218 protein-coding genes, 4 tRNA genes, 1 pseudogene and 1 other annotated feature (2 of these 224 cut by a window edge) are annotated in these 230,686 nt (G+C 45.5%); of the genes and pseudogenes, 37 read left to right on the forward strand and 186 right to left on the reverse strand.

What is annotated here, in order from left to right; all coding sequences use genetic code 11:
* From MHH89_RS13975 to MHH89_RS14005, 7 genes are all read right to left on the reverse strand, one after another.
* Positions 1 to 1,764, reverse strand: the 5' portion of a protein-coding gene (locus MHH89_RS13975) for an S-layer homology domain-containing protein (protein WP_312150423.1). Its footprint begins 378 nt before the window's first position; only the first 1,764 of its 2,142 coding nucleotides appear in the window; it begins with the start codon at positions 1,762 to 1,764; the stop codon falls past the left edge of the window.
* Between the two features lie 167 nt (positions 1,765 to 1,931).
* Complete coding sequence (locus MHH89_RS13980; RefSeq protein WP_340397070.1) at positions 1,932 to 3,737, reverse strand: DUF4838 domain-containing protein; 1,806 nt, start codon at positions 3,735 to 3,737, stop codon at positions 1,932 to 1,934.
* A gap of 26 nt (positions 3,738 to 3,763) precedes the next feature.
* Complete coding sequence (locus MHH89_RS13985) at positions 3,764 to 4,924, reverse strand: N-acetylglucosamine-6-phosphate deacetylase (protein ID WP_076310141.1); 1,161 nt, start codon at positions 4,922 to 4,924, stop codon at positions 3,764 to 3,766.
* Positions 4,921 to 5,700 carry a glucosamine-6-phosphate deaminase gene (locus MHH89_RS13990; protein ID WP_076279229.1) on the reverse strand — a complete coding sequence of 260 codons (780 nt, stop codon included), beginning with the start codon at positions 5,698 to 5,700 and terminating at the stop codon, positions 4,921 to 4,923. The genes MHH89_RS13985 and MHH89_RS13990 overlap by 4 nt, the downstream gene beginning before the upstream one ends.
* Positions 5,701 to 5,746: 46 nt before the next feature.
* Positions 5,747 to 7,309 carry an extracellular solute-binding protein gene (locus tag MHH89_RS13995; protein ID WP_076279230.1) on the reverse strand — a complete coding sequence of 521 codons (1,563 nt, stop codon included), beginning with the start codon at positions 7,307 to 7,309 and terminating at the stop codon, positions 5,747 to 5,749.
* A 43-nt stretch (positions 7,310 to 7,352) separates the two neighbouring features.
* Complete coding sequence (locus tag MHH89_RS14000) at positions 7,353 to 8,222, reverse strand: carbohydrate ABC transporter permease (RefSeq protein WP_076147925.1); 870 nt, start codon at positions 8,220 to 8,222, stop codon at positions 7,353 to 7,355.
* A gap of 15 nt (positions 8,223 to 8,237) precedes the next feature.
* Entirely contained in the window at positions 8,238 to 9,218 is a 981-nt protein-coding gene (locus tag MHH89_RS14005; protein WP_081386549.1) for an ABC transporter permease, read from the reverse strand.
* A 263-nt stretch (positions 9,219 to 9,481) separates the two neighbouring features.
* Here MHH89_RS14005 and MHH89_RS14010 point away from each other — a divergent pair, with 263 nt between their 5' ends.
* Positions 9,482 to 11,764, forward strand: a complete 2,283-nt coding sequence (locus MHH89_RS14010) for a helix-turn-helix domain-containing protein (protein WP_312150431.1) — start codon at positions 9,482 to 9,484, stop codon at positions 11,762 to 11,764.
* 77 nt (positions 11,765 to 11,841) lie between these two features.
* On the opposite strand, the gene MHH89_RS14015 is transcribed toward MHH89_RS14010, so the two are convergent.
* The 5 genes from MHH89_RS14015 to MHH89_RS14035 form a co-directional block, all read right to left on the reverse strand.
* On the reverse strand, positions 11,842 to 13,845 hold the full coding sequence (locus MHH89_RS14015) for a beta-galactosidase (RefSeq protein ID WP_312150432.1): 2,004 nt from the start codon (positions 13,843 to 13,845) through the stop codon (positions 11,842 to 11,844).
* A 26-nt stretch (positions 13,846 to 13,871) separates the two neighbouring features.
* A complete protein-coding gene (locus MHH89_RS14020) occupies positions 13,872 to 15,296 on the reverse strand; it encodes a family 43 glycosylhydrolase (RefSeq protein WP_312150434.1) in 1,425 nt (474 codons plus the stop codon).
* An 86-nt stretch (positions 15,297 to 15,382) separates the two neighbouring features.
* Positions 15,383 to 17,056, reverse strand: coding sequence for a hypothetical protein (locus tag MHH89_RS14025; RefSeq protein WP_076147914.1), 1,674 nt, complete (start codon positions 17,054 to 17,056; stop codon positions 15,383 to 15,385).
* Positions 17,057 to 17,097: 41 nt separating this feature from the next.
* Positions 17,098 to 17,967 carry a carbohydrate ABC transporter permease gene (locus MHH89_RS14030; protein ID WP_081383383.1) on the reverse strand — a complete coding sequence of 290 codons (870 nt, stop codon included), beginning with the start codon at positions 17,965 to 17,967 and terminating at the stop codon, positions 17,098 to 17,100.
* 42 nt (positions 17,968 to 18,009) lie between these two features.
* Entirely contained in the window at positions 18,010 to 18,966 is a 957-nt protein-coding gene (locus MHH89_RS14035; RefSeq protein WP_081382600.1) for an ABC transporter permease, read from the reverse strand.
* Between the two features lie 228 nt (positions 18,967 to 19,194).
* On the opposite strand from MHH89_RS14035, the gene MHH89_RS14040 reads away from it, so the two are divergent.
* The 3 genes from MHH89_RS14040 to MHH89_RS14050 all read left to right on the forward strand — a co-directional run bounded on the left by MHH89_RS14040 (position 19,195) and on the right by MHH89_RS14050 (position 23,215).
* Positions 19,195 to 20,925, forward strand: coding sequence for a sensor histidine kinase (locus MHH89_RS14040; protein ID WP_076219545.1), 1,731 nt, complete (start codon positions 19,195 to 19,197; stop codon positions 20,923 to 20,925).
* On the forward strand, positions 20,906 to 22,261 hold the full coding sequence (locus MHH89_RS14045; protein ID WP_076310145.1) for a response regulator transcription factor: 1,356 nt from the start codon (positions 20,906 to 20,908) through the stop codon (positions 22,259 to 22,261). The genes MHH89_RS14040 and MHH89_RS14045 overlap by 20 nt, the downstream gene beginning before the upstream one ends.
* Positions 22,262 to 22,336: 75 nt before the next feature.
* Positions 22,337 to 23,215, forward strand: a complete 879-nt coding sequence (locus tag MHH89_RS14050; RefSeq protein WP_076130289.1) for a helix-turn-helix transcriptional regulator — start codon at positions 22,337 to 22,339, stop codon at positions 23,213 to 23,215.
* 1,397 nt (positions 23,216 to 24,612) lie between these two features.
* On the opposite strand, the gene MHH89_RS14055 is transcribed toward MHH89_RS14050, so the two are convergent.
* Together MHH89_RS14055 and MHH89_RS14060 are read right to left on the reverse strand one after the other, a co-directional pair.
* The gene (locus MHH89_RS14055) at positions 24,613 to 26,802 is read right to left on the reverse strand and encodes an alpha-galactosidase (protein WP_076194794.1); all 2,190 of its coding nucleotides are present in this window, start codon (positions 26,800 to 26,802) and stop codon (positions 24,613 to 24,615) included.
* Positions 26,803 to 27,037: 235 nt separating this feature from the next.
* The gene (locus tag MHH89_RS14060; protein ID WP_256717514.1) at positions 27,038 to 27,292 is read right to left on the reverse strand and encodes a glycoside hydrolase family 2 protein; all 255 of its coding nucleotides are present in this window, start codon (positions 27,290 to 27,292) and stop codon (positions 27,038 to 27,040) included.
* 89 nt (positions 27,293 to 27,381) lie between these two features.
* On the opposite strand from MHH89_RS14060, the gene MHH89_RS14065 reads away from it, so the two are divergent.
* Positions 27,382 to 28,224 (forward strand): DNA-binding protein, encoded by an 843-nt coding sequence (locus tag MHH89_RS14065; RefSeq protein WP_143759934.1) that lies wholly within the window; start codon positions 27,382 to 27,384, stop codon positions 28,222 to 28,224.
* Positions 28,225 to 28,895: 671 nt separating this feature from the next.
* Here the strand turns inward: MHH89_RS14065 and MHH89_RS14070 are convergent.
* The 14 genes from MHH89_RS14070 to uxuA all read right to left on the reverse strand — a co-directional run bounded on the left by MHH89_RS14070 (position 28,896) and on the right by uxuA (position 57,594).
* Complete coding sequence (locus MHH89_RS14070) at positions 28,896 to 29,066, reverse strand: hypothetical protein (RefSeq protein WP_341087371.1); 171 nt, start codon at positions 29,064 to 29,066, stop codon at positions 28,896 to 28,898.
* 375 nt (positions 29,067 to 29,441) lie between these two features.
* Positions 29,442 to 31,487 (reverse strand): carbohydrate-binding protein, encoded by a 2,046-nt coding sequence (locus MHH89_RS14075; RefSeq protein WP_076304600.1) that lies wholly within the window; start codon positions 31,485 to 31,487, stop codon positions 29,442 to 29,444.
* Positions 31,488 to 31,687: 200 nt separating this feature from the next.
* Positions 31,688 to 32,671, reverse strand: coding sequence for a glycoside hydrolase family 43 protein (locus MHH89_RS14080; RefSeq protein WP_076310148.1), 984 nt, complete (start codon positions 32,669 to 32,671; stop codon positions 31,688 to 31,690).
* Between the two features lie 46 nt (positions 32,672 to 32,717).
* Complete coding sequence (locus MHH89_RS14085; RefSeq protein ID WP_076310149.1) at positions 32,718 to 34,277, reverse strand: glycoside hydrolase family 43 protein; 1,560 nt, start codon at positions 34,275 to 34,277, stop codon at positions 32,718 to 32,720.
* 30 nt (positions 34,278 to 34,307) lie between these two features.
* Positions 34,308 to 35,147: a carbohydrate ABC transporter permease gene (locus MHH89_RS14090; protein ID WP_076128910.1), complete on the reverse strand. Its 840-nt coding sequence runs from the start codon at positions 35,145 to 35,147 to the stop codon at positions 34,308 to 34,310.
* Positions 35,140 to 36,084 carry a carbohydrate ABC transporter permease gene (locus MHH89_RS14095; protein ID WP_076128908.1) on the reverse strand — a complete coding sequence of 315 codons (945 nt, stop codon included), beginning with the start codon at positions 36,082 to 36,084 and terminating at the stop codon, positions 35,140 to 35,142. Before MHH89_RS14095 ends, MHH89_RS14090 begins: the two co-directional genes overlap by 8 nt.
* Before the next feature lie 164 nt (positions 36,085 to 36,248).
* The gene (locus MHH89_RS14100; protein WP_341087374.1) at positions 36,249 to 37,520 is read right to left on the reverse strand and encodes a response regulator; all 1,272 of its coding nucleotides are present in this window, start codon (positions 37,518 to 37,520) and stop codon (positions 36,249 to 36,251) included.
* Positions 37,513 to 39,315 (reverse strand): cache domain-containing sensor histidine kinase, encoded by a 1,803-nt coding sequence (locus tag MHH89_RS14105; protein WP_076279246.1) that lies wholly within the window; start codon positions 39,313 to 39,315, stop codon positions 37,513 to 37,515. Before MHH89_RS14105 ends, MHH89_RS14100 begins: the two co-directional genes overlap by 8 nt.
* Before the next feature lie 152 nt (positions 39,316 to 39,467).
* On the reverse strand, positions 39,468 to 46,205 hold the full coding sequence (locus MHH89_RS14110; RefSeq protein ID WP_341087376.1) for a pectinesterase family protein: 6,738 nt from the start codon (positions 46,203 to 46,205) through the stop codon (positions 39,468 to 39,470).
* A 38-nt stretch (positions 46,206 to 46,243) separates the two neighbouring features.
* Positions 46,244 to 47,992, reverse strand: coding sequence for an S-layer homology domain-containing protein (locus tag MHH89_RS14115; protein WP_341087378.1), 1,749 nt, complete (start codon positions 47,990 to 47,992; stop codon positions 46,244 to 46,246).
* 81 nt (positions 47,993 to 48,073) lie between these two features.
* Positions 48,074 to 53,155, reverse strand: coding sequence for a pectinesterase family protein (locus MHH89_RS14120; protein ID WP_341087379.1), 5,082 nt, complete (start codon positions 53,153 to 53,155; stop codon positions 48,074 to 48,076).
* Positions 53,156 to 53,305: 150 nt separating this feature from the next.
* Positions 53,306 to 54,685, reverse strand: a complete 1,380-nt coding sequence (locus tag MHH89_RS14125; RefSeq protein ID WP_341087380.1) for an ABC transporter substrate-binding protein — start codon at positions 54,683 to 54,685, stop codon at positions 53,306 to 53,308.
* A 221-nt stretch (positions 54,686 to 54,906) separates the two neighbouring features.
* Complete coding sequence (locus tag MHH89_RS14130) at positions 54,907 to 56,517, reverse strand: mannitol dehydrogenase family protein (protein WP_340920087.1); 1,611 nt, start codon at positions 56,515 to 56,517, stop codon at positions 54,907 to 54,909.
* Entirely contained in the window at positions 56,518 to 57,594 is a 1,077-nt protein-coding gene (gene uxuA, locus MHH89_RS14135; RefSeq protein ID WP_076191830.1) for a mannonate dehydratase, read from the reverse strand.
* 219 nt (positions 57,595 to 57,813) lie between these two features.
* Between uxuA and MHH89_RS14140 the strand changes: the two genes are divergently transcribed.
* Entirely contained in the window at positions 57,814 to 58,467 is a 654-nt protein-coding gene (locus MHH89_RS14140; RefSeq protein ID WP_076128891.1) for a GntR family transcriptional regulator, read from the forward strand.
* A gap of 103 nt (positions 58,468 to 58,570) precedes the next feature.
* Here MHH89_RS14140 and MHH89_RS14145 read toward each other — a convergent pair whose 3' ends face one another.
* From MHH89_RS14145 to MHH89_RS14225, 17 genes are all read right to left on the reverse strand, one after another.
* Positions 58,571 to 59,275 (reverse strand): glycosyltransferase family 2 protein, encoded by a 705-nt coding sequence (locus MHH89_RS14145; protein WP_076276787.1) that lies wholly within the window; start codon positions 59,273 to 59,275, stop codon positions 58,571 to 58,573.
* Positions 59,276 to 59,297: 22 nt separating this feature from the next.
* A complete protein-coding gene (locus MHH89_RS14150) occupies positions 59,298 to 61,520 on the reverse strand; it encodes an MMPL family transporter (protein WP_076279253.1) in 2,223 nt (740 codons plus the stop codon).
* A 163-nt stretch (positions 61,521 to 61,683) separates the two neighbouring features.
* A complete protein-coding gene (locus MHH89_RS14155) occupies positions 61,684 to 62,337 on the reverse strand; it encodes a response regulator (protein WP_076279254.1) in 654 nt (217 codons plus the stop codon).
* Positions 62,334 to 63,530, reverse strand: coding sequence for a sensor histidine kinase (locus MHH89_RS14160; RefSeq protein WP_076279255.1), 1,197 nt, complete (start codon positions 63,528 to 63,530; stop codon positions 62,334 to 62,336). The genes MHH89_RS14155 and MHH89_RS14160 overlap by 4 nt, the downstream gene beginning before the upstream one ends.
* Positions 63,531 to 63,760: 230 nt before the next feature.
* Positions 63,761 to 65,221, reverse strand: a complete 1,461-nt coding sequence (locus tag MHH89_RS14165; protein WP_076279256.1) for a glycoside hydrolase family 1 protein — start codon at positions 65,219 to 65,221, stop codon at positions 63,761 to 63,763.
* A gap of 18 nt (positions 65,222 to 65,239) precedes the next feature.
* On the reverse strand, positions 65,240 to 66,538 hold the full coding sequence (locus MHH89_RS14170) for a PTS sugar transporter subunit IIC (RefSeq protein ID WP_076148309.1): 1,299 nt from the start codon (positions 66,536 to 66,538) through the stop codon (positions 65,240 to 65,242).
* 3 nt (positions 66,539 to 66,541) lie between these two features.
* Complete coding sequence (locus MHH89_RS14175; protein ID WP_036683292.1) at positions 66,542 to 66,847, reverse strand: PTS sugar transporter subunit IIB; 306 nt, start codon at positions 66,845 to 66,847, stop codon at positions 66,542 to 66,544.
* 1 nt (position 66,848) lies between these two features.
* A complete protein-coding gene (locus tag MHH89_RS14180) occupies positions 66,849 to 67,187 on the reverse strand; it encodes a PTS lactose/cellobiose transporter subunit IIA (protein ID WP_038572728.1) in 339 nt (112 codons plus the stop codon).
* 29 nt (positions 67,188 to 67,216) lie between these two features.
* Positions 67,217 to 69,139 carry a BglG family transcription antiterminator gene (locus tag MHH89_RS14185; protein WP_341087385.1) on the reverse strand — a complete coding sequence of 641 codons (1,923 nt, stop codon included), beginning with the start codon at positions 69,137 to 69,139 and terminating at the stop codon, positions 67,217 to 67,219.
* Positions 69,140 to 69,466: 327 nt separating this feature from the next.
* Positions 69,467 to 69,925, reverse strand: a complete 459-nt coding sequence (locus MHH89_RS14190) for a TIGR00366 family protein (protein ID WP_248549335.1) — start codon at positions 69,923 to 69,925, stop codon at positions 69,467 to 69,469.
* A gap of 88 nt (positions 69,926 to 70,013) precedes the next feature.
* Positions 70,014 to 71,972, reverse strand: coding sequence for a carbohydrate-binding protein (locus MHH89_RS14195; RefSeq protein ID WP_076279257.1), 1,959 nt, complete (start codon positions 71,970 to 71,972; stop codon positions 70,014 to 70,016).
* A 381-nt stretch (positions 71,973 to 72,353) separates the two neighbouring features.
* Entirely contained in the window at positions 72,354 to 73,364 is a 1,011-nt protein-coding gene (locus tag MHH89_RS14200; protein ID WP_139330107.1) for a glycoside hydrolase family 130 protein, read from the reverse strand.
* A gap of 56 nt (positions 73,365 to 73,420) precedes the next feature.
* Positions 73,421 to 74,257 carry a carbohydrate ABC transporter permease gene (locus tag MHH89_RS14205; RefSeq protein WP_036683306.1) on the reverse strand — a complete coding sequence of 279 codons (837 nt, stop codon included), beginning with the start codon at positions 74,255 to 74,257 and terminating at the stop codon, positions 73,421 to 73,423.
* Between the two features lie 14 nt (positions 74,258 to 74,271).
* Positions 74,272 to 75,174: a carbohydrate ABC transporter permease gene (locus MHH89_RS14210; RefSeq protein WP_036683309.1), complete on the reverse strand. Its 903-nt coding sequence runs from the start codon at positions 75,172 to 75,174 to the stop codon at positions 74,272 to 74,274.
* 104 nt (positions 75,175 to 75,278) lie between these two features.
* Positions 75,279 to 76,661, reverse strand: a complete 1,383-nt coding sequence (locus MHH89_RS14215) for an ABC transporter substrate-binding protein (RefSeq protein ID WP_036683312.1) — start codon at positions 76,659 to 76,661, stop codon at positions 75,279 to 75,281.
* Positions 76,662 to 76,833: 172 nt separating this feature from the next.
* Positions 76,834 to 78,465, reverse strand: coding sequence for a response regulator (locus tag MHH89_RS14220; RefSeq protein ID WP_341087387.1), 1,632 nt, complete (start codon positions 78,463 to 78,465; stop codon positions 76,834 to 76,836).
* 3 nt (positions 78,466 to 78,468) lie between these two features.
* Complete coding sequence (locus MHH89_RS14225) at positions 78,469 to 80,277, reverse strand: cache domain-containing sensor histidine kinase (protein ID WP_076187403.1); 1,809 nt, start codon at positions 80,275 to 80,277, stop codon at positions 78,469 to 78,471.
* A gap of 200 nt (positions 80,278 to 80,477) precedes the next feature.
* Here MHH89_RS14225 and MHH89_RS14230 point away from each other — a divergent pair, with 200 nt between their 5' ends.
* Positions 80,478 to 80,687 (forward strand): hypothetical protein, encoded by a 210-nt coding sequence (locus MHH89_RS14230; RefSeq protein ID WP_076281300.1) that lies wholly within the window; start codon positions 80,478 to 80,480, stop codon positions 80,685 to 80,687.
* Between the two features lie 218 nt (positions 80,688 to 80,905).
* Here the strand turns inward: MHH89_RS14230 and MHH89_RS14235 are convergent, their stop codons facing one another.
* The 7 genes from MHH89_RS14235 to MHH89_RS14265 all read right to left on the reverse strand — a co-directional run bounded on the left by MHH89_RS14235 (position 80,906) and on the right by MHH89_RS14265 (position 84,914).
* Positions 80,906 to 81,196: a helix-turn-helix domain-containing protein gene (locus tag MHH89_RS14235; RefSeq protein ID WP_076281299.1), complete on the reverse strand. Its 291-nt coding sequence runs from the start codon at positions 81,194 to 81,196 to the stop codon at positions 80,906 to 80,908.
* 205 nt (positions 81,197 to 81,401) lie between these two features.
* Positions 81,402 to 81,662, reverse strand: coding sequence for a hypothetical protein (locus MHH89_RS14240; RefSeq protein WP_256717515.1), 261 nt, complete (start codon positions 81,660 to 81,662; stop codon positions 81,402 to 81,404).
* A complete protein-coding gene (locus MHH89_RS14245; protein ID WP_076281298.1) occupies positions 81,656 to 82,078 on the reverse strand; it encodes a hypothetical protein in 423 nt (140 codons plus the stop codon). The genes MHH89_RS14240 and MHH89_RS14245 overlap by 7 nt, the downstream gene beginning before the upstream one ends.
* 62 nt (positions 82,079 to 82,140) lie before the next feature.
* Complete coding sequence (locus tag MHH89_RS14250; protein ID WP_051491284.1) at positions 82,141 to 82,437, reverse strand: hypothetical protein; 297 nt, start codon at positions 82,435 to 82,437, stop codon at positions 82,141 to 82,143.
* Positions 82,438 to 82,747: 310 nt separating this feature from the next.
* Complete coding sequence (locus tag MHH89_RS14255) at positions 82,748 to 83,242, reverse strand: RNA polymerase sigma factor (protein ID WP_076281296.1); 495 nt, start codon at positions 83,240 to 83,242, stop codon at positions 82,748 to 82,750.
* A 177-nt stretch (positions 83,243 to 83,419) separates the two neighbouring features.
* Positions 83,420 to 84,544, reverse strand: coding sequence for a M56 family metallopeptidase (locus MHH89_RS14260; protein ID WP_051491285.1), 1,125 nt, complete (start codon positions 84,542 to 84,544; stop codon positions 83,420 to 83,422).
* A gap of 1 nt (position 84,545) precedes the next feature.
* On the reverse strand, positions 84,546 to 84,914 hold the full coding sequence (locus tag MHH89_RS14265; protein ID WP_036683325.1) for a BlaI/MecI/CopY family transcriptional regulator: 369 nt from the start codon (positions 84,912 to 84,914) through the stop codon (positions 84,546 to 84,548).
* 303 nt (positions 84,915 to 85,217) lie between these two features.
* Between MHH89_RS14265 and MHH89_RS14270 the strand changes: the two genes are divergently transcribed.
* Positions 85,218 to 85,886, forward strand: coding sequence for a hypothetical protein (locus MHH89_RS14270; RefSeq protein WP_036683328.1), 669 nt, complete (start codon positions 85,218 to 85,220; stop codon positions 85,884 to 85,886).
* 262 nt (positions 85,887 to 86,148) lie between these two features.
* Here MHH89_RS14270 and MHH89_RS14275 read toward each other — a convergent pair whose 3' ends face one another.
* The 4 genes from MHH89_RS14275 to MHH89_RS14290 form a co-directional block, all read right to left on the reverse strand.
* Positions 86,149 to 87,741, reverse strand: a complete 1,593-nt coding sequence (locus MHH89_RS14275; protein WP_341087390.1) for a sensor domain-containing diguanylate cyclase — start codon at positions 87,739 to 87,741, stop codon at positions 86,149 to 86,151.
* 270 nt (positions 87,742 to 88,011) lie between these two features.
* Positions 88,012 to 88,097 (reverse strand) — tRNA-Leu (locus MHH89_RS14280).
* A 159-nt stretch (positions 88,098 to 88,256) separates the two neighbouring features.
* Positions 88,257 to 88,733: a WGxxGxxG-CTERM domain-containing protein gene (locus tag MHH89_RS14285; RefSeq protein WP_052097266.1), complete on the reverse strand. Its 477-nt coding sequence runs from the start codon at positions 88,731 to 88,733 to the stop codon at positions 88,257 to 88,259.
* A gap of 75 nt (positions 88,734 to 88,808) precedes the next feature.
* Positions 88,809 to 89,495: a M15 family metallopeptidase gene (locus tag MHH89_RS14290; RefSeq protein WP_076220018.1), complete on the reverse strand. Its 687-nt coding sequence runs from the start codon at positions 89,493 to 89,495 to the stop codon at positions 88,809 to 88,811.
* Positions 89,496 to 89,612: 117 nt separating this feature from the next.
* On the opposite strand from MHH89_RS14290, the gene MHH89_RS14295 reads away from it, so the two are divergent.
* Positions 89,613 to 89,777: a hypothetical protein gene (locus MHH89_RS14295; RefSeq protein ID WP_169744799.1), complete on the forward strand. Its 165-nt coding sequence runs from the start codon at positions 89,613 to 89,615 to the stop codon at positions 89,775 to 89,777.
* Here the strand turns inward: MHH89_RS14295 and MHH89_RS14300 are convergent.
* Entirely contained in the window at positions 89,774 to 90,109 is a 336-nt protein-coding gene (locus MHH89_RS14300; RefSeq protein ID WP_076185234.1) for a YolD-like family protein, read from the reverse strand. The two genes, MHH89_RS14295 and MHH89_RS14300, sit on opposite strands and share 4 nt — an antisense overlap.
* 213 nt (positions 90,110 to 90,322) lie before the next feature.
* Positions 90,323 to 90,883, reverse strand: coding sequence for a hypothetical protein (locus MHH89_RS14305; protein ID WP_076128860.1), 561 nt, complete (start codon positions 90,881 to 90,883; stop codon positions 90,323 to 90,325).
* Between the two features lie 117 nt (positions 90,884 to 91,000).
* On the opposite strand from MHH89_RS14305, the gene MHH89_RS14310 reads away from it, so the two are divergent.
* Positions 91,001 to 91,492: a PH domain-containing protein gene (locus tag MHH89_RS14310; RefSeq protein ID WP_076279278.1), complete on the forward strand. Its 492-nt coding sequence runs from the start codon at positions 91,001 to 91,003 to the stop codon at positions 91,490 to 91,492.
* A 73-nt stretch (positions 91,493 to 91,565) separates the two neighbouring features.
* Here MHH89_RS14310 and MHH89_RS14315 read toward each other — a convergent pair whose 3' ends face one another.
* Entirely contained in the window at positions 91,566 to 93,041 is a 1,476-nt protein-coding gene (locus MHH89_RS14315; protein WP_076308210.1) for a glycosyl hydrolase, read from the reverse strand.
* Positions 93,042 to 93,215: 174 nt separating this feature from the next.
* Entirely contained in the window at positions 93,216 to 93,632 is a 417-nt protein-coding gene (locus MHH89_RS14320; protein ID WP_076103796.1) for a cytidine deaminase, read from the reverse strand.
* A gap of 100 nt (positions 93,633 to 93,732) precedes the next feature.
* Between MHH89_RS14320 and MHH89_RS14325 the strand changes: the two genes are divergently transcribed.
* Positions 93,733 to 94,170 (forward strand): NucA/NucB deoxyribonuclease domain-containing protein, encoded by a 438-nt coding sequence (locus MHH89_RS14325; RefSeq protein ID WP_076128851.1) that lies wholly within the window; start codon positions 93,733 to 93,735, stop codon positions 94,168 to 94,170.
* Positions 94,171 to 94,251: 81 nt separating this feature from the next.
* On the opposite strand, the gene MHH89_RS14330 is transcribed toward MHH89_RS14325, so the two are convergent.
* Complete coding sequence (locus tag MHH89_RS14330) at positions 94,252 to 94,401, reverse strand: hypothetical protein (protein ID WP_155288175.1); 150 nt, start codon at positions 94,399 to 94,401, stop codon at positions 94,252 to 94,254.
* Between the two features lie 149 nt (positions 94,402 to 94,550).
* Here MHH89_RS14330 and MHH89_RS14335 point away from each other — a divergent pair, with 149 nt between their 5' ends.
* The 9 genes and pseudogenes from MHH89_RS14335 to MHH89_RS14375 all read left to right on the forward strand — a co-directional run bounded on the left by MHH89_RS14335 (position 94,551) and on the right by MHH89_RS14375 (position 99,702).
* Positions 94,551 to 94,727 (forward strand): YjfB family protein, encoded by a 177-nt coding sequence (locus MHH89_RS14335; RefSeq protein ID WP_076098563.1) that lies wholly within the window; start codon positions 94,551 to 94,553, stop codon positions 94,725 to 94,727.
* 163 nt (positions 94,728 to 94,890) lie between these two features.
* Positions 94,891 to 95,442 (forward strand): ImmA/IrrE family metallo-endopeptidase, encoded by a 552-nt coding sequence (locus MHH89_RS14340; RefSeq protein ID WP_036683410.1) that lies wholly within the window; start codon positions 94,891 to 94,893, stop codon positions 95,440 to 95,442.
* A 66-nt stretch (positions 95,443 to 95,508) separates the two neighbouring features.
* A complete protein-coding gene (locus tag MHH89_RS14345) occupies positions 95,509 to 95,670 on the forward strand; it encodes a hypothetical protein (protein ID WP_155288176.1) in 162 nt (53 codons plus the stop codon).
* 361 nt (positions 95,671 to 96,031) lie between these two features.
* On the forward strand, positions 96,032 to 96,367 hold the full coding sequence (locus MHH89_RS14350; protein ID WP_076279280.1) for a DUF3139 domain-containing protein: 336 nt from the start codon (positions 96,032 to 96,034) through the stop codon (positions 96,365 to 96,367).
* 114 nt (positions 96,368 to 96,481) lie between these two features.
* A pseudogene (locus MHH89_RS14355) lies at positions 96,482 to 96,601 on the forward strand (phosphomethylpyrimidine synthase ThiC); the annotation flags it as partial.
* A gap of 217 nt (positions 96,602 to 96,818) precedes the next feature.
* Positions 96,819 to 97,136, forward strand: coding sequence for a transposase (locus MHH89_RS14360; protein WP_248547695.1), 318 nt, complete (start codon positions 96,819 to 96,821; stop codon positions 97,134 to 97,136).
* Positions 97,137 to 97,147: 11 nt separating this feature from the next.
* A complete protein-coding gene (locus MHH89_RS14365; RefSeq protein ID WP_340398193.1) occupies positions 97,148 to 98,011 on the forward strand; it encodes an IS3 family transposase in 864 nt (287 codons plus the stop codon).
* A 210-nt stretch (positions 98,012 to 98,221) separates the two neighbouring features.
* On the forward strand, positions 98,222 to 98,716 hold the full coding sequence (locus MHH89_RS14370; RefSeq protein ID WP_076220021.1) for an RNA polymerase sigma factor: 495 nt from the start codon (positions 98,222 to 98,224) through the stop codon (positions 98,714 to 98,716).
* Positions 98,713 to 99,702: a hypothetical protein gene (locus MHH89_RS14375; RefSeq protein ID WP_081388277.1), complete on the forward strand. Its 990-nt coding sequence runs from the start codon at positions 98,713 to 98,715 to the stop codon at positions 99,700 to 99,702. The genes MHH89_RS14370 and MHH89_RS14375 overlap by 4 nt, the downstream gene beginning before the upstream one ends.
* An 840-nt stretch (positions 99,703 to 100,542) precedes the next feature.
* On the opposite strand, the gene MHH89_RS14380 is transcribed toward MHH89_RS14375, so the two are convergent.
* Positions 100,543 to 101,046 (reverse strand): hypothetical protein, encoded by a 504-nt coding sequence (locus tag MHH89_RS14380; RefSeq protein WP_076185238.1) that lies wholly within the window; start codon positions 101,044 to 101,046, stop codon positions 100,543 to 100,545.
* A gap of 409 nt (positions 101,047 to 101,455) precedes the next feature.
* On the opposite strand from MHH89_RS14380, the gene MHH89_RS14385 reads away from it, so the two are divergent.
* Both MHH89_RS14385 and MHH89_RS14390 read left to right on the forward strand, forming a co-directional pair.
* Positions 101,456 to 101,821, forward strand: coding sequence for a hypothetical protein (locus MHH89_RS14385; RefSeq protein WP_076128842.1), 366 nt, complete (start codon positions 101,456 to 101,458; stop codon positions 101,819 to 101,821).
* Between the two features lie 33 nt (positions 101,822 to 101,854).
* Positions 101,855 to 103,072 (forward strand): sialidase family protein, encoded by a 1,218-nt coding sequence (locus MHH89_RS14390; RefSeq protein ID WP_076128840.1) that lies wholly within the window; start codon positions 101,855 to 101,857, stop codon positions 103,070 to 103,072.
* Positions 103,073 to 103,509: 437 nt separating this feature from the next.
* Here the strand turns inward: MHH89_RS14390 and MHH89_RS14395 are convergent.
* A tRNA-Met gene (locus MHH89_RS14395) sits at positions 103,510 to 103,575 on the reverse strand.
* A gap of 194 nt (positions 103,576 to 103,769) precedes the next feature.
* On the opposite strand from MHH89_RS14395, the gene MHH89_RS14400 reads away from it, so the two are divergent.
* Both MHH89_RS14400 and MHH89_RS14405 read left to right on the forward strand, forming a co-directional pair.
* Positions 103,770 to 104,822, forward strand: coding sequence for an MBL fold metallo-hydrolase (locus MHH89_RS14400; RefSeq protein ID WP_340033456.1), 1,053 nt, complete (start codon positions 103,770 to 103,772; stop codon positions 104,820 to 104,822).
* Positions 104,823 to 105,038 (forward strand): DUF3006 domain-containing protein, encoded by a 216-nt coding sequence (locus MHH89_RS14405; protein ID WP_076220886.1) that lies wholly within the window; start codon positions 104,823 to 104,825, stop codon positions 105,036 to 105,038.
* A 203-nt stretch (positions 105,039 to 105,241) separates the two neighbouring features.
* On the opposite strand, the gene MHH89_RS14410 is transcribed toward MHH89_RS14405, so the two are convergent.
* Positions 105,242 to 106,279: a hypothetical protein gene (locus MHH89_RS14410; RefSeq protein WP_340033457.1), complete on the reverse strand. Its 1,038-nt coding sequence runs from the start codon at positions 106,277 to 106,279 to the stop codon at positions 105,242 to 105,244.
* A 783-nt stretch (positions 106,280 to 107,062) separates the two neighbouring features.
* Here MHH89_RS14410 and MHH89_RS14415 point away from each other — a divergent pair.
* Positions 107,063 to 108,193: a thermonuclease family protein gene (locus MHH89_RS14415; RefSeq protein WP_076219548.1), complete on the forward strand. Its 1,131-nt coding sequence runs from the start codon at positions 107,063 to 107,065 to the stop codon at positions 108,191 to 108,193.
* A 61-nt stretch (positions 108,194 to 108,254) separates the two neighbouring features.
* On the opposite strand, the gene MHH89_RS14420 is transcribed toward MHH89_RS14415, so the two are convergent.
* On the reverse strand, positions 108,255 to 108,542 hold the full coding sequence (locus tag MHH89_RS14420; RefSeq protein WP_076219549.1) for a hypothetical protein: 288 nt from the start codon (positions 108,540 to 108,542) through the stop codon (positions 108,255 to 108,257).
* A 524-nt stretch (positions 108,543 to 109,066) separates the two neighbouring features.
* Between MHH89_RS14420 and MHH89_RS14425 the strand changes: the two genes are divergently transcribed.
* Both MHH89_RS14425 and MHH89_RS14430 read left to right on the forward strand, forming a co-directional pair.
* On the forward strand, positions 109,067 to 109,612 hold the full coding sequence (locus tag MHH89_RS14425) for a hypothetical protein (RefSeq protein ID WP_076219551.1): 546 nt from the start codon (positions 109,067 to 109,069) through the stop codon (positions 109,610 to 109,612).
* 77 nt (positions 109,613 to 109,689) lie between these two features.
* Positions 109,690 to 110,406 carry a hypothetical protein gene (locus tag MHH89_RS14430; protein ID WP_076219552.1) on the forward strand — a complete coding sequence of 239 codons (717 nt, stop codon included), beginning with the start codon at positions 109,690 to 109,692 and terminating at the stop codon, positions 110,404 to 110,406.
* Between the two features lie 325 nt (positions 110,407 to 110,731).
* Here MHH89_RS14430 and MHH89_RS14435 read toward each other — a convergent pair whose 3' ends face one another.
* The 39 genes from MHH89_RS14435 to MHH89_RS14625 form a co-directional block, all read right to left on the reverse strand.
* The gene (locus MHH89_RS14435; RefSeq protein ID WP_076219553.1) at positions 110,732 to 111,469 is read right to left on the reverse strand and encodes an N-acetylmuramoyl-L-alanine amidase; all 738 of its coding nucleotides are present in this window, start codon (positions 111,467 to 111,469) and stop codon (positions 110,732 to 110,734) included.
* Positions 111,466 to 111,741 (reverse strand): phage holin family protein, encoded by a 276-nt coding sequence (locus MHH89_RS14440; protein ID WP_076219554.1) that lies wholly within the window; start codon positions 111,739 to 111,741, stop codon positions 111,466 to 111,468. The genes MHH89_RS14435 and MHH89_RS14440 overlap by 4 nt, the downstream gene beginning before the upstream one ends.
* A 15-nt stretch (positions 111,742 to 111,756) precedes the next feature.
* Positions 111,757 to 112,035, reverse strand: a complete 279-nt coding sequence (locus MHH89_RS14445) for a hypothetical protein (protein WP_076219555.1) — start codon at positions 112,033 to 112,035, stop codon at positions 111,757 to 111,759.
* 117 nt (positions 112,036 to 112,152) lie between these two features.
* The gene (locus MHH89_RS14450) at positions 112,153 to 112,755 is read right to left on the reverse strand and encodes a hypothetical protein (protein WP_076219556.1); all 603 of its coding nucleotides are present in this window, start codon (positions 112,753 to 112,755) and stop codon (positions 112,153 to 112,155) included.
* Positions 112,756 to 112,760: 5 nt separating this feature from the next.
* Positions 112,761 to 116,171 carry a pyocin knob domain-containing protein gene (locus tag MHH89_RS14455; protein WP_179087529.1) on the reverse strand — a complete coding sequence of 1,137 codons (3,411 nt, stop codon included), beginning with the start codon at positions 116,169 to 116,171 and terminating at the stop codon, positions 112,761 to 112,763.
* The gene (locus MHH89_RS14460; protein ID WP_076219557.1) at positions 116,161 to 116,484 is read right to left on the reverse strand and encodes a hypothetical protein; all 324 of its coding nucleotides are present in this window, start codon (positions 116,482 to 116,484) and stop codon (positions 116,161 to 116,163) included. Before MHH89_RS14460 ends, MHH89_RS14455 begins: the two co-directional genes overlap by 11 nt.
* Positions 116,484 to 117,029 (reverse strand): DUF2313 domain-containing protein, encoded by a 546-nt coding sequence (locus MHH89_RS14465; RefSeq protein ID WP_076219558.1) that lies wholly within the window; start codon positions 117,027 to 117,029, stop codon positions 116,484 to 116,486. The genes MHH89_RS14460 and MHH89_RS14465 overlap by 1 nt, the downstream gene beginning before the upstream one ends.
* Positions 117,026 to 117,856, reverse strand: coding sequence for a baseplate J/gp47 family protein (locus MHH89_RS14470; RefSeq protein WP_076219559.1), 831 nt, complete (start codon positions 117,854 to 117,856; stop codon positions 117,026 to 117,028). The genes MHH89_RS14465 and MHH89_RS14470 overlap by 4 nt, the downstream gene beginning before the upstream one ends.
* Positions 117,853 to 118,290, reverse strand: a complete 438-nt coding sequence (locus MHH89_RS14475) for a contractile injection system sheath initiator (protein WP_256715244.1) — start codon at positions 118,288 to 118,290, stop codon at positions 117,853 to 117,855. The genes MHH89_RS14470 and MHH89_RS14475 overlap by 4 nt, the downstream gene beginning before the upstream one ends.
* Entirely contained in the window at positions 118,280 to 118,621 is a 342-nt protein-coding gene (locus MHH89_RS14480; protein WP_076138588.1) for a hypothetical protein, read from the reverse strand. Before MHH89_RS14480 ends, MHH89_RS14475 begins: the two co-directional genes overlap by 11 nt.
* 2 nt (positions 118,622 to 118,623) lie before the next feature.
* Positions 118,624 to 119,604: an XkdQ/YqbQ family protein gene (locus MHH89_RS14485; protein ID WP_076219560.1), complete on the reverse strand. Its 981-nt coding sequence runs from the start codon at positions 119,602 to 119,604 to the stop codon at positions 118,624 to 118,626.
* 14 nt (positions 119,605 to 119,618) lie between these two features.
* The gene (locus tag MHH89_RS14490) at positions 119,619 to 120,269 is read right to left on the reverse strand and encodes a hypothetical protein (RefSeq protein WP_076219561.1); all 651 of its coding nucleotides are present in this window, start codon (positions 120,267 to 120,269) and stop codon (positions 119,619 to 119,621) included.
* A gap of 2 nt (positions 120,270 to 120,271) precedes the next feature.
* Positions 120,272 to 124,465 (reverse strand): hypothetical protein, encoded by a 4,194-nt coding sequence (locus MHH89_RS14495; protein WP_340033458.1) that lies wholly within the window; start codon positions 124,463 to 124,465, stop codon positions 120,272 to 120,274.
* A 179-nt stretch (positions 124,466 to 124,644) separates the two neighbouring features.
* Entirely contained in the window at positions 124,645 to 125,055 is a 411-nt protein-coding gene (locus MHH89_RS14500; protein WP_340033459.1) for a hypothetical protein, read from the reverse strand.
* A 73-nt stretch (positions 125,056 to 125,128) separates the two neighbouring features.
* Complete coding sequence (locus tag MHH89_RS14505; RefSeq protein WP_341087398.1) at positions 125,129 to 126,595, reverse strand: hypothetical protein; 1,467 nt, start codon at positions 126,593 to 126,595, stop codon at positions 125,129 to 125,131.
* A gap of 117 nt (positions 126,596 to 126,712) precedes the next feature.
* Positions 126,713 to 127,156: a phage tail tube protein gene (locus MHH89_RS14510; RefSeq protein WP_341087400.1), complete on the reverse strand. Its 444-nt coding sequence runs from the start codon at positions 127,154 to 127,156 to the stop codon at positions 126,713 to 126,715.
* A gap of 3 nt (positions 127,157 to 127,159) precedes the next feature.
* Positions 127,160 to 128,512 carry a phage tail sheath subtilisin-like domain-containing protein gene (locus MHH89_RS14515; protein ID WP_341087401.1) on the reverse strand — a complete coding sequence of 451 codons (1,353 nt, stop codon included), beginning with the start codon at positions 128,510 to 128,512 and terminating at the stop codon, positions 127,160 to 127,162.
* Positions 128,493 to 128,738: a hypothetical protein gene (locus MHH89_RS14520; protein WP_341087403.1), complete on the reverse strand. Its 246-nt coding sequence runs from the start codon at positions 128,736 to 128,738 to the stop codon at positions 128,493 to 128,495. Before MHH89_RS14520 ends, MHH89_RS14515 begins: the two co-directional genes overlap by 20 nt.
* Positions 128,739 to 128,794: 56 nt before the next feature.
* A complete protein-coding gene (locus MHH89_RS14525) occupies positions 128,795 to 129,136 on the reverse strand; it encodes a hypothetical protein (protein WP_341087404.1) in 342 nt (113 codons plus the stop codon).
* 112 nt (positions 129,137 to 129,248) lie between these two features.
* Entirely contained in the window at positions 129,249 to 129,731 is a 483-nt protein-coding gene (locus tag MHH89_RS14530) for a hypothetical protein (RefSeq protein ID WP_341087405.1), read from the reverse strand.
* On the reverse strand, positions 129,728 to 130,216 hold the full coding sequence (locus MHH89_RS14535) for an HK97 gp10 family phage protein (protein ID WP_256717573.1): 489 nt from the start codon (positions 130,214 to 130,216) through the stop codon (positions 129,728 to 129,730). Before MHH89_RS14535 ends, MHH89_RS14530 begins: the two co-directional genes overlap by 4 nt.
* Entirely contained in the window at positions 130,209 to 130,523 is a 315-nt protein-coding gene (locus MHH89_RS14540) for a hypothetical protein (RefSeq protein WP_256721934.1), read from the reverse strand. The genes MHH89_RS14535 and MHH89_RS14540 overlap by 8 nt, the downstream gene beginning before the upstream one ends.
* Positions 130,524 to 130,531: 8 nt before the next feature.
* Complete coding sequence (locus tag MHH89_RS14545) at positions 130,532 to 130,918, reverse strand: hypothetical protein (protein ID WP_341087406.1); 387 nt, start codon at positions 130,916 to 130,918, stop codon at positions 130,532 to 130,534.
* Entirely contained in the window at positions 130,896 to 131,201 is a 306-nt protein-coding gene (locus MHH89_RS14550; protein ID WP_341087407.1) for a Rho termination factor N-terminal domain-containing protein, read from the reverse strand. The genes MHH89_RS14545 and MHH89_RS14550 overlap by 23 nt, the downstream gene beginning before the upstream one ends.
* Positions 131,201 to 132,148, reverse strand: coding sequence for a major capsid protein (locus tag MHH89_RS14555; RefSeq protein ID WP_341087409.1), 948 nt, complete (start codon positions 132,146 to 132,148; stop codon positions 131,201 to 131,203). Before MHH89_RS14555 ends, MHH89_RS14550 begins: the two co-directional genes overlap by 1 nt.
* A gap of 20 nt (positions 132,149 to 132,168) precedes the next feature.
* Positions 132,169 to 133,395, reverse strand: a complete 1,227-nt coding sequence (locus MHH89_RS14560) for an XkdF-like putative serine protease domain-containing protein (protein ID WP_341087410.1) — start codon at positions 133,393 to 133,395, stop codon at positions 132,169 to 132,171.
* Between the two features lie 368 nt (positions 133,396 to 133,763).
* Positions 133,764 to 134,594, reverse strand: a complete 831-nt coding sequence (locus MHH89_RS14565) for a phage minor head protein (protein WP_341087411.1) — start codon at positions 134,592 to 134,594, stop codon at positions 133,764 to 133,766.
* Complete coding sequence (locus tag MHH89_RS14570; protein ID WP_341087413.1) at positions 134,587 to 136,065, reverse strand: phage portal protein; 1,479 nt, start codon at positions 136,063 to 136,065, stop codon at positions 134,587 to 134,589. The genes MHH89_RS14565 and MHH89_RS14570 overlap by 8 nt, the downstream gene beginning before the upstream one ends.
* Positions 136,066 to 136,068: 3 nt before the next feature.
* Positions 136,069 to 137,385, reverse strand: a complete 1,317-nt coding sequence (locus tag MHH89_RS14575; RefSeq protein WP_341087416.1) for a PBSX family phage terminase large subunit — start codon at positions 137,383 to 137,385, stop codon at positions 136,069 to 136,071.
* On the reverse strand, positions 137,372 to 138,277 hold the full coding sequence (locus MHH89_RS14580; protein ID WP_341087419.1) for a phage terminase small subunit-related protein: 906 nt from the start codon (positions 138,275 to 138,277) through the stop codon (positions 137,372 to 137,374). Before MHH89_RS14580 ends, MHH89_RS14575 begins: the two co-directional genes overlap by 14 nt.
* Before the next feature lie 65 nt (positions 138,278 to 138,342).
* On the reverse strand, positions 138,343 to 139,347 hold the full coding sequence (locus MHH89_RS14585) for an HNH endonuclease (RefSeq protein ID WP_256717572.1): 1,005 nt from the start codon (positions 139,345 to 139,347) through the stop codon (positions 138,343 to 138,345).
* Between the two features lie 10 nt (positions 139,348 to 139,357).
* Entirely contained in the window at positions 139,358 to 139,687 is a 330-nt protein-coding gene (locus MHH89_RS14590; protein ID WP_341087422.1) for a nucleotide pyrophosphohydrolase, read from the reverse strand.
* A gap of 101 nt (positions 139,688 to 139,788) precedes the next feature.
* Positions 139,789 to 139,998 (reverse strand): hypothetical protein, encoded by a 210-nt coding sequence (locus tag MHH89_RS14595; RefSeq protein ID WP_341087424.1) that lies wholly within the window; start codon positions 139,996 to 139,998, stop codon positions 139,789 to 139,791.
* A 240-nt stretch (positions 139,999 to 140,238) separates the two neighbouring features.
* Complete coding sequence (locus MHH89_RS14600; RefSeq protein ID WP_341087425.1) at positions 140,239 to 141,468, reverse strand: hypothetical protein; 1,230 nt, start codon at positions 141,466 to 141,468, stop codon at positions 140,239 to 140,241.
* A 48-nt stretch (positions 141,469 to 141,516) separates the two neighbouring features.
* The gene (locus MHH89_RS14605) at positions 141,517 to 142,584 is read right to left on the reverse strand and encodes a DNA cytosine methyltransferase (protein ID WP_341087426.1); all 1,068 of its coding nucleotides are present in this window, start codon (positions 142,582 to 142,584) and stop codon (positions 141,517 to 141,519) included.
* Positions 142,581 to 143,117, reverse strand: coding sequence for a transcriptional regulator (locus MHH89_RS14610; protein ID WP_341087428.1), 537 nt, complete (start codon positions 143,115 to 143,117; stop codon positions 142,581 to 142,583). Before MHH89_RS14610 ends, MHH89_RS14605 begins: the two co-directional genes overlap by 4 nt.
* Before the next feature lie 48 nt (positions 143,118 to 143,165).
* Complete coding sequence (locus MHH89_RS14615) at positions 143,166 to 143,876, reverse strand: hypothetical protein (protein WP_341087430.1); 711 nt, start codon at positions 143,874 to 143,876, stop codon at positions 143,166 to 143,168.
* Positions 143,877 to 144,150: 274 nt separating this feature from the next.
* Positions 144,151 to 144,723, reverse strand: a complete 573-nt coding sequence (locus tag MHH89_RS14620; protein WP_341087433.1) for a hypothetical protein — start codon at positions 144,721 to 144,723, stop codon at positions 144,151 to 144,153.
* A gap of 442 nt (positions 144,724 to 145,165) precedes the next feature.
* Positions 145,166 to 145,777 (reverse strand): restriction endonuclease, encoded by a 612-nt coding sequence (locus MHH89_RS14625; protein WP_341087434.1) that lies wholly within the window; start codon positions 145,775 to 145,777, stop codon positions 145,166 to 145,168.
* Between the two features lie 109 nt (positions 145,778 to 145,886).
* Here MHH89_RS14625 and MHH89_RS14630 point away from each other — a divergent pair, with 109 nt between their 5' ends.
* Entirely contained in the window at positions 145,887 to 146,225 is a 339-nt protein-coding gene (locus tag MHH89_RS14630; RefSeq protein WP_341087436.1) for a hypothetical protein, read from the forward strand.
* 246 nt (positions 146,226 to 146,471) lie between these two features.
* On the forward strand, positions 146,472 to 147,536 hold the full coding sequence (locus tag MHH89_RS14635) for a GTP pyrophosphokinase (RefSeq protein WP_341087438.1): 1,065 nt from the start codon (positions 146,472 to 146,474) through the stop codon (positions 147,534 to 147,536).
* Between the two features lie 80 nt (positions 147,537 to 147,616).
* On the opposite strand, the gene MHH89_RS14640 is transcribed toward MHH89_RS14635, so the two are convergent.
* From MHH89_RS14640 to MHH89_RS14765, 27 genes are all read right to left on the reverse strand, one after another.
* A complete protein-coding gene (locus MHH89_RS14640; RefSeq protein ID WP_341087440.1) occupies positions 147,617 to 148,093 on the reverse strand; it encodes a hypothetical protein in 477 nt (158 codons plus the stop codon).
* Between the two features lie 138 nt (positions 148,094 to 148,231).
* Positions 148,232 to 148,822: an HNH endonuclease signature motif containing protein gene (locus MHH89_RS14645; RefSeq protein WP_341087442.1), complete on the reverse strand. Its 591-nt coding sequence runs from the start codon at positions 148,820 to 148,822 to the stop codon at positions 148,232 to 148,234.
* Positions 148,823 to 148,825: 3 nt separating this feature from the next.
* A complete protein-coding gene (locus MHH89_RS14650; protein ID WP_042188703.1) occupies positions 148,826 to 149,056 on the reverse strand; it encodes a hypothetical protein in 231 nt (76 codons plus the stop codon).
* 2 nt (positions 149,057 to 149,058) lie between these two features.
* Complete coding sequence (locus MHH89_RS14655) at positions 149,059 to 149,241, reverse strand: IDEAL domain-containing protein (protein WP_341087444.1); 183 nt, start codon at positions 149,239 to 149,241, stop codon at positions 149,059 to 149,061.
* A 32-nt stretch (positions 149,242 to 149,273) separates the two neighbouring features.
* The gene (locus MHH89_RS14660) at positions 149,274 to 150,101 is read right to left on the reverse strand and encodes a hypothetical protein (protein WP_341087446.1); all 828 of its coding nucleotides are present in this window, start codon (positions 150,099 to 150,101) and stop codon (positions 149,274 to 149,276) included.
* 24 nt (positions 150,102 to 150,125) lie between these two features.
* The gene (locus MHH89_RS14665) at positions 150,126 to 150,536 is read right to left on the reverse strand and encodes a RusA family crossover junction endodeoxyribonuclease (RefSeq protein ID WP_340033494.1); all 411 of its coding nucleotides are present in this window, start codon (positions 150,534 to 150,536) and stop codon (positions 150,126 to 150,128) included.
* Positions 150,487 to 150,684 (reverse strand): hypothetical protein, encoded by a 198-nt coding sequence (locus tag MHH89_RS14670; RefSeq protein WP_341087448.1) that lies wholly within the window; start codon positions 150,682 to 150,684, stop codon positions 150,487 to 150,489. Before MHH89_RS14670 ends, MHH89_RS14665 begins: the two co-directional genes overlap by 50 nt.
* Positions 150,665 to 150,868 (reverse strand): hypothetical protein, encoded by a 204-nt coding sequence (locus MHH89_RS14675; protein WP_341087450.1) that lies wholly within the window; start codon positions 150,866 to 150,868, stop codon positions 150,665 to 150,667. Before MHH89_RS14675 ends, MHH89_RS14670 begins: the two co-directional genes overlap by 20 nt.
* A complete protein-coding gene (locus tag MHH89_RS31345) occupies positions 150,868 to 151,047 on the reverse strand; it encodes a DUF6906 family protein (protein WP_445739128.1) in 180 nt (59 codons plus the stop codon). The genes MHH89_RS14675 and MHH89_RS31345 overlap by 1 nt, the downstream gene beginning before the upstream one ends.
* Positions 150,977 to 151,273 (reverse strand): hypothetical protein, encoded by a 297-nt coding sequence (locus MHH89_RS14680; protein WP_341087453.1) that lies wholly within the window; start codon positions 151,271 to 151,273, stop codon positions 150,977 to 150,979. Before MHH89_RS14680 ends, MHH89_RS31345 begins: the two co-directional genes overlap by 71 nt.
* A gap of 10 nt (positions 151,274 to 151,283) precedes the next feature.
* Positions 151,284 to 152,702, reverse strand: coding sequence for a replicative DNA helicase (gene dnaB / locus MHH89_RS14685; RefSeq protein ID WP_341087454.1), 1,419 nt, complete (start codon positions 152,700 to 152,702; stop codon positions 151,284 to 151,286).
* Positions 152,695 to 153,039, reverse strand: coding sequence for a hypothetical protein (locus MHH89_RS14690; protein ID WP_341087455.1), 345 nt, complete (start codon positions 153,037 to 153,039; stop codon positions 152,695 to 152,697). The genes dnaB and MHH89_RS14690 overlap by 8 nt, the downstream gene beginning before the upstream one ends.
* Positions 153,026 to 154,006, reverse strand: coding sequence for a hypothetical protein (locus tag MHH89_RS14695; protein ID WP_341087457.1), 981 nt, complete (start codon positions 154,004 to 154,006; stop codon positions 153,026 to 153,028). The genes MHH89_RS14690 and MHH89_RS14695 overlap by 14 nt, the downstream gene beginning before the upstream one ends.
* A 27-nt stretch (positions 154,007 to 154,033) precedes the next feature.
* Positions 154,034 to 154,213 (reverse strand): hypothetical protein, encoded by a 180-nt coding sequence (locus MHH89_RS14700; protein WP_341087458.1) that lies wholly within the window; start codon positions 154,211 to 154,213, stop codon positions 154,034 to 154,036.
* Positions 154,210 to 154,917 (reverse strand): MBL fold metallo-hydrolase, encoded by a 708-nt coding sequence (locus tag MHH89_RS14705; protein ID WP_340033501.1) that lies wholly within the window; start codon positions 154,915 to 154,917, stop codon positions 154,210 to 154,212. Before MHH89_RS14705 ends, MHH89_RS14700 begins: the two co-directional genes overlap by 4 nt.
* Positions 154,917 to 155,867 (reverse strand): recombinase RecT, encoded by a 951-nt coding sequence (locus MHH89_RS14710; RefSeq protein ID WP_340033502.1) that lies wholly within the window; start codon positions 155,865 to 155,867, stop codon positions 154,917 to 154,919. Before MHH89_RS14710 ends, MHH89_RS14705 begins: the two co-directional genes overlap by 1 nt.
* Positions 155,864 to 156,055 (reverse strand): hypothetical protein, encoded by a 192-nt coding sequence (locus tag MHH89_RS14715; RefSeq protein ID WP_340033504.1) that lies wholly within the window; start codon positions 156,053 to 156,055, stop codon positions 155,864 to 155,866. Before MHH89_RS14715 ends, MHH89_RS14710 begins: the two co-directional genes overlap by 4 nt.
* Entirely contained in the window at positions 156,055 to 158,043 is a 1,989-nt protein-coding gene (locus tag MHH89_RS14720; RefSeq protein ID WP_340033506.1) for a hypothetical protein, read from the reverse strand. Before MHH89_RS14720 ends, MHH89_RS14715 begins: the two co-directional genes overlap by 1 nt.
* A complete protein-coding gene (locus tag MHH89_RS14725; protein WP_076302483.1) occupies positions 158,040 to 158,300 on the reverse strand; it encodes a hypothetical protein in 261 nt (86 codons plus the stop codon). The genes MHH89_RS14720 and MHH89_RS14725 overlap by 4 nt, the downstream gene beginning before the upstream one ends.
* A gap of 99 nt (positions 158,301 to 158,399) precedes the next feature.
* A complete protein-coding gene (locus tag MHH89_RS14730) occupies positions 158,400 to 158,636 on the reverse strand; it encodes a hypothetical protein (RefSeq protein ID WP_076302482.1) in 237 nt (78 codons plus the stop codon).
* 117 nt (positions 158,637 to 158,753) lie between these two features.
* Positions 158,754 to 159,008, reverse strand: coding sequence for an AbrB/MazE/SpoVT family DNA-binding domain-containing protein (locus MHH89_RS14735; RefSeq protein WP_076302481.1), 255 nt, complete (start codon positions 159,006 to 159,008; stop codon positions 158,754 to 158,756).
* 1 nt (position 159,009) lies between these two features.
* Positions 159,010 to 159,282, reverse strand: a complete 273-nt coding sequence (locus MHH89_RS14740; RefSeq protein ID WP_076302480.1) for a hypothetical protein — start codon at positions 159,280 to 159,282, stop codon at positions 159,010 to 159,012.
* Positions 159,279 to 159,551 (reverse strand): hypothetical protein, encoded by a 273-nt coding sequence (locus tag MHH89_RS14745; RefSeq protein WP_076220922.1) that lies wholly within the window; start codon positions 159,549 to 159,551, stop codon positions 159,279 to 159,281. The genes MHH89_RS14740 and MHH89_RS14745 overlap by 4 nt, the downstream gene beginning before the upstream one ends.
* Before the next feature lie 9 nt (positions 159,552 to 159,560).
* Complete coding sequence (locus MHH89_RS14750) at positions 159,561 to 160,076, reverse strand: XRE family transcriptional regulator (protein ID WP_340033507.1); 516 nt, start codon at positions 160,074 to 160,076, stop codon at positions 159,561 to 159,563.
* 128 nt (positions 160,077 to 160,204) lie between these two features.
* Complete coding sequence (locus MHH89_RS14755) at positions 160,205 to 160,507, reverse strand: hypothetical protein (RefSeq protein WP_076220921.1); 303 nt, start codon at positions 160,505 to 160,507, stop codon at positions 160,205 to 160,207.
* A gap of 12 nt (positions 160,508 to 160,519) precedes the next feature.
* Positions 160,520 to 160,660, reverse strand: a complete 141-nt coding sequence (locus MHH89_RS14760) for a hypothetical protein (RefSeq protein WP_156417429.1) — start codon at positions 160,658 to 160,660, stop codon at positions 160,520 to 160,522.
* Positions 160,661 to 160,912, reverse strand: coding sequence for a helix-turn-helix domain-containing protein (locus MHH89_RS14765; protein ID WP_340033508.1), 252 nt, complete (start codon positions 160,910 to 160,912; stop codon positions 160,661 to 160,663).
* 166 nt (positions 160,913 to 161,078) lie between these two features.
* On the opposite strand from MHH89_RS14765, the gene MHH89_RS14770 reads away from it, so the two are divergent.
* The 4 genes from MHH89_RS14770 to MHH89_RS14785 all read left to right on the forward strand — a co-directional run bounded on the left by MHH89_RS14770 (position 161,079) and on the right by MHH89_RS14785 (position 163,964).
* Positions 161,079 to 161,432, forward strand: coding sequence for a helix-turn-helix domain-containing protein (locus MHH89_RS14770; protein WP_094878893.1), 354 nt, complete (start codon positions 161,079 to 161,081; stop codon positions 161,430 to 161,432).
* A 40-nt stretch (positions 161,433 to 161,472) separates the two neighbouring features.
* Complete coding sequence (locus tag MHH89_RS14775) at positions 161,473 to 161,814, forward strand: hypothetical protein (protein WP_341087464.1); 342 nt, start codon at positions 161,473 to 161,475, stop codon at positions 161,812 to 161,814.
* Positions 161,815 to 161,901: 87 nt separating this feature from the next.
* Positions 161,902 to 162,783: an ImmA/IrrE family metallo-endopeptidase gene (locus tag MHH89_RS14780; protein WP_340033510.1), complete on the forward strand. Its 882-nt coding sequence runs from the start codon at positions 161,902 to 161,904 to the stop codon at positions 162,781 to 162,783.
* A 20-nt stretch (positions 162,784 to 162,803) separates the two neighbouring features.
* Positions 162,804 to 163,964, forward strand: coding sequence for a site-specific integrase (locus tag MHH89_RS14785; protein WP_340033511.1), 1,161 nt, complete (start codon positions 162,804 to 162,806; stop codon positions 163,962 to 163,964).
* Between the two features lie 119 nt (positions 163,965 to 164,083).
* Here the strand turns inward: MHH89_RS14785 and MHH89_RS14790 are convergent.
* From MHH89_RS14790 to lspA, 14 genes are all read right to left on the reverse strand, one after another.
* Positions 164,084 to 164,157 (reverse strand) — tRNA-Ile (locus MHH89_RS14790).
* A gap of 44 nt (positions 164,158 to 164,201) precedes the next feature.
* Positions 164,202 to 164,278 (reverse strand) — tRNA-Met (locus MHH89_RS14795).
* 82 nt (positions 164,279 to 164,360) lie between these two features.
* Positions 164,361 to 164,525, reverse strand: a complete 165-nt coding sequence (locus MHH89_RS14800) for a hypothetical protein (RefSeq protein WP_167347621.1) — start codon at positions 164,523 to 164,525, stop codon at positions 164,361 to 164,363.
* Between the two features lie 112 nt (positions 164,526 to 164,637).
* The gene (locus MHH89_RS14805; protein WP_341087466.1) at positions 164,638 to 166,125 is read right to left on the reverse strand and encodes an ABC transporter substrate-binding protein; all 1,488 of its coding nucleotides are present in this window, start codon (positions 166,123 to 166,125) and stop codon (positions 164,638 to 164,640) included.
* 1,289 nt (positions 166,126 to 167,414) lie between these two features.
* Positions 167,415 to 168,053 (reverse strand): orotate phosphoribosyltransferase, encoded by a 639-nt coding sequence (gene pyrE / locus MHH89_RS14810; RefSeq protein WP_076128834.1) that lies wholly within the window; start codon positions 168,051 to 168,053, stop codon positions 167,415 to 167,417.
* The gene (gene pyrF / locus MHH89_RS14815; protein ID WP_076146022.1) at positions 168,050 to 168,796 is read right to left on the reverse strand and encodes an orotidine-5'-phosphate decarboxylase; all 747 of its coding nucleotides are present in this window, start codon (positions 168,794 to 168,796) and stop codon (positions 168,050 to 168,052) included. Before pyrF ends, pyrE begins: the two co-directional genes overlap by 4 nt.
* Positions 168,797 to 168,907: 111 nt before the next feature.
* Positions 168,908 to 172,135, reverse strand: a complete 3,228-nt coding sequence (gene carB / locus MHH89_RS14820) for a carbamoyl-phosphate synthase large subunit (RefSeq protein WP_076185242.1) — start codon at positions 172,133 to 172,135, stop codon at positions 168,908 to 168,910.
* Between the two features lies 1 nt (position 172,136).
* Positions 172,137 to 173,318: a glutamine-hydrolyzing carbamoyl-phosphate synthase small subunit gene (gene carA, locus MHH89_RS14825; RefSeq protein ID WP_051491286.1), complete on the reverse strand. Its 1,182-nt coding sequence runs from the start codon at positions 173,316 to 173,318 to the stop codon at positions 172,137 to 172,139.
* A 115-nt stretch (positions 173,319 to 173,433) separates the two neighbouring features.
* A complete protein-coding gene (locus MHH89_RS14830) occupies positions 173,434 to 174,717 on the reverse strand; it encodes a dihydroorotase (protein ID WP_076276759.1) in 1,284 nt (427 codons plus the stop codon).
* Between the two features lie 109 nt (positions 174,718 to 174,826).
* A complete protein-coding gene (locus tag MHH89_RS14835) occupies positions 174,827 to 175,732 on the reverse strand; it encodes an aspartate carbamoyltransferase catalytic subunit (RefSeq protein WP_341087467.1) in 906 nt (301 codons plus the stop codon).
* Between the two features lie 4 nt (positions 175,733 to 175,736).
* Positions 175,737 to 176,300, reverse strand: a complete 564-nt coding sequence (pyrR, locus tag MHH89_RS14840; protein WP_036683379.1) for a bifunctional pyr operon transcriptional regulator/uracil phosphoribosyltransferase PyrR — start codon at positions 176,298 to 176,300, stop codon at positions 175,737 to 175,739.
* A 1,005-nt stretch (positions 176,301 to 177,305) separates the two neighbouring features.
* The gene (locus tag MHH89_RS14845) at positions 177,306 to 178,559 is read right to left on the reverse strand and encodes an LL-diaminopimelate aminotransferase (protein ID WP_076098555.1); all 1,254 of its coding nucleotides are present in this window, start codon (positions 178,557 to 178,559) and stop codon (positions 177,306 to 177,308) included.
* A 205-nt stretch (positions 178,560 to 178,764) separates the two neighbouring features.
* Complete coding sequence (locus tag MHH89_RS14850; RefSeq protein WP_076098554.1) at positions 178,765 to 179,736, reverse strand: RluA family pseudouridine synthase; 972 nt, start codon at positions 179,734 to 179,736, stop codon at positions 178,765 to 178,767.
* Positions 179,729 to 180,241 carry a signal peptidase II gene (gene lspA / locus MHH89_RS14855; RefSeq protein ID WP_036683603.1) on the reverse strand — a complete coding sequence of 171 codons (513 nt, stop codon included), beginning with the start codon at positions 180,239 to 180,241 and terminating at the stop codon, positions 179,729 to 179,731. The genes MHH89_RS14850 and lspA overlap by 8 nt, the downstream gene beginning before the upstream one ends.
* A 246-nt stretch (positions 180,242 to 180,487) precedes the next feature.
* Here lspA and MHH89_RS14860 point away from each other — a divergent pair, with 246 nt between their 5' ends.
* Complete coding sequence (locus tag MHH89_RS14860; RefSeq protein WP_076098553.1) at positions 180,488 to 181,210, forward strand: TraR/DksA C4-type zinc finger protein; 723 nt, start codon at positions 180,488 to 180,490, stop codon at positions 181,208 to 181,210.
* 92 nt (positions 181,211 to 181,302) lie between these two features.
* Here MHH89_RS14860 and MHH89_RS14865 read toward each other — a convergent pair whose 3' ends face one another.
* The 37 genes from MHH89_RS14865 to MHH89_RS15045 form a co-directional block, all read right to left on the reverse strand.
* Positions 181,303 to 181,593, reverse strand: a complete 291-nt coding sequence (locus tag MHH89_RS14865) for a DUF5665 domain-containing protein (RefSeq protein WP_282579970.1) — start codon at positions 181,591 to 181,593, stop codon at positions 181,303 to 181,305.
* A gap of 335 nt (positions 181,594 to 181,928) precedes the next feature.
* The gene (gene ileS / locus MHH89_RS14870) at positions 181,929 to 185,021 is read right to left on the reverse strand and encodes an isoleucine--tRNA ligase (RefSeq protein ID WP_341087469.1); all 3,093 of its coding nucleotides are present in this window, start codon (positions 185,019 to 185,021) and stop codon (positions 181,929 to 181,931) included.
* A gap of 1,095 nt (positions 185,022 to 186,116) precedes the next feature.
* Positions 186,117 to 186,391, reverse strand: a binding site (T-box leader).
* A 184-nt stretch (positions 186,392 to 186,575) separates the two neighbouring features.
* Positions 186,576 to 187,088: a DivIVA domain-containing protein gene (locus tag MHH89_RS14875; RefSeq protein WP_051491297.1), complete on the reverse strand. Its 513-nt coding sequence runs from the start codon at positions 187,086 to 187,088 to the stop codon at positions 186,576 to 186,578.
* A gap of 227 nt (positions 187,089 to 187,315) precedes the next feature.
* A complete protein-coding gene (locus tag MHH89_RS14880) occupies positions 187,316 to 188,098 on the reverse strand; it encodes a YlmH family RNA-binding protein (protein ID WP_036683613.1) in 783 nt (260 codons plus the stop codon).
* Between the two features lie 9 nt (positions 188,099 to 188,107).
* Complete coding sequence (locus MHH89_RS14885; protein WP_036683616.1) at positions 188,108 to 188,374, reverse strand: YggT family protein; 267 nt, start codon at positions 188,372 to 188,374, stop codon at positions 188,108 to 188,110.
* 7 nt (positions 188,375 to 188,381) lie between these two features.
* Positions 188,382 to 188,822, reverse strand: coding sequence for a cell division protein SepF (locus MHH89_RS14890; protein ID WP_036683619.1), 441 nt, complete (start codon positions 188,820 to 188,822; stop codon positions 188,382 to 188,384).
* 11 nt (positions 188,823 to 188,833) lie between these two features.
* Positions 188,834 to 189,520: a YggS family pyridoxal phosphate-dependent enzyme gene (locus tag MHH89_RS14895; protein ID WP_036683622.1), complete on the reverse strand. Its 687-nt coding sequence runs from the start codon at positions 189,518 to 189,520 to the stop codon at positions 188,834 to 188,836.
* Positions 189,521 to 189,523: 3 nt separating this feature from the next.
* Positions 189,524 to 190,381 (reverse strand): peptidoglycan editing factor PgeF, encoded by an 858-nt coding sequence (gene pgeF, locus MHH89_RS14900; protein ID WP_076310179.1) that lies wholly within the window; start codon positions 190,379 to 190,381, stop codon positions 189,524 to 189,526.
* A 104-nt stretch (positions 190,382 to 190,485) separates the two neighbouring features.
* Entirely contained in the window at positions 190,486 to 190,830 is a 345-nt protein-coding gene (locus MHH89_RS14905; RefSeq protein WP_036683628.1) for a YlmC/YmxH family sporulation protein, read from the reverse strand.
* Between the two features lie 130 nt (positions 190,831 to 190,960).
* Complete coding sequence (sigG, locus tag MHH89_RS14910) at positions 190,961 to 191,743, reverse strand: RNA polymerase sporulation sigma factor SigG (RefSeq protein ID WP_036683631.1); 783 nt, start codon at positions 191,741 to 191,743, stop codon at positions 190,961 to 190,963.
* 78 nt (positions 191,744 to 191,821) lie between these two features.
* Entirely contained in the window at positions 191,822 to 192,544 is a 723-nt protein-coding gene (sigE, locus tag MHH89_RS14915; protein ID WP_036683937.1) for an RNA polymerase sporulation sigma factor SigE, read from the reverse strand.
* 92 nt (positions 192,545 to 192,636) lie between these two features.
* Positions 192,637 to 193,584, reverse strand: a complete 948-nt coding sequence (gene spoIIGA, locus MHH89_RS14920; protein ID WP_076129086.1) for a sigma-E processing peptidase SpoIIGA — start codon at positions 193,582 to 193,584, stop codon at positions 192,637 to 192,639.
* Positions 193,585 to 193,853: 269 nt separating this feature from the next.
* A complete protein-coding gene (gene ftsZ, locus MHH89_RS14925) occupies positions 193,854 to 194,975 on the reverse strand; it encodes a cell division protein FtsZ (protein ID WP_076129065.1) in 1,122 nt (373 codons plus the stop codon).
* A 61-nt stretch (positions 194,976 to 195,036) separates the two neighbouring features.
* Positions 195,037 to 196,299, reverse strand: a complete 1,263-nt coding sequence (ftsA, locus tag MHH89_RS14930) for a cell division protein FtsA (RefSeq protein WP_076136520.1) — start codon at positions 196,297 to 196,299, stop codon at positions 195,037 to 195,039.
* 343 nt (positions 196,300 to 196,642) lie between these two features.
* Positions 196,643 to 197,398 (reverse strand): cell division protein FtsQ/DivIB, encoded by a 756-nt coding sequence (locus tag MHH89_RS14935; protein ID WP_076192056.1) that lies wholly within the window; start codon positions 197,396 to 197,398, stop codon positions 196,643 to 196,645.
* A 65-nt stretch (positions 197,399 to 197,463) separates the two neighbouring features.
* Positions 197,464 to 198,747 (reverse strand): UDP-N-acetylglucosamine 1-carboxyvinyltransferase, encoded by a 1,284-nt coding sequence (gene murA, locus MHH89_RS14940; RefSeq protein ID WP_036683642.1) that lies wholly within the window; start codon positions 198,745 to 198,747, stop codon positions 197,464 to 197,466.
* Between the two features lie 205 nt (positions 198,748 to 198,952).
* Positions 198,953 to 200,065, reverse strand: coding sequence for an undecaprenyldiphospho-muramoylpentapeptide beta-N-acetylglucosaminyltransferase (gene murG, locus MHH89_RS14945; RefSeq protein ID WP_076136524.1), 1,113 nt, complete (start codon positions 200,063 to 200,065; stop codon positions 198,953 to 198,955).
* 5 nt (positions 200,066 to 200,070) lie between these two features.
* Positions 200,071 to 201,168: a stage V sporulation protein E gene (spoVE, locus tag MHH89_RS14950; RefSeq protein WP_036683647.1), complete on the reverse strand. Its 1,098-nt coding sequence runs from the start codon at positions 201,166 to 201,168 to the stop codon at positions 200,071 to 200,073.
* Between the two features lie 49 nt (positions 201,169 to 201,217).
* Positions 201,218 to 202,639, reverse strand: coding sequence for a UDP-N-acetylmuramoyl-L-alanine--D-glutamate ligase (murD, locus tag MHH89_RS14955; RefSeq protein WP_340033516.1), 1,422 nt, complete (start codon positions 202,637 to 202,639; stop codon positions 201,218 to 201,220).
* 3 nt (positions 202,640 to 202,642) lie between these two features.
* Entirely contained in the window at positions 202,643 to 203,608 is a 966-nt protein-coding gene (gene mraY / locus MHH89_RS14960; protein WP_036683653.1) for a phospho-N-acetylmuramoyl-pentapeptide-transferase, read from the reverse strand.
* 21 nt (positions 203,609 to 203,629) lie between these two features.
* Positions 203,630 to 205,036, reverse strand: a complete 1,407-nt coding sequence (locus MHH89_RS14965; RefSeq protein ID WP_341087474.1) for a UDP-N-acetylmuramoyl-tripeptide--D-alanyl-D-alanine ligase — start codon at positions 205,034 to 205,036, stop codon at positions 203,630 to 203,632.
* The gene (locus tag MHH89_RS14970) at positions 205,033 to 206,520 is read right to left on the reverse strand and encodes a UDP-N-acetylmuramoyl-L-alanyl-D-glutamate--2,6-diaminopimelate ligase (protein ID WP_038572864.1); all 1,488 of its coding nucleotides are present in this window, start codon (positions 206,518 to 206,520) and stop codon (positions 205,033 to 205,035) included. Before MHH89_RS14970 ends, MHH89_RS14965 begins: the two co-directional genes overlap by 4 nt.
* A gap of 55 nt (positions 206,521 to 206,575) precedes the next feature.
* The gene (locus MHH89_RS14975; RefSeq protein ID WP_076136530.1) at positions 206,576 to 208,501 is read right to left on the reverse strand and encodes a stage V sporulation protein D; all 1,926 of its coding nucleotides are present in this window, start codon (positions 208,499 to 208,501) and stop codon (positions 206,576 to 206,578) included.
* Between the two features lie 79 nt (positions 208,502 to 208,580).
* Positions 208,581 to 210,815, reverse strand: a complete 2,235-nt coding sequence (locus tag MHH89_RS14980) for a penicillin-binding transpeptidase domain-containing protein (protein WP_076217859.1) — start codon at positions 210,813 to 210,815, stop codon at positions 208,581 to 208,583.
* Positions 210,816 to 210,861: 46 nt separating this feature from the next.
* Complete coding sequence (locus MHH89_RS14985; protein ID WP_036683668.1) at positions 210,862 to 211,254, reverse strand: septum formation initiator family protein; 393 nt, start codon at positions 211,252 to 211,254, stop codon at positions 210,862 to 210,864.
* Positions 211,255 to 211,277: 23 nt separating this feature from the next.
* Positions 211,278 to 212,231, reverse strand: a complete 954-nt coding sequence (rsmH, locus tag MHH89_RS14990; RefSeq protein WP_036683671.1) for a 16S rRNA (cytosine(1402)-N(4))-methyltransferase RsmH — start codon at positions 212,229 to 212,231, stop codon at positions 211,278 to 211,280.
* A 36-nt stretch (positions 212,232 to 212,267) separates the two neighbouring features.
* Positions 212,268 to 212,705: a division/cell wall cluster transcriptional repressor MraZ gene (gene mraZ / locus MHH89_RS14995; protein WP_036683674.1), complete on the reverse strand. Its 438-nt coding sequence runs from the start codon at positions 212,703 to 212,705 to the stop codon at positions 212,268 to 212,270.
* A gap of 263 nt (positions 212,706 to 212,968) precedes the next feature.
* The gene (locus MHH89_RS15000) at positions 212,969 to 214,240 is read right to left on the reverse strand and encodes an adenosylhomocysteinase (RefSeq protein ID WP_341088811.1); all 1,272 of its coding nucleotides are present in this window, start codon (positions 214,238 to 214,240) and stop codon (positions 212,969 to 212,971) included.
* Positions 214,241 to 214,406: 166 nt separating this feature from the next.
* Positions 214,407 to 216,038, reverse strand: a complete 1,632-nt coding sequence (bshC, locus tag MHH89_RS15005) for a bacillithiol biosynthesis cysteine-adding enzyme BshC (protein WP_076129044.1) — start codon at positions 216,036 to 216,038, stop codon at positions 214,407 to 214,409.
* Between the two features lie 230 nt (positions 216,039 to 216,268).
* On the reverse strand, positions 216,269 to 217,189 hold the full coding sequence (locus MHH89_RS15010; RefSeq protein ID WP_036683682.1) for an ABC transporter ATP-binding protein: 921 nt from the start codon (positions 217,187 to 217,189) through the stop codon (positions 216,269 to 216,271).
* Positions 217,186 to 218,181 carry an ABC transporter ATP-binding protein gene (locus tag MHH89_RS15015; protein ID WP_036683686.1) on the reverse strand — a complete coding sequence of 332 codons (996 nt, stop codon included), beginning with the start codon at positions 218,179 to 218,181 and terminating at the stop codon, positions 217,186 to 217,188. The genes MHH89_RS15010 and MHH89_RS15015 overlap by 4 nt, the downstream gene beginning before the upstream one ends.
* A gap of 11 nt (positions 218,182 to 218,192) precedes the next feature.
* Positions 218,193 to 219,128 (reverse strand): ABC transporter permease, encoded by a 936-nt coding sequence (locus MHH89_RS15020; protein ID WP_036683689.1) that lies wholly within the window; start codon positions 219,126 to 219,128, stop codon positions 218,193 to 218,195.
* 3 nt (positions 219,129 to 219,131) lie between these two features.
* The gene (locus MHH89_RS15025) at positions 219,132 to 220,064 is read right to left on the reverse strand and encodes an ABC transporter permease (RefSeq protein ID WP_036683691.1); all 933 of its coding nucleotides are present in this window, start codon (positions 220,062 to 220,064) and stop codon (positions 219,132 to 219,134) included.
* A gap of 221 nt (positions 220,065 to 220,285) precedes the next feature.
* The gene (locus MHH89_RS15030) at positions 220,286 to 221,995 is read right to left on the reverse strand and encodes a peptide ABC transporter substrate-binding protein (RefSeq protein ID WP_076129042.1); all 1,710 of its coding nucleotides are present in this window, start codon (positions 221,993 to 221,995) and stop codon (positions 220,286 to 220,288) included.
* A gap of 150 nt (positions 221,996 to 222,145) precedes the next feature.
* The gene (locus MHH89_RS15035) at positions 222,146 to 222,532 is read right to left on the reverse strand and encodes a DUF3397 domain-containing protein (RefSeq protein ID WP_076129040.1); all 387 of its coding nucleotides are present in this window, start codon (positions 222,530 to 222,532) and stop codon (positions 222,146 to 222,148) included.
* A gap of 21 nt (positions 222,533 to 222,553) precedes the next feature.
* Entirely contained in the window at positions 222,554 to 223,516 is a 963-nt protein-coding gene (locus MHH89_RS15040; RefSeq protein WP_341087477.1) for a ketopantoate reductase family protein, read from the reverse strand.
* Positions 223,517 to 223,623: 107 nt separating this feature from the next.
* The gene (locus tag MHH89_RS15045; protein WP_036683702.1) at positions 223,624 to 224,274 is read right to left on the reverse strand and encodes an RsfA family transcriptional regulator; all 651 of its coding nucleotides are present in this window, start codon (positions 224,272 to 224,274) and stop codon (positions 223,624 to 223,626) included.
* A gap of 345 nt (positions 224,275 to 224,619) precedes the next feature.
* On the opposite strand from MHH89_RS15045, the gene MHH89_RS15050 reads away from it, so the two are divergent.
* Together MHH89_RS15050 and MHH89_RS15055 are read left to right on the forward strand one after the other, a co-directional pair.
* Positions 224,620 to 224,856, forward strand: a complete 237-nt coding sequence (locus tag MHH89_RS15050) for a DUF2626 family protein (protein ID WP_036683705.1) — start codon at positions 224,620 to 224,622, stop codon at positions 224,854 to 224,856.
* Between the two features lie 140 nt (positions 224,857 to 224,996).
* The gene (locus MHH89_RS15055; RefSeq protein ID WP_254857085.1) at positions 224,997 to 226,124 is read left to right on the forward strand and encodes a coiled-coil domain-containing protein; all 1,128 of its coding nucleotides are present in this window, start codon (positions 224,997 to 224,999) and stop codon (positions 226,122 to 226,124) included.
* On the opposite strand, the gene MHH89_RS15060 is transcribed toward MHH89_RS15055, so the two are convergent.
* Both MHH89_RS15060 and MHH89_RS15065 read right to left on the reverse strand, forming a co-directional pair.
* Positions 226,116 to 227,342 carry an extracellular solute-binding protein gene (locus tag MHH89_RS15060; RefSeq protein WP_076192073.1) on the reverse strand — a complete coding sequence of 409 codons (1,227 nt, stop codon included), beginning with the start codon at positions 227,340 to 227,342 and terminating at the stop codon, positions 226,116 to 226,118. The genes MHH89_RS15055 and MHH89_RS15060 overlap by 9 nt on opposite strands.
* Positions 227,343 to 227,722: 380 nt before the next feature.
* Complete coding sequence (locus tag MHH89_RS15065; RefSeq protein ID WP_036683710.1) at positions 227,723 to 229,054, reverse strand: PhoH family protein; 1,332 nt, start codon at positions 229,052 to 229,054, stop codon at positions 227,723 to 227,725.
* Between the two features lie 107 nt (positions 229,055 to 229,161).
* Between MHH89_RS15065 and MHH89_RS15070 the strand changes: the two genes are divergently transcribed.
* Positions 229,162 to 229,737, forward strand: a complete 576-nt coding sequence (locus MHH89_RS15070) for a YhcN/YlaJ family sporulation lipoprotein (RefSeq protein WP_076129034.1) — start codon at positions 229,162 to 229,164, stop codon at positions 229,735 to 229,737.
* Between the two features lie 55 nt (positions 229,738 to 229,792).
* Here the strand turns inward: MHH89_RS15070 and MHH89_RS15075 are convergent, their stop codons facing one another.
* Together MHH89_RS15075 and MHH89_RS15080 are read right to left on the reverse strand one after the other, a co-directional pair.
* Positions 229,793 to 230,245: a pyridoxamine 5'-phosphate oxidase family protein gene (locus MHH89_RS15075; RefSeq protein WP_076129033.1), complete on the reverse strand. Its 453-nt coding sequence runs from the start codon at positions 230,243 to 230,245 to the stop codon at positions 229,793 to 229,795.
* A 101-nt stretch (positions 230,246 to 230,346) separates the two neighbouring features.
* Positions 230,347 to 230,686, reverse strand: partial view of an LCP family protein gene (locus tag MHH89_RS15080; RefSeq protein ID WP_076129031.1) — the final stretch only. Its footprint extends 761 nt past the window's final position; the window shows 340 of its 1,101 coding nt (coding positions 762-1,101); its start codon lies beyond the right edge, outside the window — the gene reads right to left on this strand; it ends in the stop codon at positions 230,347 to 230,349.

Consider the following 230,686-nt stretch of genomic DNA (forward strand, 5'->3'; position numbering starts at 1 on the left):
AGCGGGGAACTCATGCAATAGCCGCAGCAGCAGGGTCAGAAATTCAGCCCGGGTCAGCTTCTGCTTAGGAGCCAGCACATTTCCGCTGGCACTTACGCCCTGAATATATCCGCTGCCGAGCGCTGTTGCGATATCCAAACGTGCCCAAGCTGCGACTTTATTGGCATCCGTAAAGCTGGCCAATTCCGGGGAAGAGACATGCAGCGCAAACGTCCGTTTGGAAAGTGCTGGAGCGGCATCTTTACGGTATTTGGTGACTTGCACAGGATAGACACCGGGCTTCATGCCGGCAAATGACACCTTTCCCATGCTGTCAGCCACTACGCTTTTTCCTTGAAGTGTCACAGTAGCGCCGAAAGCCGGAAGACCGCCCAGCTGACCGTTTGACTTGGTGATATGGAGGGAAAACGGCATATTGGCGCTTGCGTATCCACCCATTTCCTGGCCGTTTTTATCTTTCCATTTCACTTCCATCCGGTCAAGCAGTTCTGTATCGTCCGCGTAGTAAACAAGCAGCTGATCCCCATTGCCTATCATCAGTCTGTACGGGCTATTCTCAGGATACATCCATGCACTGCCCCCGCTGAATACAGCAATCTTCCATTCTCCGCGTCCATTGTATCGCCCGTTCTGAATCCCCTCGATAGCTGTGAAGGCCGGTTTAGCTGCATCCGCATTCAGCTTATACGCCAGACCCTTCGCCTGTAAAAAAGCTGCCGCTGCCTTCACAGCATCTCCGCCAACAATATGCCCCCCGGCAACGGTGCCACCGGGTCCTTCGACCTGAATCGTTGCCCGGTCAAGTCCAGCATGATGCAGTCCGCTATACAGCTTGCCAGCCTGCTTGGACAGCAGCTTATAGGAAGTCAGGGCAAGATAGGCTTGCACAGTTGCGGGACTATCGTTCCCTCCGCCTGCTGTCTGTGTAAAGCCGCCACCCGGAAGCTTCCGCGCCAGCAAATGGTCCAGCAGCGAGGCTCCGCCTTCCTTGGTGAAATCTGCTGCATCGACCCCCTGCGAGGATAAAGCAACAATCACCTGCGCTGTCGTCGCAGTTTTACCATCGAACCCTCCGTCTAGCTGCTGCTTGCTCTTAAGCCACTGCAAAGCCTTCTCGATCGGCTGCGCTGTTTGTTCTGAACTCACTTCCGAAGCAAGTGCGGTTAGTACCCAGGCAGTAGCTACCAGATCTCCTTGCTTCTGCCCGGCCAGCGGCCAACTACCATCCGCTAGCTGCATATCAAGCAACTGATAAAACAGCAAATCGGGGTAACGGTTTGTCCGCTCCAATGAATTTGAAATGGAATTCTTCGAGGTAATATAGGCGGTTGCTACCGCTGCTGCCCCTTCCGAATCAATTCCGGCATGATTCATCAGGAATGGATAAAGATCAATACCAGCGATGTTGTTGATGTTGCCCCCCGCAGCACTGTAAGCCAGCGCTGTTCGAGTTAGCTCTGCCACCTTGGTGAACTTGCCCCGCTGTTCCAGAATCTTATCGGCAGTCTGCTCCAGATATCCCTTGGGCAGACTGCGCCCATTCTTGAAGAAACCTACGGCTGCTTCGTCCGGGAATGGCTGTATCGTCAGCAGCACATTCTGTGCCCCTTCCAAGGCACTCTGCATCTCCGCTGTGAATACCGCGGTTGTCTTTTGTGCCGGAGACGGCTCCGCCATTACCCTGCCACTCAGCAATACAAGCAAAATACATAATGCGGTAAGTGTAACCTTCCTTATAGTCCGGTTTATGGGTGTAGCTCTCATATTCATTCTCCTCCAATGTAGTTTGCTAGAACTTTATAAGTTAGACGCAGCGAACTGGGATTTTGTTCCTGAATATGTTGTAATATGTAGCTTCATCCAGCTATGAATTAAAAAAAGACCGCACAGCTACCCGCTTACACGATAGCCGTACGATCTTTTCAAAACTCTTATTCAACCTGAGCAAACCCCAGCTCACGGTATAATGTCCGCTCCAGATAATCGTGAAGATAGAAGCGGGATTTCACAAAATGCTCCGCCATATCGGATGGCTGGTAACGCTCCAAAGCCGCTTTCATGCGAGGCAAAACGTTCTCACGTCCGCGGCGATTTCGCATGTAATTGTTCAGCAGCGAGTGCCTTTCCGCTTCGTCTCCCGGATAGAGCTCCCAGCGGTAGACATATTTGTGGATCGCCCGCGAACGGTCCGTCGCCGCTTCAAAATCATGCATAATGGCAATCAGCTCTGCTTCATCCTTATGATCCTTCACCTTGTCCAACAGCTTCCAGATAACATCATAATAATCTTCCAGCTGATAATTCCCGAGCTGTGCGTGACCTGTTCTAGGATCGATGCCATGGAACTGCTCCATGAATCGATCGATAAATGTTGCTGAGTCCGCTTTGCGGTTCCAGGCCAAATCGGCGTGCAGCAGCATCGGATACCACGTTGTCTCAAAGATACCATAAGGAACACCAAGGCTGAACGGCCCTGTCCAGTTCGTGGCGACGATGCACCCGAGGTCCAGCTTATCCGCTGTCTCCGCCCATTGGAGCAGATTATCCGTCCGGTTCAATAGTACCGGATAATTCTGATGTTCAGCCCAGTCAAAGCTGCGAACCGCCGGGGCTCCCATAACCTCGATGCCTAGTGACCTGAATTTATCCGTAAGAGAAGAAACCTCAGCTTCAATATTACGTCCGTTGTATATCCAGATCATCGCCGCACTCCGCTTATCCAGCTTTGCCAGTTCCTCCGGCGGGCATTTGTCCAGCATGTCATGCCAGAAAATCGCTTTTTTACCACGGCTGGCTGTATATTCAATCAAAGTGTTCAAAAAAGCGATAAACGCCCGCTCCCGTACCCCTCCGAACAACGTTTTACAGCGTTCGCATTCACATAAGCTGTATACCTCGTCACAGCCGAGGTGGATGTAGCGGGAATCCGGATGGGCATCCATCATCTCCTGTAACAGATCGGTAATCAGCTCGAAGGATTCCGGATGCGACGGGCAGATCTCCCCGAGGGATAACTCCGTTTCGCGCAAGTGCCGCCAAGCGTCGTGGCGGAGTACATACTCCAGATGCCCGAAACTCTGCTGCAGCGGAATGATCTCAATAAAATATTCATGGGCTGTACGTTTCAGTTCCTCTAGCTGTGTGAGGCTTAACGAATGCTGAGGATGCACGAATTCCGGGTACTTCTGGAACGGGAATTTATCTTCGTATTCAATCAGAACTGCATTCGTTTTATACCGGGCAAAATCCGCCAAATACGATAGCAGCAGCTCTGGCTTGGAAAATGTCTGGCGAAGATCAAAGTTCATCGCCCGCAAGGTAGTGTCAGGCCAGTCCGTGATAGACACAGCAGGAACTTCCCCTACTGACTTACGCAGTTGTAGTAACGTTTGTAGCCCGTAAAACAGGCCCGGCGCATCCAGTGCACGGATTACCACCCGGCGCTCCGACACCTCCAGCCTGTACCCTTCCGCCCGGCCGTTAAGCAATTTCAGATCCACTTCATCTGGCTGTGCTCCTTTCGTTTCTGGCTGCGAGAGACTCTGAAGAATAAGTGAATATCCTTTTCCCGAGATAACCTGTGTACATTCCAGCTCCGGAAACGAGCGGCGGCAATGAACCACCAGTCTCGGATCATGCTGCTCCATGTAGAGGCTCAGGCTTACATCCTCGCTGAATTGAAAAGCTTCGCCCTCTTTCACTTGGATCTGCTTCGGTTGCGGTATCAAGCTCTGCATCGTTCTCCTCCTAATCTTTGCTGTAATTAATTACTGCAAGCCTTGCTATGACCCTTTTTCCAGCATTCCAGCACGGTAAGTGTCCTGTCGTCATAGCAGAAGCTCACGAGATCGGCAGGTGCTCCAGCCCTAAGCCCTGCCGCCTGCTCCAGCCCCAGCAAAGTAGCCGGATGAGCAGAAGCACAATCCCAGGCTTCATCCAGCCGGGCTAATCCAGCCTCCGCAAGATAGGCCACCTGATCTGGAAGCATCATGGCGGAACCTGCAAGCAGCTGCTGATTGCCAGCCAGATGCAGCCGCCCTTCTGCTGTTAATACAACTTCCCCACCAATGTGCAGGTGATAAGTTCCCGGCGGCATTCCGCTCAGTGATACAGCATCGCTGACCAAGATGGTGCGGCTGCGCTTCATCCGTAGGATTACTTTCAACAGAGCGGGTGGTAAATGTTGGCCATCTGCAATCATACAGCCGTATAGTTCATCCGCCGCCAGCTGCTCCCACAAATAGTTGGGATGACGGGGCAGCGTCAGATGTGTGCCATTGCCGAGATGCGTAGACATCACCGCTCCTGCGGCAACCGCCTCCCTAATCTGCTCGGGGGAAGCTGCTGTATGCCCTATGGAAACAAGGATGCCTGATTCACTGCACCGGGCGATAAATGCAGCGGCGTTTGGCCATTCCGGGGAGACGGTGAGGATACGGATAAGCCCTTCAGCCGCTTCTTGCCAGCGGCATAACATATCCCAATCCGGCGGGCCAATATGTTCCCTTGGATGGGCGCCGCGTGGACCCTCTTCTGGTGACAGAAAGGGACCTTCCAAATGAATTCCTACAATCCCCCCAGCATCTTCCGGATACAGCGAAGCGGCTTCCGCAATGGCGGAGACCGCTTGAGCCAGCGCTTCTTTGCCATTAGTAATCAGAGTTGGACAATAGCTGGTTACCCCGTTTCCTAGCAAAAGTCCGGATAGTTCCAATACCGTGGAAGGCTGTAAAGGCAGCGTGTTGAGATCCAGCCCCCAGCCCCCGTTCACTTGCAGATCCACCAACCCGGGTGCCAGCCAGGGCCAATCGGCCCTGGCTGGACTCTCCGCAAGTTCGGTGACCGAAGTGATTCGCCCCTGCTCGACACTTACCTCAACCGGCCGCCCAGTTTTATAGTGCTTTCCCTTAATTGGCGCGTTCATAGGCCGAAGGCAGCCCGATCCGTGAACATCGTGATCTCCGGATGGGTGCGCAGAATAGTAGCTGGACATGCCGTGCTGATCGAATCATGAAGTGCCGCGTGTAAAGCCTTGCGTTTGGACACTCCCGGTACAATTCCGTACAGGTGACGGCCAGCCAGCAAGGCTGGTACCGTAAGCGTCAGCGCATGGGTTGGCACCTCGTCCAGCGAGGTAAAACAACCGTCATTCACCTGCTGGCGGCGGCAGGCTTCCTCCAGTTCGACCGCTTTGACCAGCTGCGGGTCGGTAAAATTAGCGACTGGCGGATCATTAAACGCGATATGCCCGTTTTCCCCGATCCCGAGGCAAACGATATCAATAGGCGCCTCGCTCAACAAAGCCGAATATCTCTGGCATTCCTGCACCACATCAGCGGCGAGACCATCCAGCAGTTCTACCCGGCCAGGGTTAACCCGACTGTATAGACGATCTGTCAAAAAACGGCCGAACCGCTGGGGAGCCGAAGCCGCAAGGCCGATGTATTCATCCATATGAAAAGCATTGACCCGGGACCAATCCATCCCCTGCTCCCGAACCAGCCCCTCGTACAGTTCATTTTGCGAAGGTGCGGCAGCAAACACAATTCGGACCTGACGCGCAGAATCTTGAAGCAAAGCTCTAATTTTCTGCGCGACCTGCGATGCCGCCGCAGCGCCCATCAGGTTACGATCTTCGTAAACCTGAACGGACATCTGCTCTACTCTGTGTGTCTCTAAAGGCTTAATGATGTCATTCATCCCGCTCATCCTTTCCGGGCAACTATTGTCCTTGGCACCAGACAGATTAATTCCCGTTTAACTGAATGTTCTGAACACGGTCGTAAGCTTCCCTATAAGTAGCCAGCAGCTTATCCACGCCGAGATTGTTCATCTCCTCCACATATTTGTCCCAGTCGGCCAGCTTTCGGGAGCCGGTAACAAACTTGGCAAAGCTTTCATCGCGGTGTTTTTGGATCGCCTGGCCGGTAATTGCAATAATTTCATTCTCTTTCTCCGTAAATGCAGGCCGTGGCTGCATCATGGACGGATCATATTTCGTCGCTTCTTCAAAGGCATACTTCAAATTGTCTGAGAACAACGACAGATGTGCACCAAAGTCGATCCAGGTGTACGTTCCGCTAGTCTGAAGTCCTGTCTGTTTCCGCATTTCGATCACATCGTTGTACTCTGGTTTGAACTTGATCGTGTCGCCTTCCTTCACATATGTCTCACCCTCCACGCCCCAGCTGCTGAGCGTACGTCCCTCTTCGGAATAGAAAAAGTCCATATAACTCATCACATCATCGATGTTCTTCGAGGTTGAAGCCACGGTTAGGCCACCTTCCATATAATGAAAATACGGGTTCAGTTGCTTGCCGCCGGCAATGCCCGCTGGAGGAGCCATGAACTGCATGTTGAACTCCGGATTTTCCTGCTGCATCGCATTGTTAAAAAAATCGATCCGGCTGATGTAATCAATGGTCACAAACGATTTGCCCGTGGACACCATGTCCTGCCATTGCTTAGTTTGCAGAGATAGAAAGTCGGGCGGAATCAGCCCTTCGTCATAAAATATTTTCCACATACCAACCATTTCCTTGTAACTATCTTCCGTGGGTCCAAAAAGCCACTCTTTTTTATCAAAATCATAATAAGCCCCTTCACCCGTCCCGTAATTCACTGTCATATTGGCATTCATTTCATCGGGAATTTGTCCGTAGCGGATCGAAAGCGGATAGCTGTCCGGATATTTCGCCTTCAAGGTTTTTAGAGCTGTATGCAGCTCCTCATATGTGGCTGGTGCCTGGATTCCTTCTTTGTCAAAAATGTCTTTACGGTATAACCAGATCATGCGGTTCGTCTCGCCAAAGCCCTGATTCGGGAACATATACATTTTGCCATCAGCAGACAGTGCAGCCTTCGCTTCCTGTGGATACTGCTTTACCCAGGCGGTCAGATTCGGCATTTTGTCCATATACTCCATCAAATCCACCAACGCACCCTGTTGCCCGAATTTATTCGATTCTTTGCGGTTAGGCATATACATCAGATCCGGCATTGCCTTCGAGGCAATCGCCAGGTTCAAGCTCTCTTCAAGCTTTCCGGAAGGGGTCTGTACCTCGAGTGTGACACCGGTTTTCTCCTTCAGCCAGCTCCAAATAGGCCAGCTTTTCGAATAAGGGAACGTAGCATTGTTGTCTAAGAGCGCAGTGAAGGTTTTTTCCGTTTTGGACGAATCAGCAGGTGAAGCGGTACTGCTGCCCTGAGTATTACTCTGCGGCGAGGTGTCATTGCCCCCTCCGCTGCAGCCAGTTACTACGGTTGCTGCAATCATCAGTGGCAGCAGTACAGATTTCCATTTATTCATTACGATCTCTCCCTTATGCTGAATTTTTGACGGTTCCACCCGCCTATCCCTTAACCGCGCCAATCATGGCCCCCTTAACGAAATACTTCTGTACAAATGGATACACAATCAGAATCGGAAGCGTCGAGACCATAATCGTCGCGTACTTCAGCGATTCTTCTATCACCATGTTGTCACCTCCAATGCTAGTAACATCTCCCGAGCTAGCACTGCCAGCCAGCACCAGATTGCGCAACAGAACTTGCAGCGGGAACAAATCCGGTGAGCGCAGGTAGAGCAGCGGGTAAATAAAGTTATTCCACATGCCAACCGCGTAAAAGAGCGCTATGGTGGCGAAGGAAGCTTTGGAAAGCGGAACAATAATACGAATAAATATGCCGATATCATTCAGTCCGTCGATGCGGCCTGACTCCTCCAGCTCTTTAGGAATGCCGGAGAAAAAGGTCCGCATCAGAATCAGATTCCAAGTGCTAACCGCACCCGGCAGCACCATGCCCCAAACGGTATCGACCATATCCAGGGAGCGAACCACGAGGAACGTGGGAATCATTCCTCCGCTGAAAAACATCGTCACCACAATCAACAGGGTGAAGCTCTTGCGCAGCGCCATATCACTGCGTGAAAGTGCATAGGCACCCGTGGAGGTGACCACCAGCGAGATAAGGGTACCAAGCACGGTGTAAATGAGTGTATTTTTGTAAGCCACCCAGATTTGCGAATCTCCGAGTACAAGCTTATACATATTCAGGTTAAATCCCTTAGGCCAAAAAGAAACGGTATTCTTCATGACATGCACATCACTACTGAGAGAGACAGCGAGCATATGCAGGAACGGATAAAGCGTGACCACCACAACCACGAGAAGGATAAAAGTGCTCACGACATTAAACCAGGATAAACGGGGTGATCTCATCACCACACCTCTTTTCTACCATAAACTTGTCTCGCTTACACGACGGCTGATGTAATTTGCTGTATAGATGAAGATCAAGCTAATCACGCCCATAAAAAGATCAATAGAAGCGCCATAGCTGAAGTTCCCCTGCACCATACCCACCCTATAGACATAAGTACTGATAATATCCGCTGTGTCGTAGATCGCCGGGTTCTGCATCAGGAACACCTTCTCGAAGCCAATCTCGAGCACTTTACCGATATTAAGAATCAAGGTGATCACGATGGCGGGTGAAATGCCGGGCAAGGTGACATGCCATATTTTACGCATGCGGCTGGCTCCGTCCATATCAGCAGCTTCATACAGCTGCGGGTCGATAGCGGTCAACGCGGCCAAGTAGATAATAGTCTCCCAGCCGATATGCTGCCAGATCTCCGACAGGACATAAATACCGCGGAACAATCCAGGTTCATTCATGAAATTGATCGGTCCAATCCCTATGGCACCAAGCAGATTATTAATCAGCCCTCCGGTTGGGGATAAAAACATGATCACCATACTGGCTACAATGACATTTGAGATAAAATGTGGAAGATAGCTGACGGTCTGCACAACTCGTTTGAAAGCAGCCTTGCGCACCTCATTAAGCAGAATCGCCAGTAGAATAGGTGCCGGGAAGCCAAAAAACAGCTTATATAAACCAAGCAGAAAAGTGTTTTTCATCAGCGGCCAAAAATCGGGATTCTCTATAAACATCCTGTAATATTTGAGTCCCACCCAATCACTGGCCCAAATCCCTTTAAAAAGATTGTAATCCTTGAAAGTGATAACTAATCCAAACATCGGTGCATAGCGGAAGATCAAATAATACAACAGGCACGGCAGGAACAGCAGCCAGAGCGCCTTGTTTTTATTCCAAGTTCGAAGGATTCCCGCTTTGTGGCGTTGAGGTCGTTGGGGTCGCCGGTGCACTTTCTTTCGCATTTTGTCCTGCACTACGCTAGCTTGAGCCATATGCATGTCTCCTCTTGTTAAAATGATCATAAATCATATAGATGTCAGATTACTTCCCCCTTTTTCCTGGGATTTGTCTCCGAATTATAGCTGCATTTCTTTGGAAAGCGCTATCTACATGTTATATAACATTTCGCCTTAACTGCGGATTTCCATAGAATAGCGTACAAATCAGCAAAATTGCATATTGTTGGTGTTAGCTTTTTGCCGCTATGATAGAATTAATCCAATTCATTTACGGGTGCATCCAAAGGGGGATACATATGAAGGGATCCGTTACAGGCAAATTTGCGCTGAATGCCCTGTTCGTTAAGCTGATGCTAAGCTTCCTCAGTGTCATCTTGATTTTGGCATCATTTAATCTGTTCTCCCATCTGTATTTAAGCGGCAAAATCTATAAGGAGATGATCCGGCAAAATGAGCTAGGCCTCGCACAAACGGTCGAAGGCTACGAAAATCATTTCCGGTTGACTCAGAACATGATTCTTGCCCTCACCCAATCCGATTCATGGACTGCCAATCTGGGCATTCTAAGCCACCTCAAAGAGAACCGACGATATGATATCCCGGCAGAAGTGATATCGGATCTCTCAACGCTGTATGCTAATCCTTTTCTGCATATCGAAAATTTCATTCTTTATTTTAAAAAGGAAAATTATGTACTGGAGAGGGAGGGCCTAAGCAGCGCCGCAGATATGTTCGGTAAATACTACTTCAGTGCAGAATACCCTCCGGAGTACTGGAGCCGGCAAACGATGGACAAACAATTTTTAAAAGTCATGCCCGCCGTAACCTTTACCGAGAAAACCATACATTCCACCCGTACGCTCGGAAGGTTAATGCCAGTGCTGGTCAAAGCGATTCCTTATGAGGAAGTGTACGGCATTGTCATGCTGAATCCACAGCTGATGCAGGCCGCCTACGGAGATGCCGGCAATACCCCGTTCTATATCCTGGATGCGCAGAAGAATCTATTGTTCTCTACATCAGAGGGTAAACTGCAAACAAGCCAGCTTCCGGAAAGTGGCAATGCCCATGAGCGGGTCGGAGACCAATATTACTTCTATGAAAAAGGTAAACAGACTGGATTCACCTATATCCGAGTGACCCAGGTGGCGGCTATTGCTGCGGAAATGCGGGGGATGCAGCTATTGCTGGCTGTATTGCTCTCTGCCGCAGTACTGATCAGTGTTCTCTCATCCCTAATCTTCAGCCACCGGCTTAACCAACCGCTCCAGCGCCTGATTGCCGCCTTGGACCGTAAGGCAGGCAGCCGGCCTGAAAAATTGAGCAGCGTGAAGGAATTCGCCATTATCGGCGACCGCCTGAGCTCCATTTTGGAGAGTAACCGCTTCATCCAGACCGATCTTGATCATAAGAACTCACTGGTGCGCCAATATGCCTATACTCATAAAGTGAAAAATATCCCGCTGAGTAAAAGCCTCGCGGAGCTTGAAGATGTAAGGCAATCCGAACAGCCCTATGCCTCCATTCTGTTCAAGGTCAGCTTCAAAACCTTACCGGACGAATTGGAGAAACACACACTGATGTTATGGAAGCTGGTTCAAAACTTGATCACTGGTGGTGAAAGCGAAAGCGTCGCACTCCAGCCGGAACATGATCAGCTCATGCTGCTCCTGTTCAATCCCGGACCGCAGAGCAGTTTTCTGCAGGCTCTTGATACCCTTAAGGAGCTGCTGGATTCGGAGACATCCTTATATCTGACTATTGCTGTAAGTCCGGTATATTCAGGCGAAACCTCATTTACCGATGCCTACAATAATCTATCGATGTTGTTAAATGAGCGTAGATTGAACGGGGAAACACAAATTATCGTAGAACCTAGAGCCTCATCCGCCAAATCCTTTCATTTAAAGGTGACACACGGAGAGGAGCTGCACAATCTGCTGCAGTCTGCCAATGAGGAGGCTGTATTCGCTTGGTTGGATCGTCAGCTGGAGCAGCTGCAGCACAAGGACGCGGCGGCGGCGGATTTTCGGGCATTTGCCTTGGGAGCAGTGGAACAGACGAGCAAAACGGTGACGAGGCTGAATCTGCCCCAAGCGGAGCGTCTCTTACCACCCCCACTAGAGCCATTTAACGCTTTCCACTCAATGGATCAATACAAGGAATGGCTGCGTGATCTGGTTCGTCCTGTGCTCGTGGTCATCAGTAGCCGCTCGGAGTCGCGCGACCCCATTATCAGCTTTGTGCTGGATTACTTAGACAAACATTACGGCGAGGACATCAACCTCAACCTAGTAGCAGACAAGTTAAATTTAACTCCAGGTTACCTGTCCAGCATTTTTAAAGAGAAAACAAACATCAACTTCAGTGAATATCTGAACAATCTGCGGATTGAGCGGGCCAAAGAGCTGCTAATGAATCTGGAACTGCGGATTCAGGATATCGCGCTTCAGGTCGGTTATCAGAACGTAAATTCCTTCATCCGTATGTTCAAACGTTGTGCCGGAATAACTCCGGGCGAATACCGCAAGCGCTATTCCCGTGATGATTCACTCCCCTCCTCCGGCCTTGGCTTGTAAAGAGGCTACATTGCAGAGGAGAGGACAAAAAAGGCCCCCCCATTGGCTGGGGGCCTTTTTGTTGTAAAGATTTGCAATCAGAATCCCGTTTTCGGAATCTCCATTGGCACAATATTATAGGGCGCTGTCATACCCGTCCGCACCTGATACATCTGGTCATGGGCCTTTCTCGCTGCTTGCACGAAAGGTTCATATGGACGGTTGCAGACATCCACTACACCGATTTGATAGTTTTCTCCGTCATAACGTCCGAGCACAGGCTGATCATTCCATTGAAAATAATGAACTCCGATGAGCTGCGGGATAGCTGCCCCCTGCTCCACATAATAACGGTAAGCCTCACCGCGCTCCTTCTGGGTTGCCACCGCACGGATCCCATAAGCCAACATGCCGCCTTCAGCCGCACCAAAATGATATTCTCCAATCATGACTGGTTTGTTCAGTCGTCCGCTGATCTGGGCGATCTGTTCCTTGTCAGGACTGAACTGATAGCAGTTCATAGAGAATACATCAAACCATTCGCAGCCCTCCAGCACCTCATCACTGCCAACCCAGGCATAACGCATTCCCAAATTCAGATGATTCGGATCCGTCTGCTTGCAAAGACGGGCTGGCACTTCTACATACCGTCGAATCATGATCCGGTTAAACTGGTTATAATCCACTTCTCGGGCAGAAGTGAGATTATCCCCGGTTACATTCACATTCGATACATCGTATAAATCCTCGAATTCTTCAAAAACGCTATCCCACGCCATGTTTAATCGTTCCACTGTTTTGTACTTTTCTGCAAGCCAGCGAATGAATTCCTTCTTACTGGCATAACGGACCGGAGATTTCAGCATCTGCCCGGTCAAATTCAACCCATCCACGAATGCCCAATGCGGCTCATTACGCATGAAATAACCGACCATTCTCTGGTCTTCCCTTAATGGAAGAAGCTGCTCCGCAAAGCTCCCGGCATTCCGCTCATACTCCGGGCTAAACACATCGGGGAAATCCCGGAAAATAGTCTGCTCCGTCATAGGAAAGTCCACTAGAGGATAAACATACGGAAGCTGGGATTCGTTGATAAATCTATCATTAGACCAGTTACCGATGGTGTTGAATCCCCATTGTTGTAAGCGAAAATCCGTCATAGCCACCCAGTTAGAGCGCCACTCCGCCCCAAAAGCAGTGATCAGATTAGCAATCTCGAAGCTGAATTCCTCGCCATCCTGTGACCAAGCTTCTTGATAGATTCCTTCCCGCTCCGGCAATGAGGGTATCAAGTGTTCCATGCCAGTTACATGCATAGAACAAGCTGGACCCACACAGTCCATCCCCGTACTGAACAGGGCATAACCCTCTGGATCAACGAACCACCAGCGGCTGCCGTCAAACTCCGTGCGGAAATATCCAGTTGCCGCGAATCTCAGCGCCTTCCAACCTCCGTACCTGCTGAGGTCACCTCCATTGTGATCAGCTTGTGCCGCAAGTTGCCGCTCTGTGCGCAGCCGATCCGTCAACGCTTCTGCATCAACCGTTTTCCCTGGCCAACCCCTTCCCTTTAATTGGCCCAGATCATCTATATATGGTTGCTGTTCATACTCAAAGACGGGCTCAGTTAGACTTAGAGCCAAGCCACTAATTTGCACAGCTCTACTTGTTGTTGAAGGGAGAGTAGCGATAGAGAATCGGGTGATATGCTTGCGATCGATGCCTGCATCTCCCCTCAGTACTGTCTGCATCACACCCGGATAACGGGGAAGGAACAGCTTCTCACCATTTAAATGAATCAAGGGTAAACAAATTTCGGTGCGCACACCAGGTAAAATTCCTACATGATAAGTAATGACGCGATGATCCCGATCATAAAAACTGAATAACAGTACCAGAACGTCATGGCTTTCATGGTAAACCTTTGCATTAACGAAACCATAATCGCACCAAGCGGCGGATTCCAGATGCCCTGGCTGAAGCTCAAATCCACCACCTTCTGGTGTAGTGATGAACAAAAACGCCTCAGAGGAAGTCGCAGTAAGTTGTGTATGGGGGTCACTTTTAAACCATTCCATAGGGAAGGAGACAGATAAACTCATCGGTATACCTCTTTTCTCTAAACTGTTTACCTTACTGAAATCAGTTGAAAAAGCTGCGGGTCTGCACCTAGACGGGGATCATGGCAGCGTGTGGATTCAAGAAACACACAACCCCAGCCCCCACGCTGTTCTCCTGCTACGGTAAGAACTCTTCCGTCATTGCTCCCAATAGTCAGTGAACCTGCTTCTGTCTCTGTAAGTAACCATATAAACTGATCTTCGTTGTCACGAATAGGCTCCAGCAGCAAGGAATTCAACGGGCCAATAGATAAGGCCTTTTCACTGTTTCGAATTCTCGCCCTACCCTTCTCCCCGTATTCAACCGTCCATCTCTGCTGCTGATCTTCATACGAAAGCGTCCGGACTTCGACGTTCAGGGTCTCCTCATGTTCAATGGATTGATTTCCCGCCGCCAGATAAAGCCCCATTCCTAAGCTTTTCAATCTGAACAGACCACTACCAGAGCCGCATTCCACAGCTACGATTCCCTTCCTTAGGTCAATCACCGTTCGCTCTGCCCAGTCAAGCTTCATTTCCCGGTCAGAAGGAAAGCCGAGCGGCAGAAATACATAGGAAGAGGCATAATAATCCGCAGGGTCCCAGCGATCCCCAACATACAGGTAAGAGCACTGGTCATTGTCTGTTCCTACAATAGGAACTATAAAAGCAGGCTGGCTGTCGTATGTAGTGATGTCGCCCAAAGGCAGCAAGGGTGACCAACGACCAAATAATTCCTCGGACCAGGCATAGGTTCCTTGGTTAGGCAACCAGCCCGTACAGGCGGACGAGATGAGGAAGTATACACCCTGACGTTTCATTAATGCAGGTGCTTCACGCGCTTGTCCGGGCCACAAGGTCTTGACCTGTTCTTCTATGCTGAGGTAATCAGGTGACAGACGATACATAATAAGATCAGCATTTTCCCTTGCCGCGGAGATAAAATAAGCCGTTCCATCGTCATCCTGGAACAAGGTGCAGTCCCGAGACATGTTACCTATCGGATTAAAGCTGCCCCGGTAAACATAATCCCCATCTACCGTCCCGCAATCAGCGATCGCGCAGCGCGCATCAGAGTAGTCGCGTCCATTTTCCCAATGCATCCACATAACAAATCTCCCTGTAAGTTTGTTGTAGAGTACTTTTGGGCGCTCAATTACCGCACCCGTTGGGCGCCCCTCCCTGTCCAAGGGTTCAAGCTCTAATGTGGTGCGATGATAAATTGGCTGTACCGGTGAATCGAGTGTGAGCACATCATTGCGCCATTCCCAATTCACTAGATCCACAGATCGGTAGCAGCTTACTCTCCGCCGATCCATCCGGTTCTCACCAAACCAGTAATAATATCCATCCGTATAGAGCATATGTCCACCATGTGCATGTACAGGATTTCCGCTCATATCCAGTAGTGGAGCGCTATTTAGTAGGGTGACTGTATTCGCGTTTTCGTCCATGATTATCCTCCAGAGGATCAGATTTTTAGACAAAAAAGCAGGTCCGGCCAAGGATGACCTTAACTGAACCTGCTGTTCTTGCGAACTTATTTCAATCCCATCTGAGACATCACATCCACCTTGCTAGCATTGTTATACCATTCGTTGATTTCTTCGGAAATTTTCGTACCGCCTTTGTCATGCCATTGCTTCACGAAGTCATCGTACGCAGTTAGCGGCTCTTTACTGTAAATAATTTTGGTGAAGGTTTCCTTTTCCATCGTATTCAGTTGCTCCCAAGTTGTCTGCATGGTCTTGGTAGGTGGACCGTTAAATGCATTTGGAAGCAGTGACTCTCTATTCTCATAGGAAATCACATATCCCTCTTTGGCTGTTTCATCATTTGATGCCGATCTGATCAAGACCCCATTCTCAGCTTTTGCACCTTTGGAAAGATCATAAAAAGATTTACCTGGACCATCAACACTAGGTGTATTTTTGGTAAAAGCCATTTTCCCTACACCTTGAGCGGCATCCAAAGGCGTATTGAATTTTTTGGAATCGAATACCACTTCATCGCCTACGATGTCATAATCATATCCCTGAGCATAACCATATTTGAAATCTCCGGTACCAAATGCTGCATCGTAAAGCTTGTCATAATACAAGAAGAAAGCTTCCATATTGTTAAAGTCTTTATTAAACATAAAGACACCATCGTTCTGTTGACCGGATTGGTAGGTTCGATCCCCACTTACACCGTTAATTGTTGGGTAAGCTTTGATTTTAGCCCCTTTTACGTTAGTTTCCACATCTTTAACACTGCCGTACAGCCAAGGACGGCCAATAATAATCCCTGCTTTACCTTCAGTGAAATCCGCCAGTGCATCCCATGCACCCTGTGTAGCCAGCTCCTTATTTAAATACCCTTTGGAGTACCAATCGCGAAGTTTAGCTAACGCATCCTTTGTCCCATCAGCGACGGAACCGTAAGTGAGTTTACCATTGTCGTTATACCATTGGCCGGGGAGACTCTTCCCTGTATAAGCACTAAAAATCATTACAGAGTCGCTTACCCAGCCCGTGTTGTAAGAATCTTTTCCCGAGAAATCAAATCCATAAGTATCATTTTTTCCGTTACCGTCCGGGTCATCATTCGTAAAAGCAGCGATTACCTGTTCAAATTCATCTATATTTGTTGGCGCTTTTAAATTTAATTTATCTAACCAATCTTGACGGATAAGCATGACTTCACCTTCAGTGAGATTGGGCGAAATCGCCATCCCATAAACCTTGCCGTCCTGGATAACCGGGTTGAACGTTGTTGGATATTGTTTATATATTTCTTTCAGACGCTCAGGCATATATTTGTTAATGTCTTCCGCAATATCTTTTACAAGTCCAGATTGAATCAGATCATTTTCTAATGAGGTATCATACACTGGCAAAACATCCGGAAGCTTTTCGGAACCAGTGAGCGCTAAACGAAGTTTCGTATTATATTGGGAGGCATCACCGCCCAAAAGAGTAGTTTGGATGTTAATCCCTAGATTCTCGACACCCCAGCGGGTCAACACATTATCATTTAAGCTCTCCCCGTTGATATATTTACCGGCATTCTCATCTTGTTGCTTGGCGATGTTAATAGTAATAGGAGGATCGTATTTGCCGTCTTTGAGAACCGCTTCTGCCGCAGTAGATTCTTTACCGTTTGAGCCGCAGCCCGCTAGCAATCCTGCCATCAATACAGTAGTCGTTATTAAGGCCCCTGTTTTTTTCATCAATAAGCTCCTTTGAATTAAAGTTTTATATGTTGGTCACGTTATTCTTTTACAGCACCCAGAACGATGCCTTTGACAAAATACTTCTGTAGAAAAGGGTACACAAGGATAATGGGCAGTGTGCTAATAAAAATTTGCGCAGCTTTGATACTCTGTTCTGACAACGCGGCTGCTTCTGATTGACTAAGTGCCATACTCTGCGCTGAACCTTGCACCACTACAGTCTGTAAGAATGAAGCTAACGGATAGTCCGTTGTATTCGACATATACAAAATCCCATCAAACCATGCGTTCCAGCTCCCCACCATGATAAACAATCCAACGGTTGCCAGACCGGGAAGGGAAAGCGGAAGATAGATTTTCCGGAAAATGACGAAGAACGAAGCCCCATCGATAAATGCCGCCTCTTCAAGCGCCTTAGGGATTGTTTTAAAGAAATTCATAATCAGAATCAAATTATAAGCTCCGAAGGCACCGGGAAGCACGAGCGACCAGATCGTGTCCTTGAGCCCAAGTTTCGTAACCAATATATAAGAAGGAATCAATCCACCGGAAAACAACATCGTGAATATAAAAATCCACATTAAAGCATTACGCCCACGGAAATCTTTGGACAAGGCATACCCCGCCGTTGTAATAATGAACATGCTGATTAACGTCCCCAGTACCGTCCGGACCACTGAGATTCTCATGGAGCCTGTAAAATTCGTGTTTTTAAAAGTTTTCACATAGGCTTCGATATTAAAGTCCACCGGCCAAAAGGATACCAAATTCCCATTTACCGCTGTCTTACTACTAAATGATTGTGCTAGCAAATGAAGCATAGGCAATAAACACGATAAGGCTACTAGAATCAGGAGGATATGATTGAAAATCGAAAATATCCTATATCCCTTGGATTTATAATACACTCCCATTCCTCCTAACAGTTTTGTAAGCTTAACAACTTCGACTTAAAATATTTTATAGTTAGCTACCTTGTAAGCAATTCGATAGGAAATTACGATTAATATGAAGCTGATGCCGGATTTAAACAATCCAACAGCGGTACCAAAACCGTATTGTCCATTCAATAAGGATGACCGGTAAACATAAGTATCGATGATATCTCCCGTACTATATACGAGTGGATTGTATAAATTAAAGATTTGGTCAAATCCTGCATCCAGGATATTCCCAAGGCTTAACGTTGCAATTACGATGATCATTGGCATCATACTCGGTAAGGTAACATGGCGTATTTGTTGGCGGCGTGAAGCGCCGTCGATCTCAGCTGCCTCATAATAAGAAGGGTCGATCCCTGTAATCACCGCTAAGTAGACAATCATGCCAAATCCGAAGTTTTTCCATAAATCACTGATGATGATCGTCGGTCTAAACAGCGTAGGATCGCCCAAAAAGAAAATCGGTTTCAGTCCGAGGAAATTCGTAAGAAAATGATTTATGCCCCCATCCAGACCTAAGATATCAATCATGATTCCGGCAACGGTTACCCAAGAGAGAAAATGCGGTAAATAGACCAAGGTTTGAATACTCTTTTTAATCCCCATGTTTCTAATCTCGCTTAGCAGAATCGCCATAAAGATAGGAACAATAATTCCGACTATAATTTTGATTACAGCAATAATAAGGGTGTTGATAATGGATTGTGTTGCCTCTTTATATTGGAAGATTCTTGCGAAGTTATCCCAACCAATCCAAGTTGAACCTGTAATTCCAAGCCAGGGCTTGTAATCCTGAAAGGCCATCACTAATCCGACCATAGGACCGTAGGCAAAAATTAGAACGAATACCAAAGCTGGGATACATAAAACATACAATGGCCAATTTTTTTTGATTTCCTTTTTCCAAGGATTCTTTCTGCTTTTTTTAACGTTGGCTTTCTCACTCCATTTGAGCTGGGTATTCATTATCTGTGCTATTGTGCTTACCCCCTTTTACATTCTTGGCTGATAATTTCTTTCTGGTTTAATGTTAACAAAAGCGCTTTCATTCGAAAATGTCTCAAATTAAATATCATAACCACTCGCTAAACATCTTTATAAACGCTTTCATTTAGCGAGAGCTCTTCTCTTTTTCTTTTGGAATATATGGCTTATGATGAATTCACACGAGTCCTAGCGACAGGAGTAATGCTTATGATTAAAAAAGTAAATATGAAACGATTCATATATTTTTTCGTTTTTTTCCTTTTACTTACCTTAAGTTTGTTTTTCGTAATGAACTCCCTAGGTTCCAAAACCATTCAAGAGAGCTTGGTTAACTCCTCCAAAAATCAGCTAGCCTATACGGAAAGCATTCTGGATGGCATCATCTCTGAGGCAAGTTTGTATGGCATCCAATATACAGCCGACACCTCCGTACGTTTCTATCAAAGCAAAATACAAGAGATGAACAATTACGATGCCCAGATGAAAAAAAACGATATCTATGACCGCATATCAGCACCACTTCTCTCCAGTCAGGCGATTGAATCTATCGGTATCTACTGGAAATCGGATGGCACTTTTATTTTTACGGGTCATGATTCGCTTGCCAAACAGCCCTTTCAGAAGGTCACGCAGCGAGGCTGGCAGATTGTTAATAACAATTTGTATTATTTTTCAATCTATCCTTATATTCATGAACCTAAGAATCCTGCCAATATTCAGTACATCGTGGGCGTTAAGCTGAAAAAGGAGTATTTAACAAGTCTTTTAGAAAAAGCAGTGAGTGGCGGCGAGAGCTCCAATGCCTTTTTACTTGTGAACAAGAGTTTAATGATTAGCAATAAAGCGGTGGATATTCGAATCGAGGAAAAAGCCAAGGAGACGATAACACCCAATGCACATGAAATTTTAAAGTTTGACTATCATATCAACGATGACGATTATTATGTTTTATCGAAGTATATTGAGCCGATTGATACGTATCTTGTTACCTATACGCGAATGAGTGATTTTTTGAATCCGCTTAACCGGAATAAACAGGTGTTTTTTGTCAGCATCTTAATGATCTTGATCATTGGTCTTATCGTGATTTTTATGTTCTATCGAAACTATTATCGTAATGTATATCTGCTCGACAAGAAATTCTACCAAGTGGAACAAGGGAATTACAGCACCAGAATTAGTGAGAACCCGGACAATCAATTTTATAGTCTATTTAAAAGCTTTAACCACATGGTCGCCAAAATACAGGCTTTATTCGCTTCATTAAAAATAGAAACCGAGCTGCGCAGAAACGCCGAAGTGAAACAGCTACAGGCTCAGATCAATCCACATTTTCTTTACAATAATCTGTTTTTCATTATGGCTGTGGCAAAAACTTCACCGGAAGCCGTAATGCAGATGAGCAAGCATTTAGCAGAGTACTATCGTTATTTAACAAAAATGAATTCAGATAATGTTACGTTGGCTTCTGAATTGCAGCTTGCCGATCATTTTTTATCCATCATGTCACTTTCCAAAAAAATAAATTATGAAATCAACCTGCCTCCTGAACTGGGAGAGCATCTGATTATGCCACTGATTATCCAGCCTATGGTCGAGAACGCAATCCAGCATGGGATTGAAGAACAGCAAGGGGCTTATCGCGTTACTATAGATGTAAAAGAACTTGATACTGGAGCATTAATTATTGTTGCCGATGACGGTAAGGGGCTTACTGCTGAGGAAATACACCAGCTAATGGCCAGACTTGAGAATGAATCCCCACCTGAAGGATCAAGAGGAATTGGTCTTTGGAACATTCATCATCGCCTCAAAAATGCGTATGGTGAATTAAGCGGACTGCGGTTCTTCATCAATGACTGGGGTGGTTTATCCGTGCTGGCATTCATAGATTTCTCGCTGGATGAAGGAGGACAATATGCGATTATTGATAGTTGATGACGGACATTACATCGTTGAATATTTAAAACACCTGCTGGATTGGAGCAAATTTGGAATTGAGCATATTGAGACGACAACAAATTCGATTGAAGCCAAGGAGCTATTGAATCAGAATCATATAGATATCCTTATTACAGATATTCGTATGCCCGAGGTATCCGGCATTGATTTGCTGCATCATGTTCATGAGAAAAAGCTCAATACCAAGGTAATTTTCCTTTCCGGTTATTCTCAATTTGATTATGCACAACAAGCCATTCGTTTGGGTGCACTCGATTATTTACTCAAGCCGGTTGATAAAGAGGATATGGAAAAAGCCATGCGTCAAGTTATTAAGAGTATCGCTGAGAAACCCCCAAAAACCCCAGTGGCAGAGAAAAAGATAGATGGGCTAGGTTACTTGCTTTCTGTTATTAGCGAACCTTCCCCACTACGTTATGATCACAGCACACTCGATACTGCTTTACGGAATGAGCACTTTTGCTTTTTTCACGTCTCAGGGGCTAGAGGGAAAGATGAAATGATGTTAAAAGATCATAATGGTGGACGGGACTTTATTTGGATCGCTCCATCAGCCATTACTGGAATTATTCCAGAATCCAATACCGAAACTGTGGCAAGCAGCGTCGATTCCATTTCTTTTTCCGAGCCGTTTGAATTTTCTCAAAAGCATGCTGTTCGGCATATTTTTTATCATTTCTTTTTTAATGAAAATATTGGGGCCAGAGACTTTACTATGCTGAGTGCCTCTAGTGCTCTCCCTAAATTAGAGCTTGGAGAATGGGAACAAACCAGAAAAAACATTTTAAAAAACTTTGCCAAGCTCACTGTCAAAAAACAAAAGCTCCTCTACCTGCTCGAATTCATTAATTTGCTGTATTCCACAACCGATAAAATCCAATCAGCTGAGGTCGCAGACTGGATTTTCAATCAATTATCAGAGCCAAATACGGCTCTTCAATCCATCTTGCAGAGCCTCACCCAATTAGATAGAAGCGCTAAATTTTCCAATCAAAACATTGTTCATACCATTCAAGCCTATATCTCCAATCATATTAGTGATTGCTTGAGCCTGGAGGACTTAGGGAAAATTGTTCACCTACATCCTGTTTACCTGTCTAAATTTTATAAGCAGGAGACGGGCGAAAATTTATCGAGCTACATTTCTTCTAAACGCTTGGAAAAGGCCTCCAAGTTATTAATCGATTCCAACTTACATGTGCTCGATATTTCACATCTAGTCGGCTACAAAAAGCCACAATATTTCATTAAGCTGTTCAAAGATCAGTATGGCATTACGCCTTATCAATATCGAAGACAGCAGATTAAATGAAACAAAAATTGAACAGATCAACAAAAAAGTTTACACTTTGAATGAAGTAACGAACCACGGAAAGGAAACCTGCTAATGTTGCGCTCCTCCTACACCATTCGCTCGGAAGAACAAGCTTCTATGCTTCTGTTTGATTCTATTGGCTGGGAACAAGCCGAGACTCCGGCATATTCATTCAACGGCCAGAACCGGACGGAGAGAAGTTGTGTTATTTTTCAGTACACCTTATCTGGAGAGGGTAGAATTGAAATAGACGGGGTTGTTCACCCATTAACGAAGGGCAAAGCTTTCCTAGTGACTGTCCCCAGTATACACAGATATTATTATCCGGAGGAAGGTACAGAGCCCTGGGAATTCATTTGGCTGAATGTACGAGGACCTCTAGCTATTTCACTCTGGAACCAGCTGATCGCACATGGCGGTCCCATTATAGAACTCCCTCAGGAATCGGTTCCGATGGATTTATTGTGGAGTATGTTCAAGGACATCCAGGTTGATGAAGAAAGAGATTTGCATTTTCTAACGGGGAAAGCCTTTCAGTGGATATTGTCCATGGAGAAATACCTCAAGAAACCAAGTTTGTTAACCACCTATATAAAAAATGACAAACTCCATGCCGCTATACAATTCATGAAAAATGATCTGCACAATAATAACCTTAGCTTAGACGATGTCGCCGCACATGTTGGAATTTCTAAACATCATCTTTGCAGGCTATTTCAAAAAAACATCAATCTCTCGCCCTTTGAGTATTTAAGAAGGAGACGGATCGAGCTGGCAGCATCTATGCTGAAAACAACAGATCAGACGATCTACCAGATCGCTGTGGACACCGGGTTTGACAATGCCAGCTATTTCGGCAAAGTTTTTCGTTCCTACTTTGGAGTTAGCCCCTCCACTTACCGCGAGCAGGACCTAGAGTTCCTGTCCAAACATGTGTTTTTTGAAAATTGATGTTGCTAGGCATATCTATTCGGCTTCGATAGAGCTGAGTGGCAGGCGTGGCAGGTGTGGCAGGTGTGGCAGGCGTGGCAGGCGTGGCGTGCGTGGGGTGCTAATTCGGGGCCGGTGGATGCAAGTAGTAACCATTCAGATCTGGGGGTGCCAACTCACAATTGCAAGGCGTACCAACTCGCGTACGGCAGCCCCCGCCTAGGTAAACATCCTGCTAAACACCCTAATTCGCATACAGCAGCACCGCGGGATAACCACCCTCCGCCGCTTTCGGACCCAGATGACGCTATTTGCCAATTTTTCGTCTTTTGAGCACAGTTTCGGACTCCAGTGCAGCTATTCCTTCGAAAGAGGTGCTTATTAGGTACTTTTCGAGCCAATAGCGACTATACGGTCCGATAAAACTCTAAATGTGTGAAAAGACTATGTTTAGCGGCATCTGAGTCCGATAGCACTGTGTTGGACGGGTAAGTAACTTGCAAGGCGTACTAATTGGCGTCCAGCGGCCCACGGCTAAGGAAGCAACTTGCTAAACACCCAAATTCGCATACGAAAGCACCGTGTCACCCCCTCTACCGCCGCTTTCGGACTCAGATGACGCTATTTGCCAATTTTTCGTCTTTTGAGCACAGTTTCGGACTCCAGTGCAGCTATTCCTTCGAAAGAGATGCATATTAGGTACTTTTAGAGTCAATAGCGACTATGCGGTCCGATAAAACTCCAAATGTGTGAAAAGACTGCGATTAGCGGCATTTGAGTCCGATAGCACTGTGTTGGTTTGGTAAGCAACTTGCATGTCGTACTAATTGGCGGCCCACGGCTAAGGAAGCAACTTGATAAACACCCTAATTCGCGTACAGCAGCACCGAGTGATAACCATCCACCGCCGCTTTCGGACCCCAATGACGCTATTTGCTAATTTTTCGTCTTTTGAGTACTGTTTCGGACTCCAGTGCAGCTATTCCTTCGAAAAAGGTGCATATTAGGTACTTTTCGAGCCAATAGCGACTATGCGGTCCGATAAAACTCCAAATGTGTGAAAAGACTGCGATTAGCGGCCACTGAGTCCGATAGCACTGTGTTGGCTGAGTAAGTAACTTGCATGGTGCACCAATTTGAGCCCGCCGACTTCGAGTTATAAACACTCAACTCCAGTGGCGTCAGGCTACTTGCAAGGCGCACTAATTCGCGTACGGCAGCACCTGGCTAGCAAAGCATCTTGCTAAACACCCTTATTCGAGCCCGCTATCCGCGGCTAAGGCTAGGTAAACATTCTGCTAAACACCCCATCCAATAACAGCTTCGGGCGCGCAGCTAGTCACAAAAGAACTCAAAAAAGGAGAAAAAAAGGAAGGTGCTCAGCAGCCAATGGCTTTTGGGGCACCCTCCTTTTTTGATTAAACTTCTCTAAGCACGAAAAGTAGGCTTCTGAAATCGCCCTCAAGCTGTGGAAGCGTGAGTCCGAAGTGCATCAGCTCATCCCCTCTGTATACTCCGCCGTTAAACTCAAGCTTATACGATTTCGCAGGGTCGAGTCCTTTCAGACGCAATCTGCGCAACGGTGGATTAGGCCCGGCCAAAACTTGGAAGTAGGTGGCGAAGGCTTCTTTTTTATCAGCAGAAACAAACATCCATGCCGTCTCGTTTCCTTCAAAAGGACTAAGCAGTCGATAGAAATCACCGTACTGAATCAGCATTCTCAGTTCCTTGTACTCTGAAACCTGCTTGCGGATATCCTCGCGCTCAGCTTCAGTAAGCTTGGTCAAATCCAGCTCGTAGCCGAAATTACCCGACATCGCGACATGACCACGTGTCTCCAAAGGTGTAATACGATGTACCTGATGGTTAGGAACAGCCGACACATGGGCACCCATTGAACTCGCAGGATACACCATACTTGTTCCGTATTGGATCTTCAATCTTTCCACTGCATCCGTATCATCGCTAGTCCAGGTCTGTGGCATATAATACAGCATTCCCGGGTCAAATCGTCCGCCACCGCCGGAGCAGCTTTCGAACAAAATATGAGGGAAACGGGAAACGATACGTTCCAGCACATCATAAAGTCCAAGGATATAACGGTGTGCCGTTTCACGTTGACGTTCGGCTGGAAGAAGCGCTGATCCAATCTCCGTCATATTCCGGTTCATATCCCATTTCACATAAGTAATCGGAGCGGATGATAATACCGAGCTAACTGACTCGACGATATAATCACATACATCCTTACGGGATAAATCCAGCACTAGCTGCTGGCGGGCTAAGGAACTTTTATGCCCAGGTACATGGAGACACCAGTCTGGATGTTCACGGTAAAGATCACTTTCAGGCGATACCATTTCTGGCTCGAACCATAATCCGAATTCCATGCCCATTGCCGTGATATCTTCGCCTAGCTTTCCAAGACCTTCAGGCAGCTTGCGACGATCCTCTACCCAATCTCCCAGGGAGCTGTCGTCGTTATCACGTTTGCCGAACCAGCCGTCATCCAGCACGAACAGCTCCAGGCCTAGCTCTTTGCCTGCTTTAGCAATTTCTTTGATTTTATCCGCGTTAAAATTAAAATAAGTCGCTTCCCAGTTGTTGATCAGAATAGGACGCTTGCTATCGCGGAATTCACCTCTGCATAACCGGGTCCGATACAGACGGTGATAGGTTCTCGATAAACCGCCAAGCCCTTCACTGGATCTTACTAATACTGCTTCAGGTGCCTGAAAGGATTCGCCCGGTTCAAGCAACCACTGAAAGTTAAAAGGTTGAATACCGATCCCTACTCTGGAAATTCCGTACTGATCCACTTCTGCTTGGGCGAGGAAACTCCCGCTATACACAAGGCTGAATCCATAAACTTCGCCATGGTCCTCTGTCGCATCTTTTGCAAGCAAGGCCATAAAAGGATTCTGCTGATGGCTACTGGAGCCGCGTTTGCTGTCAATCCGTTGGATGCCAGGAACGAGTGGTCTTTTGTGAATATGGCGTTCTCTAGTCCAAGTACCGGATAATTGCAGCATGTCATAGTCAGAATCATGGAAGTCAACATTCGCGCTTAATACTCTTTTCAAAACCAGATTGTCCTTACCCAGATTCTCAATCCGCACGGAACGTGTTATAACATCCTGATCGTTAAATACGGTATAGCTCAAGGCAGCGATCAATCCTGTTTTATCATCTTGCAGTATAATTTCCAAGGTCTCTGCTTCTTCATCACTTTCAACATAAGTAGCAGGCAGACCTTTGAGTGCAGGTTTTCCTTTATTAATGGTGTAGCTCTTATAACGGAAATCCGTTACGGTCGTGCCATCTACTAGGTGAACCTCCAGTGCCGGTTCGCGGAAATCCCCGTTTCCATAGGAAGGGAATTCGCTTGGCAAGGTGTCGAGGGAGATATTTTTATCCTCCTGCAAATAAGTTGGACTAAAAGAGCAACGTTCCACCAAATTCAACGGGTGTTGAAATTCTCTCCCTGCCAATTGTGGGCCCCAGTAGACATGCGCTGGAATAACACCTTTGATCATTTCAATAATATAGCTGGATTTCTCTGACTGTAAATGAAACACCTTGCGGTTGTCGTCATAATAAATACCCATAATATGTTTGCACTCTCCTTAAGGTAGCTCAATAGAACGTTTATTGTTTGTAGTTAATGCTTCTTCGAAGTCTATTTTAGAGTGAAATGGAAGGGGATACAATCTTAATATCTATACCTATTATAGTAAAATATTGATCTATCTATACACAGGATCTAAACCACTAGAATATATATCATCAAACTGTCATTTGGAGATTGGTAGCCTAAGATATAGTAGGAAAATAACCTTTTGCTTAAATATCAAAGACGGAACGTACAGTAAGCTGGGCACGCAGTTCCTCAGCTGTAGCTGGTTTATCGAGATCTTTTTTGGCAACCGTAACGATTCTTGAAACGCCAGCTGACAGGTCGAAATAGCTATCACTGAAGATCGCATCTCTTTCCTTGAAATCAAGTCCAACGAAACGGGCATATGCTTTTGACTTCACAGTATTTTGAAAATTATTAATAAAGACCCTTTTGACCTTATGTAACGTGATGGAAATCACATGATTTAATGTAAAATAAATGAATAATTTAGAAATGAAATACAATTATCTTAATCGATGCATGATATGCTCTAGAAAGGGAGATAGGATTGAAGTTGGATTTGGAAGAGTTGAATGTGGATTCCTTGATTCAGATGCTTAAGGCATCATTTTCATTTGAGAATTGGGATGCCATGATTGAAATTGCAGACAAGCTACATGAACAAATTTCCATCATATATGAAAACAATAGTAACCTCATAAGAGGTCCTAAACTGAAGCGGAGTATCCCCTATTATTTTGGATATAGCTCCTGCGCAAAAGGTATAGCACTACAAAAGTCCGGTAAGTATGACGAGGCAAAACTATGTATTCAGAAGTATGCTGACCTGGGCTGGATAGTAGGTTTAGATGAAGAGGCCATTTATGAAGTCGAATATTACCGCAATATAGCAAAAGCCAATTCATACGTTATCGATCTGCTGGAAGGCAAAATGGGAATGCTACATAAATACGTTGAGTTTATTAGAAAAAGTGATGATGAAGAATTATTGCCGGGACTCATTACAATCTTAGAATCTTCGATAATACATGATTATTCCGTTGATTGGATTCTGAAGGAATTCAAAATCAATGTTGATGACATAGGAGAACATGAGACTATTGTGAATATCAAATACCATGAGGATTACATTTATTTGCTGGCGATGTATTACTATAAACAAGAGAATATGTACGATACAATCAACACTATTCTAGAAATCTTGTTATTAAGCATCAAGCTAGACGATGATACAGGCTTCAAAAAATCAGCAGCGCTCTTTGAACTCCTTAGAGACCACGCCGATCAATCACAACTCAAAGTGCATCACAACATCATGAAAACAATAATCGAAAAAGAGTTTACCAGGTCCTTCAGCTCGCGAATCGAGTTCAGCAAAATACACAGTTAAGCATCACGGAGGTCGTCGTTGATCGGATTATAAAGTTGGTTATAAAAAGGAGTGGTTCTCCGGTTAATGGGGGGAATCACTCCTTTAGGGTGTATTGGTCCCGGTCCATACGGTGCATTCTGCGGGATTTATACCGTAGATTTCCCCGTATTCGCTCGATCAGCTGCATTCTGCGGGATTTATCCCGTTCATTTCACCGTATATGCTCGATCTGGTGACATTCGCTCGATCCGCCATATTCTAGGGCATTTATGCCTCTCTTTTCTCCACATTCGCTCGATTCGCCACATTCTAGGGCATTTTTGCCTCTCTTTTCCCTGCATTCGCTCGATCCGCCACATTCTAAGGCATTTATGCCTCTCTTTTCACCACATTCGCCCGATCCGCCACATGCTAGGGCATTTATGCCTCTCTTTTCGCTGCTTCCACTCCATCCTCCACTTTCTAGGGTATTTATGCCTCTCTTTTCGCCACCTTCACTCGATCCGGTACATTCTGCGGGATTTATACTGTAGATTTCTCCGTATTCGCCCGATCAGCTGCATTCTGCGGGATTTATACCGTTCTTTTCGCCACATTCGCTCGATCAGCTACATTCTGCGGGATTTATACCGTAGATTTCTCCGTATTCGCCCGATCAGCTGCATTCTGCGGGATTTATACCGTTCATTTCACCACATTTGCCCGATCAGCCGCATTCTGCGGGATTTATACCGTTCTTTTCTCCGTATTCGCCCGATCAGCTGCATTCTGCGGGATTTATACCGTTCTTTTCTCCGTATTCGCCCGATCAGCTGCATTCTGCGGGATTTATACCGTTCTTTTCGCCACTTCCACTCCATCCACCTCATTCTAAGGCATTTTTGCCTCTCTTTTTGCCACATTCGCTCCATCCGCCACAATCTAAGGCATTTATGCCTCTCTTTTCACCACATCCACTCCATCCGCCACATTCTAAGGCATTTTTGCCTCTCTTTTCGTCACATCCGCTCGATCCGCCACATTCTAAGGCATTTTTGCCTCTCTTTTCGCCACTCCCACTCCATCCACCTCATTCTAAGACATTTTTGCCTCTCTTTTCGCCACTTCCGCTCCATCCGCCACATTCTACGGTACAACTCCCGCTCCCTTTTCGCCGCTTCCACTCCAGCCGAGGTCTATCTGCCCGCCCCAGCATAAAGGTTTTTCACTCCCCCTCAGAACCTCGCTTAATAAAATCACTTAATAAACTTGAACCCATTAAGATTCAATAAATATCCGCTAGAACCGGTAAATTTTAGATATACATTATGCGTGCCGGTGGCGCCGCTGATTGCACATGTTTTAGTCACCCAGGTCTGCCAGCCGCCTGTTCCCGCTACCGGACAAGTTCCAACCAGAGTTCCAGTTGAGCTGTCCAGTCTAATTTCGATAGTTCCTCCAGATGTACCGCTCGCTACTCTTGCTTCGAAACTTGTGGGTCCGACGCTTCCAAAGTTAACATTATTAAACGCGATATAATCGCCATTCTCTATATAGCCGACATTCTGACCGCCTTCGGAACTCGCTTCATTTTTCACACCAGACATGCTGGTATAACGTTCTGCTTCGATCGTCGAATAGGCATCATAATAATTTGTTTTTAACCACTCCGCAGTGTTCCAAGAAACTTTTGAGACCCCGGCATATTGATTTACTGTGGAGACAACGCCAGATAGAGGAACTGTTTTATAAGCATAAGGCAATTGCTCGTTATACCCATAAGTGAATGTAAAAGGCGTAGATGGCGGGTTTGATTTACTCATATTTTCAATTCCGACTATTGATGATGACCAAGCCCACTGGCCAATGGTTGCTTTGTTATTCCAATTCATTCCGTTAGTAAAGGCATTAACGCCATTATTATCCCAGCTGCTGCCTGTATAGGTTGTTCCGCTACTAGTTGTTACTGTAGAATTTACAATTAAACTATGGTTCATCGCATCCTTAAACAATACGTCAAAAGGTGCATTCATATTAGCAGTATCATCCCCTTGAAGCTCCGCACCAATCAGCGGTTCATTAAAAGCATTATAGACATTGGTGTCCCCCGCTATAGAAGCTCCATTTCTGGCGTTCATTCCACGCGATAATTTATCATGGCCATATTTGGAGATTGCAGTAACGCTGTCGAGTACATTCTGATGTGTAGAATTATCAAAAGAATTATTAAATAGATGCCCGACTCCTTGACGAATCATTGGCAGACGCGACCCAACATTTGTATAACGATTGTATGCTAAAGTTAAGCGAAGTCTTTGATTTCCATCTTTAATTTCCACACCGTTAGAACCCACATAATTCGTATAATCCTTGTCACCCGATCCTACCAAATGAACTTTGGAGTGATAGGCGGCATAAGCCATAATTTGATTTTTGGTAGCCCCTTCGTTACGCATTTTATAATAAAGGCTGGTGGAGGAGTTCAGTGATCCTGTTGCATATTTTTGCTCCATATATTCAATTGACTTATAAATAGAGCTACTAGTCGCTGGATTTTGAGCTGCCGCTAGACCAAATTCGTTCCAAGAATAAGTTACATTCGTTGAACCATTTTCCATATCAATCATTCCATCCGCGGCTATCGAAAACTTACAGTGGTCTATCCATACATTGTTTGCGCCATTTACCTTGATAAAAGTCCAGCCTACCTCTTTGTGCTCACCTGTATCATCCCATTGCCACATTTCATCAAAATTGAGATTTCTAATGACAATATCGTTCACTGAGCTCTGCAATTTTAATTCTGCGTGTTTAATAGTTTTACCTGGAGCTGAAAAAATCGTTAATCCATCAATATTGGCTATGCTTAATTTGGATACACCGGAGGTTATTAAGAGTGGGTTCGTGAATCCGTTTGATGGATCAGGATATTTTGTAACAAAGCTATATTTTGAAATTTCAGTAGAATTTAGTGCTAATTCAGTCCACCCTAAGTTTAGATTATCTGTAACTTCAATAACTTTTACAGCACCACTGCCTGCATCCAAGATTGCTTGTAAAAACTCTCGGCCACTGCTGACTGTTCGATAATATGAGGTACCTGCATAACTGCTTCTATCTTTTACACCTAATGATGCAAAACCAGGAACTGATAAAAAACTGCTGTCATAACCCTGCTCAACCTTAGACGCGTTAGGAATTGTATTTACCGCTGCCGCCTCTGCTTTGCCTGCTAGATTAGAACAAGTTAAAGTCACCAATAAACTTCCCAGCATTAAACTACGTAGCACTTTTTTAATCATTTGATCCGATCCCTCCTACTTATTTTAGTGAAACGACCTTACCTGAATGATCACCCCCTTTAATGAAAGCGCATCCAATTATGATATAAAAAGATCCCCTCCGATTGACTGTGATTAGACTCATCTACCATGAGGTCTGTTTCCACTGCCTACCAGAGGGGAATCCTACAAAACCATTCCTTGTTGCCATACAATTCTATCTATACTAAATTTGGATCGATCATTCGCAGCGTTCCGTCCGCATTATACTTTAATTCAGTAACCTTCACACAGCGCTTATGGCTCACACCGTCCGACAAAGAACTATCATGATAAAATAGGTACCATTTGTCCCGAAAGTTCACGATGGAATGATGCGTTGTCCATCCGATCACCGGGGTCAGAAGTGTGCCTTGAAACGTAAAGGGTCCCAGCGGATTGTCTCCAATGGCGTAGACGATTTTATGTGTGTTCCCTGTAGAATAACTGAGGTAGTATTTCCCCTCGTATTTATGCATCCAAGGACCTTCAAAAAATCTTCTTTCTTCATCGCCTGCCAGAATAGGACATCCTTCAGTATCAATGATGGAAATTTCCATTAATTTGTCCTGAAAGGACAACATATTTCCTCTTAGCTTTGCCACGCGAGGTCCCAATGCAGGTTCGTGTGGAGCCGGCCCTGTGCCATCAGGCATGTAGGTATCCGTACTCCACTTCTCCAGCTGCCCCCCGCGAAGCCCTCCTAAGATCAGATAAACCTCGTCGTCATCGTCGTTGAATACGGCCGGATCAATGCTGAAGCTTCCCCCCATGTAATCCGCCTCCGGCGTAAAAGGTCCCGCCGGTGAATCCGCTGTCGCCACACCAATCCGAAACACCCCGCTGAGATCCCGCGCCGGAAAATAAAGATAATATTTGCCGTTTCGGAAGCCAGCGTCTGGAGCCCACATTTGCTTGGATACCCACGGGACATCCTTCATATGGAGTATTTCACCATGGTCTACGAATTCTGCTGACCTATCATCCATAGTTAGAACATGGTAATCCTCCATAGCATAATGATCTCCATCTAAGTTGTTGGGAACGCTGATTTCAAGATCGTGAGACACATAAATATATAGTTTATCCTCAAAAACATGAGCCGACGGATCAGCAGTGTAAATATGTTTTACCAGAGGCTCATTTCGCTTCGAAACATTTAGCATAAGCTTCTCCTTTGTTTTGGGGTTATTCGGTTACTTGGTTATTCACTTACTTGGTGATTCGGAACCAATCGATATCAAGATATCCTCCATTGCCGGAACCTACGGCAAATAGACCTGTCTTAGCTCCCACCCAATGTCCTTCTATAGCTTGAAATGACTCTACAGGTACGGAAGTGAAGTCTGTACCCTCCAAGCTGTAGCCGAAATGGCAAGTCGCATCCTCTAATACCTCGACCCGCAAGAAGAGATTATCCGTGTCTATCAAAGGATATGACCACATTTCTGTCTCTCCCGTATCATCTCCTTGCATAAGCGATAGGGCTAGCGTCCCCTTCAGTTCTTGATCCTCTAATCTTCGTACCACCAAGCAACAATAACGATAACCAAAAATCATCAAACCTCCGGACTCCCCTATTCCCAAGCCCGAAGGGTCAACCTTGCAGGCTGCTGTAAATGAAAGTGCTGGGAATTTCTGCAGCAAGAGCTGCGGACTATGGTATAGCCCTTTGTTGTCTACGGGTTTATGTTCAGCATTTAACCGAAGATAGCTCTCTCTTGCCTCGAGACTATACCAAGACGATTTGGGGTTAGACTGCCACTGCCACTGCAATCCAAGCGTTGAAGACTCGAAATCGTCAGAAGTTGCAGGCACTGACACTGCGTATGCCTTCCCGACCTCAGGCTTTCGGTAACGTATCACTGGCACTCCAGCTCCATCGCTTGCTTGAAGCTCTCCCATCAAAGGCCAGTCATCTACCCAGCTGACCGGCTGCAAATGAACGACCCGGCCATAAGGTCCTTTATCCTGGAAATGGATAAACCACGATTCGCCCGAATCCAACTCCACTAGTCCGCCTTGATGCGGGCCGTTTACTGAGGTCTGCCCTTGTTGCAGAACGATTCGGTCCTCGTAAGGACCCCAGATGTTTCGGGAACGGAACACTGTCTGCCATCCGGTTGCCACGCCCCCTGCCGGAGCAAGGATATAATAATATCCGTTGCGCTGGTATAACTTTGGTCCTTCCAGAGTCGGATGATTTTCGGTTCCATCATAAATAATCCGGCCTTTGTCCAGCAGCCCTTTACCGTCAGCGGACATTCGGCACAGCCGCAGCTTGTGCTTAATGCCGCTGCGGCTCTTCGCATAGGCATGAATCAAATACGCCTGTCCGTCCTCATCCCAGAAGGGACAAGCATCAATTAAGCCTTTGCCTGCCTGAACCAGATGCAATGGCGTCCATTCTCCGGCAGGGTCCACCGCCGAAGTCATCATGATGCCGACATCTGGATCGCCATAGAAGATCCAGAACTTCCCGCCATGGAATCTTAGGCTAGGTGCCCAAATGCCATTGCCATGCTGCGGACGGTCATACCCCTCCAAGTTCATCTCCAGCACAGCATGATTGATGATTGCCCAATTGACTAAGTCCTTCGAATGCAGGATCGGCAATCCGGGAATGTGCCCGAAGCTAGAAGCGCTCATATAAAAGTCATCACCGACGCGAATTACGTCCGGGTCCGAATAGTCCGCATGCAGGATTGGATTGATATAAGTTCCGTCTCCCTGATCTGAAACCCAAGGCTCTGCGTATTCTCCAAGATTCATGTAGTAATCCTCCCCACGTCCTTTTCCTTTTTATCCTTTGACCGAACCGCCTGTCAGACCTTGAATCAGATAACGCTGAATAAACATAAAGAGCACAATAGGCGGTATCAATCCAATAATGCTGCCTGCTGCGAGCGATCCATACTCTACACTGTACTGGCCGATTAAATACTTCAGTCCGATTGGGATCGTAAATTTGGACGCATCTGTCAGGAATGAGAAAGCAACCAAGAACTCATTCCAGCAGCCGATAAAGGCGAACAGAGCAGTCGCTACGATCCCCGGTAGAATCACTGGCGTAATGATCGTGAACAAGACCCGGAATCTTCCTGCTCCGTCGACCATAGCCGCTTCGTCAATTTCCTTCGGAATACCAGATACAAATCCTTGCATCAACAGCGAGTTGAACGCAACCTGTGAAACGATATAGAACAATATGATCGCAAAAGGCGTATTCATAATCCCCATGCTCTTAAAAATCAGGAACAACGGGATGACGAATAAGATAACCGGAAGCATCTGAGTGCCCAGCATCATAAGCATAAAAGCATTTTTTCCAACAAATTTAAATCTGCTCAAAGCATAGCCGTTGAAAATCGACAGCAATGTAATAAAAATCACCGACACCGTACAGATGAAAAGACTGTTTACAAAAAATCTCGAAAAATTGTTGACACTCCACACCTTTATGAAATTATCAAACGTAATTGGATGCGGAAGGTAACGAATCGTGGAGCTGATAATATCATTCTCATGTTTAAGGGAAGTTGAGATGTCCCAAAGAAAAGGCAGCAGGACAAACAACAACGTAACAGTCATAGGAATATAGAACAAACACAAAGTGGTTAAAAAACGTTTAAGCTTACTCATTTTGGCCACCTCTGCTTAATTTCATATAGACGACCACGAAAATCATTAGAACAGCGAAGGAAAGGACCCCCATAGCCGAACTATAGCCATAATTCCCGTTCAAAATTGCCGTCTGGAACATATAAATCGGGAGAGTGGTTGTCATATTCATTGGACCGCCGTTTGTCATCGTGAAGATCATATCGATAGAATTGAACTCCCAGATGGCTCTTAGCATCGTAGTGAAAATAATACTTTCCTTAAGATAAGGCAGGGTAATGGAAAATAACTTTCTTGCCTTTCCGCAACCGTCGACTTCGCAGGACTCGTAGACTTCTTTCGGAATAGACTGCAAGGAAGCAAGCAGCGCGACTGCGAAGAACGGGATCCCTCTCCACAACTCGGCCAGTACAACCGAACCGAATACGGTATGGGTGTTCGACAGCCAAGCGATATTCTCGTGAATAATCCCTAACCTCTTCAAAAGATCGTTAATGACTCCGATATGCTGGTTGTACATGAGCGACCACAGCATTGTCGTAAGAACGCCTGATACCGCCCAAGGAATCAGCACGAGCGAACGTATAACGCCTCTAAACCGGAAGGCCTGATTAAGCAGCAGGGCCACACCTAAGCCGAACACGAGCTGAAGAACGACTTCAATAACCACCCACTTGATGGTTATCCATAGCGAGCTTGGGAACAGATCGTCATGGAATAAAATCTGCTTAAAGTTACTCCACCCGGCAAAACCGTCATCCATCGGCCGAGTCAAGTCATAGTTCTGAAAGCTTAGTTGGAAGACTTGTAAAATAGGGTAGAACATAATGACCGCCATGAGAACGACAGTCGGGATGATCAGAACGTAAGGAAATATCCTGTCGCTGCCGATCATCTTGTTTTTTCTCTTGGACGTTCCCGTCACTTGTCCTGTTGCTAATTGTTGTTTCACCTTCATGAAATAATCACCTCAATAAGAATAATAGGCTATGCATGAAGCTAGCTAAATAATATATCTTGCAAAGTTTGTTTGTTTTTTTGAAAATAAAAAATAGCAGCAAAAAAACAACCTCACCCCAATCACTGACTGGAATAAGGTTGTTTGTGAACGCTTTCCAACTATTACGAGCTATGCTGCTGTCTATACTCCATCGGGGTAAACCCTGTATGCCGCTTGAACAAAACACTAAAATACTGGGTATTCACATACCCAATTTTCTCAGCAACCTCATATACCTTTAAATCGGTATGCACAAGCAGTTCAGTAGCTTTATCTATTCGCACTTGGACAATATACTCACAAAAATTAACATCCGTATACTTTTTAAACAAAGTACTGACGTACGATGGTGTAATGTGGACCGTCTCCGCTACTTCTTTTAAGTCCAGATTCTCATTCTGATAATGATTTGCGATATAATCCATAATTGTGCGAAGAATAGCTTGATGCGAATTGCTTGAATATTTGACCTGATCATAGAAAATAATCGATTGATCCATCCGGACATCCTTCATCTGTGTCGCAATCAATGCTTCCTCATAGGAGACGCCAATATGTTTAAACCCTTCACCAATACTGCCTATACCGATCTTGGCTTGAATTTTGAGATATTGCTCAATCATCACTGTTAAGCGGCGGGCAATAAGCTCGGTATCCTGCTTCAGCTTCTCCGCATCCTCGTTTCGGTAGTTGAACAACAGATTGATCCGGTGGTTATATTGAATCGCATACACCTGAACCCCGTCGCAATTTGCAGTTTCTAGCACCTCATTGCAAAGGTTTTTGAGAGTGAACAATAATAGCTCCAGATCGACGGGTTTATTGGGTTTAAGAAACCTTCCGACACCATCCAAGCTCAGAACAGCCATCACGAACACCGAGCCGCAAAACGTTAAATCGAGCAGCTTCGCCTCCCTATCAATCGCTTCCTCATTCCCCGACCCAGAGATCAACTCGCTAAAAAATTGGTTCACGATAAGACCATGGCTTTTTATATCCTTCTCACGTTTTCTCCGCTCTTCCTCCAGTGCCTCAGACGCATTCATGATTGTCCGCAGGATTTTATCGTTATCTTCATACTTTAATATGTAATCAAACGCTTGAAGCTGTAGCGCCTCCTTAGCATAAGAAAAATCATCATACCCCGTTAAGAAGACAATCTTCAAATCTAAGCCATTCTCCTTCACTTGGGCGGCAAGCTTCAGTCCATCCATGAAAGGCATGCGAATATCCGAGAGCAGTAGATCCGGCTTCTCCCTTTGGATAAGTTCCCAAGCTTCCTTCCCGTCCACTGCAACTCCTGCCACCTGAATATTACCCTGATCCCAATGAATATTCCTGCGAAGCCCTTCCCTTATCCATTCATCATCGTCTGCAATGACCAGCTTATGCACGATTCGTCACCTCATTTATCGTATATGGAATCCTTACAGTCACTATGGTATAAACCCCTTCTTCACTATCCAGCCGAATCCCGAACCCGTAGCCGAATTGCAGCGCCAGCCGTCGGTGAACATTACGCAGCCCGAATGTCACTGGAGCCTCTTGAACATTCTGCGCTTGAATAGAAGTATTCATCTCCTGTACCTTCTCTACATCCATCCCTGCACCATCGTCGAAGACTTCAATTATTGCTGCATCCCCGCTTGGCCTTCCTGTTATTCTGATGATCCCTTTTCCCTTCTTGTTTTTGATGCCATGATAGATGGCGTTCTCGACAATTGGCTGCAAGGTCAGTTTCATGATAGGAAGATGCATAATGCTCTCTTCAACTTGAATCTCAAATTCAAAATCTTTCTGGTAACGGATATTTTGAATTTGCAAGTAGCTTTGAACATGCTCGATCTCTTCTCTAAGCGTTATGACCTCCCGCCCTCTGCTAATGCCGATCCGAAAAAAGTGGGCCAGCGCACTAACCATAGTCGATGCCTTTTCCTTCTCACCCAAATCAATCATATGTTTGATAGATCCGAGAGTGTTGTATAGAAAATGTGGTTGAATTTGCGACTGCAATGCTAATAACTCCATTTGCCGCTTCTGTTCCTGTTCATCCTTAACTTGCTCCAGCAATTGGCGAACCGAATCGACTAAATTCTCCAACCCACTGGCTAATACACCAATTTCATTTTGCTCTTTCAGCTGAAAGTTAACATTTAGGTTCCCTTGTCTAAAACTCTTCACTTGTTTGGACAAATAACGGATGGGATTCGTCAGGCTGCTGGCAAAATAGGTTGCCATGATAATAAAAACTACGAGAATAACAGCTACGATTGTAAGCGTTATCGATTTAATCTGGCTTGCCTTGGCTAAGATATCGCTTTCAGGAACGATGGCGGCGAGCTTCCACCCGTTCAGCGATAACGTTGTAAAGTGAATCATCATACGTTGGTCCGACTTGCTGGCCGCCCTTAAATCTCCCTGGTGATTAGCGTTATTACGGATATCGTTCACGATCTCATCGCCGATAGCGTACTCTTTGGATAACGGCTTGGAATACATCACCCCATCTGGACTGATCAGAGCCAGCGAGCCGTTGGGACTAATATTGACATTCTGTAAAATGTCGAGCAGATAGGATTCCTTCATATTAATGAGAGCCATGCCACTGACCTCGGAATCAAGATTTCCGATAATTTTAAATACGCTTACAACATTACGTTTCGTGACAGTAGTAAACACTTGATCCTCATGCGTATTCAACCAGTAATAACTGCTTTCTGCATCCTTTTGGTTATATCGGGCCAGCCATTCATTAAGATTCACACCGACATGCCGGGGAATAAAGTCCTTCTGTATGTTGAAGGTCCGGCCATTATTAAACGTGACAAAAATTGAATCGATGACTTGCAAATGATTCCGGTAGGCTTCCTCGAACTGTTTATGAAGATCGATGATATCATCGTAGCGATGTTCTCCTTCGTCTTGTCCATTATCTAATAAAATATATTGAAAAGCCGAATTGTTCTCGATTGACACTAGCTGTTCGAAGATCGTATAAAGCTTGTCGTTAAGAAAAAAGCCCGTTTGCTCGGTCGTATCGCTTAGCAAATAATAAGCGTTTTGTTCGAGCTGCTTAACGGCAGTGAAATAGGAAAAAAAACCGGTAAGCGCAACGGATGACACAAGAATAGGCAAAAAATAGATAAGCAGCTTAATTTTGATTGGGCTTCTAGAAAGATACGAGAACATGTATTTCCCCCAAATGAAGTCGTTTCGGATTCTCCTCTTATAATAACTCCTAGCTCGAAGAGATGGGTTTGTTTTTTATCAAACCTTGTTTGTTTTTATTCAATTTCTCAAAAAAAAGACGAGCCCCTGATTGGGACTCGTCTTTGGCTACTTTATGGATGTAGAATAAGCTGGGCTAACGCCGCAAGATCCACAATATCCAAAAGACCATCTTTATTCAGATCATAAATCTGATATCGGATCCAATCCGTATGTGCGGAGCTTATACCGTAATGAGCGGACAGAATAGCCAAATCACCGATACTTGCTGGATTGGCCGAGCTCAAGAAAGTTGCCAGCGCCGCATCCAGATCAATGATTGCCTGCTCCACAGAAACCTTAGTTACGTTCGGATTATTCACGACCTGCATAGCTTTACCGATTGCATTATTAAGCTCATTCACTACCGTCTTCGTATATTGCCCCCATTTACTGCCAATAGTGGCGTAATCGGATGTTGCTTGTGCTATAGCAATCTTTAATGCCAGAGCCGATTTGTCCGAGGCGCCGTCTAACCCATCCATAGCCAACTGCAAGTTCGAGGCAGCTGCATTCACCTGATTCTGTGTAGCTTGCGATCCAGCAAGAATCACTTTCGCAGAGGTTAGATAGGTTTGCAAGATTAACCAAGTGGATGGATTGTATTGATCTGCCGTAAGGCTCTTCGCTACATCAACCCCGCTGGCCAGGACCGTTTTGTCTATCATGATCTTCATGCCATAGATCGTATTAGATAGCTTTGATACCGTTTGGCTACCATCGACAATCAAAACGGGGTGCAAATGAAGATAGGCCGTCGTATCGCCGGCATAGTTCATGTTTGATGAATGCCAGAGCATCTTGAGCATGTCTCCGCTTGGAAGGATACCCGCTCCAGTGCTTGCGAGCTTGATTGTGATTTTTCCATTCACCTCATCCTTATCGACGGATTCCACTCCCCATTCATCCGCTAAGCATTCTACCGAATCGTAAAGAATTAGGTCCGGGTCATACTCAAACGTCAACTCTTGACCATAAACAGCAGTGCTGACACTTTCTGTAACGTAATCATTATTTAAGCCATAAACCAAACCAAATTGTTGGCCGGCAAACGTTGTTCCTTCTCCCATAACCGTAGCATAGGGAAGACTTAAGGACGGAGCATTTACAACCGCGCTGACCTCGTTAGAGTTATCGCTCTCACCTCCAACATTAACTGCCGTAATCACATAATAATAATTACCAGCAGTAAGATCGGCATTGTCCAAATAAGTGCTGTCCGTGACATTGGAAGCAATGGTTACATACCCCTCTGAGCTATTTACGCTTCGCTTCACTGCATAATAATCAGCTCCGGCAACCTCATCCCAGCGTAGCAAGATTTCGGCCCTGCCCGTAGTTGCACTTACGTTTGCGGGTGCTTTAGGAATCTGAATGGAACCCGGATTAGAGACCGTAATAACTGAAGGACTTATGCCTGAATCCAAGTGAAACGGTATCCCCGCCTGCGAAAAATCCGTATCCTGCAATAGGATATTACTCGCGAATCCCTTCAAATGGATAAAGGTGCTTGTGCCAGGCGGACAAAGAACGTCATTTAATAAAATATCGGCTGCATTGTTCATGGTATAGAGGGTTCCGTTCGCCGGAACGATCTGAACATGATTGAATTGAATATCAGTCGTATTACTGGACACGAATCCAGTTTGAGTCGACATTTTTACATTGGTCAACTCCACATTACGCAAAGGCACATTGGCCAGTGCATCGATGGACACTGCTTCCGAAGCTCCGTCCACCGTAACGTTACGAATGTGGATATTTTTAACCTCTGGAACCCGGTTATCGACTCCCAGCTGCGCATTATCCACTGCTTCGCTGTGCCCCGTATAGAAATCATTAATGGATAATGCCGTATAACCAATATTCTGCATATGGAGACCATCGATATAGATATTCTCGATAGGACCACCACCACCAACAAAGCTTTTAATATTGATCCCATTATCCGTTCCGATATATTGATTGTTGCGAACCGCAAGGTTATGAATGCCTCCGGATGTGTTACTTCCGATAGACAATCCGCCATGGCCACGAAAAACAATGTTGTCGGCAATTACGACTTCGGACAAAGCGTTTGTCGGACTCGGGTCATAGCTGGCCTTCATCCCGATTCCATCATCTCCGGCATTCACCGTGTTGTGATATAAAACAACATTCTGCGAAGAAGTGACATCAAGACCGTCTCCGTTCTGGTACCAAGCGTCGTTATTGACCGTTGAATTACGGATCACCAGATTCCGAATCTTCGTAAAGCTAGTCGCAAATTGTGGTGAATTCATAAAGGTAGGTCCATCGACTAACACATTGCTGCTATTATAGATGTCGACCATGATAGGACGATATACCCCAACAGCTTGTTGAGACGGATACCAAACACTGCCGTTATCGGTCAACACTCCGCCCAAGGACAACAGATAATTCCACTGCGTGGTTGTGACCTTGCCCTTCTTCACATAACGCCAATATTGCCCATTGCCATCGATAACACCTTTTCCTGTGATCGCGATGTTGCTGAGCCCCGATGCCGCCAGCATCGGTTGATATTTTGCATTCACCAAATTGTAGTCATCATAGTCGGGACTAAATTGAATGAGTGCACCAGCCTCTACATGCAGATCAATATTACTTGCCATTTGGATACTTCCTGTCAGCCATACACCAGCAGGTACGACGACACGCCCTCCACCTGCCAGTGTAGCCGCCTCAATTGCCTTTGCGAATGCCGCCGTATTTTTGGTTATACCATCTCCAACAGCGCCATAATCTTCAATATTAAAATCTACGTTTGGAAATGTTGGAAGCGTAATCGCTGGCATATCGAATGGCAGATCTTTTTGATACGTTTGCAAGTCATCCCCGCCCGTTACAACCCCCACGGAATCCGCGGATTTGACGCTAACCTTCGCAGTCGCCTTTACATCGGTGCCCGTTACAGTTCCCTGCACAGTGAAGTTCCCCACAGATGCATACTTAGCTGGATCGATTGAACTCCACACGACAGCCAATGCTTTCTCCGATCCATCCGTAAATTGAACGGGAACGATGCTTGGCAAAAATGGAGCTACCCCCTCAAGGCTATAAAGCTCCAGTGCCGGTATGTTCGATAGGGTCTGTCCCGGCAGCATGGTGGAATTCACAACTTCTATGGCTAACAGAATTTTAGTACCGGAAGCGAAAGTGAAAGTTAGTGTATTTTTTCCAATCGGCAACTGAGACAAGAAGACATCACGAAGAGTATAAATACTTCCATTGGCAGTGTAATCGGTCCCCTTATTCAGTGCATGGGTTCCGAGCATAATTCCCGTCATTGTGTCTCCCGAGCGTTTAACAGATACAGTCAGATCCGCTTGATTCTCATGATTACGATCAAATTTCACCGGAGCTGAAGACAAAGATACTTCAGTTGAATAGACGCTCTCTCCATTCGCATTCACAGCAGTTACTACATAATAAAAAGGAGCTCCTGTGTTCACAACCATATCCGAATATTGAACCTTATCTTTCACTCCCTCCGTCAAGCGGAGCCAGTTCAAGTTGTAGCTCCCCGTTACGGAATAAAGGCGTAAAGTTTGATTCCCAGCGGGAAGATTGACATTCACACTGACCGTTGTCCAGCTCTGCCAATCACCGGTTTGCGGAATATCTACGGTGCTCAGCACGCTGCCATTCCCACTCTTTAATTGAAGCTGTTTACCGCTGTCCGGAGCAGAGACGCGCAGATCCAAGGTGTAGAATCCACCCGCAGGAACCTGTATCGCGTAATCCATCCAATCTCCCGGATCGATATAACTGACATTTAGACCTCCGCCTTCATCACTCGTATTCTGAGTTTTGACACCGTACATCGCTGTCCAATCCTCACCTTGGATCGTTGCCAGCGGGGAAGTGGATGACGGAATCAGATCGGATGCAATCGGCAAGTAAGGACCACCCGCTTCGCTTCCGCGATAGACACGATAAGAACTTGCTCCTTCAACCGTGTTCCACGACAGAGCTACGGGAGAATCGCCTAATGTCGCATCAACACCGCTCGGGAAAGTCACACTCAGTCCGGTTGGAGAAGCAGGTTGCTGTTCATTCTGTTCATGCCCAGGAAGCGTGCCGAACAGCGTAGGATCCCACCCATCCGCTCCTTTCAGCACATTCTGAACGGTGTATTGATTGGCTTCGTCAGATGTCAATTGGCTCGACCAGCGATAGCGGCCCTTCGCATTGGCACCTGGTCCCGAAGAGTTGTATTCACCATACCGCGCCGTCGATTCGTTAGAAGGATTTCCCCAATTATCCCAACCTACTGCTTTGATATGCGCATCCATCCAGGTATTAATGTACTTCACGTTGGCGTTAGCTCTCCAAGGTCTACCCAGATCTAGCGAACCGTTAGTAGCAGCCAGCTTAGTGTCGATATCCCATTCCGGTCTCCAAGGATCATGAGTCACCGATTCCTTCAAAGAAGAAGTACCGCGGGTCAATCGCGAGTTCATGAAAACATAGCCAAACTCAGCTTTCTCATCCGTAGAGGCTGCCGTCATATGACCGCCAAAGCCACCAACGAACTTAATCTCCGAATCGTAGAAATAAGCCGCAGCATTCCCAAAGATCCAGTCGACGTCCCCTTCAATTATGCATCGGTTAAAGTACTGTCGCCCGCCGTTTGCGTACAAGGTATCTTGGAACCCTGCCAGATAAACGTTCGTAAAAATTGCTCTGTCGCCCGTTACGTTAAGTGCGACTGCGGGACCTACATTTCCTCTCTCAAACGAAGTATTGCGAATCGTCATATTTTCTGCCGTAAAGTCGCTGGCAGAAACTAACAACGTGTGGCTGTTTCCAGTACCTATTCCGGAATTAGCATAATCGTCATAGGTCAAAATCGTTCCGTCTCTGCTTTCACCAACTAAACTAACTAATGGCTTAGAATTCGGCACGGCTACCTTTTCATGATAGATACCGTCTTGGATATAGATCACCCGCCGGGTCGAATTCCCAGTTGGAATCGAATTCAGAGCATCCGTAACGGTCGTATAATCTCCCGTTCCATCCTTCGCAACTACAATTACTTTAGCTGGAGTGGCGATTTGGATCAGGCTATCTGCTCCCGAGCCCCTCGCATTAACAGCAGATACAACATAATAATAGGTCAGACCGTTTGTTATGCTGTTGTCCAGATAGTTTGTTTGGGTTACGCTAGCGATCGTTGTAAAGGGTCCCGCCAACGAAGCCGCCCGTTTAACGAGGTATGAATCAGCCTCAGCAACCTCGGTCCACTGCAAGTTAACCTTGCTAACTCCCGCTTGTGCTGTTACTTCATTCGGCGAAGAAGGTACCCCCTGCTGGAAATGAACCGGAGATACGCGTGCTTGATCGGAATTCATACTTTCCGTCTGAGCACTTAAGGCAGATACAACATAATAATAATTCGTTCCGTTGTGTACGGTGCTATCAGTAAATTCCGGAGCGGTCAGGTTGCTAGCCACGACCGAATACGTTCTCCCCGATATTACACTTCGCTTCACTGAGTACGAGGAGGCTCCCGGCACAGGGTTCCATGTTATATCCACGCGGGCATCACCAGGAACAGCAATCAATCCAGCTGGTTTCGCTAAAGGGGTAACTGGAGAAATCTTAGCGGAGACCGAATTTTCGCTTAAGCCACCCGCATTTTGAGCTTGAACGGTGTATTCATATACCATTCCGTCAGTCAATCCGGCGTCGTTATATTGGGTTGCCGTCAAATCCGACGCGATGACCGAATACTTAGCCCCTCCGTCATCCCTTCTGAGCAAATGGTATTGCTCCGCACCTTCGACAGACTCCCATTTCAGGGTCACTTGGCTGTCCCTTGCTATTCCCGTCAACCCTGTCGGAGCAGCTGGTATGTCGGGTAGCAGAATTGGCGTGATGCCTACTTCCATGGAATTTGGGCTTTCGCCGGAATCGGTTACTGCACTGACGACATAATAATAGGTTTTATCGTTCATCAATTTGCTATCTACATACCGGTTGGAATCCATGTTCTTAATCAGCTCGTAGGGCCCGCCAGTTGTTTCACTACGCTTCACATTATACGAAATCGCTCCGGTAACCGCCGGCCAATTAAGCATCGCTTGTGTATCACCAGCCTTGCCGGTTACTCCTGTCGGGGTCGAGGCTGATAATACATCAGTGAACATCATCCAGTTAATATTGAAGTTGCCGGTATTCGTCGTGATGCGCAGGGTTTGCGGACCCGCACTCAGATTTGCCGACACACTTACGGTCGTCCATTTTTGCCAACCGGTCGTATTTGGCACATAAACCGCTGCCAGAACAGTTCCTCTGCTATCTTGCAATTGAAGCTCCTTATCTGAATACTTCGTAGCAAGACGAAAATCTACGGTGTAGATTCCTGCGGAAGCCACATTTACCTTGTATTCCAGCCAATCTCCGGCTTCAATATTGCCCACATCTAAACCGGCTCCAGTATCCGTGGTTGCCTCGTTCTGAACCCCTTGCATGCTGTCCCAGTTCTCGGCTTCAAGCTTGCCCGGAATCGGCTTGCCATTCTTCGCCCAATACGCCACCGCAATTGAAGGTTTCAGCCCTTCCTCCGAGGTGTGTGCTTGTATACACTGATATTCCAGATCATTATAGATGACCCAATCGTTGATCGTATAAGTGGTATTCGCCTGCCAGCTGGCAGCAGCGGCCGCAGCGGTTCGCGGAGAATAACCATATAAAAGACTCATTATCATCGCCACGATTATGGCTATAGCCGTTACTTTTCGGCTTATGGTGTCTTCTTGCCCCCAGGGTGCGGTCCTGTTCATATCTTCTTCCTCCTTAGAATAGAAGTGCACGAATACTATCAGAGGTTATATATGTTGTACATTAACACAGCTGCTTCCGCTCGTGTCGTCGTAGACTTAGGCTCGATTTGGCGGCCATTCCCGTGAATCAAACCCGCTTTCACTAGACTTGCGACAGATTCAGACGCATAGGCAGAAATCTTCGCAACATCGCTGAACGGTTGAAGCACGGATGTATCTCCACCTGTAACCTGTTGACCTGACGCCTTCAAGGCTCTGGCGGTTAGGACCATCATGTCCTCACGGGTGATTGGCTCAAGCGGTTTGAACAAGTTGTCTCCTGAGCCTTCCGCAATGCCAAGTGCCCGAGCAATGCCAACGGCCTCGTAATAATAAGCTTGGGATGGGACGTCCGCGAAGGTATCTCCAGCTTTTCCGCTCAGTTCTAGCGTCCTAACGAGCAATACCAAAAAGTCGGCTCTAGTAACAGCTTGAGATGGGCGGAATTCTGTATCGGACACACCACTAATAATTCCCTTGGAAGCCATAACCTCGATCGGATTTTTAGCCCAAGCCACAGACTCAAGATCCTTAAAGGATTTATTCGTATAACCAATTGCATACATGCTGAAATGTGTAGTCTTAAAGCTGACGCGACCGGACTTCGCATCATATCTACCACTAGGAACCGAAGTAAGTTTCCCTTGACTGTCTACATACCACACAACGATATGCTCTGGATTAAGCAGCTCTTGTGCAGTAGGAACGTAGGGGATGCTGACTGTGACCGGAGCTTGGCGATTATCCCAGGTTATGATCTTGCCACCCGACGTTAAAGTTACTTGAATGACGGGATGGTTGCCGATTTGGTTTTGCACGGACGGCTGCAAGGATTTAGGATCAACACTTGTGATATGAAGACTTATTTGTTCATTGGAGGTAACCCCAGCTTGCAGCATATTATCAGGGAGAGTGAGGTTAGCCAGTGGTGTTACAATTTCAATTTCCGCCTTTTTGACATCATTGGATATAGCCGAAGTTGGAATCGTCTGAACGTACTCTTTTGCCCCGGGCTTCGACTCGACTTCAATGATTACTTTTTTTACTCCTTTGTCGTTGGCGGTAGTTTGGTTAAGAGCTTTCTGCAGTGATTCTAGATCCACGGTTGATTGAACCGATTGTGCAGCTGCGTCATAACGAATCACCGGTTTGATCGTAGAACCGTTGACATTACTCGAAGTTGTAGGCTGGATCGAACTGCCGTTTCCTTCCGCTCCGTTGTTACTGTTGTTTCCATTATTACCGTTATTGCCGTTGTTTCCGTTGTTGTCATCGATACTAACAATATGCGCGATCGCCGATGCATCAAGGGTATAGTTAACCGCAGCCAGTTGCGAATCTACTAACTTCACACGGGATAGAACGATTTTGACATCGCCACTCTCAAGCGCTTTGAAAGTAACTGTGGCCAGTTTTAGATCTCCGTTCTTGCCAGATTTCTTCTCAAGCTCTGTATGCGCTAGCCGCACGCCGTTATTCGTCAATAGGGCGTCAATGTTGAAGCCGCCCTCGCCTGCTGTGTAACTCACGAACTCCAGCTTTGAGCGATCATAGGTCAGATTCAACTCGTACGCGTACAAATCCGTCATTAGGTTCGCTGCAATCTCAACAGTAAAGGTACTGTTGAGGGTAGGACTTTCTTTTGATAACACAGTTTGGAAGTTGGGTTCACTACTAGCCTGCGTTACCACAGGTCTCGCTAGAAAAAAGACAAGGAGCATAAGCACCGCGATTCTGAGTTTAGCCATTTCGATTCATCCACCCTTTCAATAGCAAGATAGGAGAGAGCGCCGCTGCCGTTGAGTCAGCGCCCTCCAGATTTAGCAAACTTAATTTGAAGTGATTTTACGGGCCATTCCAGCCAGATCGACGATGTCGATCTGCTGGTCTTTATTCAGATCATACCTACTTACCTCACTCCAACCGTTATCACTTGAAGTGATGCCATATTTGGAGCTCAGAAGAAGAAGATCATCCATGCCGGCCTCGAGATTCATCGCTGTAGCGAGCTTTTGAAGTGCAGTAGACAAATCTTGAGCCGCTAGATTCACTTCCTCTTGTGTAGCATCGCTGTCGTTTAAGACAACGGTTGCGTTCGCAATGGCATCCTTAAAGATAGCAATAGCTGACTGCGAATATTGCCCCCAAAGTGTACCCATCGATGCCGACGCCAAAGTGCTGGCGGCTTCGTGAAGGATAGACTGGAGTGCTGTTCTAATGACATCTCCCGAACCTGTATCAGTCACAGTAATGTTAACCTGATAAGCAGTGCCTTCCACAGAAGATTCATTACCTTCGCCATCGCTCATAATAATGCGGGTCGCTTCTAATGAAGCAACCGTCGCTTCCGTTACATCTTTTGCAGTGAAGTGAAGTTGAAGAATTCTCGGCAAATCGCCGCTCATGCCAACCCCTGGGGTTGTGCTTGCCATGAGAATCCTTGTTTGTCCCTCATTATCAAAGGAATCGATGACACGAATTCCATCCAGCAAGGATTCCGCTGCCACGAACTGAATTTGCTCAGGATCGTAGTTCAGCGTCAAATCCAAGCCATATACATCACTTGTAACACGAGACATGCCATATACGACTTCAAAGGACTGCCCCTTCTCCACAGAGTCCGGTCCGGTTAAAAAACTTCCCGATCGAACAGTAACTTTGGCTTCGGCCTTTAACTCCGTGCCATAGACAGCGCCCGTAACTGTAAATCGCCCTTCTACCGCATATAACTCAGGGTTGATAGCTTCCCAAACGACAGGCACTTGCTTCACTGTTTCATCTGCATAAACAGCGCCTACAACTGTTGGCAAAATAGGAGCCACACCTACTGGTGTCTCAACATGAACTGGCAGAAGCGATTCGATTGGATTGTCGGAAGCGAGCTGGGTAGGATCCCAATCCTCTTTCCCGTTGATCGCACTCGTTGCGCTGAAAATACTGTGCAATGTATACGCTTCGGCTTCCGTGTCCGTTAATTGATGGGTCCAGTTCATTCTAGCCTGCGGATTTGCTCCCGGACCAAAGCTTTGATATTCACCGTAATATGCGGTTGCTTCATTTTTTGAATTGCCGAAGTTGTTCCAGCCACTTGGAGCAATGTGATCTCCCATGTAGCTGTTCAGATATACAGTCTTCGCATATGGACGCCATGGTCTTCCCAAATCAACAGCGGATATAGACGAAAGCAACGCTTCGCCGGTCACTTTGCTGTTCAAGAATACATAGCCATACTCCTGTCCCTCAGGAGTGGAAGCTGCCGTCACATGCCCAGCCAATCTGGAATGAATCTCGCTGTTATCAAAAACAGCAATACCCGGACCAAAGATAAAGTCTACCGAACCCGAGATGAAACAATCCTTGAAGTAGGAACGATAGGATTGAATGGTTGCATTATTGGCATAGTTGTTAGGATCCGCGTTATCGGTCAGATTGCGGGTTAACAGTGTATCCTGATAACCGATGATGTTGCAATTTTCGAAAAAAGCTTTATCCGCATATACGTCGACGGCAACGGATTGACCTGCTCCGGAGCCCGAGGAATTAATGACCGTTAGATCCTTGGCATAGAAATCATGGCCTTTAATCATGAGCGTATAATCCGTATAAGTGCCCAAACCTAACGAGGTACCATCCGGGGCCGTTTTTTTCGGATTATCATCATAGGTGAGAATCGTTCCATCCTTGCTCTCACCCATTAAAGAGATGTAAGGCTTGGTATCTGGAATAAGAACTTTCTCATAATACAAGCCGTTTTTCACAAAAATAATGATGCGATTGCGGTTCTGGTCCGGGACTGCATCGACAGCAGCTTGGATACTTTTATAATCTCCGCTTCCATCTGCAGCAACGACGATAACCTTCGCGTCTGGAGCGATATCAGACAGAACATATACATGAGCAGTAACCGGTAGGTCCGATCCTTGTACCGTACCCATAACCTTGAACCCGTCAATATTTGTATCCGCATACAAGTCTGGGGAGATGGGTTCCCAGGACACTGGCAGAGATTTGGTCATTTGATCATTGAAGATCGCCGTTACGTGATCTGGCAAACTCGGTGCGATGCCCTTCGCAGTTGTCGCGATGACAGGCCGATAACCGGTCATGCCAGCCGAAACCACTTCCACTTGAATTTCAGCTCTTGCTGAATATCCCGTTACTGTACCCTGTAAAGTGAATGCTCCTATCTGCTGATATTCAGACGCCGGAACTAAATCCCAGATTACCGGAGCATAACTTACCGCTCCATCCTCTCTCAAAATCGGCATCTGATTCGGCAGATTAGGCTTCGTGCCTAATGCGGTCGTTACCTGTAAGGACTTATAGCCAACAACTGTTTCTTGTCCTGTTATGGTGATTGGCATCAATCCGATAATCGCTGTTCCGTCATTCATCGTCGCTGCGACGATGACTTTACCATTGCTATTAGCGGTCAGTACTCCATTATCGTCGATAGTAGCCACATCTGTAGGGGTCAGATCACTATTATAGACAGCCCATGTAACCTGCGAAGTTTCTCCCGTAGTTTTGGTGGCACTAAAGGTTAAACGCCCTCCTTTATCGGAGATTGAATTCGTCGAACCTGAGTGTGTTAGCTGGATTCCATAACCGCTGGTAGCTTGCTCAGAAGCACTAATGTACAGATTATCCAAGTAAACTTGAGATGCCACTGTCGTATTATTATTAGGCCCTATGGATTTGAAGGTGCTAATATCCGCCATCGCCAGGGTTGAATCATAGAATGGCTGTTTGCTTAACACCTTCGTTCCGTTGTAATAAACATCCACAAGCTTGTTTGGAAAATCTACCACAGTCTTGACTGTAAACCACTTATCAAGCGGGATCGCAGGAATGATGATAGGAGATGTTTTTCCGTTGATGACATAACTTAATGCTCCCGAATTCTCAGTGTTTAACCAGACGGCTACTTTACCATTCGATCCGAGCAGCTGAAATACCCGATTATTCGAGGTAGGTTTGTTCGCATAAGTACCGTTCGGCACACCGTTCGTTAAGTTGGGAGGGGCCGGGAACTTCAGATGCACTTCTGCCGATAAGGTTTCCGTCTGCGAACCAAAACCACGGGATACACTTACATAACCGCTATCCTGGTCATTAAGGAAAATACTGTTCGGATTCAAATCTCCGTCCGCCGTAATAGTGATCAGACCCGGGGCATAGCTCGAAGCACTCCAATATCCGCCCGGCGTATCCCCGGCTTTATATTCAGTGAAATCCTCGTGAACCGGGAAGGCTTTATCAGTTACGACCACACCATCCTGAACGATATTCGCACTGTTCGTAGCGCTAATTCCTTTGGGCAAGCTGCTATTGGTGAAAAAGATATTCTCCGTGTAGGCTAATTGAGCTTTAGCAAAAGCACAATTAATGAACTGCAAATTCTTCAAAGCGTTATCAGCTGTTGAAGTGGAGGCTGCCCCTGTCAACGAAATAATGTTATCCGTTCCAGAGATATCGTTGTTCCGCAGGTTGGTAAACCGGAAATTACTCATGTCCGGTGGGTAAATATCAGGAACAGGAAGCTTGTCATAGTTGGAATTCAGATCAATCTTGTTGATAAGCGAATCCCTCACTTGAATGTTCCGAATGTAGCCGCCCCGGGATGTGCTTGTTTTGATCTTAAAGCCCGGTGCCACAGTGTTCGACTTGACGTCGAGGGGAATCAGATTGCAGTCTTCCACGTAGATATCGCTTATTCCGCCAGACATCTCGCTTCCGATAACGACCCCGCCGTGTCCACCACTAAAGGTATCTCCGCGATAATAAATAAATCTGGAGGGTCTGCCGATATCCCGGCCTTCTTGATTGATCCCGGATTTAATTGCACTGCCGTCGTCCCCGGTTTGAAAGGTAGAATTCAAAATGTAAACGCTCTCGGAAGAATTCGGATTAAAGCCGTCTCCATTATGTTGCGTGGTGTTAATATCGAGGTTATAGGCGGTGATGTCTTTGCTGTATACAGGTACTACGGTCCACATCATTCCATTGCGGATTTTCAATCCATCGATATAGACATTGTGTGCGTTATTAAAAGATAGCAGATGTCCACCACCGTAGGTTGTTCCAACTTCAACCTTGTCGTTATCGTATTCCTCACGCAGCTTCAAGCCGCTCTCCTCGTCACCAATTGTTCCGGGTCCAAGGAATGTAATATCAGTTACACTATAATCATCGTACTTGTCATGATCCATAACTCCGGCGTTAAATAAACTTTGATAAGCCTCGGGTTCCTCAATACTGTGTCTGGCCGTTACGAACGGCAAGAAGTCAGCCTTGTGTGAACTAGGCATCACTTGAGCCCCTGCATCTACAAATACAGTCATATTGCTGTGCAGGAACAATCCGCCAGTCACATACTTCCCGGGTGGAAAGTATAAAGTGTCTCCTGGAGTAACTGCGTCAATCGCGGTTTGAATTGCCACGGTATCCAATGTGTTGCCATCTCCGGATGCTCCATAATCCTTAACATTAAACCTGATGCCCGTCTTTTTAGTTGTGATTTGGACCGTATTGCTATCTAAAGATTCGTTGCCAGATGTATCCTGGGCTCGTACCGTGTAGGTATATGTCCTCTCTGGAGTTAATCCTAAAAACTTATAGTAAGTTTTGTCCGTCGAACCAACCCGGGTTCCATCACTGTCATAAATATTGTACTTAGTAATGTTGGAATAAAATAGAGGTTTCTCCCATGCTAACACTACGGTTGTATCCGTATTAGAGGCAGGGGCCATTCGTAAATCCGTCGGGGAGTAAATATTAGCCGATAAGGAATCATTAATGTTCGCAGCGGCATAAGCCGTGTTGGTTTCTCCGGCAAAGGCGATTTCAGGTACAATCGGGATGAGCAATAAAGCGCATAATGCAATAAGGACACTCTTAATTCTTTTCATAACTTACCTCCTGTTCATTTGCAGGTGATGAAAACGCTGTCAATTAGTGGCATTAATCATTAGGGAGTTGTCATTCAAAAGACAGGCGGCCCAAGTATCGTCAAGAGCCCGCCTGCTGAGATTATTTATTGTTCGGGGATATTAACTGTTTTATTTCGAAGAGTCAAAACTTGCTTTTTCTTTTTCAAGCTGCTTTGCCCATTCATCCAATAGTTCTTTGGCACTCATCTTTTTGGCCATTACCTTCTGGATCATAGGCTCCATATTCGTCTGAACCTTGTTATAGCCCGGCAGATAAACGGGATTATCGGTAAACTTCGTGTCCGGTGAGCTCATCAGGTCTGCGCCCGTCTTCACGTAAGGCACGTTTACAATCCAATCAGCATCCAAAGCATCAAGATAAGTCGGAATTTCGCCATAGAGCTCTCCGTACTCACTATCATTGTGCGTTACGAAATACGTCATGAATTCCCATGCTGCTTCCTTATTCTCGGAGTTCTTTGTCATCATCATCACCGATGGTGTAACGCCGGGGTGAACGCGATAGCCTTTGGCACCCATAGGGAATGGAACAGCTGTAAACTTGGTTAAATCGTCATTGAATGCTTTACTGTGAGCGCTTGCGGAACCAAGGTTATGGAAAATCATACCTACCTTGCCGGACTGGAACGAAGCAGCCAATTCCGTCCAACCTTTGTTCAAGTCATCTTCAGGTGTATTGACATTATAACCGCTCAAGTATTTCTCCAGAAACTCTACATTCAGTGGATCGTTGATCGTGGCTTTGCCTTCTGGCGTGAAATAGTTCGTAATTCCCGAGTATGAATACATAAGATATTCCAGCGAGGTTGCACTTCCGGCTCCACCCCGTATAGAGTATCCGTAACGATCCTTGGACTTGTCAGTCAACTTCTGTGCGTTGTCAAAGAATTGATCCCATGTGTCCGGATTCGGTAGATTTGATTCCTTCAGCCAATCCGAACGAATCCATTCCATCCAAGGCAGAACGCCATAAGGCAATCCATATAACTTCTTGTCAACCGGATCCGCTGCTCTCATTGAGGTAACCGAACCCGTTGTGATCTTGTCCTTTCCTTCCCAGCTATCGAAATAAGAATCGATTGGCTCAAGCACATCGCGTGCAATAAAGTCGGACGTAAAGTTATTGATCAGGTCCGGCCCTTGTCCAGCAGCAATAGCGACATTCAGCTTTTGTATATAACCGTTCAAATCTCCAGGCACGCCCAAGTATTCGATTTTAATATTCGGATGCTCAGCCATGAACTCCTTCGTAACTTTTTGCCAGAATACATCACGGTCCGGTGTAGTAGCCGCAGCCCAGAACGTAAGCGTTGTCTTCTTGCCGGAATCTTTCGTTTCAGTACCACTGTCGCTAGTCGAGCTGCTTGGCTGGGGACTGGCATTCGACGAGTTGTTGTTATTGTTACTGCTTCCGCAACCACTTAACACGCCTCCAACCAACATGACCGAAGCCATGACAAGTGCCCAGCTTTTTTTTCTTTTGAACATGGTGTTGAACCCCCTCAAAATTCGTCGCTCAGTTGACGAACACCGGTTATTCGTCATGTGTTTAGTTTAACTTTCGTCCTTCTCATTTTACATAAGATTCTTTTCACACTTTGTTTGGATTTTTTAAAATCATACAAAAAAAAGCCCCGATTGATTGCCTCGGGACTTTTTTCGCTTTATTTTCTTCTATATTAATTCAAATCTACTTAACTGCCTAGCTTTCACTTTAAATAGTGCTCTAATGTTCTCCGTACCGCTCCTGGGCCTGCCATCATTTCTTGGAACATAATCTCAATCTTATCACCTAGACCAATCTCGTACAACGGAACCCCAAAAAGTCGCTCATCTTCAAGAATGGGGCGCACACTAGCGGTTTGGTCTCCAAGTGAAACTCCTTGCAGGTAACCTTGCAGTGTTTCTAGTAACGGATCTGAACTCAATGTGAAGACCTCTCCAGCATCATTCACTCCAAGTAAGTAACGACACCACACAGCGATAGCCAGTGGAATCGCCGTTAGCTGCGCTGGATCGAGCTCCTCCCGTCGAATATAGGATTTAATAGTTTCACCAAACCGTATACCCACCTTCTGCGAAGTATCTGTAGCAATCCGCTGCGGAGTATCGGGGATAAATGGATTGGCAAAACGCTCCGTAAGGACTTCGTCCAGGAACTGCTTTGGACTGAGAATCCCCGGGTCCACTACGACGGGCAGACCTTCTTTGTAACCGATTATCTCCACAAACCTCCGCAAAGTATCGTCCTTCATCTCATCCGCGATCAAGGTGTAGCCAAGCAGACAACCGGAAACAGCAAGCGCCGTATGCAGCGGATTAAGGCAGGTCGTTACTTTCATCGTCTCCACCTTGTTGACTGTCTCCCGGTCCGTAAAAATAATTCCGGCTTCCTCTAGTGGTGGACGTCCGTTCGTAAAGTTATCCTCCACTACAAGATATTCGCTGATCTCAGCATTTACGAAAGGAGCGGTATATGTGTTTTTGGAGGTAATGATCACATCCATATCACCAATTCCCTGTTCCAGAAGCGCTGCCTGTACACTCTCCGAAGGACGTGGTGTGATTTTATCGATCATGGACAATGGAAAGGTTATTACTCGTTCATCTTCCAGATAGCGCACAAAGTCTTCTATAACAAGTCCTCTTTGGGCCCATTCCTTAGCGATGGACACAACACCGTTCTTCAGCTTGTCGCCATTGTGTGAGCAGTTGTCCATGCTGACAAAGGTCATCGGATATTGGCCTTTCAGATATCTTCGATAAGCAAGCGAAGCTACAATGCTCATGACATGAACAGGATGCTCCGGTCCGCTCTCAATATCCTTTTCCACAATGCCAAAATATTTATCGTACGGATCCGTCAACGAGTAACCCTTCTCCGTGATGGTGAAGCTGGCCATTTGCAGGCTGGGATTCTCGAACACCTCGATCAATCGACGGTACTCCGCTTCTCGGTTTTTGTCCGCTGCGATTCCCTCCACAATACTACTGACTACTCTTTTCTGGAAATCACCACGAGCATTCATCAGCACTAAAAGGGTCAGATTGTCGTAGGGCTTGTAGACTTTATCAATCATTTCGAAATCAAAGGTTTCCACCGCAATAATACCTGTATCCGACTTTCTGCTATCCAGCAGCTTCTGATGAGCATTTGCCACGAATCCCCTGAAAATATTACCTGCACCGAAATGAATCCATTCCGGTTTAAGCTGTGTATTGTTTGCTACCTGCTCATAGTCGAACTGTGGAAGCTCCACACCAGCAGCTTTCCAAGCTGCTTTTTCCCCTTGGATACTGCTTCTGGTCAGATGCAGCATTTATTTTGCCTCCTTGACATTATCCAAGCTATCCCAAACACCAAGCAAATACATGATGCCCATAGCTCTATCATACAAGCCATAACCCGGTCGGCAGTTCTTCTCTTCCCCCCACAGATGCCGCCCGTGATCCGGACGTACATAACCAATGTATCCGTTCTCATGATAGGCTTTGACCACCTCGGCCACATCAACGCTTCCGTCACGCCCACGGTGCGACACCTCAATGAAATCACCGTTCTCAAATACCTTCACATTGCGGATATGGGCAAAATGAATACGATCATGGAACTCGCGGATCATCGCTGGCAGATCGTTATCCGGATTCGTGCCGAGTGACCCTGTGCAGAACGTCAAACCGTTGTACGGGCTGTCCACCAAATCCAGAAAGCGGCGGATCATATCCCGATTGCGGATAATACGCGGCAGTCCAAAGATCGGCCAAGCCGGATCATCGGGATGGATAGCCATCTTGATGTCCACTTCCTCGCATACTGGAATAATGCGTTCCAGGAAATACTGGAGGTTGTCGAACAGTTTATCTTCCGTCACATCCGCATAAGCCGCAAACAGCTCATCCAGCTTTTCCAGCCGCTCCGGCTCCCAGCCCGGCATCGTGAACTTTCCAGCTCCCTTCAGAATCCGGTCCACCATCTCACGCGGATTATCGGTAATGGCAGCCTTTTCATAAAAGAGAGCATTCGAGCCATCAGGCAACTCTTTATACAGCTCTGTGCGGGTCCAATCGAAAACAGGCATAAAATTATAGCAGATCACCTTAACGCCAACCTTGGCGAGTTTACGAATGGTGTCGATATAAATATCGATATATTTATCACGGGTCGGCAAGCCGATTTTGATATCATCATGAACGTTGACGCTTTCTACTACAGCCGTGCTGAAACCCTTGCTGGTGATTTGATCCGCCACTTCTTGGATCCGTTCCATTTCCCACACTTCTCCGGCTACTTTCTCATGCAAAGACCAGACAATCCCCATAACACCCGGAATCTGCCGAATATGATCCAGCGTGATATTGTCATTGCCCTCGCCATACCATCTCCACGTCATGTTCATTGATAAACCCTCCTGTGAATTCGTTTTCAACTATCTTGTATACAAGATTTACTTGATCATAGAATAAGAACAATTCTTTGTCAATCACAATTTGATCAGGAATTTTATCCTGAAATCAAGGAATATCCACCCTATTTTCATCCCAATGATTTTAATGAACGAACTTATCATGTATACTAGTACTGTATCTGTCATCAACAATTGAAAGCAGGAACAGAAATGTCAATTAAAGCTGAAATTCTAAACACACTGAAGCAAGAAATCCTCACGCTGGCGTTAAAGCCAGGCACCATTCTGAGTGAAACAGCCTTGTCTGAGCGGTTTCAGATTTCACGTACGCCGTTGCGTGATGTTCTCAAACAGCTTGCACTGGAATCTTATACCGATATCTATCCGAAAAAAGGTAATATTGTCTCCTTTATTGATCTTGAATCTGTTGAACAAATCACATACTTGCGTTGCACACTGGAAAAGGAGATCCTCAAGGATCTTTCTGCACAGCTTTTACTACCAGGAGTGCACGAGCTTAAAGAAATTCTTAAGAAACAGAAAGAGGTCATCGGGCAGGAGAATGCTGTAGATTCTTTCCTTAATTTAGATGACGAGTTTCACCGGGCCTTGTACAGGCTTGCTGGACGTGAGTATCTGTGGACTCTGATCCAGCAGTCGAATGTACATTATCTCAGGTACCGCAGACTGCACATGCTTAAGACCGACAAGCTGGAAGAAATCTGGAACGAACACCAATCCATTCTTGAGCTTATGGTGCAAAAAGAAACCGCCAAAATCGGCCCGCTAATCCACCACCATCTCCGGGAAGATATTCATTCACTGGATTTTCAGGAGAATTTCTCGGAATATTTAAAGAAATAGTCAGCTAAAAGGCAGCTTACTGCCTTAAAACAAACAAAGAGACATCGTATGGAATTCTCCGTGATGTCTCTTGTTCAATTTACATAATGTTCTCTAAATCCAATTATCTCTTAATCCGATACAGAATGACTCTCTTTTTGAGCCAGCCAATCAATATGGCATCCATGAAACCCATACCGCCACGATTGATTTCCCCATATTTAGAGTTTCCGTGTTTCCTCGCTTGATGGGTTACCGTAACTTCAATAACTGAAAAGCCGTTCATCTTAGCCACCGTGGGCAAAAAGCGGTGCATTCCATTATATAAATAGAAACTGTCAGCTACCTCCCTTTTGAAGAGCTTCATAGGACAGCCTATATCATAAATTGAACCTCCAATAATCCAATTACGGATTTTTTTCGCGAAACCTGAAGAAACTTTCTTAAACCACGTATCTTTATGATCTGCCCATTTTCCATTTACAAAATCTCTTTTCTTGATGAAAGGCATTAATCTAAAGATGTTCCGTGGATCTGTCTGTAGCGCTGCATCCATAAGGGCGATCAGTTCGCCCTGGGAATTTTTCATCCCCGCCCAAATGGCTGCCGTTTGCCCGTAGTTTTTTTCAAAATGAATGACCTTTACCGCTTGATCCATCTGTGCGATTTCATTTAACAGCACGGCACTACGATCCCTACTTCCATCATTCACCAGTACGATTTCGTAATGCTCAATTCTCCCTCTTAATGCTTCAGTAATACTTAAGTAAAGATCGTATATATTTTCCTCTTCATTAAAAATAGGTACGACCACGGAAAGGTGAGTCATCGAGCAACACCTCACTATCCACTTATTTTAGGAGTTCAGTAGAGAGGTTGGTTTTAGGATCCCTCACTAGTCTTAATTGTTTTTTCTCAACCGCCTTCATCACTTCCTCACCTTCTACATCCAGGTTAGGAAGCAAGCGATCGAGCCACTTCGGCAAATACCACGCTGATTTTCCCAGCAAAGTCATTACACCGGGAACGATGAGCATCCGGACAACAAAAGCATCGAACAAAACCCCAAAGAGAAGTGCAAAGCTCATCACCCTGATGTTCGGATCTTCTGCCAGCATGAATCCCGTGAAAACAGAGATCATGATCAGTCCTGCAGCTGTAACTACCCCGCCGCTGTGATGAATACCGGCCAGAACGGACTTTTTGGCATCCCCGCTTTTCTTAAATTCTTCCCGCATTCTACTGACGAGGAAAACTTCGTAGTCCATGGCAAGTCCGAACAAAATGCCGACGACCATGATTGGGAGAAAATTGAGTATGGGAGCTTGCCCATTAAAATGGAACACATTTTGCAAATGTCCATCCTGTATGACGAAGGTAATGAAACCTAATGTAGCCCCCAAAGAAAGAATAAATCCCAGGACCGCTTTGATGGGAACCAGGATGGACCGGAATACCATCACTAGAAGAACAAAAGCCAAGCCAACGATGATGATACAGAATTCAGGCAGCGCCTCGTTCAGCTTCTGAGAGATATCGATATTTACGGCTGTGCTCCCGGTTACTTTCAGTTTCACATGATTTTGACTCTCGATTTCTGCTGCTTGACTGCGAATTTGTTTAACCAGATCTACCGTTTTATTATCTGCAGGACCGGTAGCCGGAATCACATGAATCAAAGAAATCTTTCCGGAAGGACCAGGAACAGCAGGAGCAATCGTACCAATGTTAGGATAGGTTCTAAGTTGTTCCAGCGCCCCAGACAGATTAGCTGCAGCGTCTTGTCCACCATCAGTTTCGGCTAGGATAACGAGCGGACTATGATACCCAACACCGTATGCCTCTGTCATCAGATCGTATGCCCGCCGCTCAGTTAATTCCGGCGATTTTTGCGCATCATCCATGGTGCCTGTCTCCATGTTGAAGAAAGGTATTGCAATAGTGCCCAGCAATGCTACCCCAAGGATCACAGCCAACCATGGGCGCCCGGTAACAAAACTCCCCCATAAATTACCTCGAGTCTCGTTCTTTTTGTTGCGGGTTGAACCTTTGGATCTTTTTTTCGATTTGGCTTTGATCAAGCCTCCCATCGCTTCGAGGATAGCAGGAACCATAAAAATAGCGATGAGAACAGCCACGAAAATGCAAAGCGCAGCGGCTAAACCCATTGCGGTAAGAAAAGGAATACCAATCACCGACATTCCCGCAAGACCGATAATAACCGTTATGCCTGCAAAGACAACCGCACTCCCTGCCGTGCCGTTCGCAATCGCAATTGCTTCTTTTCTCTCATAACCTTCGGCAAGCTGTTGCCGATATCTTGAGATAATAAACAACGCGTAATCGATCCCCACTGCCAGACCAATCATGCTGGCCAGGGATAGAGCAAAAGAAGGGGTGTCGAAGAAATTCGAGCCGATGATGATCAACATCACGCCGGTACCAAGACCAATGACTGCCGTAAGAATCGGTAAGATCCCCGTCAGAACGGATCCAAAAGCAACGGTGAGAACAAGAAGCGCAATGAGCACCCCTATCCCTTCTGTAACGCCGCCGATCTCCATTTTCACATAACCAGAGCCAGTTAATTCAGCTTGTAAGCCGGCATCACGCAAAATACCTGCCACATCAAGCACACGTTCCTTTGATGTTTCTGTAACATCACTACCTGGAGTATTGTATGAGATGGTGGCATAGCCAATTTTGCCATCTGCACTTACCGAATGATTGTCATAAGGACTTACTACTGCTGTGACCGCCGGATCCTTAGCCACTTCCTCTAACTGTGCACCAATTAATTGCTTAGTTGTTTCTGAGGATAAGGTTTCATCCGTTAGTGATTTCATCACCAACTGAATTTTGCCGCTGTTATCCACCATGGAGGGGAATTCCTGATACATCTGTTCCATCGTTTTTATGGACTCCAGTCCAGGGATAGTAGTTCCCTCATGAAGCTTAGGCCCCATCGAAAGAGCTACGATTGCCGAGATCAGCAGGATGGCAATGCTTCCTAGAATGACTTTAATGCGGTTGCTCGCCGACCAGAACCCAAGCCGGTACAATAATTTGGCCATTTCAGTATCGTCTCCTCTATTCTAATGTTTTTCTCTATGCCTTTATCTTATAGAAGAGAAGTCTTGCTAACATCGTCCAAAGGGGCGGACACGCTCTGCCCTTTCGGGCAGCCCATTAGTCCGCAAAAAAAACATGTGAAAGGTTTCTTTCGCATGTTCAAATTTACATATGTAAAATCCCCCGTTCCAAAGCGGCCGCCACTGCCTGCGATCGCGAATCTACCCCTAGCTTGTTGTAAACATTCGTCAGATGAGCTTTTACAGTACGTTCTGAGATTCCCAAATCAAAGGCGATTTCTTTACTTTTGAAGCCCTGCGCTACACTTTGCAGAATTTGAGTTTCTTTATCGGATAACAAGGATACTTCTTTATGAATCGGAGCCGAAGCCTTCTGCTGCTCGCGAGCAGAAATCACCTTCTCCATGATTTCTGCTGAGAGCAAGGTTTCTCCTCTTATCGCCGATTCAATATTCCTGAACAAATTTTCCCGGTTCGTATCCTTTAATAAGTAACCTCTCGCACCCAAGGCCAGTCCATTAATCATTAATTCATCTTCGTTGTAAGTCGTCAAAATAATAACTGGAACGGAGTTGTTCTTCTCCCTCAATACCTTCATGGCTTCCAGTCCGCTCATGACCGGCATATTCAAATCCATCAGGATCACGTCCGGTCGCACTTCATCTATAAGGGTTATAGCTTCCTGCCCATTTACCGCTTCTCCAACAATTTGAAACTGTTCATCCGTCTCCAGGATCAGCTTCAAGCCTTCCCGGACAACAAAATGATCATCTACGATCAGAATTTTCACTTGCGTCATGTAGGGTCTCCCTCACTAAATGATGTCTCAACCTGAATGCTTGTTCCAGCCGAACTGCTGCGCACCTTCAATTCTCCTCCAATCAGCCTTACCCGCTCCTGAATCCCGAGTAAACCGTAGTGTCCGGCATCCTTGCCGATGGCGTCTGTGTTAAATCCCAAACCATTGTCTCTGATTTCTATAAAAAGCCGCTCATTTTGATCGGACAGGGTAATCCACACCTTGTCAGCCCGGGCATGACGGGCGATATTGGTCAGACCTTCTTTTATAATGTGTAAACTATGTTCCATCATTACTCTAGACAACCGTCTGGTAAGCTTAAAATCCATGGTTACAACGATACCTGTAGCTTCACCGAAATGCTGTGTTTCATAATCGACCGCTTCCCTAAAATCAATCTCTGAAGCTGATTTCGCCCGCAAATTGTCAATTGCTCTACGAGCTTCGGCTAAGGTTGTGCGAGCCTGCTTCATAGACTGTCTGACAATTTCTTGAGAACGCTCTGTGTTACCCTTGGTCATATGGGCATCCGCGGCTTCGAGCTGCATAATTAATCCAGCCACTCCCTGCGCCAACGTATCATGCAGATCCCGAGCCATTCGTTGGCGTTCATTGGCCAGTGTCAGCTCCTCTACCTTTTTATGGGCCTCTTTTAGATCATGCAAAAAATTCTGAATTCTGAGACGCTCGCGAACCTGTTGAAAAAACAATAATGTATACGCTAAAACGATCACAAGCATCAGAACAAATAATGGCATAAATACAATCAATTCATCGGTATCGCCCACGGTAAGCGATGAATCAAAAAACAAAATTATACTAATAAGGGCAACGAAGACGATTCTTTTTATCCGAAATGAAAAACCAAGGCTTTGGGCAATCAGGACCGGAAGCAATCCCATCAACACTGCTTGGTACCCCTGCGGCATCAAAATCGCACAAAGATAAATTAAAATTGCTTGTGCCGAAAAATAAAACCAAAATTGCTTATTAGTGATTCGATAGGAGTTCCAGTGCAGCAAAATATGGACCGTGAATAAGCCTGTAAATATCGAACTGGATAATATTTGAGGGTCCTTAAGAAACTGCAGCAACATAGTGCCAATATATACAATGGATACCCAGATCAAAAGCGGCAATCTGGACGCAAACAATTCATCGATGAACAATAGTCCGGCTTTTTTTTCTTTCACTTGGCTGACCCTCCTTCTCCTCTATTATAAAGATTTAACCTACATGTTGGTAATGTACGAAAGTACATGTACGTTTGGGCAATCGAGATCGCCTTGTCTTGTAATGCCTTCCCTGATAAAACTTCGTTATAAGAAGAAGCACACACGATCTCTATTCCCTATTAAAAAAACAAAAAAACCTTGATTTCTCAAGGTTTTCGTAAAAAATGAACAAGAACTATAACCCCGCACTAATAGCTTAAATCTGCACCGTTAGAGGTTATGACCTTTTTGTACCAGTAAAAGCTGTCCTTACGCAGACGCAGCAGCGTTCCATTGCCTGCATCATCCTGATCAACATAAATGAAGCCGTACCGCTTGCGCATCTCCGAGGTGGAAGCCGAGATCAGATCAATACAGCCCCAGCTGGTGTAGCCCATCAGCTCCACGCCATCGGCAATGGCTTCCGCCATCTGCTCAATATGCTGTGCCAGATACTCTATCCGGTATGGATCACGGATCGTGCCATCCAGTTCGAGCACATCTGCAGCACCCAGACCATTCTCTACTACGAACAAAGGAAGCTGGTAGCGGTCATGCATCTCCTTGAGCACAAACCGCAGCCCCTTTGGATCGATCTGCCAGCCCCAATCGGAAGTTTTCAGGAAGGGATTCTTCAGCCCTGAGGACAGGTTACCTTCCGTGGTGGCTGTGATATTCTCATCTACACTGACTACTGAGGACATGTAATAACTAAAGGAAAGAAAATCCACAAGATTGTCCCGCAGCAAAGCTTCGTCTCCCGGCAACATGGTTATTGTCACTCCATGCTGCTCCAAATGCCGGCGGATATAAGAAGGATAATAGCCTCTAACCTGAACATCGGAGCAGAACATTGCCATTTGGTTCTCAGCTTGTGCTTTCAGTACATCACCGGGATGACAGGAATATGGGTAGAGCAGCTTGCGGGCCAGCATGCAGCCGATCTGGAACTGCGGATTGATCTCCCGGCCCCGCTTAATCGCAAGCGCACTGGCTACGAACTGGTGATGCAAAGCCTGAAAAGCAATCTGCTTCTCATTTGACTTGCCATCCAGAATAATCCCTGCGCCCAGAAACGGCGCTTTGAGCGTACAGTTGATTTCGTTGAAAGTCAGCCAATACTTCACCTTATCCCGGTAACGGGTGAACACAGTCTCCGCATAACGGACGAACAGTTCAACCAGTTCTCTGGATTCCCAGCCGTTGTATTTGGTGACTAGGTGCACCGGCATTTCATAATGGGAAATGGTGACCAGCGGCTCGATATTATATTTGCGCAACTCATCAAAAACATCGTCGTAGAAACGCAATCCTGCCTCGTTAGGTACCTGCTCATCGCCATTCGGATAAATACGTGGCCAGGAGATGGACATACGGAATACCTTAAAACCCATCTCAGCGAACAAGGCGATATCTTCTTTGTAGCGGTGGTAGAAATCAATCCCTCTGCGTTTGGGGTAATTCCCCTGATTATCATCCTGTATGGCCTCTTCTAGCTGTGGGCCGGACATGGACAATAGCTGTTCCAGGCTCTGCCGTTCCTTAGGAGGACAATATTTGACTACATCAGCAGTGGACAAACCCTTCCCGCCCTCATTATAGGCGCCTTCGACCTGATTAGCGGCTACCGCACCGCCCCACAGGAAGTTTTCCGGAAATGGATAAGTCATCGGTTGAGCCTCCTTTTATTAATTGGCGGCAGCGGTTGCTGCCGCTTTAGCTTCAGCCTGCTGTTCTTGCTCCAGCGCTTCGGCATCGGCTTTTTTAAAGAATGGATAGTAGATCATGAAGCTTGCACCAATCATAACCAGCTGGAACGCACTTACGCGCCAGCCCCCGTTCATCCAGCCATTAACCAGCACCGGAATGCCCAGCGGCACCTGAATCCCGTGCAGCACAGGAAGGATACCCAGCGTCGTCAGAAGAATCGCCAGACCACTACTCACCAGCGGAGTCAGGATAAACGGAATCATAAACCGAACATTCAGCACCAATGGCATCCCGAAAATCACCGGCTCATTGACACCGATCAGACTTGGGATAATTGCCAGTTTACCAAGTGTCTTATAACGTGTAGATTTGGCAAACAGCATCGCAATAATGAGACCTAACGTTGCCCCTGCACCACCGATCAGTACATAAACCGGGAAGAACGGCGAACCAATGATATGCGTACCTTCCACACCTCTTTGGTAAGCGTCCAGATTCTCAAGTCCCAAAGCCACCCAAATCGGGCCGACAACGGAATAGACTACCAAGGTGCCGTGAACTCCAAAGAACCACAGCAGGTGAATTACGAAGATGCAGATCAGCATCGCCCACCAGGTACCCCCCAGACTAGTCAGTGGCAGCTGGATAATCGAGAAGACAAACTCGTGCATATTGCCATATTTCGTTGCGGCGAAAATCGCCGTCAGCACTAGCATCAGAACCGCTACGATAAAACCAGGCGTAAGCGCGGCAAAAGATTTCTCGACCGTGGGCGGAACACCCTTCGGCATTTTGATATAGAATTTCTTTTCCAATACAAAGGTATAGATCTTACCTACCAGCAGTGCCAGGATGATTGCCACGAACAATCCTTTGGCGCCCAACCAGGAGTAACCAAATGCTTTGGTCACACCGTCATCCAGCAGTCCTTTTGGTGTAACTAGCAAGAAACTCATCAGCGCCAAAATCCCTGCCGAAAAGCCTTGCTGCTTATGTTGGGTAGCGAAATTGTAAGCGATGGAGAACACCGCGTAGAGTGCGATCAAATCGGTGGTTACAGTTGCCGGAATCGAAGTATAAGTTTTGAGTCCAGTGCTTTCCAGGAAATTCTGATAAGGATCAAGCTTGAGTGCATTAATCAGGGAAAAAATAGCGCCCAGAATCAAAATTGGCATCAAGGCCATCAGACCGTTGGAAATAGCGCTGATATAGGTGTTTTTTTGGATTTTCGTGCTGACTTTCTGGATCTTGGCTCTCCATTCTGCGCCGCCTGCCATGACTTAAGCCCCCTTCTCCATCAGTTCAAGTGCTGTAGCCAGCACCTTGTCCCCATCCATCATGCCATAGTCCATCATATCGATCGTAGTTACTGGAATGTTCGGATATTCTGCGGCCAGATCGCCTTCGGCATGTCCCATTTGTGGTCCAAGCATAATGATGTCAAAAGGCTTTTGATCGGCGATGTCACTCTCCGCCACCGCATCAATAACCACTTCAACCCCTTGTGTCCGTGCCGATTCTTTCATCCGTTCCACCAGCATACTTGTCGAGAATCCGCCTGCACAGGCGAGCAATATTTTTTTCATCTTAGTTCACCGATCCTTTCAATTCTAGTTCGAGCGCTTTGCGTTCTTTGATTTCTTCGATCAGTTCCACAGCCAGTTCTCTAACCGTCAGGGCATTCATCAAATGATCCTGCGCGTGAATCATCAGCAGCGTAATTTCTGTCTTTTCGCCCCGGCCTTCAGCCTGGATCAGCCCCGTTTGTACTTTATGTGCTTTGGTCAAGCTGGTCTTGGCGTTCTTAATCATCTCGCCCGCTTCTTCCAGGTTTCCGGCGCGCGCGGTTCTTACCGCTTTTAGGCTAAGGCTTCTTGCCTCTCCGCTGCTGGCAATAATCTGCATAATCGTTTGTTCATAATCCATGGGTTCTCCACTCCGTATCGTCATTTTATTTATAGTAGGTTCTCTATCTCATTCATAAATTGCTCATAACTATTCGTGTTTAGCAGCCGGTTACGGCTGTCTTCCTTCTCCATTAGAACCAGTAGCAGCTTGCTGATCTCTTTGTGCAGGAATAACTGCCCCGGACCCAGATTGATCAGAAAAATCAACTGGACCGGCTTACCCTCATAGATCAGCGGTTTCTTCAACACGGTTACACTGATACAGTCGCGGATCGCGCTCATCCGCATCGGATGCGGGCCGGCCACCCCATTTTTGTAAATGGTGGTGAATTTCTGCTCTCTGAGCAGCACTTGTTCGGGAAAATCGTCAGCTGCATAATGATTGCCCACGATCTCCCGGCAGCGCTGCTTTAACAGCTCCATGTAATCTTCGTCCGAACCAGACAGATGAAACAGCTCCCTGCGGAACAAATCCTTGAAATCCATCAGCTTGTAGGATGGTTCTGTGCGATTAATCTGCAAAGACAATATTTCTTTGATCCGCTGAATCTCTTGATCATCCAGCAGCTGTTTGATATGGATCACCGGTTTTTCCTTAATCTCTGTTGCCAGCGGTACAGTAGAGAGAATCAGATCCACAGGCTTGCTGCTGATCTCCTCCACCTCCGTGATGGAGGCTGTGATCACCGACGCTTTGGGGAATACCGCTTCCAGCTTCAGCCGGATTAACTGGGCACTGCCCCCTCCTGTCGAGCAGATCACGGCAATCCGCTTGAACCTCTCCAGATTGCGCTGCTGCATCCGTTCCAGATGAGTGGCAAAATGCAACGCGACATACCCTGCCTCATCGCGCGACATCCGAAACCCGTACTGCTCCTCTACAATCTCAGCGAAGCGGAAGGAAATGACGAACACATTGGCATACTGGCTGTAAACATCCTCCACCAATGGATTGCCGAGCTGAAGATTGTAATACAACCGGTTCAGCAGCGGGAACATATGCAATAGCAGTGCTTCGCGCAGCTCTTGATCTTGCGTGAATCCAGTAAGGAACTCGCGGTCCAAGCGCTCCAGAATAGCCGTGATTCCCTCCCGCAGATGCGATTTGGTCTCTTCCGACATCCGTTCCATAATGGTCTTGCCAGAAATGTGCAGCGCCAAATAATCAATCTCATCCGCCGGAAGCTTAATCTGGTATTGAGAGGAGATGAAATCTGCAATACTCCCGGCAATATCCTGATACAGCGGCTCAGGTGTTCCCTGCAAGGCTTGTCCAGCCACAATGAAATTGTGCTTGGAAACCCGGTAAAGAAGAATGAACAGATGGGTCAAGATATTATCCAGAAACACATCCGAGATCTTCAGTTCTTTTTCCTTGAGGATTTGCAGTAGAAATCCCTTAAGCTGCTCAGCATCAAAGTCCTGACTAAAAGCATGAAAATCCTCCGTATGCTGCAGCGTATGACCCGATTGCAAGATAAAGTAAGAAAAGGCTTTACGGAAGTCTTGCTCTTCCCCCTCGATTTTCATGCCATAATGAGCCCGACGTTTCAAGCTAAGCCGGAAAGCGGCAAGTCGCTGCTCTACTTCCTTCAGATCGGAAATAATAGTAGAACGGCTAACGCCGATTTCTTCCGCCATGTTATCCATAGACTGATAGTTATCGTTCTGCAAGAGATAGAATAGTAAATACTGCTGGCGTGATTGCTTATTATCGAGATCCACCTGATCCAGCTGCAGCATTCCTTTTTCCTGGTAGCTACTGAATTTGGCTTCATCGCCAATCTCCAGTAGATAACCCTGGCCGCGGATCATACGGATACCGAAACCATTCGCCTCTCCTGTTTTGTCGAGTGCACGGATCACGTCACGGAGAGTCCGTTCGGACAACCCCACTTCGGCAATCAGCTCACTCATGCGCACAGGACTCTTGCGGGTATATAAAATATTAACAATCGTATATTCTCTCACCTTAAATTCCCTCATTTGTGATACTAGTATCGGATGAAGCACTCAGCTGGTTATGAATACATCATACGTGGAAGCGTTATCTTCTGAACAGTTTGTATTCTGCTGTTTGGAACGGCAGAAACTGACGGATAGGTAAATAACGGATTAAATTCTTAGCATACATTATTTGTGGCCACAAATCAGGAGGAAATATACAACAACGAGGAGAGTGTGATGTGAGGGGAATAGGATCAATATGTAGAGTCAAAAATCCCAAGGTCAGTATGACCTTGGGATTTTGATTATCTTCTGCGGGAAATCCCGCATGGCTTTGCAATATGTTATCCACTACATGCCCACAGCTGAGGAAACTGCAGCAAAGATTGCCGCCACCAGCCAAAGAATCGGAAACAGCTTGAGTATTACCTTTAACCATTGTCCAAAATTGATCCGGGCGATGGCCAAACCTGCCAGCAGCACACCACCTGTTGGCGAAATGAGATTCGTTAATCCATTTCCAAATTGGTATGCGGTTACTACCGCTTCGCGGTTAACACCCACAAGATCGCCTAATGGTGCAAGCACAGGCATCGTCAAGGCCGCCTCTCCGGATGAAGAAGGAACCAAGAACGTAATAATATTATGCACGACCAGCATGATGGTGGTGAACAAGTAATTCGGCAACCCCTTAAGCATAGTAGCCAGGCCATTCAAAATGGTATCGATAATCATCCCGTTCTCTGCAACGACGAGGATCCCCCGGGCCAAACCGATGATCACAGCAGCGTAGTGTGAGTTATATTTCATCTTGGCATTAAAAAGGCCTCAATTCGGCGATTCTGCCACAACAATAGCTAGATCCATCTTATTGCAATTAAATCAAACCGTTTCCATTCTATTTGAACTGGAACCAGGTTAAATTTGCAACTGTGGTTGAATCTGACTTAACAAAAGTTACATATACGGTATGGGTCCCTACAGCGGTCCCGGCATTAAGCGGGATATTCTTGACTGACCATGTCTGCCATCCGCCTGTGCTTTCTGCTGTCCAATAACCCAGCATAGTGCCCGTAGGACTGTCCAAGTGGAATTCTATTCTTCCGCCGGAATTAGCGGATGCAACCTTCAAATCAATACTTGTTTTAGCTGTACTACCAAAATCTACATTTTTAAATGCTATATAGTCGCCATTACTCCCTCCACCAACATCCAGCCCACCATCAGTGCTTGCCTCATAGGAAATAACACCTGAACTAAGGTTATAGCCTTCCGCTTCAAATTTCAATGTGTTGAATTTTGGAGCTGCAGCATAGCTGTTAGTATCTGTTATTTTCAATTCTGCCAATGTAGTTGCCGCAACTCCACCGACGCGAACATTGTTTAATGTAACTCCGGAGACAGTAGATGTGTCACTCCAACCCTTCATTATTGAAACTTCACCTAAAGCGCGTAAATTTATATTATTATAGACCACATTTTTTATCGGACCGGTTTTCGCAGAAAGATCAAACCATCTGGAGTGAACACCGGATCTTGGCCAGAAGCCTTCTACATCTATATTGTCAAATATGATGTTTTGTGCTGCTGGAGTTCCATAAAGATGACCTACTGCTAAAGCACGCCAGCACCGGTATACATAAGAGTTTTTAACAACTATGCCATCCTGAAGCTGTTTCACTCCATCTCCAACCTTAAATGCTCCACATCTGCTCCAAGCCAAAGCATCATCCACAACTACATTTGACTGGCTTTCAGGACTTCCAGGCCAGTTTGCAGCTATATCCGTAGTTTCTACATCCCATGTCTTAAATGAGTATGTGTCATCCTCCGATACTGCTACAGTGTGCTTTATGAGTACATTCTGGCTCTCTTGAATGTCGATTGCATCATTTTCATAATCAAGTTCATTGTTGTTGAAGTGCTTTGTATTCTGGAATGTTACGTTATTAGATCTTGTAACTATTGTAGCCCAGCCACCGCTGTCTCTTATTGTTATGCCGTCAACCGTGAAGTTGCTGCACTGCAAGGGTACAAGAATATTGTTCAAATAATTGTTTGTATTTCTCATATAATGGCCATTGCCGTCAATAGTCCCCCTGCCGTATATCTTAATATTGTTTGCATTTGTTTCAGTATAAATAAACCATGTTCCATCCTTACCCAGAGAATTCTTATGAAAATGGGTAGTGTAATCGCTTGGATTTCCTGAACCCCTTATAACAGAACCACCCTCCAGATAAACCGAAACATTGCTTTTTAAAACAAGGTTTCCGCACTTATAAACACCGGCTGGAACGTATACTATACCGCCACCTGCTGCGTTAGCCGCATTTATGGCGTTTTGTATTGCAGTTGTAGCCATAGCGGCACCGGTACTGTCGGCACCGTACCCGGTTTTAACATTGTATATACCTGTACCGGATGAAGCCGGAACATTGGTTTCAAGAGCATCTGCCGCAATAACCAGATCTTTCAGGTTATTGATTTTAACTATAAGATATGTTGGTGATGAAAGTGTAAATGTAAGTGTATTTCCGCTCTTTGTTGCAGTGATTCCCAAAGCTTTGGGAGAAATATTATAGGTATTGATTGTCTCGCTTGCTGTTATTGTGATTGTAGTAGTACCTGAAAAAGAGAAATTACAATAATTATAGTTTACAAATACCGCCGAAGTGTCGATTACCGGTATATTTGTAGAGTCTGCTGTTACCGTGTATTGACTGGTCGTGGTATAGATCGACGGTAATGGATAGCTTACAATTGTGCCCGCCGCTCTTGCTGTCAAAGGAACGACAGCTAAAAGACTGGCGAGCATACAAACAATTAAACTTAATAGTTTTAACCTTTTTAGCATAAATAAACACCTCTTTCATATCTTCAGAAAATACTCTGTCATCAGTGAATAATGATTTCACCAGTGATGCTCTATTACTCTTTTCATAAAGTCGACATATTCCTGTTCAGCTTCGGAAGTGGCAGAGTAATACTAACCTTTTCTGCATCAGCAAAGTTTCCTTTTAAAATACAGCCCCGGTTTTGTTCACCTTTTGCAGGATTTCTGCGTTGGTCGCTACTACTGAGCTGTATTGTTGCATTTTATGCACAATCTCCCCACGGTCACTGCTATTGATTTAGCATTGTTGCACTTCATGCACAATCTCCGCGCAAGCCGCTCCAATCATGGCACATGGCCCTACTGTTACTCCGCATTTCCGCCCTCAGCCTGCTTCCAATCTTATCTATGCTCCGGCTCCAGACAGAGCCGGAGCAGATCGTCCACAAGGGCCGTTGCCAGACATTCCACCGTATCCGCAGAGCCGTAATAGATCTTGACCTCGCCGTCATCCTCCAGAATCATCCCTCCCGGAAAAATCACATGATTGCGGAAGCCCCCGCCAATCTCATAGTCTGTCTCCGGTGCCAGCAGCGGTTGCCTGCTCATGCCGATCACCTTGCGGGGGTCCTCCAGATCCAGCAGCATAATTCCGGCGGTATAGCGCTTCTTCCAGGTGTCCTCCCAACCTTGCTTGCCTCTGGCCGGGTCCACATCCACCGCATGGAAGGTGGTCAGCCAGCCCTTATCCGTCCGGACCGGAGGTGCGGCCGGGCCAACCTTGTCATTGGCAAACGGCACCTGCTCGACGGCGAGCAGTAGGCTGGAGTTGCCCCAATGCTTCAGGTCCGGCGACTCGGAGATCCAGGCATCGAAGCGGTCCCGGCCGCCGCGGCTGTATACCGTGAAGGGACGCTCCAGCCGGACATACTTGCCGCCGATCAACTCGGGAAACAGTACCATATTGCGCAGGTCCGGTGTAGACAGGCTGAGCACCTCGAAGTGCTCCAGATCATCGGTAACGGCAATTCCGCCGCGGATGCCATGGTGCGTATCCACGGCAAAACACATATAACAACGGCCGCCGATCACGGTCAGGCGCGGGTCGTAGGCGCGGATAATTTCCTCGTCATGAATTTTGAACACTGGCTTCGGGCCGGCGGTCCAGCTCAGCCCGTCGTCACTGTAAGCAATGCCGAGATCCGTGGTGTGGTGCGGCTCAAGCGTCTGATCTACCAGTGAGCCGTAATCATTACGGAAGATCATCACATACTTGCCGTTAAATTTCGTTACACCGGCATTGAATACCAGTGCGGTGGGGTAAGGAACCTTCGTTGCATCCAGCACAGGATTGCCCGGATACCGCCGGATGAACGGGGCAGATTGCAGAATTGCCGGAGCGTGTTGAGTCATGGGGTGTACCTCCTTGAATGTTAAATATGGAATATGGGTTGCGCAGGGCCGGACCGCTACCCTTTGAGGGAACCGGCTGTCATCTGCATGAAGGATTTGTTGGCGAACAGATAGGCTACGAGAATCGGCAGAATGGACAAGCAGGCGCCTGCCATCATATAGTGGGTCTGGGAAGCGGCCGAAATCCCGTATTTCAGGTTCGCCAGCCCGACAGTCAGCGTCTGCAGCTCCGGCTTCGTCATCGTGAACACGAGTGGCAGCAGATATTCATTCCACGCGCCGCGGAAGGTGAACAGCGCACCTACGCCGAGTCCAGGTCCGAGCAGCGGCAGAATAATTCGCCAGAAGGTGCGGCCGGGGGAGCTGCCGTCCATCAGCGCCGCCTCATCCAGCTCACGGGGAATCCCCTTCATGAAGCTGGACAGAATGAAGAAGATCGAAGCATGGGCGGAGATCAGAATCAATATGACCCCCCACAGGCTGCTGTGCAGATGAAGCTTGACCATCAGATCAAACTGCGGACGCAGCACGACCGCCCCTACTGCCACGAACATAGTGAAGGATTGCAGGCCGATATACAGTTTCTTGCCTGCAAAATCCATCCGGTCCACCACATAAGCCGCCATGGATGATACCAGCAGCGTGCCAACCACCGCCGCCAGAGAGACAATCAGGCTGTTCAGCGTATATCTGGAGAAATTCGCCTGTGCCCAGGCTTCGGCATAGTTCGAGAAATGCCAGCTATCCGGCAGAAAGGTGGCTCCCGCAGTCAGTTCGGCATTTGTCTTGAAGGAGCCGAGAATGGTGATAACAACCGGAATCAGGGTGATAAAAGCAAATGCCAGCAAAAAAATCCACAGGATGATATTGCCCAGTATGGTTCTTATTCTCATAATAGCCTCTCTCCTCAATCGGTCTGATTCATACGTCTGGATGCGTAGAAATAAATGAGCGATATGATCCCGACGATGACCGCAGACACGAAGGCGACCGCACTGCCGTATCCGAACTCTTGGACCTGGACCGCCGCGCTGCCTCCGCCGACAGGGAAAAATAATTTGTACAAATACAGGAACATCACCTCTGTCTTGCCTACAGGACCGCCTTCGGTCAGCACCATAATGCTCTCGTATCCCTTCAAAGCTGTAATGATCGCCAGCATAATGACCATCTGCATGACAGGCCCGAGCATCGGCAGGGTGACATAGCGGAACTGCTGGAGTCTGCCTGCTCCGTCCAGGGAAGAGGCTTCATAAACATCCTCCGGGATATTCTGCAGACCGGCGAGGAAGAGCAGCATGTAATTGCCGACCGCCCCCCAAGCCGCAACCAAAATGACGGTGAGCATGGCATATTTCGGCCCCAGCCAGTCCACACCGGAATCGGAAAGGCCCGAACGGATCAGGAACTGGTTGAGAATCCCGTTATACGAGTTAAAGATCGTGAAGAAGACTACGGCCATTACGGCGGTACTGATGACGGTCGGCATGAAGAAAATCCCCCGCAGCAGCTGTCTGCCCCGCAGCCCCCGATTCAATATGGAGGCCAGCAGCAGAGCCAGCGGAATAGTGATCAGCAGCTTGCCGCCTGCATAGACAAACGTGTTCACCACCGAATCCCAGAACTGGGTATCCTTCAGGATGCGGCTGAAATTGGCCAGCCCGGTAAACCGGGCCGTTCCGAACCCTTTGTAATCATAGAACATATAGCGGAACGCCCAGGCAATCGGATAAATCCCGAGGACCAACGTGAGCAAGGCACTTGGAAAGATAAAGCTGTATGAAAATAAGGCTTGTTTTGTTTTGTTCATCTGGTTTCTTCCGGCTCCTCTCCCTTGCGGCCAGAGCAGAGGGATGGGAAAGCTGCTTCCTCATCCCTCTGCTTTGGCCTATATCTCTATCCCTGACCTTCCATCTACTTGGCGAACTTGCCGCCCAATGCGGCGGGGTCAAAGCCGGCATCCGGCTCGGCCTTCACGCCATCATTCGCAATCACGCTGTCCAGTGCAGTGTTATAGCGTTTGTTCAGATCGGCGATAATTGCCTTCAGATCGCCGCCGTTCAGCATATACTTGAAGAAGGCGTCATCCGATTTCATCCCTTCCGGTGCTACAGACGGATAGACCGGCCACACTCCATCGTGCTTGTTCGGCAGGAAGCCTTCAATGCCGTTCACATCCGGTGTCTTGGCTACTGCGCTGACGGATGGAACCATGGAGATGCCAAAGCCTTTTTCCTGATAATCCGTCAGCACCTGATCGCCGTACATGAACTCCATGAACTTCCAGGCTGCTCCTTTGTGCTCCGACTTCGAGCTCAGCGCCAGCCACTGGCCCCCGAGGAAGCCCGAAGCCCCCTTCACGGTGCCGTCGATGGTCGGAACCGGAGCGGCTGCCCAGTCAATCTTGGCCGGGAACTGATTCTTGTAGACGCCCGGCTCCGAGGAGTAGGACATATACATTCCGATTTTGCCCTCTGCAAACTGCGCCCGCAGCGGATCAATATCCAGCGATTCCACACCCGGCAGCATGCTGCCGTTGTCCCGGATCTGCTTAAAGGCATTGATGATCGACTCGAAGCCGCTGAAATCGTAGCGGGCCGTCTTGAAATCATACCCGAAACCGCCGTAGCCGCTCATCTCCGCAATCACCCGCGCCGAACGCGCAAACGCGCTTCCGGGGCTTTTGAAGTTCTGGGCGAAGCCGTAAGCGCCGTCCGCTTTACCGGCTTCCGTCAATTTTTTGGCGGTATCCACCAGCTCCTGCAGGGTAGCTGGCGGATGCTCAACGCCTGCTTTGGCGAACAGATCCTTGTTGTATACTAGACGCATGGTTGTTCCATAATTCGGCAGACTGTAACGCTTGCCGTCAAATTCATTCAGATCCGGCATGACCGGGAATTTCGTCTTCAGCTCATCGGTGAGGAACTCGTCAATGGGAGCGAGAAAGCCTTTTTTGTAGAAGGTCTGGATGGTATTCTCCTTCACCCGGATTACATCCGGCGCATCGGAGGTCTGGAAGGACAGATCGAGTGCGGTATCGAAGTCGTCGCCCTTGACGACCAGCTCCACCTCAATCCCGTCAGTATTGGTTGCGTTGAACTCGGCTACCTTGTCCTTCACGAAATCCGCATCATGACGGTCGCCGGTCCAGTAGCTGATTTTGGTCTTGTCCCCCGAGCCGCCTGTCTTCCCGTCTCCCTTACCTTCTGCAGCATTGCCACCGTTACCGTTGCCGCAGGCTGTCAGGCCAAGTGCCAGGACCAGGCTCAGAGATGTTATTAGCATACGCTTCATCATTGGTAGTTCCCCCTTATATATCCCTGTTGTATTCGCTTACAACCTGATTATAGACGGATTGGCGCATCCGGATAAGGCGGGTAAGCCCACTTTAAGGGCAGATTTCTGCAGGAGCTTTATACAGTGAAGGGAGGCCACCTCCGCCCTGCGGACATGCCTCCCCTGCGCATTTTTATTCTTTTCCAAGATAATGCAGTTTGAACTCGGACGGGGTCATTCCGGTATATTTCTTGAACACCTCGCTGAAATAGCGCCTGTGCTCATACCCGAGATCCTGGGCGATCTCCTGAACCTGCCGGCCGCTGATCAGCATCGCCTTAGCCTTCTCCATCTTCTCGTGCATCACATACTGCTGAAACGAAATCCCCTGCACCTTCTTGAACAGGTTGGAGAAATACCCCTGGCTGAGGTTAATCTGCTTCGCCACCTGCTCCAGCGACAGCCCCGTATCCAGATGGCTATCGATATAAGCGGCGGCCTGGCGGATAATCCGCGTGGACTCCAGGGAACGGGCCTCCGTAACCAGCGCACAGGCCTCCCGGCACAGCCCGGACAGCAGGTCCCGGATATCCTGCAGGGAAGGATGCACCCGGTTCTTCAAGACGGCAATCCTGTGCTCCAGCGGCTCCACCTGCCCGTAGGGGAACTGCTCCAGCAGGACCCGGCAGATCCTGTAGCCCAGCTCATAGCCGACGCTTTCCACATAACGCGGCTCAGGCAAAAGCCCGCTGTCCAGCAGCTCCGCGAATAGTTGATCGAGCATCTGCAGGCTTTTGGCAGAATTGCCGGAACGCAGGGCGAACAGTAACTCCTGCTCAACGGCGGCGGAGTAGCTGTGAAGTGCGAGCGGTTTATTCTCAATATTGCTGTAAATGTAGACCCCGTTTCCTCCGGTGTAGAAATGATAACCCAGCGCGCTAATCGCCTGCCTGTACGCTACACCCAGCTCCTGGATCGCCGCTACGCCCAGCCCCACGCCAATGGAAAGCGTATGCCTGGAGAATCGGCTTACATTCGTGCAGCAGGTCTCCGTAACCAGCGCCGCCGTATCCGGGTCCGAGCCGTTCATGATGCAGACGTACCGGTCTGTCGCCTCCCGGATAATGACGCCGCGGGTCCAGGCGGAAATCGTCTCTTCGAGAATATTATGCAGGCTGAACCGCAGCAGCTCGACCTCCTGCACAGGCTGGCCGCTCAGCTTCTCCGTGAAATGATCGATTTCGGCGACAAATACGAAGAAATCATGCTGGTCCAGAGGGATATCGAGATAGGCCCAACGAGAACGTGCATCCCATTCTGTCGTCTGGTGGTGCAGCAGGAAGATGAGATATTCCTGGCGGAGAATAGGTAGACTTTCTCTAATTTTGGCCTCCATCACAGCAAGTCTGGTGGTCTCCTGACGCTCCTCCCGGCACAACTCCCTGGCCTTCAGCACAGCCTGCACAATCTCGTTCAGGGAAAAGGGCTTCTTGACGAAATCAAGCGCCCCTAGTCGGATGGCTTCCTGGGCATAAGAGAACTCCGAGTAGGCGCTGAGGATAATAATCTTGCAGTCCGGCAGTTCCTCCAGAATCGCCCGGGTCATCTGCAGGCCGTCCATTCTTGGCATCCGGATATCAGTCAGCACAATGTCCGGCCGGGTCTCGCGGATAATCTGCAGCCCCGCTTCACCGTCCAGCGCTGTACCGACTACCTCAATACCGTGCTCCTGCCATGGCGGCTTGCTCGAGACCATCTCCACCACACTTTTAATATCGTCGATTACACATAATTTGAACCTTTCCAGCTCCAGCATCCGGTCCATCCTTCATCTCTCCTCTTCTGAGGGAATCCACAGATCCATCCGTGATCCCTTACTTGGTTCGCCGCCCACATCCATACGGGCTTCGTCCCCGTAATACAGCGCCAGCCGGTGCCTGATGTTGAACAGGGCATAACCTTTCCTCGACTGCGGAGCACTGAGCATCCCCTGCTTGACCCGTACAGCATCAAGTCCCCGTCCATTGTCGGTAATGCAAATATGCAGCAGCCCCTGCTCCCGGCTGACCGTGATGTCTATCCTGCCTCCTAAAGTCCGGTCGCTAAATCCATGCTGGATGCTGTTCTCCACCACCGGCTGCAGGATAATCTTGGGCATCAGACAGGTAAGCAGTGCCTCATCCTCTACCGTCACCGTGTATTCGAACAGACCTTCATAGCATTTCTGCTGAATAGCGAAATACTGCCGCACGTGGGACAGCTCATCCGCAAGGGTAATCAGATCCTTGCCGCCACTGAGCCCGATCTGGAACATCTGAGACAACGACAGGATCATCTCATTTACATCGTCATTCTCCCCCATGACCGATTTGCAATAGATGGTATTGAGTGTATTGTACAGAAAGTGCGGCTCCATCTGGGCCGTAAGCGCGCGGATCTCTGCATGCCGCTTGTCCTCCTCCTTGGTCTTCACATCCGCGATCAGCGTCTTAATCTCTGACATCATCCGGTTGAACTGAAAGCCGACCTGGGCAACCTCGTCCTCATAACGGCTCTCATACACCACGCTGAGCTGGTTCTCTTCGACTCTGCGCATCAGCCGCCGCAGCTTGAACAGGGGCTTCAGCAGCACAGATGTCAGCTGGTTGGAGATCAGCCAGGTGGCCAGCAGGAAAACAACGATGACATAGAGGGTAATGCGCTGCACCCGCTGCAGCTTGCCCAGCAGCTGGTCCCGCGACTGCATGCCGGAGATGATCCAGTCGGGTGATACCGCTGAGCTTGTATAATTAACCAGATACTTCTTGCCGCCATAGCTGTAGTAGTGGTCCTGCGGATCGGCCGCTTTCCCGGCTTCGGCAAGCACCGGCTTCCAGGGGAACCTGCCCCGGAACGGCCAGCGGGACTCCACCACCGCCTCTCCTTCCCCGCTCACCAGATAATAATTTCTCCCTGCTTGTTCTCCGCCTGTATTCAGCAGCTCATCTATCCGGCTCTCCCTGATATTGACCACAATAAATACATTGCTGATCGGCGTGTAAGGGTATTCATAAATCCCCCGGACTACGAAGGAGACCACCCGCTGGCTGCCCGTGAACAACCGGTCATAATGTCCTTTGGCCCAGTAGCCGCCCGGCCGCTCCTTGCTCAGATCATATAATTCCGAGCCGTAGAACGAGTTGTCCTGCGCCCGGATCTGCGTAGTGGAATAGAAATCGCCAATCGGGGTAACGATCAGCACGTTTTCGATGATCGGCTGATTGAACGTTACCTGGGAGAGCACATATTGCAGATCCGACAGATGGACATAGTAATTCGACACATCATGGCTGAACACATCGAGCATCATCTTGCGGTACGCATCGCTCAGCATCAGGGACTGCACAGACAGCGCCACATCATTCAGGCGGGAATCCAGCAGCTGTGCCGTCTTGCTTACGGTCTCCCGGCTGCCGGCGTAGGCATTATCCTCGATCTCCTGCGCGGCAATCCAATACGAAAAGCTGCCCATTGCACCGATGGACAGCGTAATCAGCACGATGAACGAAAACAGAATCCTCTGTTTGATGGATATCCGGTAATACCTGCCGGCGATCTGCTGCCGGATCTTACGGCCATAGGCTGTGAATGTATTCATAGTTCCCCCTTCTTGAGCATGTATCTCCCTATGTTTGTATGTTCTTGTCACTTGTACCATATGGCTGCTCCAGTCCGGTGTCAAGACAGGGCATGATTATTTAGCGGATTCCGTCCCTTATTATCAATAGGCAGGGGGCCCTCCGCATAACATGGTGCGGATTCACTAATCATGGCTCAAGTTGACGGGAAGCTGCGCGATTGAGTAATTATGCTTGTGACGGTCAGTCCATTCCGTTTGATGCCTTTCTGCGGCAAATGTTGAACAATCCAACAGTAGCAGAGCTCACTGATTTTGTTGCCTCATACGTAAAAAATAATACAATTAGCCAAACTGACGGTTTCAAGGGCGATTCTATGAAGCATGAAACAGAGATGGGGGGAACGTTGAGGAAGTCCTGCCCCAACTGAATACTGGCGGCAACGCAGTGTTCACTTATTATGGCGGCGGGCAATCTGGTCTGCTTCATGTGGTATTCCATGTATAGGTCTGGTAACAATATACTGCTTCCATTTGCTGCTTCGACATCTGGATGTGAAGATGTAAAACTACGTCAAAATTTCAATTTTACGTTTTTATTTCCGCTTGATCATCTTTATAGTAAATCACGCTTAATTTTTGCGATCTGTCACAGTTCTAGCTGTTCTCTAGGGTTAAGCCCCTTAACAGTCTGCAATAACTCCACTACTGTACCACTTAATTCACCAATAGTTAAATGCTCCTTCCCGGTTAAAAGCCATTCATAAGAACAACCGAACTCAGAGCAAATTGAGAAAACCGTCTCTATTGCCGGCTTACCTTTTCCAGATTCCAAATCACTAAGGCTGCCTTGAGAAACACCGATTTTATTAGCAAAATCCGTTTGATTAAGATTATGTATTTTTCGTAGTTGTTTAATATTTGCCCCAATAGTGTTCATTTAACCGCCTCCACACTACGATTTATGCCAACAATTGATCCACGAGCTTTTGAACCTAAAATCAGTTTTAGCCATTTAGAGTATCTTTAATAATACTCAAGGAAAACCATTAAAAAAGCCCTGATAAATCAAGGGTTTCTTGACCATCAGGACTAAGATACTTGTGCCAAAAATCGTTACAAACGCTGACAAGATGAATTACAACTCACACGTAGATAAATTCTCCGCAACCTTTAACAAAATTCTCGGCAATTTCCTTTTGACTCATCCGGGTGACAATCCCTGAAAAAATACCAAGTGCAAAGAAAAGCGCTCCGATCTCAGTCATATACCAGCCTTTGCTCAGTATTCCCCAGACAATAAGCCCCAAGGTAAAGATGAAGCCGCCAATAATTAATTTATCCCGATTCGAGAAACTTACTTCTATCCCATCGTTCTCCTTGATGAAGTGTTGGCGGTTTAGAATATCATTTTGGAATACCGCTGAAAATCACCATGGCTATCGGAATCACTTTTGAGTCTTCCGGCTAAAGCCATCAGTGCCCGGTCAATCGCCCCCGTCTGCAGAATAATTCTAAAAGCTCCCCCTACAATCAGGACGAAGGCGACGACATCAGCAGCATTGATGATTCCCTCCAACGGCGCACTGGCAATTTGGGCAAATCCTTGTCTCAAATCCCCTTGCTCACTGATTTTAGGAACGGTATGATAGGTTCCCGGGATGATGGCTGTTCTGGAGGAACCATCCACCAGCACTTCCTGGCGGTCAAATTGGCCGCTCGGGACAATCCAGGTTAATCTGGCAATAGCCACGATAATCAGAAAAATCAATGTATAACTATGAGGAAGGGACCATTTTATTTTACGTTTAACCGTTTCCATTTCTACCCATCGTAATCGGAACATTGGCCTCAAGCATGGACTTGTAATTATAAAACCGGCTTTCATTTTCTTTTCCGGCCACAGCAGCCATATAAGCATCCAAGCGCGAAATGGACCTGCAACGGCAGCTCTCCCGCTGCTTCCAGCTCTTCAAGGACCGGCAGCAAACCGCTATGCCTGTCAAAGCCTATATCTTTTATCGAAGTTACACCCCGCTTAGCAAGCATTCGGGCAAAGTCCAAAAACTCTTGTCTGACTAATTCCTGATCCTGCATCATGTCATGAAGGAGACGGGCGCGTGATTCCGCGCTGCATTGGTTAGGGAGAAACTGATACTTATCCTGGGCAAGCTTGTTCATCCAACAATAGCTTTTCGTCAAATTAATGGCGATTACAGCCCTGTCAGTAAAAGCTTCCTCTAATAAGCTTTGCCCCGGAAGCTCGCCCCAACACTCTTCACTCCACCCGTAAGCGTATACATTTTGCTTTAAGGTTTTTTTTTGCCTCTTGTTTTAGCAACACTAAAGCCTCTTGGATTGTAGCGACATTCGTCAGATCCACTCCACGATAGCCGTAACCTCTCCTGCTAACAAGGTTGAATACAATACTTGCTGCGCCACTGTTTTTTTGCGCCAGAACACTTATATTATTTTCATGATTGCTGGCTGGTTAAACTATGTTTTTCAAAACTTTTTTCAACTTCTTCTTTGCTCGCTGAACCCGTTTTTTACAGGCCTCTACAGAAATCCCAATTTCATTAGCCGCCTCCATCATTGAATACTTCTCCAGAGTAATTTTTTTAAGTAATTTATAGTCTTCAATATTGGTTAAGTCAGAAAATATAAAGTCAACATCAAGTACGTCACTATCCTCAAAGATAACGTTTTCATCTATTTCGAATGAAGTTACTACTATATTTTTAAGGTATGCCCGACTGCGAACTTTGTTTTTAATAACATTCTTTAATGTATTAAATAGCCAGCCTTTCGGATTGGAACAAAATAGAAATTTGTCGGCTTTAGCACATGCGATTCTAAATGTGTCCTGAACGGCTTCTTCGGCCAGTGTGCGGTCATTCAACTTGCTTTGTGCATATGCCAACAATGAACTATACATTTCCGTATATAATACTTTTATGGTGCGACGTTGATTATCATTTAGCACCGCCTTCTCACCACCATTTCCTTTTTATGAAATACAATCTACTTTAGTTATAATTTTATATAAACATATAAATATTGGTATTTTAATACTACCCTATAAACAGATAATAGGAACACTTTTTCAAAAAAATTAAAAATAAAAAAGCAACCTTCTAAAAGGTTGCCTTCTTCCTATTCATCATTTATATCCTAGGTTATTTGCATAGCGGCGCAATAGCTCTTTGAGGCGTGTTACCTCATTAACAATTTCACTATCGCTATCAATATTGTCATTTCTGTCATACGACGAAGTAACAACTTCGGTAGTAGTAGATGCTTGAGGTTCATCTGCGTTAGCTGAAACGGTTAACGCGGACCCTATCCATATAATTCCTATCAGCGCCACACAAAGGAATAGAACACCATTTTTCTTCTCTTTTAGGTCCATGATTGAAGAAATGCGATTTTTCAAACCTTTTTTCCCTCCATAAAAATTACTTGATAATGCTGTTTGGAGCTTCGCCCCATTCCTCGCAACAGTAATAATGATTTCCCCATATTGTATTCGCCGTTGATGATCTGCGTTTTGTAAAACCAATGCGTCACAAGAGATTTCACATTGTTCCGCTGCCGCTTTTGCCATAAGATAGACAACTGGATTGAACCAATGAAACGAGGTTGCAATCAAGATCATGGCCTTGCACCAGAGGTCATGCCGTTTAAGATGAATCAACTCATGCTTTAGAATTAGATACACTTCATCATCTGATAGTTTCACTCGCGGCAGTAAAATGACAGGCTGTATAAAGCCAATGAACATAGGACTTGTAACGCTTTCACATACGCATAAACCTATATGCTTTTTAATCCCGAGTTCCGACCTTACACTGTCTAAAATCCCTTGAACCTTCGCATCGGTTACAGGATCACTCCAACGACGTACCGTCTTCATAAAACGACTATGCCGTAGAGCATGATACAGTATTATGATTACAATACCGCACCCCCAAATCGCTGTAAGCACCCACCATAAAGAGATTGTTGCCCAAGCATCCCCCCTATCCCCAAAGTCCATTAAGGGGACAGTACGGATTATGGATGGAACAAGCGTTGCAGGAAGATCCGGCATGGTCACAGGGAGAACTAATAGGTCAATCTGTGGACGAAAGGGGAATATCCAGCCTACCGCAAGCAGCAGCCAAACCCTATAATTCCACTTTGCGACATATCGTTTGGATATAAAGGGCTGTATTGCCGCGTACACAAGCGTCAGCAATGACATAGATACAGAGCATTGGAGCACGGTAACTAAAAATCCCTGCATATCACTCCCTCTTATCTTTCAGCCAATTTTCCAATTGATCGAGGTCACTGTCCTTTACTTTGTTACTAGCATATAGCGTAGCAACCAAGCTAACGAATGAATTCGCATGAAAACGCTCCATAAAGTCGCCTGTTTCAAATTTCAGGTACTCCTCTTTGTTAATTAAAGGGAAATAAGTGCGCTCTTTTCCCTTTTTTTCAGTTCGAATAAAGCCACGCTCAACCAACCGTAACATAAGAGAAATGACCGTTTGCGCTTTCCATTTCCTATCATTTCCAAGCTGTTGCATAATAACATTAGTCGTTATAGGTGAATCATTGGCCCACACAACTTTCATGATATCAAACTCTGCATCTGGCAATTTTCTCATTATTTCTATTAATCAACTCCTTTAAGACAACTGTCTACAATGATATTCTACATTTGTCTTGAATTCATGTCAAATCTATAAAATAGAAATATTTTATCCTATTTATCACACACAATAACAATATTGGGATATTTTTGAAAATCTTTGTCCCCAATTCGATACATTAAGACATATATATTATGAAGAAGCATTTTCATAGTTTAACACTAATGAAACGGAGGCAATTCCGATGAACAATTAACGAATACTTTCACGTTGAACGAAAAACCAAATTCCCAATTTTAGAATGGAGGCTACTAGTTAATGAAAAAGAAATCTCTCTTTGTTTTCTCGGCCCTGGCTCTCCTCCTCCTCCTCACTCCAAGCTTTGCGCTTGCAAGTAATCAGCAGAACTACTTCGCTTCCCTGTCGGAAGAGAAGCTCGCTTATCAGGATGTTGACGCAGCTCCTACGGAATGGAAAGACGACATCTTGAATGCAAGGAATTCTATAATATACAGTACTTCTTGGACTGTTGATGGTCAGGTTGGCTATGAGTTGCCCGATGGAATGTTAGTAGAACTTCCAGAATTTTCGGACCTTTTTCCAGGTTGGGATGTTCCTAAATTGAAAGAAGATGTACGAAAAGAACAGTTAACTAAGCCTCAAACTTATGATTTTCATACCCTAGCCGCGAATTATGTTGGGTTTGTCTACTTATTTGAACCCTCAAATTCTGGAGCGTCACTACCGTTTTACACCTTTTATTCCAGCGCTAATAGAGTCACAATGATAGGTGATTCTTTACCAGGGACAAGCTATAATGCCGGTTTCACAAATCTTAACACTGGTTCGGATGTAGGTTATGCAAATAACTTACCGCAAGGTGGAAAACTATATCTCACTAAACTGAATTCAAACACTGCATATGGGGCTCGGGCTAGCACGTACAGCACAACAGGATATGCGCAAATGAGCGTAGTTGACGGCTAAACTCATCATCTGATTCTGTAGTGTCGGGTAGATGTTTGAAACGTAGATTGATATGTATGGGTAATCAAGGACTGCTTGTTCATTGAGGTTATTCGCTTTCTTCTAATTGATAGACTGTTTAATGCTTCTTCCATTATTGCTATTGCTGCCTTTTTAACTTTTGTTAAACGTATAGCCATTGACAAAACCTCCTTCTACTTCATCTGATTTAGTCAGATATAGCAAAGGAGGTTTATATGCTTCTATATTTCGAGCCATTGTTTCAAACATCAGCGACCATAGTCTGGTTTCTTCCCCTGCTCTTGGCCAAGTATAACGCCTGATCCGCCTTCTCCAGCAGCCCCTCCCGCTCCAATGTATGAAAAGGATAATGGGCGATTCCTAGAGAGATTGTAACCTGTGTCTCGATTGGCCCCCTGCTTTGTTCCATTGCCCGCCGGACTCTTTCAGCTATGATGAAAGCTTCCTCAGGTCTTGTGTGGGCTAGCAAGATGATGAACTCTTCACCGCCGTAGCGGTAGCAAACATCGTCTGGACGAACCGAGGTAACTATAACTTTGGCTACATGTTTCAGCACTTCGTCGCCGATGAGATGACCGTAAGTGTCGTTCACGAGTTTGAATTTGTCTACATCCAGTACAATGAGCGAAAACGGTTGTCCTGAGTCAATCCACTGACTCATCGTATACTCTAACGATCTCCGGTTCATTAAACCGGTCAGAGCATCCGTCGTAGCCTCTTGGGTCAGTTGATCCGTCTGCTTCTGAATATCCGTCACGGCAAGCAACACAGCCTTGGTCAGCAGATCTGCCTCTCGGCTCCATTGCGGCTTTGCTTCTGGCAATTCAATCTTCTCCTTGCCCATCCTGCTCACCAGATTTGCCAGGTACACAAAAGGCCGGGCCAGCTTGCGTGCTACGAGAATGACGCCCATCAGGAGGATAATGAACGGAAACAACGAATACCAGAGAATGGTCCGAAGGTGCCCCATCAGTTGATGATGGATGACACTAATCGGCGAAACGACCACAATTCCCCATCCGTTGGCTGGAACGCTGGAGTATCCGGCAAGCATTTCAACGTCACGGGTGTTACGCACTTGCTGTTCCCCACTCTCCCCATTCATGAGTTTCTGCACAACCTTGTTATTGCTGACATCCTTCCCAATGAGCTGCTTATCCGGGTGGTACAACAGATGCCCGCTTGAATCCACAATATAATAATAGGAGCCAGAATCGTCCACGTTATTGTCGCCAAAAATCATAGACAAAATATTGTTCTCCTGCAGATAAAATGTGCCGCTCAAAATACCGCGATATGTACCATTCTTGCTAAAAATCGGCTGACTCATAAAAACGATTAGTCTCTTTGTGGTTTGGGTCATGTAGGGGGAGGATATGTAAGGTTTTTTTAACGCCAGAGCTTCTAAACCGACCTTAGAAGTAATATGGTTTCCTACTGACCCCAAACTAGTCGGTACTACATTGCGGATCAGCCCGTCGGCATCGAGCACGGCGATAGAATTGAAGTAATTGCTACTATTGCGCATCAGTTCCAAATTATCATCCACTTGCTTCGGCGTTGAGGTTTCGTCATCGGAGAGTGTGTCAGCACTGTATTCCAAACTGCTGCGCATGGACTGAAATAAGGAATCCATTGTTTTGGTCATTCGGTCAGCGTTGTAGTAATTCAGATGGAGTGTAGTCTCCATCAATGATTGTTTTTTAGACTCGTAAGAGCCAATCAGAAGGATGCTTGAGGTTAGTAGAACCACCAGCGTAACCAAGCCCGTAAGCAGCGATGTAAGACTGAGCTTTTTACTTTGACGCGGGTCGGCTCTTCTCAGTGTAAGCAAACTTTAACCCTCCTTGGTTCTTGAAAACTAGATTAATTAATAATACAACAAATTAAGATGTTATTCGACAGTAATCAAAAGGCTCGGATCTCTCATACCACTCTGCTTACCGTTTGATATACGGCGGTTCATGAAATCTTACATATTAAAAAACTCCTCTCCAGAACTTGTGATTAGACAAGCACTGAAAAGGAGTGAACCTTAGCTTTTGACGGAAGTTTTACTCAAGAAAAACAAAAAAACCTTGATTTCTCAAGGTTTTCACTATGATGCCGAGGACGGGGGTCGAACCCGTACGGTACTCACGTACCGCAGGATTTTAAGTCCTGTGCGTCTGCCTGTTCCGCCACCCCGGCATATTATGTGTTGAAGCTTCATACGTTGTTCACATATAACGCGACAAGAAATATAATATCATGAATATCGATAACGCGCAATCCTTTTTCGAAAAAAATTTATTCACAATAAAAATAACCCGTTCAGCCAGAACCGATACGGGTTATTATAAACGCGGATTATCTACGCTCGTCACTTCTGCTTCTCATTCCGGCAAGACCCAAAAGTCCAAGCAGACCGAGCCAGCCCCAGTTAGATCCTTTGTTAGTTGCAGCATTCGTTGTTGTACTAGTTGCACGGTATTTGCCGGTCTGTGTGGTGTTGGTTGCCGGGTTGACAGTGCTGTTGGTTCTGTAGTTGTTCCGGGTGTCATTGTAGTTATTGGTGTTGTAGTTGTTAGGTCTGTAATTATCATCGATGCGGATCTTGTCTTTCATAATGCTCTCATGCTGATTCATTGTTCCCGTGGTGCCGTTCATTAAATTGCCTTCCGTATTCATCATCCGAGTGTGTTCCGCAGTCCCATCCATCCCGGTATTCGCGGCGGGGATACCGCCCAATGCTGCTGATCCCACGGCATTTGATGCATAGCTAGCTCCCATTAGACTCATTGATAATACAGTACCGCATGCAAGGCTTGTTATCAGCTTGTTCACAGTGTTATGCCTCCCTTTAAGGTTAGTTATCACTGATAATTTCCCCTTGGACGGCACTGTCTATGCATGGTGGTTTTACTCTTTTACTACATTAACTGTCTTAGTCACAGCATCATAAGTAACCTTTGCTCCAAGCGCCTCAGCCAGCGCACGTATGGGTACATAGGTTGTTCCGGTATCGAGAACGCCATCGGTAAGCTTGCGGCCGTTTAGGTTAATGGTCACTGTAACGTCTTTGTTCACCTGATCATCCCCTCCGGTAATCTTTTTTAAAGCCTCTTTGGCTTGGTCCGTCGTTGGACGTTTACCTGCCCGAAGTTGATCTATAGTTAAACCGAAAGTCATTTGCAGATGTGAATAATCTTTAAAAGAGGTCCAGTCCCCGCCCCATTCTAAACCAAGCCGCTTAGCCTCCTGTACAACCTCTTGCCAATCTGCTGTCTTATCCTTATCACCATCACGATTGATATCCCAAGAAAGGCTAGTGCCATTCGGCAGCAAAAGCGCAAAATCAAACGCAAGACCATAATTATGATAGCTGGTACCGCCTTTAGCGTTGGTAACTATCGGTCCTGGTTTGCTTCTACCCTGCGCATACAAAGCATTTTGCTCAGCAATGGTCCGTAGACCCTGAGTAATAACGATAGGGACTCCTCTCGCATGGCTTTGCTGAATCAAAACATTCGCACCTGCCGCCAAGACAGGATGAAGCCCGACCAGACGCGCCGCGGATTTTTCCCTCAATTGCTCCAAAGTCAGCATAGAATCACCCCTTTGGTATATTCAATGATGCCGCTGCCCTATTTGCCTGTACCCCTGTCCCCTTTAGGATGATTTCCACAAAAAAGGACAAAATATTTAACGAAAGGTGGGAGACATATGGATATTCATAGCGATAGCTATAAAGTTGCAGCCCTTAGTGAACAGGAAGAAGCACTGGAAATTATTCGGAATGCTGAAGCTTCCATTGCACATCTGACTGGTAATCCTACCGTTACCTTAATCGCTTATGAGAAAAGCGAAGGCAACGGTTCTCAGCATTAAACGATGTAGACCTCGACAATATCATCCACATCGATCCACTTCCATTCCTCCGCCCACTGCAGCTTAAACTCACGCGAGTGGGTGTGAATGGAAGTCACAAAACCACTTAACATCGTATTTTCAAAAGGGTCAAAAAGAATAACTGTCACTCGTACATGACTCCGCAACGACAAAGCCAGTGTACATTCAATCTCCTCCAGCTTCTGCTCATCCAGAATAGGCTTGATGCGGCGCAGCGTTTCCCGTTCATCTCTTATAATTCGTATCTTATGCTCCGGCAGCATCATGCGGCTGCTTTCCCACAGCCCGTTTTTCTCCAGCTTTTTGCCCATGGTAACCCCTCCTTAATTATATTCTATTCCTCTGAACACGAACGTATGTTTGTATTATATCCGCATCTTCGCATATTAATCAATAATCAGGAAAAAGATACCTTTTTAAGAGTCACTCTTTATTCAAAAGATGTATATTAATGTATATCTATCCAAGCTAAAATTCGCAGCAAAAAGACGCTGACAGATAAACTGCGCAGCGCCTGATTTGATTTATTCTTGAACAACGTCCCCAGACTCTGAGGTAGCCTGACCTTCGGAGTCTATAAGTCCTGTTGCTTCTCTTGCCTCGTTAAGCTTTGAAATACCGAATAACATCGCTACATCAGCGTTCTGATTCAATTCATTAAATTGCTCAGCCGTAACGTTTGCGGAATCAGCACCTTGAGAGGCCTCTTCTTTTAAAGAATAAGCACTTTCAAAGGCAACTTTAGACTCTTCGAGCAACTTACGAATGTCTTCAGGCAAGCTGGAGGAAATTTTTACTTTCTCGGCTTGATTCGATAAATCAGTTGCGGTACTCTGGAATTGCTTAATTTTCTTCTCCAACTGCTTGTCCGTGAGTTCTCCTGCTGAATAACCAGCAATGGCTTCGTTGAACTCCGCTAAAGAAGTTTTTCCTGACTCTTCAAGTTTAGACATTTCATTGTAGAAGTTTTGCACGGTCTCCTGCACTTCTTCCTCCGTGGCAGGTGCCGATGAAGTTGAATTATTGCTGCAGGCGCTAAGGATGACAGTCATCATCAGCATTCCTATTAGTAAAGCTTTTTTCATTATTTATCCCTCCACTTAACAGGATAATGTCGGTTTGTGTAAAGCGCAAATGAAATATATGTAAAATGACTGTTATGTTATAATTATTTTAATTGTGATCAGGAAAGGAGAGTATTTATGCCTTATTGCACCACCTGTGGAGCGGAATACAAGCAGGGCGCTAAATTTTGTGGAGAATGTGGAACCAGCCTTGACGGTACCGCTCCAGTAACCGCTCATCGACCCGCAGTAGATAATAATCATGTCATCCAAGAAGTCGTGCTCTGGAAAGGCAAACCTGCCGGCATCTCGGATCGACTCAAAGGAATCGTAGGACTTAACACAACTTCATATACCATTACAAGTCAGCGTATTATGGTAAAGACCGGACTTATCGGTAAAAATGTTGAAGAAATCGAATTGCTGCGCGTACGCGATTTATCCGTAAAACAGTCTATCATGGACCGGATGCTTGGCATTGGGTCATTAACTGTATTTTCTGATGATGCCTCAGCGCCTCAGCTTCTTTTTCGAAAAATCCATGATGCCCAAACCGTCAAAGATGTTCTGCGCAAAGCCGTTCGTGACGAGAAGATCGCCAACAACATTAGCTACCGCGAGCAAATTTAAGACGTTCATACGTAAAAAGGCCCCGGAAAACCGGGGCTTTTTGCTTGCGCTTGCACACTTGAAGTACTCTTTTTTAAGGAAGATAAAATGCCCCCGCTGGGATAACCCCCTTGATCTGGCTCGGACTCTCCCACTGCAAAACAACCCGGGCGTCGCCCGCATTCTCATAATACTCCACCTTTATTTCATACGGCTTACCTGCAATCAGGTTTATACTCCCTTTTCGTTCCTGGCCGCTCTGATTCACCCAACTATCAATGACTAGCCCGCCATCAATCCATACCCGTATCCCATCATCAGAGTAGGAATAAATGGTATACACCTCGCTAAAAGCAGCCGTCAGCTTCCCACTCCACCGCACAGAGAATGCATCTACACGAATGGCAGGATCAGGCGAACCTTGTCTCCATGAAAAGTTAATATTGGCATCCGTTCGCAACAGTGCAGGCGTGCCGCTAAGCGTCATGTTATTGTAATATTGGCCACAGAGTCCACTCTCCAGCACACTATCCCCAATAGCAGCGAAAGCGGCGGCCTCAGCAGCATACTCCTCTCGTGTGAATACCATTTTGTCGTTCATAAAAGCTTTTATCACAGCGTCGGTATTCTTCTCATAGAGGAGTTTCCCCCAGGTCAGCTGATAAGACCATTTGGGCTGTGTTTTGGACAACAGTTCAGCAGACGGAAGCTCTCCATTCTCACCAATCGCAATCAGCTTGCCACGACCCAGATCCCATAAATTATCATAATGACTAATCTTGAAATCCGCGTCATAAATGTCGAGCGCCAGCACATCTACCTTATCACTGCCCGGATAGTATTCTGCCGGCTCATCACACCACTGATTTTTTGCGTTTGGACTCCAAACCCACAATAAATTATGCAGCTTATGATAATTGGTAAAACGATCGAACATAAGGCTCCACAATGCAGCGTAATTGCTCTTTTGCCCCCACCAAAACCATCCACCATTCATTTCATGATACGGCCGCCAAAGTACAGGAACCCCTGCGTCATTAAGCTTTTTCAGCGACAAGGCTATCTTATCCAGATCAGCTAACAGAGCATTATACTGGGTGGTACCTGGGGTTATATATTTATCAAAATCAGCATTGCTTAGGCTCGTATTTACATTCCCCCAAGTTGACGCTGTCCCCGGTAATGCAGCGTGATAACACATCGTTACGATCCCGCCGGCCCTAGACCAGCGTATCGCACTGCTGACGACCCAATTCCGTTGATTGTCAATTAGAGCCTGTGACTGATTATTGATTGCGCCCAGCTCGTAGCCATGCAGCGCAGCATATTGCCCGCTGGTATTTTTAAGCTTCTCCATGAGCTCGTCTGCACTTTCCAAATAATCATGTTGGCCGCTTATCACACCCTTTCCCTGCAAGTAATAGAGGGTATTCAGCAATAGCTGAGCCGAGGACGACAGCCCCGAATCCGCCGGAGCCATTTGTAATCTGCGAAAAGCCATCTGCCACTGCACATCGCCCACGAACCTTGATGCTGAATCAACCATCTGACGAATAATCCGCTGCTCCATCTATTCTCACCATCCTTTTAAATCTTTTTAAGTTATAGTATGGGGACAATAATGACATGAACTCAGCGAATGGACATGAAGTTGTAAAATAAGTTGGGACGATATAAGGAACTGCTGAATAAATTCACGGCTCAACAAAAAAAGGAGCTCCGCGGCTCCTCATTACTTTTTTTCTTATCTCGTGTACCTTAAAGGCAATAGTTCAGTGATTTCATATTTAGCTAATCGGTCATCCTCCGATACAATTATCTTGCAGTCTATTCCATAATCCGCAATTAACTCTCGGCACATGCCGCAGGGAGAGACTACTTTAATCTCTTTTTCCTCGCTGTCTGGGTCAGAATGCCTTACCGCAACAATCGTATCAAATTCCTTATAACCTTCGGATATCGCTTTGCCAATCACCATCGCCTCTGCACAGACTGTAATCCTCCCCATGCTGGCTTCCACATGTACCGCTGTAAAAATCTCTCCTGTTTTAGTACGAAGCGCTGCACCCACATGGTGCCGTCCCCATTCATAACGCCTGGTAATTATATCTTCGGCAGCCGCAATAAGCGTCTGATCCTCAATGGTAATTATGTACTCCATATCCAGTTCCGTCCTCCTTTATTTTACCTAATTATATTAAATCGCACTGAATTATGATATAAGATATACTATTTTAAGTGCCAAAAAAGGAGGAGCAGAATTGAAAGTAAAAAAATGGATCTCCAGTCTCATCATTGTTGCATTACTTGCTTTGGCTAGTTACTGGTTTGAACAAAACGGAGAGCCTACAGACCCCTCGTCTCCATCCGATTCGAGTGTTGTTCAGCTAACCTTCCCATCAGACCGCTATCCTGAGACCGCCAAGCATATTCAGGATGCCATTGCGAAAGGTGAATCCGCCACATGTACGATTAACCGAGAGCAGGCTGAAGAGAACCGTAAAGAGTCCTTAAAAGGGATTCCCACTAAAAAGGGGTATGACCGGGATGAATGGCCAATGGCTATGTGTAAGGAAGGCGGCGTTGGTGCCGACATTGAATACATAACGCCAAGCGATAACCGCGGGGCAGGAAGCTGGGTTGGCAATCAGCTGGAGGATTATGCAGACGGAACCCGGGTAGAATTTATGTTTAAATAACGGTCTGTCTGACCAGCCCCAGGCAATAGAATAGCCCCACCTGGCATTCGCCAGATGGGGCTACACTGCACATCAGCTAACTTAGAATAAGCAAGCTTTAGTGATGATAACCAGCAAGATGAAAAGTACCAGAATTGCTCCTGTTGAAGTCCAAGGACTACACACCGGACCTACTGATGCTGGACTTACTACCGGACCTACGTTACAACCACAACCATGTTCCATTCCCATTTTCAATTCCTCCTAATGATTAATGACTACAGCACAAGATATGTAAAAAGGAGATAAGCCGTTTGGGCGAATTGGCAAACAAATGCCAATCACCTAATGAATTGAAGGTGGACAGTCGATAAACAGGATATACACAAAGGAGGTGCAATATGGATATAGCTGCATTATCAATGGCAATGAGCCAAGCATCCTTAGCTCAAAATGTAGGGATACAGGTCATGAATATTGCCAAGAATCAGGCTGAAACCCAGAGCCAAACCATGGTGGAAATGCTGGGCAAAAGCGTTGCTCCTAATTTAGGAAAAACACTTGATATTAGTGTGTAATTGCTTTATGCTAAGGATACATGAGAACGAATGTTCTTGTGTATCCTTAGCATTTTTTTACTCTACATAGCCCTTCGGGCTTTTCTTTTGCGCATTTATGCGAACATACGATCCCATTAATGATTTATTAGTGATTTTAAACGAGGTGAATAAGTTGGAGAACATGAAATCATATTATCAAATGACTGTGCTTGAGAAATGGACGGAGGATTTATACAAGCGATTAAATCTTCATCAGCCCTCACAAATTTCAATATCGTATATTGCAGAGCGGCTTAATATCTGGGTTCATTATTTGGATGTGAGAAGCAAGAGCATTGAAGCGTCTGCAGGGATGTACAGCCTGTTTATCGACAACCGCCTTCCAGCCAATCTTCAACGGCTAGAGTTTCTTCATGAACTGTGTCACCTCCTTCGCCATGGCAGTGATAATCAGACCTTGATGCCAGAGCATTTCACGCGGGCACAGGAGGATGAATCCGAGCGTTTTATCTTGTATGCGGCGATGCCTTACTCCATGATCTCCCGCATGACATTGCCTGAGCAACGGGAGGATGCCATCTCCTATCTCGCAGCAGAATTTCAAGTTCCTGCCGAGCTAGCCTTACAGCGGATTGATCAGATCCAAAGACGTGTGTTCCAAGGGCAATTATTGGCCGTGATGGGAAGAAACGAAGAACGACTGACACATATTCGCAACGGATCACGGAGATAATAAGCTTAGTTGCAATAGTGCTCTGCATATTCATTTATGGTGGAATTTCTCGTGAGGGGGAACGACATGGAAGCCATTAAAGTAATTGAATTATTACTGACTCATCCGGATTATAATGTAGATGCAGTACACCCCGAAATCCCGGATTTCGTGGGCATTGAGACGATTGAGGTGGATCACGAAACGGGGACCTTCTCCATTTTATTGCAAGAACCCAAAGAGGACTAAAAGAGAATCATTATTCTTCATAAGTTAAAAGGCAGCAAATATAGTATGTCCCGGCAATTCTTCGTTCGCTTATGCCTGGATTACTATTGTTATTTGCTGCCTTTTTGTATAATCTGTTATGCAAATACAAACTGTATCACCAATAAGAACTAGAATAATGAATATACCGACAAAACCCCATATTAAAAACCATAAGATTTCCACCCCGGCAGCCTTGGACTTACCTGGTCCTCCAGCATCTTAATTTGCTGCTCCAGCTCCAGTATTTTCTCTTCCTCCTGCGTCATATATCTATGAATGACATACCAGTCTCAGTATATTATCTTATACTATATACAAATTATTTATATGGAGGGAATTAATGAAGAAAAAAACAAAACTAATCTTCATCGTTCTAATCCTTTTAATCTATGGAATAACATCCTTAGCCCTCCACTCCTTCCAAAATCATATGAACAGAGAAGTCATTCATTATCTAGTAGAGACGAGAAATTATAAGAAAGAAGATTTTGATAAAGTATACACCCAGATTGCCAAAGCTCCCCTCGTAAGTACCACGGTGATTTTTGCAGACGAACCCTACGCAAGATACTTTTATCGAAAAGAAAATGGAAGGATCTTTCAATACAGCAGGGCTCCTGTTAAAGGTAATGATCCTAGCTATACATATAAACATATCGAGGAGAATCTCCCGTGAAGGAGTTGCCCTATAAAAAAGACGCGTTTGTCCAGCAGTCAGCACTTTGCTGCTTGGGCAAACGCGTTTTTTTGATCTTCCCTGCTCTAAATAGGTAAACATCGTTTGCGTAGACAGGTGATGGTAGAGGGTCCAGAACATGTGCCGATGCACTTGACTAAAGAGAGTATGGATAAGCAACTTGAAACTTGTAACGAAGCCCCTTTTTATACATTAGGTCCACTGACTACAGATAACATTGGCGTGGTTCTTAGCAGCTATCGGACACAGTTGATCTTATGCGCGGTATAACACTCCATTTCAAAGTGTAGCGGACCCCATAGCCTTTATTGGCATGAAAAACACCATATAAGACCTCCTTTTTAAGGAATAGCGTCACTGATGAAGCTAGAATAAAAAGTGGACAGTAGTTAACAGACTGGCGATAATGAGTCCACGGAGGTGTGTTCACATGGGAGAACATCGACAACGGTATAACGAAGAATTTAAAAAACAGACAGTGCAGTTCATTCAAGAGCAAACAAAAACAGTGGGCGACTTGGCGGAAGAGCTCAACATCCCAAAAAGTACCCTGCATCAATGGATGAGCCAGTATCGAGAATTAAAGAATGAACCGGCAGCTAGCGTGGATCGAGTACGAGAACTCGAGGCACAGTTGAAAGAAATGAGCCGTCAACTTCAAGAAAAAGATATCAAGATTGCCGATGTGGAAGAGGAATTAGCGATCGTAAAAAAAGCAGTGCACATCTTCAGCAAACCAAGGAACTGAGATTCCAGTTTATTGAAAAACATCGCTCCGAGTTTCTCTTGGAGAAGATGTGCATGACCCTACATGTGTCACGGAGCGGGTACTACAAGTGGCGGACAGAAAAAAACAGTACGCATATGCTTCGTAAGGCTGCGATAATGAAGCGAATTCAGTATCATTTTACAGACCATCAAAAGCGGTATGGGAGTCCGAAGATCACCCGCCTGTTACATCAAGAAGGTTATACCGTTACCGAACGCACGGTGAGTGTGTACATGCGACATATGAAGCTTCGCTCCATTGTCTCCAAAACGTATCGGGTACAGACCACTGACTCCAATCATGACCATCCGATTGCCCCGAATACGCTGAACCAGCAATTTAAAATACGCAAACCCAATTCAGTATGGGTTACCGACATTACGTACATTCCTTGCCGGGGAGGGCGCTTGTACCTGGCTAGTGTGATGGACCTTTGCACGCGCGAAATCGTGGGGTGGCGTTTGGACAACCATATGGAAACTAGCTTGATTTCGGGCGCTTTACAAGATGCCTACGAAGCTAAACAACCGGAAAAGGGTCTATTACATCACTCCGATAGAGGTTCTCAATATACTTCTCATGAATACACGAAGCAGTTGAAAGCGTATGGCATGGAGTCCAGCATGAGCCGCAGAGGTAACTGTTATGATAACGCCTGTATCGAGTCGTGGCACAGCATTTTGAAAAAGGAGCTCATTTATTGTAATCCGCGATTCAAAACTAAGGAGCAAGCCTACCAGACACTTTTTCAATATATTGAGTTTTACTATAACCGCAAGCGAATGCATGGCGCGCTGGGGTATCTTTCTCCAGTTCGTTTTGCTGAGCAATTGACTAGAATGTCTGTTGCGTGACTGTCCACTTTCTTGACAGAGGTCCATGAAGTCCGCGAACCTGCTCAAAAGCCTATAAATATGCAAATAACGACTTTTGAGTCCGTAAGCCTCTGGAGATAATTTATGAATAGGCATTCTTTACGCTCAAACATAAGGAATTTTCTCAGGAACAAAATGTGACCTAATGCCGTCCTAAATGGTGTTATAGGTAAAGGGGGGCACAGTATCATGCAGCGATCCATGACCCGGCCGGGAAATCATGTGATGAAGAGTTACGAAATCTACGCAGATATGCTGTTCCGGATCGCTTTGGTCCATCTAGGCAGCCGGCAAGATGCCGAAGAAGCCACTCAGGATACCTTCATCAAGCTAATAGAAAAAGCGCCGGAGTTCAAAGATGCCGAACATCAGAAGGCATGGCTGATCCGGGTAATCACCAACCATTGTAAAACACTACTGGGCAGAGGCTGGCGCAAGCGCGAGGTTAAGCTGGAGAGCGCTGAGCCAATTGCGGCAGACAGCCCCGAGGATTGGGCTCTGCTGCAGTTAGTTATGGCGATGCCCATGAAGTATAAAACCGTAATCCATCTTTATTATTACGAGGACTATCCCATCCAGGAGATCAGCAAGATTCTGCAGATTAGTCAGTCTGCCGTGAAGATGAGACTTCAGCGGGGACGGCAACTGTTAAAACTGGAGCTGGAAGGAGCGGAACCACAGTGAAGGAAGATCAGTTTCGAACAACATATAAGAAAGCGGTGGATTCGATGAAACCAGGTGAAGAGATGAAAAAAGAATTGTTCAATAAAATAGAGCAGCGGCAGGAGCGGAAGCGTCCGCGCAAAACCGTTTATATCGCGGCAAGTGTCGTGCTCGCCGCAGGAATCGGTCTGGCTGGGCCTAGTATATGGCAGCAGTTGAACAGTCAGAGCTCCCCAGGGCAGGTTGCCCAGGTAACTCCGGGAGCAAGTAATGCTGGCAATTCAGGCACAGCTACATCCGGCAGCATTGTCATTCCCAAGCTGAAACTGCCAGATAAGGAGTCTGGCGTGAAGGCAGATATGATCGCCTTGGTCGTGTATAAAAATAATATTTATACACAGTCAGCGACTCGCATTGACGCTGCCGATGCTGCTGCTCTACGCGGTGATAAGTTGGGACGCACTACAGGCGGCATCAACGAATGGAGCGGTAACGACGAATATATTGAGTTAGCCTCGAACATCGGCGAAACGGATCTCTATTCCGTGAAGGGCTATGACCCCAGCTTTCTGATTATGTCCTATTCGGTAATCAACGGCGAGGTATTCGCCGAACTGTATGAGCACACCAACGGCATCACCATAAACAGCGGCGCCGACCTGTTCGGCAAGCTGAATCTTGAAGGCCGAGTTACTTCAGCTCAATGGGAAAGCTTCAACAGTTGGAACAACGGCCTCCAGCAGCAGGCGCCACTCGCCAATGGCGAGGCGCTTGATAGCTTCCTGACAGCCCTCCAAGCGGCTAAACCACTGGCAGCAGAGCCGCTGATCGAGCAAGGCATCTACGACAGCGAAGACCGTAAGATCATCTATTTACAGCTGGAAGACAACGCCCGAGTAGAGCTGACGCTGTTCGGTCAAGGACTTGTTCGCTACGGTCAAGCACCGGTATTCTTCGAGGTCGAATCCGGGGCATTCCAGCAGCTGTGGAACAGCATGAAACTTTAGGAATGCTGGTGGAAACCCAGGGATAGCGGTTGGGACTGCGGTTGGGACTGCGATCGGGACTGCGGTTGGGACTGCGATCGGGACTCGATCGGGACTGCGATTGGGACTGCGATCGGGACTGCGATCGGGACTGTGATCGGGACTGCGATCGGGACTGCGATCGGGACTGCGATCGGGACTGCGATCGGGACTGCGATCGAGACTGCGGTTGGGACTGCGATCGGAAGCAATTGAGAACCTCGTTTCGGTCGCCCTCTCTCCATTTGACAATTTAGCTGGCTGTTAACAAAAACGGCGCTGCTTCAAAACCATTTCATGGTTTGGAGCAGTGCCGTTTTGTGCTTTACTGTATGGTTTACGAGCCCGCATACTAGATATGCTGGTTGTAGAGGTGAGACTACTGATTGTTCCTTTAAAAGCTGCTTCTCATTGTAATTTCTGCGACTAAATCTATGAAGAGCACGGCACTAACGAGCTAACGAATTAACGAACTAACCTCCTCCACCTCGAGCTATCGGACCCAGATGTCGCTATTTGCTGATTTTCAGCCTTAAGAGCATGGTTTCGGACTCCATGGACGCTAATGCCTAGAAAGAGGCTCACATGCGGTACTTTTTATGCCAATAGCGACTATGGAGTCCGTTAGAATTGCAAATGTGGAAAAAAACCGCTTTAAGGGTCAGCTGTGTCCGACAGGAGAAGCATCGTTCACGTAATTGTTATGGAATCAAATTTCAAAGGAACACAGGGTCTCTCTCGATACTTCCGATTGCTGCAAAAAAGGAACGCCCACCATGGACGCTCCTTGAATTTCTTATTAGTCTACTACACTCTAGCTAGTTACGCATTTACACTTTCTGTTTTACGATCCTGTCTTGCGTGTAATGTTTTCATCGCAAATCTTGCGATCGGCTGCGCAACCAACAGTTCAATCCAAAATGCTATTCCAAAGTTTCTCGGCCAGATGTGAAGGAAGTTTTTAAGTGGATCCAGGCTTATTTGTTTCGTCCCAACCCATGTGCCGATAATTGATAGTAAAATAGATAACACTGTGACATTCAATAAAGTATTCAACAGAATCCTTGCATTAAATCCATCGGTTTGTCCCGTGAATTTCGGCATCACTTTTCCAACAATCGGTCCTGCAACTAATCTTACGGATAAAACTACGATCATCCACATAAACGGAATAACCTTTAGTGTATCTATATACACTTCCTTACTGAAGCCGCGTTCCAACCCCACAATAATAGGGGCAATAGTGTTAACTGAAATGATTGAAATAATGAGTAAAAATAGTATACCTTCTTTTCCGTTTCTGGGCAGTCTTGTGTCTCCATGCATGTTTGTCATCTCCGTGAATAATATTTCAGATGGCAGACGTATCATGAGACATATATTTTTGGCCCAATAAAAAAGACCAATATCTCTACACACTGATTTAATAATTATAACATTTATTTAAAATAAATGTCAGACCTTCTATTTAAAATTCTTAAAATTCTCCTGCTGATAGCGAATAGTTACCTGCATGCGCCTTACAAGATCAGCAGTGGCAGAGAAGTCGTAAAAATCGTCAATTGCTGTTCAACTTATAATCAAGTTACTTCAGATCATGCTGAAATTTTATTTGTATTTCCCCACCTAATTAGACCTCTCAGTATTCATTTCCGCGATTTTTCTAATTCCCTTGTCCAAACACAATGAATCTCAATTCATATATATATAGCAAACTAATAAAGAGGTGAAGCTCATGGCAACAACAACAGGCATCATTACGAACACAGGGACTACCCCAGCATCCAACGTGCTCATTAATATCGATAATGACAACCTTAGTTTTTCATCTAACGTAGTCTATCACGTTTACGTATGGAATACCTTGGTTAGTAAAGGTTTAGTCTACTCCAACTCATTAAATGTTAATGCTAACACCAGCCAGTTTCTCGGTTTTAATATCGCAGGCAATTCAGCTTATGAAGTCCAATTTCTCGTAACTGGAAACGCACCGGCAGACACGATTATCACGGTGTTCGGAACGGATTCGTCAGGAAACGTCATTCCCCATCAAAGAGTGCTGCAATCCGAACTTACTTTCATAGCTCAGCTGAACCCATAAGTACCGAAAACTCTCTGACGAAAGGAGCTTTGCATGGCTAATATTCAAATTTCGCCGAGCGCAAGCGTTCAGTTTGAGCCCACCATCGCGGTAAATTGGCTTAATCCTTCAGTTATGGTTGCCGTAGCTGTAGATCTTCGATTAGGCCCTCCTAATATAGGTTTATACAAATCTATTGACGCAGGTGCCACTTGGACAACAACGTTATTGCCGTTACCGACAGGATTTGCAGGCATCGAAGCACCACATATTGATTATATTTTCCCGACCACTTTCGTAGTATTAGCCCACGCCTTCGATTCAGACGGTCTCAGCGGGTCGATCGTTTCCTATACATCTGCCGACAATGCCTCTTCATTCGGACCTCCAGTCATCGTGAATCAAGGGTTTGGGCAGTTTGTAAATGATGATCAGGTGGTCGTTGTCACCGACAAAGCTGGATCAAGTCCCTTTTTTGGAAATGTATATACTGGTTATACGCATGATTACAACACACAATTCATACCGGGAAATACGATATTCTTCAATCGTTCCCTAGATAACGGTAGTACCTATTCCAGTCCCTCCCTGCTGTCTTCGGTCGAAGAATTCGAAGAATTCCCCGGTATAGCAATTACATTAAATGGGATTGTTATCGTGGGATGGATCAATCAGCCTCCCGGTAATACTGATCTTAAAATTCGCACATCCTCAGACGGTGGGGTCATTTTTACTCCTGAAACCATGGTCGCCAGCGTTGTAGTCCCACCAGATCCATTGCCGGGATATACATTTAGATGTCTGACATACCCTTCCCTCGCAGCAGATATTTCTAATGCACCGACGACGCGAGGGAATGTCTATGCTGTATGGCAAGATTTTCGAGAAGGTTATTCCGATATTTTTCTTGCCACTTCCACCAATTTTGGTGTGGATTGGGGGGCACCAATATCCATTACAGGTAGTCCGGTGGGCTCCCAAAACTTTTTCCCAGCCATCACCGTATCCCCTGCGGATGGTGCAATATTCGTTACCTATTACACTAATCGAGTCAACCCCCTCAACCTTGATGTTTATCTAGCAACATCTAGAGATGGCGGTATGACGTATACAAACACCCGGATAACAACAACTTCCTTTGACGTCACCGGCATCCCCCTAATTGGGGACTACATCGGTAATGCCATCGTCCCCCAAACAGGCCGTCTAGTGAGCGTATGGACAGACACGCGGACCGGTACTGAGAACATCTGGTTTGGGGATAATCAATAAGCTATTAATCAACTTCTGATGATAAATTAAAAGGCTGTTAAGTTAGTATTCCATCTTCAATAAAGGATGCCGAGCGAATATGCGGCATCCTTTATTGCTTCTTATCAAAATTCAGCATTAACCTGTTTAAAGAAATCATCAAATTCCAGTGTGTCAGACATGCTTTTAATTCAATCAAAAATCTACGGCGTATGGTGCTTCTACTTAATAGTCTATATGTCTTGACTGTCCCCCTTTCCTCTACAAGAGTAGGGCAGTTCCACAGAATACATACTTTTTACCGTTTTCCAGATGATCTATGATAAAACCAGTGGATCTAACGCCGTGACCAAAATGTGATCATTTTCTATTTTGTCGCTTTTCCAACTCTTCCACTTCTACTTACAAGGAGCCTATAGATAGCAAAAAACCCTTACTACGTAAGGGTTTTCTCTAAGTGGGCCCTGAGGGACTCGAACCCCCGACCAATCGGTTATGAGCCGACCGCTCTAACCAACTGAGCTTGGGGAAAGGTTAAAATAAGCTTAACTGTGTTTCTTTTTCTTCTATTATAGGGGTTTTTCTATTCATGAATTTAACTCTATATCAGATACTTCGTTTACAAATTCGTTAGCAAGTTTTCGTAATGTTCTCTAGAAAAAATTACCTATAACTGATAGAATACTCCCAGAATCATACATTAGGGGTTTATTTTTTTATGAAAAGAATTATTGTACCAATCTTCATGTCACTTGTTTTATTGTTGATGCCTGTACTTGCTGAGGCGCATCCAGGACGCACAGATGCAAATGGCGGTCATTATTGCCGCACCAATTGTGCAAAGTGGGGACTGAAAGACGGAGAATACCATTACCACAATGGTGGTAGTTCAAATTCAAAACCTGCTGCCACTGCGAAACCAGCTGTTAAGCCTACTGCGAAACCAACAGCAAAGCCTACTTCTACGCCAGCTCCAGCTTTGCTTTTACCAAAGAAACAAAACGTCGGCACTCTTCAGGTCTACTTTTTCGATGTTGGCCAAGGGGACTCTACCTTAATCCGAACTCCTAATAATCAATATGTCCTCATTGACGGAGGTAATAACGATCAGGGTAAGAATGTAGTAAAATACCTGAACGCCCTTGGTGTAAAGACACTTGATGCCCTGGTTGCTACTCATCCTGACGCAGATCACATTGGTGGATTAGATGATGTTCTCAAAGCGCTGGATGTTAAATCTGTCTACGCTCCAAAGGTATCACATACCACTGAGACATACAAAGATTTTTTGACCGCTGTAAAGAATGAGGGACGTACCATCAAAGCAGTGACTAAAGGCGTTACCATTCCTTTAACTGGTGTTGAGGCTAAGTTCCTGGCTCCTATTAAAACGTATGGGGATAATATTAACGACTGGAGTGCTGTCTTAAAGGTCACTTATAAGAACAAGTCCTTCCTCTTTACCGGCGATGCTGAAAAGGCTTCTGAGAACGATATGTTAGACGATGGCATGAATTTAAAAGCTGATGTATTAAAAGTCGGCCATCACGGCTCCAGTAGTTCAACCAGCAAAGCATTCATCGACTCCGTTAACCCACAGTACGCAGTAATAAGCGTCGGTAAAAATAATTACGGGCATCCAGATTCCGGGATTCTTACAAGGTTAAAAAATGCGAATACTTCAGTGTTACGAACTGACCAAAAAGGTACAATTACTGCAATAAGTGATGGCAATAAAATCACTTTTACATCGACTAAGGGGGCTAAGTAAATGCATAAAGGAATCATTGACCGCTTTGAAGGTGAGTATGCCGTTGTAGAATTTGAAGGGCAAACTGAGGATATCTTAAAATCAATTTTACCTAAAGAGGCAAAGTCTGGAGATACCCTTATTTTTAAAGATAATGAAATTCTGATCGATAAGAATGACTCGAAAAAGAGAAAAGAAGACATTCAGCAGCTAATGGACGATTTGTTCGAAGATTAAAAATGAACCCCGGTGAATATCCGGGGTTTTATTATGTACTAACTCTTATCCATCCTCTTTCCAAATTCAAATCCGAGAATATCCTTGATCATTAATGCTACCAATGTACATTTAAGAGAAGCGGTAGTATCATAGATCGGCATATATCTTGAATACTTTTAATTTAGTATCCAAACAATCGCATTTCCATAATATGAAGCTTATCAAGCTGTCAGCTCATCAAATACTTTAATCAAAATAAATCTTGTAATTCTTTCAATCAATATCAAAAGTGAATATAACTTAATTTCAATCGATATATCTTCTCCACGGTGCAAGTAATTTGATCGTAGATTATAAATTCTGTTCAATAATTCTTCTATTTCCTCTTTACTAATAGCACTTCTATCTATTCCTCGATCTTCCCAAATTTCATAAAAGTTCTCATTCAAAAATTGAAGCACAAAATCTACAAATTTCATCTTTACCTTATATCTCTCTAAAACAAATCCCTTCAAAAAATCACGATTTTCAGATTGACCAACATCCGTTTCGATAATATTTATAATTTTGGTAAAGAAATAATCATCTGAATCTAGATTTCGAGATGTTATATTACTTTTTTTAGAATACTTATGTGTTAAAGTTTCTATGGATGTAACAAACAACATAAAACTTAGTGTTTCATTTATATTATACTGCTCTAATGCATTGTAGTATAGATTTAGTGATTTCAAAAAATCCTTGTTCTTATTTGTACCCTTCTTCAATAAAACCCCAAGCCTTTTCAAGCTGTCTTCACTGTTAGAAAGCTCACCAGATTGACTAAAATCCAACCTATCCAACATATTACAAACTGGATGTCTAGCATTTTTCAGTGGGATAAAATAATTAATATTTGGTAGACTGAAATGATCATTTATTCTCGTAACACCATGATCAAAGAAAATTTTCCCATAATGCAAAGACAAAAAGTTTCTAAATACTTTCAGAGCTCGTACTCCATCCATGTCTGCAATCTCAAGTGGAGTTTTATGATACGGGCCAAGAGATTTATTATCCACCCCTAAAGGATTAATGCTATCGACTTCAACAGTAAGACTTAAAACAAACATACTTCTAAAAACACTTGTATATTGAAATTCTTCATATCTAGGCATATGATTTGGGGGAGAAATTGGTCTCAATGCGAAACTTTCCGATTCAAGTCTGCCATTTATCATAAAAGGTGTGGAAAGCAGCATCTCATTATATGTCTTCAAGGATTCGTCTCCTTTGTGTCAAAATAATTCAATCACTCAATGTTAGCATAATATGGATTCGATATGCTTCATGATCAGTAAAAATTAAATCAGTCCCCTCTTCTATACGGTCTATATCTTGGATCGTAATCTTAAGAGGATCAATCACTGTATTCTTTGAATACACTTCTGCCTTTTTGGCAGAAAAATATAGACTACAACTGCTGAAATGATAATTATCAATATCATGAGGACGACGGTTTTAACAATGTATCCCCCCCTAGAATATAAAAAAGAGACTTGGCGGTTACTGATCCGCGAGGTCTCTTCTTGATACTTCCGGATTACACTGCCGATGCTTCCAAACTGTGTATTCTAAATATAATCCATTTCCCACAACATGTATGTAACGATAAAGGAAAATTTTTCTGATCGCAAAAATACCCAGCTGATATTGGCAAGGTACAATACTTCATATTATCTTTTTACATAGCCCATAAAAACAGGTCATAACCAGTTTGAAATATGATCTATTTTTTCTACTCGTGGAGTAGAAACAGGTACAAACTGATGAAAATAGATTATGTAATTTCCCCGAGATTTTATCAGGTGATTTTCTTTTGTTATAGTTTGTATAATCGTATTTCTTATATATAAATGAACCCACCCCGTCAATCTCAGAATCTCAAGCTTCCGCTGTGCCAATCATGAATATTCTGATAAAGTTCCCGTTTGAATTTAATAGTCATAATCTCCCATTTCTGCTAAGCTAACTTCATCTATTTATAGAAAAGGGGTTCCTTGATGCTCAGATCAAAAAAGTTTCTGATTTCTCTTAGTATTATCGCTTTAATAGAAATTCTTATTTTTACGGGCATATCTTTTCGGGATGCTATAGCTATTAACTTTTTCTTGATATCCTTTGTTGCAATACCGATTTGGATTATAGGTCTGATTAAGCCTTCACTAATTATTCGCTGGGGAGATCCAACTAAAAAGACACGCAAAGCGGTTACCACATATTCATTAATCACTATTGCGATATCTCTTATATTGTTTGTAGTAACTATTCCTAAAGTTACAACTGTCGAGCAAGGAAACTCCGTAGCAAAAGAAAAAATTGTGGAAAATGTTAACAAGACTGAAAGTACTGAAAAAGTGTCAACGTCGGTTGATACAAAGCAAAATATCGAACCAGCAAGTTTAATGTCATCTGCGGAAACAATTGAAGTTCAGGTAATCTCCGTCACTGATGGGGATACCTTTACGGTCAAATTACAAGACGGCACATCTGAGAAAGTGCGGCTCATACTTATTGATACACCGGAGACTAAACATCCTTCTAAGCCGGTTCAACCTTTTGGCCTTGAAGCGAGTGCTTATACAGCAGAAATCCTTACAGGAAAAACTGTAAAACTCGAATATGACGTATCTGAGCGGGATAAATATGGACGCATTTTAGCATATGCATACGTTGGTGATAAGATGGTAAATGAAATGTTGCTTGAAAAGGGGCTTGCGAGGGTTGCTGTTTATCAGCCTGATGTCAAATATGTTGATCAATTTAGGGAGATCCAAAAGAAAGCACAGTCGGCTAAGTTAGGGATTTGGAGCATAGAAGATTACGCAACTGATAAAGGGTATGATGATACTGTAGTTGCGAAAGTAAGTACTCAACCAACTGCTACTGTCAAACCCTCACCAAAACCAGTGGCTACTTTGAAACCTGTTGAAACGAAAAAACCTGCAGCACAAACAAAGAAGCCAACTGCTGCTCCTACTAAAAAGCCAACAGCAACACCCCAACCAGTCCAAGATGTTTATTACAAAAACTGTTCCGCCGTTAGGGCAGCCGGCGCAGATCCAATCTATGCAGGTGACCCTGGCTACTCAAGAAAGCTCGATCGAGACGGAGACGGTATAGGTTGTGAATAAAATTAAACCCCAGGAAGTGCTCCTGTGGTTTAGCTATGTCATTACAATTATGTATACCTTCCTAGTAATCTGTCCAGTAATCTATATGGCCACCGTCAATGCCCCATGAAACATATGCTGGTCGATCCTCTTTTCGCTCCCATCCCTCAACGACAACTGCACTCTCAGGTGGTTTCCCAAATTCCCACAGAATGTAGTTGTCCTCTGCCAATTCCTGCAGCCCGGCTAGAATCTTTTCTGGTGTCCGTCCGCTCTTTGTCTCCAGTACCTCTATCGTAGGCATGTATCCATGATGCACCGAGCAATGCCGCATAATCATCAACAGCTTGCGGGCCGTATCGCTAAGCATAGCGTCTCTCCTGTATGGGTTGCCATGACAGGATACTGGATTCTAAGAATACACGGGGCGAGTTGGTGGTCAGGCATGTAGCCCGGATACGACCGTCACGAATACCATAGACCTCGATCTTGCGTTGCGTAATCTTTTCCGCTTTGTCCTGATATATAATTTCAACTGTTTGGCCAACACTCATTTTCATGTGATCGCCTCCAAAAAATAAGAACACTTGTTTGTATTATAACCGCATTAGGAAATTTTAAGCAATGAAAAAAAGAGACAGTGATTCCCATGATCCAAGACTTACCTGCCCTCCTACGTCATTCTAAAAATTATAATTATGGAGTGGTGAAACTATGTTTATATCCCCAATACTGTTGCAAACGGCTCCCAGGCCATTTCTCACAGCGATTGTATATTTGCACTAAAGACCGTTAGGAGATTCCTTATAATTGGTATTTATCATTAAATAATGTAATATAAAGATATGTTTGTAAATATAAACTATCTTTTAAAATTGGAAGGAGAGTTGAATTTTGAGAATTAAATTACTTTCATTTTTATTAATTTTATCAGTGCTTCTTTTAGGATGTCAGGAGAATAAAACTGTAACAAATAATAGCGAACTATATGACCTACCTACAATCCCTTTAGAAATTGCTATCGTAGGAAAGAATCCGTTTCAACAAGTTGAGAATATTAACTACAAACCAATAGAATTAACGGATCTCTTAGAGGAAAAAAACAAGACCTATGATGCTCTTATTGTAACGAGGGAATATTTTAATCAAGCTGCAACCAAAGCATACCAAGATTACTTTAGTCGTATTGAATACCCTGTTTTCTTCATTGGAACAGAGGATATACTCCCCGGAGTTTTTAGAGACTCAAGATTAACATTAAATGATGTCGAATTTGGCAAATCAGGACAGTATGTTTCTGGGTTTGTTCGTACTAATGATAGATATCAAGTTTGGGGGTTGGATCTTCCTGAAAACCCTACTGAGAAAGACAAAAAACTAAATATAATTCTAAGAATATCCAAGATAGTCCAAATTTTCAATAATGGTGGTTATAGATGATTATAATTCAATAGTTTACAAGATATACCACATTATGATATATTGTGTAAGAAATTAATAGAAAAGGAGACATTATTATGAAAAAAGTTTTATCAGCATTTGCCTTATCCTTAACTCTATGTGCATCACTTATTTTGCCAGCTTCTCATTCTTACGCAGCAAGCACTGAAGGCGATTCAAGTTCACAGCAACTCCAAGAAATTAATTCTGATTTGCTTCAAGGAAAAATTGATTTGAACAATTTGGAAAGTTTGGGGGATCGAGTGACTGTAGAAGAAATGAGTTATGAAGAAGCTATTGCTGAAATTGCAGAAAATAGTGGTAGAACAGTAGAAGAAGTACGAACTACACACCCCGATAAAACATCAAATTCATCTACAAATTCTAAAAATTCAACTTTGGCTGCTGCAAGTACAGGAGTATCAAAATTTTCAGTTGTTTTAGATGTAAATCCGTATTACAATCCAACTCTAATGGTTTATGCAATTACGTACCATTCTGGATCTTTTTATCAATTTAATGAAATGTTCGATGTTCAAATGAATGCAAAAAACACACTTTCCGGTCTTACATTACCTTATTCTAAAGTATACGGAGGTAATCTTACTGCAAAAATAGTAAATCCAACACAAATCTATTGGATTGTGAATGGTCAGTTCTGCAACAATGGAGAAACTTCTACCTCCGGAGGTGTTCAAGCTGGCAACCAGGCGGTATCTGTCACTGTATCATTTACTTACACTTCATCTCATTACGCATACTACAATAATGAAGGGGCTATATTTGCTCCCTAATAAAAATACAGTCACTGGAAACTCGACAGACATTATAACGTTACTACATAGAATTTAGTTTCTGGATGAAATCACTTTTTCGAGTTTAGCCAGCGGTCATTTGTCCGCTGGCTCTTCTATTCTTGCCAAGTTTTTTCGAGTCAGATAGAAAAACTCCGTGGATTCTCCGACCTCCATTGTTGATCGTCTAGTCTATGATAACTTTACTTCTTTGTACACCCTCAACTTTTGTTAGATAACTAGATAATGCGTGCCTCTGGGCAAGCTAAACAAAAAAAACACCAGCTTAGGCCAGTGGATATATAATCTTAAGATGTTTAAAAAGTTACTTTGTAATGTTAACCTTCTTTCTTACTGCGTCATATACAACTGTAGCCCCTAGAGCCTCTGCTACAGCTCGTGCAGGAGTATAGGTAGTGCCGTTATCAAGTACGCCGTCAGCCACCTTCTTGCCATTTACGAATACAGCCACTTTATTTTCTCTATTCACTTGATTCCCTTCTTCCTTCTTCTTCAGTCCCAAATACTTTGCAATCCCGATCACATGGCCATCAATGATTGCTTGGATAACCACATCTTTTTTGAGTTTGGCAGCGTCAGTTGCCACGTCCAAAAACAAATTTTCTGTGAGTACTGCTGGCATTTTACTCTCCCGTACCATGTGCAGGTTATCCGCCTTTTGTCCTCGGTCAATCACGCCAACAGCGACCTTATTGAGCGTGTCCATAATCGCTGAGTGCAGGACGTTTTGCAGTGCTGCCGATGTGGCTGAGGCTTTTATATATCTAAATGTCTCAAATCCACCAGAGCCACCCCCAGCGTTACCATGGATTGAAACCAGGATATCAGCGCCTGCTTTGTTGGCTAGATTTGTGCGCTCTTTTAATTCCAGAAACACATCAGTGCTACGGGATAGTAACACCTGAACTCCATCATAATTTGTCTCGAGTCGCTTTTTAATCTCCAAAGCCACTGACAGTACGATGTCTTTCTCTTTTAAACCATTTGCAACTGCTCCTGGATCCTTACCACCATGTCCTGCGTCGATCCATACCTTCTTCATTGTTCATTCCCCTCCTTCGCTTTAGCCGTTTGTTTAACCAGTTGATTACCGTACACAGCAACTGCACTACATAAAATCGCCTGTAGAACACTGTCTACGTTTAATCCAGTAGTCAGTACAACCAGGATAATTGCAGCTAAAGTAACTGCGTAAATGATTGTCCAATCGGGTATCTTTGGGGTTTGTTTAAGGATATAGCCAATCACCCAGCACACAGCGACAACCATCAGCAATTCTGGCTTAATAAAATTCGCAACTGCATTCCATTCCATATAAATTCATCCTCTCTATTCTTCGATTTTGTCCAAGCGTTTATGGGCTTGCTTGGTAGATTCTTCAACTCGTGTTACTCGCTCTGTTAATGCATCAAATCGTCTTATCTGGTCTTTTAACTCAAATCGAACATCATCAACACCATGTTTGATGTACTCAACGTCTGTACGCAATGCCGCACCACTACCAGCCTCTTGTGCCACATCCTTTTTAAATGCAGACGTTCTGGTAACCCACCCTAATACAACGCCGCTTACTGCTGCGACTAATGCTGTAATCGTTGTAATCTCCACTACCTTCCCCCCTTAATATAAATAGCCCCCGGGGATCCGAGGGCAAAATAAAAACGCCTATATGGCGTAGTTTCAAGACAAACAAAGCATTATAGATTGGAATATTTTATCGAAAAGTTACGTTCCATAGCTTATCAAGTAGCAGTTTTGTGAGAACCCCGCTGGATTCGTTAAGGTAAAGGAGGGCTTCCCATCCAATAGAGTTATATTACTAACCTCTAACGGGTTTGACTGTCCCTTTACCGTCATGTACTTATAGGATTCCCCAGGTCTTTTGTAAATCACAGAATGTGGTATTTGCGCAACGAAATATGAGTCTATAATCATCATTTCAATGGTATTAAAAGGAGCCGATTCCTTTACAGAAATTGAACTTTGCGCTGGGACGTTTAAATATGTGGAACGCACAACTTTTGCACTAGCAGCAGCCATAGTGCCTTGTATCCCAAACATGATCATGTCTTTAGGGATATTCTCTGGCTGTAGGTTAGGTTCTTCCACTGTGTACTTGGTGGTTTCGTCGTGGTAACCGTTGTAAACACCGTCAGCCTGTGAGAAAGCCACGCGACCAAATGAGGCATCGTATAACGTGACAGGCACATAAAAATCTGTTTGCTTCTTCATGGTTCCAGTTCCGTTCATAACCGTTCCCGCGCTGTATTTAACGCCTTCAAGCACTTGGGATGCTTTCGCATCCCCTGGCAATACTAGTTTAGTCATTCCATCTACTCCCTTCTTATTGCGGCTGTTACATATGCCGGGTTTGTTGTATTGTTGTGAGTCACTAAAAGCGACACTGTTTCATTCGCCTTTACTCTAATGAACGCCGGAACAAACACGTAGCCGTCGTATGGTGCTGGTGTCGCTGACACGGGCAAGAATTCATAAGCTGTCAGTCCAAGTCTAGGATCAACATACTGAACGTATATCGAGATTTTAGTATCGTATAACAGGGAAAGATAAACCAAAACAGTAATGGTCTCGTCTGCCGTAGGTGTATACGCCAGCACCGGAACCCCGCTTGTTGAATTAGCTACCGGCAGGTCTTCTACTTTCGCCGCCGTACTGGTTATACCCGGGATTTCCCCTTTGCTATTGCGGACAACTACTGTATTTGGTGTTGGAGCCTGAGAAGGAGACCACCCGGACAGTGTATCGGCGTTACCCCACTTTATCGGTACAATGACAGCGTTCGTTATACCTGTTTCGCTTGTGATATTTGTAATCGTCCAGTTACCCGCAGAGGCCAAGGCGCTGGCTCCATTGTGAGACGCTAACACCTCTGTTACCTCTATGTGCGGGTACTGAGATACGTTAGTAGTCGTTCCTAATAAGATACAGCACTTAGTACCATCGTAAGCAAGACGCACAGACGTAAACGGTAAACTCCCCGCCGCAGAATCTGCCAGAGCTGAGGTCATCATCCACCCGCCAGTGAAGTTATACCCGCCAATGATAAGTTCCCACGCCCCGCGATTAGATGCGTACTCATACCCCGTTATTTTTATGGTCATCATAGTGGCGTTCCAACCAACCGGAAGGGTTATCTTAATCGCACCTGTGTTATTAATATTGCCCTTGTAAGAAGCTACGTTGCTGAGTTTTACCGATTCAGAACTATAAGTTCTTGATACAGGGCCAGTGAAGTTACCCCCAGCACTGCTGATACTAGATACCCAAGCCGTCCAAATAGCGCTTGTCCCCGATCTTCCTCGCGTGTAGATTGCGCCCGATATGACATCAATAACCTCTTGTTTGATATAAAAAGTCCCGTTGTGATCCACTCTCGAAACTTGGAGAAGACCGTAATTCACTAGCGGGGAGTTCACATAGGTTATTGGCGGCTCTTGGAACATGGCGTAAAGACCACTAGTTACTATGTTGTTGAAATTAGTCGCGTTGGCGATCAACCCTCTATCCCTAATAAATGGGCTGTCGTTGTTACCCGTCCACCACGGAACCCAGGTACTCCATGCAGCCGCAGCGTCTTTAAATCTCACATAAGAACCACCGCTAGATTGCAATAGTAGCTGCCAAGTCCATGTATTCGCGTTATTATGCGTTTCTGCGCCGCTGATAAAAACCAACACTTGCCCCCACATACTTGCGGCTGGCTTGTTAAGTGTAACAGGACTAATAGGATATACTCCCGCCGTTAGTGCAAGGTCTAAATCCACAGTAGGGATAGTGTTAGCTCCACCCAAAGAGTTATACACATTGTTACGTGGTACTCTAATAGACGCATCCAGTCCCGCATATCCACTAGCTACATTCTTTCTTCCACTGTGCTCTATCTCCATCCAATCCGACCATTGAGGAGAACCTGGCGAATAGTAATTGCGTGTGTAAATTCTAAATGACGCAGAATTATACGAGATGATGGACTGGTTAACTCCTGCATGTGTGTTATTTCTAAGGTAAAAAGATTGTCCCGCAATAGCTGTAGGCATATTCAAGATAGTTGCCGCAGTCGCGTTACTAGGGCAGAAGTAGTCTCCCTCATTTCTAAACGCGTTTAAGTCTGTGTTAGCAGGTATGATTTGCGATGTTCTAGCAATGCTAGCAGGAATGTGGGCATCAAGTAATTTAGTATTTGCATCAAGTCCCGCATACCCGTTAGCTGTGTTCTTTTTATCCGTTGTCTCTGATAACTTCCAAGCTGACCAGACCGCGACACTACTTCTTGCCCGAATATAGGTGTTTCCATTGGTAACATCTATAACTTCTTGCTTAACATACGTAGTACTTTTGTCAGAGACGTACACAAACAGAAGCCCATAGGTTACAGCTGGAGCGTTAGTAATTCCCGTAGGCATATAAATTGACCATATACCGTTAGTTAGTAAGGTGTTAAAGTCTGTGTTATTAGTAATACGTGCTCTGGGCATAAATACAGGGGAGTCATTATACCCTGTCCACAGAGGTACCCACTCTTGCCACTCTTTTTCATTTATTTTTCTTCGAACGTATATCGGACCTATCGTACTAAAGAACATTTGCCATATCCAGTTAGCTACGTTGTCGTGAGTGTCACCAGAGCTTACATGAACTATAACTTGTCCATAGTTAGCTTCTGGGGCGCCTGTAGCCGTATTAGTAACTGAGTACGTACCAGCAGTGTATAAGGTGTTGAGGTTGGTCGCACCTCCAGCTCCACCTAATGAACTGTATGTGTTAACACGTGGAACCTTAGAGGTAGCGTCCATCGCAGCTACACCACTAGCAGCACCCTTTTCTGTCTTGGGAATAGATGCATTCTTTGCGTTACTCTCTGCTGCGTTCCAGGCAGTACGCTCTGTGGCTGTAATGTGCCTTGTAGTGTCGTCAACGTGTGTCTTAGTTGCGGCTAGTGTTATGTCAGGTGTGTCAAATGGATTAGCTTTGCCTGTTATGGATTTAAGATACTTGGTAAGCCAGGAAAACCACTGAGTGATAGTGCCCGTCAAGCTATAGGGAGTAGTAATCGAAGGATCAGCTGTACGGTTACCTATCGTAGCATCTGTAGCCGATCCTGCCCCCCCAGCCCCAGGAGTAAGCCCCGCCAACTTCGCCTTCTCAGAAGATGAATAATCCTCTGTTGAAAGTTGTTTTCCCGCGACCTTATCCACTTTGCCTGAGAGTTGATTGGTGACCGTGGCTGCAAAGTTCGGATCATTATTCAGTGCGTCCCCAATTTCTTTAAGTGTATCGAGAGCGTCCGGTGCAGCACCGACCACAGCTTGAATACGCTGGTCAGTCTCTGTTTTGCTGTAAGTGGATGATTTATCTGCCTTTGCAAGTAGCGCGGTATCTGCATAGGTTTTGGCAGCTGATAGAGCAGCATCAGCTTTAGTCTGAGCACCTGCAAGTGTCTCCTTGGCTTTCCATTCCGCTCTTTCAGCAGCCGTTATGTGCTTAACTGTATCTTTTTTATGTGTATCAATATCCGCAGCGTTTTGATCTGTCAGTTCATGGACGATCTCAATACCATCTTCTATGTGATTCAAACGCTGAGATGTAAGACGTGTACCTTCTTGGACCAGTTCATACAAAGGCCTCCCGGTTTGTGGGTCAGTCTTTTGCTTTCCCGAGGAATCCTTTATCGGCTTGGTCAAGTCGGGAATCTCGTCCTTCCACTGCTGCTTGTTATACGCCACCAGCACTCGCCTCCAATCTCAAAACAAATTCAAAGGCAATCAAAAACCCCTTATCGTTTTTAGTTACGAGAAGGGGTTGATCTGCCAGTATATTACCTTCAGCATCCAGCAAGGCTGCGCCTAAAAGTTGTTTGCCGATAGCTTGAGTCTCCGTTAGATAAATGTACTTTCGAACAGACATACCAGATACAATTGTGTTGTAAATAGGATACGTCGTCTGAACCCCTCCTATATTCACCCGCGCGCTGACGATGTGACCATTCAAATTCGAAATCAACTTCTCAAGAAGCAACTGCTTAATAACGTCTGCCATTACTCCCCTCCTCCAAACGGAACTTCAAACCCGCAAATCGGGAAGTCCACTCCATGCGAGTAGCCAGTACCTTTTATATTAATGACTTGCGTCGGAACTGCTGAACTAAATACTGCTCGACGAATATGAACCGGACGCACGTATTCAAAATCAGCCTGCAGACCTGCCATGTTAAACGGTTGAACTAAGGAAAATTCAAAATGGATCTCTTTTGCTAAAAAATCCTCTGAAACACTTATCAACATACCATGCTGATTCCCTAGTTCTCGAAGCAGAGGAAGCTTAAAAGGACGATCGCCCCAGCGCTTCCGGCGTATCGCCTCCCTACGTTCATCGTCGCTTCCCTCTTGAGTCTTCCGGAAGTACATCCATTCCCAGATCCACAACGCCCAGGTCGATCTTCGCAGAATAAACTGATTGCTCAGATCGTCTATAGTTTGCAAACGATCGTCCATTTCCTTCTCAAAAACTGAAAAATGACGATCTGCCATATCAATCTCATACCAATAAGGTGGCAGCATTTCGCGGTATCTAAGCGGAATCATAGCAGGATCACTTCCACTCTCAAAACAGACGACAAGGGGAGAACAATATCCTCCTCATCCCCATTGAGGGTCAAACTCTCGTAATCATCCACGCCAGGCAATAGTAGTAAGGCAGCCACGTAATTGTATATTAGTTTGGATCGTCCGCTTGCGTAATCCAATACACGCTGCTGAATGGTCGCTGCCAGGACAGTAAGATCTGTACCGCTAGACGTTAGCAAACGTGTCTCTAAAAGCACATTAAAGACCGGAGCCGGATGTACCAATAAGTCATGCCCAGCGATCCGTCGCTCCTCCCACATCCATACTTTGACCGTCTCAGCAAATTCCTCAGTAATTGGCTGTCCGTCCAGGTTGGTCAAGTAAAGATCGATGGAGTTATCATGCCGTTCCTTTTCACGAGCTATCGCTCCACCAACACCGGCCATCTCTGTAGCCCAGGTTTCATAATCTTTGCGACGTCCGCTCCCGATTTCGGTAGCAGCACGCCCCAACATCCGTAGGCGAAATGTATCGTCACTCTCCCCATCCTTGCGGATAAGACCTGCAGCCCATCCGTGACCATCAAGATACTCGGAATCTGCCCAAATCGGAAACCCTTGAACGAATCCATAAGTCCATAGCATTTGCTGCTCCGCAAGCTCTAACGCAAGTGGATACCAAAGATCATAAAAGTATTCTCCTTCTCCTGTTGGCGGCGGTGGTAGCCCTCGTTCAAGCGCCAAGGCTATGGCACGGTTAACCCAACGTTGATAGATTTCCTCCGGCTCTTCTTCTAGGATAGGCATGTAGGGGAGTGACGGTAAATCACTCAGTTTAATGGTCATACACTAATCGCCTCCTCCAGTTCCACTTGACCCGCTAAGCCAGTTATCAATATTCTAAGATGCATCTCCTGTCCTTCTCGAATCATCGATCGCACCTCAGCACGCACAATCTCGGTATGAGCAGTCAAAGCTTCCTCCATATCTCGTTTGATCTCTACATCCTCCCAAGTAGACCACTCCGATCTCTCCACGCCAACCTCCTCGCCGTATAACACATACCTGAAACGCTCAGTATTCAGAATCTTGAGTGCTGTCTGAACTAGATATTCTTCATAAGTGCTGGTCTTCTTCGGGTAACCATCTTCAGTAAGAACGGCGCGCCGATTACGGTAATCGATTAAGTACGTCCATTTCGTAGCCGATACAACAGATTCAGTAAGTTCGACTTCTCCAATGTCCGATATATCTAACTCAGGAAAGAAACTATCCGCCACTACTGCCCACATCCTTCCCGAGCACATAATACCGCTGGCCTGTCATCCGAGAAACAATAAGCTGATCTCCAACCTTCAGAGGGCTGGGGATCGTTAGGACACCGGTTAACTTTGAAACCTCAAGTTGCTCAACCTCAAAGACTGCATCGATACGGCGTTCCTGCAGATATTCTGCAAAGACCAGTTTATCTGCAAGATAAGGTTCCGGGTCACCTTCTACCTGAATTTTCGGATTACCTGGCCAGCTCAATAATGTCGCTCGTTCGGTATCTCGAGAGTCAATATGACCTTTCGTCTTTTCCTTCAACAAATTCAATGCGTCATTTAGCAACGTTATTCCCTCCTTTCCAGTTCAAGCTTCACAGTGTATAACCCATTCTTAAAACTGCTTTCTGCAGACTCTACAATCCACTTGGAGGTATGGTCCGTTTTGATCAACACCATCCATCCAGCCCGAAGCCCTGTCAGCGTATGGTCTTCATGCTTGACAGTAATTTTCTTAATCTGCTTCGCCTGCGACAAAGCCTTCAGGCGCTGCGTAGCAATCGTAGCTGGGTCCTCATCTTCTTCCACTTCAATGATCTCTTCCATCCTGCCCATGGCTTGAACTGCACCTGCTGCTGTTTTGGTGACTGAGGAAGCCAGCTTATCGTCCTTATACTTCTGTGCGGTAACAACTGTGTAAGTCTCCTCAATGCTATAACCAGCGGTGCTGGCTTCCATCTGCTCCGGAATGAAGACTGGAACAAGGGTGTTCGTTCCCTCCCTAACTACCTGCAGGTAGAAACTAGTTTCCGTTCGGACTACATCTACATGATAGCGGTAGCCGCTACGCTCATATGCCTTTTGCAACACATCCAAGATAACTTCTGAATGGAACATCGTGCCATAGCGTTCATCCAGGTTGAACCCTAACGAAGGACATCGAAAATCAATTCCGGTAGTCTTGATATAACGCTGCAGCTCTGCACCGGCTTCACCCTTCAAGTATGGGCGTGTGCCTTTGTTCTTCGCTAAATACCAACTCATCTCCCGCGCTTCAACCTCCCATTCATCCGTGAACTCATTTTGTTCATACTTGATGATGGGACCATGGAAGAACTGATTCTTGTGATGAAGCACACCCACACCTTTTAATCGTTGTGAAAAGCACATCAGCATACCGGCTACCTTCAGATCAGCAGCGTTGCGGAGTCGAACAGTTGAGCTGCGTGCGATTTCATCTCGTGCTGAAGACCAGGACAATTCAACTGCCGCATCCGTCAACAGCTGCCGATTGCTCTCCTTTCCGTAAAGGATCGCAAAGTTATCCATCTCAACCCCGCCTTTTATTTAACGCTAGAGTTCTTATCCAAAATCCGTTCTTTTTGAGCCAGATAATCAAAGTTGCCTTTAGCGTTAGCAGTGGATTTCTTCTCTTCATTTTTCTTCTTTTTTTCCTCTGCTTTCTTCGATTTCTCATTTTTCTTCGTCTTATTCTTCTTGTCCGTTTTCCCCGTTGTATTAGGTCGACTTTTGGATGACTTGGTTATGATTACACCCGGTTTCAAAAGCTGCTTTGTGTTGGAATACGAAACAATTTTAACTGGGTTGAACTCTACAAAATTAAATGTGATATGCAGATTCGCCTGACCATCTTTATACGTGGCCTCGAAACTTTCAAACCACATGGTTTGCGAAAAGAGCGATTCAAAGTTGATCACAACCGGCTTGAGCTTCCATTCCTCCATTAGCTTCCATGCCTGTTCTGGAGACTGGTAAGCCACCGTCTCTTTTCCAGTTTCCCAAAGTTCTTCCCAGACTCGCGGGAAGATCACAGAAAAAGAGACCCGCTTCAGCTTCGAAGTGAGTCTCTTACTTGTCTTCTCTTCACCTGTAATTACGACAAAAGAATCTATCTCATTGCTGCTGGTGATCTGTATCTCTGCCGGTGTAATTGGAAAGGTGAAGCGATTCTTATCACGTATCATGGTCAGCATGATTATCCCCCACTTTCCAGAGCATTGTACAACTCTTCGCCGAAAACCTTGCGGAACAACGCTCGTCCCTGCGGGCTGGTCAGCATCTTAGCGAATTCAGCAAAGTTGGTAATTCCCTTGGCCAGTTCACCAAAATCGATGTTGATGTTCTCAATTACGATATCGCGGATCGCTGCAGGTGCCTGCGCTAATGTCTTCGCTACCGGGATACTGGAAGATCTCATACCTACCGTACCACCATCTGCATGGGGACGAACACCAAGCAAGCTGCCGGCTTGTTCCCATAATGCTCTGCCACGCTGGCTCCGCTGCCTGGATAATGGGATGATCATCTCTGGACCAGCTTCGCCGACCAGTCCCATATGTGGAGCACTGATAAGTCCACCCTCAGCGTACTTCTTCTTGCGCTTTTTTCGACGGCCAAAGAATCCAGAAATGCCATCATACATTTTCGTGGCCAACTTCTCACCGCCGATTGTTCCTAACAGCCCCCCGATTGCACCGCCAACGGCTGTTCCTACACCAGGCATGAGGAAGGTACCAAGTATTGCACCCGTTGCAGCACCACCTAAGATCCCGCCTCCAATTCCACCAGCTACTTTAGCAGTCTGTCGCCCGCGCTTTCCTTTGCCAGCAAAGAGGATATCCCAACCATCCATGGCGTAGCCGACAGGTCGAACCACTTTGCCAAGTAGTTTCGTACTTCTGGCAAAGGTTTTCATCTTGGCAGCCTGCCTACGCAATTGATGACCCGTCGAGCGTATTTTATAAGCATCAGTGAGGCTGCTCGCTTTACTCATCGCCTTGGTGTAGCGCTTCAGACCTTGCCTTTTCACCATTTCAAGTGAGCCATGGATCCCTTCGGCATAGCCGGCTCCGTAACCTATCCTGTCGTTGTTATCATCAATGTAGGTCTTCGCCTTATAAGCTTGAGTCCGCAAAGGCTGTGCTCCAACAATGCCTCCATTTGCATACGCACGGACACCCAGCATCGCACCAGCTCGTTCCCACAATTTCACCCCGCGTTGCCGGCGCCCTGCTGAGAGAGGAATAATAGCTTCCGGTCCCGCCTCACCGACTAACCCGATATGAGGTCGAGTAATAATATCGCCGTTTGCATATGCGGCACCACCACTGGATTTCATAAGACTTGGTGTACCAAATGATTTCGTAGACCCTGCTCCAGTCAGGGTATTCAGAATACCCATAGCACCGATTGCTGTCGACTTAAGTTCTGGGAATTTACTCTGCATCCCCTTGGAAATCCTCGTAATAATGGTACTACCCCAGCTTTCACTCTGACTCGTAACCGTTTGTATCGATAGCAGCTGCTGCTTCGTCTCATCCGTCGCCGTCTTTACTGCAGTCCCGATTCCGAGCATACTCGCTCCCGCTGCACCAGCACCCTGAACGATTCCAGCATTGCTGATTTTCGTGGTTACACCTAACTGCTGAGTCTGTCCAGCTGTTTTCTGTGCAGCTGCTCCAACAGCCTGCACGTTTTGCTGAGCATTGCCCGATTCTGTGCTTTTCCACGCGCCAACAAATGTATTTTTAATCTTATCAACCGTTTCCTTAACACCGCTCTCGTTAACAGCACTGGTCAATGCGGTTTTTAATCCATCCTTGGCCACATTGGCCCGGAAAACGTTGAAGGTCTCCTGTAATTGTTTTTCTCGTTCCGGTGTCAAGTTACCAAAGGTGATCTTTGCTTCAGGTGGGGGTTTAACCTCTGGCTTTTTCTCTTCTTTTTTGCCGAAGCCAAGCCAACCACCTATTGAAGCTGCCGCATCCTTAATACCGCCAGCAGCCGAAACCACTCCATCAACAACGGATTTTGTAACCCCGCTCGAATCGGCTAGGGAACCTAGTTTATCACCAACCCATCCGCCTGCTGCTGCTCCTACTGCAGTGCCTATGGGTCCAGCTAATGAACCAACAACACCCCCAAGGATTCCCCCTGCTGTACCTCCGACCAATGATCCGCCTGTAGATGATACTCCGGCTTTAAACCCATCGTCTCTTGATGCTTGATACAGGTCATAGCCTGTCATGCCAATACCCGCCACAGTACCTGCAATTCCTAATGCTTTTACAGCTTTGGTCCCACCTTTAGCGAATCCCTTTAACAACCCTCGTCTCGCAGGTATATCCGAGACATCCGAGATGATATCCGGAACAGCAGACGTCCCCCGAAGCCGAGCGGTATTACGATAGGTAACTCGTCCTCTTCTTCCAGCAACGTCTGGAATTGCATCGATATCAGGAATATTAGTAGTTCGCGTACCCCGGCGCGCTCTGATTGAGCCTGTACCTCCACTGCCACCAGTTATTGTTCGGGTGTTAGAACTTGAGCGACCAGTACGCCCACGGCGGGTTGACCTACCTCCTGAGCGACTACCTTGCCCACCAATTGATCCACCTAAACCGCCAGATTCATTAAGGTAGACCACACTGGCATTTACAGTCATAGAGGAAATCGATTTCAGACCACCGCCAAGACCACCATTTGATCCAGCAGTGGTGCCACGTCGGAGCGTAAATTTACGGCGGGTAGGGGTGCCTACTTCATCGATTGGAGTTGTTGTTTGTCCTCTTCTCTGACCAATCCAATCTGTTGCTGTTTTGACACTCGTATAGCCTTTTTGGAGTAGTCTTCCTCCCTTCACTGCTACTAACCCTCCAGCAACAACTCCTAAAGCCCCATTTATCGAATTGAAATGATCACTATATAAGCTGGTAAGTTTGCTGACAAAGCCAACAACTTTAGTTCCTAGTTCTTGTATTTCGTCTTTATTTTCTGTGATAAGAGTATTGAATTCTTTAAGTGCTGGAAGAACTGCTGTTGATAGATTTGCTCCCAGCTCCTGCATTTGCTGATCGATCTCCGCCCGTGTCTGAATAATATCCTGCATTGGATTGGCATCTTGCTGAGCCTTGACCATTCTCTCTGTTGTCCCTGCAATACCTGAGGGTGCAGGTTGAAAAGGTACTTGGAATGTCTTGAGCACAGCACTTCCGTTGTCTTCTGCTGTAGCTGATCCAAGAGATACCAGAGAAGCTTTCAGCTCACTCTGTGATTGACTGGCTAAATCAGCAACTAGGGCCATGAGCGCACCCTTTGCACGTTGTTCTTCACCGGAGTTAATGTCTCCAGTAAATGAGACAGCTTGTTTTGCTGCTTCGGCTTTTCCAGCTCCGCGTAGAGTAAAATACTTCTCCATATCGCCAGCATCTAAAGCTTTAACCCCAAAAGTTTCCTTTATAAAGTCAGCAGGCTTATCAAAATTGAAGGAGCCTTCCTTCACGCTTTGGGTCAAGAAATTAGCCATTTGGCCTGAGTTTGCGCCAGTATTTTTAAAATACCCGCTGTACTCCCAAAAGGTGTCGAAGAGATCCTGCTGGCGATCGCCTACCTCCTTATAGGCGTACATCATGCTGTCCGCAACTGAAGTATAGGTCTCTCGGAAAGTATCTGCTGATTGCGATAAGGCACGGTTAATTTCCTCCGAGCCAGCATCTGGTCGGATATATTTCATCTTCGATGAAGCTCCCAAAAAGTCGCTAGTTTGTGATTTATCCCGGACTAATGCGGCAATATCAGCTAATTGTCTGGCCCCCTCCGTCTGAGAAGGGATAATACCCTGAGCATTTAGATCTTTCACAGTCTGAAGACCTTGATCACGTGCAGTTGCAGGTAGTAAGGCTGCGCTGCGAGAAGCTTCGGAATAGTAGTCCATGACATTCCCGAATAATGCATCCTTGATTCCACCACCTAGCACTAGAGCTCCTGCAGTTGCCGCAATCGTTGTAATTTTGGAAGATATTCCATCAAGGACTGGGCTCAATTCATCTTGAGCACGTATATGCAAACGAGAATCACTCATTCCACGGATTTCGGCGTCGGCGCGAGATGCTGAGCGACGCAATTCATCGGCTCCTGATTGAGCCCGGCGAAAGATATCATCAACGTTAGCGCGTCCCAGCCGACGCACTTCATCTGATGCGTTGCCGACCCGGCTTCCTAAATCATCTGCTGCGCTCCTGGATCGTCGAAGATCAGATACAAGGTGTTTCCCCATCTGTCCAGATGCTCGACGAAAATCTAGTAAATCATTAGTCGCCCCAAGAATGGCCTTCCGCATATTCTGGACAGCACCGGAAATAAGATCACGTGCTTCGAACGGGACCGTCACTTTTGTTGTCGCTGCTATGGTTGTTCACCTCCATCCTGCCTATTTCTTGTTAGCCAGGCGTTTGGTTTCTTCTTCGGCCACCATACTGGCCGCAAGACAGAAAAAATACTGCCGCTGTTCATCCACCTCATAAGGTAGGATTTCAGTCGGCAGCCGCTTCTGGTTAATCCAAAAGGATGCTACCCAGCTTGCTTCTCCGTCTTGCTTGATGAGTTTTTTGCTTCTTTCATAAGTTCATCCTTTGTTTCTTGGAAATTACGCACGGCTTTGCTAAGCTCCGAATAATCAGCAGGATTGTCTAGGATACGCGGTGGCAGCTCATACTTACTGATGCAGTTGAAAGCCAGCAGCAAATCTTTGTTGTTCCAATCGAAATCATGCTCAGTTGCTTTAACGATCATGACATCAATCTCGTTATAGGATTCTTTCGGATCTCCGTTGTCTTCATAGGCCAGTTCATAGGCTCGGCGTACCTCAATAGTAGTCAGGCGACGTACAGACCAATTTTCTCCGTCTGCTGGCACAGTAATAGTATCGTCGTTACGACCTGCTTTGCCTTTGGATAGGTATTTTTCTAATTTATTATCCATTAATTTTCCTCCTAAAAAAATTAATACCCGCTCTTTATTAGCGGGTAGGTTATATAAATTTAAATTTCAATGTTTACTTCTGCAAAAACCTTGTCAATTGATCTATAGAAAATGGTTCAATATTTAATCCGGAAAACAAATTCTCCTCCGTTTTCACAAATCCAGCTTCACCAAATAACTTAGGATCTGGGTTTGGAGATTTTGGGATAACATCACAAACAAAAGCAAATAGTTGAATTCCCGTTGATTTAATTCCAGTATTAGTTTCTTCGTAATCTAAAGATGAAGAACTACTCGTATGAGAATAGTTTCCTCTTATACTAAAAGGACCGAAACCAACAGACCCTTTTCCTTTAATTACATCTAGTGCTTTTTTAGTTAGTTCATCCTCTTTGTTAAATGTAACTTCGATGTCCTTAGCAAAAATAATTGAATTGGGGACAATTGGCATGAATACTTCTTCATTAGGAGGTATGCTCCCCGTAGATATTGGAGTAGTAATTTCATCAACCCACTTCCAGCCTCGGCTTTTATAAATATAAGAGCTATACCAAGGTCTAATTATTGGGACTTGCAGAAAGGATGCCTTAATTGAAAAACCTTGTGAGTGTATTTCGCATTGTTCTCTTTGCATATCTCTACTGTAACTCGCTCCTGCAGACCAACTAAACCCAAAAGTGCTAAAACCTCCACCACCTCCATAGCTGGTTGAAGATTGACTATTGTACTCATGTCTTTCTGATTCTTCAAATGAAAATTCAACCCATCGATCACTATATTCACTGCTAAGGATTTTAGGGGGATATATATAGGTGTGATAAAAATCAAGACCCATTCCTGGAGTTTTTTCAAAAGACTCCTGGAACCTACTCTTAAGATTATCATATATCACATTCGGTCCCCTCTCGGTTAGCATACCGATAGTAGCAATTGCTTCTTCATATTTATTTTTTAATCCTTCTGAAACCCATTGCTTAAAAGCAAAATTTTTGTTCAAGGTAAGCCGTTCACCCTGAACTTCCCATATTTGAATTGATGCGGGATCTTTTTTTCTTAAAGCGTTAAGTCTTACCATAGTAAATTCTTCTTTAGCCTTTAAATATAAATTTTGATATTTAAGATATTTCTTTGTGTTAGTACTCGTAATGATTTTCTCACATTTCTCAAGAAGCTTTTTTTCATCTGTTGTCAATTGACTACTTGCTAGCTTAATATTAGTGATTGATTTTTGATAAATATCCCATACTTTGATATCTGTAGATTGCCAGAATCCAACAGATTCAGGTATGCTATTTACCATCTGTGAAAAGAGTGCATGTCTATCCTTCGCTTCTAAATCTCCAACGTCACTATAAATGTTAAAATCGACATCTTTCTCGCCAATACCCATTCCCGGGTTAATGAAGCTAATATATGGACTTTGAGAGCTCATCGTCGGATTGTCATCATCTCTGAATGTAAAATATTGATATATTTTTTCTAATAAAGCATCCATAATATCTACATCAGTTAAGGCCAAACGTTCTAAAGAAACACTCATTTTTTATCTCTCCTTAATTTGAATTTACTTATTTTGATAAATATCATTTGTTAAGTTAATTCAATTAATTCAAGTAGTAACATTTTTATTTTAAATTTCTTTCTGTTTTGTGAACATTTAAGCCATATACTCCGGAAACTGTTCAATGAAATCAAAATCATTCGCGGTACCGGAAAGCGTGATATCGATGCCATTGTTGTCGTCAATCTTGGCAACCAGTAGATCCATTTCATCATGAATATGCACACCACTGATCATCACCCGTTCTATATTACCAGTCTGCATGTCCTCAAGTGAACCGGTGATCCGATCAAGGAACATCGTCTTACCTGCCTTGAAATCAGCCAAGAGCCTGTAACGAAGAGAGGACTCCAGTTTAGACATTACCAACTTCACGGTAATTTCATAACCCACAATCTGTTTCGTCTTAGACATCTTCCGCGCACGGATAATATCCAGTGTCTCTGGCTTCAGGATAACCTCCACTTCTTTAATCGTTTGAATTGAATCCCCGTTGTCATCCTGCACGGATAAATTACGGCCAATAAGTTCGCGTTCCATCTACTATGCCACCTCCCAATCAATATTAAAGATTTCAATTGCATCAAGCGGTTTTGCCGACAAAGAGAAGTAAGCATAATCCATGTCACTGATCTTCGTTGGATGCTCGGTAAATGTAAATTCTGAGCCAATCGCCTTTTGTTCAGCACGAGTCTTCAGATAACTGACTACCGCTGCGATAAACATACCTCGGCCATCCTTGTCATTATCCAGCTTTGCCTTGTTTGCTTTGCCAGCAGCGTAGATGTCATTCAGGATTTGGTCAATCGTCATGGAAACTCGAATCTTACCGAAGTCCTCCCGTTCCCCTGCCGCAAGTGTGGTCAATGTGTTCACTGCCGACTCAATAATATAGTCGTAACCGTCGCGGGTAGCCATCAGTGTGCCTTCGGCCAACCCCTTCAAAACTTCGCTATGACTCCAGTCCACTAAAGCTTCAGTCATTGGTACCTTAACACCCGTAAATGATTTATTCGCCGGTGTTCCAGCTGCAAGTCCAGCCACCCATGCTGCCCAGTGAAGAGAACCATAGGTCTTACCATTGGTGTGTTCACCAGCCAAAGAGCAATTGATGATAAAGCGGGCATTGGCCACGCGACTGCGCGTATTATGATCTTCAATGTCATCATCAGTTTCCAATGCCCCTGCAATGACCAGTTGTGCCAGCTTACGAGCCTTGCTACGCCGATCTAGCAGCCATTGCTTGGCAGCAGCTTGTACCGCTGCGTCCGAGGAAGGAAGATAAACGACATCAAACACTAGACCATCAATGCGATTAAAGATGCCGCTCCAATTGGCTGCCGTGATCGCTGCAGTACCAGTAACTCCGCCAGCCAACTTGGTATAGGCAACATCAGCCAGTGCCGTTGCACCAGTATCCTTGAAGCGCACCATATTGGACTTCTTCAGAGCAATGATAGCTTCAGTTTTATCAGCGACCAAGAAAGTCTCAGTATCATAGATGCCTTTCGTATCCCGAATGACAATCTCTTTCTTTGTTGCATCCACCAGACTCGCCCGAATAAGATACTCAAAATCATTACCACGAGTACCTGGATAACGGGCCTCAATTGTGTAGCTGCTGGCCACAGCAACCGAAGCAGCTACTTCATTCCCATTCGTAACCCTATAACCCACTACCGTTGCGCCATTCTCTGCAGCCAGTTCCAACTCATCTACAAGTAGACCAGATTCCTTGAAGCGCTCGGACTGATCCGCCATATCCACTGCTTTATTCGGCAACCCCCACTCGGCTTGATACGGTATCAAAACACGGCCAGATACCGATAGGACACGAGACTTTGCAACCGCCTGCAGCTCCACATACGCGCCTGGTCTATTCCGTTGTATCGACATTCACTGTTTCCTCCTTTTTTATCAGTCCCAAATAGGCCTGCACCTTTTGAATAACTTCCTGCTGAGTCAGCAGGGTATCTTGCTCATAATCAAAAAGAGCGCCGGCAATTTCAAAGCGTTCCCGCTTCAAAACCACTGCGCTCTCAATCCATTCCTGCTTTGTTCGCTTGTTCAGGTCATTTAAAACAACATCAACGCCCTGGCGAATCTGTTTTTTTAAGTTCATGCTATAAGTTTTCCTCTCCTTTCTGATCAAAAGAAAAACCGCCTCAACAAGGGAAGTTATATCTTTTGAGACGTATACCATTTAACTAAATTCGCGCTAAAGTCTTTGTGCTTCTTAATAAATCTCTCCATATATTCACTCGATATAGAATCAATCCCCATTCCAAAGTGATCATCCAATTCGTGAATAATAAACTCATAAATATCGTTCTGGCCTCTCCCTTTGCTCAACATTGAAATTAACTGAACTGTAATGCAATCATACTCATCTTTCGGAGCACCGCCCCCGATCAAACCTATTGGGTCCCAAGCATTCACAATTGGTTCTAGCTGAATGTACAATTCCTTGTATTTGTTCTTTAACTGCTTAACTTGACTATTCGAAGGATGTTCCCACATATACATCACCTAATTCATATAGAGTACACCTCTTATTCGTGATATACCTCATGGTTTCCTCTAATATTTGAGATACAGCAGTTTGCAAAAGAAATATAAAAGTGAATTATCGTCAGCTTCGTATAGAATCAATAAAAAAGTCGTTAATCTTGGCCACTGGACTACCATCACTATTTTCAAGCAGCTTCGGAACATGAAGCAGATATGAATACCTGAAGGTGACTTCCATCCGGTCATTCATCGGCCGAGTACGCGGGGCTTCAATCACCATCATGATTTCAAAGCGCTGCGAAACCACACAGAACCGTCGCTGGCGGAGGTAAAGGAAGAAGGGAGATAAGTCCAAGGGGATCGGTTCCCCGGCCTCCTCTACCACACTTCGGTCGATGTCGTAATGAAAGACTAACCCTACATCCTCAATAATTCGGTCTGCCCGCGGTGTGTGTGCTTTATCGGATACCAAATCCGTCTCGATAAATACACTAGGGAAATCAAACTGCCCTGCTAACCAGCGAGATCGATCTCGAAGAATCGGCAGCTCCGGGTATATCCTCTGCACGAGTTCTGCCCAGGCTTTTAATCCCACATCCATCATGACAGCATCCTCCCCAGCTCTTTCTCCAACCGCTTCATAATCAGTGCGTTCATACCGCCATCCAGCTCCTTCACAGCGATGTCAAAGTATTGCCGACCAATGAACGACCGTGGCTTAGCCATAAAGCCAGTCTTTGCCCTGGGATCGTAGACAAATGTTCCATTCGTTGCCCAATAGCCGGGGACAAAGTGCGCCTTATGGATGGTGTAGCCATCATTGAGATAGCGTGCGTAAGTAAGGTTTGAACCCACTTCGATAGAAATAGAGTTACGGTCTACATCCCATTCCCAAATGTTATTGTCCTCCCCACGAGTAAAGGAGTTCCACATCAATCCAGTGTCAATCAGATCCTGTTTATCAATTTCATCGATGACCAGGTTCAAAAGTGTTTCGCCCACAGCTTCAGCAATGTTCTTAAGGATCTGACTAACCCCTTCGTCGCTCAGCTTCTTGAATTTCTTCGCTAAACCATCAAAATCATGCATGCTCACTGCCTTTCACCTCGCAAGTTACCAATAGCTCACGCCAGTAACGACGCGGGTTAGAGTCAATCACCAGATACCTACGTCCGAACAGCAACACTTCGTCACTGATTCGGACGTCTGCTGTCTTCGGAACCCCAATTGTCTTTTTAACAATGTATATGACAGGAGTGGAATCTGCTTTGGCATCAGTCTGCGTCTTAACAACGAAACATTTCAAATCTGCGATCTTTCCTGCTTTCCGATCGCTGAATAGGTTGTCCGCATCCTGCTGACGACCGACCCGGTACACTGCCAGCGGTGTATTCATGCGGTGATTCATAGCAAATAGGCCGTGATGTTCCCATCATCCGGCCCGGCCTGCTGCTTCTTGACCCACAGGAAGAGGATAGAGTCCACATCAGCATTGCCTGTAGTTTTCCCTTCAACTGCCTGTCGGGTATATGTCCAAGCGCCGTCACTTTCTGCTGAGTAGCCGCGGGCGACTGAAGCCAGGTATTCCTCACTGTCCTGCAGAGCCAGTGACTCTGCCAGCTTCACCCAGGCCAGCATGAGCTGCTTGTCTACCACCTCCGGAAAATGAACAGGTAAGTACAACTCAATCCGGGTCTGTGCGTCATCAATGTACTGCTCAAGCTGATCGGCAGTAGCCTCCTGCACGGCGCTGACACGGCTGCGGCTCTTAAGGAGTGTAGCTGACAGCATCCGGCACACCGCCGCCTTCCAGTGCCTTCAGGGCGGCGATCAAATCCGGCTTCTTCATATCCGTGAAACCTTCAATTCCGGCTTTCTTCGCCTTGTCCTTCAGCTGCACCACCGACATATCCTCCAGCGGAATGTTCTTTTCCGCTTTGACCTCAAAATCAGGATGCTCATGCAACTTTTCCAGCACAATCGAATCTTCCACCAGTACCGGCTTAGCCGGCTCAAACCGGATACTGTACAGGCGCAGGGAGGCGTTCTTACCTCGATAGGTTACGTATGGCATTAGAATTCCACCCCTTCCACATAGGCCAGAGCTTGTGGCTCTTCAAAAATAGAATCATAATCAGAATGAATCGCATAGAAACGCTTATCAGTCCAGATTGCCTCCTTGCCCTCAGTCGTCTTCCGAATCTGCATGTCATAAGTATGGACCATCGCAAAGTTCGGCTGATACGTAAAGAGGATAGCTCCTTCAGGCATACTCCAGACATCCTCCACATCGTAGGCATTAACCTTCTTGACGCCGCCGGTGATTTGCAACTGAATGGACGCACTTGTGTCCTTCTCTGCCAGTTTCTGCAGCCGTTTGCTAAAGGTGTTCGGATGCATGAAATATTTGAATACGCCCCCAGCACGGTACCGGGTTGGAATCGCACGTTCTACCTCAAACAAGATCCCCAATTTTTCAGCAGCTGAGAGAGTAGTCCAGTCCAAGTAATGGCCGGTGGTACGCGCCTTCTTCAACCAACCATCATTTATGCTCAGAAACTCATAATCCGGATCAGTGTTCGGGGTTTCTTTATCACCATTAAAGCCGATGTCCTGCATGTTCTCACCGTAGTTGTTAGCCATAGCCCGCATGATGATATCCTCTGCGTTTTGGCCACGCACCCGCTGAGTCTGGCGAATAAATTCCTCAGTAATATCAAATGGAACAATTACTGGCTCCACTGAATATGGAATCTGTGGAAAGGTCAGACCAGGCGTGTTGGAAGCCATAATATTCTCTTTTTTACTACGCATATTCCGGCCACGTACACCGACTTTATCAATTGTTCCCTTTGAGCTTTTACGGTTCTCATGCCGAATGCCTTTCAAGAAACCATTAGCCTCATACGCCATATCGGTGAAGGCTTCCACTTCCTCATAGTTCAAGGCGTTTTGGTCCATTGGTGTAACGATGGTTGATTTACGAATGCTCGTACTAGCGATGTTACCGTTTGTTCTCATAATTTGCATTCCTCCTCGAATTACAGGAAGCGTCCGAAACTAACGGCGCCTTCTGATTTGCTGATTTCTTCTTCATCACCTTGCGCGGAAGCACCGCGGCTATTCTTCACCAATTGTACATCAGCTGCCAGCGTCTGCATCTGCTGACTCAGCGGTTCAAGAGCCTTGGCAATGGCGTCGGTTATCGCAGTCTCTTCTGCGGTCGCAGTCGAAGCAGCACCGCCTGCAGGTTGGTCACCTCCGACACCTTCCTCTTTCTTAAGCTCCGCAATCTCTGACGTCAGGCCTTCCACCTGCTTTGCGATCGGAGCCAGTGCGGCCGTTACAGCCTTGGCAATATCTTCAGCTTTCAAATCGTCTTCCCCCTTCGGATCCTCTTCTACAGGAGCCGTTTTATTTTTAAGTTCGGTCAGAGCTGCAATAGCATCATCGACATGTTTCAGGTTGCCGGCAGAAATCTTCTTGCCAGCTTTTGCAATGGTTTCAGGCGGCGCGCCGATAGCTTTCACGATATCCTCCTTGGTCAACACGTCCTCAGCAATGTCCACAAAATCCTGCAGCGCCTCCCGAATGGTCACCGCATCGGTTTCCATCCCGCTGTTATAACTGTCCCAATTAAAAAGAACCGAGTTGAGGGCATCCTGCGCCGCCCAAAATTCTCGGTTCTTACGGTTCTTATGGTATTTATCAGCGACCGCCCCCTTTTCGATCAGGCCCAGCGCTTTGGCTATTCGGCTCAAGATTCCCTTGGATACCTCCTCTTCCTCCTCGATCTCTTCCCGCTTACCTACACCCCACATTGAAAAGCCAGTTATCTCGCCTTTCTTGATTGCCTCCCAAGTATCATCTTCAGTCACTTTCACAGCTGCCACCCAGGAGCCCTTCACAATCTGCTGCTCACCAAGCGTCATGTCACAAGGAGCAATGTATGACTCAATAACAAAACCCTTATTGACTTCGAGATCATGCTGCTTGTCGATGTTGTAGGTGTGCTGTTGCTGCATGAAGAGATGGGCTGCCTTCTCGATCTCAACTTCATCCATTTGATCATCATGTGCGTCTGCCACATCTGGCTGATAAACCACGCCTTTGACAATCTGCTTATCATCGTCAATCTTAGCGATTTGAACCTGTTTCTGGATGGCGTTTTTCCCGGCAGACTTGATGATGGCAAATGGCACGCCGTTCGCTCCTTTATCTACCAGAGAGATGTGTGTAATTTTGGCATCTTTCAGTTTATAGCTCATGTTCTATTCTCACCTCCTTTCAATGCTTTCATGAATATGGTAAATTATCTTTAGAAATGTGTTGAAGCTAGGACTGCTCCTAGGGTTAGGCATAATTCCTGCGATACTGCTTTGGTGTGGTGCTCTTGTCTCCCTTACGGCATTACGTTATGCAAGTTACAGACTGATGTCTGAGCCATGCAAAACAAAAAAGGAGGCGATGCCAATGAGAAAACAAACCTCAAAAAAGACACCCCGGAAACTGTTGGCTTCAGCAATTGAAACGGTTTGGGCCCTTTCCATAAGCTTACTCGCAGGAGTAGCCTTAACTTGAACACATAACATAGTAAGATCGTGACTCTAAGAGCACGATCTTTTTTTGTTTGAGCCTATCCTATGATCGACTGTATCGTGCACCGACAGCGAATAATCTCCTCGGCTCGTCCTGCAGGATCACCTGGAAACATCAGTTTACTTTTACCGACTTCAAAGGGCTTGTCCAGCGGCTGTACCTGGCCGTTGGCCTTACGGTGTGTCTTCCGGGTGCGATCCCCCTTGGAAGACCTCCACTTCTTACCAGTGACCACCTCGGATTGCTTCCAGCCCTCCATCTTACCTCCGTTGGCCGCTGCCGTGCTCATGGTTCGCGAAACGGTAATGGCCCTTTCCATATTGAATGGACCAGCATCACCCTTAGCAGCCGACGCGCTGATCTCACGTACCAGCAGTGCCCGCTCGGAAGGTGTCTTCCCCTCTTTGATTGCTTTTTGAAATGCCCTGGTCATAACATCCTTACTGGTTCCGTTCATATCCGGGACCAGCTTTTTCAGTTTCAATGCGAACCGGGATGCCGCCTTGTTTTTAGTGGACCAGGTCTTGTCGGTGTTCAGCACCGTCAGCTCCGATTCGCCGGCTAGGTGATACAGTGGCGTGAAGGCATCATACACCGCCTGCTCGAACTGTACCGTAAAGAGATCCCCGCTCTGAACCGACAACAGCACCTTTCCAAGTTCACCGATATCAAATAGCAACTCCTCGCTGAGTTCCAGAATCGCATCATGCAATGCCTTCCCTTGCAGCTCAAGGATTTCAACTATTCGGGTTTCACCCTGCTTGTACAACTCTTCCAGCACTGTCCGCTCCGCATGGGTCAGCTCCAAACTATCCAAAAACTCAGTATCGTCCGCTTTGGCGATAAGCTCCCAGCAATCCTTACACATGGCCGACTACCTCATCATGACTCTGACGCAGCAGACGCTTGGCAATGGTGGATACCTGCTCCTGCAGATCGTTCACATCTGAGTCAGGTTCAGGCAAGGTTAATGCCGGCTGGCTGTTCACAAGCTGTGCGATCGGAGTATCCAGGTACTCATCGCTGTACTTAGACTCATCGATAGTTGTGTCCAGCACTTCCTCAGCAATTGGAATCAGATCGCGGACCAGCATAATCCCACGGTCTGCGATAAAGTCTAGCAGCGACTTGCGGTCTTCCGGATCAATAATACGCGGTCCACGTAAAGTCGCCCGTACACGGAAGATGCCCAGGGCTGGGAATAAGCGTTTATTAAAGATCTCATCCATGATCCACTTGCGATACGGTTCAAAGACCTGTTCCTCTGCAAATCGTAGCGCGGCTTGCGCTGTGGCACGGTTGTAATCGGAGCTTTGACCCACAAGTATTGGAGGCAATCGGAACGAGGAAAGGATATCGGTTTTCTTGTCCTTCCCGTATTCTAGAAACAAGGCATCCTGTTGCAGCAGATCATTCAGTTTGTCCAGCTTAATAGACACCTTCTCGACTTTCTCATCTAGTGGTCCACCAGTCTCTTCCCCTATGGCTTCCAGATAAAGAATGCCTCCTTGGGACTGCGAACCTTTTACATTCTTCAGCAGCTCCATCGATTGCTTGGTCAGTCGGCCGTTGGTCACAGTCAACAACATGGAGAGCATTCGACCATTGCTGAAATAAGAGACGTTGAGTTCCTCCGCCTCACGACTACCCACCACTCCAGGTGCATTCCCAAACCAGCGCGGTTCACCATAAGGACCATCATTACCAAGTTTTAAGGGAATGATTTGATTGCCCTGCCCTTCTGTTCCAAAAGGTCGGAACCAAACCACAGATTGCCCTCGCTTCATAGCATATTTCCGGGCATATATATCCTGAGAGAATTCCTCTACCTTCTTCGATGACCGGATCAGACGCTTACGCTTGATCGTCACCTTATTCGTCTCACGAGTACAACGAACGAATTTCGGATTGATTCGGTAGAGTGTCGGGAACTCACTGCCGACAGGCCAGGCGACCTCCACATTTGCATTCCCGCTGCTCTCAATGTCCTCAATTAAGGAGCCGATAATCTCATCTGGTGTATCCTCCAGGTTACAGGTCTCCAAGAACTTATCAGCCTTGTTCCACTCCTCCTGCGCGGTCTGATCACTCTCACCGGGGAGGTACTCCAAGGCAATACCATATCCAGCAATGTTTCGCTTGTACGCCTCAATGCACTGCGGAATAATGTTACTGTTCTTGACCAACAGTTTGCAGGAGGCAGGGTCATTGCCTGGTGGAAACGGTAGCAGCCCGTGCTGATCGTATAGGTTTTCAAAGCTATCCGGTAGCTGTGCGCTCGAGGGAATATGCCTGTCCTCTGCTTTGGATATTTGGAACCACTGTGCCTCGCCACTCATGCCTTACACCCACCCCACATCATGATCAGATCGCTCCTCTCTCTCTTTTTTACGCTGCTTCACACGCTGTAGCAGATAATCCGTATGGATACCGTACCTACGCGCGTCACAGGTATGGTCGTTTTGCTTAATAGGCTTGTCTTCGCCCCGTTCTGCGGCTTTTTCATCCCAAACGTAAGACACCAACTCCTGAAGGGAATTGGTGTTATCGGCACAGATATAAAGTTCATTGTTCTGGAACCGGTTGGACACTGTCTGAATGCCATCGAGCACGGTATTCACGGCAGCCCGGATATTGTTAATCCCGCGTTTCTTCAGCTCAATAATAAAAGCCTTTGCTGACGGGTCGATGAAGATTGAATACTCATCGCCATCAAGAAAGGCTTCCAGATCATCCGCATATTCACCATTCGTTTTCTCACCCTTATGGCGGATATTGTGATAATACTCATCCAGCTCATAATAAACGTTCCCTTGGACCCCGTATTTCAGAAATGCCGTCGGGTTGTTGGCCCCGTAGTCAATACAAATGAACTTGCGATCAAACTTGGCCGGGAACCAGTCTCGGGGTTTCTTATGAAGTGCATCATTGAATTTGGAAAAGATCACTCCCTCTGCCATGACCCATAGCCCCAGGATGTACCGCTGATAAAAGATCCCGCTGTACATGCGCCGGTACCTCTCTCGTACACGCTCAGAAAGTGAGAGATTATCCTCCATTGTGAAGTGTAGGTGCAGTGCGTGCTTCTTCTGCAGCTGGTCCAGCCATTCCTTTTTGAACCAGTGATACGGTCCTGCAGGGTTACAGTTGAACCAGAGCTTGGCACCATCTACGGAACAACGAGCAGTAGCTTGGTCAACAAAAGACTTCGGCATGAGCGCCACTTCATCGAAGAACATCCCGGCCAGCGTGATCCCAGCGATTAAATCCTGTGAGCTTTCATCTCGGCCACCAAATAAAAAGAACCGATTGCTTATTAAGCCCCGGGTCACAGTCAAAACATTTTCAGATCGATTATCATGAACATGATACCCACGGCTGGTCAACATGCGTTTCAGTGGACCGACTACGTTACGCCGGAGCGCACCAATCGTCTTACCGGACATACCGAACTGTTCTCCTCGGAAGGTGTCCATTGCCCAGGCTATATAGGAGAATGACATGCAGACCGTCTTGCCGGCCCGGACGGAACCATCACAGATGATTGCGTCTTTATCGTGGTGTGGGCTTTCAGGTGTCCACCATGTCAGCACTTTAAGCTGCTTATTCGAGAAAGGGGACCACTTGAACGCCGCTGGTTTGAGTTTAAGCTTCGCCATCGTCGCTCCACACCCCCGCTGCCATGCCTTTCAGCGCATCGATAAAACCATCATCCTCAAAGGCTTCCTTACCTCCACCACCTCGCAACATTTGCAGCTCATACTCCATGGTTTCGATGCGGATACGCTTTTCGTCGTCGGTCAATCGATTTTTGAGTTCAATGGCCCGGATCTTCTTATCCTGGATGCGGGTCAAGGCCTCCTCCAGCTTTACGATATCGTCTATCTTGCGGAAACCCTTCTCCTCAATCTTCGACTCCATCATTTCATTTCGACTGTGCGGGATCTTCTTCGTGATGCCTGTCTTCTCATCATGGATCTCCGCGACTTCCTTGATGGCCTTCATCTCGTAGAGCACGCTGCGCTCGGTCTCGGATAACCCATCCATCAGGGATTTGATCCGATGCATCATGCGGCGTTCACGGATCGCTAGGAGGTAAAGAGACTCATTCGCTAGATTGATAGGGTCGGTGTCCACCTGATCGATTAGCTGTTGCTCGATTTCAGTCAGTGTATCCATCCAGATCGTTTCATGCTCACCAGTAGTGACGGCCTTCTTGTTTCCGACAGGTCCCCCAGATCCGCCGCTATTTCCCTTGGCATTTTTATTGCCTGGGGGAGCACCGCCGCGATTACCGACTGCGTTTTTGTTCCCTTTGGGAGCGCCGCGATGTGGAGCGTTCCCTTTCATTTCAATTGGAACGTTCCCATTGGATTCAGATGAAACGCTCCCTTTGAGTTCCTCTTCCCAATGGTCAATTGACTTCCATTTACGCACCTTATTTTCGCCAACAAAAAGAGCAGCTGCGATGTCCTTAAGCTTTATCGTCCCGCCGCTCTCGAGCCAAATCTGTCTTGCCTTGTCCCTCTCGGAACTTCGTGCTCTGACCATCTACATATCACCACCTCACCTCCAACAAAAAAAGCAGCTCATTTAAGAGCTGCTCACAATAGGAATTATTTCATACCATAAAAGTTATTTAAATTTACTAAAGAAAACTCAATACCAAGATTGTGCAGTTGATCTTTACGTTTTTCATAGAATTCTTTTAGCAGCAACTTTTTCTCTTTCGGACGAGAATGATGGATCATACGATGACAATTAGGACATAAAGCAAGAATATTACTTTCAGTATCAAGAGATACATTCTCAAAATCATTTTGAAATTTCATTGGTATTAAATGATGAGCTTCAACATAATTTTCCTTGCTCACACTTGAAATGAAGGTACTATGATTAATGTCGAATTCACACTGAAATAGAGCTTTTTTAATTGCTCTCTGAGCTACTTTAGGATCTCTATCCCATACTTTGACTCCATTTAAAATTCTTTGTTTCTTCTTCTTTTTTGGAACTTCTGGTTTATCTTCAACTTTTCTGAAGTCAGTTTCTAATGAGTTCTGATAGTCCCCATCTTCCAAATCTTCATCGGACATTAAAAAGTTATTATTCAAATCATTAACTAATGCATCAACATTCGGGTATTTCTTCATACGAATTTGAAATTTTGTTTCTTCAATATTACTGAAACCTTGTGGTATAAAGTTCGTCTTATATCCAAAGAACGATGAGAACATTTCTTTTGAAAAATTAACTGACTTCACTTCTTTTAGAAAATAAATATACTCCCATGTTCTATCTTCATTATCAGTTCCCCAGATATACTCAGCAACTTCCCTGTTGATTGTTTTGGCTACTACCTTCGCGTAGGACCTAAAACCCTCTTTGACATAAACCAAAACCCCGTCCCCGACCTTAAGATTGCTCCAACGTTTTTTATTTGAAGGACCTGGTACAGCTCCCCACATATGAACATGTTGATCTAAGCCTTGAGTCATCAGCTCATTTTGTACTACAGGGTCTATTTTCTCAAGAAGAGGGGCAATTAGATATGGTTTAGCAACTGTATCTTCGTAATGCTTTCTAGCATTTTTATCACAGGCAGTGAAATAATAAAGCATTGAAATCTCCCTATAGTTCTGTGTATTTTTTATTAGATCCGAATGCTTTATCAACAGGATACTTATCAGCATTCTTCTTTAATTTATTAAGCAATACCTGGCTTGGATCAATTCCAAGATCGTGACACATTAGCAAGGCGTAGTACATTACGTCTGCCAACTCATCTTGAATCTCGTCTCTTTTCTGATCAACGGCCTCTTCACTACTTTTCCATTGAAACAGTTCAAGAAGTTCGCTTGCCTCTAGATTCAATGAAATAGCAAGATCTTTGGGATTATGGAACTGACTCCAATTCCTTTCGTCTCTAAACGCGACGATTTTATCGATTAACTCATCCAATGTTATTCACCTCGTCTCATGTTTCGACAAAAAGGAAAGCTTTACCTTTAAATTTTACAGACAATAATAACAGAGAATGTTTTCAATAGAATTACTATAGATCACAATTCATCCTTCTGCAGCTCAATATCTATCTCAATCAGCTTCTTTAAATCGTCAACCGTCTTGATCTCAATCCGTCCGTCTTGGAAGTCCTTGACCCATTTGGCTATGCCAGCTTTAACAATCTTGCGATACTGCGCCTTACTCTCCAGGATACCAGCCATGACTTCGAGCTCATGCTTCAATAAAATTTCATCTTGTGTTCCCATTTACGTACCCCTCGACTTTCCGTTATGATGGAATGCGAGACAGCGGATGTCTGAGAATGCCACGCGTGGCGCGCCGCTGTCTCAGCCGGGGGATACCCTGGGTGATTGGGAGGACGTTAGCGCGTCCTCCTTTAATTTCAAGAAAAAAAACCGCCCATAAATAGACGGTGGTTTTGTGTGAACGTTTTTTTAATTAGTTGAAAACTCAAGCAATAATTACTTTGTTTATAAAATCGTTTGCTATGAATACTTTTTAATTTTAACCCATTTCCCTACTTGTTCTATGGTTTGAAAACCTTTAAATGTCTCATTTTTTACAAGTATTGTAATCAGGTTTTTTAATAGGAAGAACACTTCATGAATAACATTTCCACTAACTTCATGGCTCCCACCATGTGCAATCGCAGATCGTATTCCATAAATATTTTTAATCATTTCTTCTATTTTTAATCGATTATCCAAATCATCTGAAATAATAAAAGCAGCAAACTCCGCCATTTGATAAGTAATTGAAGGTGATACCATAGAACCTCTCTGTTGAAACTGTAATAAAGCCTCTAGAGCAAATACATATTGTGTTAAGGCTCTTGCTTGTTCTTCATCCCGTAAGGCTTTACCTGACCAAGCTATAGCGGAGATAATACGCTTTTCTAATTCGGTCGGATTTTTTTTACCGAGTATCTCCCATAATCTATCATGACCATATTCTGGATCATTAATCGGAAACTTATGAAGAAGAATGGGCTCAATCGCCCCAGTCATCTTACTCGTTGAACTAGTGATCTCGTCTGAAAGAAGGATACCTGTTGTTCTTTTAAAAACATTAAAATTAAAAATACCTACATCATATCTTTTTTCTATGTCACCGATCATAAATCGGATAGTATCTTCAAACTGTCTTAACCTCAAAAGCGCTTTTTCATTAGCTCTCGATGCATCTCTAGCTTTTTCGACAACACTAATAATAACTTCACTTTCTAGGGATATTTGATCTAAATCATCTAGTTCATCTTCACCATGTGGATAATTCTCCAGTAAATGCTTTCGGTGAATTTTTGTATTATAAATTGTGTAAGGTCCTATTATTAATGGGTGACCTTTAAAATATTCCGCACCATACAAATGATACAATACTTCGAATGAATGGATTGGCTCACTCTTGAAATTTTTAAACAAGTCTTTTATGTGGTCTAAGACCAGTTTATCCTCATCAACACACTTTCGGACTAATATGAATAATTCAGAGTGTACTCTATCTCGTGAAATAGTGTCATATATCTCTCTGTCTTTGGTCCACATGTACTCAACAGTGTCAGTAAATGCTTTAACATTGTCTATTCCACGAAATGTTAGGGCATCATCACCCATTCCATTACGCATATACGGTTCTCCTATTTGTCTCTCTACGTATCCCTGTTCCACTTTTAACAGTAAATCATTAACCATATTTAAAACTTTAGAATGATCCATGGACTCACCTGCCAACTAGATATATTTTCTTTCAAGAATAACATAGATTTAGATATATGGATATTTACACCTTTTCATATATTTTTCACTTAAGCATTGAAGATTGATCTGCTCCGCTACCTTCTTCATCATCAACGGCGGGACGCTCATACCGCATACATATTGCACATTTGCATCCATAAAATCATAGTCGGCTGGAAAAGTCTGCATACGAATAGCATCCATATCGCTGATGTGTTGCGGCTTATCGGTCCTGAGAAATACAGATGAACTGGCTAAAGTGTTAGCTACCTTCTGATCTTTAAGCAGGATCGTGTTGAAGTTACTCATTTTCCCTTCTTCTCGTTCAGTCACATCGCCCATATTCAAATCTGGTGGACGTCGCTTGTGCCAGCGAGTATATGTCTTGCTGTCTGGATTTATCGGAGAACCGTTCCCACTACGAATATCTCCATATAATATAGGCGGCTCGTTGAATTCTAATTGGAGCAATGGAAAGTTTTGATCATCCCGAGAAGCGATAAAGAAAAGGCGTTCCCTTTTTTGAGGAACGCCCATAGTAGCCGAATTTAGTAGAAAGAGCTGCGGTCTATACCCGAGCTCTCGGAAGCGAGACAAGACCAGACTAACGAACCCACGAGCCTTACCAACCATCATTCCGCGAACGTTCTCAGCGACAATTACTCTAGGTCGAAGTTTCTCTGCAACGTCCAAAAAATCGAAGAAAAGGTCATCCAGTCGCTGCACTGCCTGTCCTTCGCGGAAAGCGTACTCTCCACCCCACTTGTCCTCTCTAACTCCTGCCATAGAAAACACGCTACAGGGTGGAGATCCGTCTAAGATATCTAGGTCAAACAACTCAGGTGGAAGCTCTAAATTAGGTAGCTCCTTGAAATCCTGAATGGGCATGAGAAAGGGATACTTCGGCTTATGATTCTGCCGATAGATCCGCATCATCTGTGGATCGATTTCTACATTACCCAGCACCGTGTATCCAGCCAGCTTATATCCCATCGTGGAGCCACCACCACAGGAGAAGCAAGAGAATACCGTTCTCCCATTCTTCGGCACGCTGGCAAGATCTGATAACCTCCAATCCAAAGCTGGGCGACTCATGATACTTCCTCTTTATCAAAGACGAATCCACAACGAGGACATTTGCAGTCAAAGCGTGACTCATCGAATTCACTCACATCCAGCTCACGGTTCTGAAAGTCTCCAAGCTGATCAGCAGCCGGCTCAGTGAAATCAGCGATTAACCTCTCGGCCTCTCCTGCATTAAAACCAGACAGTTCTAAATCAGCCCCGCCTTCCTGTAGCTCATTTAGTAGCTGCGCTAGTGCCTCATCATCCCAACGGCCAGAAACTTTATTAAGCGCCAGATTAAGTAGCCGCTCCCGCTTAGGGTCAAGGTTAACAACCGAAACAGCCAGCTCCGTGCAGCCTTGCTCATTCACCAGCACCTTGTATCGTTGGTGGCCACCGACCATGTTGCCAGTCTGCTCATTCCAGACGATCGGGTCAATGTAGCCGAATTCATCCAGGCTGCGGCGAAGCTTCTCGTATTCTGGATCTCCCGGCTGAAGGTCGACGCGTGGGTTATAGATAGCTGAATTGAGTTGGTCAATCGGTATAATTCTGATATCCATATGTATGCTCCTTTTTAAATAAAAAAGCACCATGAGAATCCAGGTGCTTTACTCACTATTTATGATTGTTTTATAACGCTCTTCCAAACCATTACTTTGCATTAAAAACATCATATGTTGATCGTACTTATTCAAAACATATATTAAACACACTTCAGAATCCGAAGTTTCGACATTTAGTATATCTTGTAAATTTTTTTTTTGATCAGGGCTTACATCTACTTCAACAATAAATTGAAGTATTTGTTTATAAATTTGAAAATATCTAGGAAAATTATATTTTTCTCGGTTGAATTTTTTTTGAATATTTGATTCTTCAGCTTGATAAAATAAATCTATGAAATCATATCCAGACCGATTAAGTTTAACATGACCACTTTCTTCATCCCACTTGTAATATTTGATGTTCTCTATGGCTTTTGCTTTTACTTGGAATAAATATCTTAGTGTATCTTGATATGATTGATATTTCGTTAATTCAAGTTGTCTTTTTGTATTTTCAACTTGATGCTGTAGTTCTTTAAACTGATTATCAAATGATTTCCTTTGGATTTTTAAGTCCTCTCTTTGCAAGAGTATTGTATAAATCAGTCCTGCAAAAGCAAGACCTGAGAACAAAGCATTGACGGCCCCAAACATATCTCCAAATGTCCCAGCTTCTAATTCTGTTTTTCCGTACCATGTTGGTATGAAGTACCACGAAGCTCCCCACAGGAAAATTATCACCATAACTATAAGTAAGAAGTGAACCTTTTTCATTGATTAACCCTCTTCTTTCACTGAGATATATCTTCCAGTATCAGACAATAAATATTATCGGTCAAGGAAGAATATAGCGTAGAGTGAGCTTTCTTTGAGTTGAGTTGGTTTTTCATCTTTGGGCAGCCGCAAACTCAGCAAGAGACGAAGAAAACCTGCCCACCCTGCTCTTTTCCACGCGTGACCAAACAAACACACGTTCCTGAATATATGGCCTCAAAACGGCTCACAGAAGGCCGTTTATAGACATAAAAAAAGCACCTTTTGCGGCGCTCTATTTTTCCTTATTCGTAAGTTTTTTCAGCTCTTCTTCTTTTCCCTTGGCATATTGATCAATTTCTTCTTTGTGTCGATTTAATAACTTAACTTGTAAACGATATATCTCTTTAGTAGGAGACATGCGTCCTTGTTGATAGATGTTCAGATCAACTTCACATTGTTTCTTGAAAATTGCTATTATCGACTTAACTTCTAAGTACGCCTTGTATATTTCTTGAGGAATATAGTCGTCATTGATTTGATTTAGTTGGAACATATAACTGTTCAATGATTCTAGCTGATAAGGAAGTAGTTCTATTCGATATTGAATAGTGTTGTTATCATCTTCCATCATTTCAGTAATACTATCAGCTGTAATCAAAAACCAAACAATCCAATCGTTTAAAACATAATAACTTTTTAAAAAGTTATGCAGCTCTTTAATTCTAGTCCTTCTGAATTCATGATTGACCTGTCTCTTAAACAAATAAATAGCAATTCCACCTGCAAGTAGAGCTCCAAAGAATCCACCAAATGTTTGTATCCATGCATCTGGACTAATACTTAGAGAAAATGTAGTAAGGCTCATGCCAATTTAACCTCCCTTAATGGAACACATTTCGACACTCAGGGAGGTTTTTCCTTCTGACATTTCACTCTGGCACAAAACTGTGCAGTTCCTTCCCAACGTCCCCATATACACCCCTTACATTTATTCGGCTGATGGGGTGGATCTTTTAAGCGACGCTGCTTTTGCTTCTTCAAAATAATTCCCCCAATAAAAAAAGCCGCCCAACAATGAGCGACTTAGGTTTATGTATTAAGTTACTGTTTGCTAATAGCCTGGACAGATCAGTGGCGTCCGCTGGGCATCCGCAGCAAATGCGCTGCGCTCTTTGCTAAAATCTTTACGGACTTTGTAACAAAGGAGGACAAGATCATTTTACTGATCCAGTGAAATAAGAGTCAAAGCCAACAACATTGAATAACAGTCTTGAGTATATCATGCTTTATATTTCTCACTATTTCACTTAAGCGCTCGTCTTAGCATTATTGACTTTTTTAGCAGCATTCATCTTCTCTCTCATTTGGAGGAGCATTTCAATAAGCTCTTCACGGCCGATAAGACGAACATTATTTGACTTTGCTAGTTTGTAGGCCTGCTCAGTATAATCTCTGTTCGTTACAACCCAAGCAGCTGAAGCACCGTAATGCGAAACTGCGCCACGAACCTCTTGAACTGCCTTTAGTCCAACATTCTTGCTATATCGCTTAGCCTGGACAACTATTCGTTTACCATCTTTAGATAAGACCAAATCAGCACCATAATCACCCGCTGCCTGTGTAACTTCAGCTTTGTAGCCTTGGGAGCGGAATAGATGACCAAGGTACTGTTCAAACTGGACACCTTCCATATTATCAATCTCTGCAATACCAGATTTCTTTAAACGTTCAGCGTGCTTCTGCCCTATCACAATCATTACTGAAACTACAATAGCCACACCAACAACCGCTCCAATTATAGCCCCCTGTACGGTTTTGGTTAGATAGTATCCTCCGAACGCTAATCCCATTGCCGCTAAACCGACCAATCCCTGAAAAAACTCTTCTTCCTGCTTCGCCTTACTCTTTCTTCTAGCCAACTGAAACCCCTCCGCTAAAATCATCGTATAGTTCAACATTCGCTATAAAGGAAGGATTTTCCTCTATTGGTGTCGAACTTTAGACCTATAAATGGAGGTGGCGAGTAAATTGACAAATGTTCTATATCGCTATGAAGGAAGTAATTATAGCATTGCTGTAATTCCAGTAGGTGATCAGTTCGACGTTCGTTTTATGTTTAGAGACAGAGAATGGAGTACTTCAGTAGAAGTCTGCAATTCCAAAAGTCATGCCATTCATGGGGCTAAGCATTTTCCAGAGTACTACGAGCTCGCTCTCCAATATGATTATAAGTTGCACCACTTGGAATTTGTTCATCCAGATGGAAGAACAGTAGATCTGACGTGTGCAATGGACATGGATCGAACTAAAGAATCATTTGAACTACTTTTAATTAATGGTGAAGAAGTCAACCCAATGATAGGTTAAAGAAAAAACGAGAGGAGATACGCTGCAGTTGTGTGCCACAAGTGCAATAGTGCATGTTACTCACGCCTAATTTCCACTCTCTCATAGTATCACGGAATACCAATCAGATGATGCTCATCTTAGGTTCATACTGAGTTCAAATAGCAATCAGATTCTGTATTTTGAGAGAGGAAAATAATGGAATTAAAAACCAAATAGCGAGTTTTATACTAATGTCGAATTATTAACAGAAAATGAGGGAGATAAATGTCGTCAATTCAAAGTAAAAACACAGAGGACTTGAAATCTTGGTATACAGATAATCAACAAACTTACATTAACCTCGCAAAAAAAGTAGAAACGATAATACAAGAGTTATTAGATGCTGAAGGGGTTACATATTATTCAATTACTAGTAGAGCAAAAGATGTCGACAGTTTCTTAAGAAAATCACAAAAAGATAAGTATCAAGATCCAAAACAACAAATTCAAGATTTAGCTGGTATTCGAGTTATTACTTATATGAGAAGTGAAGTAACCAGAGCCTGTGAAATTATAAAACCATTATTCAAAATCGATGAAAAAAATAGTGTTAATAAAAGTAGTGAGCTTGGAAACGACAAAGTAGGCTATCGTTCAGTTCATTACGTTGCATGTCTAACTGAAGAAAGACTTGCTTTACCAGAATACAAAATGTTTAAAGATTTTTGTTTTGAAATTCAAGTAAGAACATTACTTGAACATGCATGGGCTGATATTACACATGATAGAAGCTATAAATTCAAAGGTAATTTTCCTCCTGATTACGATATTGAACGAAGATTTTCGCTAGTTTCTGCAACTCTAGAGCTTGTAGATAGAGAGTTTGACTCAATTGTAAATACATTTAATAAATATGAAAGAGAAACTGAAGGAAAATCTAGAAAAGGTGAATATAATTTGCCTTTAAATGCAACTACTCTTGAAAATTATTTGCAAAATAAACTAAATGATCAAATAAAAAGAGGAGCTCTTACCCCAACTTTTAGAGAAGGTGAGTCAATTATTATCGAAGAATTATTAAACTTCGGTATAAACAACATTGAAGAATTGGATAAAATGGTAAACAGTATGATCAATAAGAATCCAGAAATAATAAAATCAGGTAATAATTTTATAGGTTTATTGCGTGATGTCATGATGCTCACAGATATTGACCTTTATTTTAAAAATGCTTGGCAAAATCACTGGCAGGGATTAGGAATAAGCTTTATAAAAATAGCAAAGAAAATTGGCATAGATATTGATCAGTACATTGATAAATACGAACTAGATGTGCATTATGAAGAATGAATAAATCATTTATACATACAAGAAACCAGAAGAATAGATCTTCTGGTTTTATTGTTACATGATTATATCTCTTTTTTCGCTTACTGATCAATAACCCCCATTAATTTCAAGCTATTTGCAATACTCACTATCCCCTCTAGAAGCTTACGCCTGACCGTGCTGTCACTCATTCCATGCCGGAAGAAAAGAACCGTTTCCTTAAATGAGTGTCCCGCTACGTATCGGTGCTCTATCGCTCGGCGGGTATCTTCATCCTGAATCAACCCAATTGCCCGCTGAATGGTACTTGTATAAAGCTGGTACTGCTCGTACACCCATCGTTGCTTTTCTATCAGAATAACGGCATTGACAGTCTTGTCAGCGTGCATTTCATCTTGATCAATTCGACGTGCGACTTCTCCATCAATAGCCACTTGCTGCAGCTCACTCGTAAATCCTTCGTAATCTCTCATTAATAACATCATGCTTTTAAACTTACAGAGTAGGAACTTCGTCCGCTGGATCTCTGCCTCGTTTGCTGTTGGAAAAAGCTCACCTTGTCCCCAAACCATCGCCATCCCCCTACTCCCCTTTATGTTATAATATCAAAAGAAGAAGGTTAGAAAAGTGCCCCCGGCCCGGCCAAGGTAATGGGGGTCTTTGCATATATTGATTTTCACCAATAGCAAGTCTCTGTCACACTTCAATTCAGTGTATTAACGTTTGCTCCGCTTTCTTTCCCCGATTTTCTGAATAATATCGACCAAAATCACACCGCTCCGCGTGAGCTCAGCATCCTTTTGAATAAGCCCTCTTTTGTTCATGATGGCCAGCTGTCCGCGGGTAACCAGAATCAAATTATCCGGATCGAAATTTCGCCTGTCCCCATCTCCGAATATGACGGCATGTCCCTTCGGAACCGAGCGGCCGCAGTGCAGCTCCCATACGATCAGATGCTTCCCACGCCACATATTAGGATCAGCAATCTTTATATCTACATAATCATCCCCGTTAACCCTCTCAGAGCCTACAGATACATAATTGTGCGGCCTATGGCCCTTCTTGAATTGAGTATCCTCGCCACCAGTCCATAACTTCTTCTTTCCCTTATTGGGTGGAACGCTACCCGGTTTGATCCTGACATCGATTCCGCTCTTCAACCCGTTATTTTTGATGAAGGCTCGCATTTGCGAAGGCTGGATCTCCACGTCGAACTTCTCATTAAACATTGAAGTCAATTCCAGAACATATCGTCCTTGAATGTTGGTGCTAATAAATTCCTTGTGCTCCAAACTGTATCGAAACATTGATTATCCCTCCAGCATCTTAGGGATAGCCGTATTGGCATTCATCTTGTCATCAGAAAGCTTTATTGCATCTAGCACAAGGGAACCATTTGCAATAACTTGAGAAGCGACACTCGTTACAGCCTTTGCTCTGCTAATCTCGTCAGCCAGTTTCTCTCCGGTCAGTTCCTCATCGCTCAACCGCTCTAATTGAGCAAACAAATGATTATTCAGATCCCCCAAAGTATTCCGCATATTCATCCTCCCTTTCTTAATCTATTTAACTCAGTCGAATACTGATAAAAGGCTTCTTCATCTCGCTCATCCAGCGCTTGGTCGACCAGTGTCCTAAGCTCTGAAATCCGATGTTTCCTTACTGCCGTTTCCCAGACCACTTCGATATATTTATCAATTGCCATTGCATAAACCGCAAAGATCAAAGTGACACCTCCCTAGGTAAGAGAAAAGCAGCTTACGCTGCTCCTCCACCCTTCATTTTCTTTGCTGCCAGTTTGCGATATGCGGTCCATCTGGTTGATAGTTGCCCACTAGTCATGCCATTTTCATTAGCGATCTCGCGCCATGTCTTATCTTCATTGATACGTTTCTCCAGAAGAACAGGGAACGGGATTGGCTGTCCTTCATATTCGACTTCAGGAAAGATTGGGCGTTCAGCAAGGATAAAAGCATCCAGTTCTTCCTTACTTGTCTCATCTGCAGAAGCTTCACGTGGATCGGAGCTTCCACCGTTCCCGACTTTTTCTTGTTCTCCTGATTCATCAGGATTACCCTCGTTATCTTGGCCGTCAGTTCCAGCTCCATCATTCAGCCAACCCGGTTCAAGGTCAGCAACTTCGGTCTGCAGATCAGAACCGTCTTCATGCTGGCCATCTTCTGATTGTGTACCAACAGCGTCTTCTCCCGTTTCCGAATCAACAATCTCAAAGTCATCAGTCTTCTGTTCTCCTTCCGAAACACCCTCTTGCTGTTCAAAAAGGTTAGCTTGGTTCGGATCTTCTTCCCCGAGCTTCTCTGTGCTCATCACGATACCGGAAGCATCAGTTATGACACGACGGCCAGTGACTTCCCGGTATATATCTCCGTCCTCTTCATCGAAATCAAAAGCAGCCTGCGGATCTCCCATGAAGACATTGATCTTTTCGCCTTGATTGCTACTGAGGAACAGGAAGTTCTCCTGCATAACTCTCAGCGGAAGCAACAGTTTAATTTCAACCTCCGTGTCGCCAACCTTGATCCCCTTTGCTACCGTTGCACTAAATTTTGCATAATCCTTTATCATATCGATCTTCCCCTCAAGTTTTTATTAGAGTTGCTTGATCTTCACTTCTATACGCGGTCTAGAGCTGTACCGCTTACGAACAAAAGCGTCCACTACCTGGCTATCATCCTTCCAGATGACCCCCTTTAAGGCATCCTTAACACCCTTTAAGTAGTTGTCTGCATCCGGCTTAGTCACTGGGAGAATATCACCACGCTCTGCGGCCGCGGTCTTTTTCTTGCTAAAGCTCTTCGGAGTCGAGCGATAAGCGGTCACTGCGACCCCGAGGGCACCCTCCAGCAGTGCTGCCGGCGCATACTCACTGGCAGCCAATCGGACGTAATCCTTATAATCTCTTGATTTGGCGGGATCATAGGCTCTTGGAAATCCACCGGCAGTGCTAAATTTAGGCCGGCCCTGGGCGACCGGTTCTCCGTAAACCGTAAACTGAATCATTACGTTTTCCTCCTCGATGCTTAGCCGGCATCATCGCTGTATCAAGCACATACACCATGCCTGCCATAACTCCAGTTTCATCCACAACAGCGAAGTAATTTAGTTGCTGGAAGATCGGATCAATCGGCTTACGCTTCTTTACAACCATTAAGATCGACTCCCCTCATTCGTATACCGATTGCTAACTCAAACTCAGCAATACCCTCGTCCACTTCCGCTGGCTCCATGTCCGAAAACTCAGCTAGTAGATCCGTACGTCCCTTGGCAACTCCGGTATCTAGGTAATGACGGCGCATCTGGTTATACACGTGCCAGTAATTCCGCCCGCTCATCAGGCACCCTTGCGGATCGTCCGCTTCTTCGTCTTCCCTTCGACACTGATCTTAGGGATCAATACCAGTTCCGCAGGCGTCTCCCGCTCAACTAACCAATTATCCGGGTTAAGCCGACTGGCCCGGATCGTTTCCTTCTGCCGTCGCGTCGGCCGCTTTCCCTGCTTCATAATCTCCATCCCCCTTATTCAGCTGCTTCCACTCTTCAGGCCACACATACTGGCCGTCAATCATCTGTACGACGATAGAATCACCGCCATCTGTCACCCGTACCTCGCGGAACATCCCTGCCTTACCGTGAAGCTGTGTATAGCGATAAACTTCCTCCGGAGTGTTCAGTGTCACCGAAGGTGTATGCCAGCCGCCCGGTTCCGGGAAGCAAAACCCGTAAAATTGCTCTTCCATATTGGCTCCTTTACTGCGCCCATTGGCGCTTTGCAATGTTCTTCGCATTCCCTGCAGGGGTCTTTCCCTCATGCACATATTCGTAATTAGCAAATTTATTGAAATTTTTCATGAATACCAGTTCCACAGTGCCTACGGGACCGTTCCGTTGTTTGGCAATAATGATTTCAATGATGTTCTTTTTCTCAGTTTCTTTGTCGTAATAATCGTCGCGATAAAGGAACGCTACGATATCTGCATCCTGCTCGATCGCACCTGACTCACGAAGATCACTCATCATTGGACGCTTGTCCTGCCGCTGCTCAACACCTCGGCTGAGTTGGGATAAAGCGATAACTGGCACCTCAAGTTCCCGGGCTATTTGCTTCAAGGTTCGGCTAATCTGTGATACCTCTTCCTGCCGGTTCGCACCGCTGCGCCCTCTACCCTGGATGAGTTGCAGATAATCGATCAATATCATTCCCAGCTTGCCTTCTTTCTTCAACCGCCGGCACTTGGCACGAATCTCATTCACCGTTATACCAGGAGTATCGTCAATGTGAATATCCGCCTCCGACAATAATCCAACGGCCATCGCCATGCGCTCCCAATCATCACCTTCAAACTTCCCTGTTCGCATACGACTAGCATCGATCTGGGCTTCAGCACAAATCATTCTTTGTACAAGCTGTGCAGCACTCATCTCCAAACTGAAGATAGCGACGGTCTCCTTCGCTCGTACTCCGACATTTTGAGCAATGTTCAATGCAAAAGCCGTTTTACCGACCGATGGCCGTGCCGCTACGATAATTAAGTCGTTTTTCTGGAATCCGGCAGTCATCTTATCGAGATCAGTAAACCCAGACTCAATCCCTGTGATTCCGCGGTTTATATCGCGGACGTTGTACCGCTGCTCTGCCTCTTCCCAGACCTGCATCAATGCATCTTTGATTCCAATAAACTCACGTACTGGAACCGTCTGGTCTGAGAGTTTAGATACAGCAGTCTCAGCCATTGCAACGAACCCTTTAACATCCTGCTCCTCCCCAGCATTGCGAAGCAGATCTAGGGCCGTATCAATCGCTTGACGACGAAGGAACATCTCCTGTACTCGCTCAACATAGTAGGCTGCGTTCGCTGTTGTCGGCACTGCATGAGCCAACTTCGACAGGTAACTAACCCCACCAACCTTGTCGATTTCCTCGCTGTCCTGTAGTTGTGAAGTCAGGCTGATCAAATCAATTGGCTGTTCCGCATTGCTGAGACGACGCATCGCTCTGTATATCCGTGCATGTCCTTCGTCGCTAAATTCCCCGCCTTGCAATATATCTGCCGAAGCTTCATAAGCCGACTGATCTATCAAGGCCGCACCTAATACCGCTTGCTCGGCTTGAAGGTCAACTGGCATTTCAATTCCCGCAGCTGCTAAAAAAACCTCACGATCAAGCATTCGTTTCACCTCGAAGCTTCAGCATTACTGTTTCCCAATAACCTTCAGGAGGTGGTTTATGACTAGACACCCATTCATCAAGATTGGCGAAATGTTCTGCAGCAGCTTCCTTGCTGCGCTGGCTATCTTGCAAATCGCCCAGGCGGCCACGAATATTTGCAATTTTCGGCTCTACTGTTTCAGTCAGAATATAGCGATCAATATTCTCTTGGGCTGTTTCCGCCGGAAAATCTTTGAGATATTTATAATCTGCTTTCACCTTTTCGACAGAAGCATCAAAAAACGGGAAATGCTTCTTGATCTCTCGGTAAAGCTGAGCAACTTCAACCACTTCCACGCTTCTTCTCCTCCTCGATGAACTGTTCAAGCTCGTCAATTTCTTGTTGTCGTTGGCTTTTTCGACGCTCTCTTGAGGCTCCCAGGGCGACTGTTCCCTGCTGTGAAGATGCAGGGGGAGTTAGGTACCGCTCAAGAAATGAGGACAATTCATCCCAGCAGCCATAAATAACGGTTTTGCAATACGAGAACGTCCGAATCTTATCCGAAGGTCTCCTCCGTTTAGCTTTCTTCCGGGCAATTGCCAGATCGATGAAAAAGTATACGAGATCCAGCGGCATGGCCTCGTTCGCAATCTCACGAACATGTTCCCAATCAGCAGTAACGGAACTGAGTAGCCCATTACGTTGCATGTAATACTGTTCGATTTTAAGGACACGCTGTTCGACTGTCGGTTTATCAAGATCTATTTGGCCTGTGGAGACGGCACCCACAGCGGCGGTCAGCACCCCGGATCTTGAACTCAACTCTTTTTGATCATCTTCTTCCAAACCATTAATCCATCTATCAATCAAAATCTTTATAATATCTTTATTAGATCGGAAGTTTTCTTCCGGGTGATCGGAACTTTTCTTCCTATCTCCATCCTCCAGATCGGAAATTTTCTTCCTATCTCCTTCGCCAGAGTGGAGATTTACTTCCGGTCTATTTTGATACTTTTTTGAGTTCCGAACACTGAAAATCAGTCCATATGGAGCGCGGGTCACTCGTATGTAACCATGCTCCTCTAATCTTTTAATCCAATCGCGGATTGTTCTTCCGGTCACTCCGAAAGTTTCCTCCAACTCACTGCTGCGGATCGGCTTGTTCCCGAGGACAATACCCCAGACAGTTCCCTCTCTTTCCTTCTCCGATGTCGTAGAGCTGATGCACCACAGGAAAAGCCATATCGCGCTGCCTATTTGTTTGTAATGTTGTGGCTGCAAAAGCCCTGAGTATGTCGGAAACGGGTAACTGCCTTCGGGCATTCAATCATCCCCTATAAATCATTCATATCAATCTCTATCATCCTGGAGGTAAACGATCGGGTATTTCACCCGCTTCACCGTCCAGCCTGGGTAAGCTCGAGCGAAGTATTCTCGTGTCTCCCGCTTAAACTCTTCTTGATCTACCTTCATTAGCTTCCAGATCCTCTCCCCCATCATGCTCTGCATCATAGGTTTATCGTTGATCATCGATCTGCCACCCTAACAAGAGCTCCGGTAGTCTCCTGAATCTCTCGTTTGAAGCGTTCGGCGTCACTATTACCATCAGATAGATGCAGTAACCAAATCTCCTCAACATTACGGGTATCATTGGCTTTCAAGAATTCTTTCACATTCTCCAATCCGAAGTGAGAACGAAGCAGCCGTTTCTTTTGAGCAGGATGCAAGTGACCCGCAGCCACCCGCTTGTTAACGATATCTAAGGAATAATTGCACTCCACCATGATGTGAGTAAGGTCTTTGAAGCGATGTCGGCAATAGTAGGTATCAGTCAGGAAAACTAGTTTATCTCCCTCTGGATTGGCTAGCAGGAAACCTAACGGCTCCTCCACATCATGCTGAATATCAAACGGTAGAATTGTCCAAGTACCGATTGTGAACTGCTCTAACGCCTTTATGACCTTCAGACGATGTCCTGATAACCCTCTAGCAGTTGCCGTACCTGCGCTGGTGTAAATGTTTATACCTGCTCGCATGATGTCAGGAGCAGCCTTGCTATGGTCCAGATGCTCGTGTGTAATGAGGCAACCGGCAATGTCTGACATTCTAAAATTAAGCGCCCGCTGTATCGACTTATAAGGAAAACCGGCTTCCAGCAGAAGTACGGTATGCCCGTCATATATGCGATAGGCATTACCGGCGCTGCTAGAGCCGAAACATTGGATATCAATCATCAGAACTGCATCTCTTGTTCAAGAGGAGGGACATCATCAGCAAAATTGTTAAGATCATTACCAGCTTGAGCCTTATTTCCTGTCGGTTGTCTTTTGGTCTCAGTAGTTTTTGACTTCTCTGCTGTTGGAGCTTCAGTAGCCTTTTTATCAGCTGCTGCTCCAGGTGTGATATCAATAATCTTTCCGTTCGCATGTTCTGCAATCTCTGCTTTGACTTCTTCAGGTGTCACATCGACACGGTCGTCATACTCGTTTTCTGTCGACCGATTAATAGCATCGACCAGCAAGTCGCTGTCGTCACTGGTGTTGATATAAGCCTTGGCCGCACGGTTTATAACAGTCCGTTTTGCCATTTCTTGCGGGAATTTTTTATGGACAGATTGACTTGTTTTGCTCTGACTCCACGATGCATCAACTTCCTTTTTTGTCATGATGGTAAGGATTTCTTCATCATCAACCGACTTCACGACGGCATACACACCTAGAATTTCATTGTCTCTATTTTCAAAATTGGTTTCGTGCTTGACCAATTTTTCACGTCCGCCATTCACTGCATATTCAAAAACATCGCCCTTATAAATCACGTTTGCCCAAATATCTTTGACGTTGGACAAACGTTTCAGCACAGCTTGTGTCCCAAAGTAGGAACGGTTAAGCTGAAGCTTGCTGCCATACACAATGAAATAGCACTGTGTTTTGGCCGGGCTTAGACCTTGCACAACCATATCCAGCAGTGCATTTGCGACAGATTCCCGCGAGCATACCTCCAACGCAGGCTTACCATTCTTATCCTGTACCTCCTGGAGCTTGAAGAAGGCGCTTTTTAGCGCATTGCTCGCATTGTAATTTGGAGGCAAGATTAACCCATCATCCTGCAAACGTGTAAGGCTCCGATTAACATCATCGGTGATGTCCTTTTGAATAATTGCCACTTGATTACCTGCACTCATTCCTCTTCCTCCTCCTTAGCAAAATGACCATTGAAATACTGACTATTTTTCCTGATGTGATGATCGACTCCCAATTGAGATCCGGTAATGATCATCTCGATGCTATCCTCGTAATATGGCTTAATAGTTTGACCAGCGAATAATCCATTCGAAGGATCAGAAGCAGTAACTTTATAAGTGGTGCTCATTAGATCGCCTCCTGTATGGCTGCCGTCTCAATGCGCAGCTTCTTATCTGCTTCACTAACGACTAATCGGATTACCTGAGCATCAGTTCCGATCAGCTGCGTCACTGCTTCGGCATTATCTACGAAGATTGGAGCAGAGAATCCGTAATGCTCACCTAGCGTATTGATGATGTCCAAACCGACATTGATACGAGCCGCATTGTTGAGTCCACCATCATAAGGGACTCCCTTATAAAGCGTGTCGCAGACTTCCTTGATCCCGCCGTTGATTTGATCCTCAAAGAGTCGAAACCGTGCGAGCTTGAATTTGCTGTTGATCTTGGCATCCAGCATGCTGACCTTCGTCTTAGTGAATTCCTCGCAGAGGAACAGTTCATGCTGCAAGCGTTCGTACTCTGCTGCAAGTTCCCGCTCCTGTTTCTCTAGCTCCGTCACACGCAGCTGCGCTCGGCGTACACCATCGAATTTAGCGAGATCGCGTTCCATTTCTTCTATCTCAGCACGTTGCCGGCGAATCTCGGAACGGGCAGTTGCAGCAGCATCTTCACCTGAAGTTCTCAATACTTCAATCTGTTGTTTAACTTGAGTAGCTTCGGCAAGCTTACTCGCATATTCCGGATCAGAGGTAGGATCTTTAACACCTGCTCGAAGAACAGTTAGCTGATCATCAGCAGATGCGACCTCAGCCTGCAGGGTTTTCAAGGTACTGGTCAAACCTTCGATTTCTTCACGTAGCCGAATAATTTCCTGCTCGAATTTCTGAGCTTCAGCCACCGCTGCTTTTCCGGAATTATTGATACGCTCCTTACGCTCCGCTAGTCGACGATTAAATTCAGCATCTGCTTTGTCGTGAGCTACCTTAATTTGATCTTCTGGAAGTGACTGACCACAGGCTGGGCAATTGGCATCATAATCTTCAGGATGTTCGAAGGTAAGACTCTTCAGCTCAGCAAATTCTGTTCTCAAGCGATCTGCTTCTTGCCGACGATCAGTAACTAAGCGCTCATTCTGCTTGATACGTTGCTCCTTGTCCTCTACTGTACGGCGGTACTTATCCAACTCGTTATGCATCCGGTTCACTTCATCACGTTTGAGAGCCAACTTATCCAACAAATTGGATTGCATACGACTCTTGATATCGATCAGCTCGCCTTCAATTTCACGAAGCCGCTTTTCCTTAACTGCCACTTCCCCGCCAGAAAGGAAGCGGGACAATTCTGCCTCGCTGGATTCAACCCGGCGGCGAAGCATTGCGATATCTTCCTTTTGGAGCTCTTCATCCAGCTCCACAACATCCGGCATTTGACGCTGCACTTCACTGATCCGCACTGGCAGCTCCTTGATCTCCTTATTAATCACAGTGCATCGAGAAAAGATAACCTTTTTATGTGACTCAAGGTCGCGATCTCCCAGGATACCTGGTAATGAAGCAAGTTCCTTGTTACCGTGAATGACCTCGGCGTCCGTAAGATCACCGCATACCTCCAGTAATGTCTTTCGGCGCTCTTCTTTCTTTAGCTGTTCATTGAAGTAAGAAGGTGAAGTCAATAGTTTGAATAAATCCTCTTTGATAATGGAATCGACTTCGGCGGTGTACTCTCCCTTTTTCACAGGAACACCATCAAGGAAGTAGTTCGTTTCATGCCCTTCGAAGGCGTCCGTCGCGGAACCGCGCTTCTTAGTCCACTTCTCGGAGAAGACACGGCGGAAAGTACGGCGGCGTCCATCGATCAGGAAAACTCCCTCGACCTCGTGTTCCAACTTGTGCTGAAGAACCTTCCCCTCTCCATCCAAACCCTTAATCTCGAAGTCAGCCTTGTTCTGGCTGTCCTTACCGAACAAGAGCCAGACAAAGCCGTCGAACATAGTGGTCTTCCCAGTAGCATTGTCACCATAGACATCAGCGTCCCCGCCATTAGCGGCGAGGACAAGTTCTTTAATACCTTTGAAATTACGGAGCGTCAAGCGCTCCAAAACGATACGTTTCAAGCGATTCCCTCCTCGATTGCTGCATTACATTCAGCATGTAAGATCATTTGTTGATCAGGTGTTTCTGAGTAACGAATACTTTTCAGATAAGTCCGAATGGCATATTCGACTTCAGCTAATTGATCCGGATCAGCGTGCAGCTGAAAGGTTCCAGATTGCTGCCGAATTGAAAGAACCGAAGGCGTATAGTGTGTTGGAGGCTGAATTTCAACCTCAATACGCTGACCACTAATGTCAGCAGAAAAGGCAGTTAACATTACTTTCACTCCCTCTTGTGTAGTGCGCCCCCACCTGCTAAGATGGAGGCAAGTGAATAATTAAGTTTTCAATGAACAGTGATAGCCCATGCCAGTGGGCTATTTTTCGTTGTCGTGTTCAGCAATTTGCTTGTAATCCACAATTACAGGAGCGTTCTCGACACTGGCTATCATGTGGCCATCTTCGTCCAGAACGACATACTCAGAATGAATATGGTCCTCATACTCAGAACCAACCTGCTTAATTTCAATTACTTCATGGCTATCAATCTCGGTTCCAACTTCAAATACTCGTGTTGGATTACTAACCACTGTTAACTTTTGAATGACTTGCATAAGCTGCCTCCTTCCATATGTATTGATGCGTCAGCCGCATCTCCAAACGCCAACCCGGAGGAAAGGTTATTTCTAAGGGTCGACGCTTGGAGACAGGGGCCGAAGCCCTTGCTTTTCTTACTTAATTCCTGCCGCAACAGCCATTTGCTGAATAATTGCGCGGCTGTACAGTTTCCCTTCGAACGGAACCAAATCTTCCTGGCTACCAGTGATCGCACAGCCCGGCGCATACTTGCGGAAGATGATCTTGTCGTCGTCAACAAAGATCTCTACAGGGTCTTTGATTTCCAGATTCATCGTTCTACGCAGTTCAATCGGGATAACAATCCGTCCAAGCTCGTCAATTTTGCGTACAATTCCAGTAGATTTCATATTATTTAGCCTCCATAGGATTTATTTTTTGGTAGTGTTCTTTAAAAGTGTTCTGAATCTCAGAAGGTAGATTTTCGGTGACTTCCTTCCAAGAATCAAAAGCGGCCTGAGCGATGTCTCGCTTCCGCTCCAGTTCTAGCACCTCAAACCGGATGGATGCTGGGGAGTAAAGCGATTCTCGAAACCGTCTCTCTGCAACGAGTCTTTCATCCCCCACTTGTTTAAAGCGTTCAGCCAGAGCTTGACCGAAGCTTCTTATCTGCTGTTCTGTCACACAGCCCCCTCCTTGCGCTTTTGACGCTTCGAGGTTAAAATGGACACCAAGAGATTCTCTAACCGAGATTTCAAACCAAGTGACTGCCCTGCCAGGCGGTCATTTTTTATTTCTACTTCTGCAACGCGTATCATATTGTTCAAATAGCTCTCCGCATCCTCAATCCTTCCAGGTAGCATCACACTCGGGTTCTTACGGATCATCTGCAAGTTATGTGTTGCATGTTGACCCGCTTCTCTTGCCTCAGCAACCAATTGTTCTCTTTCCAAAGCGCTCCCTCATTTCAAATATTTTTTTGCTTTCAGCTCAGCTCGATGCTCTTTCCAAGTTCCCAACCAACTAAAGGAATACTCTTTACATATCACTGCAACCAGATGAGTCAGGGCCGTGATAGCTTCCACCGATTCCATAAGCAGTTGCTTTATTTGATGCCGCTCTGCATCCGTTATTTGTTCATTTGTTTTACTGATTGGAGCTTGCCCAGAGGCTTCAAGCACTTCTTGCATTTCTTCGATCGTTTTGAATAAAACGCTTGCTCTATGTAGGTCTACGTTGTCTAACCATGGGGCAAACGCCCCACCAGTTACATCTGCAGCAGCTGCTAGTGAGAGTTGCCCATCATCGTAATGTTCAATTACTGCTCTCATGACCGGTTTGGATGCTTTTCGAGTTCCCCTTGCAATTTTCCCTATTAAGGAAGCATCAGCATGAACGATAAGCCCTGCTTTTTCTCTGGTATCACCTGAGACCTTTAATGCTTGCTCTAATGCTGGTCCGAATTGTCCGATTGCCAACTTTTGATCCTCTCCTTTGTCCGTTTTATGGGATGCTATCGGACAGAGGCCTGATGTATGATGTTGTTAAGCAATTCCCCTTGCCGAATCCCCCACCCGCCGTAGCCGGTACAGCTTGGCGGGTTTCCTCATTCATAACGCTCTGTTTTTAACCAGTGGTACAGATCCGATTTAAGAACAGTTACTGCCTCGCCCTTCTTCCTATTCCGATTCAAATGTGGAAAGGTAGGATGATTGGTAAGCTCTTGAACTTTTGGAGCGCTCATTCTCAGTAACTTCATAATATGAGCTGGTCGGAGCACTTCTGGATATTCTCCATTCAACCGTAGTTCCGCAAGCTGCATTTCCAATTTTTCATTCTGCTCGGCAAGATCAGCCGCCAGGCGGAGGGCTTCCGCGAAGGTCGCTGGTGTTTTTACAGCCTTAGCCATGACGGTACCTCCTTACTTAACTTTGATTAACACATAACGAGAATAGCCTTGGCCATGCTCCCGGTAATCGAGAAGCCAACCTTCATTGATCAGCCGGTTAACTTCCTCAGACTTTCTTGTTTCCTTCACTTCACGAATATCTTGAATTTCCAATCAGATCACCTCCTTCTTTTGATCCGAAATTACCAAATCGGCAATTTCATCCTCAAAAAAAAGCTCATCTATTTCAACCCCTAAAATCTTAGCTACTTTTGCAAGTGTTTCTGCTGGAAACTTCCCACGACCAATCTCCAAGTAATAATAACCATTTGCACTTTCATAACCTAATCGGATAGCCATTTCTTCTAAAGAAAATCCTTTACTTTTCCGCAAATTTTTTATCTTTTTCAAATCAACTCTTCTCATTCCACCACCTCCAAGTTACCGATTCGGTAATTTATGTTTTGATTATAAATTACCAAAAAGGTAATGTCAATAATATTATTACCAATATGGCAATTTTATTTATTTACCAATATGGTAATGCTATTATTGTATTAAAGTTGAATCTATTTTTTAGGAAGGAGTTTCTATGCAAACCCTTGGCGGAAGAATTAAGAACCTTAGAGAAAAAAAGAACATCAAGCAAAAAGACTTGGCACAGCTTAGCGGACTCACAATCGTTCAGTTATCACGATATGAAACTGATGATAGAAAGCCAGATCCGGAAGCATTAAAAAATATTGCCGATGCTCTTGATACATCTGTAGATTATCTTCTTGGAAGAACTAACGATCCGTCACCTGTTCGCAAAGAAACTAACATGTCTTTTTATGGTGGTCCGGATAAATATACTCCAGACGAAATAGAAGAAATGGAAGCAGCTCTCTTACGTTATAGAGAGATGAAGAAACGCGCAGCTGAACAATCCAATCAAAAATTATAAGCAAATCCTCCAACCGATGGGGAGTATTCCAGGTGATCATGTGCAAAATGAAGTTAGACGAGGAGTTAATCAAGAAAAGCAAAGCGAAGAAGGTGCAAACTGGTTTTTTGCAGAAATATTCATTATTTCAGTGGTTTCTGGCTTTTACTTCTCTTCATGGTGGGTTTTTGGTGGAATATTAATAGGCTCAATCCTACTTGCCGTTAATAAAAAAACTAGACTTGCTTTATTGATATTATTAACTTTTGGCTGTGGCACTGTAGGTTGGATCATAGGGTCGTGGTTTGATAGTTCGGGTGCTTCTATCGTTCTTGCAATTTTTAGCCTATTGATATCTGGAGGCTATCACATCTGGGCCAATCGTTGGATGGAGGATAATTAATCATCTAGTTCAAATTAAACAAAGCCAGCAATGGCTTTTCTTTTCACAACAAAATAGAACATATGTACGTAAATCGGGGGCCATTATATGAATTATTCCAACTATTTCAAAACTCCTCTGGAACAATGGATTGAAGAACAATACAGATCAAACGGTGTTTTTACCCCTAATGATCTAGATATAGACAAGATCGCACTAAGCTTCGGGGTAGATATTGTTTATTATGACAAAAGAACATTTAGTGAAAATGAAGAAAGAGTCATTTTTTTAGACAACCGCAATGATCGTACAGAACAGCGTAAGGTTTTTTTTCATGAGCTTTGTCATGTAATTCGTCACTCAGGTGATCAACGCTGGATGCCAGATTTGTTTCGTGAAGCTCAAGAGATTGATGCTGACCGTTTTGCGTTATACGCCACGATCCCATTCTTTATGCTTGAGCAGATAACACTTCCCTTTCACAGGAGTGAAGCCATTAGCTTACTCGCTTTAGAATTCCATGCCTATCCAGAATTAGTTGAGTTGCGTCTCAAACAAGTGGAAGATCGAATAAACCATTCGGAGTTCATGTCAACCTTTACATACACCAACCAGATTACGTCTAGTCTTGAAACCACAATCCACGAATCCCCTGTTTCAGGCCTCGACTACCTTCAGGAGCCCCGTATTCATTCATTGTATGGTCTAGAAGACTTCTCTCGCCCACAAGCCTTAGTCATTGAGCAGCGTCAGGGTTTCAATTGGAACAAGCCACTGGACCTTAATGTCGAGCGAAACTATAAACTACATAGTTCGTCATTCCACCGTTCTCGACATGATGCTACCGTTCTGCCTGGAGACCTCTCCCTGCTTCCGAATCGTAAAGGGTATGTGACCATCAACTTATCTCGAGTGGCCTGGCGTCATGGCCAGGGCGTAACACGGTTGATTCTCCCTATGGATGCAATTGATGACGCTATAAATTTCTAGTTACGAAGGGATTGATGATTATGAAAGGCCATGTATACCTGAGGGGTAGAACATACACCTATGTCTTCGATTTGCCAGCAGATCCGTTGACAGGTGAAAGGAGCCAAAAATCAAAAGGTGGATTTAAAACCGAAAAAGAAGCATGGAGTGCATGCAGAAAAGCAATGACTGATGCTGAAAAAGGATTGGATCTAAAACAGTCTAAGATTACATTAGCAGAGTATTTGGTGGAATATTTGGAGACACATGCTAAACCCAACTTCAAACCAACCTCATATGACACAGAGAAAACCATAATTGAAGCCCGCATTATACCGGCACTAGGCAAAGTAAAGCTTCAGGCTCTCACCCCACGAACGATTAAGAGCTTCTATGCAGACCTTCGGAAGAAGTATTCGAAGGACTATGTAAAGAATATCCATGGTGTGCTGAAACGCGCTCTCAGACTTGCATACTCTGAATCTGGCCTATTGGCAGAAGATATAATGAGTAAAGTATCTATGCGGAGTAAGATAAACGCGAACGAGCAAAAGGAGATGCAGTTCTGGACCATAGAGGAATTCACCCAGTTCCTTAATTCATCCAAGTATCATGTTCATTATATTGTGTTTTCATTGGCAATTTATACTGGAATGAGACGCGGTGAAATCCTTGGACTTCGCTGGGGTGATATCGACTTTGAAAAGAAAGAACTCAAGGTGATCCAGACGGCCAACTGGACACGTGATGGTTTAGTCATTCAACGTCCCAAGACGAATGATTCCATACGACGGGTAAAACTTTTTCAGAATATTATTGATGACCTTAAGGAACGCTACAAGCAAATCGAGGCTTATAAAAAAGAATATGGAGACTCATATGAGGATAATGACTTAGTATGTTGCTACCCTGGCGGAGGTTATATAAAGCCAAAAAGAATTACTGAAGGTATGGACGTACTTGTACGTAAAGCAGGTGTCAAAAAAATTAGGTTCCACGACCAGCGACATACACATGCATCATTCTTATTGGCGATCGGAATAAATCCAAAGGTAGCTGCTGAACGACTGGGTATGACTCCAGCGATGTTCAACGAACGATACTCACACCTACTCCCAATCATGCAGGAAGAGGCCGTTGACAAAATTGAAGCAGAACTGAATAAATACGCTGAAAAACAGCTCGAAACTGCTGAAAAATAATTCCCGTTAGCAAATCCGTTAGCAAGCTCAAAATCCTGGTCTTTATCCATTCTATTTTCTTAATATTACAAAGCCTATAGACAGCAAAAAACCCTTACAAAGTAAGGGTTTTTGATAAGTGGGCCCTGAGGGACTCGAACCCCCGACCAATCGGTTATGAGCCGACCGCTCTAACCAACTGAGCTAAGGGCCCGGATCTAAAAATATCCGAATGTACAATTGCTGTTGTAATAAAATTGGTTGCGGGGGCAGGATTTGAACCTGCGACCTTCGGGTTATGAGCCCGACGAGCTACCGGGCTGCTCCACCCCGCGTCAGAAATAATATTCAAACAGCGACAATAAATAATATACAGTACAAAATGGGTCTACGTCAAGGATGAATTTGTAAAAGTTCTCAAGGCAAAAATCTAACCCCATATCTTCCTTTGCGGGATCGATAAATCTCCACAAAACTTGGGTCATGATAGCCATAAATCCAGCCATCTTGCTCCAGTCTTTTTGCCAAACAGCCTGCTTGAAATCTCGTTCTGAACAGTTTCGCGAAGTATATCCAATTCATGATGCCCTCTTCTCCTTTTCGCAAATTAATCTTACGCTGCTCTGAACTTATCATGCCCAAGTTCCACAAAATAAGCCACCGGAAATCCGGTGGCTTCTACATATTCCAAAACTCAATCCCCTATGGAGTCAAAATAATATGTGGGATCTTTTTCGAGCGTACCCAGCATCGTATTCCCTTGCTTCTCCCAAGCTTTAAGTGCACTCTCGACCGTTCTCTTGCCCTGATAAACTTCTGTGAACAGTTGACGCCCAACATCGTTAATACGGCTAATTCCAGGCTTCTGTGTTTGTAGGACGTTCATCAAAGGATCATTGGCTGGTAATGGTTTAAGCGTATAGAAGGACTCCAGATTTACTGAAGGTACTTTCGTGGTAATGTAATCCTTACGGGAAGTTAGTTCCCCGCGGGTATGGGCTTTAATTTTAGCTACTTCATTACTGTTGACGAATTTGATCAAATCCCACGCATCTTCCTTATTAGCAGCCATAGTGTTGATAGCCATCATATTACCTACCCAAGTACCTACAGCCACTCCTGGTTTCTCCTTAAAAGTAGGTACGGTAACGAAACCCCAATCGACAGGATTATAATTTTTGATCTTTGCTGCATTGCGGCTCACACCTGCAAGCTCATTAAGATAATCGTATTCTCCAATTACCATTGCAGCTTTTCCGGTAAGGAAGAGATCCCCTTGGACAGGACTATAGGTACTCCGTTCTGTTTCTATAAAATCCATACCGTTTAACCCAGGTGTAATTTGCTTTTTCACCAATTGGCTGTAGGTCGTCCAAGCTTGACTCCACTGTGTTTGGTTTACCTCCATCTTATGTCCCTTGTTGTCATACATAGCAAGCTCCAGCGGTGAGACATAGGTCTGCATATCCCAGAAAGGATCGCTCATATAACGGTTCATTGAAAAGCCATATATACGCTTATCTTTATTTGTCGATTTCTTGGTCACCTTTTCGGCCAGCGCGAACACTTCATCCCAAGTCATTCCATCTGTCGGATAACCTACACCAGCAGCATCAAAAATACCTTTGTTAAAATATAACGCACTCGACATAAAAGTCGGCGCTAACGCGTAAAGACTTCCTCCACCCAGCTCACGAACTCCACTTAGCATCGTAGGCGCCATATTGCTTAAATCATATTGATCTCGTGCGATAAGCGGCTCCAGCGGTTGCACCAGATTATGTTCCACCAAACTCTTCACCAATGTACTATCACCGACGATTACATCAACTGGCTCTGCACCGCCCATAATTGCTCGGATATTCTCCAGATTATCTGGGTTAACCTCTGGATAGGTGCTGTCAAAACGAAGCTCATTCATATTGATGGCTGGAATAATCTCAAGTTTGATTTCAGGATGCTGCAATTCATACATATCTGTAAACTGCTGACGAAAAGAAGAATCGTCCTCTCCAGACCAGAGGCTGCCAATACGTAACACGCGCTGTTCTGTAGATGGCTTAGAAGCCTCCGCCCAGGCTGTGTGCCTGCTTTCAGAAATTAAAGGTAATAGGAGTGCTGCACATATTCCAAAGCTTAACCAGCGCCACCATAGCCTTCTATTATTATTTATATGATTCATTCTTGAACCCTCCCATAAAATACTCAATCCATCCACCTAATGAATAATTACCCATAATTCTAGTAACAGTATATAGCCTTATTCAGGAGGGGAAGTTACAGGCTGTTTAAAGTTATGCTACGATTTCTTCATATTATTTCTATAAAAAACGTTCCGGGAGTTTCCTGAGGATACTGAAATGCCTTTCTGCGGCAGGATAATTGCACTTTGTGCAACTATTAAAACGGAGTGTGTTGTATTTCTCCTTTTAATTGCACTATGTGCAGTTAAAAAACGTTATTAGGTGCTTTCGGCGGATTTCTGGCGGATGTAATTGTACAAAGTACAACTATATCGCCAGATCCTCTAAGGAAGGTTAGTTTAAATGCACAAACTGCAACTATTCGGCGTGTGTGACGACATTGCGATAGCATCCCCGGGTGTCAGAGCGTTCAGAGCGTAGAGCGACAGCGCATAGCAGCAGAGTTTCAGAGCTTTCAGAGCGTAGAGCGATAGCGCATAGCAGCAGAGTATCAGAATCCAGAGTGTCAGAAACGCAATATACCAGAGCGACAGAGCGCAGGTCAGCCAAGTGTCACAACGTGAATGTAAATGTGAATGTAAATACAAACACAAAAACCCGACTCTCCACTCTACTTTTCCTTTTACCAATACAGCATTCGCCTTCCCTACTAACTAACCTACTGACTAACCTGCTACATTTCATGTGACCGGCACAAATCGCCCCTTCTACGCAGGATAATTGCACTTTGTGCAACTATTAAAGCGGAGTGTGTTGTGCTTCTCCTTTTAATTGCACTATGTGCAGTTAAAAAACGTTATTAGGTGCTTTCGGCGGATTTCTGGCGGATGTAATTGCACAAAGTGCAACTATATCGACAGATCCTCTAAGGAAGATTAGTTTAAGTGCACAAACTGCAACTATTCGGCGTTTGAGACGACATTGCGATGGCATCCCCGGGTGTCAGAGCGTTCAGAGCGTAGAGCGACAGCGCATAGCAGCAGAGTGTCAGAGCGTTAGCGCATAGCAGCAGAGTATCAGAGTGTTCAGAGCCAGAGCGTATAGCGATAGCGCATAGCAGTAGAGTTTCAGAATCCCGAATGCCAGAGTTTACACCTGCCGCGGCTGGATCATTGCATCTTTCTGCAATAAATAACAACGTACTTCATGCACCTATACAGCAGAATGCGCTTTAAGCTTTCCTTTTTATTACACTCAGTGTAGTTAAAAAGAAAAGCCTCCCACCAAAATGTGAGAGGCCCGTCCAAACTATAATCAGATATTTAGTTTAAACGCCAAATGCGGAAGGATCTTTTCTCCAAGATTTCAGCAGTTCCACATCTGTAGCTGCGATCTTGCCTTGTGTAAGAGCCACATCAATCAATGTGCTGTAGTTGGATAAGCTTTGTAATGGCATTTCAGCTGCGGCAAAAGCATCCACCGCACGGTCCAGCTCGTAGCTGAAGATTGCCAATACAGCCAACGCTTCTGCGCCTGCTTCTTGCACAGCTTGAGCTGCTTTGATGGAGCTTCCGCCAGTGGAGATCAGGTCTTCGATAACGACTACCTTTTGCCCCGGCTTAATCAGTCCTTCGATCTGGTTCTGCTTGCCGTGACCTTTAGCTTTATCGCGGATATAAGCCATTGGCAGATTAAGTTTATCAGCTACCCAAGCTGCGTGAGGAATGCCTGCGGTTGCTGTACCTGCGATCACCTCTGCGTCTGGATACTGGCTTTTAATAAGCTCAGCGAAGGCATCAGCAATATAGTTACGTACCTCTGGGTAAGCCATAGTCAGACGGTTATCGCAATAGATCGGGGATTTAATACCAGAGGTCCAGGTAAAAGGCTCCTGCGGACGCAGTGCCACTGCTCCTATCGTAAGCAGATAACTTGCTACTTGTTCACTTCTATTTAATGTACTCATGCTAGGGTCATCTCCTCAATAATATTTAGTGCTGCTTGACGTGGATCAGCCGCAGTTGTAACAGGACGGCCTACCACCAGAAAGTGGCTGCCTTGCTGAATGGCTTTGCCCGGCGTCATCACCCGGGACTGGTCACCTAGGGATGCACCTGCTGGCCGGATACCAGGTGTAACTGTACAAAATGCGGGCCCACAAGCCTCTGCGATCGCTGAAGACTCTTGCGGTGAAGCCACCACTCCATCCAGACCTGCAGCGGCTGCCAGCTTAGCGTATCTGACTACAGTATCTGCTACGTCTCCTGCGATTCCAATTTCGTTATTCATCACTTCTTGGCTCGTGCTGGTCAGCTGTGTAACTGCAATAATCAAAGGCATTTTAAGCGCAGCATTCGCATTAACTACTGAAGCAGCGCCTTCCCGGGCTGCAGCCATCATCGCTGAGCCTCCTGCGGCATGTACGTTAAACATATCCACACCGAGGTTCGTAAGGCTTTCTGCCCCGCCTTTTACCGTGTTAGGAATATCATGCATTTTGACATCTGCAAATACAGAATACCCCCGAGATTTCAGTTCATTAATGAATTCCGGTCCGGCTGCATAAAAAAGCTGCATTCCCACTTTCATATAACAAGGAATCCCTTCCAGCTTGTCAATCAAGGTTCTTGCCCCTGCAACATCAGGGTAATCTAAGGCGATCATCAAGCGATTCGCCATTTCATTCCACTTTGCATCTCCCTGTCCCATAACCGTTCTCCCATCCAGTGCAGACTTAAATCCACACTCTTCATTTATTAGCCCCTAGGCATAGCGGAACGGTCTGCGTAAACGCAAACCGCCCTATACATCTTTATGAGATTAGTTTAATTGACCGACAAAAGCAGGCATGGACTGTGACGAGAAGTTGATCGTCTGCAGCATTCTGAGCAGTGCCGTTACTGTATCGAGTGATGTCATACATACGACGCCATTCTCAACCGCTTCACGACGGATACGGAATCCATCACGCTCTGGTGTTTTCCCTTTAGTCAGTGTATTAAAGACGAAGTTGGCTTGCCCACCACGAATCAAGTCGAGAATGTTCGGCGCACCTTCATCCAGCTTGTTTACGTTCATTACGTTGAGACCTGCTTCTTCAAGCGCTTGAGCGGTGCCTCCGGTAGCAATGATCTTGTAACCCAGCGAGTGGAAGCCTTTCATAAGCTCTACAGCTTCTGCTTTATCTTTATCTGCCACTGTAACGATGATAGCGCCGGTTGCTGGAATTTTCATTCCTGCTCCGATTAGACCTTTATACAAAGCTTTTGCATACAATTTATCGCGGCCCATAACTTCACCCGTCGATTTCATTTCAGGTCCGAGCGTTGGTTCTACTCTACGCAGCTTGGCAAAAGAGAACACCGGCACTTTAACCGATACATAATCACTTTCCGGCCATAGACCTTCTGTATAACCGTCATCTTTCAGCTTGCCGCCGAGAATGATTTTGGTTGCCAGATGCGCCATTGGAATTCCAGTTACTTTACTCAAGAATGGAACCGTACGCGATGAACGTGGATTTACTTCAATTACGTACACTTCATTTTGATAGATTACGAACTGGATGTTGACCAGACCAATCGTTTTCAATTCCTTAGCAATCTTGATTGTGATCTCAGCAATTTTTGCTTTCAGACCTTCATCCAGATATTGCGGAGGATATACAGCGATGGAGTCACCGGAGTGAACACCGGCACGCTCAACATGCTCCATGATCCCTGGAATAACTACCGTCTCACCGTCACAAATTGCGTCTACCTCAACCTCTTTACCTAACATGTAACGGTCAATCAATACCGGATGCTCCGGATTTACCTTAACCGCTTCTACCATGTAGCTAAGCAATTCCGCATCATTATATACAATTTCCATTGCGCGTCCACCCAGTACATAGGAAGGACGTACCAACACCGGATATCCAAGCGATTGTGCAGTTTCTACTGCTTGATCTACGTTGATAACCGTCTTTCCTTTTGGTTGGGCAATATCCAGACGAGCCAACAAAGCTTCGAATTTCTTCCGGTCTTCAGCTTCGTCAATACTGTCTAGGCTAGTTCCGAGAATCTTAACGCCAGCCGCACTTAGTGGTGCAGCAAGGTTAATGGCTGTTTGGCCTCCGAACTGTACGATAACCCCAATCGGATTCTCTTGCGCAATTACGTTCATTACATCTTCAAAGAACAAGGGTTCAAAATACAACCGGTCCGAAGTATTAAAGTCGGTAGATACAGTCTCAGGGTTATTATTGATAATAACCGCTTCATAACCTGCCTTCTGAATCGCCCACACCGCATGCACAGTGGAGTAATCGAACTCAATCCCTTGGCCGATCCGGATTGGACCCGATCCAAGCACGATAACCTTTTGTTTATCGGAATGAATGACCTCATTTTCAGTCTCATAAGTAGAGTAGTAGTAAGGTGTAGAAGCTTCGAACTCAGCTGCACAGGTATCTACCATTTTGAATACAGGCGTTAATCCTCGCTCTAAACGAAGCGCGCGTACATCAGCTTCTTTGGTGTATTTACCGTTCGCTTGTCCTTCTGCACGTATCTCAGCAATCGCGCGGTCTGTAAAACCTCTGCGTTTAGCTTGATACAAGGTTTCTTCTGATAAGCTTTCATCCCCACGGATGACCTCTTCAAAGTTGATCAGTCCCTCGATTTTGGACAGGAACCACCAGTCTACGTTAGTAATGTCTTGAATCTCTTGCAAGCCAAATCCGCGGCGGAAAGCTTCAGCGATCAAGAACAACCGCTCATCATCAGGTTTTGCCAGACGTTCACGCAGGACGCTTTCTTCCAGATCCTCAGCGCCCGGCAGACGGAAACGGTGTACACCGATTTCCAGGGAACGAATTGCTTTATGAATGGACTCTTCAAAGGTACGACCGATGGCCATAACTTCTCCAGTTGCTTTCATTTGTGTGCCCAGCTTACGGTTCGCATGAATGAACTTGTCGAACGGCCAGCGTGGGATTTTGCTTACGATATAGTCAAGTGTAGGCTCGAAGCAAGCATAGGTCTGTCCAGTAACTGGATTGACGATTTCATCGAGTGTGTAACCAAGTGCGATTTTGGCAGCCATTTTGGCAATCGGATAACCAGTTGCTTTCGAAGCCAAAGCCGAAGAGCGGCTGACACGTGGATTTACTTCGATTACATAATATTGATAGCTTTGCGGATCCAGTGCGAACTGCACGTTGCAGCCACCCTCGATATTCAGCGCACGAATGATTTTGAGTGAAGCGCTGCGCAGCATTTGATATTCACGATCGGATAACGTTTGGCTAGGTGCCACAACGATACTATCACCCGTATGCACACCTACCGGATCAAAGTTCTCCATGTTGCAGACAACGATACAGTTGTCATTCGCATCACGCATAACCTCGTATTCAACTTCCTTCATGCCGGCAATACTTTTCTCCACCAAACATTGTCCAATTGGACTATAACGAATACCTGCTTTGACAGTCTCAAGCAGCTCTTCTTCGTTGTCGCAGATCCCGCCGCCGGTGCCGCCAAGCGTATAGGCTGGGCGTACAATCAGTGGGAAACCAATTTCCTCAGCGAATTTCATCGCTTCATCTACTGTGGTAATAATAGTGCTCTCTGGTACAGGCTGTTCCAATTCGCGCATCAAATCGCGGAACAAATCGCGATCCTCTGCTTTTTCAATGGATTCAAGCTGGGTACCTAGAAGCTTAACATTCTCTTGTTCTAGTACTCCTGCACGAGCCAATTCTACAGCCATATTAAGACCTGTCTGTCCTCCCAAAGTTGGCAACAAGCCATCCGGGCGCTCCTGGCGGATGATGCCAGTTACGAATTCAAGGGTAATCGGCTCGATATAAACTTTATCAGCCATATTGGTGTCAGTCATGATAGTCGCTGGGTTACTGTTGATCAGCACAACTTCCACGCCTTCTTCTTTCAGGGCCTGACAGGCCTGAGTTCCGGCGTAGTCAAATTCTGCGGCTTGCCCGATAACAATCGGTCCAGAACCAATTACTAATATTTTTTTAAGCTTTTCATTCTTAGGCATGTTATAGAGCTCCTTTCACGGCTTCAAGCTGTTTTACTGTAGGTTTTGGCGCCGTGATTCTGGCGTTTGCCGCAAGCTGCGCCTGGCGCGAGCTTACAGGTGTGTTAGCTTTATGGTCAGCGATCATCTGTAAGAAACGATCGAATAAATAGCTGCTGTCATGAGGTCCCGGTGCTGCTTCTGGATGGTACTGTACTGAAAATGCAGGGTAACGGGTATGTTTAAGTCCTTCAACGGTCTTATCATTATTATTAATGTGAGTAACTTCTAGATCCGTGCTCTTCACAGAATCTTCATTCACTGTGTAGCCATGGTTCTGAGAAGTAATGAAGCAACGTCCGCTCTCCAATTCTTTAACCGGATGGTTACCGCCACGGTGCCCGAATTTCAGCTTCTCTGTATCCGCGCCACAAGCCAGTGCAAACAGCTGGTGACCTAAGCAGATGCCGAAGATTGGGTATTCACCAAGCAATTCCGAGATCGTCTTCACTGCGTGTGGAACATCTTTCGGGTCCCCAGGGCCGTTGGACAGCTGGATACCATCTGGATTGAGGCGACGAATCTCATCAGCGGTTACGTCATGAGGTACAACTACAACATCACAACCGCGATTGTTCAACTCGCGCAAGATGCCAGCCTTCGCCCCGTAATCTACCAAGACGATGCGCTCTTTGGTTCCTGGACTATTGTACATGCTTGGAGTAGATGTGCGAGCTACCTGATTGCGCAATTCTTCAATTGAGGTGTCGCCCATCATTTCCATCAATTCCTCTACACGTTTGTTAGAGGTAGTCAGGATCGCCTTCATTGTTCCGTAGTGGCGAATAATCCGCGTCAACATCCGGGTATCAATCTCGCTGATTCCAGGAATATCATATTCTTTCAGCAGGTCGTCCACACTGTATTCTGCGCGCCAGTTACTTGGAACTTCTTCATGACGACGCACTACAAAACCGTGTACGAAAGGTCGAACAGATTCGAAATCATCCCGCGTAATCCCGTAGTTCCCGATCAATGGGTACGTCATGGTAACGATTTGTCCGCAATATGAAGGGTCAGACAGCACCTCTTGATATCCTGTAATTCCTGTGTTAAAAACAACCTCGCCTGTCTTTTCACCTTCAGCGCCAAATGCGGTACCTGTAAATAAAGTTCCGTCTTGAAGCAGCAATCTCGCCTGCATTCCCTTCCACTCCTTCATGTTCTGTAGTCTGATACGTATGCCTTGCATGCCTTCCGGAGTGTACGCGCTCAAATTGCTGATCTGTAAAGATCAGCAATTTCGCCTCACCAGTCCGCTAGTTTTTCTCAGTCCATACGGCTTTGCCGTCCACCCAAGTTTTTACTGGCCAACCCTTAAGCTTCCAGCCGCCAAAAGGAGTGTTACGTCCTTTGCTTGCGAAGGAACTTGGGTCTACTTCTTTTTCCTGCTCCAGATCGATCAGTGTCAAATCTGCAGGAGCTCCGATCTCCATAACCCCGGTGTTCAATCTGAATACCCGTGCAGGATCGGCAGTCATTCTTTGTACTAGTAAGGATAAATCCCATTTTCCTGTTTCTACAAATGATGTGTATAAGAGTGGGAAAGCTGTCTCGAATCCAACGATACCAAAAGGTGCCAGCTGCATTCCTTTCGCCTTCTCTTCTTCACTATGTGGCGCATGATCTGTAACAATCATATCTAGTGTGCCATCAAGCAACCCTTCGATACACGCTTCAACATCGCGGCGGGAGCGCAGCGGCGGGTTCATTTTCCAATTGGCATCCAGGCCTGGAATATCGTCTTCAGCAAGAAGCAAGTGATGCGGACATACCTCAGCAGTTACTTTAATGCCGATCTCTTTTGCTTGGCGAATCAGCCGCACCGACTGTTCAGTACTGACATGGCATACATGGTAATGAACGCCTGTCGCTTCTGCCAGCAAAATATCGCGTCCAACATGGATCGCTTCTGACTCATTCGGAATTCCTTTGAGGCCATGCTTCTTAGCGAACTCACCTTCAGCTACACAGCAGCCTTCAACCAGTGAATTATCTTCGCAGTGGGCAATGACTGGCATATCGAGCGATGCTGCGATGTTCATTGCATCTTTCATCATTTGAGCACTTTGTACGCCCACACCGTCGTCTGTATAACCAATAGCTCCAGCTTCTTTGAGCGCTGCAAAATCCGTCAACTCACGTCCGAGCTCATTTTTCGTAATGGCTGCATAAGGAAGCACTTTAACTAGTCCTGCTTCACGCGCCTTGTCTTTCACAAATTGCACGATCTCCGGGCTATCTGTCACCGGACGAGTATTTGGCATACATGCAATGGTTGTAAATCCGCCTTTAGCAGCTGAGCGACTTCCGGTTTCCACTGTTTCCTTGTGTTCAAATCCCGGTTCACGCAAGTGCACATGCATATCAATGAGTCCCGGAATGAGCAGCTTACCTTCAGCATCAATGATCTCCGTGGCTTCTCCGATAGCTTCATTTCCGTCGATTATAGCCGAGATCACACCCTCCTGAAGTTCGATGTGTTTGCGCTCAAGCAAGCCTTCCTTATTCAATACGCTGGCGTTTCTAATAATCACTGTCATGATTCTACCTTTACCCTCAGATCACAGCTGCGGGCCCTCTCGTTATTATATAATAAAAATTCATATTTGTGTATATTTATTAGTCTCTATACGTTAGCATTCTGTAAGCTTATAGTAAAGCTCTTTCGAGAACCGCCATCCGGACCGGTACGCCATTAGACATTTGCGGGAAAATCCGCGATTGACTGCACTCAACTACTGCATCATCAATCTCTAGATTCCGGTTAACCGGAGCTGGATGCATAATGATTGTGTCTTTGGCCAGCTTAGCTGCCCGCTCTTCTGTTAGACCATAGTGGCTACGGTAATCTTCAGCAGACAGCTTAATGCCGGAAGTATGGCGCTCGAGCTGTACTCGAAGCATCATTACTACATCCGCTTTAAGAGCTTCTTCCATAGTTACGTAAGGCGCATACTCCATAATCTCAGGAGCCTTCATATTATCCGGTGCGCAGAACTGCACCTTGGCTCCCATTTTCGTAAGCCCCCAGAGATTAGAGCGCGCTACGCGGCTATGCATAATGTCCCCAATGATGGAGACTGTCAGGCCCTTTAGTTCCCCAAAGGTTTTGGTCATGGTGTATAAATCAAGCAGCGCCTGCGTAGGATGTTCATTGTTGCCGTCGCCCGCATTGATAAGCGGTATGGACACCTTCTCAGCTAACTGCTGCAGCACACCTGCAGGCTTCAAACGCACAACTCCGGCATCGATCCCCATCGATTCCAGTGTGCGCACTGTATCGTAGATCGACTCCCCTTTTTCTACACTAGAAGCTGCAGCCGTAAAATTAAGTACTTGCGCACCTAGTCGTTTCTCTGCCATCTCGAAAGAGAAGCGTGTGCGTGTGCTGTTCTCAAAAAACATGTTAGAAATAAAATGGGAGTTCAAGATGGGCGTTAGCTTTTCACTTTGATTGTCCCAAAATGCTGTTCTGTCAAGCAGTTGGATAATTTCCGACCGGTCAAGCTCTTTGATTCCCAGCAGACTACGTTCCTTTACCTTGGTAAGTGTCATGATGTTATCGTTCCTCCCGGTTTGAAATAATGTAGACCTCATCTTTGCCGTCGTATTCCTTCAGCGCCACTTCAATCTGCTCGTGCTTTGAGGTAGGTACATTCTTACCGATGTAGTCCGGCCGGATCGGCAGCTCGCGGTGTCCGCGGTCAGCCAGTACTGCCAGTTGAATCATTCGTGGGCGTCCGCAATCCATCAAAGCGTCCATCGCCGCGCGGATGGTGCGTCCGGTGTAAAGTACATCATCGAACAAAATGACTTTCTGATCATGGATGCCAGCACTTCCTGAAGTAATAACGACGTTGCTCTTCACTACTGCTTCACTGCCTTCCACTTCACGGTCATCCCGGTAATGTGTGATATCCAGCTCACCGTATGGAATCTCGACACCTTCAATCTCCTTGATGCGCTCAGCGATACGCTGTGCCAGATACACACCTCGTGTCCGAATGCCGACCAGCAGACAATTCTCGATACCTTTGTTCTTCTCCAAAATCTCATGAGCAATACGCGATAAGGCCCGGCGGATCGCCGTTTCATCCATAATGACATTTTTCTCAGTAACCATAATCTTGTCACCCTCCAGCTTGTTCGCCTATTCAAGTTCCCGGAAATCAAAAAACTCCTTGCCTATAACAGGCAAGGAGTGAAATCCGCAGATGAGGAAGATGACGGCCGCGCGCATAAAAAGACAGTTCCGTATTTACACACGGATACCTTTCTAAGAGTCGCGAACCTCGATTCACGTTACCTTGCCAGCCTCACAGGACTGAATTAAAGGCGCTATTCATTTAACAAGAATTATGACAGAACAACCCCCTCATGTCAACTTTCTCTGCCTAAACTTTTGCACTTCTCTTCCTTACTTCTATTAACAACAAGGGGGAGGCGGTACTCAGTATATCTGCATAAAAAACGAGGCTGGTCCCAAATAGCCTTTCATCGCTTTTTTTGACAGCCTCGTTTATGTTCTTAACACTACTTAATGTCCAAATGATTCAAAAGGCGCACCTAGTAATGCTGAAAATGATGCAATCGGTGAGGTACTTATATAGTAATTAAGGAATTTCTCCCTGAAATTCAGTGATTTCTGTTCATCGGACTTGTTATTAGGGATAACTTCCCTAATTGTTGGCCGATTCAGTGATTAATATAGAAAACCACCTAATTATTAGGGAGTTTTTCCCTGATTTCGTACATTTAGAGCGAATATCGGCTAATTTCAGGGATTTTTTCCCTAATTAGTTTATAACTCACTCTTTACTTCGCACAAACACAGAACGCATATCGCTCACCACACAAGCCCACCGCAGAAAGTCCACTGCACAAATTCCACCGTCACAGCTACCACAAATCATCTACTGCAAGCTGTACGAAAATCAAATATTGCAGTCAACCACCACCCACCCGAATAACAGAACACTACACTAAAATGCACTACAATACACAACACGTGGCATATAGTCATACGGCACAGTAACATCAACAACATTTCCTATTCCATAAAAAAGAAGCTGCCCCCAAGTAGAATTCACTACTTTTGGGACAGCCTCATTAATTTCAATAACAATGCTTAAAACTCAAATTCCACATCACTAAGACGTCTTTGAATTTCAGAGATGACACGTCTCTCTTCCTCTTCACCTTTAGCAATAAAGGTAACGGAGAAACGAACAAACGGACCTGCATCATCCCAAGGCACAGTGGAGATCAGCTTCTCACGAATGAGGAATTGGGAGAAATCTTCACCGGATTCAAAGCGACGGCCGTCTTTGATTCCCTTAGGTGCAGCGACATACAGGAAGAAGGAACCTTTTGGCTTCTCAGCTTTAAAGCCGAGACTGTTCAGTGCATCAACCAGCAGGTTGTGACGACGGGAGTATTTATCCGCTATCGCTTCAGTAATCTCCGGATGAGCAAGACCATAAGCCGCTGCTTTTTGAATCGCGATAAATTGGCCGGAATCGTTGTTATCCTTCACATCGCTGAAGGCTTTAACCACTAGCGGATTACCAGCCACAAAACCAATTCTCCAGCCCGTCATATTGTAAGACTTAGAAAGAGAATGCAGCTCTACACCCACATCCTTTGCACCTGGAACGGAGAGGAAGCTAAGTGGCTTCAAACCGTCATAGGTCAAGGCAGCATAAGGTGCGTCATGAATAACCACTACATCGTATTTTTTCGCCCATGCAACGACCTCAGCAAAAAACTCAGGAGTGGCACTAGCGCCCGTTGGATTGTTTGGATAGTTTAGATAAAGAAGCTTAGCTTTACGAGCAATGTCTTCCGGAATTTCATTCAGATCTGGAAGGAATTTGTTCTCCTTCTTCAGCTCCACTGTAAATACTTGTCCACCCAAATATTTAGTATGTGTACCCAAGACTGGATAACCCGGCACGGTCATAATCGTGATATCACCTGGATTGATGAAACAAGATGGCAACATAGCCAGCGCAGGCTTCGATCCGATGGAGTGAACTACCTCCGTGTCTGGATCAATTCCTTCCACCCGGAAAACTTCCCGCAAATATTCAGCAGCAGCAGTCTTGAATTCGGCAATTCCATTGTCCGCATATCCGCGGTTTTCTTCCTTCGCTGCTTCTTCAGCAAGCTTAGCTACGATACCCGCATCAGCCATCTCATCCGGCTCGCCTACGCCCATATCAATTAGTTCAATGTTAGGAAAATCCTGTTTTGCGGATGCTTTAGCACGTTTGATTTTCTCGAATTTATAAATCGAAGTGTCTTTGCCATAATTGGCACCGCCGATGCGGTCTGCAAAATTAGTCTGAATGAAGCTATCTTGGTATTGTTCAATACTCATACTGTCATCTCATCTCCTGAATATCTATTCTACTTTTAAAAGAAACGGCTTCGCCGTCCCTTGGATGGCGTATGTTTCCGGATATCCGTTTCATTATAAAAATAAGGATAAAGAATAAGGCATTACCCTTTCTTTATCCTTATGTTTTTAAATATGCCGTAAAGTAGTGTTCAATACCATAGACTAATTATCACTTCATTTGTACTTATCTGCTGCGTAGTGTGAACAGCACTTCTTCCATATCCTCTGGAATAGGTCTGCTGAATTCTTTATATTCACCTGTGGTAGGATGAACAAATCCAAGCACCGCCGCATGCAACGCTTGTCCATTCATCGTAGTGCCCTTGCTGCGTCCATATATCGGATCACCTACAAGTGGATGGCCAATGAACTTCATATGTACCCTGATTTGATGCGTGCGGCCAGTCTCCAGCTGCAGCTCCAGCAGTGTACAATCTCCGAAACGTTCCATTACTGTAAAATGGGTTACGGATTTCTTGCTGTTCTTTTCGGTTACTGTGTATAGCTTGCGATCATGTGGATCTCTGCCAATCGGTGCATCAACAGTGCCCTTATCATGCGACAAGTTGCCGTGTACGACTGCAATATATCGGCGCGTAACACTATGCTCTTTAAGCTGTGCGGCAAGCGAGGCATGACTGGCATCATTCTTAGCCACCATGATAAGACCAGAGGTATCCTTATCGATCCGATGTACAATACCTGGACGAATCTCACCGTTAATGCCGGACAGATCCTTACAGTGATACATCAGCGCATTTACTAAGGTGCCTGACGGATGTCCCGCAGCTGGGTGCACAACCATGCCCCGAGGTTTATTAATCACAATGACATCGCTGTCTTCATATACAACTTCAAGAGGAATGTTCTCCGCGATCAAATCCGTTACTTCTGCTTCAGGGACAACAACGCTAACCACGTCGCCTTCCGATAACTTATAGTTGGCTTTCACTGGCTTGCTATTAACCGTAACGTTACCGCCGCTGATCCACAGCTGCACCTGAGAACGGGAAATTTCTTCTTCCCATGATTCCGTAATATATTTATCGATTCGCTCCCGCGCGTTCTCTGCCGAAACGGTCCATTCCGTGACGTCCCTCTCTTCTTCGCTCGTAGATGCCGCTTGGTGATTGACGTCTTTATTCAAATCATTCATTCCCTTCTCTTACTTCCTTTGCTTCTTTTACTTCTTTTATTTCCGTAATTTCTTCGCCATTCTTAAGGTCACGAAAAGAATCCAGAAGAATCAATCCAACCCCAATGACAATACAAGAATCCGCCACGTTAAAAATCGGGAAGCTATAGCTCCCAAAATTGAACAGAAGGAAATCAACAACCTCACCATTGATTATCCGGTCCAGGAAGTTACCGATAGCTCCACCCAGTACAAGCCCTAGGGCAACAGATAACAGCTTCCGCGAGTGTCTAGTCTTGTTCAAATACCAAACGATACCACTAACCACTACAACCGTAACTAGAAAGAAGAACCATTGCTGACCTTCGAGAATCCCAAAAGCAGCCCCGCGATTGCGATGAGAGGTAATCAGGAAAAAATCTCCGATAACAGAAATCTGTTCTCCGATCTCCAGACGTGTAGCAATGAGATACTTTGTCCCTTGATCCACCAAAAATACAATAAGAGCAATCAAATAGTACACCACAGAAGTTGTCACTCCGTTCTTATTTTTCCCGCTAAATGCGGTACGAATACTGTTTAAAGACTTGTATATTGTAGCACAGCCCTTAAAGAATCGTCTATTGCGGGACATCCGCTAAGTTCAATCTTGGGGACTATTTTCCAGCGCTAAAATCCCTGCTCTCCGGTCAACCTAACAGAAGAACCATCCGGTGTTATCCGGCAAGTCGGAATGATTCTTATAAAAGGTACAGAAAGGAGCTTTCTCATTATGACGCACCTGACAGTACAGCAGCTCTCAGAGCTACGCGCACGATTGGAAAAAGATCGGGATACGATTCAGCACAGGCTTCAGAATAATGAACATTACGGCTTAGATGAATCCATGCGGGATGGCTCCGGAGAACTTTCCGAGAATGACAACCATCCAGGAGATGCAGCCACCGATTTGTATAATCGCTCCATGGACATTTCACTGTTAGAGCGGGACGAGCATGAGCTGGACGATATTGAAGCTGCTTTATCTGCTATGGATAATGGCACCTATGGGATATGCAAGGCTAGTGGTGAGCCGATCCCTTTTGAACGTTTATCTGCCATCCCTTCCACACTTTATTGTAAAGAGCACAACCCGCGGCAAAACGCACCTTTCACTCGACCAGTAGAAGAGGAGCTGTTATCTCCACCTTTTGGACGAACCAGTCTGGATGAACGCGACGATCAAAACGGTTTTGACGGTGAGGATGCCTGGCAGATTGTTGAAAGCTGGGGTACCTCGAATTCTCCCGCCATGGCGGAGGGCAACAATATTGATTCTTATAATGATATGGAGATTGAAGCCGATGAGCTGGAAGGCTGCGTAGAGCCTTGGGAGAACTTTATCGCCACTGATATCACGGGCAACAATCTAATTGTAGTGCCGGGACGGAGCTACCAGCGTTATTTGGACAGTGACGAGGCAACCCATAGCCTAGATCCTCTCGACGAAGACTAAACACAGATGTCCCCAACACAAAAACATTTAAACAGCGTACTGTTCCAGTTTTGAGGAATGGTTCGCTGTTTTTAATCTTAACGTTTCGATGGCTATTTGAACTCTAGCTGACGTTGTACGATCCGCACAATATCCGCAATATAATCACCAATGATCGGTAGATTGAGCGCGCCTAGTCCCTGAAGGATATAAATAATCGTTGCCGCAAAAAAAGTAAAACCCAGTGCAATCCCAACTCCCCGAGCTGCTCCAAATAAAATATTTCTCCAAATCAACCGCCAAGGTGAATATAGCAGATCCGTATATTGATAAATTCGGGATTTTTCCAAAATATGAGCCCACTCAAAGGTCAAACGGTACATCGTATTCATTTTTTCTTCCAGCGGAATATCCTCGGGATTACGCGGATCTGCTGTTAGATACTCAGGATTAACTTCAGGAAAAGCCTTATTCTCCTTTTCCTTGTCTGGGTTATTCTTATTGCCGGATGTCTTAATGGAGATTCTCCTCTTATTTCCCTCCACAGCTACGGCTCCTCTCATATGTCTTTCCTTCGCTACAAAGTAAACGAGCCCGGCCAAAGAGAATTCATCTCCTTAAGCTCGGGACTCGTTAGTTTTGCGCCGAAATATAAAGACTATATTTCCCGCATAAACGGAAGATCTCCGTTTACACTTATGCCGCTAGTATATGCTGTTTTGGGACAGGTAATGCAGAATTATGCTTCGATATGGATACCGATGGATTTGTCACCGACTTCTACCGTCTCAAAAGCATGTTCTCCATCAAAATCAACCGTAGTCACAAGAACATTGTCTCGCAATACATTGTCAAATGCTGTAACAGCTGCTTTTAGCTCATCGTCTAACTTCAAAGTGAGTGCGATCCGTTTCTCGATCGGCAGATCCAGACGTTTACGGTAATCTTGAACCGCACGAATGATCTCACGAACCCAGCCTTCTTGTTCAAGCTCAGGCGTGATTTCGGTATTGAGCGCAACCGTAACTCCATATCCGGAAGCTGCGGCGAAACCTGCTTTGGCTTGTTTTTCAACAAGCAGCTCTTCAGAAGTGATTACAAGCTCTTCACCTTCAGGTGTCGCAATTGCAATTTTACCGTCCTGTACCGCTTTGCGGGTAGAATCACTGTCGAGGCTTTTCAGGAAGCCTTGCAGGAAGCCTACATTTTTACCGTATTTTTTACCGGCTACCTTAAGATTCAGCTTCAGTGTGAAATCAACAAATCCGCTGTCACTGTTCTCCAGCACGATGTTCTTGATGTTGATCTCATCTTTGATGATCTCTTCATACTCAGCCAAATGGAAGTCACGGTTCATCGAAACGATCAGCTCGGACAGCGGTTGACGATTCTTAATGCCTGTTTCGTTACGTACGTTACGCGCCAACTCAACGATCTGTCTTGCACTTTCCATATCCTCTTCCAGCTCTTTATCGATCAAGTTCTCGTCAGCAACCGGGTAGTCTGCCAAATGCACACTTTCTCCGCCGCCAAGGTTCGTGAAGATATCTTCGGACAACATCGGTGTAAATGGAGCCATCAAAGTTGCTGTCGCCAAAAGCACATGAGTCAACGTACGGTAAGCATCCAGTTTATCTTCACCTAGGCCACTCCCCCAGAAACGGTCACGGGAACGACGGATATACCAGTTACTCAGCTCATCCACAAAGTTCTCAATAGCTCTAGACGTATTCACGAAGTCATTTACCGCAAGCCCTTTATCCACCAAAAGAATCAAGCTGTTCAGACGGGACAGAATCCAGCGGTCCAGCTTATGTTTTGATACTTTAAAAGGATGATCGGCTGGATCGTAACCATCAATGCCCGCATACAGCGTCAAGAAAGCATGTGTATTTACCAGCGTATCCACTACTTTAGATTTCGTCTCACCTACAAGACCACGCGAGAAACGTTTATTATTCCAAGGTGCACTGTCGGACAAAATAGCCCAACGGAAAGCATCCGTACCATACTCATTCATGATTTCCCAAGGATCAATAACATTGCCCTTGGATTTGGACATTTTTTGACCATTCTCATCGAGGATATGACCTGTAGCAATTACCGCTTTATAAGGTGCTTTACCCTTGAACAAGGTGGATACTGCAAGCAAGCTATAGAACCATCCACGGGTCTGGTCGATCCCTTCACAGATCATATCTGCCGGATACTGATCATTCAGCTTATCCTCGTTCTCAAACGGATAATGGCTTTGTGCAAAAGGCATCGAGCCACTATCGAACCATACGTCGATCACTTCCGATGTACGAACCATCTCTGCACCTTCGCTAAACGGACTGCGCAGCTTGATCTTATCCACGAAAGGTTTATGCAGTTCGATATCTTCAGGAACCTCACCAATCGCCATCGCTCTTAGCTCTTCAATGCTGTGTGGAGCAAACTCTTTGCCCGTTTCTTGACATACCCAGACATTGAGGGGTGTACCCCAATAACGGTTACGGCTGATATTCCAGTCAACCAGTTCATCCAAGAACTTCCCGAAACGGCCTTCTCGTACATGCTCAGGGTACCAAGTTACACTGTTGTTGTTAGCAATCAGCTGATCTTTGATCGCTGTAGTGTTGATGAACCAGCTGTCTGTTGCGTAATACAAAAGTGGGGTATCACAACGCCAGCAGAACGGATAGCTGTGCTCGTATTTCTCTTTACCGTAAAGCAATCCTTTTTCAGACAAAACCTTAATGATATCCAGATCGCAATCCTTAACAAAACGTCCCGCAAAATCAGAGACTACATCCGTATACTTACCGGAATTATCAACCACATTTACGAAGCTGATGCCATTCTCACGGCAAGTCTTGTAGTCATCTTCACCATGTGCTGGTGCCATGTGTACGATCCCTGTACCACTGGAATCTGTAACGAAAGAAGCGCCTACGATAACATTGCTTTTCTCTGCCTTAATATATCCGAATGGAGGTGCGTAAGTTTTACCGATAAACTCGGAACCTTTATGTGTAGAAAGGACTGTGTGCTCACCTTTCATTACTTCTTCGACCAAGTTTTTAGCAACGATGTACACACCATCTTCTTGTTGCACACGTACATAATCCATGTCCGGGTTCATAGCTAGCGCCATATGGGCTGGCAAGGTCCAAGGTGTTGTCGTCCAAGCCAATACGTAGTCTCCGCTGTCATCCAGCTTGAACTTCGCGGTCGCACTGAGATCCTTAACGGTTTTGTAGCCTTGAGCAACTTCATGTGAGCTTAGTGTAGTCTGGCAGCTCGGGCAATACGGGCTAACACGGTGTCCGCGGTAAAGCAACCCGTTCTCATGCACTGTAGCCAAGATGTTCCATACACTTTCGATATAGGTGTTATCCAAGGTTACGTAAGGATTATCTAAATCCGTCCAGTATCCGATTGCTTCTGTAAATTCACGCCATTGCTTCTCATAACCGAAGACGCTGTCTTTACATTCCTGGATGAATTTTTCTACGCCATATTCCTCGATCTCTTGTTTGCCGGAGATGCCAAGCTTCTTTTGTACGCCTAGTTCTACTGGCAGACCGTGTGTATCCCAGCCCGCTTTACGTACCACGCGGTAACCTTTCATCGTCTGGTAACGACCGATGAAATCCTTGATTACCCGTCCCAGCACGTGTCCGATATGCGGCGCACCGTTTGCTGTAGGCGGACCTTCATAGAATACATAATTTGGACGTCCCTCACGGTTCTCCATGGACTTGCGGAACGTATTTTCGTCGCTCCATTTCTTTAATATGCGGACATCTCTTGCCCGCGCCTTTTCTCTGACATCTACTTTTTGCATGTGATGGTCAATCCTTTCATGGATTAGTCTATAAAGCTCTTTTCGATCTTTGGGCGATCCTTGCGCAGCTGGTCGCTCACCGCTCTTGCCCTGGCTCCCGAGCCGCGATCCCGCAGGGCAGCAATCGCTCGGGGCGCCATACGCGACCTTGCGCAGCTGGTCGCTCACCGCTCTTGCCCTGGCTCCCGAGCCTCGTTCCCGCAGGGCAGCAATCGCTCGGGGCGCCATACGCGACCTTGCGCAGCTGGGCGCTCACCGCTCTTGCCCGGGCTCCCGAGCTGCGATCCCGCAGGGCAGCAATCGCTCGGGGCGCCATACGCGACCTTGCGCAGCTGGTCGCGCACCGCTCTTGCCCTGGCTCCCGAGCCGCGATCCCGCAGGGCAGCAATCGCTCGGGGCGCCATACGCGACCTTGCGCAGCTGGGCGCACCGCTCTTGCCCTGGCACCCGAGCCGCGATCCCGTAGGGCAGCAATCGCTCGGGGCGCCATACGCGGACCTTGCGCAGCTGGGCGCTCACCGCTCTTGCCCTGGCTCCCGAGCCGCGATCCCGTTAGGGCAGCAATTGCTCGGGGCGCCATACGCGACCTTGCGCAGCTGGTCGCTCACCGCTCTTGCCCTGGCTCCCGAGCCGCGATCCCGAAGGGCAGCAATCGCTCGGGGCGCCAATGGGCGACCTTGCGCAGCTGGTCGCTCACCGCTCTTGCCCTGGCTCCCGAGTTGCGATCCCGCAGGGCAGCAATCGCTCGGGGCGCCATACGCGACCTTGCGCAGCTGGTCGCTCACCGCTCTTGCCCTGGCTCCCGAGCCGCAATCCCGCAGGGCAGCAATCGCTCGGGGCGCCATACGCGACCTTGCGCAGCTGGTCGCTCACCGCTCTTGCCGTAAAGGCCCCGCAGGCGAACCCGCCAGGGGAGCCTAAGAAGGGCCGCTCCTTCAGCCACATGAATCCGTTCGTTTCCACCACCGTACCTAGTTTGCACGAGGCTTTACTTTGCGGGTGTCCAGAGGGCAGCAGCCCTTGGGGTCCCCCTTAGAAAGGGGGATTTAGGGGGATGGCCGCCCCGGAACAACAAAATAAGCGTCATCCCACCCCCAAAGGGGCGAGACGACGCTCGCGATACCACCCTAATTCTGCGCATGAGCACATCCTTAAGGGGAGTGTATTCAGCACAATCTCAGTCCTGCGCGTAAATCTTGTGCACAGGTCCGGTGTAACGTCCGGCAGACGGTTAGGCTTACGCACGATCAACGCTTCAGCTTAACTTCTAGGGGAAGATCTTCCGGCAGGGTTCGAACAATCGGCTCGCAGCAATCGCCGACTCTCTGGAGAACGTTACCTTGTCGTACTTGTCCCGTCATCGAATACATATAAACATTATACAGATATGTTCTATTTATAGACTTTTTGAATCTAAATGTCAACAACCATTCGCCCAATCTAGCTATTATGAGCGTACTTGCACATGGATTCACTTTATTATGGTCTATTTTATCGGAAAATAAAAATAGAGGGAATAACTCCCTCTATTTAGCCAATTATCGTCTGAAACCTTTAGATGCGATGAAGAACATCATCCTTGAAAGCTACATTCTCGCTCGCCTCACGACTCTCTAAGGCATTCCAGTCATCCTGTGATAACAGCTCCAGCTGAGCTTCCACTAATGTCCGGAAACGAGTGCGATAGATCGAAGCTTGCTTGCGCAATTCTTCAGTCTCAATAGCAACCTTACGGGATTTGGATAACGCTTCGTTAATAATCCGATCGGCGTTTTTCTCCGCTTCCTTGATAATGAGCTGGGATTCCTTCTTGGAGTTGTTCTTCACATCATCCGCCGCTTCCTGAGCGACTAAGATCGTCTTCGATAAACTTTCTTCAATATTCACAAAATGATCCAGACGCTCTTGAATAGACAAAAGCTGATTCTGCAGTTCCTTGTTCTCACGGATGACGCTTTCGTAATCCTTGATCACTTGATCCAGAAATTCGTTGACCTCGTCCTCATCATAACCGCGAAGTCTCCGAGAAAACTCCTTGTTATGTATATCGAGCGGTGTTAATGGCATGCTGTGCACCTCCTAGAAATTTCGGACCTTCTTTATCTCTAAATCGCAACTAAGCGGCAGACAAAGAAGAAAGACTGTACTTCAAGTAAAGGCAGAAGGTGTTCCTGTGTTCCGCCTGCCATTCATGGTCCGCCTCTTCTTAAAAGTATCGGCGTCCAGCTTAAAAAATGTTTGATTCCCTCGAAATAATCAATTTCGACAAGTAAGACCGTATTCCTGCAAGGGATTCACACAAATTTACCAATCTGAACACGGTATCGGCCCTTTTTCGTCAAACTGCCGACCTCTAGAACCTTGAAGCGACCAAAGCCTTGAATAGATACCATGTCACCATCCTTAAGACCGCAGGATGGGTCTTCCTCCACTTTCCAGTTTACCCGAACACGTCCAGCCTTGATGGGAGCAAGAATTTTGCTTCGGCTAAGCCGTGTTACATCTGCGGCAATGCCATCCAATCGCAGGGATGCTACAGTCAAATCCATCAATTCCAGCTTAACCTCACTATTACGCAAGGCGGAAAGGGGTAATACTTCCGTACTTACCTGTATCCGGTGCACTCCAGTTAAATTCATAGCTAAATAATCTGCAATATCAGCAGCGACTACAACATGACAACCATCGTCCAGAACATGAATATCACCGATTTTGCCTCGTTTAACGCCCAGCCCCAGAATAGAACCCATGTAGTCCCCATGCTCCAGAGCCAGAAACTTCTGCTCCCCTGAGGTTATTGCAAGCACCTTCAGCTCCATGTCTTCCTGATCCAGGTCACGATAATCAGGAGCGACAAGCGCTCGCTTCCGCTCTGCCTCAGCATGTCCACCTTCCCATTTAACAATCACATCAGGATGGCGGTTAACTAAAGTTTGCAGAATAAAACCTTGGCGGGGATCGAGAAATTCAGTTAATTTAGTCTCATGATATTCTCCAGCGTTGGTAACCCATTCGAAGGCCTTGTCCACAAATTGACGTTCATCGGGATGAAAATGCCCGTAAACTTCGTTCTTCATCACAATTGCCTAAAAAATCAAATGCAGGATAGATTTAAGTCCGCCTGCAGCGAATTCCAAGACAAGTAATGCAATAATTGGAGAGATATCAAGTGTACCGAAGAGCGGTGGAATAAACCGTCTGAAAGGTGTTAAATACGGCTCTACGAGTTTGCTTAGCAGTTCTCCAATGAAGTTATCACGAACGTTGGGTAACCAGGACATTAGCACATAGAAAATAATCATGTAAAAATAAATGTTAAACAAAATATCGATAATGTAATCAATTTGAAGCAAAGCCCATTCACCTCATTCTGTTATAGTCTTGATCGTCACCTAGGATTTCTGTAATGGAGCCTTGAATTTCAACAGTATCTGGAGTGCACATAAATATATTGCCCCCAATTTTAGAGATTCCTCCCCCAAGGGCATAAACAGTTCCGCTGAGAAAATCAATAATTCTCATTGCTTGATCATTGCGAACACGCTGCAGGTTAATTACTACCGTCCGATGCGAACGGAGATGATCAGCAATCTCCTGTGCCTCATCATATGAACGTGGTTCATATAATACAACCTTGACATTTTTTTGCGAATGGATACTGACAACGTTGCCCCTCTGATTTTTGCGGGTTTCTACAGGGGCCGGCTCATACTCATCCTCTTCGTGGATTTGCTCCCGCTCCACAACTTCCTCTTCCTCCTGCAAGCCCAAAAAACTCATAAATCGGTTCATAACGCTCATCACGATCCCTCCTAATGGCCTACTAACACCGTACCCAGGCGTACCCAGGTGGCTCCTTCCTGTATCGCCACTTCAAAATCATTCGACATTCCCATGGACAGCTCCGTAATCGGCTCAGGTGTCAAAGCAAGTTGATTAAGCTCATCGCGCAGCTCACGAAGTCCGCGAAATACAGGACGGGTAAGCTCTGGATCACCTTCTAAAGGTGCCATCGTCATAAGTCCAATTACCTTAACGCGGTCCAAACTAGCGATTTCACGTAAAAATCCAGGTACTGCCTCAGGTGACAGACCAAACTTCGTATCTTCGCCAGAGATATTCACTTGAAGAAACACATTCACTTCCTGATCAGCAGCAAGCGCCTTTTTGTGTAATTCTTGCGCCAGAGACATCCGGTCCAAAGAGTGTATATATTGAAATTTGCCAATAACGTCTTTAACCTTATTGGTTTGCAAATGCCCGATAAAATGCCATGTCCCTTTGTCCCCTAAAACCTTCCATTTGTGCTCAGCATCCTGCCAGCGACTCTCAGCAACATGCTCTAGGCCTGCCTCCAATACGGAGGATACCATTTCCAGAGAAACATATTTCGTCACTGCAATTACCTTGACGTCATTACGATCCCGGCCGCTTGCCGCGCAGGCACGTGCTACACGTTCCTCTACCTCAGCAATTCTCTCCTGCAGTGTTAAAGACAACTTTCAACTCTCCTTTATTCCGATCCAGCTCGTCATTCTGCCTGTAATACCGTTTTCTTTGCGATAAGAAAAAAACAAATCACGATTACAGCTTGTACACCATGTTGTACATTCGATATGAGTCGGCAATATTCCTGCTTTTATCATAATGCGTCGATTCATTTCTTTCAAGTTTAGCAAGTATTTACTCTGATCAGTCTCTGAGGCTCTGTAAAGCTCCACAGCATCGAAAGTTTCTATCCCCTCATTCAAGCTGCCCTCCAGCTGCCGAACATGCTCCATCACATAATCATCCACCTCATAACAGCAGTCGCCAATGGATGGACCGATCGCTGCCACAATATCATGTGGATGGCTGCCGTATACCGTTTGCAGCTTACTCACCATGGCTGCGGCAATCTGAGCCACCGTTCCTTTCCAGCCTGCATGCGCAAGACCGACGACTCTACGCACGGGATCATAAAAATAAAGGGGCACACAATCCGCATAAAAAGAAGTCAACAAAACCCCAGGCACATCCGTCAGCAGACCATCCGTAGCTTGAAATGCCGATGCTCTGTCCTGTTGTCCCCGCCCACGGTCTACTTCCCTTACTACAGCTATCTCTGCCCCATGAGTTTGTTCTCCACAGGTCCATGCTTCCGGCTTGAAATCAAGAGCTTCGGCAAGCGCTCTCCGATTGCTCAGGACATCTTCAGGAGCATCCCCAACGTGAAACGCACAATTCAGGCTGTCATAGGGCGCCTTGCTAGCCCCTCCCTGTCTACCAGTAAACCCCGCTGTAATTTCGTTATGCTCCACTCGCCAAGGCTCCAGATGGAGCAGCATAAGCATTTCATTCCCCTGCACAAACGGTTCCATTTCCTCACCTCCGCCTTAGTGTACCACATGTAAATACCCGTACAAAGTGACGGTTAAGCCAGATCCCCTAAATTCTTAAATAAAAAAACAAAAAACGCACCTAATTAATAAGTGCGCCGTTCGCTGCGATCTCCCCGTTCCAGATACATCGTTTCACGCTCTTCCTGTCCCGGAGACATCCGCGACTCTTCAATCTTCACGAGCACAACATCGGACCCGATCTTGACTATATTCCGCCATGGAATAATCAGATCTGTCCCGCCTCCGAACAATCCCATAAACCGAGTGTATCCGGGTATAACGATGGCATCAATGACACCACGGCGCAAATCAAGCTCCAGATCACTAATCTGCCCCAACCGCTTGCCATCTACAATGTTGATAACATCCTTCGTCTGAAAATCAGAGATTTTCATTTTTTTGGCAGACCCTTGATAATCCTCGTTCATCTCACCACCCCTGTACAATCCGACCTATAGTCCAATATATGATCCGGAAGCTTGTCAACATGCATTAAAAAGAGGAGACAACCCAAAATCCTTAACCCGGATTCTGGAATATCTCCTCATGGCTACTGCTCTAAGATTTCACGTGTTTTTGCATTTGCTGAATCGCAGATTTCTCCAGACGTGAGACCTGTGCCTGTGAAATGCCAATCTCATCTGCGACCTCCATCTGTGTTTTCCCTTCGAAAAACCGCATGGATAAAATTCGTTTCTCCCTTTGTCCTAACTTACGCATCGCTTCACGTAATGCAATTTCTTCGATCCACGACACATCCTTATTCTTATCGTCGCTAATCTGGTCCATTACATAAATAGGATCGCCGCCGTCATGATAGATCGGCTCGAATAAGGACACTGGATCCTGAATGGCATCAAGAGCAAAAACAACATCTTCCTTCGGCACACCCAGCGCTTCTGATATTTCGAATATCGTCGGTTCCCGTGAGTTCTGATTGGTCAGACTATCACGTACCTGGAGCGCCTTGTAGGCGATATCTCTGAGAGAACGTGATACCCGAATCGGGTTGTTATCACGCAGGTAACGCCGAATCTCACCGATAATCATCGGAACTGCATATGTGGAGAATTTAACGTTTTGTGATAAATCGAAATTATCGATGGCTTTCATCAGACCGATGCAACCCACCTGGAACAAATCGTCAACAAATTCTCCCCTATTATTGAACCTCTGGATAACGCTTAGAACAAGTCTAAGATTACCGTTTACCAATTTCTCTCTGGCGGATCGCTCGCCCTGCTGCTGCAGCGAAGTGAACAGTTGCCGCATTTCCACATTCGTTAGAACAGGCAGCTTAGCAGTATCCACACCGCAAATCTCGACTTTATTACGGGTCATGATGATTTACCTCCCAAGGAGAAACATTACTGTACATTATCTCCCGGGCTCGCCATTTTATTCCTTGCTAATTTCACCTTACACCATCTTGTTAAACTCCTTGCGCAGCCGCTTGATAATTCTTTTCTCCAGCCGCGAAATATAAGATTGGGAGATGCCAAGCAGATCAGCCACATCTTTTTGTGTCTTTTCTTCGCCTCCGCGCAGGCCAAATCTCAGCTCCATAATGAGTCTTTCTCGATCACTCAGCTTTTCCAGTGCCTTTTGCAGCAGCTTGCGATCAACCTGTTCTTCTATGTTCCGATAAATGGTATCATTTTCCGTTCCTAATACGTCAGAAAGCAATAATTCATTGCCATCCCAATCAATATTAAGCGGCTCATCAAAAGAAACCTCACTCCGTGTCTTGCTGTTCCGCCGCAGATACATCAAGATTTCATTCTCTATGCAGCGGGATGCATAAGTAGCCAGTTTTATTTTTTTCTCAGGATCAAAAGTGTTCACAGCCTTAATTAAGCCAATAGCGCCAATCGAAACCAGATCCTCGATATTGATGCCGGTATTCTCAAATTTACGAGCGATATATACTACCAAGCGAAGATTGCGCTCAATCAACATCGCACGAACAGCTGCATCGCCGCTAGACAGCCGCTGAAGCAGATATTCTTCTTCTTCCCGTGTCAGCGGTGGAGGAAGTGCCTCACTCCCGCCAATATAATAGATTTCCTGACTCTTCAGCCCTAGTAGAAACAGCATGCGGTAATATTGCAGCTGCAGAGCAATTTTCCATTTGACCATTATTTGTTCCTCCTCCAAGAAGTGCACGGTTCGCGTGTGAAGCTTTCAAATCCCGCTTTCAGCCATCAGAAGTTTGGTTTAGCTAGCTTTAAAGATTAGGAAGGCAGTGCTGCAACAGTAGCGCTCTCTTTTTGAGTCAAATCAGGATGTATTACAGCCCGATAGGCTCCATCCCCCGACAATGTCCCACCATCCAGCCCAATCAAGACTCTTTTACAATAAAAGATATCTTCACCAAGCTTTATCGTCACCTGATCAGGCTTCAGTGCGAGCATAAATGATGCCCCCCGGTTAACTCCCCTGTAAGGCACCAGTCGCATCCTGTCCTGCCAAGCAAACGACTGCCCGTCCGTTTCTAGTAAAAGTTTGTCCGCTCCGTCCTGAGTGAGTCTACCTTTCCATGTTTCAGGCAGATGTCCCTCCCAGAGCGAAGATTCCATAACCATCACCGGTATGCGGGTCAAAGGATCACAAAGCCGGTTACCTGTGTCTAGCAGGCCGGGACAGGAAACAGTCACTCCATCAATTTCTACTACCACCTCACCGATATAGGTTTCAAGCTGCTCCCTTCTGATTCGTGAGGAGTGCACTGCCTTGAAGCAGATTAACACCAGGGGAAATACTGCAATTACAAACCAAAAGCCAATCTTTAGGCGGTAAGCATGCCCTCCTGAAGCAGTGAACATAATACCATTCCAAATATCACCGGAGCTCTGCAGCAAATAGTGAATACCTACAATCCCACCAGCCGCTGCGAAATTGATAATATAAAAAGCTCCCATAGTGCGAAGGTAGCTTTGCAGACTCCCAAAACCAAAGGCAATCCATAGCATAACCACCGACAATCCAAACTTAATGAGGAAGGTATACATGAAAGACAACTCCGGCACAAACATCATCACCACATACAGCGCACCAACCAGAGCTGAGAGGACTAAGCGCCACCATGATATCCTCAGCTTGACCATCCAGCCTGTCAGCCACAAAAGAATTCCGTCGATCACTAGATTGGCGGCGAATATCAAGTCAATATAAACAACCAGTGCATTCACCTGCTTACTATGGCGGAATCTATCCTGTAGCCAAAATAGATCAGGCTCTGTTTTTTTGGACGATATGATTAGTATAAAAAGTCTCGCATTCAAAGTCTGTCTAAACTTGGGGGGCATTCTTAAGGTTTTTTTGTCGAGTTATAGCGCGGGAGGGTTTTATTCCTACTGAACAGCATTTCACATAAAAAAAAGCACCGCATTGCCCTAGCTCTATTAGCTGGGGAATACGGTGCTTCATATCTCTTAATAAAAATATTTAATTAGTCATTGTTGCCACGATTACGGTTACGCAGGAACGTCGGAATATCTAACTGATCTGACGTGTTCTGATTCCCGAACGGACGCAGATTAGCAGCGTTCTTATCCGGTGCTGCCGCTGGCTCGTTATTCGTCGAGACCGGACGGCGTCCTGGAGCTTCAGGCGATGGTTTATGTTCAAAGCCAGTAGCAATTACTGTTACTTTGATATCATCCTTCAGGCCTTCATCAATTATCGCACCAAAGATCATATTCACTTCAGGATCAGAGGCGGATGTAACAATCTCAGCCGCTTCATTGACTTCGTATAGAGAGAGGTTAGATCCTCCCGTAATGTTCATGATTACGCCGCGGGCGCCTTCAATAGACGTTTCCAAGAGTGGGCTCATGATGGCTTTACGTGCTGCTTCAGACGCACGGTTCTCACCATTTGCAATACCAATACCCATAAGCGCTGAACCGCGCTCTGTCATGATCGTCTTTACATCCGCAAAGTCAAGGTTAATCAGACCAGGAACCTTAATTAGGTCAGAGATACCTTGAACAGCCTGCCGGAGAACATTATCTGCTTCACGGAAAGCTTCCAACATCGGTGTTTTCTTATCAACAATTTCAAGCAAACGGTCATTTGGAATGACGATTAGTGTGTCGACTTTTTCTTTCAAAGCTTCGATTCCAAGCATTGCCTGGTTATAACGTTTTCTTCCTTCAAATGTGAACGGGCGAGTCACTACACCCACAGTCAGGGCTCCACACTCTCTAGCAATTTCAGCTATAACTGGCGCCGCACCTGTACCTGTACCGCCACCCATTCCTGCAGTAACAAATACCATATCTGCACCTTTAAGGGTATTCGAAATCAGATCACGGGATTCCTCCGCTGCTTTCTTACCGACTTCAGGGTTGGCGCCTGCACCCAAACCGCGGGTCAGCTTGTCCCCAATCTGCAGCTTGTGCTCCGATTTGGCCATATGCAACGCTTGGGCGTCTGTATTAACCGTAATAAATTCTACACCCTGAACGCCGTTTTCAATCATCCGGTTGACAGCATTACTACCTCCGCCGCCCACGCCGATGACTTTTATTTGCGCCAAGCTCTCCATTTCAAAATCAAATTCTAACATATTGTTCCATCTCCCCCTCAATGTGCTTGGATGGCCGGTCCAAGTATATCTGGACTTACACTTATATAAACTCGCTAAACATATTTTTTAGACGCTCCACAAATCCGGGCTTCTGAACAGTTTCCTGACTCGGAGTGGCGTTCTGCTTGCTCCGGTTGACCGTCTTTTTGTTGCTGCTTCCACCACTGTTTCTTCCACGGAAACTACGGACAACATTATGCAGAATACCGACACCGCCGGTAAACCCAGGGTCCCGTACACCGATATAATCCGGCACGGCGATGCGTACAGATGCAGCCAGCTCAGTCTGAGCAGCCTTCAATACACCCGGCATCGAGACAGTCCCACCTGTTAGTATATAACCTCCAGGCAGTTCACTGTAACCAAGCCGTTTAACTTCTTGACGAATCAGGTGGAATATTTCTTGCACCCTTGGCTCGATAATGGCCGCCAGATCCTCTTGGTTAAATTCCTTCTCCACGTTACTGCCAATGCGCAATACCTTGAAGACAACGTCTGAGGCTGCATCGTCAATCCAAGCACAACCATATTTAAGTTTTACCTTCTCCGCTTGATCAGTAAGTGTCCGAAGTCCGTAGGCAATATCATTGGTTACGAATTCTCCTCCGATCGGAATCGTGGAGGTTGCACTAAGAGAACCCTCTTCGTATATGGCTATTGTTGTTGAGCCCGCACCGATATCAACCAGAACAGATCCCATCGATTTCTCGTCCTTGGACAGCGCCAATCCACCAGCTCCAAGAGACATCAGCACAAGATCCTTTACCTTCAGCCCTGATTTCTCAACACAGCGTAGTAGATTATGTATTGGCGTCTTAGCACCCGTAATGATTGTTGCCTCAACTTCCAGACGAACACCAATCATTCCGCGCGGGTCTTGAATTCCTTCAAGACCATCGACGATAAATTGTTTGGGAACAACATCAATCACTTCACGCTCCGGAGGCATAGCAATGACTTCCGCAGCTTTAATTACGCGATCGATATCATCATCGCCGATTTCACGATCCTCATTCTGAACGGCCACAACACCGTGGCTGGATTGCAGGCCAATATGATTACCGGAAATGCCTACATAAACCTCTGATATTTGAATACCCACCATCTGCTCTGCATGATCTATAGCACTTTTGATCGATTGCACAGTTTGGTCGATATCTACAATCGCGCCTTTACGTATTCCTTCCGAATCGGCAGATCCAACGCCAATAATATTAAAGGTTCCATTGGTAACTTCCCCAATTATTGCCCGAACTTTGGATGTACCGATGTCCAAACTAACAATGATGTCATTGTTGCTCAAGTCCTATGGCACCTCCTGTTATAATCATAATTAATTGCATTACCTTATCCCGGTCCCGGGAAACTTCTCTGTACATATTCAACATACCTAATCCTTTCCCTCTTTTTTCTACAAATTTTTTGAACGGAATAATATTCCAACATCCCCAAATGTGAATAGTTACTCATATGTTATTGTAAAAATAGCAATTATCACAAGAAATATCGGCCTAATTGGTCATTTCAACCAAATATAGTACTATATCTCAAAAAAATCGAAGAAAAAAGAGGGATATAGCTTATTGCCCGTAACTCCGATTGTAGCATTTTTTTAACTCTATTAGTAGGGACTATTTACCTCCACACTACTCTTGCGCAACATCTTCTTCATCGCTTACAACCTGAAAGGGAACATATGAATCGGCTTCTAGCATTTTAATCAGTCCAGGCTGTTCAGTCTCTATAATCTGATTCAAATAGGACACCTTGCTCTTTAGCAATGAGATGGCTGTAATCACCTCAAAACGGGATCTAGTATAGAGCTTGATCCGGTCTGGAAAAGACAAGGTCGGCGAGGGAACAATCTCAGAGATATCACTTGTCAATTCATTAGGAATGCTTGCTAATGCTTGACAAAGCTTAGCCTTATTCGGATCTTCCGGGTCCCAGTTCGTTAATATGGGTTTCTCAACGGCAATTCCTGTCTCATTAACAGGGACTGCAGCTCCACTGGACAGAATTGCCTTCAAGAGGCCTCCCTGTTCCAGTTCATAGGCTACCGCTGGAAACTCCTCAATCTTCACTGTGATCACCCCGGGGAAATCCTTCTGCACGCTGACGTCTTTAATCGTCTTAAGCTTCAGCAGAGATTCTTCCACATCTTTCGTTGATACAGCAAAGAATTGCCCACCTATTTTAATTCCACTTTGTGAGAGTAACTCTTCACTAGTAGAATACTTACTACCTTGAAAATCTATCACTGTAATATGGCTAATAGACGATCTAAAAAAAATCACAGCAAGAAGCGCAGTGAACAGCAGCAGCAGGATCGCCGTAATCTTACGGCTCATTTTTTTCTTAGGCTTGTCCTCTTTAAGAAGAGGTAATCGGGTTGTAGTCATTCTCATATTCTCCGTAATAAGGCCCTGTCTCCTTCTCTGGGAGAGCTGGAAGGAGACAGGGAGCTTTAATTGGCCAAATCAAGTGGATCCGTTACAGGCACCTTACGGCTTATACGCGCGCCAAGCTTCTGAAACAGCTTCTCTATTCCATCATAACCACGGTCAATGTGATGCGCTTGCTCAACGACCGTAGTCCCTTGTGCAGCAAGCCCGGCAATGACCAGAGCTGCACCCGCCCGCAAATCAGTAGCTTCCACAGTAGCACCATACAATCTCTGAACGCCGCGAATAAACGCACGATTCAAATCGATAGAAATGTCAGCACCCATCCGGGCCATTTCTTCCACATGTTTGAACCGTCCCTCAAACACCGTCTCCTTGATCACACTAAAACCATCGGCGAGCGACAGCAGCACCATGACCTGAGATTGCAGATCCGTCGGGAAAGAAGGATAAGGAGAGGTTACAATTCTCTCAACCGCACGCGGACGCCCCATGCAGCTGACATTAATTATATCATTGCATACTGTGATTTGAACACCAGCCCGCTTAAGCACATGAATAAGCGAAGTCAGATGCCCGGCGTTCGTATGTGTCAAGGTCACATTCCCACGTGTAGCTGCCGCAGCAATCATTACAGTTCCAGCCACTATCCGGTCTGGGATTACCTCGTACGTACAGGGATATAAGTTTTTGACACCCTGGATCGTAATGGTATCCGTGCCTGCACCGATAATCTGAGCACCCATACTATTCAAAAATTGCTGTAGATCCTGTATTTCCGGCTCTCTTGCTGCTCCCGATATCGTCGTTGTCCCCTCTGCCTTGGCGGCAGCCATCATAATATTCTCCGTGGCTCCAACACTTGGATAGTCGAGATGAATATCACTCCCTACAAGCTTTGAGCCCCGACAGGATATTCGTCCGTTGCTTTCCTCGATCTCCGCCCCCAGTGCTTTAAGACCCTGCAAATGAAGATCGATTTTACGCTCCCCGATCGCACAGCCACCAGGCTGATAGATCGTTACCTCACCAAATCTGGATAACAGCGGTCCCATTAAAAAAATGGAAGATCTCATCTGCCGCATCAAATCCTCAGGTACATGAGATGTCCCCACGGCTGACGTATCTATCGTCACCGTATCCTCTTGATGCACGCACCTGCAGCCCAGCCGATCCAAGATGTCTAGCATAGTCTCGATGTCCAGCAGCTTCGGCACATTATGCAGTGAGTGAACTCCTTCGGCCAGCAGGCTTGCCGCTAGAATCGGCAGCGCCGCATTTTTTGCTCCATGGATACGAATGGTGCCTGACAGGGGACTTCCACCCTCAATCACCAATTTGTCCAATGTATCACCTCCGAGATTACCGCTCACCCACCACAAACACTTCCGATACAAGGTCATATGAAATGTACAAGATTATCCTGCACTACCTTTCAGGTTAGGAAGTGTCCTGGGTGATTGTCACGATTATAGGATTATCCTATGTTCGTTCCTCCAAGTGTGTGACAGAGAGCTGCCAATAAGGAAAAACCTCTCAAAGGTTAATGGCTTAAGACTGTTTACCGGCTAGTCTTCGGAGTTCGTTAGTGACAATGGCAGCAGAATCCCTTTTGCCCAGTCGTTTGGAAGCCTCGGACATTTTTTGGCGTACAGCTTCAGTTCCAATGATTGCTTGCACAGCTTCATAAAGCGCCTTACCATTCAAATCCTTCTCAAGCAGCACCACAGCGGCCCCTTCGCGTTCCAGCTGTCTTGCATTCGCCTCTTGGTGATTATTCGTCACATTAGGGGAAGGGATAAGTACAGAAGGAATACCCAGCGCTGTAATCTCAGCGAGAAAGGATGCCCCCGCCCGATTTACGATTAAGGAGGTACAAGCCAAGACCTCCGGCATATTGTGAACATAAGGCAGGACATGCAGCCAGTTCGGTGTGCTACCCAGCTTCTGACGCAATTCAGCACGGGTATCCTCAAAATAAGGCTCACCTGTAACGTAAACATAATGAACACCATTACCCTTACCCACAAATGGGGCCATTTCAATCATGGCTTTATTAATAGCCTTAGCCCCTTGACTGCCGCCAACAACCAAAACAACCGTGCTGTTATCCGGAATGCCCAGCGAGGCAAACCCCCGTTGTGGACTAGCCGTAGTAACGGTCGTTGCCCGAGGATTACCTGTGTAGATTACGTGCTTGCTCCCCGGAAAAGCAGATTCTGTCCCTTCAAAGCTTACGGCCACTGTACTCGCGTAACGACTTAGAAAACGATTTGTTAAACCAGGGATAGCATTTTGCTCATGGATCAAGGTTGGGATGCCCAGCCGGGATGCAGCGTAAACGACTGGACCACATACATAACCGCCTGTACCAATTACAACATCAGGCTTAAACTCTCTTAACATTTCTTTGGAAGCCTTAACGCCCTTTAAAAAACGCATCACCGTCTTGACGTTGTCCATGGACAGCTTGCGCCGAAAGCCAGTGATGTCGATAGATTTGAAAGGGATATTCTCTTGGGGAACAAGCTTGCTCTCTAAGCCACGCGTTCCACCAATATACAGGAAGGTAGATTCACTATCTTCTGATTCCAGTTGTCTAGCAACAGCGACTGCGGGATAGATATGACCACCCGTGCCTCCGCCGCTTAATACGATACGCATGTCTTTCACCTCGCATAACGGGATAAGTTCAATAGAATGCCCAGGGAGGTTAACATCAGTGTAAGCGAAGAACCTCCATAGCTAATCAGAGGAAGCGTAATGCCTGTTACAGGCATCAGACCAATGACCACACCAATATTAATAATGACTTGCACAGCCACCATACAGACGATGCCAACGGCCAAATAGCTTCCAAAACGGTCAGGCAGACTCATCGCCACCTTCATTCCGCGCCAGATTAGAATAAGAAACAGGATCAACACTGCCAAACCACCGATAAACCCCAGTTCCTCGGCCAATATAGAAAAAATAAAATCGGTCTGCGGCTCAGGTACATAACTGTACTTCTGCCGGCTCATTCCAAGTCCGAGACCCCCGAGCCCTCCAGGCCCAATCGCGTATAGCGACTGAATAATCTGGTAGCCTGCACCGAGGGGATCGGACCAAGGATCAAGAAAAGCGGTGATCCGCTGCAACCGGTAAGGTGCTGCGGCAACCAAAGCAACAAAACCAGCCACCCCAGCTACTCCTAGTGAGAGTAGATGTTTCATTCTTGCCCCAGCTGTAAAGACCATCATCAAGGCTGCGCCAAACATAACGGTACCTGTACCCAGATCCGGCTGGAGCATAATCAGTGCAAAAGCTGACCCGATAAGCGCTAACGGGGGAAGTAAGCCACGAGTGAAGGAGGTGATATCATACTCTTCTTTTCCCAGCCAATTCGCCAGAAATAGAATCATCCCCATCTTCATGAACTCGGAGGGCTGAATCCCGAAGGAGCTGATTCCGAGCCAGCTGCGCGCTCCCCCGCGAACTACACCAATGCCGGGAATAAGCACCATAACGAGCAGGATAAAGCAGACAATCAGTGCCGGCTTAGCCAGCTTTTTTAACACTTTGTAGTCTGTATTCGCTGTAACAAACATTGCAACAAGTCCCAGTCCTGCAAACAAAAGCTGCCTCTTTACAAAGTAAAACGAATCTCCATAATTGCGGAAGCCTAAAACAGATCCGGCGCTGTATACCATCACCATGCCGATCACCAGCAGAGAAAGAATGGGAATCAGCAACCAAATATCGGGAGCATGACGAGTTTTGTTCATCAGGAGCACACCTCTTGCATCCGTAGTAGGGGCTTATCCACCCCCCTACTTAAAGGTTATGCACCGCCTCTTTAAAAATACACCCGCGCTCTTCATAGGATGTAAACATATCCCAACTAGCACATGCAGGAGACAGGAGAACGATATCTCCTTCTTCCGCCAGAGCGGAAGCTTCCCGCACAGCTGCTTGCAGCACGGCGGCGGCGCTCTCCCCATTATCGACGGAGATAATCTGCTTTAATCCTGCCAGCTGTGCTACATTTATTAGCTTGTCCTTGGTTTGTCCTAACGCCACCAAAGCTTTGACGCGTCCGCTCAGGACAGGCAGCAGCTCCATATAATCGGAGCCGCGGTCTAATCCGCCAGCGATCAATACCACCGGCCGCTGAAACGATGTCAAAGCCGTAATTGTCGCTTTGGAGTTCGTTGCTTTGGAATTGTTATAATAAGCGGCTCCAGCCTTATCAGCTACATACTCCAGGCGGTGCTCCACACCGCGAAAAGAAGAAAGCACTCCGCTTAATAGAGAGGGGTCCGCTCCAGCGGCAATAGCAATTCCACAGGCAGCCAGCGCATTCCCCACATTAAAGCGACCCGGAAGGGCGATGGAATCCACATCCGCGATTATCGTTTCCTTGTCCGCAGATTCGCGATAGATAATGTGGCGCTTCAGCTCATCATCTTGCCCCGTAATGTAGGACGGGCTAACAAATACTCCATGAGGCAGCTCCTCAAACAAGGAGAATGGAAGAATAGAAGCCTTCATATAGGGTACAAGTTCCCGGCAGACAGGATCATCCCAGTTCAGCACTGCTGTATCCGTAGCTAATTGATTAGCGAACAGCTTGGTTTTGGAATCCACATAATCTTTCATGCTTCCATGATAATCCAGATGGGTCTCTGCAATATTCAGCAGACAGCCTATCTTAGGGCGGAAGGTCTCCGTACCTTTAAGTTGAAAGCTGCTAAGCTCAACTACCATCCAGTTATCCTCGGTAGCCTCTTGTGCAGCCTGACAGAGAGGCGTACCAATATTGCCCGCAATTATAGGGTTCATTCCCGCAGCTTCCAGCATATGGCCTACCCAGGTCGTCGTTGTCGTCTTACCATTGGAACCCGTGATCCCGATCATCGGCGCTGCACAAAGTCGATATGCCACCTCTACCTCTGTGACCACTTCAATTCCAAGCTCAATTGCCTTTTGTACAGGAGGCGCAGAATAAGGAATGCCTGGATTCTTGATTACCAGACTTACACCTTCATGAATAAGACCTTCCGGATGCCCACCGCATATAACACAAATTCCCAAAGATTCCAATTCGGAAGCTTCGGGACTTTGATCTCTTTCCTTTTTATCGTTCACCGTAACTACAGCGCCGCGTTCATGCAGCACTTTAGCCACCTGGACACCGCTTTTAGCAAGCCCAAGAACCACAACTTCTTCACCACGATACTTATCTGGATGTTTCATTCTCTACAACCCCTTGCTAATAAATAGTCCCACAGCAGCCAACACCAAGCTAACCGCCCAGAACGAAATTACCACACGCCACTCCGACCAGCCACCAAGCTCAAAATGATGGTGAATCGGGCTCATTCTGAATACACGTTTGCCACGGGTTTTAAATGAAACGACTTGAATCACAACGGACAACATTTCAATTACAAAAACACCGCCAATGATGAGAAACAGCAGCTCACTCTTCGTGACAATAGCAATAGCACCTATCGCGCCACCAATACCAAACGAACCCGTATCCCCCATAAATACTTTAGCAGGGTGGGCATTAAACACAAGAAAGCCAAGTACAGCACCAATCATTGCCGCAGCACATACACCTGCCGCAATAGACGTAGCCTGCATTGCCACCACCGCGTATGCGGCCAAAGCAATGGCGCTAACCCCGGACAACAGTCCATCGACTCCATCTGTAAAGTTAACGGCATTCGTCACTGCCATCATCATAATAATGATGAATGGATAATAGAACCAGCCACCCCAATCAAAGCTGAAATCAGTACCTGGTACGCTGATACTTGTACTGTGTCCGGCATAAATCAGAAGACCGCACATCAGAGCACCAACCAGCAGCTGTCCAAATAACTTTTGACGTGCTGTGAGCCCTAAGGAACGCTTAAATACAATTTTGATATAGTCATCCAAAAACCCGATCAATCCAAAACCAAGCGTAGCTACGAGCAGTACGTAAAAATCTGTATTCACCACAGAAAATTTCAGATAAGACAAGGTAAAAGCTACGATAATCACGATACCGCCCATAGTCGGCGTTCCCGCTTTCTTCAAATGGGTTTGCGGTCCGTCATCTCGCACCTGCTGTCCGAATTTCATCCTGCGCAGAAGCGGAATGAAGAGCGGAGCGGCAATGACCGCAAGGATAAAGGAAACAGCAATAGTCAATAACAATAGTTGATAATCCATGGGTACACCCCCTCCAATGATTTAGGTCTGTTGAATATCTTTATTTAGGCTCTGAAGCACTTCCTCGAGCTTCATCCCTCTTGATCCTTTAAATAGAACAATATCCTTAGCACTGCATTTCTCTAGAAGGACAGCGGTTAGTTCCGCTTTATCTGTAAAAGCTTTTACGCGCTCTTTGCCGAATTTCTCTTCTGCTGCTTTGGCAATATGAACGGATAATGGTCCGTAAGTACATACAAAATCAGTTAATGAAGGGTCAAGGTAGTAGCCTATTTCTTGATGAAATTCTACTTCCTCCGGCCCAAGTTCCAGCATGTCCCCGAGCACAGCGATTTTATTGCCACTGCATTTCATAGATTGCAGGACATCTATAGCCGCCTTCATAGAAGTAGGGCTGGCATTATAAGCATCGTTTAAAAGCGTAAGTCCGGAGGAAGTCCGAATCACTTCAATCCGCATGCCCGTCAACTTGAGCCTGCTGAGACCGTCCTTCATATTCTGCTCCGTAACCCCAAAATGACGAGCAACCGCTAGTGCAGCCAGAGCGTTAACAACGTTATGCTGACCTGGCAGCGGTAATGTAAAAGCATGTTCCTTATGACGGCTTGACGTGAACGTCATGCCACCAGTATGGGACATCATCCCTGTTGGATAATCATCATTATCCTCATTTAGACCAAATCGGAAGATTCTCATCCCTTCTGGAGCCTTAAAAGTGGACTCTTGCATTACCTCAGTCAGCAGCGGTTCGTCACCATTATAAATCAGCAATCCCCCCGGCTTCAGCCCTTCAGCAATCTCCAGCTTGGCGCGGGCTATTTCTTTACGTGACCCCAGCTGCAGTAAATGCGACTCGCCTACATTAGTAATTACCGCTACGTCTGGTTCAGCCAAAGAAGCCAGCAGAGCAATTTCTCCCCGCGAGCTCATCCCCATTTCAAGTACAGCGATCTCTGTATCCTCAGCCATGGATAAAATAGTAAGCGGAAGACCGATATGATTATTGAAATTCCCTGCTGTCTTATGCACTTTGAACTGCACTTCAAGCAGAGACATAATGATATCTTTTGTTGTTGTTTTCCCGTTGCTGCCCGTAACAGCGACAACCTGTGGAGCCACTTCCTTCAGATAAGCAGCGGACAACTTCTGAAGAGCCTCTAGTGTATCTTCAACAATAATAACTCCGCCACCTTCAGGTACCGGTCCTTTATCGCGTTGCCACAAGGTTGCACCCGCACCAGCAGCCAGTGCTGCGGCAGCATAGTGGTGACCATCGAATTTGTCTCCAGATAGAGGCACAAACAGGCAGCCGGGTGTGATCTTACGGGAGTCGGTAACGACTCCCGTAAGGGTTGTATTCATAGCTTCGACAGCAGCAGGTTCCCCTGCGCACATGGCAGCAATATTTTCAAGCGTTCTTGTAATCAATAGTTTCGGCCCCTTATAACTTCTTTAGCGACGATGCGGTCATCGAAATCATGAACCACTCCGCCAATCAGTTGATAGGTCTCATGACCTTTCCCCGCAATCAATACTACATCGCCAGGGCTTGCCATTTCAATAGCCTTCCCGATAGCTTCTCGGCGATCAACAATCATATGATACCGGTCAGAGGTGACTCCATCCTCTACTAGTCCTGCTTCTATATCCTTCAAGATTAGTTGAGGGTCCTCCGTCCGGGGGTTGTCAGAAGTTACGAATACCATGTCGCTATATCGTGCAGCGATCTTCCCCATTAATGGACGTTTCGTCCGGTCTCTGTCACCGCCACAGCCAAACACTGTAAGCACTTTGCCGGTAGCAAATTCGCAGACCGTTTTTAATACATTCTCTAGCCCGTCTGGTGTATGTGCGTAGTCAACGATAACAGCAAATTCCTGACCTTCGTCCACTGACTCCACCCGTCCAGCTACACCATCGATTGCCTCAAGACTAGTCTTGATATCAGCCAGAGAGACATCTTCCAATAAAGCAGCTGTAATCGCCGCGAGTGCATTGTAGACATTGAACTTACCAACCATACGGAGTGAAATGTCCGTCTTCCCCTTAAACGTATCCACATGGAAAAAAGTTCCTTTTGCGGTGATCGATATTTGCGAAGCTCGGACATTAGCGTTGTTATCAATGCCATATGTAATCACTTCCGCCGCAGTTTGGGCTGCAAAATATTGACTGGCTTCATCATCCGCGTTCAACACCGCATATTTGCGTTCTTCCTTCCACGGAGAGATCACATTTCCCAATCTGGAGAAAAAGAGCCCTTTAACCGCCCGATACTCCTCCATTGTATGATGATAATCCAGATGATCTTGGGTTAAGTTCGTAAAAATTGCCGTACGGAAGTCCGCACCCTTCACACGTCCTTGCTGAAGTGCGTGAGAGGATACTTCCATTACGCAACATTCCACACCTTTGGAAGCCATATCATGAAGGGAACGCTGCAGATCTAGCGATTCTGGAGTTGTGCCTGACATAGGGTAGCTTTTGCCGTCATAGCGCATTTGAATCGTTCCAATCAGACCTGTCTTCATATTCTGATCCTGCATAATCCGCTCAATGAGATAAGTCGTTGTTGTTTTGCCGTTTGTGCCCGTCACTCCGATCATTCTCATCCGGCTGCTAGGTGAGCCAAAGAAAGCATTCGACATGACAGACATCGCAAACCGGCAGTCATCTACAACAATCTGCGGGATATCAAGCTCCAGCTTGTGCTCACATACAATAGCCGCCGCTCCGGAGGCTACTGCTTGCGGCGCATATTTGTGCCCGTCCACGGTGTGGCCAGGCAAACAAATGAATAGATCTCCCGGGCCTACACGGCGGGAATCCGTCTGAAGATCAGTAATCTCCACATCTCCATCCCCGTATAGTTGCGAAGTAGCAAGACAAGCAGATAATTCGTTAACTTTCATAGTAATCCCTCACTCTACATTTTCGGATACGAGCTGAAACCTTATACCTTAATCATTATTCACTAGATGCTCCCATATAAATCCTGATGGTTGAGCCCTGTTCTACTCTGGCCCCAGCCTTAGGAGCTTGATTGATGACCGTATTTCCTGTGCCTGAACGTGCAAGATTAAAATTCATATTTAAATCCTCATAGATATCCTGCACCGTTGCTCCGGTAAGATCAGGTACGGTCACTATCGGAGTTTCGCCATACTTATAAGTTTTGGGAAGCTGATCACTGCGCTCCGGAATCTTCATATAGTGCAGCGAGTCTTCCAAAATATTTTGCACGATTGGAGCTGCAACCACACCCCCAAATTGAATCCCTTTCGGATTATCCACGGCAGTGTACACAACGATCTGAGGATCATCCGCTGGCGCAAAGCCAATAAAAGAAACAATGTGCTCTGTTGGAGAATAACGTCCATTTACAACCTTCTGTGCAGTACCCGTCTTGCCACCTACACGATAGCCGTCAATAAAAGCCGGCCGTCCTGTGCCTTTGGCAACCACGCTCTCAAGTGCTGCCCGCACCTTCTTGGATGTTTCCTCCGAAATGACCTGCCGCACAAGCTCTGGCTTCACCTCTGATACAGTCTCTCCAGTAACCGGGTTAACCCATGCTTTTGTTACATGAGGTTTATAGAGATTACCGCCGTTGATAGCCGCGGATACCGCAGCAATCTGCTGAATAGGCGTAACCGAAACCCCTTGACCAAAGGCTGTAGTCGAAAGCTCTACCGGACCTACTTGATTAAGCTTGAACAGAATACCATTAGCTTCCCCATTCAGATCAATTCCCGTTTTGCTGCCAAAACCAAAATCACGGATATATTTGAAAAGTGATTCTTTTCCCAGCCGTTGCCCTAAGGCGACAAACCCAGGGTTACAAGAGTTCTCAACTACCTGTAGAAAGGTTTGACTACCGTGACCGCCCTTTTTCCAGCAGCGCAGCTTTGCCCCCGCCACCTCGATAAACCCCGGATCATAGAAATGATCGTTCTGAAGATCTACTTTACCTTCCTGCAGCGCAGCAGCCAGAGTGATGATTTTGAACGTTGAACCAGGTTCATAGGTCATCCAGATAGGCAGATTCCGGTTGTAAATCTGCGCATCATATTCCTTGTATGATGCTGGTTCATACCCCGGTCTGCTAGCCATGGCTAGTATCTCACCATTCTTCGGATTCATAGCTATAGCCCAAGCACCCTGCGCCTGATATTTTACCATAGCCTGATCAAGCTCACGTTCCATAATGGACTGGATCTGTTTATCAATCGTCAGCTCCAGATTAAGTCCGTCTTGAGGGGCAGAATATTTCTCAGATGAGCCAGGCATAAGTCTTCCGCCCGCATCAGACAAATAAGAAATATTGCCGGCTATACCTTTGAGCAGATTGTCATATATACTCTCTACTCCTGTAATCCCCTGGTTATCTATACCTGTGAAGCCTAGAATATGCGCGGCTAAATCGCCGTAAGGGTAATACCTTTTGCTATCCTCAGCGACAACGATGCCCGGCAGCTGCAAATCACGGATGCTCGCGGCAAGATCCATCGTAATTTTGCGGCCGCCGGGCTGAAGTTTCACCGACATTTCTTTTTTGGACAGCAATGTCATCAGCTTCTCCTCAGTCATCCCAAGCAGTGGAGCTAATTGCTGTGCTGTCTTTTGCTTCTCTTTTACCTGCACCGGTACTGCATACACTGTAGGTGTGGTGATATTAGAAACGAGCGGCACACCTTCACGATCCATAATTTCACCACGTTTAGCGGTAAAAGGAATATTGCGGCGCAAGGAATCTTCTACCTTCGCAGTCAGTTCCTCGCCTTGAGATAATTGCACATACGCAAGACGCACGACCAGCGAACCGAATAACACTGCCAGTCCCAGCAATGTCCACAGCATTCTCCGCCGTGTTACGACTTTGGAAACCTTCATTCCGTTCTCCCCCACTTTCAACAATAGACATGAGCTCTTATCTTCATGACTATTCGGGACAAACAGGGGTTAGAACAAGCTATGTTCCGCTCTCGGAATCTGTCCCCTCATCAGCAGGCGGGGCCACGGGAATATCTTCGCCATAATCATTTAATGGCTTCATTTTCAAAGTGACCAGGGTCTTGCCATTTTGCGTGCCTACAATCTGTTCTGAGACGTAACCTTCACCGTCTACCGCAATCTCTACTTTTAGTAGAGTTAGAATTTCAAGTGCATCACGCAGGGATTCCCCTTTTAAATCTGGAATGGTAGGCTGAGCCCCCTGCGGACTTAATAAATAGATCCGTTGCCCTGTAGCAAGCTTAGTACCTGCCTCAGGATATTGACTCTCTACAGTAGATCCTTCACCGACCACTACATAATCGAAGCCTTGATCCAAAAGTGCTTCTCTTGCTTCCTTCATCGTCTTGTCTGTTAGATCTGGTGTAGTCCGAAGTGCGACTGTTTCAGTCTTAGCCGGCTTTTTGCTGCTGCTATCACTAGCCTCAGACGCCAGCTTAGGTACTCCCATGTATTGCAGAGACTGGGATACAATCTCTTTAAATACTGGAGCAGCTGCCTTACCGCCGCCAACCTCAACGTTCGGTTCGTCAATAATGACAATAACAGCGATCTTTGGATCATCAACAGGAGCATAACCAATAAAGGAGACAAGTACTTTGGATTTCACATAATCCTTACCTTCAACCTTGATAGCCGTTCCTGTCTTACCTGCCACGCGATAGCCGTCAATATAAGCGTTGCGGCCTGTTCCTTTTACTTGGTCAGCAACAACCTGCTCCAAATATTCACCCGTTTTCTTGGCGCTTTCCTCATCAATCACCTGACGCACTACACTAGGCTGAGTAACCTTTGTCTCACCAGTGTTAGGGTTTGTGACCTCCTTAACTACATACGGAGTCATCAACTTCCCCCCATTAGCGATAGCAGATACGGCAACTAGCTGTTGAAGTGGGGTTACTAGCACTTTACCGTGTCCATATGCGAGTGTCGCAATTTCTATAGGACGTCCAAGGTTAGGGTTAACGACCCCGCTTACTTCTCCCGGCAGATCGATTCCCGTTTTCTCATTGAAGCCAAAATCATTGATATACTGTAATAGCTTGTCCTGTCCGAGCATTTCATATAGCTTAACGAATAGAACGTTACTAGAACGTTTCACACCTTCAAGAAAACTGATTTGCCCCCATCCAGCATGATTAATATCATGCAGTGCCTTACTATATCCCTTTATCCGGATGGACCCGGACAAAAATGTCGCAACAGGATCAAAAAGCTTTTCTTCTACTGCGGCGGCAAGCGTTACAATTTTGAAAGTGGAACCAGGCTCGTATTTAGATTTAATAGCATGATTATAGAATCCCGCCCCATCGGCCCCGGTCTTCCAAAATTCATTTGGATTATAGGTAGGCATATTGGCTAATCCCAAAATCTCCATCGTGTTCGGATCAGCAGCAATGACACTCATACTTTTTGGCTTATATTGCGCATACGCCTTTTGCATGGCCTCTTCTATATAATGCTGGATCGTACTATCGATTGTAAGCTTGAAATTACTTCCATTTACTACTGGCTTATAGGTATCTTGTGAATCCGGCAATTTTACCCCTTGACCGTCACTTTGATAAAGCAGCTTGCCATCGGCACCCTTAAGCTCCGTATCAAAGTATTTTTCCAGTCCCATGATAGCATTGCCGTCCCTATCTGTATAACCTAAGATATGTGCAGCTAATTCATCTTTTGGATAATATCGTTTCTGCTCTCTAACAAGCCCAATACCGGTCTCTTGAATTTTATGTTCTTTACCTAGGGCTACATAAAATTCTTTCACCTTATCGGCAAGCTCCTGATCAATCTTCCAGCCTTCATTACGAATTTCCCGGTTCTTGAGGTAAGCACCCGTCTTTTCGTCCTTGGCTTCAACCAGCTTACGCAGCTCATCCTCTGGTTTGCCGAGCAATTCGTGTAATCCTGTGATGACCTCTTCCCCGATGCCTTGTTGTTGAATCACTTCAGGATTCACCACCACGGTATAAGCAGGGACATCGCTAGCAAGCACACTCCCGTTACGGTCAGAAATCGTACCTCGCTCCGCTTTGATAGTTGAGGTATGCGCCCAAAGTGTGGCGGCCTTTTCCTGCCATTCCTCACCTTGCATAACTTGAATCCAGAACACTCTAACGATCAAAACAAGAAAAAAGAGGGTAATACACCCTCCTATAAACAGCGTGCGAAGTTTTATTCTTTTCAGCATAAGCGAACCTCACAACTTTTTTTATTGCGATCTTGCCAATCGCTCACTAATTATCACCTGGAGTCGTTGCCGAGCTTGCCGGAATATAGATTGTTGCATTCTCATCCGGGGACACATAACCAAGATCCCGTGCTTTTTGGGCGACTTTCTGCTCTAGATTCTGCTTTTCCATCTGATACGTAGAAATCTGCTTCTTGGCTGTTGCAATATCCTGATCTAATTTCTGAGCCTGCAAGTTCAAATCATAAATTTGGACGTAACGTGAAATCAGGGTGATCGCCACCAGAACGCATACTCCTAGCGTCAGCATATACAAAAGTTTCTCTTGCAGCGGAAGTACTCTTCGTCTGGTAACTACTTTTGTCTTCTCGCGGTAAAGGGGGTTTACCTCTTCTTTTCTTTTGGGCTGAACTGCTAAATTGCCGCGGGTATAGGCCATCTCTGACTCTCCTTTATCGTCAATTACAATTTTTCTGCAATGCGCAGCTTAGCTGAGCGGGCTCGGGTATTAAGCTCAAGCTCTTCTTCAGAAGGCACAAGCGGTTTACGATTGATTAACTTAAGCGTGCCTTTCGCGCCGCATACGCAAAACGGAAAGTCAGGCGGGCATGTACATCTGCTTAAATAGCTGCTAAAAATTTGCTTGCAAATTCGGTCTTCGAGCGAATGAAAGGTGATGACGGATACTCTGCCTCCTGGTGCAAGGCAACGTACTGCACTATGTAGCCCTTCTTCAAAAGCACCCAATTCGTCATTCACAGCAATCCTTAATCCTTGAAAGCTACGTTTAGCGGGATGCCCGCCTGTTCTTCGAGCAGCTGCCGGGATACCTTCCTTGATCAGTTCTGCTAATTCTCCTGTTGTCTCAATAGGAGCTTCTTCTCTTCTGTCTACAATTTTTCTAGCGATTCTCCGCGAGAATTTCTCTTCTCCATATTGGAAAAGAACACGGGCAATCTCCTGCTCGGACCATGTATTCACAATTTCAGCAGCCGTCAAAAGTGCTGACTGATCCATGCGCATGTCCAGCGGAGCATCATGATTGTAACTAAAGCCTCGTTCCCCTTCGTCAAACTGAGGAGAGGATACGCCAAGATCAAAGAGCACTCCATCTACTTGGGGAATACCATCTGTTTGTGGCACAAAGGGCACATCCTTAAGTACACTCTCCAGATCACGGAAGTTAGTCTTAATAGTCACAACCTTGTCTCCGTATTCCGCTAATCTTTCTTTGGCGTTCTCCAAAGCCCAATCATCTTGATCCAAACAGATTAAACGGCCTTCGCCGCTAAGTTTGGAAGCGATAAGTGAGCTGTGACCCGCTCCACCGAGAGTGCAATCTACATAGATTCCGTCTTTTTTGATGTGCAGCCCTTCTGTCGCTTCTTCCTTAAGCACCGTGATGTGGTGAAACAAGCTGCATCCCTCCAGGACAGTATTCGTTATTGTGTTTTATAGATCAAAATTGAAATCCACCAATTTCTCAGCGATTTCGTTGAACGATTCCTCGGACTGTTCGAAGTACTGTTCCCAAAGCTCTTTGTTCCAGATTTCCACCCGGTTCGAAACGCCCAGAATGACACAGTCTTTGTCCAGTTTGGCATACTGCCGTAAATTGGCCGGCAGATTTACCCTTCCCTGCTTATCCCAAACACATTCAGTTGCACCTGAGAAAAAAAAGCGGCTAAATGCGCGGGCATCTGATTTCATCAGCGAAAGGCTTTTAAGCTTTTGTTCCATGATTGCCCATTCTTCCATGGGATAAACAAACAGGCAGGAGTCTAGGCCGCGGGTCGTCACGAAGGAGGTTCCGAGCAATTCACGGAGTTTAGCCGGAATAATGATTCGGCCTTTGTCGTCAATGCTGTGTTGATACTCTCCCATGAACATCCTTTTTCCCACCCCTAATCCCCGAATCCCCACTTTACCCCACTTTTCACCACTTAAGCATAATAGATTCGCCATTAAAAATCAAAAACCTTTTTCTGGCCAAGGAAATTTTTCCTAAATCAGATAGCTCGTTTCCCGAAAAACATTTCTCCACAGAAAAAAGCCATACAATCGGAATCTTGTCCGTTGCATGGCTTTGTTAAAAAAGTTGCTTCAGTTCAAGGTACACTGGTTAATACACTTTATTGTTATGCGTTCGGTTATTAATCGTTCAAATTCCAGCTGTCCAAATAATCCACTTGTGCCGGAGTGAGGCTATCGATGTTAATGCCCAGACTTTCCAGCTTATAACGTGCTACTTGCTCATCCAGCTCATAAGGAACATTTTCAACTTTTACGCCAATGCTCTTATAATTATCATTTACATATTTCAGCGACAGTGCCTGGAGTGCAAAGGTTGTATCCATAATTTCAGCAGGGTGACCATCAGCAGCACCCAGATTTACAAGTCTGCCTTCAGCAAGCAGATATAATTTACGTCCGTCACGAAGCTGGTACTCTTCGATATTTTTGCGAACGGTACGTTGGGATACGGATCTTTCCGACAGCTCAGGCTTATTCACTTCAACGTCGAAATGGCCCGCGTTGCACATGATTGCTCCATCCTTCATCACTTCATAATGTTCACCGCGAATTACATAACGGTTACCAGTTACTGTAACGAAGAAATCACCAACCTTAGCTGCTTCCAGCATTGGCATTACTTCAAAACCGTCCATATGTGCTTCAACGGCTTTAATCGCATCAACTTCTGTGACAACTACTTTTGCTCCAAGTCCTTTGGCGCGCATGGCAACACCTTTACCACACCAGCCGTAACCGACAACAACTACTGTTTTGCCCGCTACGATAAGGTTGGTTGTGCGAATAATTCCATCCCATGCCGATTGGCCAGTGCCATAACGGTTATCAAACAAATATTTGCAGTAGGCATCATTAACCGCGACCATTGGGAACTTCAATACGCCTTGCTTTTGCAGAGCTTTTAAACGAATAATCCCGGTAGTTGTTTCTTCAGCACCCCCGCGAATATTCTCCATCAGATCAGGACGCTCCGAATGCAGCAATGTAGCAAAATCCCCACCGTCATCAATAATCAAGTCCGGTTTGCTCTCCAGTGCTTTGATATTAAGGGCTTTAAATTCTTCAGGAGACGGATTGTATTTAGCAAATACTGTGATTCCATCCTCCACAAGCGCTGCACAAACATCATCCTGTGTAGAAAGTGGATTCGAACCTGTAATGGTTACATCTGCACCACCAGCTTTGACAACCTTCGCCAAATAAGCGGTTTTAGCTTCCAAATGCAATGTGATCGATACTTTCAGACCTTTAAATGGCTGTTCTGCTTCAAACTGCTCACGAATACGGTTCAGTACCGGCATATGCTGGCGAACCCAGTCGATTTTCAAATGCCCTTCCGGTGCGAGTGACATATCAGCCACGATACTATTTTGTTTAGATGAACTCATTATGAAACCTCCTAAAAGTTTTGTGGAGCTATACTTCTATGATCCACTTCGCAATAAAACTTGCTCCGTAAGCATACGCTTTGTTTTGTGAGCGTTACTCCAGTGATCTGCTTCGTACAAAACTCACTTCGTAAGCAAAAGCTTAGTTTTGTGGAAAGCGATACTTCCATTACATATAAATGATGCGATGTGTTCCACTGTAATCCGGTTCAACCGTCATTAACTCATCCAGCCAAGCAAGTCCGTACCGGTTCAAGTAATACATGATATTGTACACTCTTTCCTGCAGTTTACCCAGTGGCATTAACGACAGCTCGATTCGCTCCCATTGCCGGATTGCAGCTTCGTTCTGTTTTGCCATTGCATCTTGGGCTTTCGCCTGTAAAAAAGTAATTTGATCTAGAATCTTCTCTTTATTGTTATTCCCCAGCTTAAGCAGACCGGCCTGAACCGTTCCAAGCTGCTCAATCAGCGGTTCGTACATGGCGGCGAATGAGGTCTTGGTTTCTTCAAAACGACGTTCAATCCCCAGCTCATCCTGTGCGGCCAGCCATTCATGTCTTTTGTGATCCAGTCCTTGTCTTACATCCTCAAAGCTAAGTTGATATTTATCCATATGCTTGTGCAGCGTACCTTCTACGACAGTAAAAGACATTCTAGGGATAATTAACGGCATTTCTCCCCCAATGGTCTCAAACGCACGACGCGGAATGGCCCAGTAAGCAATCTCACCTTGACCCAGCACCGTTGCCAGAACAGGCAACACATAATCCTGCATAAGTGGACGTGTCAGCACATTATTGCTAAAGCGTTCCGGATGTGCCTGCACCTCCTCAAGTAATTCATCACGGGAAAAGGATACCTGACCCTTGCGATCCGTAAAGATTCCGTCCTTCTTGTGAAGCAGAAGCCGTGTACCTTCATGAATATAAAAGAGGTTGGCATTGCCAGCTGTAACATCAGCCTGAAGCTCATATCCGGCGCCCACAATATCAGAAGCAGAATTCATATACGCTGTTTCCAGTGCATCATTCTGCATAATTAGCGAAGTGAAAAATGGCTGTTCTAACTTACGTAAGTTGGGATCAGCAGAATCAAGCAGAATTAGACCAAATTTACCAAATAATGAACCCATCAGCTTGGCAAATGCATCCGTCATACTATCTGCTCTAAAAGAAGAAGTGCGAATGAATTCCATAATCTGCGGCTTAAAGTCGCTTTCCTGAAGCAGACCGTCTAACTGTTCCACTACCTGCTGCCAGCTTTCCTCTTCTACACGAATATCACTTACTGAGGAGCGTTTCTCTTCTGACTTTTCTATCTTAATCTTAGTAATCTCCTGCGTACGATTCAGTACATACGTATGATTCACTTCATCCCAGTCATGATCTTCACCTGCAATCCAGAATAAAGGAACTACAGGTCGGCCGAGTTGTTCAGCTGCTTCTTTTGCCGCCATAATAGTAGTTGCAGCTTTATATACCACTAACAGGGGTCCAGTAAATAGTCCGCTTTGCTGCCCACCTGTCACCACTAATGTCCCCGGCTGCTCTAAGAGCGCCAGCGAAGCCATCACCGCATCATGCGAGTTATGCTTTTCATTATATTGACGCAGACACTCAGCAATCTGAGTCCGGTCGGCACGAAGGCTTTCTCTGCCATCTAGCCACTCCGCCCTTCTACTTCTACTTTCTTTATTGCGGAAATCCCCACCGTACAAATGACTAACCTTTTCAAAATGATCTATATAGTCGCGCGAGAGTGCAGATCCACCCTTGAGCGGTTCCGTTACAATATTCATTTGCTAGTGCCTCCAGTTCTACTAAGCAGTTATATGTAAATCCAAGTTCGTAAAAACTCTCTATGATTGTATCCAAAGTCAGGAGCCGCGTCAAAGCAAAACATGCCTTGATATCAGCAACACAGGTACAGCCAACTGTTCAATTATACTATAAATTCATTAAATAATATCCTAAATACATACAAGAGGCGAGAGCATAATGCTCCCGCCTTTGAAAACCTAAGTATAAATTATGCGAATTTTTTGCTGACAAAGTGGCCTTTAGATACTTCTACTAATTCAAAGTCACTGTCATTGGTCTTATCGTTAGCAGAATAAATAGGGCTGCCAAGCTCATCATGCAAGTGAATACGTTTTTTGTTGACTTCAATTTCCGGATCCGGAACTGGAATAGCCGACAATAGGGATTTAGTATAAGGGTGGATAGGATTTGCATACAGCTCTTCACTTTCCGCCAACTCAACCATTTTACCCAAGTACATAACTGCTACGCGATCACTGATATGTTTAACCATGGACAGATCATGCGCGATGAAAAGATAAGTCAATCCAAGACGATCTTGCAATTCTTTAAGCAAGTTAACGACCTGAGCTTGAATGGATACGTCAAGTGCGGAAATCGGCTCATCACAAACGATGAACTTAGGATTAACCGCTAACGAACGGGCAATCCCGATACGTTGACGTTGTCCACCGGAGAATTCATGCGGATAACGGGTTGCATGGTCATGGTTAAGACCAACCATATCCAGCAGTTCTTCAATCCGTTTCTTACGTTCTGCACGGCTGCCAGCCATTCCGTGAATGTCCAGTGCCTCGCCGATGATATCAGAAACCGTAAACCGCGGGTTAAGCGATGCGTACGGATCTTGGAAAATCATTTGCATGTCACGGCGCATAGCCTTCATTTGATTTCCAGGCAATTTATAAATGTCTGTACCATTATATTTCACACTTCCAGCAGTAGGCTCATACAAGCGAAGAATCGTACGTCCAGCAGTAGTCTTACCACAACCGGACTCACCTACCATCCCAAGTGTCTCGCCCTCACGGATCGTGAAGTTAATATTATCAACAGCCTTAAGAACCTTACCTTTACCTACATTAAAATATTTCTTAAGACCTTCTACCTCTATTAGGTTCTTACTCAAGAGTACTGCACCTCCTTGGCCATCGAATGCAGATTCCAGCAACGCGCCATATGCGTTTCGCTGAATTCTGTGGCGCCGGGATCGATTTGTTCGCACACATGCATCGCTTCATTACAACGAGCAGTGAACGGACAGCCGATCGGCGGCTTGATCAGATCTGGCGGTGTGCCGATGATCGGAATAAGCGGCTCGCCTTTCTTTTGGTCCAGACGCGGCATTGAGCGCAGCAGACCTTTGGTGTATGGATGTTGTGGATTTTTAAAGATTTCCCATCTTGTTCCGGTCTCCACAACCTCACCTGCATACATTACAATCACCCGATCACACATGCCAGCAACTACGCCCAGATCATGTGTAATCAGAATAATGGAGGTACCTAGTTTTTGCTGCATCTCTCTCATAACTTCCATGATCTGCGCCTGAATGGTTACATCTAGAGCTGTTGTAGGCTCATCTGCTATCAGCAAAGCCGGACGGCAAGCTAACGCGATTGCGATCATTACACGCTGGCGCATACCGCCTGAGAATTCGTGGGGATATTGGTTAAAGCGAGCCTCCGCATTTTTGATGCCTACTAATTTCAACATCTCCATACCTTGCTTTTTCGCTTCGGCCGCTGACATTTTCTGATGTTTAATCAAAACTTCAGTGATCTGTTTGCCCACTTTGATGGTTGGGTTCAGAGAAGTCATCGGGTCTTGAAAAATCATGCCAATATCTTTACCGCGAATAGATTCCATTTCTTTCATGCTTTTGTCTAGCAGATTCTGTCCTTGAAAAATAATCTCTCCCTTTTTCACTTTAGAAGGTGGGGAAGGGATCAAACGCATAATCGATTGAGCAGTTACACTCTTACCGCTGCCGGACTCGCCGACGATGGCAACCGTTTCGCCTTTGCCAATTTCAAAATTCATACCACGGACAGCTTGTACTTCTCCGCCCTTAACAAAAAAGGAAATATGCAAATCTTTGACTTGTAAAATAGGTTCCATCCATATTCCTCCTATTTCTTCAGCTTAGGATCAAGCGCGTCACGAAGACCATCACCGAAAATGTTGAAAGAAAGCATTGTTAAGCTGATTAGGATCGCAGGGAACAAGAAGCGCCATGGATAGTACAACCAGCCGGTGAGTGAGTCATTGATCATCGATCCAAGTGAAGCAACAGGAGCTTGTACACCAAGACCCAAGAAGCTTAGGAAGGCCTCAGCAAAGATAGCATTTGGTACAGACAGTGTAATGGTTACGATAATCGGACCAACCGCATTCGGCAGAAGGTGCTTGAACAACAGTCTCGCAGAACCAGCACCCATGGAACGGGACGCCAATACGAATTCACGATTCTTGAGCTGCATAATTTCTCCACGCACAATCCACGACATCGTAATCCAGCCTGTAATGGTTAGAGCTAGGATGATTGTTCCAAGACTTGGCTCAAGAACGACCAAGAGCAAGATTACAACCAGCAAATAAGGAATAGAATACAAAATTTCAGAGAATTTATTCATAATATTATCTACACGGCCGCCGAAGAAGCCCATAATGCCTCCGTAGATAACACCGATGAACAAGTCGATGGCTGCCGCAGCAAGACCAACGATCAAGGAAATCCGTGCACCGTACCAAGTACGAACAAAGATATCACGACCAAGATCATCCGTTCCAAACCAGTGATCGGAGGAAGGGGGCTTATTGGTGCTCATCAAATCATTAGAATAATAGTTATATTTCGAGATAAAAGGTGCAAAAATCGCTGCAAGTACAATCAAACCCAGGATACCGAGCGCAGTCATCGCCATTTTATTTTGACGCAACCGTTGCCAAGAGTCTTTCCAAGCAGAGAGACTCTCACGCTGGATAACTTCGGCTTCTTTTTCATCTACACCGACTTTTTGAAAATCTTCCGGTTTTAGATTTAGCAAGTTATTTTCAGTAGCCACTATTTAGCCCTCCTTTCCTCCACTTAATTTCATACGTGGGTCAATTAATACATAAGCAATATCCGTAATAAAGCGGGCAACCATGAGTAATACACCATAGAAAATGGTTATCCCCATAATAACGGTATAGTCACGGACACCAATCGCTTCCACGAACTGTTTACCAATACCCCCAACACCAAAGATCTGCTCGATAACAACCGAACCAGTTACGATGTTAGCTGTCATTGGACCCATATAAGTAACAACAGGTAGAATTCCGTTACGAAGTACATGGCGGCTCAGAATAGCCATCCAGCTCAATCCCTTTGCTTTAGCCGTTTTGATATAATCCGCATTCAAAACTTCAAGCATACTTGAACGGGTCAAGCGGGCGATAAAGGCGATCGGCTGTGCCGAGAGCGCGGCCACGGGTAAGAAATAATAGATTGGCCCTTTAAAACCTGAAACCGGTACCCAACCCAGTTTGAAAGCAAATACATACTGCAGTAATGACGCGACTACAAAGCTCGGAACCGCAATCCCCAGAACTGCCAGCACCATAGCTGCGCTGTCAATAAACTTTCTGTGATAGAGTGCCGCCAACATGCCGAGAAATACTCCGACAATAACCGCCACAACGATTGCGACGAGTCCCAGCTTCAGCGACGCTGAAAAGGTTTGACTGATCAAATGTGATACATCTTGATTTAGGCGTTTCATTGAGACACCTAGGTCACCTTGGATAATATCACCTAAATACTTAAAATACTGATGAGAGAGCGGCTTGTCCAGACCATATTGTTCCATCAGACGTGCTTTAATTTCTGGCGGTACCTTCTTTTCAGAAGTAAACGGATCCCCCGGAATAGCTTTCATCAAGAAAAAGGTAGCTGAAATCAATACAAATAGAGAAACCAACATATAGAAAAACTTATTTGCGACATAACGAACCATCCCCATCACACCTCCTCCGACAATTTTTGATACACATAATAATGATTTTATGAAAAAAACGGATTTTTGTCTATTTTCTATATATGTTATTAATAACATTAATTAACAAATAGACAGGAATACAAAAAAAAGGGATATATATGGAATTCCACATATATATCCCGAAGTATTCTGCAACTTCAGTCAACTAACTATTCTGTTGTAATTACTAAAGCAATATCTTAGTGCTCAAGCAAGTATCCGCGAGTCAAGTCAATTGCACCACTAAAGTCAAGAGTAACACCTTTAAGGTACTCTTTAGTCAGGGAGTTGTTAGTGTAGTAGTACAAAGGAATCAGAACCATATCTTGCTCAATGAGCAATTTCTCAGCTGCAGCAAACTTTTCTTGACGTACTGCCAAGTCAGTGCTTGTTTTAGCTTCGCTGATCAATTTGTCATACTCAGGGTTAGCGTAACCAGTATCATTGTTACCGCCACCTGTTACCCACATATCAAGGAAAGTCATTGGATCATTGTAATCCGCAGTCCAACCAGCACGAGCAACTTGGTAGTTCAGGTTTTGACGGTTTTCAATAAATACAGCCCACTCTTGGTTAACGGTTTGTACGTCGATACCAAGATTGTTTTTCCACATATCAGCAATCGCCAAAGCGATTTTCTTGTGACCTTCACTTGTGTTGTAAGTCAGGGAGAATGTAGGCAGTTTATCCATACCTTCTTCTTTCAGACCTTCAGCAAGCAATGTTTTAGCTTGTTCTAGATCTTCAGTGAAGTAGCTATCTTTAACTGCTGTACGGTATTCACCATCAGCACCAGCGATACCCGGAGGTACATAACCGTATGCTGGGAATTGTCCACCTTGTACTACATTGTCAATCAAAGCTTGACGGTTAATGGACATTGCAAGAGCCTTACGGATTTTAGCGTTTGTGAAAGGTTTTTCAGTGATATTGAATTCGTAGTAGTATACGGAAGCAATACCTTTACGGCTGAATTCGTTAGGAAGTTCTTTTTGCACGATTGGAATTTGTTCTGATGGAATTTCACCAGTTGGTCCACCGGCACGATCGTATTCACCGTTCTTGTAGCTGAGCAGCTCAGTTGCACCGCTGTTTACAAGGGAGAAGTCGATTTTGTTAAGTTTAATGGAATCTTTATCCCAATATTTATCGTTTTTAGTTACAACAAGTGTTTGACCTGTAGTCCACTCTGTAAGAGTGAAAGCACCGTTAACGATCATAGTATCTTTGCTTGTTGCCCATTTAGGATTACTCTCAATGGATTTGTGTACAGGGTAATAAGTGTAGAAGGAAAGCAATCCAAGGAAGTAAGGAGTTGGGGCTTCAAGAGTAACTTCAAGAGTTTTCTCATCAACCGCTTTGACACCTACTTGACTGAAATCGGTAATTTCCTTGTTGTAGAACTTTTGAGCATTTTTGATGTAGTACAATTGATAAGCGTAAGGTGCAGCGGATGCAGCAGCAGGATCGAGCACGCGTTTCCAAGCGCGAACGAAGTCTTCTGTTGTTACAGGATCGCCATTACTCCATTGTGAATCACGGAGTTTGAAAGTATATACCAGACCGTCAGCGGAAACTTCCCAGCTTTCAGCAACACCTGGTTCAGCTTGACCAGATTCAGCATTCATGCGAGTCAGACCTTCGTACATTGTTGTCAGGACAGTGTGAGCTTGGCTATCTTGAGCCAATCCTGGGTCAAATGTTGGAGGCTCAGAACTAAGGTTAATTCTCAATGTTTGGTCAGCAGCCAATTTTTCTTCTGTAGCTGCATTACCAGTTGCCGTGTTACCAGTGTTAGCATTGTTACCTTTATTGCCGCTGTTTGCATTGTTTCCGCCGCAGCCAGCAAGCACTGTGCCGATAACAAGTACTAATGCAATCATTAGCAATAGACTTTTACTCTTCTTCATCTAGCAGTTCCCCCTAAATAGAATGTGGTATATGGTTTATGATTATACAACCAGTGGTCAAAAAAATCTAGTGCAATGTTTTCAGAAAATATTTTTTTTTAAAAACTTTAAACTTTTGTGACGTTGACGCTTCACCGAAGCAGTGGAACGTTACATCGCTTGTGATATGTAGGTAATTAGCCCAACAAACATAAATAATAAATATCCGAAGCTCATAAAAAAGAACGAAAGTCTCCAAACTGCCCGAAATAACCGCTTCCCATCTACCTTTCCTTTCATCCGATTTTGAGCTCCGCCAATCAGTCCAGCGGATATTAATACAATAATTAGTATAAGGTAAAACCCAAAACCGGAATTAAAGATGTTATTAAACAATGCGGAGACCGACAATAATAAAAAAAATGTGGTCACGTCCATAGCGAGCATAAAAGTTTTCTTTTTATCTTTTTTTAAGCCCTTTCCAATGAAAAAAACAATCAAAAACGGCACAATCGGAATAACGCTTAAAGTAATAACCGAATCCATCAGCAGTCCCATAGCTTCACCTCTCCCCAGAGATCATACCCCAATACCTTCTACTAATTGGCAGAGCCAGCGATTTAATGGTGCCGACACTCCAGATCGTTCTGCCATTTCTACAAGACTTCCATTGATCCAACGAATTTCTGTGGTTCTTGAAGCAAGTACATCTGCCAGCATAGATGAAATATTGCCAGACGTTAACCGGCACACCTGAAGGATGTTATCCCAAGCATCCTTATCATAAGTAATTTCACAGAAATCATACACTATTATTGCTTCTTCAAAAACTTCCTTCATTAATTGGAGGCGTTGCTCTGAAGACAACAGCTCCCCATTTGGAATACGCCAAATCGCCGTGAGTGGATTTATAACGGCATTGATCAAGAGCTTCCGGTAAATCATGGTATCCACTTCATTCGACAAAAAGGCTGCGAATCCTGCCATTATGAGAACTTCTATTAAATTATTCGCTTTTAAATCATTATGTATGCTATGAGCTTGTCCATCCCCTAAGCTCCATTTTCCTATCCACACCTCCCCTGCTCCTGCATGAATGACTTCAGTTAATGATTTGCGCTTCGCAGCCTCCGTAGTCACAGCTACATATAAATTGGCGTTTGGCAACATGCCTCCTAACATCTCCATATGTCCTGTACCATTCTGAAAACAAATCATATGTACTTGCTCTTCCTTAAGTAGGGATAGAAATTCAGGCAAATCATTATGTAGAGTATTCTGTTTAACCGTCACCACGATCCAATCACTCGGCTCTTCTAGATAAGCACCAGCGAACTCCCCTATTGGCGCGGATACAAACTGATCTTCCGAAATTGTTATCGGCTCGCGTTCATCCTCGTAGGTAACCGTTAAGCCATCACGCCCTAATCGTTGGCATTGTTCTATCCCTCGGCACCACAGTCTCACATCATTCCCGGCTTGGATCAGTCTCCCTGCCAGCAGCAGCCCGAGTGAACCTGCACCAATTATATCAATTTTCATATAACCCTCCTGCTGATCTTAAGCACAATTTTTCTAAGTATACCAAAAACCCCGCAAGTGGTGCTTAAAAAGCAGACCACTTGCGGGATTGTTAGTTAACCTATCGTTTATTCAATGCGTTCTAAATTTCCGTTACCATCCATTTTGAAACGAGTCTTCATTTCTTCTTCTTCTTCATTTAAGAAAGCAAGCCTGCGAGCACGATCCATAATCTGAATTAAAGCTTTGTAATCATCGTTGACTACCCGGTAGTCGCTTTGAGCAAGATTAACCTCTTTAGACAACCGCTCATTCTCAGATCGTAATTCTGTTAATTCATCTTCCTTCTCGCGCAGGTCTCTTTCCAGCATTTTCAGCTGACGTCCTGCTTCCTGGATCGTACCCTTCCATTGTCTTAAGAAACGAATGACCGCATCAATGGATAATGTGTTTTCACTTAATCCCTCACCGCGCCCAAATTCCTCATCGACATCACCCAGAATCAGACCAGCTACTTGCGCTCCTCTTACTGACGGCTGCTTTTTCAGGTAGCTACGCTTTTGACGTTGCCCTTTAGCAATACCGATTGCACCTTCATAACTTTTCCGAACACAACTGTTCCAGCGGAATCCGCAAGCGGCCGAAGTTCTGCCGATTTTTTCACCCACCTCTTCAAAAGCGGCAAGCTGTGTGCTGCCCTCCCGAATGTGTCGCAAAGTTACTTCTGCCAATATTAGATCATCTTCTGCACTCCAAGCGTCCTGTCTAACGGCTGTCATAAAGCCAAACCTCCTAACAACGTCATGAAATAACCATCTCCATAACCGGCAGTTCTGCCGGGTAGTGAATAGGGATAAAAGCTGCTTACTCCATTTCTATGCTTCTCATAGAGTTCATAGAATCTATTTGATACTAATTTGTATTTCCATTATCTGCGTACATCATACGCATAAAACTATAAATTCTCTTTTTTAAAGCACTAATCACTCAGGTCAATTATAAAAATCACATTTTTTGAAGATTAGTGCATTTTTTTCAATGAATTCGTTTACACATAATTATGTTGAGGGTATAATAAATCGAAGGAATATTCGTGAGATACATACTGGAAGGGGGACTCTCTCTTGGACCGCATGTTTCGGGTATTAGGTTTTTTCACATTAGCTATTGGATTGATGGCTTTCGCCGGAGGTCTAACAGAAATGGCCTTGCTTTTCTTTTTACAAACTGCATTTTTCGTAATACTTGGCTATATGAAATTTACTGAAAAAACTTATGTTCTTCTCTTCTGGGCATACATGATTCTGACTTTCACCGGATTTAGTTATTGGACGATCTTTCAAATGGGTCTTCCACTATAAATTGCAGTACTCTTTTGGAGCGGATGAGGTCCTTATCTTATAAGGATCACTTCCGTTTTTTTGTTTGTATGCTATTTTAGAAGGGTTAAACATATTATTAGTACATACATATATCATTTCAAAAAAAAGGTGGTGGTGTGGTGCGCTCCCGCAATTTACAAAGCCGCATGATTGCAACCATACTAATTCTCTTCTGCTGTACTTTGTTTCCGTTACAACCTGTGAAGTACTTGTCTGCCGATCCTAGCGGTGATTTTTTCAATTCTGCTATACCAGATAATGAAGAAACCCGTAAACTACTTGAACAGACCTTGTCTTCTGCAGAAATTGAACGTGAAATCATCAAGATTACAGCCGAACAAAAAGCACTTGAACAAAAGGTAGAAAGCCTGAACAGACAAGCTACCCAGAAAAAAACAGCCATTGCGGACCAACAGGAACGGGCAGGTGCAGTTGTGCGTTCTTATTATATGGGGGATAGAGATAATCTTCTGGCCGCGTTTTTTTCAGCAAAAAGTATCAGCAGATTCCTGGCTCTGTTCGATTATTATGAGATTATTATTGGAAATGACCGCGATATTCTCTCACAATATGAAGAACAATATAAGGATTTGAAGGATACCCTTCAGACTGCGAAGCGAAACTCGGAAGAGCTCGCCCGATTGCGTACGGCTCTGGAGGAACAGCAAGTTCGGGTAAACGCGCTCAACAAGGATATTGAGGGTGGGATTAAAAATAGCAGCGATCCTGAAAATATGAGTACTCTACTTAAAGAATTCACATTATATTGGGAGAATATCGGCCTGCACGAGGTAAAAACTTATTTCAAGGCGTTATCCTCCGCAATGAATAAACTACCACAGTTTGTTCAGAATCGAGAGGGTGTACTGACCCGAAAAGGAATGACTTATGAGCTAAACCTGAAGGAAGAGGATCTGAATGAATTTTTGCAATCGCAGAATTCGCTGTTTAAAGACTTCGCCTTTCATTTCAATGACGGATCGATTACTGCCACTGGAAAAAGCGGAGCGCTAGCCCTTTCACTGACCGGTCACTATACCATTCAGGAAGAACCGATCAACGGCCTTATATTCCAAGTCGATCATATTGTATTTAACGGTCTTGAATTGCCTGACACAACAAGAAAAACGTTGGAAGAAGAATTTGACTTAGGCTTTTATCCAGGCAAAATAGTATCTTTCCTTCGTGCCACGGCAGTAGATAGCCAAGAGGGCGTCTTGCATGTTAAGCTTTCCATTTCATTTTAGGCCTTCTTTTAGAAATTCTTTGTAGCCTTCCGCATCTATCTGCCCTGTTAATAGTAACGATACAGCTTCAACAACCTTACTCCAGCCGCCCTGTGAATCATCCTCCGGGGCGGTTTCTTCTGTCAGCAATAGCTCAACATCGAAAGGAAGCTTGTATTTAAAAGCATGCTCCGAACGATAAAGAACATCAAGCGCCGGCAAGCTCCCCGTATTCTCCAACCAATCCAGCTGAGCATCCTCTGAGGTGATAAAGGTCAGCCAATTCACAGCTTCCTTTGGACTTTGAGATTGAGCTGGAAGGGCAAAAGATCGACTGTAACAGGATTCAAACCCACCCCCATTATTAGCAGTCAGGGCCGGTACAGCAGCAAGGGATGAATTTCCATGCTTCTGCCACTCGGATAACGGTAATGAAGCAACGGCGACACTACCTCCTTGGAGCATATCCCAGACATCTTTATTGTAGCGGCTGGTGAGATAAAAATAACTGCGGGCATTCTGAATCCAATTCAACACCTCTTGGTTATCTGCTAACAAGCTGCTATTCATGCTCTCCATTACCGCTGACAATCCATAAGGATTGCGGGTATCCATCGCAAGTAAATATTTCCCTTGCTCTTTTAGCACATTCTGAAGCAGGATATTCCACTCTTCGAGGCTTTTGGGTAATGCATTAAAACCCAGCTCCGCCAGCCGTTGTGGGGAATAAACAAGCACGTAAGGATCTATATCTAACGGGACTCCCCAATTATATCCATTCCACTGCATCCAGGGGATCAACTGTGTTAACGGTGCACTCCCCGGAACGCTCTGATACACATCCATCGGCAATAAATATCCACGTGTGGCCCAGTCCAGAATGCTTCGTCCATCTGCCATGACTATATCCGGGCTGTCCCCGATCGTTAAATCATGCTTCAATACCTCATCGGCATCCTCCATATCCACATTGCTTAAAATAACCTTTACTCCACTTTCTAAGGTATAACGGTTGCTAAGGAGCTCCAGTTCACTAAATTCTTCGCTATTTAACGATACTCTTATGTGTAAGCTATCTATAGTTCCCTCATCTCCGGAAGAGGGATGGGTCGACTGACTTTGTGGTCTTTTCATAGGACGTGGATCGTTACTGGTACTCAATTCCATACTGGGCGACAGGCTTGTCAGCGATAGTAGTAAAATTGCAAAAAGCAGCCAATAATTTTTGCGTTTCAGCACGATTTCCCACCTTCCCTTTTGATTGGTCTCCCCTATTTTACCAAACCCTCCGGTGCTTGTCTTTAGTTTGTGAAACCGTTCTCTTTCTATTATATGGGTGATACGCCAGAGGCATTAAAAATAGGAAGGTGATCTGACCGCCATTACAAGAAAGCTTTGGACTTCCGATCGCTGTTATCCTCAGATTTCCTGATCTAATTACCGCATCATGCGGTTAAAATCCGAGGATAAAGGCGAACGCTTCGCTTCTACAGTTCCAGACTTTCTTTCCATGGCTCTAATCACCACAACCAACTTTAAATTCCTCTGCCGTTTCCGGGCGGGCAGGAAAAAGCCGGGAGAGTTTGCTTCTCCCGGCTGAAAATAGGATTGATGAACCGTTAGAGTAGATCCGCGGCCAATTGCGCCAAGCGGGAACGCTCACCTTTTTCCAAAGTAATATGTCCGCTAATCCCTTGCTGTTTAAACTTCTCGACGATATAGCTCAGTCCGTTGCTCGCAGCATCCAGATATGGATGATCGATTTGCTCTGGATCGCCCATTAGAATGACTTTACTTCCTTCTCCCGCTCTGGAGACAATGGTCTTCACCTCATGGCGGGAAAGGTTCTGCGCCTCATCAATAATAATGAACTGCGATGGGATTGAACGGCCGCGAATATAGGTTAAGGCTTCTACCTGTATACTTCCTAACCCCATTAAGATTTTATCGATATCGCCAGCTTTTTTGGTATCGAACAGGAATTCCAGATTATCATAAATAGGCTGCATCCAGGGTCTAAGCTTCTCATCCTTCTCACCGGGCAAGTAACCAATGTCCTTACCCATAGGAACAACCGGACGGGCGATAAGCAATTTTTTGTATTTATGTTCATCCTCCACTTTGAATAGTCCGGCTGCAAGCGCCAATAACGTCTTCCCTGTCCCAGCCTTACCCGTGATCGTTACGAGTGGGATTTCATCATTTAGCAGCAGCTCCAGTGCCATTCGTTGTTGAGCATTACGGGCGCTAATCCCCCAAACCGAATCATTGCCCAGATAGAGTGGCTCCAGACGTGTGGCATCACTATTCACTTTGAGAAGAGCTGATTTGCCAGTGCCAATCTCATCCTTGAGAATCACAAATTCATGAGGGTACAACGGATACGACAACGCAAGCTGTTTTACCGTCAGAGAGCGGTGACTGTAATATTCATCAATCAATGCGGGATGAACCTGCAGAGATTGGTAACCAGTGTATAGTTCATTTAAGTCTCCAGTACGATCTGACAAATAATCCTCTGGCGTAATTCCCAGAACATCCGCTTTAATACGAACCAGTACATCCTTGCTCACAAGCACAACGGGACGCGGATCGGGCTTCTCATTCTCTTCATTCAAATAATTGAGAGCAACAGCCAATATCCGATTGTCGTTAGACACCTCGCCAAACATTTCCTGTACCTTCACAAAACTGCGATGGTTAAGTTCTACCTTCAGCTTGCCTCCATGCTCCAGTTCCACACCACTATGCAAATGACCTAGTTCCCGGAGTCCATCAAGCAATCGGGATACCGTACGGGCATTCCGACCGATTTCGTCAGCATTGCGCTTCTTGGAGTCGATTTCTTCCAGCACAACAGCCGGAATAACCACCTCATGCTCCTTGAAAGAGAAAATTGAATTGGGGTCGTGCAAAAGCACGTTGGTATCTAGCACAAATATCTTGTTCATATTATCCCCTCCACAGCGCCTGGTTTGATTGATCATACATAACTCTTTCCGCCAAGGGAAAAGATATGGTACAGAAACGATTCTTTGGCTGAAAGGAGTAATCACATATGAGAAAATCAATATGTCTGTTGCTGGTACTGCTGCTACTGACAAGCTGCGGTATCGCTAATAAAAAGACATCACCCTCTCCTCAGAATAAACAATCTGCGAATGCTGTAAAGGGTACGGGGAACCATGAGGTTCGGCAATTGTCCAATGATGGTGCGACTAATCCTAAAGCCACCTCAAAAGCTGGTCAAGCCGTCAATGTTAATGGAGAAAGTGAAATTGCACTTAAGGATCATTTTGAACAGTTGGCCAAAAGAGTTCCCGGTGTAAATGGCGCACACTGTGTAGTCATGAACAAAGTTGCCATTGTTGGTCTTGATGTAGAAGGTTCTCTGGGCCGTTCACGTGTAGGAAGCATCAAATATTCTGTAGCGGAAGCCATCCGCAAAGACCCAAGAAGTGTACGGGCGCTTGTCACTGCGGATATGGATCTCTCCAGCAGATTAGCGGAAATGAGCCGCCATATCTCCAAGGGACATCCGATATCCGGATTCTCATCCGAGCTGGCCGATATTATCGGACGAATCATGCCACAGCTGCCAGAGGATACCAAGCCGCAAAAAAATGCACAGTAGAGATTAAGAACAAAAGATGTTCTTTGAGTTCAAAAAAAGCCCAGTGATATTTTCACTAGGCTTTTTTCATGGCAGCAAATACTTGTCCGTCCAACTTCTCAGCGGCACGTCCATCATAAACTTTCGCATATCTTGGGGCGGAGTCCAGCTGCGCGCCGTAAAAAAGCGCGTTGCGGACCGCTTGAATTTCAACATCAAAACAGCACATCTTAAAAGGAACATCTTCTAGCGGGTCCTGCCTTACAGCAGCACTACCGTTAATGGCATAGACAGTTCCTTCACCAAACACAGTTATAGTTATTAATGGATTAACCTTCATATTATTCACAAGTCTTGAACGATGATCAATAGCCAAACGCACAGTACTAGGACTAACAGCATAAAGCCACGAAATAGCTGTGGATGTAGGACCGCCTGTCTCCGCATCAACTGTGTTTAGAAGAACAAAGGTTTCCGATTGCAGCATCGATAGCAAAGTTTCATTCAGCTGAGCAACGGCTTCGGACATAAGTACTGGCCCCCTATGCGACGTTAATTCATTCGATTTATTATATTATAGCACAGGCTGAAACTTGCATTCAATTTTAGCTATGGAAGATATTAAGGTCCTCAAGGCGTCTCAGCAGCTGTCGAATCAGCTCCCGTGGAAATTCCTGCAATCCGATCCTGCAAGCTTTTCTTAGCGGCCTCAAACTCCTCATCATTAATATATACATATGGACTTCGCCACGTTCCAGTAACCGGCTTGAATTCGATATTCTCTTTGGAAATCTTCCAATACGTCGCAATCATATCTTTGATTTGCGAATTTTCGATATCTGTCTTCATGTTACTGTCCACTGCATCAAGCACCTTGCCGATTTTTAATACGCCACCAAGCGATTGCATCTGATCCACCAGACTGTTCAGAACTTCGTTCTGGCGTTTGTTGCGATCAAAATCATCTGAT

Origin of the sequence: Paenibacillus sp. FSL H7-0323, assembly GCF_038002725.1 — a bacterium.
GTDB classification, from domain to species: Bacteria; Bacillota; Bacilli; order Paenibacillales; family Paenibacillaceae; genus Paenibacillus_AQ; species Paenibacillus_AQ odorifer.

Excerpts from the sequence above, each read along its gene's own strand:
- MHH89_RS13980 (WP_340397070.1), bottom strand. The coding sequence starts at position 3,737 with ATGCAGAGCTTGATACCGCAACCGAAGCAGATCCAAGTGAAAGAGGGC.
- MHH89_RS13985 (WP_076310141.1), bottom strand. The coding sequence starts at position 4,924 with ATGAACGCGCCAATTAAGGGAAAGCACTATAAAACTGGGCGGCCGGTT.
- MHH89_RS13990 (WP_076279229.1), bottom strand. The coding sequence starts at position 5,700 with ATGAATGACATCATTAAGCCTTTAGAGACACACAGAGTAGAGCAGATG.
- MHH89_RS13995 (WP_076279230.1), bottom strand. The coding sequence starts at position 7,309 with ATGAATAAATGGAAATCTGTACTGCTGCCACTGATGATTGCAGCAACC.
- MHH89_RS14000 (WP_076147925.1), bottom strand. The coding sequence starts at position 8,222 with ATGAGATCACCCCGTTTATCCTGGTTTAATGTCGTGAGCACTTTTATC.
- MHH89_RS14005 (WP_081386549.1), bottom strand. The coding sequence starts at position 9,218 with ATGGCTCAAGCTAGCGTAGTGCAGGACAAAATGCGAAAGAAAGTGCAC.
- MHH89_RS14010 (WP_312150431.1), top strand. The coding sequence starts at position 9,482 with ATGAAGGGATCCGTTACAGGCAAATTTGCGCTGAATGCCCTGTTCGTT.
- MHH89_RS14015 (WP_312150432.1), bottom strand. The coding sequence starts at position 13,845 with ATGAGTTTATCTGTCTCCTTCCCTATGGAATGGTTTAAAAGTGACCCC.
- MHH89_RS14020 (WP_312150434.1), bottom strand. The coding sequence starts at position 15,296 with ATGGACGAAAACGCGAATACAGTCACCCTACTAAATAGCGCTCCACTA.
- MHH89_RS14025 (WP_076147914.1), bottom strand. The coding sequence starts at position 17,056 with ATGAAAAAAACAGGGGCCTTAATAACGACTACTGTATTGATGGCAGGA.
- MHH89_RS14035 (WP_081382600.1), bottom strand. The coding sequence starts at position 18,966 with ATGAATACCCAGCTCAAATGGAGTGAGAAAGCCAACGTTAAAAAAAGC.
- MHH89_RS14040 (WP_076219545.1), top strand. The coding sequence starts at position 19,195 with ATGATTAAAAAAGTAAATATGAAACGATTCATATATTTTTTCGTTTTT.
- MHH89_RS14045 (WP_076310145.1), top strand. The coding sequence starts at position 20,906 with ATGCGATTATTGATAGTTGATGACGGACATTACATCGTTGAATATTTA.
- MHH89_RS14050 (WP_076130289.1), top strand. The coding sequence starts at position 22,337 with ATGTTGCGCTCCTCCTACACCATTCGCTCGGAAGAACAAGCTTCTATG.
- MHH89_RS14055 (WP_076194794.1), bottom strand. The coding sequence starts at position 26,802 with ATGGGTATTTATTATGACGACAACCGCAAGGTGTTTCATTTACAGTCA.
- MHH89_RS14070 (WP_341087371.1), bottom strand. The coding sequence starts at position 29,066 with ATGGAGTGGAAGTGGCGAAAAGAACGGTATAAATCCCGCAGAATGCAG.
- MHH89_RS14075 (WP_076304600.1), bottom strand. The coding sequence starts at position 31,487 with ATGATTAAAAAAGTGCTACGTAGTTTAATGCTGGGAAGTTTATTGGTG.
- MHH89_RS14080 (WP_076310148.1), bottom strand. The coding sequence starts at position 32,671 with ATGCTAAATGTTTCGAAGCGAAATGAGCCTCTGGTAAAACATATTTAC.
- MHH89_RS14085 (WP_076310149.1), bottom strand. The coding sequence starts at position 34,277 with ATGAATCTTGGAGAATACGCAGAGCCTTGGGTTTCAGATCAGGGAGAC.
- MHH89_RS14090 (WP_076128910.1), bottom strand. The coding sequence starts at position 35,147 with ATGAGTAAGCTTAAACGTTTTTTAACCACTTTGTGTTTGTTCTATATT.
- MHH89_RS14095 (WP_076128908.1), bottom strand. The coding sequence starts at position 36,084 with ATGAAGGTGAAACAACAATTAGCAACAGGACAAGTGACGGGAACGTCC.
- MHH89_RS14105 (WP_076279246.1), bottom strand. The coding sequence starts at position 39,315 with ATGTTCTCGTATCTTTCTAGAAGCCCAATCAAAATTAAGCTGCTTATC.
- MHH89_RS14110 (WP_341087376.1), bottom strand. The coding sequence starts at position 46,205 with ATGAACAGGACCGCACCCTGGGGGCAAGAAGACACCATAAGCCGAAAA.
- MHH89_RS14115 (WP_341087378.1), bottom strand. The coding sequence starts at position 47,992 with ATGGCTAAACTCAGAATCGCGGTGCTTATGCTCCTTGTCTTTTTTCTA.
- MHH89_RS14120 (WP_341087379.1), bottom strand. The coding sequence starts at position 53,155 with ATGAAAAGAATTAAGAGTGTCCTTATTGCATTATGCGCTTTATTGCTC.
- MHH89_RS14125 (WP_341087380.1), bottom strand. The coding sequence starts at position 54,685 with ATGTTCAAAAGAAAAAAAAGCTGGGCACTTGTCATGGCTTCGGTCATG.
- MHH89_RS14130 (WP_340920087.1), bottom strand. The coding sequence starts at position 56,517 with ATGCTGCATCTGACCAGAAGCAGTATCCAAGGGGAAAAAGCAGCTTGG.
- uxuA (WP_076191830.1), bottom strand. The coding sequence starts at position 57,594 with ATGAACATGACGTGGAGATGGTATGGCGAGGGCAATGACAATATCACG.
- MHH89_RS14140 (WP_076128891.1), top strand. The coding sequence starts at position 57,814 with ATGTCAATTAAAGCTGAAATTCTAAACACACTGAAGCAAGAAATCCTC.
- MHH89_RS14145 (WP_076276787.1), bottom strand. The coding sequence starts at position 59,275 with ATGACTCACCTTTCCGTGGTCGTACCTATTTTTAATGAAGAGGAAAAT.
- MHH89_RS14150 (WP_076279253.1), bottom strand. The coding sequence starts at position 61,520 with ATGGCCAAATTATTGTACCGGCTTGGGTTCTGGTCGGCGAGCAACCGC.
- MHH89_RS14155 (WP_076279254.1), bottom strand. The coding sequence starts at position 62,337 with ATGACGCAAGTGAAAATTCTGATCGTAGATGATCATTTTGTTGTCCGG.
- MHH89_RS14165 (WP_076279256.1), bottom strand. The coding sequence starts at position 65,221 with ATGACTTATCCATTTCCGGAAAACTTCCTGTGGGGCGGTGCGGTAGCC.
- MHH89_RS14170 (WP_076148309.1), bottom strand. The coding sequence starts at position 66,538 with ATGGCAGGCGGCGCAGAATGGAGAGCCAAGATCCAGAAAGTCAGCACG.
- MHH89_RS14175 (WP_036683292.1), bottom strand. The coding sequence starts at position 66,847 with ATGAAAAAAATATTGCTCGCCTGTGCAGGCGGATTCTCGACAAGTATG.
- MHH89_RS14180 (WP_038572728.1), bottom strand. The coding sequence starts at position 67,187 with ATGGATTATGAACAAACGATTATGCAGATTATTGCCAGCAGCGGAGAG.
- MHH89_RS14190 (WP_248549335.1), bottom strand. The coding sequence starts at position 69,925 with ATGAAATATAACTCACACTACGCTGCTGTGATCATCGGTTTGGCCCGG.
- MHH89_RS14195 (WP_076279257.1), bottom strand. The coding sequence starts at position 71,972 with ATGCTAAAAAGGTTAAAACTATTAAGTTTAATTGTTTGTATGCTCGCC.
- MHH89_RS14200 (WP_139330107.1), bottom strand. The coding sequence starts at position 73,364 with ATGACTCAACACGCTCCGGCAATTCTGCAATCTGCCCCGTTCATCCGG.
- MHH89_RS14205 (WP_036683306.1), bottom strand. The coding sequence starts at position 74,257 with ATGAGAATAAGAACCATACTGGGCAATATCATCCTGTGGATTTTTTTG.
- MHH89_RS14210 (WP_036683309.1), bottom strand. The coding sequence starts at position 75,174 with ATGAACAAAACAAAACAAGCCTTATTTTCATACAGCTTTATCTTTCCA.
- MHH89_RS14215 (WP_036683312.1), bottom strand. The coding sequence starts at position 76,661 with ATGATGAAGCGTATGCTAATAACATCTCTGAGCCTGGTCCTGGCACTT.
- MHH89_RS14220 (WP_341087387.1), bottom strand. The coding sequence starts at position 78,465 with ATGGACCGGATGCTGGAGCTGGAAAGGTTCAAATTATGTGTAATCGAC.
- MHH89_RS14225 (WP_076187403.1), bottom strand. The coding sequence starts at position 80,277 with ATGAATACATTCACAGCCTATGGCCGTAAGATCCGGCAGCAGATCGCC.
- MHH89_RS14235 (WP_076281299.1), bottom strand. The coding sequence starts at position 81,196 with ATGAACACTATTGGGGCAAATATTAAACAACTACGAAAAATACATAAT.
- MHH89_RS14245 (WP_076281298.1), bottom strand. The coding sequence starts at position 82,078 with ATGGAAACGGTTAAACGTAAAATAAAATGGTCCCTTCCTCATAGTTAT.
- MHH89_RS14250 (WP_051491284.1), bottom strand. The coding sequence starts at position 82,437 with ATGAACAAGCTTGCCCAGGATAAGTATCAGTTTCTCCCTAACCAATGC.
- MHH89_RS14260 (WP_051491285.1), bottom strand. The coding sequence starts at position 84,544 with ATGCAGGGATTTTTAGTTACCGTGCTCCAATGCTCTGTATCTATGTCA.
- MHH89_RS14265 (WP_036683325.1), bottom strand. The coding sequence starts at position 84,914 with ATGAGAAAATTGCCAGATGCAGAGTTTGATATCATGAAAGTTGTGTGG.
- MHH89_RS14270 (WP_036683328.1), top strand. The coding sequence starts at position 85,218 with ATGAAAAAGAAATCTCTCTTTGTTTTCTCGGCCCTGGCTCTCCTCCTC.
- MHH89_RS14290 (WP_076220018.1), bottom strand. The coding sequence starts at position 89,495 with ATGCTGACTTTGGAGCAATTGAGGGAAAAATCCGCGGCGCGTCTGGTC.
- MHH89_RS14295 (WP_169744799.1), top strand. The coding sequence starts at position 89,613 with ATGGATATTCATAGCGATAGCTATAAAGTTGCAGCCCTTAGTGAACAG.
- MHH89_RS14300 (WP_076185234.1), bottom strand. The coding sequence starts at position 90,109 with ATGGGCAAAAAGCTGGAGAAAAACGGGCTGTGGGAAAGCAGCCGCATG.
- MHH89_RS14305 (WP_076128860.1), bottom strand. The coding sequence starts at position 90,883 with ATGAAAAAAGCTTTACTAATAGGAATGCTGATGATGACTGTCATCCTT.
- MHH89_RS14310 (WP_076279278.1), top strand. The coding sequence starts at position 91,001 with ATGCCTTATTGCACCACCTGTGGAGCGGAATACAAGCAGGGCGCTAAA.
- MHH89_RS14315 (WP_076308210.1), bottom strand. The coding sequence starts at position 93,041 with ATGGAGCAGCGGATTATTCGTCAGATGGTTGATTCAGCATCAAGGTTC.
- MHH89_RS14320 (WP_076103796.1), bottom strand. The coding sequence starts at position 93,632 with ATGGAGTACATAATTACCATTGAGGATCAGACGCTTATTGCGGCTGCC.
- MHH89_RS14330 (WP_155288175.1), bottom strand. The coding sequence starts at position 94,401 with ATGGGAATGGAACATGGTTGTGGTTGTAACGTAGGTCCGGTAGTAAGT.
- MHH89_RS14335 (WP_076098563.1), top strand. The coding sequence starts at position 94,551 with ATGGATATAGCTGCATTATCAATGGCAATGAGCCAAGCATCCTTAGCT.
- MHH89_RS14340 (WP_036683410.1), top strand. The coding sequence starts at position 94,891 with ATGAAATCATATTATCAAATGACTGTGCTTGAGAAATGGACGGAGGAT.
- MHH89_RS14345 (WP_155288176.1), top strand. The coding sequence starts at position 95,509 with ATGGAAGCCATTAAAGTAATTGAATTATTACTGACTCATCCGGATTAT.
- MHH89_RS14350 (WP_076279280.1), top strand. The coding sequence starts at position 96,032 with ATGAAGAAAAAAACAAAACTAATCTTCATCGTTCTAATCCTTTTAATC.
- MHH89_RS14360 (WP_248547695.1), top strand. The coding sequence starts at position 96,819 with ATGGGAGAACATCGACAACGGTATAACGAAGAATTTAAAAAACAGACA.
- MHH89_RS14370 (WP_076220021.1), top strand. The coding sequence starts at position 98,222 with ATGCAGCGATCCATGACCCGGCCGGGAAATCATGTGATGAAGAGTTAC.
- MHH89_RS14380 (WP_076185238.1), bottom strand. The coding sequence starts at position 101,046 with ATGCATGGAGACACAAGACTGCCCAGAAACGGAAAAGAAGGTATACTA.
- MHH89_RS14385 (WP_076128842.1), top strand. The coding sequence starts at position 101,456 with ATGGCAACAACAACAGGCATCATTACGAACACAGGGACTACCCCAGCA.
- MHH89_RS14390 (WP_076128840.1), top strand. The coding sequence starts at position 101,855 with ATGGCTAATATTCAAATTTCGCCGAGCGCAAGCGTTCAGTTTGAGCCC.
- MHH89_RS14400 (WP_340033456.1), top strand. The coding sequence starts at position 103,770 with ATGAAAAGAATTATTGTACCAATCTTCATGTCACTTGTTTTATTGTTG.
- MHH89_RS14405 (WP_076220886.1), top strand. The coding sequence starts at position 104,823 with ATGCATAAAGGAATCATTGACCGCTTTGAAGGTGAGTATGCCGTTGTA.
- MHH89_RS14415 (WP_076219548.1), top strand. The coding sequence starts at position 107,063 with ATGCTCAGATCAAAAAAGTTTCTGATTTCTCTTAGTATTATCGCTTTA.
- MHH89_RS14420 (WP_076219549.1), bottom strand. The coding sequence starts at position 108,542 with ATGCTTAGCGATACGGCCCGCAAGCTGTTGATGATTATGCGGCATTGC.
- MHH89_RS14430 (WP_076219552.1), top strand. The coding sequence starts at position 109,690 with ATGAAAAAAGTTTTATCAGCATTTGCCTTATCCTTAACTCTATGTGCA.
- MHH89_RS14435 (WP_076219553.1), bottom strand. The coding sequence starts at position 111,469 with ATGAAGAAGGTATGGATCGACGCAGGACATGGTGGTAAGGATCCAGGA.
- MHH89_RS14440 (WP_076219554.1), bottom strand. The coding sequence starts at position 111,741 with ATGGAATGGAATGCAGTTGCGAATTTTATTAAGCCAGAATTGCTGATG.
- MHH89_RS14450 (WP_076219556.1), bottom strand. The coding sequence starts at position 112,755 with ATGACTAAACTAGTATTGCCAGGGGATGCGAAAGCATCCCAAGTGCTT.
- MHH89_RS14460 (WP_076219557.1), bottom strand. The coding sequence starts at position 116,484 with ATGGCAGACGTTATTAAGCAGTTGCTTCTTGAGAAGTTGATTTCGAAT.
- MHH89_RS14465 (WP_076219558.1), bottom strand. The coding sequence starts at position 117,029 with ATGATTCCGCTTAGATACCGCGAAATGCTGCCACCTTATTGGTATGAG.
- MHH89_RS14470 (WP_076219559.1), bottom strand. The coding sequence starts at position 117,856 with ATGACCATTAAACTGAGTGATTTACCGTCACTCCCCTACATGCCTATC.
- MHH89_RS14485 (WP_076219560.1), bottom strand. The coding sequence starts at position 119,604 with ATGGATAACTTTGCGATCCTTTACGGAAAGGAGAGCAATCGGCAGCTG.
- MHH89_RS14490 (WP_076219561.1), bottom strand. The coding sequence starts at position 120,269 with ATGCTGACCATGATACGTGATAAGAATCGCTTCACCTTTCCAATTACA.
- MHH89_RS14500 (WP_340033459.1), bottom strand. The coding sequence starts at position 125,055 with ATGGATAATAAATTAGAAAAATACCTATCCAAAGGCAAAGCAGGTCGT.
- MHH89_RS14505 (WP_341087398.1), bottom strand. The coding sequence starts at position 126,595 with ATGAGTGTTTCTTTAGAACGTTTGGCCTTAACTGATGTAGATATTATG.
- MHH89_RS14510 (WP_341087400.1), bottom strand. The coding sequence starts at position 127,156 with ATGGAACGCGAACTTATTGGCCGTAATTTATCCGTGCAGGATGACAAC.
- MHH89_RS14515 (WP_341087401.1), bottom strand. The coding sequence starts at position 128,512 with ATGTCGATACAACGGAATAGACCAGGCGCGTATGTGGAGCTGCAGGCG.
- MHH89_RS14520 (WP_341087403.1), bottom strand. The coding sequence starts at position 128,738 with ATGAACTTAAAAAAACAGATTCGCCAGGGCGTTGATGTTGTTTTAAAT.
- MHH89_RS14525 (WP_341087404.1), bottom strand. The coding sequence starts at position 129,136 with ATGTGGGAACATCCTTCGAATAGTCAAGTTAAGCAGTTAAAGAACAAA.
- MHH89_RS14530 (WP_341087405.1), bottom strand. The coding sequence starts at position 129,731 with ATGATGGATGTGGGATTAAAAGCCTGGGCAGAACTCGTGCAGAGGATA.
- MHH89_RS14535 (WP_256717573.1), bottom strand. The coding sequence starts at position 130,216 with ATGCATGATTTTGATGGTTTAGCGAAGAAATTCAAGAAGCTGAGCGAC.
- MHH89_RS14540 (WP_256721934.1), bottom strand. The coding sequence starts at position 130,523 with ATGAATACACCGCTGGCAGTGTACCGGGTCGGTCGTCAGCAGGATGCG.
- MHH89_RS14545 (WP_341087406.1), bottom strand. The coding sequence starts at position 130,918 with ATGCTGTCAGCTACACTCCTTAAGAGCCGCAGCCGTGTCAGCGCCGTG.
- MHH89_RS14550 (WP_341087407.1), bottom strand. The coding sequence starts at position 131,201 with ATGCCATACGTAACCTATCGAGGTAAGAACGCCTCCCTGCGCCTGTAC.
- MHH89_RS14555 (WP_341087409.1), bottom strand. The coding sequence starts at position 132,148 with ATGAGAACAAACGGTAACATCGCTAGTACGAGCATTCGTAAATCAACC.
- MHH89_RS14560 (WP_341087410.1), bottom strand. The coding sequence starts at position 133,395 with ATGAGCTATAAACTGAAAGATGCCAAAATTACACACATCTCTCTGGTA.
- MHH89_RS14565 (WP_341087411.1), bottom strand. The coding sequence starts at position 134,594 with ATGTGTAAGGATTGCTGGGAGCTTATCGCCAAAGCGGACGATACTGAG.
- MHH89_RS14570 (WP_341087413.1), bottom strand. The coding sequence starts at position 136,065 with ATGAGTGGCGAGGCACAGTGGTTCCAAATATCCAAAGCAGAGGACAGG.
- MHH89_RS14575 (WP_341087416.1), bottom strand. The coding sequence starts at position 137,385 with ATGGCGAAGCTTAAACTCAAACCAGCGGCGTTCAAGTGGTCCCCTTTC.
- MHH89_RS14580 (WP_341087419.1), bottom strand. The coding sequence starts at position 138,277 with ATGGTCAGAGCACGAAGTTCCGAGAGGGACAAGGCAAGACAGATTTGG.
- MHH89_RS14585 (WP_256717572.1), bottom strand. The coding sequence starts at position 139,347 with ATGCTTTATTATTTCACTGCCTGTGATAAAAATGCTAGAAAGCATTAC.
- MHH89_RS14595 (WP_341087424.1), bottom strand. The coding sequence starts at position 139,998 with ATGGGAACACAAGATGAAATTTTATTGAAGCATGAGCTCGAAGTCATG.
- MHH89_RS14600 (WP_341087425.1), bottom strand. The coding sequence starts at position 141,468 with ATGGATCATTCTAAAGTTTTAAATATGGTTAATGATTTACTGTTAAAA.
- MHH89_RS14605 (WP_341087426.1), bottom strand. The coding sequence starts at position 142,584 with ATGAGTCGCCCAGCTTTGGATTGGAGGTTATCAGATCTTGCCAGCGTG.
- MHH89_RS14610 (WP_341087428.1), bottom strand. The coding sequence starts at position 143,117 with ATGGATATCAGAATTATACCGATTGACCAACTCAATTCAGCTATCTAT.
- MHH89_RS14615 (WP_341087430.1), bottom strand. The coding sequence starts at position 143,876 with ATGAAAAAGGTTCACTTCTTACTTATAGTTATGGTGATAATTTTCCTG.
- MHH89_RS14620 (WP_341087433.1), bottom strand. The coding sequence starts at position 144,723 with ATGAGCCTTACTACATTTTCTCTAAGTATTAGTCCAGATGCATGGATA.
- MHH89_RS14635 (WP_341087438.1), top strand. The coding sequence starts at position 146,472 with ATGTCGTCAATTCAAAGTAAAAACACAGAGGACTTGAAATCTTGGTAT.
- MHH89_RS14640 (WP_341087440.1), bottom strand. The coding sequence starts at position 148,093 with ATGGCGATGGTTTGGGGACAAGGTGAGCTTTTTCCAACAGCAAACGAG.
- MHH89_RS14645 (WP_341087442.1), bottom strand. The coding sequence starts at position 148,822 with ATGTTTCGATACAGTTTGGAGCACAAGGAATTTATTAGCACCAACATT.
- MHH89_RS14650 (WP_042188703.1), bottom strand. The coding sequence starts at position 149,056 with ATGCGGAATACTTTGGGGGATCTGAATAATCATTTGTTTGCTCAATTA.
- MHH89_RS14660 (WP_341087446.1), bottom strand. The coding sequence starts at position 150,101 with ATGATAAAGGATTATGCAAAATTTAGTGCAACGGTAGCAAAGGGGATC.
- MHH89_RS14665 (WP_340033494.1), bottom strand. The coding sequence starts at position 150,536 with ATGATTCAGTTTACGGTTTACGGAGAACCGGTCGCCCAGGGCCGGCCT.
- MHH89_RS14670 (WP_341087448.1), bottom strand. The coding sequence starts at position 150,684 with ATGGTTGTAAAGAAGCGTAAGCCGATTGATCCGATCTTCCAGCAACTA.
- MHH89_RS14675 (WP_341087450.1), bottom strand. The coding sequence starts at position 150,868 with ATGAGCGGGCGGAATTACTGGCACGTGTATAACCAGATGCGCCGTCAT.
- MHH89_RS31345 (WP_445739128.1), bottom strand. The coding sequence starts at position 151,047 with ATGGAGATTATGAAGCAGGGAAAGCGGCCGACGCGACGGCAGAAGGAA.
- MHH89_RS14680 (WP_341087453.1), bottom strand. The coding sequence starts at position 151,273 with ATGGAAGAGCAATTTTACGGGTTTTGCTTCCCGGAACCGGGCGGCTGG.
- dnaB (WP_341087454.1), bottom strand. The coding sequence starts at position 152,702 with ATGCTTGATCGTGAGGTTTTTTTAGCAGCTGCGGGAATTGAAATGCCA.
- MHH89_RS14695 (WP_341087457.1), bottom strand. The coding sequence starts at position 154,006 with ATGCCCGAAGGCAGTTACCCGTTTCCGACATACTCAGGGCTTTTGCAG.
- MHH89_RS14700 (WP_341087458.1), bottom strand. The coding sequence starts at position 154,213 with ATGATCAACGATAAACCTATGATGCAGAGCATGATGGGGGAGAGGATC.
- MHH89_RS14705 (WP_340033501.1), bottom strand. The coding sequence starts at position 154,917 with ATGATTGATATCCAATGTTTCGGCTCTAGCAGCGCCGGTAATGCCTAT.
- MHH89_RS14710 (WP_340033502.1), bottom strand. The coding sequence starts at position 155,867 with ATGAGTGCAGGTAATCAAGTGGCAATTATTCAAAAGGACATCACCGAT.
- MHH89_RS14715 (WP_340033504.1), bottom strand. The coding sequence starts at position 156,055 with ATGAGCACCACTTATAAAGTTACTGCTTCTGATCCTTCGAATGGATTA.
- MHH89_RS14725 (WP_076302483.1), bottom strand. The coding sequence starts at position 158,300 with ATGTTAACTGCCTTTTCTGCTGACATTAGTGGTCAGCGTATTGAGGTT.
- MHH89_RS14730 (WP_076302482.1), bottom strand. The coding sequence starts at position 158,636 with ATGCAAGTCATTCAAAAGTTAACAGTGGTTAGTAATCCAACACGAGTA.
- MHH89_RS14735 (WP_076302481.1), bottom strand. The coding sequence starts at position 159,008 with ATGAAATCTACTGGAATTGTACGCAAAATTGACGAGCTTGGACGGATT.
- MHH89_RS14755 (WP_076220921.1), bottom strand. The coding sequence starts at position 160,507 with ATGGCTAAGGCTGTAAAAACACCAGCGACCTTCGCGGAAGCCCTCCGC.
- MHH89_RS14765 (WP_340033508.1), bottom strand. The coding sequence starts at position 160,912 with ATGAGAAGAGTTGATTTGAAAAAGATAAAAAATTTGCGGAAAAGTAAA.
- MHH89_RS14770 (WP_094878893.1), top strand. The coding sequence starts at position 161,079 with ATGCAAACCCTTGGCGGAAGAATTAAGAACCTTAGAGAAAAAAAGAAC.
- MHH89_RS14780 (WP_340033510.1), top strand. The coding sequence starts at position 161,902 with ATGAATTATTCCAACTATTTCAAAACTCCTCTGGAACAATGGATTGAA.
- MHH89_RS14785 (WP_340033511.1), top strand. The coding sequence starts at position 162,804 with ATGAAAGGCCATGTATACCTGAGGGGTAGAACATACACCTATGTCTTC.
- MHH89_RS14800 (WP_167347621.1), bottom strand. The coding sequence starts at position 164,525 with ATGAATTGGATATACTTCGCGAAACTGTTCAGAACGAGATTTCAAGCA.
- MHH89_RS14805 (WP_341087466.1), bottom strand. The coding sequence starts at position 166,125 with ATGAATCATATAAATAATAATAGAAGGCTATGGTGGCGCTGGTTAAGC.
- pyrE (WP_076128834.1), bottom strand. The coding sequence starts at position 168,053 with ATGAGTACATTAAATAGAAGTGAACAAGTAGCAAGTTATCTGCTTACG.
- pyrF (WP_076146022.1), bottom strand. The coding sequence starts at position 168,796 with ATGGGACAGGGAGATGCAAAGTGGAATGAAATGGCGAATCGCTTGATG.
- carB (WP_076185242.1), bottom strand. The coding sequence starts at position 172,135 with ATGCCTAAGAATGAAAAGCTTAAAAAAATATTAGTAATTGGTTCTGGA.
- carA (WP_051491286.1), bottom strand. The coding sequence starts at position 173,318 with ATGCAGGCGAGATTGCTGCTTCAAGACGGAACTTTATTTACAGGTACC.
- MHH89_RS14830 (WP_076276759.1), bottom strand. The coding sequence starts at position 174,717 with ATGACAGTGATTATTAGAAACGCCAGCGTATTGAATAAGGAAGGCTTG.
- MHH89_RS14835 (WP_341087467.1), bottom strand. The coding sequence starts at position 175,732 with ATGACACTTACCAAGGTAAAGGAACGTAGTCTGCTGGGAATCAAAGAG.
- pyrR (WP_036683379.1), bottom strand. The coding sequence starts at position 176,300 with ATGGTTACTGAGAAAAATGTCATTATGGATGAAACGGCGATCCGCCGG.
- MHH89_RS14845 (WP_076098555.1), bottom strand. The coding sequence starts at position 178,559 with ATGAGTATTGAACAATACCAAGATAGCTTCATTCAGACTAATTTTGCA.
- MHH89_RS14850 (WP_076098554.1), bottom strand. The coding sequence starts at position 179,736 with ATGAATGATTTGAATAAAGACGTCAATCACCAAGCGGCATCTACGAGC.
- MHH89_RS14860 (WP_076098553.1), top strand. The coding sequence starts at position 180,488 with ATGACGCACCTGACAGTACAGCAGCTCTCAGAGCTACGCGCACGATTG.
- ileS (WP_341087469.1), bottom strand. The coding sequence starts at position 185,021 with ATGCAAAAAGTAGATGTCAGAGAAAAGGCGCGGGCAAGAGATGTCCGC.
- MHH89_RS14875 (WP_051491297.1), bottom strand. The coding sequence starts at position 187,088 with ATGCCATTAACACCGCTCGATATACATAACAAGGAGTTTTCTCGGAGA.
- MHH89_RS14880 (WP_036683613.1), bottom strand. The coding sequence starts at position 188,098 with ATGAAGAACGAAGTTTACGGGCATTTTCATCCCGATGAACGTCAATTT.
- MHH89_RS14890 (WP_036683619.1), bottom strand. The coding sequence starts at position 188,822 with ATGAGCGTTATGAACCGATTTATGAGTTTTTTGGGCTTGCAGGAGGAA.
- pgeF (WP_076310179.1), bottom strand. The coding sequence starts at position 190,381 with ATGGAACCGTTTGTGCAGGGGAATGAAATGCTTATGCTGCTCCATCTG.
- MHH89_RS14905 (WP_036683628.1), bottom strand. The coding sequence starts at position 190,830 with ATGAACGAGGATTATCAAGGGTCTGCCAAAAAAATGAAAATCTCTGAT.
- sigG (WP_036683631.1), bottom strand. The coding sequence starts at position 191,743 with ATGACCCGTAATAAAGTCGAGATTTGCGGTGTGGATACTGCTAAGCTG.
- ftsZ (WP_076129065.1), bottom strand. The coding sequence starts at position 194,975 with ATGTTAGAATTTGATTTTGAAATGGAGAGCTTGGCGCAAATAAAAGTC.
- MHH89_RS14935 (WP_076192056.1), bottom strand. The coding sequence starts at position 197,398 with ATGACTACAACCCGATTACCTCTTCTTAAAGAGGACAAGCCTAAGAAA.
- murG (WP_076136524.1), bottom strand. The coding sequence starts at position 200,065 with ATGCGTATCGTATTAAGCGGCGGAGGCACGGGTGGTCATATCTATCCC.
- spoVE (WP_036683647.1), bottom strand. The coding sequence starts at position 201,168 with ATGAACAAAACTCGTCATGCTCCCGATATTTGGTTGCTGATTCCCATT.
- murD (WP_340033516.1), bottom strand. The coding sequence starts at position 202,639 with ATGAAACATCCAGATAAGTATCGTGGTGAAGAAGTTGTGGTTCTTGGG.
- mraY (WP_036683653.1), bottom strand. The coding sequence starts at position 203,608 with ATGGATTATCAACTATTGTTATTGACTATTGCTGTTTCCTTTATCCTT.
- MHH89_RS14970 (WP_038572864.1), bottom strand. The coding sequence starts at position 206,520 with ATGAAAGTTAACGAATTATCTGCTTGTCTTGCTACTTCGCAACTATAC.
- MHH89_RS14975 (WP_076136530.1), bottom strand. The coding sequence starts at position 208,501 with ATGAAGGTTTCCAAAGTCGTAACACGGCGGAGAATGCTGTGGACATTG.
- MHH89_RS14980 (WP_076217859.1), bottom strand. The coding sequence starts at position 210,815 with ATGCTGAAAAGAATAAAACTTCGCACGCTGTTTATAGGAGGGTGTATT.
- MHH89_RS14985 (WP_036683668.1), bottom strand. The coding sequence starts at position 211,254 with ATGGCCTATACCCGCGGCAATTTAGCAGTTCAGCCCAAAAGAAAAGAA.
- mraZ (WP_036683674.1), bottom strand. The coding sequence starts at position 212,705 with ATGTTCATGGGAGAGTATCAACACAGCATTGACGACAAAGGCCGAATC.
- bshC (WP_076129044.1), bottom strand. The coding sequence starts at position 216,038 with ATGAATATTGTAACGGAACCGCTCAAGGGTGGATCTGCACTCTCGCGC.
- MHH89_RS15015 (WP_036683686.1), bottom strand. The coding sequence starts at position 218,181 with ATGGAACCTATTTTACAAGTCAAAGATTTGCATATTTCCTTTTTTGTT.
- MHH89_RS15025 (WP_036683691.1), bottom strand. The coding sequence starts at position 220,064 with ATGGTTCGTTATGTCGCAAATAAGTTTTTCTATATGTTGGTTTCTCTA.
- MHH89_RS15030 (WP_076129042.1), bottom strand. The coding sequence starts at position 221,995 with ATGAAGAAGAGTAAAAGTCTATTGCTAATGATTGCATTAGTACTTGTT.
- MHH89_RS15035 (WP_076129040.1), bottom strand. The coding sequence starts at position 222,532 with ATGGGACTGCTGATGGATTCGGTTATTACTTTAAGCGTTATTCCGATT.
- MHH89_RS15040 (WP_341087477.1), bottom strand. The coding sequence starts at position 223,516 with ATGAAAATTGATATAATTGGTGCAGGTTCACTCGGGCTGCTGCTGGCA.
- MHH89_RS15045 (WP_036683702.1), bottom strand. The coding sequence starts at position 224,274 with ATGACAGCCGTTAGACAGGACGCTTGGAGTGCAGAAGATGATCTAATA.
- MHH89_RS15065 (WP_036683710.1), bottom strand. The coding sequence starts at position 229,054 with ATGAACAAGATATTTGTGCTAGATACCAACGTGCTTTTGCACGACCCC.
- MHH89_RS15070 (WP_076129034.1), top strand. The coding sequence starts at position 229,162 with ATGAGAAAATCAATATGTCTGTTGCTGGTACTGCTGCTACTGACAAGC.
- MHH89_RS15075 (WP_076129033.1), bottom strand. The coding sequence starts at position 230,245 with ATGTCCGAAGCCGTTGCTCAGCTGAATGAAACTTTGCTATCGATGCTG.